Genomic DNA, 223,878 nt, shown 5'->3' on the forward strand with positions numbered 1-223,878 from the left:
CCAGGTCACGTCGCGCATGGGGTCCTTCCTGGTGCGGAGGGCCCGCAGCGGCAGGATCTTCGCCTTCGGTGCGAGGCCCATCACGCCGTCCCCGTTGCCGGGGCCGTGACCGTGCCCCGCGATGATGCTTGCCATCGCCGTTCCGTGGCCTGCCAGGTCTTCGTGGGGGTTGTCCGAACCGGTGAAGTCCTTGCCTTCGAGGATCTGGCCGGACAGGTCGGGGTGCGTGATGTCGACGCCTGAGTCGATCACCGCGACCGTGACGCCCCCACCCTGGGATTCGGCCCAGACGTCCTCCACCGCGTAGGCGTCCAGGACCCACTGCTGGTCTCTCACGTAGTCGGCGGAGGCGGTCGGAGCCGAGGCCAGGAGCACTCCTGACGCCAGCGCCAGAACGCCGGTCGTGGACCAGAAGCGCCTGCTCAAGTCTTTGCACTCCGTTTCCCCCGGGCCGGTGACCCCGGCCGTCACGTCGACGGAGCCCACGCTAGAGGATCACGCATCGACGGCGTACTCCGCCCATGCGCGAACAAGACAACGGGAGTCGCAGACTCGCCGGCCTCAGGCGGTGTCGCTCGGCATCCCCGGCGAGCGGGCTATCTCCTGTTCGGCGGCTTCGATCAGGGCCTGTACGGCGGTCGCGGCCGCTGCGGGGTCGTGCGCCTCGACGGCCCGCACGATGGCCCGGTGGCCCGGCAGCGACGCCTCCACCGCACCCGGCGTCTGAGTGCTGATGACGAAGCTGTGCTCCAGCGCGATCTCGACGGCACGGCCCAGGGAGCCGAGGAGGCGGTTCCCGCCGGCGTCCAGGAGGGCTCGGTGGAAGGCGATGTCGGCCTCGACGTAGCCGGAGCGGCCGGGGTGTGCCGCCGCGGTCTCCATCGCGGTCAGGGCGTCGCGAAGGGCGCGTACGTGGCCGGGGTCGGCCCGTTCGGCGGCGAGGCGGGCCGCGGCGGGCTCGACGATGCGGCGCAGTTCGCTCGTGTCCCGCAGCAGGGCCGCCGCGTCCCCGGTCTGTTTCCAGCGCAGGACGTCGGGGTCCAGGTGGTTCCAGTGCTCCGGGGGCAGTACGCGCGTCCCGGTGCGTGGCCGTACGTGCAGCATCCCCTTGGCCACGAGGGACTTGACCGCTTCGCGCAGGGCCCCGCGGCTGACGCCGATCTCGGTGGCGAGGGTGTCCTCGACCGGCAGCGGGGCTCCGGGCTCCCACGCACCGTCCACGATGCGCTGCCCGAGCAGGTCGACCACGCGCTGGTGCGTGGTCGGGAAGTGGCCCATGGTCTGTGTTCGCCCCCTGGACGTCATTCATCCAATCATTTAATGATTGAGGCAGAAGGGTAGGCGCTGGGGCCCGCGGCCGCCAGTGCCGCCCCGCCGAGTGGGACGACGTCTGAGCCACGGGAGTGTGCACATGACCGACCGACAGAGGGCGGACCGCCGCAGCCAGGCGTGGTTCGGCGCACAGGGGCGCAGCGGGATGCTGTACCGGTCCTGGATGCGCAACCAGGGGTTCGGGCATGAGGTGTTCGACGGGCGCCCCGTCATCGGCATCGCGACCAGCGCCTCCGAACTCGCCCCGTGCAACGCGCATTTGACGCGTGTCGCCGAAGCCGTCAAGCGCGGCGTGTGGCAGGCGGGTGGCCTGCCGCTGCAGTTCCCCACCATGGCCACCGGCGAGACGCTGATGCGCCCGACCGCCATGCTGTACCGCAACCTCATGGCCATGGAGGTCGAGGAACTGATCCGGGCCAACCCGCTCGACGGTGTCGTCCTGCTGTCCGGCTGCGACAAGACCACCCCCGCCATGCTCATGGGCGCCGCCAGCGTCGATCTGCCCGCCGTCATGGTCACCGGCGGACCGATGCTCAACGGCAAGTTCCGGGGGCAGGACGTGGGTTCCGGCACCCACGTGTGGAAGTTCGAGGAGGATCTGAAGACCGGCAGGATGAGCGAGGAGGAGTGCTTCTTCGCCGAAGGGTGCATGGCGCGCTCCAACGGACACTGCATGACGATGGGCACCGCCTCGACCATGGCCTGTATGGCGGAGGCCCTCGGTATGCAGCTGCCGGGCTCGGCGGCCTGGCCCGCCGTCGACTCGCGGCGGGTGGAGACCGCCCAGGCGGCGGGGCAGCGGATCGTGGCCATGGTGGAGGAGGAGCTGCGGCCCTCGCGGATTCTGACTCGGGAAGCGTTCGAGAACGCCGTCCGGGTCAACGCGGCCATCGGTGGTTCCACGAACGCCGTCATCCATCTGACGGCCATCGCCGGACGCGTCGGCGTCGAGCTGGGCCTGCGGGACTTCGACGAGCTGGTCCGCGCGGTGCCGACGCTGGTGAATCTGATGCCGAGCGGCAAGTACCTGATGGAGGACTTCTGTTACGCGGGTGGGCTGCCCGCCGTCATGGCCGAGCTGCTCGACGGCGGTCTGCTGCACGGCGGTCCGGTCACCGTCACGGGACGTACCGTCGCCGAGAACACCGAGAGCGCCGAACGCTACGACACCGATGTCATCACCCCGCTCGACGCCCCCTTCCAGCCCGCCGGTACCGGCATCGCCGTCCTGAGCGGCAACCTCTGCCCCGACGGCGCCGTCATCAAGCAGTCCGCCGCCTCACCGCAGCTGCTCACCCACCGCGGTCCCGCCCGGGTCTTCGACTCCCCCGAGGCGTATCACGAGGTCGCCGACGATCCGGACCTCGACATCGACGAGAACACCGTGATCGTCATCCGGAACGCCGGCCCCAAGGGTTACCCCGGCATGCCGGAGGTCTCCAACGTGCCGCTGCCGGCGAAGCTGTTGAAGGCCGGAGTCACGGACATGGTGCGCATCTGCGACGGCCGGATGAGCGGCACCGGGTACGGGACCGTGGTGCTGCACGTGGCGCCCGAGGCCGCCGTCGGCGGGCCCCTCGCCCTCGTCCGCGACGGGGACCCAATCGTCCTCGACGTCCCTGGGCGCACCCTGCGTCTGGACGTCGACGACGCCGAACTCGCCCGGCGCCGGCAGGAGTGGACCCCGCCCGCCGAGCAGTACAGCAGCGGCTACACGTGGCTCTACACCCAGCACGTCGAACAGGCGGACCGGGGAGCCGACTTCACCTTCCTGCGCGGCAGCCGCGGACACGTGGTCCCCCGCGACTCCCACTGAACCCCTCACCCGTCCCCAGGCAGGAGTGCGCACCTCGTGGAATCGGCAGCAGCACGCCCCCGTCCGGTTCTCGACCTCGACCCCGGCTCCGTCCTGCCGGACGACTCCGACCGGGCCGCCCTCGTCGCCCGCGTCCACGATCCGGAGGCGGGCGGCCCGTGCGTGGCCGCGGTGCGCGGCGAGCAGGTCGTCGACCTCACGGCCCTCTCCCCCACCGTCTCCGACCTGCTGGAACGCGACGACGCGGCAACCCTCGTCCGCGAGGCCGACGGCGGACGCGTCTGGCGCCTGGACGAACTGCTCCAGGCTCCGCCCGGCCGCCCCGACGTGCCGCATCTGCTGGCGCCCATCGACCTCCAGGTGATCAAGGCGGCAGGCGTCACCTTCGCCGGCAGCCTGCTGGAACGCGTCATCGAGGAGCGCACCGGCGGCGATCCGGCCCAGGCCGCGAAGGTCCGGGCCCGGGTGGTGCGAGCCGTGGGCGGCCGGCTCGGCGGCATCCGGCCCGGTTCACCGGAGGCGGTCAGGGCCAAGGAGGCGCTGCTCGCCGAAGGACTGTGGTCGCAGTACCTGGAGGTCGGGATCGGACCCGACCCGGAGGTGTTCACCAAGGCCCCCGTCCTGTCCGCCGTCGGCACCGGCGCCGACATCGGCGTGCTCGCCGCCTCCGTGTGGAACAACCCCGAGCCGGAGGCCGTCCTCGTCGTGGACTCGCGCGGGCGGGTGCGTGGCGCGACGCTCGGCAACGACGTCAATCTGCGGGACATCGAAGGGCGCAGTGCCCTGCTGCTGTCCCGCGCCAAGGACAACAACGCCTCCTGTGCCGTCGGTCCGTTCGTCCGTCTCCTCGACAGCGGCTTCGGACTGGACGACGTACGCGGCCTGGACATCGGTCTGCGGGTCGACGGCCCGGACGGCTACGTCCTGCGGGGCAGCAGCTCCTTGCGTGAGATCAGCCGCGACCTCCTCGACCTGGTGGCCGCCACGCACGGGGCGCACCATCAGTACCCGGACGGTTTCGTGCTGTTCACGGGCACCTTGTTCGCGCCGACCGAGGACCGGCACGCGCCCGGCGCCGGGTTCACCCATGAGTACGGCGACGTCGTCACCATCTCCAGCCCGGGGCTCGGCGCGCTGGTCAACACCGTCGTCGCCAGCGAGGACGCCGCGCCGTGGACGGATGGGATCGGGACGCTGATGCGCGGCCTCGCCCGGCGCGGGCTGCTGTAGGGGCGCGCGAGGCCGCTGTGGGGGGTGCGCGAGGCCGCTGTGGGGGGTGCGCGAGGCCGCAGTGGGGGTGCGCGAGGCCGCAGTGGGGGTGCGCGAGGCCGCAGTGGGGGTGCGCGAGGCCGCAGTGGGGGTGCGCGAGGCCGCAGTGGGGGTGCGCGGCGCTCCTGACCGGCGCCGCGCACCCCCGGATCAGGTGGTCACCGGCTCCTGGACGAGCGTGGCGTGCAACCGGCGCGTGTGGTCGAGCGGGCGCTCGGCTCCGGTCAGAGTGACACGGGCCGTCAGACGCGGGTCCGCACTGGATGCGGACAACCGCAGTTCCAGTTCCCCCGGTTCGACGATCCGCGTGCCGTCGCGTCCGGTGAAGGAGGCCAGGTCGGCCGGGACCGTGACGCTCAGGTGCCGGGCCTCCCCCGGTTCCAGTGCGACCCGCGTGTAGCCGATGAGGCGTTGCACCGGCTGGACGACGGAGGCGACCGGGTCGTGCAGGTAGAGCTGGACCACCTCGGTCCCGGCCCGGTCTCCGGCGTTGCGGACGGTGAAGGAGAGCGCGAACTCGCCGTCGGTCGGGGCCTCTTCGGCCGCCACACTCAGGTTCGACCAGTCGAACCGCGTGTACGACAGGCCGTGGCCGAAGGCGAACGCCGGGGTCGGGTCGATGTTGGACACCGCGCCGGCGTGCGCGAGCCGCGCCCCGAGGTACGTGCCCGGCTGGGAGCCCGGCCCGCGTGGCACGCCGACCGGCAGACGCCCGGAGGGATTGACCCGGCCGCCGATCACCCCGGCGATCGCGCGCGTACCCTCCTCCCCCGGGAAGAAGGACTGCACGATCGCCGCGGACTCCTCCACCGCGCGCCCGAGTGCGTACGGCCTCCCGGCCAGCAGGACGGTGACGACCGGGGTGTCGAGGTCCAGCAGGGCGTCGAGCAACTGCTGCTGCGCGCCCGGCAGCGCCAGTGAGTCGGCGTCGCAGCCCTCGCCGCTGGTGCCCCTGCCGAAGAGCCCGGCCCGGTCGCCGAGCACCACCACGGTGACGTCCGCGTCGCGCGCCAGCCGCGCCGCCTCGTCGAGGCCCGTGAGGTCCCCGTCGTCGACGCCGGTGCCGCGCGCGTACGTGATCTCGGCTTCGGGGAACTCCGCGGCGAGTGTGTCGCGCAGGGTGGGCAGGTCGATGCCGAGCGGCGTCCCGGGGTGGCGGACGCCGATGTGCTGCGGGAAGGAGTAGCAGCCCAGCACGGCGACGGGTTCGTCGGCGTTGGGTCCGATCAGGGCGATGCGGCGCGGGCGGTCCAGCGGCAGGGTGCCGTCGTTGCTGAGCAGCACGACCGCTTCCTCGGCGAGGGTGCGGGCCAGGGCGCGGTTGTCCGGGCCGTCCAGGTCGATCCGGCCGCGCAGGGCCTCCGGGTCGTCCCGGTCAGTGCCGTCGAGGGCCGCCGGGACGGGGTTCCAGTCCGGGTCGAGCAGGCCCAGTTCCACCTTCTGGGTGAGGACCCGGCGTACGGCACGGTCGACCAGCTTCTCCGGGACGCGGCCGTCGGCGACGGCCTCGGTCAGGGGTGTGCCGTACGTCTTGACGTTGGGGAGTTCGACGTCGATGCCCGCGCGCAGTGCCGTACCGGCAGCGCTTGCCCAGTCGGACGCCACGCCGTGCAGCGTCTTGAGGAAGGCGATGGCGAAGTAGTCGGCGACGACGGTGCCGTCGAAGCCCCAGGTGTCGCGCAGCAGGCCGGTGAGCAGGTCCTCGTCGGCGGCCGAGGGCATGCCGTCGGTGTCGGTGTAGGCGTTCATGACCGAGCGGGCGCCGCTCTCGCGGATCGCCATCTCGAACGGTGGCAGCAGTACGTCGGCGCGTTCACGCGGGCCCACGGAGGCGGGCGCGAGGTTGCGGCCGGCGCGGGAGGCCGAGTAACCGGCGAAGTGCTTGAGGGTGGCGACGATCCCGGCGGACTCCAGGCCCTGGACGTAGGCCGTGCCGATGGTGCCGACGAGGTACGGGTCCTCGCCGATGGTCTCCTCGACGCGGCCCCAGCGGGCATCGCGCACCACGTCCAGGACGGGTGCGAGACCCTGGTGGACGCCGACGGACCGCATGTCGCGGCCGATGGCGGCGGCGACGCGCCGGACCGTGTCGGGGTCGAAGGCGGCGCCCCAGGACAGTGGGACGGGATAGGCGGTCGCCCCCCAGGCGGCGAAGCCGGCCAGGCACTCGTCGTGCGCGAGGGCGGGGATGCCGAAGCGGTTCGACGCGGCGATCCTGGCCTGCGTGCGGGCCAGGGAGAGCGCGCCCAGGGCCGCGTCGACGGGGACCGTGCCGAAGGGGCGGGTCAGCTGGCCGAGTCCGGTGGGCAGGAGGGCGTCGAGGTCGACGGGCTCCTCCATCTCGTGCTGGTGGGGGGCCACTTCGCCGCCCTCGTCGGAGGCGCCCACCCACACTCCGTACAGCTGGGCGGTCTTCTCCGCGAGGGTCATCGCGTCGACGAGTGCGTCCACGCGTGCGGCGACGGAGGCGGTGGGGTCGTTCCAGAGGGCTGTCACGGAGGTGTTCTCTACGGCCACGTCGGCGTTCACTTTCCTCCCACGCCCGTCGGCCCCTGGAGCAGGGCACCGCGGGCGAACCGGTAGACGAGTGGAGCGGTGTCCGTGCCGGTCAACGGCTGAACCCCGCGGTCAGGCCGCTCAGCAACTGGCGGCGGCCGAAGGCGTACAGGACCAGGACGGGCAGGGTGGTCAGGACGACGGCGGCGAGCACGGCGGGGACGTTGACGCCGTACTGGCCCTGGAAGGTCCACAGGGCGAGCGGCAGCGTGCGCCGGTCCGGGCTCTGGGTGAGGACCAGGGGCAGCAGGAAGCCGTTCCAGATGGTCAGGGCGTTGAAGATGGACACGGTGAGGATGGCGGGACGGGTGAGTGGTGCCGCCAGCCGCCACAGCGTCGTCCACTCGTTGGCGCCGTCGACGCGCATCGAGTCGAACAGTTCCTTGGGCACGTCCCGGATGAAGTTGGCGAGCACCAGCACCGACAGCGGGATGGCGAAGGCGATCGACGGGAGGATCAGGGCCGGCAGGCTGTCGTAGAGGTGCAGTTTGATGATGATGAGGTAGACCGGGATGATCGTCGCCTGGAGCGGGATGGCCAGGCCCATGAGGAACAGGCCGTTCATCGCCAGCAGGACCCGCATGCGCCAGCCGCGGACGATCGCGTAGGCCGCCATGAAGGAGACCACGACGGCCGGCACGACGGCGCCGACGGTCACGACGACACTGTTCAGGAAGTACTGCAGGAAGTCGGACTCGATGACGAGCCGGTAGTTCTCCAGGGTGGGGTCGGTCGACGGCACCAGCGGGTTGCTGGCGTAGTAGCGGCTGCGGGCCTTGAAGCTGGTGATGAGGGTCCAGTAGAGAGGTACGGCCACGACGGCGAGCCACAGCCATCCGGCCAGGCCTCCGAGCCAGTTGCGGCGACGGGTGGCCGGGCGGGAGCGGCGGGGGCCCTCGTCGTGGGTGACCTTCTGCGGTCGTCGCGTCTTGGTCAGCGTGGTGGTCACGTCAGGCCCCCTCGAGTTGGCTGGCGCCGGCGTTCCGGCCACCGAGGCGGCGCAGCAGCAGGGCGAGCCCGAGACCGACGAGGACGAGGATCACCGCGATGACGCTGGCGGGTCCCATCAGGCTGGCCTGGAAGCCCCGCTTGTACATGTCCAGGGCGAGCACGCGGGTGGCGTCGCCGGGGCCGCCCTCGGTCAGGATGAAGATGAGGTCGAAGAAGGTCAGCGACCCGACGACCATCAGCGTGGACGAGGTGATGATGGTGTACTTCAGCTGGGGCAGCGTGATGCTGAAGAACTGCCGGACGCGTCCGGCTCCGTCCAACTGGGCCGCCTCGTAGAGCGACTTGGGGATCTGCTGGACACCGCCCTGGTAGATCAGGGAGTGGAACGGGATGAACTGCCAGGAGACGACGAAGATGACGACTCCGAACGCGAGCCCCGGCCGCCCCAGCCAGTCCCGGCTCAGCGCCTGGATGTCCAGTCCGGCGCCGAGTCCGAAGTTCGGGTCGAGCAGGGCCTTGTAGGCGAGTGCGATGGCGGCGGAGCTGAGCATCAGCGGGATGAAGTAGACGACGCCCAGGACCGCGCGGTAGCGCTGGCGGCCGGCGAGGAACGTGCCGAGCAGGATGCTCAGTGGTGTCTGCACGGCCCAGGACACGGCCATCACCAGGAACGTCACCCACAGGGCGTGGGTCAGTCCGGGGTCGGTCAGCACCTTGCGCCAGCTCGTGAGCCCGGTGGCGCGGATGGTGCCGATACCGTCCCACGTGGTGAAGCTCAGCGCGAAGACGCCGACGAGCGGGACCACGGCGAAGCCGACGAAGAGCACCAGCGCCGGCGTCGCCAGCCACGGCAGGGCGCTGTGTGGCCGGCGGCGCCGGGTGGTGCCGGGGAGGGCACTCATGCGTTGGTGACCGCGTTGAGGTTGGTGGCGAACTGCTTGGGCGAGATGGACAGTTGGAACAGCTTGACGATGTTGTCCAGCAGGGTCTCGGCGGCTGTCGGGCTGAGGGCCTGGTCCCAGGACTGCACGAACACCTTGGCCTTGCTGGCGATGTCGTAGGTGAACTGGAGGAAGTCGGCGTTGTCGGAGGCGGCCAGCAGTTTCTCCGTGCCCAGCTTGATCGGCACGGACCCGTTGCCGATCCACTGCTTCACCTCCTCCTCCTGGAGGACACCCTTGGCGAAGTACTCCTTCGCGACCTTCTTCTCCTCGGCGCTGGCCTTCGAGGAGATGGAGAGGTACTGGGCGGGGTTGCCGACGGTGTCGCTGAGATCGCCCTTGCCGCCTTCGACGGGCGGGAACGTCATGTAGCCCAGTGAGCCGCTGGAGACGAAGTCGCCGCCGTCGGCCTGCTGGATGCCGTACGACCATGCGCCGTGCAGCATCATGGCGGCCCGGCCGGTGTAGAGCAGCGCCTGGTCGGCGTTGGAGTCCGCGGTGATCGAGGAGAAGCCCTTGACGAATCCGCCGGCCTTGACCAGTTCCTGCAGCTTGGTGAGGGCCTTGATGGCGTCCGGGTGGGACCAGGCGTTCTTCTCGCCCTCGATGGCGGCCTGGAAGACCTCGGAGCCTCCGATGCGGTCGAAGAGGAACTCCAGCCACATCATGTTCGTCCACCGGGACTGCCCGCCGAGGGCGAACGGCGCTATGCCCTTCTTGTTGAACTTGGGCACCAGCGCCATGATGTCGTCCCAGGACTCCGGCGGCTTCGCGCCGACCTGGTCGAACACCTTCCTGTTGTAGTAGAGGATGATCGGCTGCACCGTCTCGCACGGCATCGCGTAGATCTTGCCGTCGACGGTCGCCGCGCCGAACGAGGACGGGAACAGGCTCTTCTTGAGGTCGGCGTGCTCGCCGAACCACGACGTGAGGTCCTCGACCTGGCCGGCCTCGGCGTAGGCGCGCAGAGTGCCGCCGCCCCAGCCCCAGATGATGGTGGGCGCCTTCCCGGCTCCGATGGCGGTCTTGATCTTGGTCTTGTATGCGTCGTTCTGGAAGGTCGTGTCCTCGATCTGGTCGTCGGGGTGGGCCTTGTTGAAGGCCTTCACGGCGCCGGACCTGACGCTTTCCTGGGGTTGTCCGTTCAGGTACCAGTACGTGGCACCGCCGCTCTTGCCGGGTCCTGACGAGCCGCCGCAGGCGGTCAGCGCTGCGGAGGCCGGCACGGCGGCCGCCAGGCCGAGGAGGGTACGTCGAGAGAGCGCCATGATTCTTCTCCGCACTCGAGAGCCGTCGGCATCCCGTGAGTCCTGGTGAAAGGTTTTCGAAAGTTCGCTCTTCAAGTTCTGTCCGAGCAAGCTAGGTTTCGGGCTGAGGCCCTGTCAATACGCGTGCAGCGACGCGATGAAACGGGTGGAACCCTTGCAGGAACTGGGCTCCATCGGTATCCGGTAGCTCGGCTGCGCGTTCCGAAAGGGTTTCGAAACTGGCTGACCTCGGGCGGAGCGTGACGCGGCGACTCAGGTACGGTTGACGGGTTCAGCACGCGTGGCCGGCCCGACCGGCGGGTCGCCACACCGGTGGACCTGGAGCTGAGAGGAACCGATGCGACCCAACGCCAGGCGCACCACTTTGGCGGACATCGCCCAGGCAGCTGGGGTCTCCGTGGCGACCGTGTCCAAAGTGGTCAACGGTCGCGGTGACGTGGCGCCGCACACCCGGGTCCGCGTGCAGGAGCTTCTGCACCAGCACGACTATCTCGCACCCGTGTTCCGCCACACCGAGGGCGTCGAGAGCCCGACCATCGAGGTGCAGTTCCAGGGCGGTCTCAAGTCCTACGTGGCGGAGGCCCTGGAAGGCATCGTCGACGCGGCCGCCGCTTCAGGCGCGTCGGTGGTGGTCAGCAAGGCGTCCAGCGCCCCGCACTGGGCCCGGGACCTGGTCTCGGCCGGGCGGCGCGCCGTCATCGCGGTCACCAGCGTGTACACCGCGGCCCACCTGAACGAACTGGCGCGCTCGGGGCTGCCGTTGGTCGTGCTGGACCCGCTGCATCTGCCGGACGCGCGGGTCACCAGCGTCGGGGCGACCAACTTCGCCGGCGGCCTGGCCGCGACCCGCCACCTGCTGTCCCTGGGCCACCGCCGCATCGCCTACCTCGGCGGACCGGCCATGGCCGTCTGCAACCAGGCCCGCATGCACGGCTACCGCGCCGCCATGGAGGCCGAGGGAGCACGGGTGCCGGACGCGTACATCCGACCCGGGGAGTTCACGTACGAGACCGGCCTGCACGGCGCGGCGGCGCTGCTGGACTTGGAGGATCCCCCTACGGCGGTCTTCGCGGCCAACGACGAGATCGCGCTCGGCGCCGTCGAGGCCGCGCGTACCCGAGGTCTGCGCGTCCCCGAGGACCTGAGCGTGGTCGGCTTCGACGACACGAGCCTCGCCCAGATGGCGTCACCGCCCCTGACCACGGTGCGCCAGCCGCTCCGGGAGATGGGCGCCGTGGCCCTGCGCACCGCCCTGCGACTGGCCAACGGCGAGAAGGTCGAGTCCCACCACATCGAGCTCGCCACCGAACTCGTCGTCCGGGCCTCGACGGCGGCGCCGCGCGAGGGGACGCTGGAGGGAGGGTGAGCGTCACGTGCTGCGCGGCGCAGGTCGGCGGCATGGACGCAACCCCGTGACATCACCGGCGCCACCGCCACCAACGCCCCCTGCGCGGTGGCTTCTTCGTGCCCGGCAGGGCGGCGGGAGCGGTCAGCTCGGTCAGCAGGTCGCGGTAGGCGGCGGGGTGCCGTGCCAACTGATCGTTTCAGAATGCTGTCCTGCGGAGACGCTGGCGGCCCATCGAAGAATCCCTTCACTCACGGGCTCGAGGAGGAGGGCGCCGTATGGAACGGGTTGGGGCTGCACGGGACCTCGTGGTCGGTTACGTCCACGCTCTGAACGCGATTGACGAGGCCCGCCCTGGTGGAGATCGGCACGTCGCTCGTAGCGGGTGCGGAGCCGTTTGAACTGGTGCAGCCAGGCGAAGGCACGCTCGACCACCCAGCGCACCTTGCCCAGCCCGGAACCGTGGGCGACACCGCGTCGAGCAATCAACGGCTTGATGCCCCGCTTCCACAGCAGACGGCGGTACTTGTCGAAGTCGTAGCCCCGGTCGGCATACAGACGCCGGGGCTTGCAACGGGGACGTCCCCGCAGTCCCCGGAGCGACGGGATAGCGTCGAGCAAAGGCATGAGCTGGGTGACGTCGTGTCGGTTCCCGCCGGTCAGCGTGACAGCGAGCGGGGTTCCGTGCCGGTCGACGATCAGGTGGTGCTTGGAGCCGGGGCGGGCACGGTCAACGGGCGAGGGGCCGACGTGATCCCCTCCTTTTGGGGCCCGGACATGCGAGCCATCCACGGAGCAGTCGTCCAGGTCCAGCAGGCCGGCACGGCGAAGCTCGCTCAACAGGGCAGCGCACAGGCGCGGCCACACTCCGGCCTCGGTCCAATCTCGCAGCCGACGCCAGGCCGTGACACCGGAACAGCCCACAGTCTCCGTCCGGACATCTCGCCACGCGACACCCGTCCGCAGCACGAACAGGACGCCGGCGACTGCCGCCCGGTCCAGAATACGCAGCCGCCCGGGGTGGCGATGGCGCCGTTCGGGAGCGGGCGGCAGCAACGGGGCCACCCGCTCCCACAGGCGGTCAGGAACAAGATCGGTGCGCACCCCGAACTCCCGCCAAGCGGTGGCCTCGGATCCCAAAACCGGCTTCCGAGCCGCGAGAACGTCTCGTTCTTCCGCGGATGGACCAGGGTGAGCAGCGCATGCTGGAAGCAGCCGAGCCTGCCCCAGCGTGTGTTGCGGGCCCGGCGATATTCCCGCAGCAGCCAGGAAACATGCTCGACCAGCTCATGCGGGACGCCGAGCACGGCAGGATACGAACACATCCAGAGCCCCTTCGGTCGTTGGTTCGGTGAGTGGAATCATCACGCCAACGACCAGGAGCTCTGTCTCGTCACCGCGCCTGCTGACCAGCCCATTTCGCCCTCCAGCACAGGATGGAAGAGGTTCGGTCACCAGAACTGGAACCGCGGTGGTGGGGCAGGTCGGCCTGTCACCCGAACCCGTATCAGGCCCGCTGTACGGGGACGTACGATGAGCGTCAGGGTGGAGCCCTCGGTCATCGGACCGTGCGGGCCGCCTGCTCGACGATGCGGGTGACGGCCTCGGGGCGGGATACGGATACCGCGTGTGACGCGTCGATGGTCGTCGTGCGGGCATGGGCGCGGGCCGACATGAAGCGCTGGGCAGCCACTGGGATGTTGCGGTCCTCTGTGGTCACCAGTGACCAGGAGGGGATCGTCTTCCAGGCGGCCTGGGTGGACTTCTCCTCCAGAGCGGCGGCAGCGATTGGACGCTGCGCCGCAGCCATGAGCCTGGCCTTGTCCCTCGGCACGTCTGCGGCGAACTGGTCGCGGAACTTGTCCGGCTTGATGTACACGTCCGCGCCCTGACCACCGTCAGGCAGGACGTAGTGGACGGACTCGACGGCTTGGCCGAGGGTGCTGCCGGGGAACTTGTCCGTCAGCCCGATCGAGCTCTCGCCCTCGTCCGGCAAGAACGCCGCGATGTAGACCAGTGCCTTCACCTTGCCTTCGAGGCCTGCAGCGGCCTGGCTGATGACGGTGCCGCCGTAGGAGTGGCCGACCAGGACCACTGGCCCGTCGATGTGGTCGAGGACGCTGCGCAGGTAAGCGGCGTCGCTCGCCGGACCACGCAGCGGGTTGGCGGCGGACACCACTGGGTAGCCCGCGCTCTGCAGCCGGGCGACGACACCGTCCCAGCTCGCGGCGTCGGCAAACGCTCCGTGTTCCAGCACGATCGTCGGACGTACGGGGTGGTGGGGCGTGGCGTCTGCCGCGGCGGGCAGGGTGACGGCGGCGACGGACAGTCCGACGGCTGCGGTGACACCGAGCAGTACGGATCTACCGCCCGGACGGACGAGGTGGGTCTTGCGCATGGGTGAAATCCCTCTTGTTCGATGAATAGTGTTCGACGGACCGAAAGGCGAGGCAGCCGGGTGCGTCGAGGAACGGGCCCGGATCGTTTGGCCGGTACGTGATGGACGGGCGTCCGTCAGCGCCGCGTGAGCAGCGCGGATCGCAGGACGCGGAAGCCTCGACCGGATGAGGGAGCGAGCTCCCCTTCAGCCGGATGACGGCCGCTCACTCGCGTTCCTACGCGATGTTTCCCTGCCCGTGGTCGGTGTGCGGAGCCAGATCACGCGTGCTGCGCGTGCGACGGCGTCGAGGCGGATACGGAGCCGTTTCCCGTAGCGTGTGGCGACCGGGCGAAGATCTTGAGGCGGTTGACGGTACGTTCGGCGGTGGGCCGTAGGCTCCCCCGCGCGGAGCCTACGGCTACACCTCAGCCGGTACCCTCCAGGACTTCGTAGACGTGCCTGAGGTAGATGTGCGTGCGCTCCGAACCGAGGAGCCCGTCGCCCACCCGGTTCATCGTGTACGAGAACGTGACGCGCCGGTCGAGGTCCATCATGACGATCGAGCCGCCCCTGCCGACCCAGAAGCAGATTCTCCCGGTGGGCATGTGCGGCATCGTCCTCGGATCGGCGAGGGCGTAGCCGATGCCCCAGCGGACGGGGACTCCCAGGAACAGGTCGACCCCGTCGGCCTGGACGTCGAACACCTTGTCCACCGTCTCCTCGGAGAGAAGCCGGCGGCCGTTGACCTGGCCGTGCCGCGAGACGACGGAGAGCGCTCGGGCCAGGCCACGTGCGTTGCCGTGTCCGTTGACGGCTCCGAGTTCGGCGGAGCGCCACTGCGGGGTGTCGACGTGCTCGTCACGCGCGGGGCTTCCGAGCAGCGTCCTGGTGAAGATCCCCTCGGGATCAAGACCCGTGGGCATGCCGATCGGCTGCGAGGGGGCCACCAGATCGGCGATACGCGGCCAGTCGGCCCGCCGCGCGCCGATCTGGACATCGGCCTGCGCCGGCTCGGCGATTTCGGTGGCGACGAACTCTGTCAGGCTGCGGCCGCTGACCCGCCGGACGAGCTCTCCCACCAACTGCCCCTGGGTCTGGACGTGGTAGCCGGACGCGGAGCCCGGCTCCCACCAGGGTGCCTGCGCGGCCAGCCGGGCACTCGCGGTGGGCCGGTCGTAGAGGTCCTCCAGGGAGAAGGGCTGCTCCCAGCCGGAGAGTCCCGAGGTGTGGGCCAGGACGTGCCGCACCTCGATGTGTTCTTTCCCCTGGGCGGCGAACTCGGGCCAGTAGTGCGCGACCGGGCGGTGCAGGTCCAGCGCACCCCGGTCGACGAGGATGAGGGCCGCGAGATTGGTGAAGGTCTTCGTGGTCGACCACAGGCTCACCAACGTGTCCCGGTGCCACGGAACGGTCCGCGCCGCGTCCGCGTGGCCACCCCAGAGATCGACTTCCATGACCCCGTCCACATCGACGGCGATCGACGCGCCCAGCTCCTCGCCGGCTTCGAGGTGTGCCGCCAGCGCCGCCCGTACCGGCTCGAACCGGTCAGTGCTCGTGCCCTCGACACCCATGCTCTTCTCCCCCATCAGCCCCGGTTCTCCGCCTGGAACATCCAGCTCTGCCTCTCGAGATCGGCTGTGAGCCCGACGAGGAGGTCCTCGGTGACGACATCCACCGGGCCCATCGCGACGATGCGCTCACGCAGCCTCTCGGTCACGGCGAAGAGCGCGTGCACCAAGGCGTCGACGGCGTCGCTGTCCTTGGTCCAGCCCGGCGGAAAGGCTGGCACGCCACTGGCTTTCGCGATGGTCCCGGCCCGTCCGTCCGGGCTGACGCCCAGGGCGGCCGCGCGCTCGGCCACCGTGTCGGCGTGGTTCCGGGCGATGGTGGCGGCCTCGTCGAGCTGGAGGTGGACCGAGCGGAAGCGCGGGCCGTACACGTTCCAGTGGGCCTGCTTGGCCACCAGGGACAGGCCGAGCAGGTCGGTCAGGGTCGCCTGCAGCACCGCTCCCGCGGTCTCGCGGTCGCGCTCGGGCAGAGGGTTGTTGACAACCGGCACAGGAGTGCGGTCCTTTCGTGACGGGCGCCGGCTCTCAAGCGGCGAGGAAGTCGAGCAGGGCGGCGTTGACCTCGGCCGCGTGGGTGAGCAGCAGTCCGTGCGGAGCGCCGTCGATCTCGACGAACCGCGCGTCGGGCAGGCGGCGGCGGAACTCGCGGGCCGTGGCGTCGATCGGCAGGATGCGGTCGGCGGTCCCGTGCAGGATCAGCGACGGCACGTCGATGCGCTCCACGTCGGCCCGGAAGTCCGTCAGCCACGCCGGGACGCACGCGTGGGCCGCCATGGGGGCCGAGTCGATGGCGGTGACCCAGTTCGCACGCAGCGCGGCCTCGCTGAGCCGCGACCCGAGCGTCTCGTCGGTGTTGAAGAAGTCGACGAAGAAGCTCTCGTACCAGGCGTAGCGGTCGGCCTCCGCCTGCTCCGCGATGCCGTCGAAGACGCTCTGCGGCACACCGGTGGGGTTGTCCGGCGTCTGCAGCAGGAACGGCTGGAGCGAACCGAGGAACGCCGCCTTCGCCACCCGCTCCGAGCCGTAGGTACCGAGGTAGCGGGCGACCTCGCCCGAGCCCATCGAGAAGCCGACGAGAACCGCGTCACGCAGGTCCAGCTGCGTCAGTACGGTGTCCAGGTCGGCGGCGAAGGTGTCGTAGTCGTAGCCCGTCATGGTCTTGCTCGACCGGCCGAAGCCACGGCGGTCGTAGGTGATGACGCGGTAGCCGGCCTTGACCAGCGCATCGGTCTGCTTCTCCCACGACTGCCCGTCCAGCGGGTAGCCGTGGATCAGGACGACCGGCTGTCCCGACCCGTGGTCCTCGTAGTAGAGGTCGATGCCGGTCGAGCCCTCGGTGCCGACGGTGATGGTTCCCATGGTGTGCCTTTCCGCCCGTCCGCCGTGTGCGTGCCGGGCATGGCATCAACCTAGGAATCGAGCGGGTCGGTCCGCGTCCGTCGGACTACGGCTTCGACGTACGTCATGGTGCCGCGTCTTCCGCGTACGTCATGACGCTGCGCTTTCGGGGTACGTCGTCGTGCCGCCGAGCACCGCGGCGAGTTCGCCGCGGGAGGTGACCCCTAGTTTGGGGAACATCCGCTGGAGGTGAGTGCTCACCGTCCGGGGCGAGACGTACAACCGCTCGCCGATCTCCCGGTTCGTCAGACCCTGCGCGGCGAGCTGCGCGACGTGCAGCTCGGTCGAGGTCAGCCGGTCGACCGCGGCCGGGTCCTGGCGCGGGGACGAGGCGCCCGCGGCGCGCAGTTCCTGTCGTGCCCGCTCCGCCCATGCCGACGCGCCGAGGGCGTCGAAGATCTCGCGTGCGGCCTGGAGGGCGACGCGGGACTCCGCTGGCCGCCGGTGACGCCGCAGCCACTCGCCCACGGCGAGGCGTGCCCGAGCCCCCTCGAACGGCCAGTCCGTGGGGACGGCGTCGAGGGCCGCCCTGTACAGCGGCTCGGCGGCGTCCTGCGGGCTCAGCAGGGCCCGGGCCAGTCGCAGCCCGCAGAGCAGGGCAGGCGAAGACGTCGATTCCCCGAGCGGGGTCAACTCCCGCACGATGTCGCGTGCCACCTCCGCGGATTCGCTGCGCACCGCCGCCTCGACCAGCTCCGCAACCGCGTAGAAGCGCAGCCAGGGGTGGAAGGCGGGGTCGGCCGGGTCGAAGACGCGGTGCAGGTGGCCGAACGCGTCGCCGTAGCGGCCCTGGCAGAGAGCCGCCTGCCCGCGGGCCATCTGCATGATGGCCAGCACCGGGCGTCCTCCGCTGGGAAGGGCCTCGCGTTCGGCTTCCGCCGCCCATGCCTCTGCCGCCGGGTCGCCGCTGACGGCGGCCAGCTGCGCGCGGATGGCGTTCACCATCGCGTGCACGAGAGGCTGACCGGTCTCACGGGCGAGCGACGAGGCTTCCTCCGCGGCGAGGGAGCCGGCGCGCACGTCACCCAGCCGTGCGGCGCTCCCCGCCTGGACGCAGAGGGCGCGGGCCAGCATCGATAGCCTGCCCTGTGCTCGCAGGGCGTCCAGCGACCTTGCCGTCAGCCGGCTCGCCAGGGCGGGAGCGCCCACCGTCACGGCGGCGGCGCCCAGGAGCTGGTCCCCCTCCGCGTTCTCCGATGAGCGCTCCAGCTGACCCGCCAGGCCCTCCATGACTCCTTCCCCATGCTCGACCGGCGCCGAGTACGCCCGCAGAGCGACCAGGTCGGCGTTGTCGGCAGGCACGGGCATCCTGTCGGCTGCGGCGGCGACCCGCTCGCGGGCGGCCGGGCCCGGCTCCCCCCAGAAGCACTGCAGGACCGCGCCCCACAGCATGCGCAGCCCCAGTGTCGACTCGCCGCCGGCGGCGATCTCGACCGCCAGTTCGGCCAGCTCGGCGGTCGCGGCGCCCTCGCCCCGCGTCCCCTCGGCCAGAGCGATGCTGACCCAGGCCGCGCGGCCTCGGTCCCGGACCGAAAGGTCCAGTGAGCGTGCCTGAATCAGCAGGTGCGCCGCATCGTCTCCTTGGCCCGACTCCAGTGCGAGCTCCGCCGCCCGGAGCAACCGGTCCGCCCGCGCGGAGGGGTCCTTGGTCAGCTCCGCCGCCCGCCTCAGCGCGGCGAGAGCCGCGGCGACACCGCCTCGCCGCAGGGCTCTGCCGGCAGTGGAGTCCAGATCCCGTGCCACTCGCTCGTCGAGACCGGCGGTGGCGGCGGCACGGTGCCAGGCCTGCCGATCGGGCTGCCCCTGGAGCGCGGCGGCCAGCGCGGCGTGCGCGGCCTGGCGCTCCACGGCGGTGGCGGCGTGGTGTATCGCCGAGCGGACGAGCGGGTGCCTGAAGATCAACCCCTGGGCCTCCACCAGGCCCGCGTCGATCGCCGCCTCGAAAGCGCCGACGCCGACGGCCGTCCCGAGCATCCGGGTCGCTGCGTCGAGGCACTCCTCCATCGTCCCGTCACCGTTGAGGGCCGAGAGGAGCAGGACCGCGCGGGTGTCGGCCGGCAGGCGGGAGACCCGTGCCGTGAACGTCCGCTCCAGCCGCGCGGTCAGCGGCAGCGGACCCGGATTGAGCGCGTACGCCCCGCCGACCGACTGCAGCGCGACCGGCAACTCGGTCAGCGCCAGCGGGTTCCCGGCGGCCTCCTCCAACAGCCGCCGTCTGACCTGCGGCCCCAGTCCGGGGGCCACCGCGTCCAGCACCTCCCCCGACACCTCGTCCGTCAGCGGGCCCAGGTGCAGCACGGGCAGGCCGGCACTGCTGAGGCGGTCGTCGAGGCGCCGGGTGACGGCGACCAGAACGAGAGGGTCGGATTCGATCCGCCGCGCCACGAACCCGAGCACATCGATGCTGGCACGGTCCATCCAGTGGGCGTCCTCGACGACCACCAGCAGTGGCGCCTTCGCCGCCGCGTCCGTCAGCAGGGTCAGCGCGGCCAAGCCGACGAGGTACAGATCGGGTACGGCCTCGTCGACCAGCCCGACGGCCGCGAGCAGCGCGCTGCGCTGACGTCCCGGCAAGTCGTCGACTCCGTCCCTCAGTTGGTGAACCAACTGGTGAAGACCCGCACAGGGCAGGTCCTCCTCCGACTGGACCCCCACAGCGGTGATCACACGGGTCCCACCGCGTGCCGCCGCGCCCGCGGCCTCCGCGACCAGCGCCGACTTGCCGATCCCCGGCACCCCGGTGATCACCGCAGCACCGCCCGAACCAGCGGCCCCCTGCTCGACCAGGGCCGCCAGCGTGCGACGCTCCGTATCGCGCCCCAATAGCACCCGCCGATGCATGCCGCATCCCCCCTGTTTCTCCGTACCTCCCCAGCACCCCACTGCTCCGCGTCGTTGCGGAACCAGGCGAACTGGCGGCATCGCCGCTGGTGAGCGGACCTGGAAGCCCGGCCTGGATGCCGTTCATGCAATGGTATGCATGCCGCCGGGCGGGAATGACCGCTGTCAGCATGGGCGGAACCGAGCCGCCGCCGGGATGTCCCAGGCCACCGCTTGGCGGTACGTCGACGAGACGCTGGACGTCCTGAATGAGTTGAGCTGCGGGACTCATGCTCAGCGAATGTCATCGGCAGGGAGTTCGGGGTGCGCACCGATCTTGTTCCTGACCGCCTGTGGGAGCGGGTGGCCCCGTTGCTGCCGCCCGCTCCCGAACGGCGCCATCCCGGACCGGGCGGCACTCGCCGGCGTCCTGTTCGTGCTGCGGACGGGTGTCGCGTGGCGAGATGTCCGGACGGAGACTGTGGGCTGTTCCGGTGTCACGGCGTGGAAGGGATTACTCCATGGGCCGCCAGCGTCTCCGCAGGGCGGCATTCTGAAACGATCAGTAAGTCGGCTCCGGCCGCGAGGGCGACGAAGTCGGGGATGTCCTGCCCTCGGAGGAGATCGACCGATGTCTGGGTGAAGCGCTCCAACAGGTTGTTCTCGTCGGCGTGGGCCAGCAGAGAGCGCAGCTCGGTGACTGCTTCCGTGGCCCTGGACCGTGCCGCCGGCCCGACCTGGAGCATGGTGCGCAGTCCGGCGGCCGGGGCGGCGGCCTGGAGCGGCCCGTGCAGCCGGTCGGCGAGGTCGCGCCCGGCCGCCGCGATCCCGCCTGCCTCAGGGCCGGCCTCCCGCAGGATCCACAGGCTGGTGACCAGCCGCCAGCCGAGGCCGAGGCCGGCCTCCTGGGGCAGGGTCTCGAGGCGGCTCGCGTCCCTCACCGCCGCAACGGCCCGTTCGTATGCGTCGGCCACCCGTCCCGCGGCCTCGGACAGCTCGGTCGCCCGCCGGACGAGACGGGCCTGCACGCCTAGGGGGTGTCTTCTCATCTCCGCCTCCCCGTGACAGGCCGTCAGTGTTCCGCGAACCCGAGGGGGCCGGCAGGGGTGACTGCGGCAGCGTTGGGACGGACGACACTGCCGGGTCCTGACCGCGGGGCCGCGTCTGCCGGCGTGGTGAGGGCGGGGGCAGGCGGGTGGCTGCTCGTCCGCCCCTGCCCTCACACGCTCAGCGCCTCCCGCACGGCCTGTTCGGACTCCGTTCCCCCTCCCTACGGCCCGCCGGGGATTCGGCGGCCCGACGTCACCTCAGGTGCCTGGTGAAGAACCGGGCCGCGGCCTCTCCCGCGTACGGGGGGACGCCGGTGTGTCCGCCCATGTTCGCCTGCAGGCTCTTCTCCTTGGAGGCGAAGGCGTCGAACAGGTCCAGCGACGCCTGCCGGTCGTTCCCCTCGTCGTCCCACTGCAGCAGGACGTGCAGGGGGATGGTGACCCGGCGTGCCTCGTCGAGGATCGCGCGGGGCACGAAGCTGCCGGCGAAGAGGCCGGCCGCGGCGATCCGGGGGTCGGTCGCCGCGAGGCGCACGCCGACGGAGATGATTCCTCCCGAGTACCCGACGGGTCCCTCGATCTCGGGCAGTGCCAGGAGGGCGTCCAGTGCGGACTGCCACTCCGGGACCGCCTTGTCGACGAGCGGGAGGATCAGGGCGTCGATGATCTCGTCACTGACCGGCTCCCCGGCCTGCTTGACCCTGCGCAGCTCGGAGCGGGCCGCTTCGAGGGCGTCCCAGCGGGGCCGGTCGCCGCTGCCCGGAAGCTCGATGGTGGCCGCGGCGAACCCGTCGGCGGCGGCGTGCAGGGCCCGTGCCACCAGCCGCGGGTACATCCTGTCCAGGCCGAGCGGGGGGTGGCCGAGCAGGATCAGCGGCACCGGAGCGGACGCGGTGGCGGACGCGGGGGTCCAGAGGATTCCGGGGATCTCCCCCAGGGTGAATGCGCGTTCGACGACGCCGTCGTCGAGGTGCCGTTCGGAAGTGAAGCGAAGGGGCATGGTCGTGCCTTTCGGGAGTGCGCTGCAACGGCGCTCCCGGACGACCTATCGCCCGACCGTGACCCCGGAGGAGAGCACCCACGTCGATACGTTCACGGGTACCACCTCCTCGTTCGCTTGCACGGCCTCGGTGAACGTAGCAGCACCGGCCGGGGTGCGCCAACGCGTTTTACGGCGCTGCGCGCGACTCAGCGCCAGCGCGGTGATCCTGCCGTCCTGCGATGCGTTCCGTTGCCGCGCGCAGGGCGGCGGCAGTGCTCGGCACGTGGGCCCCGGGTCACCGCATGTACGTCGCGAACCACTCCAGCATCTGCTCGGGCTCCCTCTGGAAGTGGAGGTAGCCGTCCCAGCGTGCCGTCGTGCCGTGGATCCAGAGGAGCTTCTTCTCCTCGATCGGGATGTTGTCGAACATGGCCTGCACATCGCTCGGCCGGGTCATCGGGTCGTCGTGGACCTGGTACAGGAAGGTCGGAACGGTGACGCTCTTCGCCGCCTCGACGGGCGACATGTCGTCGAAGCCGAAACTCACCGCGAGCCGGATCCTCTGCTCCAGCTCGTCGATGCGGTCACCGAGCCCCAGCAGGTCGAGGGTCGACTGCATGGCCACGCCGACGGACAGCGGCTGCGGGGAGACGACGCAGCGGACGTCCTCGAAGTGTTCGGGGTACCGCTGCATCGCGAACATGGTCGCGTTCGAGCCCTGGCAACGGCTGAACAGCCCGATGGTCATGTCCTTGAGCTGCTCGTCGCCGCGCGCGTACTGGAGTGAGCCGACGACGTCGCGTGCCTCGAAGCGGCCGCCGCTGCCGATTCCCCCGTTGCCGGATCCGCTGTGCCCGAAGTTGCGCATGTCGTAGGTGAGGACGTTGTACCCGGCCTCGTGGAGGATCCGGTAGTCGGGGACGAAGTCGACCTCGAAGTCGTTGCCGGCCAGGGCGCCGATCGACTTCCAGGGCTCCAGGTGGGCGGGGAAGCCGTAGCGGTTGAACCACAGGGGGTGGTTCGCGATGACCAGCTTGGTCGAGCCCTCGCGGGGGATGTACCAGGCCTCCAGCGGGACGCCGTCCAGGGAGGGGAAGGTCACGTCCTCGTACGCGAGCCCGTAGTCGGCCGGGGTCTTCAGGATCGGGGAGCGGATCGGATGCGCGAAGCCTTCCGCGACGCCGTCGAGAATGTGCTGTATCTCCTCTTCGCTCCTGGCGTGCGCCTGTTCCCGGGTGGTGGTGGTCATGCCTGTGTCCCTTCTGGGGCGTACTGGCGGTCGGTGGGTGCGGCGACGGGCCGGCACAGGGTCGATCAGTCGGCGAGCTCGGCGAGCCACTCGTGCAGGAGTGCCGTCTCGGAGGCCCGCAGCGCGCCGATCGGGCCGTGTGGCAGTTCGGCGCTCAGCCGTGCTGCGGCCTGCTGGAGCGGCGGTGTCGTGGGTGAGGCGGTGTAGGTGCGGGCCGGGCCGATGACGGCTTCGGCGACGGTGTCGCGCACGAGCACGCACACGGGATCGTCGGCGACTCCTCCTGTGCGGATCAGCTGGAAGGTCACGCCGACCGCGGCGGCCTCCACGACTCCGGCCGCCACTTCGGCGGGCAGACGGAGCCGCCCCGCGTCGTCGAGCTCGCGCATCATCGCCACGAGATCGGCGTGGGCCGCCTCGGCCGCCGGCGTCGTCCGCCCCCTTCCCGGCTGGCCGTACATGACGTGGTACAGCGCGGCGTTGGTCACACCGAACTCCACGTGCATGTCCCAGCCGCGCCGGAAGTCCTGGGCGAGGTCGCCGGTCGTCCCCAGGGATCGCTTGCGGGCGAGGTAGCGCTCGAATCCGTCGGTGACCACGGCCTGCAGCAGTCCGTCCTTGTCACCGAAGTGGTGGTAGAGCGTCGGGGGCCTGACACCGGCGGCGTCACACACTTCGCGCGTCGAGATCTGTCCGCTCGTCGAAGCCGCCAGCAGCTCGGCGGCCACCTCCATGATGCGGTGCCGGGTCTGCTTGTTCTCCGTTGCCATATATCAACAGTACAGCTTCAGAGTAGATGTGTATAGCGACGCTATAGCCGGCGGAGCCATGACACTGGCGGCTATAGCGACGCTATAGCCGGCGGAGCCATGACACTGGCGGCGTCGTCCTCGGCGGTTCGTTGTCCCACCTCGTCCGGCACTCGTCCGGCACAGGACGCAGCTCTCGGCCGTCAGCCCTGGTCGAGGGGGCCGTCGGGCAGGCGGTACGCGGCCAGGGCCGCGATGTCGTCGTCGAGGTGACCGCCCGAGAAGGCGACCAGGTCCTGGTGGAGGCGGTTCAGCAGGTCGGGCGGGGACAGTCCCACCCACGACCGGATGCGCTCGTGCAGCAGATAGAAGGAACCGGCCGCGTCACGGGTCTCCGTCACGCCGTCGGTGTAGAGCAGGAGCAGGTCACCGGGGCGGAACGGCATCACGTCCAGGCAGTAGTCGACGCCCAGCAGGACCCCCAGGTTCAGGGGCAGCCCCTCATCGGACGGATGCAGCTCGGTGACGCCGTCGGGGCCCAGGCGCAGCGGGGGCGGGTGGCCGCAGTTGACGAGGCGGACCACGGGCTCGTCATCGGGCACCTCCGCGAACACCGCCGTGACGAAGCGCTCCGCCATGTCACTGCCCGGCAACTGCGCGGCCCTGCGGCTCATGCTCCGCTCGACGCGGCGTGCCACACCGGCCAGGTCGGGCTCTTCGTAGGCGGCCTCACGGAAGGCGCCCAGCATCGTCGCGGCCGTCTCCACTGCCCGCAGCCCCTTGCCCCGTACGTCGCCGATGAGGAGGCGGACCCCGTGGGCGGTGACGACCGCTTCGTACAGGTCGCCGCCGATCCGTGCCTGTGCCGCGGCGGAGAGGTAGAGCGCCTCCATCGACAGCCGGCCCAGTCTGCGGGGCACCGGGCGCAGCAGCACGCGCTGCGCCGTCTCGGCCACCGAGCGCAGGGTCGCGAGGGTGCGCTCACGGCGCATCCGGTGGGAGGCCAGAATGGCGCCGAGTACGCCGAGGAGAGCGGTGCAGACGTAGGCGCCGACATAGTTGCGGTCCCAGAGGTAGCCCACCATGCGTCCGGCGCAGCACGGCGTACCGGCCAGCACGCCCTCCAGTACGACGGCGAAGACCGTGACCGCCAGGACGACAGCCGGGCCGTACGCATAGGCGGCGACGACGGGCAGTGCGATGAGCAGGAAGCTCACGGGCCACTGCACCGGCGTGATCGGCTCGAGCGCCAGCACACCGGCCACGTACAACGCCGGCAGCCAGCGCATCCAGGCGGACGGCGTGGGCACCCGCGGGCTCTCGTCGCCCTGCGGCGCTGCGCGGCGGCTGGTGCCGTCGACGCCGTTCCGCCGGTCCGGCCACCTCATCACCGGCTCCGGCCCCGGTCACGGATCGGCCGTCGCGTGCCGCGCATGCGAACCCCTGTCACAGACTGATCATCATCGCCAGGATCCGCATCCTAATGGGCGGACATACCGGAAATCTGATGACGGGCAGACCGGTACTCCAGGGGAGACCGCCGGCCTGTGGCCGGTGACGCCCTCGAACGCGCCGCAGCCGGTGCAGTACACGGCACGGTCAGGACGCCGCCGCGGCCCGGTCGGAATCGCTGCGCAGGACGCAGAACTCGTTGCCCTCGGGGTCGGCGAGGACGACCCAGCCCGAGCCGTCGGGGTTGCGGAGATCACCGACCAGGGTGGCTCCGAGGCCCAGCAGACGGTCCACCTCCTGCTCACGCGAGGTCTCCGGGCGCAGGCACAGATGCAGCCGGTTCTTGACCGTCTTGGGCTCGGGCACCCGGTTGAAGTAGAGCGCGGGGCCTTCCGCCAACGTCACCTGCGTCTCGAGGTCACCCGGTCTCGCGTCGGGACCAGCGGACAGCCCGTCACCCTGCTCCAGAAGCGCGCCAGTTCGTAGGCATCCGCGCAGTCGATCGCCACGTTCTGCAGTACCGAGACCATGCGCGCCAGCCTTCCGGATCTTGACTCCAGGCGCCACCGGCTTCTCCACCGTCCACGCCGTGCGGCTACTGGTCGGCGCCCCTGCCGGCCGCCGAGGCCAGGAGGCGGTACAGGACCGGCACCGGGATCGCCGGGTTGGCGGCCGCCACGTGTGCCGTGTCGCGGTCGTGCAGGAGCCCGGAGAGGACGCGGGCCGGGAGCCGCGGACTGCGGATCGCCGCCGCCCGGACGTATTCCCTGGGATCGTTCAGCAGCCGTACGGCGTCGGCCGGGGCCAGCCTGGGGTCCACGGCGGCTCGGCGGCGCACCTCGGCCTCGGGGTCGCGGGCGAGGCGTGCGACGTCGGCGGGGGTGGACCGCGGATCGTCCAGTGCCAGCCGGCGCATCCGCCCGTCGGGATCGTCGGCGTGGCGCAGCAGGCCGGTGCGGGGGAAGTTGGGGTGGTCGTGGGGGCGGCCGGGGTGGCTGAGGCTGCCGTCCCACCAGCGCCAGACCTCCAGCAGCATGTCGGCCGGCGCGTCGTCGCAGGATTCAGCGAGGAACAGCTGGACGACGCGGTCCTCGTCCCGGGCCAGACGCTCCACGACGTCCGGCGGGAGGTGCCGGGCACGCGCCACGCTGCGGCGGACGAGCGGGTGGGACGAGGCGGCCAGGCGGCGCATCGCGTCGGCGTCCCCGTGCAGGCTCTCGACCCAGGCCAGGGTGTACGACCTCGAGGTGGAATCGAAGTCGTGGCGCACTGCTGCCCGTTGCTCCTCGGTCAGGTCGGGGCGCACGGACACGGCCGAGCGGACGTCGTCGCAGGCGTCCACCGCCAGGACGGCGACACCCGATGCCGTGAGCCGTGGGTTGGCGGCCAGCGCCCGGCGTACGTCCGTATCGCGGCCCCGGACCAGTTCCGCCTCCAGCGCGGGCTCCAGGCGGCACTGTTCGAGTGCGCGCAGGGGTTCCGGCAACGCGGTGAAGACGTCACGCGGCATCGGCACGGTGAGGTGGTGGGCGAGGAGGGCGGCCACGCGGACCGTGTCGTCGGGGTCGGTCAGCAGCAGCTCGCGCGTGGGTGCGGCGAGGTCGTCCCACCGGCCGCAGGCGGCCTCACGCACGCCGGGGTCGGCGTCGGCCGCGAGCGCGGGCAGGTGGCGTGCGGGGACCCCCGGCAATTCGGCGGCCTCCGCGCGGGAGGGGCCGGTGAGGAGGCCCTCGTACAGGTCCTCAGGGAGGTGCACGCCTCGGGCGCTTGCGTGCGTGGCCCAGAGGACGCGGCGGTCCGGCGAGGGTTCGGTGCGGATCAGGCGTATCCATTGTTCCGGGGTGAGCTTCGGCCGGAACGTGTCGGCGGTACGACTGCGCACCCCCGGTTCGGAGTGGGCCAGGGCGGCGTCCAGGACGGCCGGGCGGTCACAGCTGTGCAGGAAGCCCGGCGCCACGTCGAGCAGTTGGATCAGCAAGGCGTCCGGGGCGGCGGGGTTGAGCCCGAGCCCTTCGGCCCAGTGCGCGGGCCACGCCGGTGTTCCGGGTACGGCCGCCCACACCTCGTCGCGCTCGGCCTCGGTCTCGCTCCCGGCGGTCTCCGCGCCCTCCTCCAGCCGCTCGGGCAGCCGGTCGAGCGCTGTCCTGCGGGGCCCGTCCGGTCCGGGTACTTCCGCCAGCAGCACCTGCCCGTCCAGGGACAGGGCCACGAACCCGGGGCCGTCCGAGAGCGCCGGCACGGCGCCGGTCGAGCGGACCCGGGTCCACCACGCGTCATTGCCGCCGATCCGATGCCGGCGGACGGCCACCAGGAACTCGCCACGGTCATCGGCGATGCGGCGCCACCAGATGTCGTCGAGCGGCGCGTCCCGGGCCGCGTCGTCCGGCGCCGCGATGCCCCGGGCGATACGCCAGCCGGCCTCGGGCGGGAACAGGCCGCCGGGACTCACCTCCGTCATGACGGTGAGTCCGGCGCGGACGAGCAGTTCGGTGAGGGGTTCTCGCGGTGGCACGCGATCATGGTCCTCTGCCGGCCGCGGGCGGACATGGGCAGGGGGGAGGAGATCGTCGGGCGCGGTCAGTGCATCTGCAGGCGCGAAGGAGACGGCTCTCCCGTGTCAGCCCTCCTGGTGCACGGTCAGGACGTAGCCCTCGGGGCCGGCGAAGGAGAACGTCGGACCGAACGGGCTCGGCACGATCGGCGTGAGGATCTCGACGCCGTTCGCGCTGAGCCGGTCGTGGAACGCCTGGGTGTCGGGAGTGGCGAACCACAGGGCGACGCCGAGACCGGGGCGGCCGGCGTCCAGGTCGGTGCCGGGCAGCGGCTCGCGTACGGCCAGCGCGATGGGCTTGGTGTCGAAGACGACCGCACCGGGAGGCGAGGCGGGGGTCCGCCGCAGACCGAGGTTCTTCTCGCAGAACTCGGCCGCCGCCTCCAGGTCGCGGACCTGCAGAGCGATGAAATCGGGGCCGGTGATGCCGATGGTCATGGCGGTTCTCCTCGTTGCCATGTCAGGACTTTGACATACCCGACGATAGACTCGCGCCCTCGGCATGTCAAAATATTGACATGCAGGACACCTCACATCCGGGTCCGCCGCATCCCGCGGACGACGTGCTCGATCACGTCGGATACCGCCTCAAGCGCGCCCACGCCGCTCTCCGCGGCGCCATGGACCAGGCGCTGCGCGAGCACGATCTGACCGTGCCGCAGTACGCCTGCCTGGAGGTCCTCGCCGCGCGACCAGGCATGTCCAACGCGGACCTCGCCCGGGCCACCTTCGTCACCCGGCAGTCCATGAACGTCGTCCTGCGCGGCCTTCAGGACCAGGGACTGCTCACCCGGCCCGCCACCGTCGAGACCGGCCGCGCCCGTCCCGCGAGCCTCACCGACGAAGGCATGCGCCGCCTGACGGCAGCACAGAAGGCCGTCTACGCGATCGAGACCCGCATGGTCCACGCCATCCCCGATGATCGGCTCACCGCACTCCTCGAAGACCTCGACCGGATAGCGCAATCACTCGCGGACTGAGCCGGCATCGGTGGCCGACACCCTGTGACCGGACCGCCGAGCAGCAAAGGGCAGTCCCCTGGATGAGCCATCACCCGAGCGGGTCAGCCCAGCCCGCGAGCCGACAAATCCCGTCGTGCACCTAGATCACCGAGCAGCCCATCCCCTCCGGCACTTCGCCGATCCGCGACTCGGCGCCGCCTGGCGGGTAGGACGTCCGCAGGGTGAAGGCGTACGGGGTCGGACCATGGGTGCGCAGGTGCAGCAGCCGGGATTCGGCGTCCGCGACGGTGGGACGGTGGCCCTCCGGCACCCACCAGAGCGCCGTCATGGCTTCCTCGACGCGCTCGAACCACTCGCGCCGGCGGCCGAGCATCTCCCGGTGGCGGCCCTGGTACATGAACGCGGTCAGGGTGTCGGTGTCCCGCCACACCGACATGTTGATGATCAGCCACGGGTCGCCGAGGACGGGGATGGCCGTCGCGTCGCCCTCCTCGCTCTGCAGCCGCCACACGAATCCGTCGGCGGCGTCGGCGTCGGCGTTGACCGGGTCGAGGTGGTCGACGAAGTCCTTCAACAGGGGTGTGTCCAGCGGCGCTTTGAGCCGGGCGATGTTCACCTGGGCGAGTTCGTAAGCGGTCTCGGTCATGTACCGAACGTTAGGTCGGGATGCGCGGGCCGAGGTACCCCCGTCTCATCGACTGAGCGCTCGATGAGGTGAGTTCACGCCTCGGCGGGGCGCTTCGTCTCGTACCGGGCCATGACCACGCCGCCGGGAAACGTCCGCGTCCCGGTCAGGTTCAGGTTCACCCAGCCGTCCAGCGCGGTGAAGAACGGTGTGCCGCCTCCGACCAGGACCGGGTGGGTGACGACCACGTACTGGTCGACCAGCCCGGCGCGCATCGCCGCCCCGGCGAGCGTGGCGCCGCCGACGTGCATCGGGTCGCCGTCCTCGGCCTTGAGCCGGGTGATCTCGGCGACCGCGTCGCCGGTGACCAGGCGGGTGTTCCAGTCGACCTTGTCGATCGTCGACGAGAACACCACCTTCGGCGTGTCCCGCCAGTTCCGCGCGAACTCGATCTCCGCAGGGGTGGCCTCCGGCTGCTGGTCGCCGGTCGGCCAGTAGGAGCTCATCGCCTCCCACAGCTTGCGCCCGTACAGCGACAGCCCGCACCCCTTCTCGAAGTCGAGCCAGAACTGGAACAGTTCGGGGCTCGGCAGTCCGCTCCAGTCGATGTCGTCACCGGCGGCGGCGATGTAGCCGTCCAGACTCAGGTTCATGGCGTAGATCAGTTTTCGCATGGCGCAGCCTTCCGACCGTGGGCGTCCGGCATGGAGACCAGCCGGGTGCGGGAAACTCATCGGTGCGTGGTCCGAGGCCACCGGTGCCCCTCGTCCGCGAAGCTCAGCGTGGTGCACGCGCCCGTCACCGGCAAGCCGCCACTCCCCGCGCGATCGCGGCTCGGCCCGCCGTCGGGTACGGGCGGGAAGTGGACCACCGAAAGGCGGCTCGAATGGCCCAGACGCCTGGGCCGCCCCGCCCGTAGGGTCGAAAACGTGATCACCGCGGGCATCTGTCAGCCGTGCCGCATCCTGCGCCATGTGCGATAACGGGTGAAAGGGTGCCGGGACCGGTCACGGCGGGCGACCGCGTGGCGCGAGGACGCCCAGGTCGTCTGGCGCGATGTCCGCTCCCCCTACGTCTCCCCTACGCCGAGGACTCCTCATGCAAGCCATCACCGTCCAGGACCGTGACGCCGGTGTCGCCGGCCTGGCCCTGTCCGAACTGCCGCATCCGCACGCCGCCGAGAACGACGTGATCGTCGAGGTCCACGCCGCCGGCTTCACCCCGGGTGAGCTGGACTGGCCCGCCACGTGGACGGACCGGGCCGGTCGCGACCGTACTCCGAGCGTGCCCGGCCACGAGCTGTCCGGCGTGGTCACCGAGCTCGGCTACGGCACGACCGGCCTGACCGTCGGCCAGCGTGTCTTCGGCATGGCCGACTGGGCCCGCAACGGCTCACTGGCTCAGTACACGGCAGTCGAGGCACGCAATCTCGCGCCACTCCCGGCCGACGTCGACCACGTCACGGCCGCCGCGCTGCCGATCTCCGGGCTCACCGCCTACCAGGCCCTGTTCGACCACGCGCACCTGACCACCGGGCAGACCGTCCTCATCCATGGCGCGGCAGGGGGCGTCGGTTCCCTCGCCGTCCAGATGGCGCGCGAGGCCGGGGCGCGGGTGATCGGCACCGGGCGGGCGTCCGGCCGTCAGACCGCCCGGGACCTGGGCGCCGACGCGTTCGTCGACCTGGAGGCCGAGAAGTTGGAGGAGGTGGGCGAGGTGGACGTCGTGCTCGACGTGATCGGCGGCGAGATCCTCGAACGCTCCGCCGCCCTCGTCCGCCCGGGCGGCACCCTGGTCACCATCGCCGAACCGGTCACCGTCCACCCCCGCGGCGGACGCGGCGTCTTCTTCGTGGTCGAGCCCGACCGGATCCGCCTGGCCGACCTCGCACAGCGGGTACGGGACGGCCGCCTCAAGCCGATCGTCGGCGCCGTCCGCCCACTCGCGGAGGCGGCGTCCGCGTTCGCCCCCGCCGAGCGCGTTCACGGCAAGACGATCATCCGCGTCACCGAGAGCTGAGTCGGCGGCCGCAGCCCCGGTTCCGGTCCCGCGCGGAAAATCACTGTGTGAGCATCACGGCTCGCTGCTACCGTCCGCGGCATGAAGCGCGCTGCTGCCATGACGACGACGCCGGAGAGTGTCCCGGCGCGCTGACAGACGACCTGATCCGAAGCCCCGGGGCAAGTGCCCCGGGGCTTCGGCGTAGTCCCGGTCACTTGCCCCGCATCAAGCAGGGAGACCGTGATGACCACCTCGCAGGACCACAGAAGGCTCGGCCGTGAGCTCGACCTGTTCGACACCGATCCGCTGATCGGGGCGGGTCTGCCGTACTGGCTTCCCGACGGCGCGGCCGTGCGGCACACCCTGGAGGAGTACATCCGGGACGCCGAGCGGCGGGCCGGCTACCAGCACGTGTATTCACCCGTCCTCGGCAAGCGGGAGCTGTACGAGATCTCGGGGCACTGGGCTCACTACAGCAACGACATGTTCCCCCCGATGGACCTCGGCGGTGAACAGGTCGTACTGCGGCCGAGTCTGTGCCCTCACCATGCGGTCATCTATCGCTCCCGCTCCCACAGCTATCGCGAACTACCCCTGCGCATGGCGGAGTTGGGTGGCATGTACCGCTCGGAGCTGTCCGGTGTACTCGGCGGGCTGACCCGGGTGCGGGCCATCCAGCTCAACGACGCGCACATCTTCTGCACCCTGGACCAGGTCGCCGCGGAGGCGCGGGCCGCGCTGGAGATGATCCGCCGGGCCTACGACGCACTCGGCATCACCTCGGCTCGCTACCGGCTCTCCCTCCCGGGCCCGGGCGGCAAGTACGTGGCCGCGCCCGACAAGTGGCGGCGGTCCACCGCCCTGCTGACCGACGTCCTCCAGCGCTCCGGACTGCCCTACGAGGCTGCCGAGGGCGAGGCCGCGTTCTACGGCCCCAAGATCGACGTCCAGGTGACCGACAGCGCGGGCCGGGAGTCCACCCTGTCCACCGTGCAGGTCGACTTCCACCAGCCCGAGCAGTTCGACCTGTACTACGTCGGCGCGGACGGCGCCAGACATCGCCCGGTCATGGTCCACCGCAGCATCATCGGCAGTGTCGAACGCGCCGTCGCCCATCTCATCGAACAGCATCAGGGCGCCTTCCCCGCCTGGCTCGCCCCGACCCAGGTGGCGATCCTCCCGATCTCGGACGACGAACTCCCGAACGCCGTCGCCCTCGCGAGGCGCTGCGCCGAACTGCGGCTGCGGGCCCAGATCGCCGGACCGGACCGCGGCACTCTGGGCGCGCGCGTCCGGGAGGCCCGTCTGGTCCCCTATCAGGCCGTCATCGGCCCCAAGGAGGCCGCCGAGGGCAGCGTGGCGCTGCGCCTGCGTGACGGGCGGCGTCTCGACCCGCGACCGGTCTCCGACGTCCTCGCCCGTATCGGTGCTCTCGTCGAGGACCACCGCACCGACCTCTGGGGGGACCTCGCCTCATAGCCCGAAGGCCGGAAGTGACCTCCCCCGGACCCCGGCGCCGCCGACGCACGGCCGTCACAGGTCCTCTGACGCCGCGTATGCCGGGCGCTTCCCGGGGCACACGGCCAGCGAGGCACGGCGGGAATGACACACCGTGAACCACGGAGCAGCGAGGACTCAGATGACATATCAGACCCCGAACACGCACTCCTCCGAGCCGTACGGCGAGCCGCAGGCTCCCCGGACCAACGGTCTGGCGATCGCGGCCCTGGTGCTGGGCATCACGGCCTGCGTCCTCTTCTGGTCGGTCTTCGGCGGCGTCATCCTGGGCCTGCTGGGCCTCGTCCTCGGGATCGTCGCCGCTCGGCGTGCCCGTGGCGGGCGTGCGCGGCACCGGGGCATGGCCATCGCCGGTGCGATCCTCGGCGGGCTGGGGCTCGTCGCGTCGTCGGTGATCGTCGCGGTCGGGATCTCCTTCCTCAACTCCGACGAGTTCAAGGACTACAACGACTGCGTCAAGCACGCCGACAGCCGGGCGGAACGCGACCAGTGCGCTCAGGACTTCGAGCGCGACGTCAACGACAAGTGAGCCACCGCCCGCGGGTTCAGCCGGACGTGCCGGGCGCCGGGCCGTCGACCGCCGCTCTCAACTCGTGCAGGCGCAGCGCCAGATGGAGCCGCAGGGCCGAGTCCGCGGAGCGCCAGTCCTCGCCGAGCAGGACTCCGATCCTGTCCAGCCGCTTCAGCAGCGTGTTCAGGTGTACGTGGAGGGCGCGAGCCGTCTGACTCAGGTTCCCCGAGTGGGCGAAGTACGCGGCCGCCGTCGCCACCAGGCAGGTGGACCGACGGCGGTCGTACTCGAGGAGCGGGCCGAGGCTGTCGGAGAGGAAGCGGTCCAGGTCGTCGGCGCGGTCGGGGTCGAAGACGAGCGCGTACATCGCGTACTGGCGTGTGCTGACCCCTCGGTCGGTCTCGCCGAGTGCGCGCATGACCTTGAGGCAGCGCAGGGCCAGCGCGTGGGAGCGGGACCGTTCCTGGCCGGCGATGCGGTCGCAGACCACGAGGGCGGGTGCGCCGATGGCCCGGCGCAGGGAATCGTGCAGGGTGCCGGCCAGGTCGTTCTCGCCGTCGGCGCGGAGCAGCATGGTCGCCCGCCCGAGGTACTCGCCGGCCAGCCCCGACCATGCGGAGGAGAGGGGCTTGAGCTGCCGGACGATGTCGGCGGCGGACCGTCCGGGGCACTCGACCACAACTAGGGTGTCGAGGTGGTCGACGTCGACCCCGCGGGCCAGGGCCCTGTCGCGCTGGGCGGAATGCAGTGGGGCAGGGGACATCAGCTCCATGAGCAGCTCGCCCCGGACCCGTTCCTCGGCCTCGACCCGCGCGTCCCGCATGAGGATGAGCAACCCCATGATCTGGGCGGAGCGTTCGAGCATGCGCACCTCCGCCGGTTCCGGGGCGGCCCGGCGTGCCAGGGTCAGGAAGCCGAAGTGGCTGCCGCCGGCCCGCGCGGCGATCACGCTGCGGAAGGTGCCGTCCTGGCCCTGCGCCGATGCGCACCGCCCGGTGGTGCGGGCCTCCTCGCGCAGCCGGCGGCCCAGGTCCTCCTCGCCGTCCTCCCCCGGTTCTCCGTGGGGCCGGACGGCCAGGACCCTGTCGTCCCGGTCCTGGATGGTGACGGTGCCCTGGAGCTGCTCGACCAGGAGCTGGGCGATGTCGCCGGGCCCGCCGCCGGTCAGCACCACGTGGGTCAGCGCCTCGTGCACGGCGGCGGCCCGTTCCAGCGTGGAGACCTGGTCCTCGATCGTCCGGTAGGCGTCCTCGAGGCGTCGTAGCGAGACCCGGGTCTGCTCGTAGAGCCGCGCGTTGTTGAGGGCGACGGCGGCATGGCTGGCGAAGGCGCTGAAGAGAGCCACCTCGTCCTTCTCGAAGGGCCGTTCGGTGCGGTCGGCGGCGAAGAGCGCCCCGATGGCCTCCTCCCCCACGAGGAGCGGTACGCCCAGCAGCGCCGTGAGCCCTTCACGGGGGACGAGCAGGTCGAAGGTGGGGTCGTGCGGCAGGGCCTGTGCCTGGCGGTAGTTGCTCACCCAGAACGGGGCCTTGTGCTGCAGCACGCGTCCGCCCAGGCCCCGCCCCCGTGGGACGCGCGCGGACGAGAACTCCGACGAGATCGTGCCGGCGGACGCCTTGAGCGTGAGGTAGCCCTCCGCGTCCAGCAGAGACAGGTAGACGAAGTCGCTGCCGATGAGTTCGTGGGCGTGCCGGACGATGGACCGCAGCACCTCGTCGACCTCGCCCAGGGCGGTCAGGGACCGGGCCGTCTGGTACAGGCTGCTCAGCTCGCGCTCGCGGCGGAGCCGGTAGGAGGTCAGTTCGCCGTCGCCGACGGTACCGGCCGTGCCGGAATCGGTCTGTTCCATCGTTGCCACCACTCACGCCGATCAGGTGGTGAATTCATACACCATCACCGGGTGAGTGGTGTACGTACGTTCCATCTCAGGTCGGGCGCGCGGCGCTCTACTGTCACCCCCACAACGCTTCGTCGTCATGCACGACGCAGCCGGCTGTCCCCGCGCACCGAAGACGCTCCGGCCGGTCGACCGGTCGACCGCGCGTGATCCCCCGTCCCCGAGTCCGGCTTTCCGGGAGTGACCAGCATGTCGATTCCTGCCGTCGGCGGTCCGCACGCCGCCGCGACCCGCAAGGCGCTGCTGCGGCTGCTGCCGCTCCTCTGCCTCACCTACTTCATGTCCTACGTCGACCGGACCAACATCGCCCTGGCAAAGACCCACCTGCAGGCGGACGTGGGCATCAGCGCGGCCGCGTTCGGTCTGGGCGCCGGTCTCTTCTTCCTGACGTACTCGCTGTTCGAGGTGCCCAGCAACCTCGTCATGTACCGGGTGGGACCGCGGCGCTGGATCGCCCGGATCGCCCTGTCCTGGGGCGCGGTCACGTCCCTCATGATGTTCATCGCCGACGACGTCACCTTCTACATCGGGCGGATCGCCCTCGGTGCCGCCGAGGCCGGTCTGTACCCGGCGATGATGTTCATGATGACGCGCTGGTTCGCGCAGAAGGACCGGGCCACCGCGATCGGCTTCATCTACCTCGCGCCGACGCTCGGTCTGCTCCTGGGCGGGCCGCTCGGCGGTGCCCTGATGGAGCTCGACGACGTCGCCGGTTTCCACGGCTGGCAGTGGATGTTCCTCATCGAGGGCCTGATCACCATGGGCATCGGCCTGGTCGTCCTGGCCCTCCTCCCCGAGGTACCGGCCGACGCGAAGTGGCTGGCCCCGCAGGAGGCGGCCGTACTGAGCGAGCATGCCGAACACACCGCGCAGGGTGGTGAGGGCGGCGGTGCGCACAGCCTGAAGGGCAAGATGGGGCAGGCGTTCGGACGCCCGTTCATCCTGCTCATCGGCGTCATCTACTTCCTGAACCAGCTCACGATGAACGGAGTGACGTTCAACGTGCCGTCGATCATCGAGTCGCTGGACGTGAGCGGTTCCTTCCTGGTCGGCCTGCTCAGCGGCGTGACCGGCATCGGCGGAACGATCGGCGTACTGGTGGTACCGGCGCTCTACCGGCGCTTCCCCCGCGAGTCCCTGACCATCGGTGTCCTGGCGGTGTCCCCGGCCCTCGTCGCGGCGGTCTTCCTCTCGGTCTCCTCCCCCTCCGTACGCATCGTCCTGATCGGCGTGATGTCGATGCTGCTGTTCGGCACCCTGCCCGTCTTCTGGTCGGTCGCCATGGCCCGGATGGGGGGAATCGTGGCGGCGGCGGGGCTGGCCTTCATCAACACGGTCGGTCTGACCGGCGGTTTCGTGGGGCCGTATCTCTTCGGTCTGGCCGAGTCCGACTCCGGGGACCCCACCTCCGGCTTCCCCATCGTCATCGTCGCGTCCCTCGTCGCGGGCGGACTCGCGGTGGCCCTGCGCTGGGCCCTACGGCGGGAGGACCGCACGACCGCAGGGAGCGCACCGTCCACCGTCGAGCGCGACCCGGAGGTCCTGGCGTGACGTTCCCGCCCGTAGAAGGATTCCCCCTGTCCGAGATCCCCGGCGCCTTCGCCGCCGAGCTCGGGGACACCGTGGTGGTGCGCGCCGGCACCGAGACGCTGACCTGGGCCGAGCTGCACCGGGGCAGCAACCGGGTGGCGCGGGGTCTGCTGGACGCCGGGGCTGCCACCGGCCGGATCGTGACCCTGGTCCTGCCCAACTCGACGGATCTCGTGCTCGCCGTCTTCGCCTGCTACAAGGCCGGTGCCACCCCGCAGGTCCTGTCACCGCGGATGAGGCCGGCCGAACTCCACGCCATCCTCGAACTGGGCGAGCCCGCCGTGGTGGTCACCGAACCGGACGGCGCGCTCGTCGACCGTACGAGGGCGGTGACGGTGGAGGAACTGGGAGCCGGGCAGAGCGACGACGACCTCGCACCGGCGACCGCGCCGTCGTGGAAGGCCCCGACCTCCGGGGGATCGACCGGCCGCCCGAAGATCATCCTGTCCGGCCGGCCGGCGGTCACCTCCGCGTTCGACTCGGACATGTGGGGGATCGGCGCCCGGGAGCAGGCGCTGATCACGGCTCCGCTCCACCACAACGCCCCGTTCGTCACCGCCCTGACCACGATCTTCCTCGGCGGCTCGGTGACGCTGCTGACCAGGTTCGACGCGGAACGGACGCTGGCCGCGATCGACGAGCACGCGGTGACGTGGGTGTACCTGGTCCCCACCATGATGCGGCGCATCACGGCGCTCCCGGACGAGGTGCGCGACCGGTACTCGCTCACCTCGCTGCGCTCGGTCTGGCACTGCGCGGAGCCCTGCCCCGTCTGGCTGAAGCGGACGTGGATCGAGTGGCTGGGCGCCGAACGGGTCTGGGAGCTGTACGGCGGCACGGAGGCGGAAGCCGGATGCACGCTGCGCGGCGACGAGTGGCTCCGGCACGAGGGCTCCGTCGGCAGGGTGACATGGGGTCAGATGAAGTTGCTGGACGCCGACGGCACCGAGATCCGCGAGCCCGGCGTCTCGGGCGAGATCTACATGCGGGTCACACCGGGGACCCCGGCCACCTACCGCTACATCGGCTCCGAACCCACCACACTCGACGGCTGGTCGTCACTCGGGGACATGGGGCGGTTCGACGCCGACGGCTACCTGTACCTGCACGACCGCCGCTCGGACATGATCACCGTCGGAGGCGTCAACGTGTACCCGGCGGAGATCGAGGCCGCCCTCGTCGAGCACGACCAGGTCCTCACCGCCGTCGTCATCGGTCTGCCCGACGCCGACACCGGCAACCGGCTCCACGCGATCGTGCACACGCCCCGCCGGGCCGACGTCACCGCGGACGACATCCACGCCTTCCTCGACGGCCGGCTGTCGCGCCACAAGCTGCCCAAGTCGATCGAGCTGGTCCACGACTCGTTGCGGGACGCGGCGGGCAAGGTCCGGCGTTCGGAACTCCGCGCCCAGCGCATGCCGGAACCGAGCCGATGACGGCCCCCTCACCCGACGCCCCTCTCCGGAGGAAGGAAACCGTATGAACCCCAGGACGCTGACGGGGATCGCGCTGGCCACGGCCGGCGCCCTCCTGGCCGTCCCCGCACAGGCGCGTCCGTCCGAGGCCACGCCCCGGAGCGCGCGGGCCCAGTGCGCGGCGCTCACGGGCACGGCCATTCCGGCGGTCGTCATCTCCCTGCCCACGCGCGGCGGCCGGGTCCACGCCTCGTCCCCGGTGACGGAGACCGTGAGCGGAGTCGGTCTCCCCTACTGCCGGGTCGACGCGACCCTCTCCCCCGTCGACCGCTCCGCACCCGGCATCACCCTGCACGTCGCCCTCCCCCTCGACTGGAACCGCAGATCCATGATGCTCGGGGGCGGCGGATACAACGGCACCGTTCCCGACGTCCGGGCCGACGTCCCGTTCGCCGAGAAGGGCGGGACCACACCGCTGGCACGCGGCTACGCGACGTACGCCAGTGACTCCGGGCACCAGGCGGACCCGGCCAAGCACCCCGTCCTCTCCCTCGACGGTTCCTTCGCCGCCAACGACGAGGCACTGCGGAACTTCGCCGCCGGTGACGCGCTCAAGAAGACGCACGACGCGGCCCAGTTCGTGATCCGTGCGTTCTACGGCGCGAAGCCCCGGCACACCTATTTCGCGGGCGGATCCACCGGTGGCCGGGAGGCGTTGGCGATGGTCCAGCGTTGGCCCACCGCCGTGGACGGCGTGATCTCCGCGTACCCGGCCTGGAACAACCTGGCCGAAGCGCTCTATCTGGGCCACGCCACGCAAGTGCTGGCGCGGCCAGGGGCGTTCCCCGGACCGGAGAAGCAGACGCTGCTTTACGAGGGCGTGATGCGCGCGTGCGACGGGCTGGACGGTCTGACCGACCGGATCGTCTCGAACCCGGACGCCTGCCGGTTCGACCCGGCCGGTCTGCGCTGCCCGGCCGGCGCCGACACAGGTCCCTCGTGTCTCTCCGACCGTCAGATCGCCGCGGTGCGGGCCATCTCGTCGCCGTGGAAGTGGCCGTACCGAGTCGCCAGCGGCGAGCGCGGCTACCCCGGCTTCCCCTTCCTCTCCGGCGCCGACATGCGCACCCCGATCCTGGGCTTCGGCGCGACGGCACCGTCCCATCCGATGCCGCTCACGAGCGGGTACGGCATGCAGTACTGGGACCAGTGGGTGAGGTACGCCCTCACCAGAGACCCGGGCCACGACTCCCTGACCGTCGACCCGGCCCGTCCCGGCAAGTGGCTCGAGCGCATCAGCCGCCTGTCCGAACTGCAGGACATCAACGACGCGGACCTCTCCCCCTTCGCGCGGGCCGGCGGCAAGCTCCTGCTGCTCCACGGCGCGGCGGACGAGTTGGTCTCGCACCGGGCGACGAACGACTACTACGAGCGGGTGGCCGACGCGGTGGGGCCGCGCAGGACACGGGAGTTCATGCGGTACTACCTCGTGCCGGGCGCCAATCACGCGAACTTCGGCAGCCCCGCCTTCGCCGCCGCCTGGGACTCCCTCACCGCCGTCGAGCGCTGGACCGAGCAGGACAGGCAGCCCGTCGCTCCGGTCGTCACCGACGCGAACGGCGGCCGGTCTCGGCCTCTGTGCGAGTACCCGAGCTGGCCGAAGTACCGGGCAGGTGCCCCTGGGAGCGCGGCAAGCTTCAAGTGCGTCCGGAAGTGAACAGGGATCACTCGGAGATTCTTGAGGGCAGGAGCCCGTCCGTGGCAGGCTCCTGCCGCATGATCGACGACTTGGCGAAGGACGTCCTGCACGGCAGGCTGCGGCGGGACCGTGAGGCGCTGCTCTGGAAGCTCGACGGCCTGTCCGCATACGACGCGCGCCGGCCGCTGACGCCGACCGGGACCAACCTCCTCGGCCTGGTCAAGCACGTGGCGAACGTCGAGGCCAGGTACTTCGGCGAGGTCTTCGACCGGCCGTCCCCGGAACCGCTGCCCCGATGGCAGGACCACGACGGCAGCGACCACTGGGCGGCCGAGGACGAGACCCGCGAGGAGATCGTCGGCTTCTACCGGCGTACGTGGGAACACGCGGACGCGACGATCAGCGAGCTTCCCCTCGACACCCCCGGCCATGTGCCGTGGTGGCCGGAACCGCGTCCCAACACGACCCTGTTCGCCGTCCTGGTCCACGTCCTCGGCGAGACCGGCCGGCACACCGGGCACGCCGACATCCTGCGCGAGAGCGTCGACGGGCGGACCGGAATGCGCTCCCGGTACGAGCAGAAGGTCGACGAGGAAGCCCGGGCGGCCCACCACGCGAAGATCGAGCAGATCGCCAGGTCGGCCGCGACCCGGTCGTCTCACGTGGTGTGATCGCCGGCCGTGGTCGCGGCTCCCTCCGGCGTGTACGCGCGGTGGAAGGTGAAGGCGTGCGGCGCGGAGCCGTGGTCGTGGAGGGATTCCAGCTTGGAGACGCCGTCCTGCCAGGTGGGGACCGTGCCCTCGGCAGCCCACCAGAGCACGTGACCGGGGTGCCGTGTCCTCTCGAACCAGTCGTGACGCCTGTTCAGTGCCGCGCGGTGCAGGCCGGTGTAGACGGCGTCGAACGCGGGACGCAGACCCGTCCAGAGGGATAGGGTCGCGGCGAGGGCGACGGTGTCCGCCGTGCGGCCCCTGTCGTACCACGCCGGTACGGCGAACTCTCCCCACGCGCCCCAGTCCGCCCCGAAGAGCACGCCTCGGTCGCTCTCTGCCGGTTCGGCGTGCGCGAGGTACCCCGGGTGCTGACCGATCGTCTTGTAGACGGTCTCTCCGGTGGCGTAGAACTCGCGCGTGCGCGGGGAGGGATCGGCGAGCGGTGACTTCAGGACTCCGAAGGTGTACAGCGCGAGGTGGGGCATGCGTCTCCCTGGGTGTGGTTCCTGGTGCGGGGCCGCCGCACGGCGATCGCCGAGGTCCTGGTGAAGGTGACGGTGACGGTAGAGGTATCCGCCGGCCCTGTCGAAGTTGCGCTCTCGGCCCAGAAATGGCCTCCGTGACACGTCACTTCGAACGCAGGAGCGGTCACTCGAAATCGCTTCGGTGCGGGCTGTCCGGAGGCGGTGGACGGGCCTACTGCGGGCGTGGCGCTGGTCTCCGGCCGCCGGCAGCGACGCCATGCCGACCTGCTCGACCGGGACTCGCTCGACGTCGGCTACCGGCTTCTGGTGGCCGACCTGTAGGCATGTCGCTCAGCGCGTCCCCCGCACGGCTGACGGCTGCCACTCCCGCTTGAGCAGGCCGTACACCCACGAGTCGGACACCACGCCGTTCACCACGCAGTCCTCCCGCAACGTGCCCTCACGGACGAAGCCCAGCTTCTCGAGGACCCGGGCCGACGCCTCGTTGCGGGTGTCGGCCTCGGCCTGGACGCGATTCAGGTCCAGGGTGTCGAACGCCCACCGCAGCAGAGCGTGCGCGGCCTCGGTCGCGTAGCCGTGGCCCCACATGGCGTCGCCGAGGACGTAGCCCAACGAGGCGCTCCGGTACTCGGGGTTCCAGTCGGACAGTCCGCACCAGCCGACGAACGCCCCGTCGGAGAGACGGTCGACGACCACCCGGGCCCCCGTGCCTTCGTCCTCCAGCGTCCGGCAGTTCGCGAGGAACCGCTGGGCGCGAGCCGGGTCGGTCCATGGCGGGGAGTCCCAGTAGCGCAGCACGTGGGAGCTGCTGTGCAGCGCGAAGAGGGAGTCGGCGTCGGCGTCGGTGAAGGGACGCAGTCGCAGGCGGTCGGTGCGCAGGACGGGAGTGGGCAGAGTCATGCGCCCCATCTTGTGACGCCGACGGCGCCCAGGACACCGAATATCGGTTCAGTAGCGCGCCATGACCACGTCGCCGATCACCGTCAGGCCGGCTTGGGCCCCGATGCCGACCCCCATTCGGATCCGTAGATACGCACATGCCAGGCATCAGGGCCACTGGCCCGGCTCATGCGATGTTACAGATGACTTTCAGCTGGCACTTGCGGCACTATCATCGGCGTATGCACATTCAGCGGATCGCCCGACCGCGACTGTGTCCCCACCGCCTGGAGAGAGTGGACCGTGATGACCCGTTCCGCGCGCCGGACCCGCCGGACGCTGCAGGTGACCGGCGTGAGCGCCGCCGTCCTGCTGACTCTGAGCGCCTGCTCCTCCGACGACTCCGCCTCGTCGGCGTCCGCCTCGGGCAAGCCGTCCGGTGAGGTGACCGTCTTCGCGGCGGCCTCGCTGAAGGAGAGCTTCGAGGAACTGGGCAAGACCTTCGAGGCGGACCACCCCGGCACGAAGGTCACCTTCAGCTTCGGCGGCAGCGACGCCCTGGCCGCGAGCATCACCGGCGGGGCGCCGGCGGACGTGTTCGCCTCGGCGAGCCCCAAGACGATGAAGATCGTGACCGACGCGGGGGGCAGCAGCGGCGCGCCGACCACCTTCGTGCGCAACCAGCTGGAGATCGCCACCCTGCCGGGCAACCCGCACAACGTCGCCTCCCTCAAGGACCTCACCGACTCGGACCTCAAGGTCGTGCTGTGCGACAAGGCGGTGCCGTGCGGTGCCGCCACCCAGAAGGCCCTCGACACCGGCAGGCTGAAGCTCACGCCCGTCTCCTGGGAGGAGGACGTCAAGTCCGCCCTCAACAAGGTCGTCCTGAAGGAGGCCGACGCGGCCGTCGTCTACAGGACCGACGTGGAGGCCGCGGGCGACAAGGTGGAGGGAGTGGAGTTCCCCGAGTCCGCCGACGCGGTCAACGACTACCCGATCACCCTGCTCAAGGAGTCGAGGAACCCGCAGGCGGCGAAGGCGTTCATCGAGCTGGTGCGGTCCCCCGAGGGCCAGAAGGTGCTGTCCGAGGCCGGCTTCCTCACCTCGTGACCTGCAAGCTGTCCCTGTGCCGGATGCGTGCCGTCCGGTCGACCCGGCCAGGGCCACGGTGCGAGTGGGGAAGACGTCCGCCTCGGGCCGGTCGAGGGCGAGGCCACTTTCACCACAGCGCGCGAACCGACGATCACGCCGTGCGACCATGCCTGATTCTTACCAAGCCGGCTCGCAATGGACAGACAGGTCTGTCTACTATCGAGGAGTCCTCTTCGCCCTCTTGCCGAAAGTGACCCATGAGTCGCGCAACGACCGCCTCCCCCTCAGCCCCTCCGACCGTCGCGATCAGGCAGCACCCGGCACATGCGGTCCGCCGGCGCGGGTTCCTGCCCCTGGGGCCCAGGATCTCGATGGCCGTGTACGCCTCGATCCTCATGTCGCTGCTGGGCTCGTCCAGCGCGCCGACACCCCTGTACGCGATCTACCAGCAGCACTGGGGGTTCTCCCCCATCACCGTCACCGTCGTCTTCGGCGTGTACGCGGTGGCCGTCCTCTCCTCACTGCTCCTGTTCGGCAAGCTCTCCGACCACGTGGGCCGGCGGCCGGTCATCGTGACGGCGCTGGTCGTCCAGGTGGTGGCCATGGCCCTCTTCATCACCGCCGGTGACGTGGGTGCGCTGATGGTCGCCCGGGTCTTGCAGGGACTGAGCGTGGGGGCGGCCGCCGGAGCCCTCGGCGCCGGCATGCTCGACATCCACCCGCGCCGGGGCGGATTCCTGAACTCCTTCGCGCCCATGCTGGGAACCGCGTCCGGGGCCCTGGTCTCCGGGCTGATCGTGCAGTACCTCCCGGCGCCCACGCGCCTCATCTACACGGTGCTGCTCGGCGTCTTCGCCCTGCAGGCACTGGCCGTCCTCGCCATGCCGGAGACGGTGAGCCGCAAGCCGGGCGCGCTGGCCAGCATGGTTCCGGAGTTCAAGATGCCCAAGTCGGCCCGCGTCTCCGTGGCCGTCGCCGCGCCCGTGATGTTCGCCGTGTGGTCCATGAGCGGTCTGTACGGCGCCCTGGGACCGTCCCTCATGCGGACCCTGGAGCACTCCACGTCCGTGGTGTGGGGCGGGCTGCCGCTGTTCGTTCTCGCCGTCTTCGCGGCGGTGACCACGATCACGCTGCGGAGTGCCGCCGCCCGGACCGTCATGCTGCTCAGCATCGGCACCCTTGTCGCCGGCGCCGCGATCACCCTGTTCTCGATCGGCTCGGGCCAGGGCGGCACCTGGTCGGTGGTCGGGTTCTTCGTGGGCACCGCGATAGCCGGTGTCGGGTTCGGCAGCGGGTTCCAGGGCGGGATCAGGCTCGTCATCCCGCAGCTCGAGGCGCATGAGCGCGCCGGAGCACTCTCCCTGCTGTACGTCGTGTGCTACGTCGGTCTCGGCATCCCGGCCGTCATCGCCGGTGTGCTGGTCGTGCACGGCGGCGGCTTGATCACGACGTCCAAGGAGTACAGCATCACCCTCATCGTACTGGCGCTCGCCGCCCTCGCCGGGCTCCTGCGCAGCGGCCGCCGGGACAAGCGGGAGCAGCTGTCGGCTCGGATGTCCGAGGCGTGACTGGTCCGACCTCGCAGCGGCTATAATGAACAAGTCTGTCTAGAGAAAGGTGGGCGTCATGGCTGCCAGGACCCCGACCCGCGTGTCCGCGCGTGAGCGTCTTCTCACGGCGGCCGACGAGCTCTTCTACGGCGAAGGCGTGCAGACCGTCGGCATCGACCGGGTGATCGAGCACGCCGGGGTGGCCAAGGCATCCTTGTACAACACCTTCGGAAGCAAGGAAGGGCTGGTCTGCGCCTACCTGGAGCTCCGCTTCGAGCGCCGCAAGGAACACATCAGCCGCACGCTGACGCGCTTCCGCACTCCGCGCGAGCAACTGCTCGGTGTCTTCGACGCACTGGGTGAAGCGTTCACCGAGCCCGGGTTCAACGGCTGCTCCTTCGCCCGGGCCACCTCCGAGACGACCGAGGACAGCGCCGTCCGCAAGGTCGCCGACGACTACCGCGGCTGGCTGCGCGGGCTGTTCGCCGAACTGGCGGGCGCGGCCGGGTACGCCGACCCGGAGGCCATCGCCCGGCAGTTCCTCCTGCTGTACGACGGTGCCGGGCAGGCCGCGAAGATGGACCGCGACCCTTCCGCCGCCACGACCGCCCGCGCCGCGGCGGCCGTCCTCCTGGACGCGTCCCCGCTGGCGCCCGCCATGCCCGACCCCGCCCGATAGGTCAGTCCCGCGTCTCCTCGTCGAGGGCCGCCAGGCCGTCCTCCCAGCGCTTCCGCCGCTCGTCGTCGGACAGTTCCCACCACGGAGTGCCCCGCTCCCCGAGGGCTGCCTTGGCCCGCTGCACGCGGGCCCGCGCCTCCCGTTCCGCCTTCGCGTCGTTCGCCGTCGTCGCCGTGCGCACGGCGCGGCGGGCCGCCATCAGGTGGCGCCGCAGGCGTGCGCCGATCTCGTCGGGGAGGAACGGGTCGGTGGCCCGCCACTTCCGCCCGTCGATGACGACGAAGTGCCCGTCGGGGGTCTTCTCCGGTGGTTCACGTGTGCTCATGGGAGCGGTTCTGGTCCTGGGCGCCGCTCGGGTCCGTCTGGACGGGGGCCGCCCGCTCCCCCTTCCGGCCGTGGCCGTGCGCACTCCTCTTGCGTCGCGCGGTGGCCACCGCACCGAGCAGTGCGCCGACGGCCACGATGGTGAGTCCGCGCAGCCACACAGCGCCCTCGATCTGCGTGGCCAGCAGGACGCACGACGCGATGCCCAGGACCGGCAGGACGGTCGGGGTGCGGAAATGGTCGGCCTCGCCCTCGTCGCGGCGCAGGACGAGGACGGCCGTGTTGACCATGAGGAAGACGATCAGCAGGAGCAGGACCAGGGTCGAGGCCAAGGTGGCGACACTGCCGGTGAGGGCGAGGAGCATCGCCAGCACGGTGGTGACCGCGATCGCGGCCCACGGGGTGCGGCGGCCGGGCAGCACCTTGGTCAGCGCCGAGGGCAGGAGTCCGTCCCTCGCCATGCCGTAGGTGAGGCGGGAGGACATGATGCCGGTCAGCAGTGCGCCGTTGGCCACGGCGACGAGTGCGATGGCACTGAACAGGCGCTCGGGGATGCCGCCCGCCTCCTTGACGACCTCCAGCAGCGGCCCGCTCGACTCGGCCAGTCGCGTGGTGGGGACCGACGCGGACGCCGCCAGGCCGACCAGCACGTACACGGCTCCCGCGGTGGCGAGGGCGCCGAACAGGGCGCGAGGGTAGGAGCGCCGCGGGTTGCGGGTCTCCTCGGCGACGTTCACCGAGGTCTCGAACCCGACGAAGGAGTAGTAGGCCAGGACGGACCCGCTCAGTACGGCCGCTGCGGCGCCCTTCTCGGGGGTGCCCAGCTGGGTGAGCCGTCCGACGTCGCCGTCGCCGCGCAGCAGCAGCCAGGCGCCGAGGACGATGATGACCATCAGTCCGCCCACCTCGATGAGGGTGGCGACGACGTTGGCGCGGGTGGACTCCTTGATGCCGCGTGCGTTGATCAGGGCGAGCAGGGCCAGGAACAGGACGGCCACCAGGCCGACGGGGAGCGTCACGAAGGCCGAGAGGTAGTCGCCCCCGAAGCCCCGGGCGAGCGCGGCGACGGAGACGACGCCGGCGGCCAGCATGCAGAAGCCGGCGACGAACCCGGCGAACGGCCCGAAGGCGCGGGTCGCGTAGTGGGAGGCGCCGCCCGCCCGCGGGTACTTCGTCGCCAGTTCGGCGTAGGAGGCGGCGGTCAGCAGGGCCAGGAGCAGGGCGACGACGAGCGGCACCCACACGGCTCCCCCGGCATCGGCGGCCACCTGTCCGACCAGGACGTACACCCCGGCGCCGAGGACGTCGCCCAGGATGAAGAAGTAGAGCAGCGGGGTGGTCAGGGCGCGCTTGAGCGCCGTGCCCTCCCCCGTCCCTCCGGGTGCCGCCGTGTCCGTCCCCGCCTGCGCCGTCGTGCTGTTTCCGCCTCTTCTCGCCATACCGCCTCGTGTCCCCCGAAAGGTGCGATGCACGCTCGCCGCTCCTGAGGACGGAGGACGCGGTTCGGTTACGAGGCGGTCCCCTCGGCCGGGCTCTGTTCGGCCCAGGCGCGCTCCAGCAGGGCACCGAAGGGAGCCGGCTCGCGTCCCGTCAGCTGGGCGAGGGTGGGGTCGACGGAGGTGAACTCACCGCTCCGGGCCGCCGCGAAGATGCTGAGCAGCAGGTCGGTGAGGGATTCCGGTGTGCCGTGCGTCAGCATCTGCTCGCGGAACACCTCGTCGGGGACGACGGTACGGGTGAACGGCCGTCCGGCGGCCTTCGTCGCGATCTCGGCGACCGTGGCGAAGTCGAGTGCCGCCGTGCCGGTGAGGGGCGGGGTGGGCCCCTCGAAGCGGCCCTCGTCGGTGAGGATCGCGGCGGTGGCCTCGGCGAGGTCGTCGTGACCGGTCCAGGCGACGGGTCCGTCGGCGGGGAGGGCGATGTCGCCGGTGTGGCGGGCGGCCTCCAGGAACTGCAGGGCGCTGGACGCGTAGAAGCCGTTGCGCAGGGCGGTCCAGGGCAGCCCTGTGGCGCGCAGCAGGTCCTCGGTCTGCGCGTGGTCGCGGCAGGGCTGGAACTGGGAGTGGTGCGCGGCGCCCATCTGGCTGGTGTAGAGGATGCGGCCGACGCCTGCCTTCACCGCGGCGTCGATGGCGGTTCGGTGGCCCGCGACGCACTCCTCGCCCGCGCGGTCGAGGGAGACGAGGAGCAGTTGCTCGGCGCCCTCGAAGGCGTGCACGAGCGAGGCGGGGTCGTCGAAGCTGCCCTGCCGGACGCGGACGCCGCGGTCGGCGAGGTCCTGGGCCTTGCGAGGGTCGCGGACGCTGACGCCCACGCGGTCGGCGGGAACGCGTTCCAGGAGGCGTTCGACGACGCGCCGGCCGAGCTTTCCGGTGGCTCCGGTCACGATGATCACGGGGTTCTCCCAAGCTTGTTTCCAGTGGAATCACTTAGACGCTAACACTGGAATATCAGTGGAAGCAACGTGGCGGTATCATCGATTCATGACCACGCGCGACACGGCCGACAGCCCCCGCCGCCGCATCGTCGAGGCCGCCGTCGAGCTGCTGGAGACCGGCGGGCCGGACGCGGTGAGCACCCGCGCGGTCGCGTCCGCCGCCGGGATGCAGCCGCCGGCGATCTACCGGCTCTTCGGTGACAAGGAGGGGCTCCTCGAAGCCGTCGCGGAGCACGGCTACGCGCAGTTCCTGGAGAGCAAGCGCGCGCTGCTCGACCCCGCACCGAAGGACGCGGTGGAGGATCTGCGCCGCGCGTGGGACACCGTCGTGGAGTTCGGCGTCTCGCGTCCTGAACTGTTCGCCGTGATGACCAGGGCGACCGGGCGCGGGGCGGACCAGGCGCACCGCGCCGGCCTGGAGATGCTCTACGGCCGGGTGCGCCGGCTCGCGGCCGCCGGGTGGCTGCGGGTCGACGAGGAGCTGGCCGCCCAGATCATCCAGGCGACCGGCCGGGGCGCCGTCACCACCTGGCACTCCACCCCGGCGGAGCGGCGCACGCCGGCGCTGCTGACCGCGTTGCGCGAGGCCACGATCGCCGCCGTCACCCACGCCGAGCCGACGGTCCCCGCCACGGAGAGCGGCCCCGCCGGGGCGGCCCGCGCCCTGCGTGCCGCGCTCCCCGACGAGACGGACGTCCTCAGCGACGCCGAGCGGCGGCTGCTGCGCGAGTGGCTGACCCGGCTGGCCGCGGACGGTGGCGCCCCGCAGGCGTGACCGGTGGGAGTTCTTCACGGCGGAAGCCGGGGCGGTGAGGGACTGACGGGACGCGTCGTGGGGCGGTCACCGTTCGGCTGAACGGTGACCGCCCCACGGTCGGTTCCTGTGGCTCCGGCGTGTCAGCGGGCCGGGACGCCGGCCGGTGCCGGTGCCTCTTCCTTGGCGGTGGCCGGGCTCGTGGCGGTCGCGGCGTCCGGTGCGGACGGTTCGGACGACGCGGGGGCCACGTTGAGTTCGGCGAGCATCGTCTTGGTGAAGCCGAAGTAGTACGTGGCGAGGAAGCCGCCGATGTAGCCGACGATCAGGCCGCCCGCGTACACGGCGACGGTCTGGCCGAGTCCGTGGTCGCCGTCGAGCAGCGGGAAGAGCGCCCAGCCCGACGGGCCGATCGCGGTGGAGCCGACGTCGGTGCCCAGCTGGTTGAAGAGCCCGACGAACGCGCCGCCGAGTGCACCTCCGGTGCAGGCGGTGATGAAGGGGCGGCCCAAGGGGAGGGAGACACCGTAGATCAGCGGCTCTCCGACGCCGAGGAAGCCCGGCCACAGCGCCGACTTGATGGTCCGGCGGATGGAGGTGTTGCGGTGGAGGCGGAAGTAGACGGCGATCGCGGCACCGACCTGGCCCGCGCCGGCCATGGCGAGGATGGGCAGCAGCACGGTGTAGCCCTGCTGCTCGATGAGGGTCGTGTGGATCGGGATGAGCGCCTGGTGCAGGCCGAGCATGACCAGCGGCAGGAACAGGCCGCCGAGGATCAGGCCGGCTCCGGCGCCGCCGTGCGAGAGCAGCCAGTTGGCGGCCTCACCGATCTTCGTGGAGACCTCACCGGCGAGGAACATCAGCCCGAAGAGGGTGACGAGGCCGGACACCAGCACGGTGATGGTGGGCGTGACGAGGACGTCGATGGAGACGGGCACCCAGCGGCGGCACCACTTCTCGACCTGCACGGCGAGCCAGGCCGCACCGAGGGCGCCCAGGACACCGCCCTGGCCCGGGGAGAGGTGCTGGCCGAACGCCTCCACGTTGGCGACGCCCGCGTAGACGATGATCGCGGCGACGGCGCCGCCGAGGATCGGTGTGCCGCCGAACTCCTGCGCCGTGTTGTAGCCGACGAAGACGGCGATCAGCGCCATGAACCCGGAGGCCATCGCGGCCAGCGCGGGGGTGATGCCGGGCAGCCAGCCCAGGTTGACGAGCAGGCCGTTCAGGCCGGCGATGATGCCGCAGCCGATGAGGGCGGGGATCAGCGGCACGAAGATGTTCGCGATGCGCCGCAGCAGCAGCTTGAACGGGGTGGCGTTGCGGGCCTTGCGCTCCGCGCGCAGGGCGGCGCCCTGCGCGGCGAGCTCCTCGGCGGTCACGGCCTCGGGGGCCGGAGCGCCCGCGGGGGCCGCCGCCTCGGGAGCGGCGGCGCGCTCCTCCTCGACGAGGGTCTCGAACTCGGGGGTGACGCGGGCGACGGTGCCCGGGCCGAGCACGATCTGGTAGGTGTCGTCCTCGACGACACCCATCACCGAAGGCAGCGCCTTGAGCTGTTCCTCCTGCACGAGGGTCCGGTCGTGCAGGCCCAGCCTGAGCCGGGTCATGCAGTGGGCCACCGACGCCACGTTCCCCGCGCCTCCGACGAGGGGCAGGATGGCGGCCGCGGTGTCGCGGTACTTGTTCTCGTTCGCCATGAGATCGGCCTTGCTGTGAGTAAGGGCTGGTGCGTCAGGCGGCTGCGGCTTCGAGAGCGCTGCGCAGATGTCCGTGGGCGGTGCGGAGAAGGCGCTCGGCGGTCGGCGCGTCGACGTCGCCGAGCAGGAGGAGGATCGCGTTCTTGACCTCGCCTCCGGTGGCGGCGAGCGCGGCGGAGACGGCCTCGTCTGAGGCGTCGGTCGCGAGGCCGACGATCCGGTGGGCGCGCGCCCGCAGCTTCTCGTTGGAGGCGCGCAGGTCGACCATCAGGTTCCCGTAGGTCTTGCCGAGCCTGATCATGGTGATGGTCGAGAACATGTTGAGCACCAGCTTCTGCGCGGTGCCCGCCTTGAGCCGGGTCGAGCCGGTCAGGATCTCCGGGCCGACGACGACCTCGATGCCGTGGTCGGCGGCCGCAGCGAGGGCGCTGCCGGCGTTGCAGGACAGTCCGACGGTGAGCGCGCCGAGGGAGCGGGCGTACCGGACGGCCTCGACGGCGTAGGGGGTGCGGCCGGAGGCGGAGATGCCGACCACGACGTCGTCGGCGCTCAGCTTCAGCGCGTCGAGGTCGAGGCGGGCTCCCTCCTCGGAGTCCTCGGCGCCTTCGACGGCGGTGACCATGGCGGACGGGCCGCCCGCGATGAGGCCGACGACCTGGGAGGGGTCGGTGCTGAAGGTGGGCGGGCACTCGGAGGCGTCCAGCACACCGAGCCGCCCGGCGGTGCCCGCTCCGGCGTAGACGAGCCGTCCGCCCCGGGACATCCGCTCGGCCATGCCGTCGATCGCGGCGGCGATCTCGGGCAGCCGGGCGGCGACCGCCGCGCTGACGGTGGCGTCCTCGGCGTTCATGCGGCGGGCGATGTCCAGCGTGGTGCGGCGGTCGATGTCCGCCAGCTCGGGCCGGTACGCCTCCGTGGCCAGGGTGGCCAGCTGGTCACGCAGCACGGCGTTCCCGACGGCGTCTTGGGTGGACATGGGCGTTCACGGCTCCTGTGGTTCGGGCGTTTCAGAGGGCTGGGGCGATGGGGGCGCAATTCCGTCATACGTGACGGAAGCCGGTTCGACTGGCCTGTGTGACACGAGAGACAGCGTCCGAAACTTTCTTTCACTATGCCTCGGTGCCATGAAACATATTTTCAGACCACGGGTGCGTCAAGACCTCTGGCGCGATCACCGGGTCACGCTCCGCGCACGGCTCAGGCGGTGGCCTCGTCGAGGAGTTCGAGGATGTGCCGGTACGGCCGCCCCGTGGCGCGGGTCATCCCGATCTCGCAGGTCCGGTTGCAGGACGCGTAGGCGTCGTGGGAGCGGCTGTTGATCTCGGCGGCCTGGCGTGCCGTGGCCGCCTCGGTGACCTCGGGATGCAGCAGTCCCCGGTCCCCTGCGAAGGCGCAGCAGCCCCAGGAGTCGGGCACGGTGACGTCCGGGCTCAGGACGGCCGCGACGGTCCGCAGGGCGTCGTCGGCCCCCAGATGGGTCGTCGAGCAGGTGGGGTGCAGAGCCATGGACGCCAGGGGCCGTACGGCGGGGAGCGACGGCAGCAGCCGTTCGGCGGTGAAGGCGACGCTGTCCACGAACCGCAGGGCCGCGTAGCGGGCGCGGTCCTGCTCGGGCAGCGCGTCGGCGAGCCGTTCCAGCCCGTGCGTGCACGAGGACGCGTCGCAGACGACGGGCAGCCTGCCGTGGTCGGAGGCCGCCCACAGGGCGTCCAGCGTGCGCGCCGCCATGGTCCGGTGCCCGCGCGTGTACCCCTTGGACTGCCAGGGTGTGCCGCAGCACAGGCCACCGAGACCGTCCGGCACGGCGACGGGCACCCGCGCCCGTTCGCACAGCCGCAGGAACGCCCGCGCCGCTCCCCCGGCGCCGTCGCCGCCCTCCTCGGGGGCGAAGAGACTGCCGATGCACGCGGCGAAGAAGACAGCCTCCGCTCCGTCGGGATGCCGAGCCGCGGGCCGCGCGGGTCCGCTGCGCGGCATGTCACCGGTCCACGCGGGCACCAGCTCTCCGGCGCCGAGGCCGCGCAGCGCCTTGGTCGCCGCCCGGGTGAGGGGCGGCGGGACGGCGTGGGCCGCCTTCAGGGCCGTACGCACTCCCGTGACCGTGCCCTGCCAGTGCCGCGCGACCTGGTCGGCGACGCCCTGGGCCGTGCGGCCGTGCCCGTCGGCGCGCAGCCGTTTCATGACCTCGCCGGTGTCGATGTGGACGGGGCAGGCGGTCACACAGAGGCTGTCGACGGCGCAACTGGAGACGGCGGCGTAGCCGTAGTCGTCCTCCAGGGCACGCTTGCGGGCGTCGTCGCCCGCCGCGTCGGCCACGGCGATCTCGCGCAGCAGGGCGATGCGCTGGCGCGGGGTCGTGGTGGCGTCGGCCGTGGGGCAGACGGGTTCGCAGTAGCCGCACTCGACGCACGCGTCGACGGCCGGGTCGACCTGCGGGACGCTCTTCAGGTTGCCGAGGTGCGCTCGAGGATCGTCGTCGAGCAGGACGCCGGGGCTCAGCATCCGGTGCGGGTCGCACAGCCGCTTGAGCTCGCGCATCACCTCGTGCAGCTCGTCGCCGTACTGGCGGCGGACGAACGGTGCCATGGCGCGCCCGGTGCCGTGCTCGGCCTTGAGCGTGCCGCCGGCCCCGAGGACGAGGTCGACCATGTCGTCGGTGAAGCGGGCGTAGCGCTCCAGCTCCCCGTCGGAGTCGAACTCCTGGGTGAGCATGAAGTGCAGGTTGCCGTCCCGGGCGTGCCCGAAGATCACCGCGTCGTCGTAGCCGTGCCGGGCGAACAGGTCGATCAACCCCTCGCCGGTGGCGGTGAGGTGGTCCATCGGCACGGCCACGTCCTCCAGCAGGGCCGTCGTGCCTGGGCGGCGCGCCCCGGCGACCGCGGTGTAGAGGCCCTTGCGCAGCCGCCACAGCCGGTTCCGCTCCCCCGCGTCCCGGGTGAGCGCGGCGGGGGTGAGCGTGGGCAGCAGCCGCAGCGCGGGCTGCGCGGCGGCGACGGTGTGCTCCAGCCCCTCGGCCTCGTCCTCCGCGAACTCGACGAGCAGCGCGGCGTGCCCGGTCACGGTGAGCCCGCGCAGGGCCTCCACCGGGTCGCCGGACCGCTGCGCCACCCGCAGGGAGGCCGCGTCGAGGAGTTCCACGGTGCGGGCGCCCGCGGCGAGCAGGACGGGCAGGCAGTCGGTCGCCTCGGCGAGGCCCGGCAGGACGAGCAGGCCCGTGGCGGTGTGCGGCAGGAGCGGGACCGTACGGAAGACGGCCTCGGCGACGAACCCCAGCGTGCCCTCGCTGCCGACCATGAGCCGGGCCAGCATGTCGGCCGGGGTGTCGTGGTCGAGGAAGGAGTTCAGCCCGTAACCCATGGTGTTCTTCATGGCGAAGAGCCGTTCCACCGTGGCGCGCGAGGCGGCCGAGCCACGCACACGGTCCCGCAGCCGCAGCAGCCCCGCGTGCAGGTCGGGCTCGCGCGCCCGCAGTGCCGCGTCGGCGTCGGCGTCCGCCGTGTCGACGACGGTCCCGGACGGCAGGACGAACCGCAGGGACTCGATGGTGCGGTAGGCGTTGTCCCGGGTGCCGCAGTTCATGCCACTGGAGTTGTTGGCCACCAGGCCGCCGATCGTGCAGGCGCTCTCGCTGGCCGGGTCCGGGCCGAGCCGCCTGCCGTGACGGGCGAGCCGGGCGTTGGCCTGGCGGACGGTCAGTCCGGGCTGGAGCCGGATGCGGCGCCCGTCGTCCAGGATCTCCGCGTCGCGCCAGTGCGTACGGACGTCGATCTGGACGCCGTCGCCGCCGGCCTGACCGGCGAGGCTGGTGCCGCCCGAGCGCAGGGTCACCGGCACGCCCGCCTCGCGGGCCCCGGCCATCAGCGCGCCCACCTCGTCCGCCGAGGCCGCGCGTACCACCGCACGGGGGGTGAACAGGTAGGGGGAGGCGTCGTGGGCCGCCGCGATCCGGCGGGGCAGCGCGGTCGTGACACGGGCCGGGTCGGCCACGCACGAGGCGAGGAAGCGGGCCAGCCGCTCGTCCGAGGGGGGCGGTGTCGCGGCGGCGGACGGGACGGAGGCGGTGGGGTGGCTCATGGCTCCTCGGCGGCGCGGCCGGTCGGCGGGTCGCGCGGGACGACGGTGGGTCACGGGAGTATCAGGAGCGGACGCACCGGATGTCAATAACTTTCAAGCGGATGCGTGCGATGAAAATTAGTTACATGGAGTGGGTCTGCTGAGCGACCCGGGCGACCTCACATCCGTCCGGCCTGCGTCGTCATGTCGGTGAGGGCGGCGACCGGCGCCCCGGAACGGAGAGCGGACATGAAGGTTTTCATCGCTGGTGGGCGCGGCCGCGTGGGGTCCCGCCTCGCCGACACCCTGGAGGCCAAGGGCATCGAGGCGGTCCCGGGAGGGCTGGAGGACGGGATCGACGTGCTCTCGGGCAAGGGGCTCGCGGAGGCCCTCGTGGGAGTCGACACCATCGTGAACGTCCTCAACACGCCCCGTTTCGACGCGGAGGGGGCGATCTCGTTCTTCGAGGGAGCGATCGACACCCTCACGGCGGAGGGCGAGCGGGCCGGCGTACGCCATCACATCGTGCTGTCCATCGTCGGCGTCGGGGAGGGCGACGCGTCCGAGATCGGGTACTACCTGGGCAAGGTGGCCCAGGAGAAGGCCGTGCGATCCGCTTCGATCCCCGCCACCATCATTCGGGCCACGCAGTTCCAGAGCTACATCCCCGTCCTCATCGACCAGCACACCGTGGACGGAAAGGTCCACGCTCCGAGGTCCTACATCCAGCCCGTCGAGCTGGACGAGGTCGTCGATCTGCTCGCCGAGGCCGTCACCACGCTGGAGCCGGGAAGCGAGATCGAGATCGCAGGGCCCGACCGCTTCTTCCACGACGACCTCTTCCGCGCCACTCTGGCGCATCGCGGAGACCGTCGTGAGGTGGTGACCGTGGAGGGACAGGGGCCCATCGAGGCCATGGTTCCGCGCGGCGCGCACCGGACCGGCATCGTGCGATACCCGATTCCAGGGATCCCCACCGTCTGAATGCGATGATGAAGAGTGGCGCGCAACGCTGACCGCCGTCGAACAGTTCAGGCATGTGCGCTCCCATGGGAAAGGGTGTCCCGTGCCGGAAGATGTTTCCGCGGAATCAGCGGATTTCGAAAAGGCCGAGCGTGAGGATCCACGGGCTCTCGATGCGGTCATGGCGGAGCGCCATCGTCTGCTGTCGCTGGCCTTTCGCATGACGGGCACCCTGGCCGACGCCGAGGATGTCGTGCAGGAGACATACGTCAGGTGGTACCGCCTCGAGCCGGACGAACGCGACGCGATCGCCACGCCCGCGGCATGGCTGACTCGTGTGGCGAGCCGCATCTGTCTCGACCTGCTGGGTTCCGCGCGCGCACGGCGGGAGACGTACGTCGGGCAATGGCTGCCGGAACCTGTCCCGGCCGACCTCTTCGCCGGCACGGCGAAGGCGCCGCTGAACTCCGGTCCTCCCGCTGCCGATCCGCTGGAACGCGTCACCCTCGACGACACCGTCAGCATGGCACTGCTGACGGTCCTCGAGGCCATGACGCCGGCAGAGCGAGTGACGTTCGTGCTCCACGACGTGTTCGGGGTCCCGTTCGACGAGATCGCTCGTGTCGTCGGCCGTTCGGCCGCAGCCACGCGGCAGTTGGCGACGTCCGCACGGCGGCACGTTCGGCGGGGCAGACGCGCACAGGTTTCTCCGCGCCACCATGATGAGGTCGTTCGGGCATTCCGTGACGCGACGGTCGGAGGGGACATCGAGGGCCTGCTCCGCCTGCTGGCTCCGGACGTCGAGCTTCGAGTCGACGGCGGCGGTTTCGTCAATGCCGCGCCTCGGGTCATCCGCGGGTCGGATCATGTGGCCCGGTGGTTCATGGGCGTGATGCGCAAGCAGCCCGCGCTCCGTCTGGAGCGACGCGATACAGCTGACGGACTCGGGTTCATTCTCCGAAATGAGGAACACCGATACGGAATTGCCACCTTCGACGTCAGTGACGACGGCGTCACGAACGTGTGGCTGATGGTGAATCCCATGAAACTGACGAATTGGTCATCGCCCGAGCCACATTCCGTCACGCATGATTCTCCGTCGGCACGCGCGGGCCGGGATCGTCCAGATGGATGATCGAGCCGGTTGAGCCGATCTCCGAGGTGGCGGCCCGCTGTTACGGGTGGCGCTTCCGGCGGCGTTGCACGGCCGTGTACGTCTCCTGGAGCGCCTCCGCCGCGGCATCGTAGGAGCGCTGGGCCACGGCGACGAACAGGCAGTCGATCAGGGCGAGTTGGGCGATACGGCTGACCGTGGCGCCGGAGCGGAACGGGGTTTCGCGCGCGGATGTGGTGAGGACGAGGTCGGCCGCCTCCGCCAGGGCCGACTGCGGGAAGTTGGTGAGGGCGACGGTGGTGGCGCCCCGGGCGGCGGCCACGGTCAGGGGTTCGACGGTGTCCTCCGTCTCACCGGAGTGGGAGATGCCGATCGCCACGTCGCCGGGGCCCAGCAGGGCGGTCGCCGTCAGGGCGGCGTGCACGTCCGTCCACACGAACGCGATGTGCCCGATGCGATGCAGCTTCTGGTGCAGGTCCTGGCCGACGAAAGCGCTGGCGCCGACTCCGAAGATGTCGATGCGCCGGGCCTCGGTGATGGCGTCGACGGCACGGCCGAGGACCGCCGGGTCCACGCTGCGGGCGGTCTCGTCGAGTGCGCGGACCTCGTTGTAGATGATCTTCTTGACGATCTGTTCCAGGCTGTCGGTCGGGTCGATGTCGGTGCCGAGCACCGACCGCTCCCCGCCCACGGCCCGCTCGTGCGCGACCGCGGCGGCCAGCGCGAGCCGCAGCTGGGGGTAGCTGCCGAAGCCGAGGGTCCGGCAGAACCGCAGCACGGTGGCGGGCGACGTGGCGGCCTGTTCGGCGAGCGCCCCGATGGAGAGTTCCGAGCTGCCGGCCGGGTCCGCGATCACGGCGTCCGCGACCCGCCGCAGGGAAGGGGGCAGGGTGGGCCTGCCCGCGCGGATACGGGTGACGGCGTCGGCTCCGCTCCCACCGGAGGGGGTGCGCTCCGGCGTCGAGGGCTCGTCCCGGCGGCTCATCTGCTTCCTCCTCCACCGGACCACGGGCGCTTGCACACCGCGACTGGCAGTTAATCACAACGCCGGCGAGCGCCCACCTCGGTCCATGACCTGGTCACGGCCCTCCGCGCAGCCGCAAGGACGCCGCCACCGGCAGATGATCACTGTCCGTGGCCGGGAGAGTCCAGGCCGACCGCGGCTCCAGCCCGCGCACGAGGATGTGGTCGATCCGGGCCAGCGGGAACGAGGCGGGCCAGCTCAGGCCGAAGCCCTTCCCCGCCACGTCCTGGGCGGAACGCAGGCGCGAGGTCAGGACGGACAGGGCGTTGTCGTCCGTGGTGCCGTTGAAGTCGCCCACGACCAGGGTCCGGGCGAGTGGTTCGGCGCCCAGCGCGGCGGCGAGACGGCGGGCACCGGCGTCCCGTGCGTCCGTGCCGAACCCCGACGTGACGCCGAACCGCACGGACGACAGATGGGCGACGTACACGGCGACCGGCCCCTCGGGCGTGCGGACGGTGGCCCGCAGGGCGCGCGGCCAGGGCGCGATGTCGACCGTACGGGCGTCGGCGACGGGATAGCGGCTCCACAGGCCGACCGTGCCGTGCACCGAGTGGTACGGGAGCCCGGCGGCCAGCTCCCGCTCGTAGACCGGGGTGTCGTCCCCCAGCTCCTCCAGAGCCACCACGTCGGCGCCGGAGGCGGCCAGGGCGCGGGCCGTGCGGGCCGGGTGCGGATTGTGCTCGTTGACGTTGTGAGTCACCACGGTCAGGTCCCCGCCCGCCGCGCGTTTGTCGGTACAGCGCCCGCCGAAGAGGGAGCACCACACGATCGCGGGCAGCAGCAGGGCCACGGCGGCCGTGGCGGAGCGCCGGACGACCGCGCAGGCGAGGAGCGGCGGGACCGCGAGGCCGGTCCAGGGCAGGAACGTCTGGACGAGGCTCCCGAGGTGTCCGGGCCGGTCGGGGATCAGGGAGGGCCCCAGCATGGTCGCGGCGGCCAGGGCCGCGAGCAGGGCGATGATCCGGCCTCTGCGCCAGATGCCGTCGTACCGGTCCGGGCGCCTCGGAGGGGCGGGGGTGACCGTCGAGGGGTCGAGGAGTGGGGTCACGGCCGCCTCACCGGCTTCCGGCGGCGGTCGCGGACACGGGCTCGGTGCGGGACATCCGGTGCCGTACCGCCTCGACGAGTGCGCGGCTGCTGTCGAAGACCGCCCGCAGGCCGTCCTGAGGGCTGGTGCCGGCGCGTTGGTGCAGGACGACACCGAGGGCGAGGTGCTCCCGTCCGCGCCGGTCGGGCACGGTGACCGCCCACATCAGCGCGCCGCCCGCGGGCGTGCTGGAGCCGGTCTTGATGCCGATCACACCCGGGGTGTCCAGCAGCGTGTTGGTGTTGGGGAGGGTGCGGGGTGCGCCCGGAACGGTGGTGCGGGGCTGGGCGACGACCGACCTGAACGCCTTGTCCCGCATGACCTGGCGGGCCAGTTCCAGCTGGTCGGCGGCGGTGCTCGTGGTGCTGGGTTCGAGACCGCTGGCCCCGGTGTAGGTGGTCCGGCGCATGCCGAGCGCGTCGGCGGCCCGGTTCATCTTCGTCACGAACGCCGCCTCGGAACCGGCGTCCCAGCGGGCCAGCAGCCGGGCGACGTTGTTCCCCGACGGGACCAGCATCAGTTCCAGCAGTCGCCGTTCGCTGAGCCGCTGCCCCCGCTCCAGCGGGACGGTGGACTCCACGCCGGAGACGGACTCGTCGGCGGCCTGCTGGTCGACGGTGATCCGGGGGCCGGACGTGCCGTCCCGCAGCGGGTGGTCGCGCAGGATCACGTACGCCGTCATCACCTTCGTCACGCTGGCGATCGGCACCGGTGTGCGCGAACCGTGGGAACCCAGGTCGCCTCGCTCGCCGAGGCCGTCGATCCGGACGGCCGCCTGCCCTTCCCGGGGCCAGGGCAGCTTCCACGACGACGTCCGAGGGGTGCCGGTGGGGTCACCTCCGTCGAGGACGGCGGCGCCGAGCGTAAGCAGGCCGACCAGGGACACGGTCCCGGTCGTGAGGAGCAGGGGACGGCGTCGTAGGGGGCGGAGTGCGGGCTCGGACGTCGGGGGCATGGGGGGGCACCTCCACAGGGCACGGGGCGCGGCGTTCACGCACACCGGTCACTGTGGGCGGGCCCGATGTCGGGCTGATCGTGGCCGGGTCTTCGCTGCCGCTCGGCCGTGCATCCGTCGTGTAACGGGGCCCGGGGAAGGGGCGTCAGGCGGTGGCCGGCAGGCGGAGGGTGGCCACGGCGCCGCCGTCGGGGGAGTTCGCGAAGGACAGCTCCGCCCCGATGACCCGGGCCTGGCCGAGGGCGATGGTCAGACCCAGGCCGTGCCCGCGGCCGCGTTCCGGTGTCCCGGTGCGGAAGCGCTGGGGTCCATCGGCGAGCAGGTCCTCGGGGAAGCCGGGGCCATGGTCCCGTACGGTCACCGTCGTGTCCGCGACCGTCACCTCGACGGGCTGCCGGCCGTGCCGGTGGGCGTTGACGACCAGGTTGGTGACGATACGGTCCAGGCGCCGTGGGTCGGTCTCGACGCACGCGGCGTCGTGCGTGACGAGCGGGGTCTCCAGCCCCGTGCGGCTCAAGGACTCGGCGACGGCCTCCGCCAGCGGCACGGGGCGGGCGTCGGCCCGCTCGGCGCCCGCGTCGAGGCGGGAGATCTCCAGCAGGTCCTCGACGAGCGTCCGCAGGACGTGGACCCGGTCGCGGACCAGCTCGGTGGCCTCGCCCTCGGGCAGCAGACCGCTCCCGGTGACCAGGCCCATCAGCGGGGTGCGCAGTTCGTGCGCGACGTCGGCGGTGAAGCGCTGCTCCGTGAGCAACCGCTGGTGCAGGCTGTCGGCCATCGAGTCGACCGTGGCCGCGATGTCGGTGATCTCGTCGCCGCCACGGCCGCCGGCCTCGGTGCGGGCGGTCAGGTCACCGGCGGCGATACGGCGTGCGGTGTGCGCCACGCGCCGCAGCCGGCGGTGCGGGAGTTCGGCGGCGAGCGCCGCGAGCGGCACCACGACGCCGAGCGTGAGCAGCGAGTACTTCCACATGTGCCGGTCCAGGGCGCGGCGGGTGAGCAGGTCGCTGGTCATGTCGGTCTCCGCGGCGACGGGCTCGCCGTGGTAGGTCTTCGCCGCCCACATCGACGGGTGGTCGCCGGGGCCGTCCGCCTCGTACCACGTGACGTACCCGCCGCTCGTGTCCTGGCCGCCGCGCAGCCGGTGCAGCAGTTCGTCGGGCAGTTCCCCGGGAGCCGTGTGCAGCCCGGCGGGCGGGGTGCCGTCGCGCTGGTAGTCGTCCAGGGCCTGGTCCAGTGCCGCCACGGCCTTGGCGCCGCCGTCGTTCATGGACCGGTCGAGGGTGCTGGTGTGCACGAGCCGGCCGACGGTCAGCGCGACGGCGCAGCAGCAGACGGCGACGAGCAGGGCGATCTTCCAGCGCAGCGAACGCCAGTTGCGCAGGTCGCGGAGGGCGTCCATGTCAGCGCCGCAGCTTGTAGCCGAAGCCGCGCACCGTCTCCACGCGCTCGGCTCCGATCTTCTTGCGCAGCCGTTGCACGCACAGGTCGACGACGCGGCTGTCGCCGTCCCAGCCGTAGTCCCACACGTTGCGCAGCAGGGTCTGCCGGTCCAGCACGATGCCGGGGCTGGCGGCGAACTCCAGCAGCAGCCGCAGTTCGGTCGGCGCCAGCGCGACGGCACGCCCCGCCACGGAGACCTCGAGGCCCGCGGTGTCGATGACGAGGTCGCCGAAGACGAGCCGGGTGCCGGGCTCCGGGGACGGGGGTTCCGGACGCGCGGAGGCCGCGGCGGTGCCGTCCGGGGTGGGGGCGTAGACGGCACGCCGCAGGAGCGAGCGGATACGGGCCACCAGGACGGCGGTGTCGACGGGCTTGACGACGTAGTCGTCGGCGCCCGCCTCCAGGCCGGAGACGACGTCCAGTGCGTCGCCGCGCGCGGACATCATCAGGATCGGGTCCATGCTGCTCTCCCTGATCCGGCGGCACAGCCCGATGCCGTCGAGGCCGGGCAGCATCACGTCGAGCAGCAGCAGGTCGTGGCCGCCCTCCCGGAACAGCTCCAGGCCGGTCAGTCCGTCGGCGGCGCCGGTGACGCGGTAGCCGTAGCGCTCCAGCGCCAGGGCGAGCGACCTGCGGATCACCTCGTCGTCCTCGACCAGCAGGATCGACACGGGTGCCGGGGTGTCCCCGTCAGCCATGGGGCCCGACCTTCCTTCCGTGCCGTGCGCCGTCCGCGTCACCCGCGGCGGCCTGTCGTTCGAATGCGCATTATGTCTGCCGTACCCATCCATCGTGTATCGGTGACGGCTCGGCCAGGTATCGGACGGCACCCCGGAGCGGTGTCGCCGCTCTGTCGGGGCGCTGTCGGGGCCGTCGGCCCGCTGTCGGTGACGCGTCGGCGGCGGTCGGCACCTTTGCGGTGAGGCCGTCCGGAGCTCACCGGGCGGCTCGCTGACGAAGGAGCGACACCATGCGGACCCCCGTCACGATCATCGGAGCCGGACTCGGCGGCCTCACGCTCGCCCGTGTCCTGCACCTGCACGCCATCCCCGTCACCGTCTACGAGGCAGAGTCCTCCCCCGCGGCTCGTGCGCAGGGCGGACTGCTCGACATCCACGACTACAACGGGCAGCTCGCCGTGCGGGCATGTGAGTTGATGGACGAGTTCCAGACGCTCGTCCTGGAGGGCCGGCAGGCGACGCGGCTGCTCGACCGGGACGGGACGGTCGTGATGGAGGTGCCCGACGACGGTACGGGCGGGCGCCCCGAGGTGCAGCGCGGTGACCTGCGGCAGTTGCTGCTCGACTCCCTGCCCGCGGGCACCGTGCGGTGGGGACACAAGGTCACCGCAGTCCGCGCTCTCGGCGCGGGCCGCCACGAGGTGACGTTCGCTAACGGCGGCACGGTCGTCACGGGCCTGCTGGTGGGCGCGGACGGGGCCTGGTCGCGCGTACGGCCGCTGCTGTCCGCCGCGACGCCCGAGTACACCGGCAAGACGGTGGTGGAGACGTACCTGTTCGACGCCGACACCCGTCATCCCGCCGCCGCGAAGGCCGTCGGTGGCGGCATGCTGATCGCGCCGTCGCCGGGCAGGGAGATCTTCGCCCACCGGGAGAAGGGCGACACCCTGCACGCCTACGTCGGTCTCGCGGAACCGCGGGACTGGTTCGCGGCGATCGACGTCTCCGACCCGGCCGCGGCCCTCGCCCACGTCGCGCAGGAGTTCGCCGGCTGGGCTCCCGAACTCACCGCGCTGATCACCGAAAGCGATGTGGCACCGGTGGTGCGCCCGCTGTACGCCCTGCCGACGGGGCACCGCTGGGACCGGACAGCGGGGGTGACCCTGCTCGGGGACGCCGCCCATCTCGCGGCGCCCAACGGCGAGGGCGCCAACCTGGCCATGCTGGACGGCGCCGAACTGGGCCAGGCGCTCGCCGCGCACCCTGAAGACGCCGAGAGGGCGCTGGCCACGTACGAGGAGGCCATGTTCGCCCGGGCGGCGGAGACGGAGGAAGAGGACTTCATGCCCGGGATCGACTCCCCGGACAACACGGCCCACCGCTTGGTCGCTCTGTTCCAGCAGGCCCAGGAAGGCGCGCAGGGGCAGCGGTGACGCATGCCTGGCCCGCCGGGCGCCGGTGAGACCGGCGCCCGGTGTACGGCGTGCGCACAGTCGGAACCAGACAACCGACGTCTCCCCCACGCGCGTACGATTCGCTCCCGTTCCGTCAGTTCCGCTTGAGCACCCGGCTCAGTCCCGCCGCCACGGCTGTGGTCAGCACCCGACCCGCGCCTTCGGGGACCGCTCACCGTGGTTGCCCGGCAGCCACGATGACGCCGGCGCGAGTTCCCCGGCCGCCATGGCGAGTTGCCTGAGCAAGAGGCCCGCGGTGCGAAGATGTGCCGATGGGGATAAGTGACAGCGAAGGCGTTGAGTACGTGCGGTTCCAGTCGCCGCATCGCAACAGCCGCGGTCAGTTCACCGGGATCTTCGGGCTCGTGAACAACCTGGCGCGGGAGGGCAGGCTGTCGGAGGAGCAGGAGGCTTTCCGGCGCCGCGGCAACCGCTGGTTCGACGCCGCGTACACCGACCCCTCGACCGTCGACCCGAGCGTCTACGACGACACCGTGAACCCTGGCGCCGCCGCGTGGTTCAAGCCGTCGGCCACGCATCTCCTCGCCCGCGTTCCGGGGTACCTGGAGATCCTGTCCGCGCACGGCGTCGAATGCCGGCTTCTGCGCTCCGCCGATCCGGGACGCGTCGTCTACGAGGACGACGTGCAGATCGTGGTCGTGCCGTACGCGCGCAGCAGGCAGGGCAGCATTTCCCGGAGCTGAACCCAGGCTGTCGCCCGGCACCTCTCAGTCCAGCGCGTGCGCGCGGCAGGTCCGCAGGATCTCGTCGGACAGGTCGGGTTCCACGTGGCGCACGGCGCGGGCCAGCACCATCGCGCCGACCATCCGGCTGAGCAGCAGCACCGCCTCGGCGCGGGCCTCCTGAGGGCCGACCCCCCCGTCGGGCTCCCCGTCGTGCTCGCGGGCGAGTTCCGCGGCGAAGCCGGTCAGGTACCCCTCCACTCCCGCCGCGTACGAGCGCTGGATGGTCTCGTCGTGGCGTCCGGCGTCGATCACCAGCGAGGCGGACGGGCAGCCGCCGTCCGGAGCGTCGCGGTGCTCGGCCGAGAGGTAGTCGTCCACCACCCGCCGCAGCGGTGACCCGGCGGGAGCGTCCCCGTCCGCGACGGCCTGCGCGAGCACGCCCAGGGACGCCGCGAAGGAGGCGTTGCACACCTCGACGGCGAGGTCGTCCTTGGACGCGAAGTGGTTGTAGAAGCCGCCGTGCGTCAGGCCCGCCTCCTTCATCAGGTCGGCGATCCCGACGGCGTCGATGCCCTGCGCGCGGAACATGCGCCCGGCCGCCTCCACGATGTTCTGCCGGTTCCTGGCCTTCTCTTCCTTGGTGATCCGCGGCATGTCCGCCCTCCCTCGCGCCCCGACCGTGTTTGACGTTTTCAAGGTTACCTCTCATCATTATTTTGATGATGCTCGTCATCAAAACGGCTTGGAGGAGCCATGCGCACCGTCGTGCACACCCGCCAGGGGGACCCCGCACAGGTCCTCACGCTGAAGGAGGACCCCGGTCCGCCGCCCCGCCCCGGCACCGGACAGGTCCTCGTCCGCCTGCTGGTCCGGCCCGTCCATCCGGGCGACCTGGTCGGCGTGGAGGGCCTGCCGGGGCTCCCGGAACAGCGGCCGCCCGAAGTCCGGACTCCCGGCGTGGAGGGCATGGGCGTCGTCGAGAGCGTCGGACCGGACGTGCGGGCACTGCGGCCCGGTCAGCGCGTCGCCGTCTTCCCCGCACCCGGCACCTGGGCCGACTTCGTCGTCGTCGCGGCCGACCGGGCCGTGCCGGTGCCGGAGGGAGTCGGTGACGAGACCGCGGCGCTGATGCTGGTCAATCCGCTGACCCTGCTCATGCTCCACCGAGCGCTGGAGAACGCCTTGGGCGAGCACGAGGGGCCCGTCCTCCAGACGGCCGCCGGTTCGTCCATCGGGCGGCTCGTGAGCGCGGCCGCCGTCCGGCACGGTCTGCCCTTGGTCAATCTCGTCCGCGCCGCGTCCGGCGCCCGCCAGATGCGGAGCCTGTATCCCACACTGCCGGTCATCGCGACCAGCGACGACGACTGGCGGGAGCAGGTACGGCACCACACCGGCGGTCGCCCCCTCCAGGTCGTCCTGGACTGCGTCGGGGGCGCCCTGACCCAGGACCTCGTCACGCTGCTCGCCGACGGCGGCACGCTGATCACCTACGGCCGGCTCGGCTCCGGCACGACGGCCCTGGAGGAACTGCCCCTGGTCCAGCGGGGACTGACGGTCCGGGGCGTGACGGTGTGGCACTGGACCCACCGCACCCCGGACGAGCGGGCCCGGGACGTCGCCTTCGCCCTGGACCTCGCCCAGAACACGCCGGACCTGCTCGAGGTGGCCGCCCGCTACGACCTCGCCGACGTCAGAGCGGCCGTCGAGCACGCCCGTCGCCCGGGAAAGAGCGGCACCGTCCTGCTCACCTCCGAGCGGTCGACCGGCACCCGAGAGGAGGCCGTCCGATGAGGATCGGGATGCTCGGAGCCGGAACCATCGCCCAGGCGATCGCGCGGCACGCCATCCGGCACGGTCACGAGGTCGTGCTCAGCAACAGCCGAGGGCCCGGCTCCCTGGCCCCCCTGGTCGAGGAGCTCGGCACCCTCGCATCGGCCGGAACCCCCGCGGAGGCCACCGCCGCGGATCTCGTCGTCCTCGCCGTCGGCTGGCCGCAGATCCGCGATGTCGCCGCCCGGCTCCCTCACCTTGACGGGACCGTCGTCATCGACGCCACCAACCAGTTCGAGGCCCTTCCACCGCACCCACGGATCGCCGACCTGGGCGATCTCACCGGGAGCGAGTACGTGGCCTCCCTGCTCCCCGGCGCCCGTGTGGTCAAGGCCTTCAACTCCCTCTTCGCGCAGTACATCGCACCCGACCCCCGCCATGAGGCCGGGCGGCAGGTGCTGTTCCTCGCGGGCGACGACACCGACGCCAAGAACACCGTGATCGGTCTGACGTCGGCGTTCGGCTTCGCGCCCGTCGACCTCGGAAGCCTGCGTGAGGGAGGGCGTCTCATGCAGCTCGGCGGTCCGCTGTCCGGCCTCCACGCCCTCAAGCAGGACTGAACCCACCCCTTCTGCTCGTCCACCCACCCTCCCCGCGACCGCGAGGAGGACACCGACCTCACGAAAGAGACCTTCATGTCCGACCAGACCCCGGCACCCGACACCCAGCCGCTCCTGCGTCCCGTCCGGCTCGGCGCGCTCGAACTGCCCAACCGGGTCGTCATGGCGCCCATGACGCGCGCCCGCGCCACCAACGCCGGACTCACCCCCACCGAGCTGCACTCCACGTACTACGCGCAGCGGGCCGGCGCCGGCCTGATCATCAGCGAGGGGACCTGGGTCAACCCGGAGGCGATCGGCTACATCCACGTCCCCGGCATCTACACCGACGAACAGACCGCCGGCTGGGCCGAGGTCACCGAGTCCGTGCACGCGGCGGGAGGCAGGATCGTCTCCCAGATCGGGCATCTGGGTGCCGTCTCGCACCCGGACCACCAGGGCGGCCGCCTTCCCGTCGGCCCGTCGGCGGTCGACCCGCAGGAGACGTCCTTCACCACCGCCGGCCCCAAGGCCACCGTCACGCCGCGCGCCCTGAGCGGCGCGGAGATCGCGGACACCGTACGCGACTACCGGCAGGCCGCCGCCAACGCCCTGCGCGCCGGGTTCGACGGCCTGGAGATCCACGCACAGGGCTCCCACCTCATCGCCCAGTTCCTCAACCCCCGACTCAACCGGCGCACCGACGCGTACGGCGGCACCAGCGAGAAGCGCGCCCAGCTCCTCCTCGACATCGTGGAGGCCGTCAGCGACGTGTGGGGCGGCGAACGCGTCGGCGTCAAGCTCTCCCCGTACTGGAACGCCGGGCCCGCCTTTCCCGCGGACGCCGAGACCCTGGCCGACTACGACCAGCTGCTGAAGCGCCTCGGCGACAGCGACCTGGCCTATCTCCACCTCGTCGGCCCGGCGCCGGGCGCGCACACGGACGACACGTTCACCGCGTTCTCCCGCTTCCGCAGCCAGTACCGCGGCGCCGTCGTCGCCAACCTCGGCTTCACGCAGGCGACGGCGAACGAGCTGCTCGAACGGCGGTTGGCGGACGCGGTCTCCTTCGGCGCGCCCTTCATCGCCAACCCGGACCTCGTCGACCGCTTCGCCCACGGCCACCCGCTGGCCGACGGCGACCGCGACACGTATTACGCCGGTGGAGTGGAGGGCTACACGGACTACCCCACGGTGGCCGGCTCCTGAGGGCTCGCCCATTCGGGTGAGGGGACATGGAAGGCGGGATCCGAGGCAATGAAGTCGGCGTTCTGGGCACCCGCCTTCCATGGCGTGACGCGAGGCCGTGACGACGGGACAGAGGAGTGGCGTGCGGATGAGCAACCTCACGGGATGGGAACAGGCCCTGGAGCGGGTCGGCGGGCGGCTGTGGGAGCGATGGTTCCCCAAGGAGCCGGTCGAGCTGGTGGCCGCGCTGCGGCGCGAGTGCGACCGTCAGGCGGTCGTCTGCAGCGAGAACCGGGTCGTGGTGCCGAACGCCTACGACGTGGAGCTCGCCGAGCACGTCCACGCCGAACTCGTCGGCCAGGGCGCCCGGGTGGGGCAGGTCCTCACCGACAAGCTGGCGCAGTACGGCGCACGGCGCGGCTACGAGTGGGCCGGGCCTCTTGCCGTGCACGTGACCACGTCCCGTGACGTCCCGAACGACCGGTACCGGGTGACGAGCAAGGCGATGGCGCACGTCAGCGCCGTCGGCTTCCCCTCCGTCAGCGGCTGACGCGTTCCTCAGTCCGTCGCCTCCTGCCAGGCTCCGGGACTGCGGTGGTGGTTCCGGTGGCCCGCGGCCAGCACCTGGCGCAGACGGGCGAGGTGCGGGGTCCCCGGTAGGAGGTCCAGCCGGTCGAGGAGTTCCAGCGCCGCGGCCGGTTCCAGGTCGCCGTAGACGTCGTGGAAGCCGGCCCGCAGACCTCGGAAGAGAGCCATGTGCAGGGCGGGAAGCCGCGCGGCGACCTCGTACGCCCTCTCCTTCACCGGCCACGGCACCGGGCCGGAGCATTCGAGGACCCGGACGGCCCGCCGGAGTCGGGCCTGCGAGCGCTCCGTCACCACGCGGTCGATGTCGTTGCCCAGCACCTCGGCGAACGCCCGCGCGCACGTGGCGCGGTCCTCGAACCAGTCCACCCACAGGGAGTAGGTGACCACCTCGGCGTCCCTGGCAGCCTCCAGCCGTCGGCGGTAGCCGTCCCAGAGCACGTCCTGCGGCAGCGGGCCGTCCGGGCCCTCGTCGGCGAACCGGATCTCGCAGGTGACCCAGTAGGCGTCGAGGAGGTCCAGCAGCCCGAACGCCAGCCGCACCTGGTCGGCCGCGTCCAGGTCCTCGGCGAACACGTCACCGGCCCAGCGCCGCGCCACCTGGTCGGGGGGCAGCGGCGCCTGCGCCTTCTCGTCGCTCACCCAGCCGCCGGGCACCTGGTGGACGCCGTTGACGGCCGGCCAGTGCCGCGCCGCCTCCACGGCCCCATGCCTCTCCATGCGGGGAGTATGCCAACCGCCGTACCGCGCCGGGTCCGTCGCCCCTTTCGCCTCGTCACCGAGCGGTCCGGGCGGGATGCGTATGCTCCGGGCATGAGATTCTTCCGACGCGGCCGACGTGACGACGAGGGCATGGACGGAACGCCGGTCGCCGAGGCCAAAGCCCTGTACGAGGCAGGGCGTTACGCCGAGGCGGAGGCCGAGGCCCGCGCCGTGGCCCGGTCGCGGCCGGGCGAGGACGAGTACACGGCCGCGGCGCTGAACATCGCCGCGCTCGCGACGGGCGCCCAGGGCCGGCACGCCGACGCGGTCGCCACGTACGACGAGGCACTGCCCGTCTTCAGGGGGCTGTTCGGGGCCGATCACTTCCTGACCCTGAAACTGCGCTCGGACCGCGCCCAGCAGATGGTGTCGCTGGACCGGTACGCCGAGTCCGAGGCGGAGTGCGCGGCGGTCGCCGAGGCGGCGGGGCGCGGTACCGGCCCCGAGATGGCCTTCCTGGCATCGGCCGCCCGCAACGGGCTGGTCTTCGCGCTCAACGCGCAGGGCCGCCACAAGGAGGCCGAGACGCACGCCCGCGAGGCCCTGGCCGCCCATGCCGCACAGGATCGGGCCGCCCTGGTCCTGCGGCTCGGACTTGCGCGGAGCCTCAACGGCCAGGCACGCCACGACGAGGCACTCGCCGTGGCCGAGAGCGCCGGTGAGCTGTACCGCGCGCTGCCCGCGGGCCACCGCCACCCGGACACGGGTGCCGTCGAACTGGTCCTCGGCAACGCCCTGTTGGGGCTGGGACGCACCTCGGACGCCCGTCACCGGGTCGCGGTCGCCCACGACGCCTGCCTGGCGTCCTTCGGCCCGGATCACCGACGCACGGTCGAGGCCGCCACGCTGCTCGAGCAGATCGACGGCACCCCGTCGTAGCCGCGCGCCGCCGCACACTCCCTCGCACGGCGGGCGGTGGCGGCGCGCCCGGATTTCCCTCCTGTGGGCGCCATGGCACCCCGTGCGCGCGTGTCGGATTGCCCGGTGCGGCCGAAGCACCCACCGTCAGGAGAAGAATCCGGCAAAAGGGATACGACACCAGGAAGCAGGACGCGCACATGCCCGGCAGTGAGAGCGAGAACCCGGCAATCCCCTCCCCCACCCCGACGGCCACCCGGCCCCGGACGAATCGGGACTGGTGGCCGAACCAGCTGGACCTCCAGGTCCTCCACCAGCACTCGTCGCGTTCGAACCCACTGGACCCCGACTTCGACTACGCCAGGGAGTTCGCTTCCCTCGACGTCGAGGCGCTGAAGCGGGACGTGTTCGAGGTGATGACGACGTCGCAGGACTGGTGGCCTGCCGACTACGGGCACTACGGTCCGCTCTTCATCCGGATGAGCTGGCACTCGGCGGGGACGTACCGGATCGCGGACGGCCGGGGCGGTGGCGGCACCGGCGCGCAGCGGTTCGCCCCGCTGAACAGCTGGCCGGACAACGCGAGCCTGGACAAGGCGCGCCGCCTGCTGTGGCCGGTCAAGCAGAAGTACGGGAAGAAGATCTCCTGGGCGGACCTCCTGGTCTTCGCCGGGAACTGCGCCATGGAGTCCATGGGCTTCAAGACGTACGGGTTCGCCTTCGGGCGGGAGGACCTGTGGGAGCCCGAGGAGATCTTCTGGGGCCCGGAGGACACCTGGCTCGGCGACGAGCGCTACAGCGGTGACCGCGAGCTCACCGGCCCGTTCGGCGCCGTCCAGATGGGGCTCATCTACGTCAACCCGGAGGGCCCCAACGGCACGCCCGACCCGATGGCCGCCGCCCGGGACATCCGGGAGACGTTCGGCCGTATGGCGATGAACGACGAGGAGACGGTGGCGCTCATCGCGGGCGGTCACACGTTCGGCAAGTGCCACGGCGCGGTCGACCCGAGCTACATCGGCCCGGAGCCGGAGGGCGCGCCCGTCGAGCAGCAGGGCCTGGGCTGGCGGAACACGTACGGCACCGGCAAGGGTTCCGACGCGCTCACCAGCGGGCTCGAAGGGGCGTGGACGTACGAGCCGACCAAGTGGGACAACGGGTTCTTCGACAACCTCTTCCGCTACGACTGGGAGCTCACGACCAGCCCGGCCGGCGCCCACCAGTGGACGCCCACCGACCCGGACGCCCGGGGCAAGGTGCCCGACGCCCACGACCCGTCCAAGCGGCACGCGCCCATCATGCTGACGACGGACCTCGCGCTGAAGCTGGACCCGGTCTACGGGCCGATCTCCAAGCGCTTCCACGAGAACCCGGAGGAGTTCGCGCTCGCGTTCGCCAAGGCGTGGTTCAAGCTGCTGCACCGTGACATGGGCCCCCGCTCGCGCTACCTCGGCCCGTGGATCCCCGAGCCGCAGCTGTGGCAGGACCCGGTGCCCGACGTCGACCACGACCTGGTCGGGGAGCCGGACATCGCCGCCCTCAAGCGCACGGTCCTCGACTCGGGCCTGACCGTCTCCCAGCTCGCGACCACCGCCTGGGCCTCGGCGGCCAGCTTCCGCGGCACCGACAAGCGCGGCGGCGCCAACGGAGCGCGCATCCGGCTCGCCCCGCAGAAGGACTGGGAGCTCAACGACCTCCCCGAGATCACCGAGACGATCCGCAGGCTCGAGCAGATCCAGCAGGACTTCAACAACTCCCGGACGGACGGCACGCGGATCTCCCTCGCCGACCTCATCGTCCTGGGCGGCTGCGCCGCCGTCGAGAAGGCGGCGGCCGACGCCGGGCACGAGATCACCGTCCCCTTCGCGCCGGGGCGCACGGACGCCACGCAGGAGCAGACGGACGTGAGCACCTTCGACGTCCTGGAGCCCGCGGCCGACGGGTTCCGCAACTACCTGCGGTCCGGGGAGAAGCTCTCCCCGGAGACGCTGCTGCTGGACCGTGCCAACCTGCTCACCCTCACCGCTCCGGAGATGACCGTCCTGATCGGCGGCATGCGCGCCCTCGGCACCGGCTTCAAGGGCGCCCGGCACGGCGTCCTCACCGACCGGCCCGGGGCACTGACCACCGACTTCTTCGTCAACCTCCTCGACATGGGAACGGAGTGGTCCACGTCCACGTCGGACGAGAACGTGTACGAGGGCCGCGACCGTGTCACCGGCGACGTCAAGTGGACCGCCACGGCCGTCGATCTCGTGTTCGGCGCGGACTCCCAGCTGCGCGCCGTCAGCGAGGTCTACGCCGCCCGGGACGCCGACGCGAAGTTCGTCCGTGACTTCGCGTCCGCCTGGGACAAGGTGATGAACCTCGACCGGTACGACCTTCGGCGCTGACAGTCGCACTCTCCGCCGGCCGGCCCGCCGCACGCCCCGTGCGGCGGGCCGGCCGGCGCGTGCGGGACGAACACGTTCGTTAGCATCGGCGTCATGGTTGCGAGAAGAGAGCCGGTCAGCCGCCGTGAGCGTCCCGCCAAGCCCGCCCTGTCCCGGCGGGTGATCGTCGAGACGGCGGTCGCGCTCATGCGGGCCGAAGGGCTGGACAAGGTCACCATGCGCCGGCTGGCGCAGGAACTGGACACCGGCGCGGCCTCGCTCTACGTCTACGTGGCCAACACCGCCGAGCTGCACGCGGCCGTGCTGGACGCCCTCCTGGGCGACGTCGATCTGACGGGCGCGGACGCCGGGGACGACTGGCGGGAGCAGCTGCGGGCCGTCGTCACCTCGTACACCCTCGTGCTGTTCGCGCACCCCCAGCTCGCCCGGTCCGCACTCGTGGCCCGGCCCAGCGGCGAGAACTACCTGCGGCTGGTCGACCGTGTGCTGGACCTGCTGTCCCGCAGCGGGGCCTCCCGGGCGCAGGTCGCCTGGGGCGTGGACAAGGTGCTCCAGGACGCGACCGCCACCGCTGCCGAGCACTCCGCCCAGGAGCGTGACCCGGCGGCCGCGGACGACTGGAACGCCGCCGTCGCGGCCCTGCGCGGCGCCGGCGAGGACACGCACCCGGCGATCGCCGCCCATATGCCCGAGCTGATCAGCGGTACCGCCCAGGAACGGCTGCGCTGGGGCTTCGACGTGATCGTCAACGGCATCACGCACACACCCGTCTCCGGTTCGTCCGCCGGCTGACCCCTCCCGCGTCCCGAGACCACCGTCGCCGCCGCCGTCATCGTCCCGACCCATACCCATGAACGAACTTGTTCGTCACGAACATGTTCGTTACGGTGGATGCGGGCCCGCACCCCAGGCCCGCACCCACCACCCACCGGAGGCGAACATGACCATCCCCCATCACCCCATCGCGATCATCGGCGGCGGTCTCGGCGGTCTCGTCGCCGCCCGCGTCCTGCACACCCACGGCATCGAGGCGGCCGTCTTCGACCTCGAGGACGGGCCCGAGGCCCGGACGCAGGGCGGCATGCTCGACATCCACGAGGAGAGCGGGCAGGAGGCCCTGCGTGCGGCGGGTCTGTACGACGCGTTCCGGGCGATCGTCCACCCCGGCGGTCAGGCCCTGCGCCTGGCCGGGCCCGACGGCACCGTCCTCGTGGACATCGCGGACGACGGCTCCGGAGGCCGCCCCGAGGTCGACCGCGGCGATCTGCGCGACCTGCTGCTGGCCTCCCTGCCCGACGGCATGATCCGGTGGGGGCGCAAGGCGACCGGTGCGCGTCCCCTCGGCGACGGCCGCCACGAGGTCAGGTTCGCCGACGGTTCTGCCGTCACCACCGGACTGCTGATCGGCGCGGACGGCGCCTGGTCACGCGTCCGCCCCCTCCTCTCCGCCGCCCGGCCCGCCTACACCGGCATCTCCTTCGTCGAGACGGACCTGTACGACGCCGACACCCGGCACCCGCGCGGCGCGGCCCTCGTCGGTGGTGGCTCCTTCATGTGCCTCGGCGACGAACGCGGCATCCTCGCCCACCGCGAGACCGACGGCAGCCTTCACGTCTACACGGCCCTCAAGGCGGACGAGGACTGGCTCGGCACCGTCGACTTCACCGATCTCGACCTCGCGAAGAAGGCGGTGCTCGCCCATCTCGAGGGCTGGCACGAGGACCTGCGCGGCCTGGTCGCCGAGGCGCGGACCGTCACGCCGCGCCACATCCACGCCCTGCCCGTCGGGCACCGCTGGGACCGCACCCCCGGGGTGACCCTGCTGGGCGACGCCGCCCACCTCATGTCGCCGTTCGCCGGTGAGGGCGCCAATCTGGCCCTGCAGGACGGCGCCGAACTGGCTCTCGCCCTGGCCGCGCACCCCGGCGACACGGAGACCGCCCTCGCCCGCTACGAGGAGACCCTCTTCCCGCGCGGCCGGGCAGCCGCCGCCGAGTCCGCCGACAACCTGCGGACCATGTTCGCCCCCGACGGCCTCCAGCGGATGGCCGGGTTCTTCGGCTCCCACCCGGGTGCGGCCTGACCCTGCGAGCCGCCCCGGTAGGGTCGCCGGATGCGCCGATTCGCGGAGGACGAAGCCCTGTCGGAGGTCGTACGGGAAGCGCTGGGGGCGGCGGCTCGGGTCGTCGGCGTGGAGCGCTTGCGCGGCGGGAGCAAGAAGGGCGTGTACCGCGTCCACACGGACGGGCCGCGGCCGGCGCGGGTGATCGTCTACAGCTGGGCGGAGGCCGAGAACTACTGGCCCGCCGCGGACGGCGTGGACGCGGCCGATCCCTTCGCCCCGGCCTCCGGCCTCGTCCCGTTCCTGGCCGCTCAGCGCACGCTGGACGGTCTCGGCGTCCGGGTCCCGGCCGTCCTCTTCACCGACGACAGCCGAGCCCGGTATCCGGCGGACGTGGCGGTCGTCGAGGACGTCGCCGGTGGCACGCTGGAAGCCCTGCTGGAGGCGGATCCGGCACGGGCGTCGGGGGCCATGTGCGAGCTGGCCGCCATGCTGAACGTGATGCACGGACAGCGCAGCGCGGCGTACGGCCGTGTGGACGTGCTGGCACGCGGCGACACGGCACCCGGGGAGTCGTGTCAGGAGCTGGTGCTGGAGCGGGCCCTCGGCGATCTCGCCGAGGCGGCCGGCCGGGACCCGCGGATCGGTTCGGCCGCGGCCCCCCTGCGGGACCGGCTGCGGGAGCTGTCCGCGCGGGTGGCTCCGCGCACCGGACACGGCCTGGTCCACGGCGAGCTCGGGCCCGACCATGTCCTCGTCGACGCCGCCGGGCAGCCCGTCCTCATCGACATCGAGGGCCTGATGTACTTCGACGTCGAGTGGGAGCACGTGTTCCTGAGGCTGCGCTTCGGCGAACGGTATCCGGCCCTCTCCCGCCCCGGACTCGATCCCGCACGCCTCGACCTGTACACGCTCGCCACGCACCTCTCCCTCGTGGCGGGTCCGCTGCGCCTCCTCGACGGTGACTTCCCGCACCGCGCCGTCATGCGCGGGATCGCGGACCACAACGCGGGGGCGGCGCTGGCCCTGCTGCCGAGCTGACCAGGGGCGGGAATCAACGAGGAGGTCGGGGCGCTGGGGAGAGTGTGAAGAGAATCGGCTTCCTCTCCTTCGGCCACTGGTCGCCCGGCGAGTACTCCCGGACCCGGACGGCCGCGGACATGCTGCACCAGTCGATCGACCTCGCGGTCGCCGCCGAGGAGATCGGCGTGGACGGCGCGTACTTCCGGGTGCATCACTTCGCCCGGCAGGCGGCCAGCCCGTTCCCGCTGCTCGCGGCGATCGGGGCGCGGACCTCGAGGATCGAGATCGGCACCGGCGTCATCGACATGCGCTACGAGAATCCGCTCTACATGGCGGAGGACGCGGGCGCAGCGGACCTCATCGCCGGCGGCCGGCTCCAGCTCGGCATCAGCCGGGGGTCACCGGAGCAGGTCGTCGACGGCTGGCGGCTGTTCGGACACGAACCCGCTCCCGGCGAGTCGGGCACCGACATGGCGCGCCGCCGCACCGAGGAGTTCCTGAAGGTCCTCGACGGCGAGGGGTTCGCCGAGCCCAACCCGCGGCCGATGTTCCCCAACCCGCCCGGTCTGCTGCGCGTCGAGCCGCACTCCGAGGGGCTGCGCGACCGGATCTGGTGGGGCTCCGGGTCGAACGCGACCGCCGTCTGGGCCGGTGAGCTCGGGATGAACCTCCAGAGCTCGACGCTGAAGGACGACGAGACCGGCGAGCCGCTGCACGTCCAACAGCGCAAGCAGATCGAGGCGTACCGGGAGGCGTACCGGAAGGCGGGCCACACACGGGAGCCCCGGGTGTCGGTCAGCCGCAGCATCTTCGCCCTCACGAACGACCTCGACCGGGCGTACTTCGGGCGGGACCGGCAGTCCCGGGACCAGATCGGCATGATCGACGACACGACCCGGGCCATCTTCGGGCGGTCGTACGCCGGCGAGCCGGACGAACTGGTGAAGCTCCTCCAGGAAGACGAGGCGATCCAGGCCGCCGACACCCTGCTGCTGACGATCCCGAACCAGCTGGGAGTGGACTACAACACCCACGTGCTGGAGAGCATCCTCACGCACGTGGCACCGGAACTCGGCTGGCGCTGAGCGGGTGGCACAGTGAGGCCGTGAGTTACAGCATCTTCCTGCTCCGTTTCGTGGACGGCGAGCCCGTCGCCCTGGACACCGACCTCCTGCTGCGGATGACGGAGCCGTACGTCGTGCCGGGGGGGCGCGACGACGGCATCTCCGAGCTGCGCGCGCAGGACGGCGGTGAGGCCGACCTCTACCACGCCTCCGAGGACGAGGAGGGGCTGAGGTGTGTGACGGCCAACCACTTCGCCCGCGGGGAGATCAGTGGTCTCCTCGCCCGGCTCGCCCTGGGCCTCGGGGCCGTGATCCTGCCCCAGGACGGCGGCGCCCTCATCTTTCGTGAGGAGGAGCGCCGCCATCTGCCTGCCGCCTTCCAGGACGGCGCGGTCGTCATCGCGCCGACCGCGGACGCCTTTCAGGCGGCGTTGGAGGCGTGCTGACGCGCCGTGAAGGAGGGCGGCGGCCAGTGTGGCCGTCGGCTGCGGTCAGCTCGCTCCTCCGGGGACCTGCTTGTTCGCGTCGACGACGGCCCGCTGGGTGATCGCGCTGGTGAACACGACGGTGCCCACCTTGAACGGGCTGTCCTCCACGGCCTTGACCACGACGACGCGTTCGCCGAGAAAACGCAGCGTCTTCTTGTCGAAGATCCACTCCGTGCGCTCCCCGGTGTCGTCCTCCCGCGCGATGGCGACGCCGTGCCGGCCCGTGGCGTCGACCGCGTCGTCCACCGCGACGACCCCGGGGATCCTGGCTGCCGCCTTGTAGAGGGCCGCGCTGACGTCGGCGGGCGGGTAGCTCTCGGTCAGCAGGTCCCCGATGGCGACGAACGCGGCCTGGTCACGCGGGACCTCGTGGTCCCGGGTGGCGTCCGACTCGCGGTAGATGCGCCGCAGCAGCGCGTCGGGGTCGGTCGGGAGCGTGGCGAGGACGTCGTAGGCGCCGCTCATCACCACCTTGCCGGCGAGGGTGATGCCCTCGTCGCCCGTCTGACCGGGTTCGATCAGCCAGCCGTCCTTGCCGTCGAGGGAGTTCCACACCTGACGGGGGTGCAGTTCCTCGCTGACCACCGTGGTCCTGTCGCCGACGGTGCGGGGGTAGGTGCTGGCCACCTTCGACTCGATGTAGATGTACTGACCCTCGCGCGGCGTCTGCGTGGAGGTGTCGGCCGCGGCCAGGGAGATCCGGTCGAGGAGCCTGGGGGCACCCTTGACGTCGGCGGCGCCGACCGTGGTGGTCAGGGCCGGGCCGGTGGCCAGCGAGGTCGTGCCGGCGTCCGGGGCGCCGCTGCTGAGGGCGAGGCCGCCCGCGACCGCTCCGGCCAGCGCGAGGGCCGCCACGGGCAGCAGGACCGTACGGCGCAGGAACGGGTTGGGGCGGCGCTTCGGGGGCTCGGGGCGGGTGGTGGTGCGCAGGTCTTCGTGGATCCGGGCCATCAACTGCTCCTTGTGGAACTGGTGGCGGCCCGCCGGCAGATCCCGCTCGACACAGGGCAGCAGGCTCTGCGTCTCCGTCCACTCAGCCGGGTGAGGCTGGTGGGAGGGGCTGGCGTTCATCGGTTTCCTTCCTGTGCGGACCGGACCGCGTAGCCGCGGTCATCCTGTATCTGCCGGTATGCGGGGGTGGGTTCCCGTTGTTCGCGGAGCAGTTGCGCGTCGGTGAGGCGGCGCAGCTTGCCGCGGGCGCGGGACAGGCGGGAGCGGACGGTCCCGACGGGGACGTCCAGGACGCGCGCCGCTTCGGCGTACGCCATCCCCTCGTGCAGGCACAGGGTCAGCACCTCGCGCTCCGGGCGCTTGAGCAGACTGAGGGCGGTCAGCGTGGCCTGGAGCGTGCGCCGGTCGTCCACGCGTCCGGCGATCGCCTCGGCGTGGTCCTCGACGTCCTTCATCGCGGCCGCGGCGGCGCTCGCGGCGGCGCGGTAGCGGCGGTCGCTGCGATGGTGGGAGCGCGCCACGTTGGTGGCGATGCCCAGCAACCACGGCCGTAGCGTGCCCCCTTCGGCATCGACCGTGTCCCTGCGCCGCCAGGCCTCCATGAACGTCGTCGCCATGACGTCCTCGGCCGTCGCCCAGTCGGCGGTCAGGCGGAAGGCGTGGTTGTACACCGCGCGGGCACACTCGTCGAACAGTTCCGCGAAGGCATCCGGGTCCCCGTTGCGCACCCGCGCTCGTCTCTCTGTGGTCACGACCTGAACTGTCGGCTCGAGCGGTGGAGTTCCCGTGAGCTGGCTCACACCCGGGCTACCGGAGGCCCCGTCAGCCTCCCGTCCTGACGGCATTGTTCACCACGGTGGAGGCCTGCGTCGCCCGGCTGCCCACCGCTCGGGCCGTGATCGTCACGGAGATCAGGCGGCGCCCCGTGCCGGGCGCGGGCGGGCTCACCCTGCGTGCCCTGGCGAATCGGACCCCGGGGTGCGCGGGCACCCGCTCGGGCGGGTCGCCCTCGGCCGGCGCGCGCGGCGCACCGCGTGCGATGGCCGCCTGTGGTGAGCTGAGCACGTCGAGCCGGCTCCGTGCGCGGGGGCCGCCGCGCCCCGGCGACCCCAGGAAGGGCGGAATGACGCAACCCAGGCAGCGGGATTTCCCCTGGTACGTCGTCGCGGCCGTGGTGTTCGCCGTGGGCATGGCCGGCACCACGCTGCCCACACCTCTGTACGGGCTCTACCGTGAGGAGATCGGCTTCTCGCAGTTCATGATCACGGTGATCTTCGCGGTCTACGCCGTCGGGGTCATCGTGGCACTGCTGCTGGCCGGCAACTTCTCCGACATCATCGGCCGCCGGCCGGTGATCTTCACCGCGCTGGTGCTGTCGGTCCTGTCCGCGCTCTGTTTCCTCTTCGAGGACGGTCTCCCCCTGCTGTTCGCGGGCCGGGTGTTCTCGGGGTTCGCGGCCGGGCTGCTCAGCGGCGCCGCCACCGCGGCCGTCACCGAACTGGCCCGCCCCGACGAGCGGGCGCGCGCCGCCTTCGCGGCCACCGCGGCGAACATGGGCGGGCTGGGGTGCGGCCCGCTGCTGGCCGGGATCCTCGCCGAGTACGCCCCCCACCCGCTGAGTCTGCCCTTCCTGGTCCACCTCGGGATGCTGGCCGTCGCCATGGTCCTGGTGGCGGCACTGCCCGAGTCCGTGCACCCGCCGGTCCCGCGTCCGCCGCTGCGCCCCGAGGGCATGGTGGTGCCGCCGCCGACGCGGTCCGTCTTCGTGCCTGCCGCGCTTGCGTCCTTCGCCGGATTCTCGGTGCTGGGCCTGTTCACCGCCACGGCCCCGTCGTTCGCCGCGCAGTACCTGGGCGTCGACAACCTGGCCGTGGCCGGCGCGATCGTGCTGGCGGTCTTCCTGGCCTCCACCGCGGGGCAGCTCCTGAGCCGCGGCGGCCCCGGCCGCGCGCTGCCGCTGGGCTGCGCGATCCTGATCGTCGGCCTCGTCCTGATCGGCGGCTCCCTGCTGGCGGAGTCCCTGGGGCTGCTGGTCGCGGGCGCGGTCGTCGCCGGGGTCGGGCAGGGCATGTCGTTCCGCGCCTCCGTCGCCACGGTGGCGCGGGCCGCCCCCGCCGAGCAGCGGGGCGCGACGATCTCCGCGCTCTTCGTCACCGCCTACGTCGGCATCTCACTGCCGGTGGTCGGCATCGGTGCCCTCTCCGTCCCGCTCGGGCTGCGGAGCGCCGGGCTCATCTTCGTGGGGTGCGTCATCGCCGTCGCGGCCGCGGTGACGGTCCGGCTCGTGCGGCGGGGTGACGGTCCACCTCGTGCGGCGGGGTGACGTCGCCTCACGGACCGACACCGCCCGGCGGTGACGCGGGCGTACGTCCGGGGCGGGGCCGGGGCCGTGGCCTAGCATGACCGACGTACCAAAAGTGATATTTCGGTCATGGGGGTGAAGGGTGAGCCCACGCGGATCCGCACCTGAGTACCACCCTCCCCTCCCCCGCGCACCCGCCTGTCCGGACGAAAAGACACGATGCTCACACTCGACGCGGTCCTGCACGGTCTCGCCACCGCTGCGGACGAGCCCGCCCAATTACTCCCCGCGCGCCAGCAGATGGCCTTCACGCTGGGCTTCCACATCATCCTGGTGCCGTTCGGCGTCGCCCTGACCAGCCTCACGCTCATCGCCCACTACCGAGGGCTGCGGCACGGCGACTCCACCGCCCTGCTCCTGGCGCGGCGCTGGTCGAAGGCGGCCGCCGTCCTGTTCGCCGTCGGCGCGGTCACCGGCACCGTCCTCACCTTCGAACTGGGCGTCCTGTGGCCCGGCTTGATGGGGACCTACGGTTCCGCCTTCGGGTTCCCGTTCTCCATCGAGGGCCTGTTCTTCTTCCTGGAGGCGATCTTCGTCTCGATCTACATCTACGGCTGGAACCGGCTGCCCCCGTGGGCCCACTTCTGGACCGGTGTCCCGGTGTCACTGTCCGGGATCGGCGGCACCGCCTCGGTCGTCGCCGCGAACAGCTGGATGAACCAGCCCGGCGGCATCACGATGCGCGACGGGAAGGTCGTCGACGTCGAGCCGGCCAAGGTGTTCTTCAACGGCGCGTTCTGGGGCGAGACGATCCACATGCTGCTGGCCGCGTACATCGTGGCGGGCTTCACCGTCGGCGGCGTGTACGCGGCCGGTCTGCTGCGGGGGCGCGACAACCGCTACCACCGCACCGGATTCCTCATCGGCTTCGTCACGGCCGCCTGCCTCATGCCGGTCCAGCTGCTCGTGGGCGACACGATCGCCCGTGACGTCTTCAACGACGAACCCGCCAAGTTCGCCGCGATCGAGATGGTGCCCACCACCGACGACCACGTACCGGAGACACTGGGCGGCGTCATGATCGACGGCGAGGTCCGCTACGGCTGGCAGATCCCCGACCTCGGCTCGATCCTGGCCGACTTCTCACCGTCCACCACGATCAAGGGCCTCGACGCGATCCCGGCCGACGTACGGCCCGACGACCGCACGGTGAGCGTCGTCCACCTCGCCTTCGACGTCATGGTCGGCACGGGCAGCCTGCTGATGCTGCTGGCTGTGTGGTTCGCCTGGCTCTGGTACCGGCACCGGCGCGTCCCGGAGAACCGCTGGTTCCTGCGCGCCGCCGCCGTCAGCGGCGCCCTCGCCGTGGTGTGCCTGGAGAGCGGATGGGTCGTCACCGAGGTGGGACGGCAACCGTGGACCGTCGTCGGCCTGCTGCTGACCCGCGACGCGGTGACCACCGAAGGCAACATCTGGGCGCTCTTCGCCTGCGTCCTGGCGCTGTACTGCGCGGTCGGCGCCGCCGCGATCTGGGTGCTGCGCTCCATGCGGCGGCGCTGGCGCGCGGAGGGCGACGACAACGTGACCGTCCCCTACGGCCCGGCGCCCGAGCCCGCGGCCGCCCGTCCGGGACCGAGGGAGCAGTAGATGCAGGACACCGTCGCCATCCTCCTGTTCGTCGGCGTGATCGCCTACGCCCTGCTCGGCGGGGCCGACTTCGGGGCCGGGTTCTGGGACCTCACCGCCGGGGGCGCCGACCGCGGCCGCCGCCCCCGGCACCTGATCGACGCCTCCATCGGACCCGTGTGGGAGGCGAACCACACCTGGCTGATCTACTGCCTGGTCATCCTGTGGTCCGGCTTCCCCACCGCGTTCACCGCGATCACCACGACGCTGTATCTGCCGCTGGTGTTGGCCGCCCTCGGCATCGTCCTGCGCGGGGCCGGCTTCGCCTTCCGGCACAACGCCCTGCGCACACCCGAACAGCGGCTGTACGGGGCGGTGTTCGCGCTGTCCAGCGTCCTCACGCCGTACAGCTTCGGGGCGATCGCCGGGGCCATCGCCTCCGGCCGGGTGCCGACGGGCGGCAACGGCAACGCGCTGACGAGCTGGAACCACCCGACGTCCCACCTGGGCGGCGTCCTGGCCGTCGTGGTCTGCGCCTACCTCGCCGCCGTGTACCTGCACGTGGAGGCGAGGCGCGCGGGCGACACCGCCCTGGCCCGGTACTTCCGCGACCGGGGGCTCGCCGCGGCGGCCGCGGCCGGGGCGGTGTCCGTGGCCGGCATCTTCGTCCTGCGCTCCGACGCCGAGCGGCTGTTCCACGACCTCAGCCATGTCGCGCTGCCGCTCGTCGTCGGGGCCGCGGTGTGCGGCGTGGCCTGCATCGTCCTGCTGCTCACCCGTCGCAGGATCCTGCTGCGGCAGACGGCGGCGGCGGCCGTGGCGCTGGTGGTGTGCGGGTGGGGGGTCGCCCAGTACCCGTATCTGCTGGGCACCCATCTCACACTCGACGAAGGCGCCTCCCCCCGGGCCACGTTGCAGGTGCTGATCGTCGTGGCCTGCGTCGCCGGGGTCACGGTCCTCCCCTCCCTCGTCCTGCTGTTCCGGCTCGCGGGCCGGGGACGCCTCACCATCCACTAGTCACGGCGGCCCGGGGCCGGGCCGGGCCGATGGTCCCTATCGGCGGGCGGGTGCGGGCGGCCCCCGGACGACCGCAGGCCGAGGCCACGGTTGAATGAGCGGATGGATGAACGGACGCAGGGCCGTAGGGACGCACGGACGCAGGGCCGTATGAACGAGCAGTCGGATGGGCGGATGGATGAGACCGCCGCAGTGCGCCTCCGGCAGGCCGTCCGGCGCATCGCGGACCGCACCCGGGACCGTGCCGCGACCGGGCTGGGCCCGGAGGAGGCCGACGAGGTCACCGGGACGTTCGGCACGGACGGCGCGCTCGGCTTCGACCCGTTCCCGTTCCTGCGGGCGCTTCACGAGGCCGGTTCCCGGGCGGTGGTCGTCGGCCAGGTGGCCGGCATCCTGCACGGCTCCACTGAACCGACGGGCGACCTCGACCTGTTGTGGGACGGCACGCCCGAGCAGGCGGACGCCCTGCGCCGGGCCCTGATCGCCTCGGGCTGCACGGACCTGCCCGCACTGGACCGCCCGCAGGTGCTCTACCGCGTGACCGGAGCGAGCGGCGACCTCTGCACACCCGCCCTGCCGTGGGGCGCCATGGACGTCACCCCCTGCCTCGACCGCCCCGCGGTCACCTACGACCCGGCGGGCTTCGCCATCCTCTACGCCGGCCTGGACGACCTGATCCAGATGCGGCGCGCCCTGGGCCGCCCCAAGGACCAGCGCCGCGCGGCCGAACTCGAGGGCCTGCGCGCCTGACGCTTCACAGCGCGCGGGGGCGTGTCGGCCACCCCTCGTGGAGAGGAAGGCCGTCATCACGGCGAACCCGGGCAGCGGGCTCGCCTCGCCACCCTCCGGGATCTCAAAGTCTTCGCCGCCGCCGGGACCGTGAGTCGCTGCCGGTCACCGGGACACCTCCGTGTCGTCCGCCGGCAGGCGGTCCGGGAGGCCGAGGTGGGGGAACTGGTCGCCGTCGAAGATGGTGATCTCCGTGATCGCCCCGCCCGTGACGCGCAGGACGTCGATCGTCAGCGGCAGGTACGCGTTCTCCCCCTCCCGCCAGAGGTAGTAGGCGACGGCGGGCTGGCGGTTCACGGCGGTGGGGAGGGGCCGCAGGCCCTTCATGCCCTCGTAGCCGTCCTCGATCCAGCTGTTCACGACCGCGTCGCGGCCGACGGCCAGACCCGGCGTGGGCGGCATCGAGCAGCGGACGTCGTCCCGGAGCATCGCGGTGAGCGCCGGGATGTCCGTGGCCACGCTGGCCTCGGTGAAGCGGCGCACGAGGTCGCGGGTCCCGGCGTCCTCCACACCGCCGGTCCAGTCCTGGCGCTCGGCGGGCAGGTGCTCGCGCAGGCCGGCGCGGGCCCGCTGGAGGGCGCTGTTGACGGAGTTCACCGAGTCGCCCAGGAACTCCGCGACCTCCTTGGCCCGCCAGCCGAGGACATCCCGCAGGATCAGCACGGCCCGGGGGCGCGGCGCGAGATGCTGGACGGCGACCAGGTAGGCCAGCTCGATCGTCTCCCGGGCGACGGCGACGGCTTCCGGCTCGTCGGCGCCGTCCGCGGACACTTCGTCGAGCAGGCGGTCCGGATAGGGCTGCAGCCAGGGCACCTCGCCGCCCGCCGCCGGTTCCGGGCGGCACCTGGCGAGCAGGTCGAGGCAGGCGTTGGTGGCGATCCGGTACAGCCAGGCCCGGAACGTCGACCGCCCCTCGTACGTCTCCCGGCGGCGCCAGGCGCGCAGGAACGTCTCCTGCACGGTGTCCTCGGCGTCCTCGAACGACCCGAGCATCCGGTAGCAGTGCACGTGCAGCTCCCGCCGGTGCCGCTCGACCAGGCCCGCGAACACCGGCTCCTCGATCTCGCCCAGCCCGTGCGGGGCCAGGTCCTCCTCCAGCCGTGTGTCGGCACTCATCGCGTCGTCCTTCCACCTCGTCGTGTCCCGTCGTACGTGTGACGGGTGGGAGCCCGGAAACTCATCACGGGGCACCGCCCGCCGGGTCCGCCGCGGGAACACTCCGGCCCTTCCGCAGGTTCCAGCTTGTCGGAGAAGGGATGGCGACATCGTGCACGGTGAGTACAAGGTTCCCGGCGGCAAGCTCGTGGTGGTGGACGTCGAGGTGGCGGACGGGGTGCTGCGGCACCCGCAGGTCGCCGGTGATTTCTTCCTGGAGCCGGACGAGGCGCTCCACGCGGTCAACCAGGCTCTGGACGGCGCCCCGGCCGACACCGACGCCGCGGGTCTGGCGAGCCGCATCGACCGGGCGCTGCCCGAGGGCACGGTCATGTACGGGCTGACCTCGGAAGCCGTCGGCATCGCGGTGCGCCGGGCGCTCGCGCACGCCACGGACTGGACGGACTACGACTGGCAGCTGATCTACGACGGCCCGCAGAGCCCGGGGCTGCACATGGCGCTGGACGAGGTGCTCACCGCGGAGGTCGCCGCCGGGCGCCGCCCGCCGACGCTGCGGGTCTGGGAGTGGGCCGCACCCGCGGTGATCATCGGCAGTTTCCAGTCGCTGCGCAACGAGGTCGACCCGGCCGGCGCCGAGCGGCACGGCATCGAGGTCGTCCGGCGTATCTCGGGCGGCGGCGCGATGTTCGTGGAGCCCGGCAACACGATCACCTACTCGCTGTCCGTGCCGGACGCCCTCGTCCAGGGGTTGTCGTTCCAGGACAGCTACGCCTACCTCGACGACTGGGTGCTGGAGGCGCTCGGTGAGATGGGGATCAAGGCCTGGTACCAGCCGCTGAACGACATCGCCACCGAGCAGGGGAAGATCGCGGGCGCCGCGCAGAAGCGTGTCGTGGGGCCCGACGGCGGGCCCGGGGCCGTCCTGCACCACGTGACCATGGCCTACGACATCGACGCCGACAAGATGCTCGAGGTGCTGCGGACCGGCCGGGAGAAGATGTCGGACAAGGGCACGAAGAGCGCGAAGAAGCGCGTGGACCCGCTGCGCCGGCAGACCGGTCTGCCCCGGCACGAGGTCATCGCGGGGATGGTCGACTCGTTCCGGCGCCGCTACGGCCTCACCGACGGCAAGGTGACGGACGCCGAGCTGGCCCGGGCGCAGGAGCTCGTCCGCGACAAGTTCTCCTCGCCCGAGTGGACGGCCCGCGTGCCCTGACCGCGCCGGGGACGCGGGCCGGCCGTCAGCCCATCTCCTCCAGTTTCTTGCCCTTGGTCTCCTTGACGAACTTCAGCACGAACGGGATCGAGAGCGCGGCGAAGGCCGTGTAGATCATGTAGGTGGCCGACAGGTTCCAGTCGGCCAGCGACGGGAAGCTCGCGGTGATGGCCCAGTTGGCGATCCACTGCGCGGCCGCCGCCACGCCGAGCGCGGCGGCGCGCAGCCGGTTGGGGAACATCTCGCCGAGCAGGACCCACACGACGACGCCCCACGACAGGGCGAAGAACAGCACGAACACATGCGCGGCGATCAGCGCGACCCAGCCCTGCGTGGCCGGCAGCTTGCCGTCGACGAGGTCGTAGGAGAACGCCCACGCCTCCAGGCCGAGGCCGACGACCATGCCGACGGAACCGATCAGCGCGAGCGGTTTGCGGCCGACCCGGTCGACGAAGATGATCGCGATGACCGTGCCGACGATGTTGATGATCGACGTCGTGAACGAGTAGAAGAACGAGTCGGTCGGGTCGACGCCGACGGACTGCCACAGCGTGGACGAGTAGTAGAAGGCCACGTTGATGCCGACGAACTGCTGGAAGGCCGACAGGCCGATGCCGATCCACACGATCGGCTTGAAGAGGAACGTGCCGCCCAGCAGGTCCTTGAACGACGACCTGTGCTCGGAGCGCATCGCCTGCTCGATCTCGGAGATCCGGGCGTCGAAGTCGACGTCCTCGTTCTCGACCTCCGCCAGGATGCTCCGGGCGCGCTCGCGCTTGCCGACCGAGATCAGGAAGCGGGGCGACTCGGGGATCGCGAAGGACAGCAGGCCGTACAGGACGGCCGGGATCACCATGACGCCGAGCATGACCTGCCAGGCCTCGAGCCCCATCAGCCGGCCGCGCTGGTCGCCTCCCGCGGCGTTGAGGATTCCCCAGTTGACCAGCTGCGACATCGCGATACCGACGACGATCGCCGCCTGCTGGAAGGACCCCAGGCGCCCGCGGTAGGCGGGCGGCGCCACCTCGGCGATGTAGGCGGGGCCGATCACGGACGCCATGCCGATGGCGAAGCCGCCCACGATCCGCCAGAAGGCGAGGTCCCACAGCGCGAACGGCAGCGCCGAGCCGACGGCGCTGATCGTGAACAGGACGGCGGCGATCTGCATGCAGCGGATACGGCCGATCCGGTCGGCGATCCGGCCCGCGGTCGCCGCGCCGATGGCACAGCCGATCAGCGCGATCGCGATGACCTGGGCCAGTGCGGCCGAGCCGACGTCGTAGCGGTCCCGGACGGCCTCAACGGCACCATTGATCACCGAGCTGTCGTAGCCGAACAGGAAGCCGCCCATGGCGGCTGCCGCTGCGATGAAGATGGCGTGCCCCAGATGATCAGGGTGGGCCGTGGAGGCTCCTGACCGGGGTGATTGCGACGCGGTGCTGGTCACGTGTACTCCTCGGGCCGCCGGCAGAGCCGCCGGGCGACGGACGGTGATCACGTCCGTGATCAACGGTATGGCTCCTTCCCGGTGCCCCCTGCGCGCGCCGATATGCCTGAACCGGGGCACGCTGGAAACCGTCCGCCTCCCCGGGGGTTGCCGCAGACGGGAGGGCCGCCCGGCCGGGAGGGGTGCGGGCAGTCGTCGCCGGGACCGTGCCGCGCCGGACGGGCGGGGCCGCGAACGGAAGGGAAGATCCATGAAGGTCGTAGTGATCGGCGGTACCGGGCTCATCGGCTCGAAGGTGGTCGCCGAGGTCGAGGGGCGCGGGCACGAGGCGGTGGCCGCCTCGCCCACCACCGGGGTGGACACGCTGACGGGTGCGGGCCTGGCCGAGGTCCTGAAGGGGGCGTCCGTCGTCGTCGACGTCACGAACAGCCCGTCGTTCGCCGACGACGCCGTGCTGGACTTCTTCCGCCGCTCCACGGCCAACCAGCTGGAGGCCGAGCGGGCGGCGGGGGTGGCGCATCACGTGGCGCTGTCCGTCGTCGGCACCGACCGGCTGCAGGAGGCCGGCTACTTCCGCGCCAAGCAGGCGCAGGAGGACATGATCCGGGAGTCCGGGGTCCCGTTCTCGATCGTGCGGGCGACGCAGTTCTTCGAGTTCGCCCAGGGCCTGGCGGACTCGGCCAACCAGGGCGGCACGGTGTCCGTCGCCCCCATCAAGATCCAGCCGATCTTCTCCGGGGACGTGGCGGCGGCCGTGGCCCGCACCGCGGTGGGCGCGCCGGTCGGGGGGATCGTGGAGGTCGCCGGGCCGGACACCTTCGAGCTGGAGGACTTCATCCGGCAGGCCCTCACGGCCCAGGGCGACCCGCGCACGGTGGTGACCGACCCGCAGGGGCTGTACTGGGGCACCGCGCTGAAGGACTCCGACCTGCTGCCCGGCCCGGACGCGTCGATCGGCGCGACCTCCCTGGCGGAGTGGACCGCGCGGCAGGCATAGGACGCCGAGGCGCCGGGCCGTGTCACCGGTCCGGCGCCTCCACATGGCCGCTTGCTACGCGGGCTCGACCGGGAGCCACAGCTCGCAGGTCGCGGTGCTGAAATCGGCCGCGCGGTCCAGGACGGCGACGATCGACGGTCCCGTCCGCAGCCGCCACGGGTTCGACGGGAACCACTCGGTCGCCGTCGCCGCCCAGGTGGTCTGCAGGGCCTCCGGATGCGGTCCGCTGGTCCGGAAGACCGCCCACATCCCCGCCGCCACCTCGATGACGTCGAGGCCGTCCGGGGCGGGCGTGTCGCGGCCGAGGGCGACACCGTGCAGATAGGTCAGCTCGCTGCCCTCCGTGCCGTCCGGGTCGACGCCGTCGCTGACCGCCAGGAGGCCGGCCGGTTCGCCGTCGCCGAGGGCCTTGAGCCGGGCGTGCTCCTCCTGCGGCAGCGCGGCGATGTGCCGCTGGATGTGCGGGTTGACGCCCCGGTGGATGAGCGGGACGCGGGCGGCGTGGCCGGCGAGCCGGAACGCGGGGCGGTCGACGAGACGGGTGTCCATGGGAGTGCTCCCTTCGACGGTCAGGCGGAACCTGAGCTGCGGTTGTGTGCGCAGGGGACCTCCGTCACGGCGTACGTCACCGGGTCCGGCACCGTGGACGGACCGGAACGCGCGTCCGAACGCCTCGCTGGAGCCGTAGCCGTACCGGACGGCGACGTCCAGCAGGTCGGCGTCGCCCCGGACGACGTCCGCGGCGGCCACGGTCATGCGGCGCCGCCGCACGTACTCCGACAGGGGCATGCCGGCGAGCGACGAGAACATCCGCCGCAGGTGGTACTCGGTCGTACCGAGCTCCCCGGCGAGTTCGCCGACGTCGAGCTCCTCGCCGAGGTGCGCCTCGACCTGGTCGACGAGCCGGTTGAGTGCCGAGATCATGAGGTCTCCCTTCACGGACAACCCTGGCAGCGGGCACTCCGGCCGCGCCCGATCGTTGCGGTCCGATCCGATCATGCGCCCTCGGCGCCTGGCGCAAGATGGAGACATGAACCGACTTGGTGACGCGCTGCGCGCGTGGCGGGACCGGCTGGACCCGGGGGAGGCCGGGTTGCCGCACGGAGTGCGACGCCGGGTGCCCGGGTTGCGGCGCGCCGAGCTGGCCCTGCTCGCCGGGATCTCCGTCGAGTACGTCGTCCGGCTCGAACAGGGGCGGGTGCCCACGCCCTCCGCGCAGGTGTGCTCGGCGCTGGCCCGTGCCCTGCGGCTGTCCGACGACGAGCACGCGCATCTGCTGCGCCTGGCCGGCCACGCCGCCGAACCCGGCCGCATCCCGCGGGTCGTCCCGGCGAGCCTGTACCGGATCATGGACCAGCTGTCCGCCCAGCCGGTGGCGGTCTACGACGCCATCTGGCAACTCCTGTACTGGAACCCGCTGTTCGCGGCCACGTTCGGGGAGGGCGCGGTGGGCGAGGCCGAGGACAGCAATGTGCTCCTGTGGCAGTTCCTGGCGGAGCTGCCCCGGGTACGGCAGTCGCCGTCGGAGCGGGAGGCGTTCGAGGAGTCCCTGATCGCCGACCTGCGCGCCACGACCAGCCGGTATCCGGGTGACCCGGACGTCGAGGCGCTGATCACGAAGCTTGGCCGCAGTCCGCGGTTCCGTGAGCTGTGGAGCCGCGGCGCGGTCGGTGGACACGAGAGCGCGCTCAAGAGGGTGGAGCATCCGGAGGTCGGGGAGATCGCCCTGCTCTCCGACATCCTGACCACCGCGGGCGGCCTCCGCCTCGTGGTGTTCACCCCGCAGCCGGGCACCGACGCCCGGAGCAAGCTCGACCTCCTCGGCGCGGTCGGCCTGCAGACCCTGTCCACCGTCTCGGAGTGAACGTCCCGGACGTCCTGGCCTTCTAGGCCTCTTGCAGCGCCCGCTCCACGGCCTCCCGTACACGGGCGGCCTCACGTTCCCTGCGCCGCGCGCGTGCCCGGCGTACGAGGAGCAGAGCCACGGCGACGACGAGGAGGAGCAGGCCGACGATCCAGGGGACGGCCCAGACGTGCGCGGTGGCCTCGACGGGCTTCAGGGGCGTGGTGGAGCCGGAGGCATCGGTGAGCAGGGGCAGCAGCTTGACGGTCGCCGTGAGGCGTACGCCGGGTGCGACGCCCCGCACGGGCACCTTCACCTTCCACCGCTCCCCCGGCAGCAGCTTCGGGGTGTCCTCGATGTCGCCCGCCGCTGTGCGCAGCCAGCCGAACGGCCCCTGGACGGAGACGTCCTGGCGGGCGGAGAGCAGAGCGTTGCCCGTGTTGCGGACCGTGTAGGTGACGGTGGCCGTGCCTTTGGCGAACGGGTTCGCGGTGCCGTCGTAGCCGACGTGCAGGTCCTCGACGGCCAGGCGGGGCGTGAGCTCACCGCCGACGCGCACGGCGAGGCGGACACCGAGGCGCCGGTCGACGTTGATGCCGGCGGCGGTGTCGGACTGCTTGAGGGAGGTGAGGAGGCCGCCGACGTGGTCTCCGGGGGTGGCGTTCTTCGGGACGCCGACGGTGAAGGGCACGTCGGCGGACCTGCCCGGCGCGATGGTGAGGGCGTCGACCCGGGGGTGCACCCAGGCGCCGACGCCCACGGACTTCTTCTCCCGGGTGAGCAGGTCGAGTTGGCCCGCGTCGGTGGTGTAGCCGTCGGAGGCGTAGACGGCCAGGCGGAGCGTGGTCCGGCCGCGGTTGGTGACGACCATCGTGTCCTCGACCGTGCCGCCCGGGTTCACGGCGTAGCCGAAGCTGGAGCGGTTGTCGCCGTAAGCGTTGGCGGCGGTCCGGACCGTCCAGCTGACGTCGCCGTCGGCGGCCGTGGCGGGTCCCGCGCGCAGGCCGGTGAGCGCGAGGGCGGTGAGCAGGACGAGGGCCGCGCCGCGCACGAGCGCGGCGAGGCGGAGACGTCTGGGCGTGGGCATCTGGGGGGTTCTCCTGGAGCGGGGGCGGTGTGGCAGGGCGCCCTGAGGCGCCCTGCCACACCGGTGGAACGGTCCCGCCGCCCCGCTCGGCGCGGCGGCGGGGTGGGGTGTCCGGTCAGCTGCTCAGCGCGGTGATGGTGAGGGTCGCGCGGTACGAGCCCTTCGCGACGCTGTCCGGGATCTTCAGGTCGAGGTCGGCGCCCAGCCGGGCACCGCCGCGCGGGTGGCCCTGCTCGGCGGAGGCGAGCCCGCGCGAGACGGACAGGCCCGTGCCCTGGTCGTCGTAGCCGGAGGCCACCGCGTCGGCGGCCGTGGCGCCGGCGCCGGCGTCGAGGACGTACGGCTTCCAGCCGAGGTAGGAGCCGGAGAACTTCTTGTCGGCGTCCTTGAACTCGCTCACGTCGGCCGAGATCGACCAGGGCGCGAGCGAGCGGCGGCTGTCCGTCACCAGCAGGGGGTTGATCTTGCCGGCGGCCTCGAAGTGGTCGCCGTCCTGCTCCTTGGCGGTGCCGAGGTCCACCAGGCCGTTGTAGCCGTCGATGGTCCAGCCGAACTCGCCGGGGGCGGCGTTCGGCACGTTGACCTGGAGGGACTGTCCGTCACCGTGGTACGGGTGCACGGTGACCTTGTCGACCACCGAGCCGACGGGCTTGTCCGGGTTGGAGCAGGGGACGTTGCCGTTGTCGACGGACGGGTTGGGCGTGGCGCAGGTGCCGGAGCGCAGGTTCTCCAGGACCAGCTTGTCGGACCGGACCTTGACCCGGACGTAGGAGCGGACGTGCTCCTGGTTCTCCACCGAGTTGAACCAGAAGTTGTCCGGGTTGAGCGGGTCGGGGCCGTTGCCCTGGACGCCGGTGCCGGAGCCGTCGGGCTTCTTGATGTCGTAGTACTTCGAGCCGGAGGCCGAGTTGGCGGTCACGTAGATGACGCCGCCCGGGCCGGGGTAGACCTCGGCCTGGCCGGGCTGCTCCTCCGGGTTGGCCTTCTGACCGTTCTTGATCGCGTAGCTGCGGGAGTAGCTGTGGTCGTGGCCCTGCAGCACCATGTCGATGCCGAGGTCCGAGAAGGCCGTCGTGAAGTCCTTGCGGCGGTCCTTGTTGCCCTGGTCGTAGGAGTGGCTGGCGGGCGAGTAGATGGAGTGGTGGTAGACCAGCACCTTCCACTTGGCTTCCGAGCCGTGCTTCTTGATGACGTCGGTGATGTAGCCGACGTGCTGGGCGTCCTTGGTGTCGCTCTGGGCGTTGCTGTTGATGTCGATGAACAGCACGTCCTTGTGGATGAACCAGTAGTCGCCGCCCGACCGGGTCGCCGCGTCCTTGTCGTAGTACGCCTCGGACTTGTCGGTGTTGGGCGTGAAGTGGTGCTGCTCGTAGGACTTGCCGCCGACGTCGTGGTTGCCGATGGTGGCGGCGAGGGGGACCTGGCGGAGCTGGTCGGGGGCCAGGAACGACTTCCACTGGTTCTCGTCGTTGGCGCTCTCGACGTGGTCGCCGCCGGACACCAGCAGTTCGGCGTCGGGGTTGGCCTCGGTCGCCACCTTGAGGGTGTCGGCCCAGCCCGCGCCGTCCTTCTGCGCGTCGCCACTGGAGCCGATCTGGGGGTCGCCGAGGAAGAGGAAGTCGTAGTCGCCCTCGAAGTCCCGGGTCTTGAAGGTGTACGTCGGGGACCAGTCGCCCTCGCTGCCGACCCGGTAGGAGTAGGCCACGTTCTCCTTGAGACCGGTGATCGTGGCGTGCCGGTTGTAGCCGCCGCTGGAGGCGATGTTGGCGCCGCCGGTGGCGGCGAAGGTGGCCGCGTCGGCCGGGAACTGCCCATCGCTCAGGGTGGCGGTGGGGGCGACCTGGAGCTGCTGCGGGGTGTCCGCCGAGGAGTACCAGGTGACGATCCGCTGGGTCTCGTCGGCGCCCACGCCGAGGATGACGCCGGACAGCCCGGCGGAGCCGGCCGCGGCGGCCGGAGCCGCCCCGCCGGCGCCGAGGGCCATGGTCAGCCCCAGCACGGCCGTGGCGGCACCGCCGGCCACGCGGCGTCTCGCGGCGCGGTCGGTCTGCGTCGTTCTACTGCTCGATCTCATGGGTTCTTTCGTTCCTTATGCATGCATGAATGCACGGATTGGCGCTCTGTACGATCACCGTGCGGTGTGAACCGGAGGGAAACGATCCGGCCAAGTTGGCTGAACGTCCCACCAAACAGGGGCTTCAGAGCCCGGCGAGCCGCTGCGCGAACCACGTGAGACCCATGACGGCGACACCCGCCGCGACCAGGCCCGTCGCCCAGTGACCGGCGCGCGGGGACCGGCGCCGCAGGACGGCCAGCACCGGGAAGAGCAGCCCGACGATCGCCAACTGCACCGCCTCGATACCGAGGTTGAACACCAGCAGCGACCACAGCAGGGTCCACGACCAGGCCGCCTCGATGCCCAGCGCGCCCGCGAACCCGAGTCCGTGCACCAGGCCGAAGCAGAACACGACGCCCAGGCGGGACCAGCCGGCCCGGTCGAGCCGGAAGTGACGGGCTCCCCCCGGCTCCGGTGGCTCCGCGGCCCCGTCGCGGTGCCGGGCGAGCCGCCACAGGTGCCAGCCCGCGACGACGGCGATGGACAGGGCGATGACGGGTTCCACGACAGCCGCCGGGACCTCGACCAGACCGAGGGCGGCGAGCAGGAAGGTGACCGAGTGGGCGAGCGTGAACGCGGTGGCGACCAGCACGACTTCACGGGGCGAACGCGATCCGGCGATGAGCGCCAGCAGGAACAGGATGTGGTCGATCCCGGTCAGCAGGTGCTCGGCGCCCAGGCGGAAGAACTCCCAGAACCTCTGGTACCAGCTCTGGCCGATCAGGAAGGACGGATGCGCGGCGTCGAGCGCCGCGCTGCCGGTGAGCCCGTCGACCTCGTACGTGACGATCGTCTTGGTGCCCTTGACGTACCGCTCCGCGTCCGGGAACAGCGTGCTGCGCACCTCCAGTTCCGCGTCGCCGCCCGCGCAGGTCCAGTCGAGCGCGAGGACGGCGTACGGCGCGCCGTCGCGCCGGGTCATGCTGAAGCCGCCGTGCCGGCGTGGAGTGCAGGGGTGGCCGTCGGAGGAGAGGGAGAAGCGGTCGGTGACATAGCCAACCACCGCGTCCGCGCGGGCGTCGAGCACGGTGGCCCGGCTGCGGGCGTCCCCGGTCTCGAAGGCGGTCGTGCCCTCCCGGAAGAGGGCGTCGTCGTGGGCGGCGTCGGCGGCGGACACGACGAGGAGGTCGTACTCGAGCGCGACGTTCGTACGGGGGCTGCCCGCGTCGTTCTCCTTGACGTCGGCGTAGGCAGTGGACGCGAAGCCGTGCGCGTGGACCGGCGCACCGGTGCCGACGAGGGCGACGACGGCCGCGCACAGGGCGATGAGGATGCGGCGAACCCGCTGTGACATGGTGCTCCTTCAGGTTTCCGGAGCACCGTGCGGGGCGAGGGTGAACAGCGCGGGACCGCTCGGCGAAGCGTCGGACAACAAGCCGTGCCCCGGGCCTGCGGACGCCTTCCGGAGGTGCGCGGCACCGCAGGATGGGCTCGGCACCATCCGTCATCGCTCCGAGGGACGATCGTCTTGCGCCCACCGCTCGTCTTGCGCCCACCGCGCGCCTTGCGCTCACCGCGCGCCTTGCACGTATCGCGCGCCCCGCGTCCGCCGCTTCTTCTTCGGGCCGCCGCCGCGCTGGCGGCGGTGGCCGCCCTGGCCACCGGGTGCGGCTCGGCCGACCCCTGGTCGGAGCCGCACGCCTCCCCCGCCCCCCTCGGCGCCCTCCGCCCCGGGTTCGTCGACCCTTCCGCCTCCCCCACCCCGGAGGCGACCGTGACACCGAGGCCGGGCTCCTGGGACGACGTGCACCCCCCGGCGGGCTACCGCGTGGTCCTGGTCACCGCCGGCGACGACCGGCCGACCACGGCACTCGTGACCGCCGTACGGGACTGGGCGAAGGAGGAGGACGTCGATCTGCGCACGGTGACCGGCGACGACCCCACCCGTCATGTCACCGCGCTCACCCGGGCCATGGACATGGGCCCTGACCTCGTCATCACGGCCGGCAACGACCTGGTGGACCCGCTCGCCGCCGTCAGCCCCAGCCATCTCGACCAGCGGTTCCTGGTCGTCGGGGCGGAGTTGGCCGAGCCGACGGAGAACGTGACGGCCGCCGACTGGACCGGGGCGTCCTTCCGGGGCGAGGGGCTCGGCATGTCCTCGGCGTACGACACCCGGTCGTTCACCGCCGCGCGCTGCGCCGCCGCCGTCCGGGCGGGTGTGGCGGCCGTGCTCAACGACCTGACCGGGATCGTGCTCTGGCTGGACGACGTGAAGTAGGGCGCGTCGGCGTGCGAGTGGCCCTCGCGGCGGGCGGCGAGGGTGGTACGCGCTGTACCAGGAAGTGCCGTGGCTCCCGCCGGCACTCCCGGAACCGCAGGATCGACTCCGTGACCACGGCACCCCCGTGCCGGGCCGAAGCGGAGGAAGCAGCATGCCCACGACGTTCATCACCGGAGCCAACAAGTCCCTCGGTCTCGAGACCGCCCGCCGTCTCGTCGAGGCCGGGCACACGGTCCTCGTCGGCGCCCGCGACCCGGAGGCCGGCCGGGCCGCCGCCGCGTCGATCGGCGCACGGTTCGTCCGGATCGACGTGACGGACGACGCCTCGGTGGACGCCGCCGTCGCCGATGTCGCCGCGCACGAGGGCGGCATCGACGTCCTGATCAACAACGCCGGTGTCCTCGGCCGGGTGGGCCCCGTCGAGGAGTACACGGCGGCGGACATGCGGGAGGTGCTGGAGGTCAACGTCGTCGGGATCGTGCGGGTCACCCACGCGTTCCTGCCGCTGCTGCGCACCTCGCCGGACCCCGTCATCGTCAACGTGTCCAGCGGCATGGGCTCCTTCGGCCTGACACAGGACCCGGAGCGGGTCGAGTCGCGGTACTCCCTGCCGCTCTACAGCGCGTCGAAGGCCGCGGTCACCATGCTCACCACCCAGTACGCGAAGGAGCTCAAGGACATCAGGGTCAACGCGGCCGACCCCGGCCAGACCGCCACCGACTTCACCGGCGGTGTGGGGCACTCGGTGGCCGAGGGCGCCGAGTCCATCGTGGCCCTCGCGACGGCGGGCGCGGACGGCCCGACGGGACGGTTCGTCGACCGGTCCGGTGAGCTGCCCTGGTGAGCGAGGATCGGCGTGATCAGGCCTGCGCGGTCGGCCGGACGACGATCTCGCCGACGTCGACGCCCTCGGGCTGCTCGATGGCGTACCCGATGGCCGAGGCGACGGCCGACGGGGGCATGGCGATCTCGTCACGCTGCCGGACCATGGCGGCGGCGGCCTCGGGTGCGGCCCCCTTGCCGACGCCCTCGGTGTGCGTGAAGCCGGGCGAGACGAGGGTGACCCGCAGGTCGGGCCCCGACTCCTGGCGCAGACCCTCGGTGAGCACCTTCACGGCCGTCTTGGTGGCCGCGTAGACGGCCTGCGGGCTCTTGACGACGTACGCCGCCGTCGAGCCGACGTTGACGAAGTGGCCGGAGCGCTGCCGGCGGAAGACGGGCAGCGCCGCTCCGATGCCGTTGAGCAGGCCGGTGACATGGGTGGCGACCATCGCGTCCCAGTCGTCCTGGCGCAGGTCGTCGAACGGGGAGACGGCCATCGTCCCGGCGTTGGAGACGAGCACGTCCAGGCGGCCGTACCGCTCGAGCGCCGTGTCCGTGAGGCGGCGCAGGTCCTCGCGGCGCGTGACGTCGACGACGACCCCGACGGCCGTGCCGCCCTTCGCCGTGATGCCGTCGACGACGGCGTTCAGCCGGTCCTCGCGTCGTGCCCCGAGGACCAGCCGGGCGCCCCGCTCGGCGAGGTGGGCCGCGGTCGCCTCCCCGATCCCGCTGCTGGCTCCGGTGATGGCGACGACCTTGCCCTCGATACCCGACATGATCAGCGTCCTTTCGCGGGTGTGCGCAGGCCACGCCAGGTGACGGTGACCTACAGTGAAACGGAGGCGTCTCCGGTTCACTCAGCCTAAGTGGGGGCGCCCCCGTTTAACAAGCGAGGGCTTTCGAAGGGGAGGACGACCACCGATGAGCGAGGGAGCGCGGAGGCCGCTGCGGGCGGACGCACAGCGCAACAGGGAGAAGATCCTCGCCGCCGCCGTGCGCGCGTTCACCACGGAGGGGCTGGACGCCCACCTGGAGCGCATCGCGAAGGAGGCGGGCGTGGGCAGCGCCACGCTGTACCGCCACTTCCCCACCCGCGAGGCCCTGATCGAGGCCGTCTACCGCAACGAGGTGGCACAGCTCTGCGACGCCGCGCCCGCGCTGCTCGCCGAGAAGGCGCCCATGGACGCGCTGCACGCGTGGACCCGCCTCTTCCTCGACTACGTCACCGCCAAGTACGGCATGATCGACGCACTGCGCTCGATCGCCGCCACCGGCGCCAACCCGTACGGCCACAGCCGGGAGTTGATCCAGGCCGCCATCGCCTCCCTCATGGACGCCTGCGCGGACGCCGGGACGATCCGCCGTGACATCCGGCCGTCCGACGTCGCCGCCGCCCTCGAAGGCATCGCCTACACCTCGGCGGGCACGGACCAACGGGAGCAGGCGGAGCGACTGCTCGACCTCACCCTGGACGGCCTCACCGTCGGCGCCTGACGGACGGGACGCCCACCACGGTCCCGCCCGGCACCATCTCTGTCAGAACCATTGACAACGATGTCAGCAGCGTGATCTAGTCCCCACCGATCCAGTCGGACGCCACTGATCGCCGGTCAAGCGCGCGCAGTGACAGGTGACTTCGAGGTGCCGGACGTGGCCGAGGAACAGGAGACCGCTCCCATGCACAGACCTCTGCACCATCGAGTACGTGAGCGCGCGTCGACGGTGCTCGCCGCGCTGCTCGTCACCGGCGCCGCCCTGAGCCCGGCACCGGCGGCGGCCCAGGACCGAGCGGACGCCGGCCCGCTGACCTCGCTGGTCAACCCGTTCATCGGCACCCAGAACTTCGGCAACACCTTCCCCGGCGCGAGCGCCCCCTTCGGCATGGTGCAGGTCAGCCCGGACACCGGGGGCCAGGGCGGCTACGACTACCAGCAGGACAAGATCTACGGCTTCAGCCAGACCCATCTCTCCGGCGTCGGCTGTTCCGTCATGGGCGAGCTGCCGCTGATGCCGACGACCGGCGCCGTCGACCGCGTGGACGCCGACTCCTACCGCTCGACGTACGCGCACGACGACGAGGACGCCGAACCCGGCTACTACCGCGTCGGGTTGAAGACGTACGGCATCGACGCCGAGCTGACCGCCACCGAGCGCACGGGCTGGCAGCGGTACACCTTCCCGTCGACCGGCCGCGCCAACGTCCTGTTCAACACGGGCAAGGCCAACCAGCGGGTGTACGGCTCGGAGGTGCACGTCGTCGGCGACCGCACCGTCGAAGGGCGCGTCGAGGCGGGCAACTTCTGCGCGGGCAAGGACCGGCACACCGTCTACTTCACCGCCACCTTCGACCGGCCCTTCGCCTCGCACGGCACCTGGCGCGGCAGCACCCCGGCGCCCGGCGAGCGCGACGCCGCCGGTGAGGGCGGCAACGGCGCCTGGGTGACCTTCGACGCCGAGTCCGACCGGGACGTCGTCGTCAAGGTCGGGCTGTCGTACACCGGCGTCGAGGGCGCCCGCAAGAACCTGAAGGCAGAGACGGGCGACTCCTACGACTTCGACGCCACCCGGGCGGCGCTGCACGCCACGTGGGAGAAGCAGTTGGAGGCGGTCCGCGTCACGGGCGGCCCGACGGAGCGCCAACGCGCCTTCTACAGCGCGCTCTACCACGCGCAACTGCACCCGAACCTCGCCGGCGACGTCGACGGCCGCTACGCCGGCTTCGACGGCAAGACGCACACCGCGTCGGACTTCACGCCGTACCAGAACCTGTCGCTGTGGGACACTCACCGGCCGCAGAACCAGCTGCTGCAGATGCTGCAGCCGAAGGTCGCCCGGGACGTCGCCCTGTCGGTCGTCGCGATCGGGCGGGACGGCGGCTGGCTGCCCCGCTGGTCGCTCGCCAACAGCGAGACCAACATCATGACCGGCGACCCGGTCACCCCGTTCCTGGTCGAGGCGTGGTCCAAGGGCCTGCTGAAGGGCTACGAGAAGGAGGCGTACGCGCTCCTGCGGAAGAACGCGACGAGCACGCCGCCGGACGACTCCCCCTACAACGGCCGTGCGGGCGTGGCGGATTACCAGGCGCGCGGCTACATCCCCAGCGGGCTGGAGCTGGGCAAGGACTGCGCCGACAAGGGCGGTGACAACGACTGCGTCCACCCCGCGTCGGCGACCCTGGAGTACGCGGCGGCGGACGCGTCGCTGGCCCTGATGGCCAAGGCCCTCGGCCACACCGCGGACGCCCGGATGTTCGCGGCCCGCGGCCAGTGGTACCGCAACCTGTGGGACTCCTCCACCGGACACTTCCGGCCGCGCACGAAGGACGGCACCTGGCTGACGCCGTACGACCCGGTCGAGGCGGGTCACCAGTTCCATGAGGGCGGCGCCTACCAGTACCAGTGGCTGGTGCCCCAGGACCCGGCCGGGCTGGTGTCCCTGATGGGCGGCAGGAAGGCCACCGAGAAGCGGCTCGACGCCTTCTTCGCCTACGACAAGCTGCTCGCGGACCCGGCGAGGACCGCCCGCGAGGACTGGATCTCGGCGCCGTACGACTACTACGGCAAGCCGACCTACAACCCGAACAACGAGCCCGACCTGCACTCCCCGTACATGTACCTGTGGGCGGGCGCGCCCGCGAAGACGGCCACCGTGGTACGTGCCGCGATGACGCTCTTCACCGACGGACCGGACGGCATGACCGGCAACGACGACCTGGGCACGATGTCCGCCTGGTACGTCTTCTCCTCGCTGGGCCTGTACCCGACGACGAACGGCGGCGACTTCCTCGCGGTGTCCAGCCCGCAGTTCCCGTCGGCGGAGATCCGCATCGGCGCGTACGGCAGGAGCCAGGGCGGCACGCTCACCGTCAAGGCCCCGGGCGCGAGCGACAGCAAGCGCTATGTGGAGCGGGCCACCTTCAACGGGAAGAACGTGCGGGCGACTTGGCTTGACTGGGACGCGGTCGCCGACGGCGGCAGGCTGTCCTTCGCCATGAGCACCAAGCCGTCGGCGTGGGGCACCGGCAAGGGCGCCGAACCGCCGTCCGTGAACCGTGCGCAGGCCGACTCCCGCCGGCACCTCGACGCCTCGCTGCGCACCAGTGCCGACGTGGTGCCGACGGCGGACCACGCGCAGGGCGTCCGCCTCCAGCTGGACGTGCTGGGCCAGTCGCCCGGCACCCTGCGCGTGGACGTCGACGCGAAGGCCCCGCAGGGCTGGACCGTGAAGACGTCCCCGTCCTTCCCGCTCGCCTCGAAGCGGCTTCCGGTGCAGCGCACCGCGACCGTGGACGTGGGCGTGCCCGCCGGGACCGCGCCGGGCACCTACTCGGTGCGTGTCACGGCGGCCGCGAAGGGCGTGAAGGCCGTGGAGCGCACGGCGACCGTCGAGGTCCGCGCGGCGGCGAACTGCGCGCCGGGTGCCGAGGACGTGTGCGCCGTCGACCTCGGCAAGGAGGCGAACCACGACGGCACCGCGACCGTCGCCGCCCCCGACGAGGGCGACTTCGACGGAGCGGGCTGGAGCTACGACGCGGGCCTGCTGCCGAAGGCCGGTCCGGTCGTCTGGGACGGCGTCACCTACGACGCTCCCGACCCGTCGGGGACGGCCGCGAACTTCGTGGAGACCCGCGGCCAGGCCATGCTCCTTCCGGCCGGCTCGTACGGCACCCTGCGTCTGGTCGCCGCGTCCCACCACGGCCCGGTGTCCACCGCCCTCACCGTCCGCTACACGGACGGAAGCACCGCCGAGGTGCCGGTGACCGTCGGCGACTGGGCCGGATCGACGCCGCAGGGCAGCACCGTCGTCCTGGAGATGCCGCACCGCATCAAGCACGGCCAGGGCGTCGACGGCCCCCCGGTCCGCCTGTTCGGGGCGTCCGCGAAGCTGGACGGCTCCAAGACGGTGCGTTCCGTGGGCCTGCCGAACGAGCCGCGCGTGCAGATCTACGCGCTGACGCTCGGATAGAGCCCTGTGAGGCTCGGACAGAGCCCGGTCCGTACGCCCGCCCCGGCGCCGCCACGACGGCCGCCGGGGTGGGCGTACGACTGTCTCCGGCCCCCGGACACGCCGCCCGCCCGGTGCGGGAAAGGGGTGCGGCGACCCCGCGCGGTGTAGTACGCCTGGATGGTTCCGAAGTGTCGACCCGTCAGGAGAGGCCGATGTCCTCGCAGTCCGTACGCCGTGTCATGCCCGTCTTCCAGTCGGAGGCCGTGGAGGAGAGCCGGGAGTTCTACGGCCTGCTGGGGTTCGAGGAGGTCATGAACCACGGCTGGATCATGACGCTGGCCTCGCCGTCCAACCCCGCGACGCAGATCAGCGTCATGACCAGCGACAAGACGGCCCCGGTCACCCCCGACGCGAGCATCGAGGTGGACGACGTCGACGCGGCGTACGCCGTCATGCGGGACAGCGGCGCGGAGATCGTCCACCCGTTGCAGGACGAGGAGTGGGGCGTGCGGCGGTTCTTCGTCCGTGACCCCAACGGCCGTGTCATCAACGTCCTGAGCCACCGCTGAGGTCGCCGGAGCGCGACGCATGAACGACGCGGCCGGGCCCTCTCCCCCGGTGGACGCTCCGTCTCCTTCGCCTCCGTCTCCATCGCCTCAGTCGCCGACCGGGGTCAGGCGTCGAAGAGCCGTCGGCCGGGCGGCGAGACGGACGCGATGGGGAGGTCGCGCAGTGCGAGCGCGGCGGGCGGGGGCAGCGGCCGGGCAGCCGCCCCGTCGGCCCGGAACGACTGGAGCAGGTAGGCCACCAGACGCCGGGAGGCGGCGCGGTCGTCCGGGAGGGCGGTCACCAGTCCGCAGTGGGCGAGCAGGACCACGGCGAGGTCGGACGGGTGGAAGTCGGCCCTCAGCTCGCCCGCCGCCTGAGCCCTGCGGACGAGGGCGGTGAAGGCGCGCTCGGCCTGTTCCCGGGCCTGGGCCTGCTCCGCGGTGCTCTGCGGAAAGGCTCCGAGGAACGCGGCCGGGAACCCCCGCTCCTCCCGTTGCAGCTCGCAGACGGTCTCGACCAGGCGCTGGAAGCCCTGCCACGGGTCGGGCTCGTCCAGCGCGTCGGTGAGCGCCCGCGCACAGGTCTCCATCTGCCGCTGGTAGGCGCCCCTGACCAGGGCGTCCCGTGTCGGGAAGTGCCGGTACAGCGTCGCCACGCCGACTCCGGCCCGGCGGGCCACGGTGGCCATGGGGGCGTCGATCCCGTGCTCGGCGAAGACGGCGCGGGCGGCCGCCAGGACCCGCTCGCGGTTGCGACGGGCGTCCGCCCGCGCCCCTGCTCCGGCCCGCGCCCGGCCCTGAGCCGTGATCCGAGAGGATTCACCCGTCACTGTCTCTCGCTTCCGCCTCAAACGGACGATGTCGTCCGTTTGCGAGCCTACCGTCGGCGTCGGAAACCCGTACGACCACCGGCGGCAGCGGAGGCAGGACGATGAACGACCGCATGATGAAGGCAGTGCTCCACGACCGCTACGGCGGCCCCGACGTGCTGTACGTGGGCCGGGTGCCGCGGCCCGAACCGGCTGCCGGCGAGGTGCTGGTGAAGGTGCACGCCTTCAGCGTCAACGGCGGCGAGCTGTCCGCGCGCGCCGGCCGTCTGCGCCTGCTGACCGGCCGCTCCTTCCCCCAGCGGGTCGGTCTGGACTTCACCGGCGAGGTCGCCGCCCCGGGCACCGGGGTCACCGGCTGGTCCGTGGGCGACCGCGTCTGGGGCGTCCTCGGCCGCACCTCGGGGTTCGGCAGCGCGGCCGAGTACCTGACCGTGCCGGCCGCGCGGGTCGGACGGGTGCCGGAGGGGCTGGACCTGGTGGCCGCCGCCTCGCTGCCCGTGGCCACCACGGCCGTCACCGCGCTGCGGGACAAGACGCGGCTGCGGCCCGGGGAACGGCTCCTCGTGCGGGCGCGGCGGGAGGCGTCGGCAATGCGGTGGTCCAGCTGGGGCGGGCGTACGGCGCCGAGGTCACCGCACTCGCCCGCCCCGCCAACCACGACTTCGTCCGCGGGCTCGGAGCGCACGAGGTCGTCGACCACCGAAGCGTGGAGCCGGCCGACCTGGGCCGCTTCGACGTGGTCGTGGACACCGTGGGCACCGGCCTGCGCGCCCACCGGCGGCTGCTCGGCCCCGGCGGGCGCATGGTGACCATCGCGTTCGACCTGAGCCGGCCGGTCAGGTCGCTCGGCTATGTCGCGGCCAGCGCGGTCCACGGCCGGGGCCGGGTACGCCTCTTCAGCGGCAACCCCTTGCAGCGGGACATGGACGACCTCGCCCGCCTCGTGACCGAGGGCAAGCTGCGCCCGGCGGTGGACACCGTCTTCCCGCTGGACGGGACGGCGGCGGCCCACCGCGCGCTGGAGGCGGGCGGGGTGCGGGGGAAGTACGTGGTCCGGGTCGTGTGAGCGCCCGCACGGCGGACACGCCCGGCCACGTCAGGAGGCGCGCCGGAAGACCGCGGCCGGTCCGATGATGCCGGGGCCGAACTTGTCCCGGACACGGTCGACGGCGTCCTCCGCGACCAGCCGCGCCTCGCGGGCCTCGTCCAGGCTGATCTGCTCGGCCACCTGGTCGGCGTCGACGAGATCCGTGCCCCTGAGGGTCAGGCCGGTGAGGCGGCCGCGCTGGAGGCCGGCGGCGTCCATGAGCTGGTAGGCCGCCGTCCGCAGATCGTCGTCGTGTGCGGACACCTCCGGGAGGCGGCGGGTCCTCTCCCAGGCGCCTCCTCCGGCGAACGTCAGTTTCAGGGTGAGCGCGCGGGGGGCCTGGCCCCTGCGGCGCAGGAGGAGGCCCAGCCGGACGACCAGGTCGAGGAGGACGGCGCGGACCGCCGCGCCGTCCAGGGCGTGCCGGTCGAAGGTGTGCCGGACGGACGCCGTAGGGGGCAGCCCGCGCGGGACGACGGGTCGCGGGTCGACGCCGTGCGCCCGGTCGACCGCCGTCCGGCCCGCGCGGCCCCCGAGCAGGCGCTGCACGGTGGCGGGCGGGACGGCGGCGAGCAGGCCGACGCTGTGGATGCCGTACGCCCGCAGGGCCTCCGCCTGCCTCGGGCCGATGCCGTGCAGGGCGTCGACCGGCAGCGCGCCGAGCCAGGCGGCGACCTCGTCGGGATGGACGGCCAGGACTCCGCCCGGCGCGGGGACCTGGGCGGAGGCGGTGGCCGCGACCGCGATCGACGGCCCGATGCCGACGCGGACGTCGACGCCCAGCCGGGAGAGGGTGCGCACCCGCAGGACCTCGCCCAGGCGCCGGGTGTCGGTGCCGTGGTAGCGCAGGGCGCCCCTCAGTTCGACCAGGGCCGCGGAGGGCGGCAGGGCCTGTACCACCGGGGACAGCTCGGACAGTTCCTCCAGCACCCGCCGGTAGGTCTCCTCCCCCAGCCGGTCCGGGCACCGCACGTGCATCACCGTCGAGATCTTGCGCGCCGGTCCGTCCGTCGTCATGGTCCCACCTCCCGCACTCACCCCTTCACGGTATCGAACAAAAAATCGAACACGCGAGGGCGCACGCCGTGGATCTTGCGCATAGAATCAAAAATGTGTTCGACGACCTGCCGCCCGACCTGGACCGACTGCGCACCCTCCGCATCTGGCACGCCCTGTGGGTCCAGCGCATCGACGCCAAGATCGCGGCCTTGCAGCGGCGGCAGGCCGAGGAGGAGAGCGGCCGGCGACGCCGCCCCCGGCCACCGGAGTGGATCGTCGAGCTCGGCATCGGCGCCGACCGGTCCCCCGTCCAGGTCCATGCCGGTGACTGCCACATGGCGGGACAGCGGCGCCGGGCCGTGAGCCGGGACGAGGCGCGCCGACTGCTCGCGACGGGCCTGGAGGGCTGCGGCCACTGCCGCCCTGCCGCGCGGCTGCACATCATCGAGTTATCGACACCGAGATGTCGATATCGGTCAATCGACTCGGCGCCGGCCGCCACGGGCGTCACCAGTGGCCTGTGACCTTCGGCGTATGGCGTGTGGCGCGCCTCAGATGGCCCGCCCGGCCAGCCGCCGCAGCGCGCGTGTGGTGGGCGACCCGGGATCGGCGGTGATCAGGACGACCTCCTGGTCGTCCTCGGGCACGAGCAGAACGTCGCAGTTCAGCCGGAGCCGGCCGGCCTGGGGGTGCTCGAAGGTCTTCGTGCGGTGGCCGGGGGCGTGCACCGGGCGTGTCTGCCAGATGTGCCGGAACTCCTCGCTGCCGGCGTGCAGTTCGGCGAGCAGACCCGCCAGCCCGGGGTCGTCCGGGTACCGGTCGGCGGCCCGGCGCAGCCGCGCCACGACGATGTGCCCGAACTCCTCGGCACCCGAGTCCGTGTACGCAGCCCCCTCCCCCAGGAACCGGCGCCGGGCCAGGTTGACCGGCCGTCGGCCGGGGTCACCGCCGAGCAGCGCCTGAGCCAGCGGGTTCCAGGCGACGACGCCGTACGCCGCGTCGGTGACGACGGCCGCGGTCAGCGGCAGCCGCTCCAGCATCCGGGCCACGTGCGGGCGCACCTGCCGTACGGCGTGGCGGGCGGGCGGCGTGTCCGACCCGGCCAGCCGGAACAGATGGCTGCGCTCGGCCGGTGTCAGGCGCAGGGCCCGGGCCAGCCCGTCCAGGATCCGGGGCGACGGACGTGGCCCCCGGGCCTGCTCGAGCCGTGTGTAGTAGTCGACGGACAGGTGGGCGAGCTCGGCCATCTCCTCGCGCCGCAGACCCGGCGTGCGGCGGGCACCACCTGTCGTGGGCAGTCCGACCTGGTGCGGGAGCAGTCCGGACCGGCGGACCCGCAGGAAGCGGGCCAGTTCCTGCCGCGCCATGCCACCTCCAGCGGCGTGCCTGGTACAACCTGTCCCTGGCAGGGGCGCCCTCGCCAGGGGAGCGTCATCGTCATGAACGATCGCACAGCTCTGGTCACCGGTGCCAACAAGGGCATCGGCAAGCACATCGCCCGGCTCCTCGCGGCCGAGGGCTTCACGGTGTACGTCGGCTCCCGCGACCCGGAACGCGGGCGTCGGGCCGTCGAGGAGATCGGCGGCGCCGCCCGGCTGCTGGTCCTGGACGTGACGGACCCCGGCACCGTCGAACGGGCCGCCTCCCGGATCGACCGCCTGGACGCCCTGGTCAACAACGCCGGCATCTCACCGTCGCTCGCCCCGCCCACCGAGACCGGCGCCGAGGAGTTCCGGCGCACCTACGAGACCAACGTGTACGGCGTGGTGACGGTGACCAACGCCTTCCTGCCCGCCCTGCGCCGGTCCCCGCACCCACGGATCGTGAACGTCTCCAGCGGGACCGCGTCACTGACGTGGAGCACCGGTCCGAACCCCCAGTTCACTCCGGGCAGCGGGGCCGGCGCCGCGTACCGCTCCTCGAAGGCCGCCCTCAACGCGTTGACCGTCCTCTACGCGCAGACGCTGGCGGAGGACGGCTTCAAGGTCAACGCGCTCGCCCCCGGCCTCCGGGCCACCGATCTCAACGCCAGGGCGGCGACGGGAGGCGACCCGGCCGAGGCCGCCCAGGGCGCCGTCCACCTGGCCCTGCTCCCGGCCGACGGCCCCACCGGCGGCTTCTTCTCCTGGGACGGCACACCGGTGCCTTGGTGAAACGCGTCCCGGTCGGGCCCCCTTTCCGCCTGTCAGCGCCTGCTGATGCAGAAGGGGTGCCCGACGGGATCCGTGCGAACACGAGTCCTGTAGCCGTGCGGCGGATGAGGGGGCATGCCCGCGCCCAACTCCCTCAGCGGCCTCGACTTCGTCCAGGCTCTCACCGCCGCTGATCCGGAAGCACAGTCGGAGTTGCTGCGGCTGGTCCCGGCCATCGGACACGACCTAAGCCGCGAGGCGTGCCCGCGCCCATGTGCCGTCCTCCGTCAGGTACCTCTCGACCGTCAGGCCCGCCTCCGCGAGGGCGTCCTCGAACTGCTCCTTCGTCAGCGGTCGGGAGAGGAACGTCTGGGTCCAGGTGGCGTCCGGGAACTCGTACTCCACGAAGACGGAGTTCGCCCCGTCACCCGTCGGCTCCGCCGACACCACCCGCACGGTGAAGCCAGCAGGGTCGACCCGCACCCGGGGCAGGTTCGCGTGCCAGCCCTCGCCCTCTCTCTGGATCAGCACGCGGCCGCCCGGCGTCAGGTGGCGGACGCAGGCGCGCAGCAGCCCCCGCCGTATCTCGACGTCCGCCGCGTGGACGAGGAACGATCCGAGCATCACCACGTCGAACGTCTCGCCCAGATCGAGGTCCTCGATCGGGCTGCATATCGTGCGTGCCCCGCGCACGTGGTCCAGCATCTCCTGGGACTCGTCGACCGCCGTCACCGCGAAGCCCCGCTCAAGGAGCGGACGGGTCACGCGCCCCACACCGCATCCCAGCTCCAGGATGTGCGCACCCGGGGGCACGGCCGCGGCCACGATGTCCGGTTCCGCTCCGACCGGCAGGCGCGTGTACAGCTCGACCGCGCAGCCGTCCGGGGTGATCGCACCGGGTCCGGTGCCCTCATATCCCGCCCGCTTCTTCGTCTCCATGCCGGTGGAACGGGCCGGGCCGGACAGCCGTTCCCCCGCTCCGCCGTTTCCACCGTTCGAGGTACGGGGCGGCGTCACGCGATTCAGCCGCTCTTGCCCGGGGTAGCGGCCACCGCCCTCAGCAGGTCCCGCACCAGATCGAAGTCGCTGTCTCCCGGCTTGCGGAACCGCAGGCACCCCTTGCCCATGTCCTGCGTGCTCAGCCGTTCCTCGAACGCTTCACGGACGTCGCTGCGCATGAGGTAGAAGGACACGTACTGCTTCTGGCTCGCGAAGGCGATCTCGGGGGCGCCGTCCCGCACATAGGTGGGCATGCCGTACGCCATCACCTCGTCGTACCCCGTGAGCTCCGCCCGGCACAGTTCCCGCAGTCGGGCCAGGGCGTCCCTGCGCCCCTCGGGCACCTCGGCCAGGTAGCCGTCGACGTCCTCCGCGCTGCTCTGCACCATGGCGTCACCCTATCCAGGACGCCGATCGACCCCCTTCCCAGCGACATCCTGGGGTCGGCGTCACGGCGTGTCTCCGGAGTGGTGGAGGCGGCAGGCCACGCCGGGGCCCGGCCCTCGGGTCTCCCCCGGACGTACGTCGTACAGCGCGCGGCCGCCCGGGAACCGGCCGAGCTCCGTCGGCAGGGCCACACCCCCGTCGAGCTCGTCGGCGCGCCATCCGGTGATGTCCAGCAGCAAGCCGTCCAACGGCCCGCCTATCAGCGCCGCGTAGGTGCGGTGCGGCAGGGGGCACGGGTGGGGGTCGTCGTGGTCGTGGCCGTACACCCGGCCCCGCAGCAGTTGCTCATCGCCGTTCATGGCACCAGCCTCGCAGCCGCCACCGACAACGGCCGGTCACGCGGGCCCGCCGGCCCATGCCTCGGCGCCCGGCGATTTGTTACTCACTTTCGGGTGAAGATCACGCCGCCCGCCGACGCCCCCGTTCGTCCCGATACATCCCCACCCGGTTCCCGCAAGGGTTTCCGTCTCCCTCACCGCACTTGCGTCACACAAGCGCTCATAGATGAGCATTGCAGTCGAGAGTCATGGAAATATCCACAAACGGTAACAACGGGCATGCCGTCGCCGATTCTTCCCCCACGGCGTGGACAAATGGCGTCCGCGGCCAACCGGTCGCCATCGCACACCGCACCACCTCCCGGGCAGCCATCCAGGCCTCCCGGGGGACGGTGTCCGCACCACCAGGGAGAACCCTTTGTCCAGCTCCACCCGCACCCCCGCCTACATCACCGTGCGCCGCGTCGCCGCGGCCTCGATCGCCACCGGCGCGCTCGTCTCGGCGATCACGCTGCCGGCCTCCGCCGCCGACCACTCCCGCCACCAGCGGGGACAGGTGGAGATCAGTGCGGTCCAGTACGACTCGCCCGGCCGTGACAACTACTCCAACCGCTCCCTGAACCGCGAGTGGGTGGAGATCACCAACACCACCCGCCGCACCGTCAACCTCGACGGCTGGACCCTGCGGAACCGGGACGGCGAGACCTACACGTTCGACCACGTCCGCCTCGCGGGCCGGGCCACCGTCCGGGTCCACACGGGCATCGGCCGCGACACCCGCACCGACCTCTTCCAGGACCTGCGTCACTACGTCTGGGACAACCGTTCGGACACGGCCACCCTCCGCAACGATCACGGGCGCCGCATCGACAGCGAGTCGTGGGGCCACCTCCGCCACGGAGGCAAGCACCGTCACGCCGACTACAAGCACCACGGCGGCGGCATGCAGCACCACGGCTGGTCCCACCACAACCGCTGACCATCGGGGCGGCCCGTGAGCTGAAGTCCCCCATCCACGCTGCGACCCGACCCGCCTGAGTGCACCCGGCCTCCCACGGCCGGGTGCACTCGTGTGCGCGTCGCTTTTCGGGCCGGCGAGGCCGATTTCGCCCGGGCGCATCCGCGGGCCCGGATCGACCCGTGCGCATCCGCGGGCCCGGATCGAGCTGATCCCCCGCGCGCGGCATCTCGCGAACTTCGAGGCCCCGGACGCCTTCACGGACGCCGTCCGCCGCTTCGCTCGCGAACTCGCCAACGGCGATCGACCCCGCGTCCCCGGGCAGGCCGTCTCGCCGGCGCCCCCCGCTGCGTTGCGGGAGGCGCCGGCCGGCAGATCGGGACTACTTCAGCTGCACGGCGTCGCCCGTCGAGACGACCCGCGCCGTGGTGGTCGTGCCGGGGAAGAACCACCGCCAGCTGCCCGCCGAGGTGGCGGTGACCTTGGTGCTGAGCTTGCCGGAGCTGTCCGTCTTCACCGTCCTGACGGTGCTGTAGTGGGCGGTTCCGGCCTTCCTGTACTGGAGCTTCACCGTCTGCCCGGTGTAGCCGTGGTACTTCAGGTCCTCCCAGTTCGCACGGGACAGCTTGCCCGTGATCGTGAGGGAGGCACCCTTCGCCACCGGCTCGGGTGCCGCGTCGGTGGTGAGCTTGGACGCCCGCTTCATCTTGAACTCGGCGATGTCGTCGGAGATCCAGTAGTCACCGTCGTTGGCCTTGACGGTGGCGTTGACCTGCCAGACCCCGGCGATGGTGTTGATGTCGCCGGGAACGCTGTCCGGCAGCCACCCCGGCGCGACCGTCATGGTGGCCGTGCACACCGACGTGGTGGCGCTTTTCTTCTCGCACCGGGTGCCCGTCCAGTCGCTGAAACCCCAGCCCTTGGACTTGCTGAAGACGCTGACGTGACTCAGGCCCTTGGCTCCGGAGTTGTCCCGGATCGTGATGGCGATCGGGTACGTGACCCGTGCCGACGTGCCGATGATGACGTTGTTGCCACTGTTCACGACGGTCTTGGTGACGCGTACGTCCCCGCGGCCCTCGGCGTGCGCCCCCGTCGTGCACAGCAGCGTCAGCGCCGCCGCACTCGCCACGGTGGTGACCGCTCTGGCCCCTCCGGCCCGTCTTCCCGCTGCGGCCGTACCGGCCGTTCCGCCTCGCATGATCCCTCCCCTGTGATGTGGGAGGCGAGGCTACACAGCCAACTGGCCCGCCGGCACGGCAGGGTGGGCCGGCGGCTACGCGTACAGCGCGACGGCTCCGCCCCACAGCGCGCCAGGGTTCAGACGGTCGGGGAAGCGTTCCAGCATGGCGTTGAAGAAGCCGAGCGCGTCGTCGTGCTGCCCGAGGAGTTCGTCGGCGGTGTCGAGGTAGAGCCTGGTCTCGGCGATGGCGCGGGTGGCGTCGTCGTCCAGCGCCTTGTTCTTGTGCCCGGTGACGATCCGGCGGGGCCGCAGACCCTCGACGACGTCGATCGCCTTGCGCCAGGCGTCACGGCCGCCGTTGCCGGACTCGACGAGGTACTGGTGCACGCCGTTGTAGACGACGTCACCCGCGACGACGAGGTCGAGGTCGGGGACGTGCAGGACGCTGGTCTCGTCGGTGTCGCTGTGGCCCACCTCCACGATGACCAGGTCGTGGCCCTCGAGGGTGAACCGGTTGCCCGGCACGGTGACGGCGGTGACGGGTGCGTCCGGGATCTGCCCGGGGAACAGCCTGTCCCAGAACTGCGGGCGGATGGCGACGTTGCGGTGCATCTCCTTGATCGTGCCCTCGGAGGCGACGACTTGGGCGCCGAAACGTTCCGCCAGAACGCCCGCCGTGAACCAGTGGTCGCCGTGACCATGGGTGGCGAAGATGTGCGTCAGGTTCTTGCCGGTGGACTCGACCCAGTCCCCGACCGCCTCGGCCTGCTCCGTGGTCAGCGGAGGGTCGACCAGGACGGCGTCCCGCTCCCCGTGGACGAGGGTGACGGACAGGGGCGAGAACATCCTCCGGTCCCCGTTGGGGACCAGGTCCGTGACGTTCTGCGGGATCGGGTCGGCGACGAAGACGTCGTAGGCGAGGGGGCTGCTGCTGGACATGGTGGTTCCTAACTGACAGGGCCGGCGCCGGTGGCCCGGCCGGACGACCGGTCGGCGGCGGCGGCGAGGGCGGCGTAGTACGCCGGGCCCCTGATGATCGTGACGGCGTCCCGGTCGACCGGCTCTCCTCGCTCGTCACGGAATTCGAGGTGTACGGGCCGCTCCCCGTCGGCCGCGTAGACGACGCCCTGGCCCGTCTCCTGTGGACGGTGCCGGTCCCCCCAGGCACTGAGGGCGGCCAGCACCGGCAGCACATCGCGACCGGCCTCCGTGAGGACGTACTCCTCACGGCTGCGCTCACCCTCTTCCTGATAGGTCACACGCTCCATGAGCCCGGCGGCCACAAGATCGTTCAGCCGCTGGCCGAGGGTCGCGTTCGGGATGCCGATGCGCTGGAAGTCCGCGAAACGGGTGCGCCCGAGAAAGGCCTCGCGCAGCAGCAGAAGGTTCCACTTCTGCCCCAGGACGGCGAGCGTGCGAGCGATCGAGCAGTACCGGTTCGCGGGGAGTGACATGGCGTCCATGCATTCCATGGTACGCAGACTCTGAAAAATGAACACAGCATCTGGCATCAATTTTTGTATTCAGGGTCACACGCCTGGGACCAGGGGGCAGGACGGGCTCCTGATCGCAGGCCCTCCGTCACCCCGCGGGCGTCGCACACGCACGCAGGGTCATCACCCCCGCGTCCCAGCTCGCCACCATGGCGAAGGGGAACCGGTCCAGCTCCAGGCAGAGGGCGACGTCGTCAGGGTGGACGCCCCCGCGTACACCCGTCGTCAGCTCCTCGGCCGCGCGTGACTCGGCGGCCCGGCGAAGGAACGGGGCGGCCTGCGCGCCCTCCTCAGCGGACCCGGCGCCCTCGAACGTCCGCAGGGCGATGTACTGCGCGCAGGCGAGGTCCTCCTCGGCCCGCCCCTCCTCCCCGGTGACCACGAACCTGACCGCCTCGGGAGCACGCGATCGCAGAAGCCGTGCCGTGGCCTCCGCCACCACGAAGCCGGCGCAGAGCACCAGCGACGCGCCCTTGACCGCGAGGGCGCCCACCGTTCCGGCCGTCGTCTTCTGCACGACCGTTCGCCCCCGCAGGTCCATCGACCGCAGCAGGCCCGGCGAGTTGACCGTGTCGAAGCCCGGCGCGGGCGGCCCGTCCTTGATCGCCACCCAGTCCGGGTGGCGCGCCTTGAGAGCCAGGGCCTCGTCCAGCGACTCGGCGAGCACGATCCGCTCCGCTCCCCGCCCGAACGCCCACGCGGCCACCGTGAAGGCGCGCATGACGTCGACCACGACCGCCACGGAGGGGACTTCGTCCAGTTCGGCGATGCCTGCGTAATGAGTGTCCATGCGGACATGCTCATGGATGATCAGGGTCTGCCGCCTGCCAATTGCCGGGCCCGGAGCAGGCGAACCCGGGCCCCTGCGGCGACCTTGCCGTGTGAAAACCTGCCGCCCATGACTGCTGCCCTCATCGACTGGCCGTCCCTCGCGGCCGACGGGTTCCCGTTCCCCGACCGCATACCTGCCGCACGGCTCGTCGACGAGCTGGCGGCGGCGCTGGTCTCGCCCGACCCCGGGGTCCGTGACGACGCGGCCTACACCGCGGCCGCCCGCTGGATCGGGGAGGGACGTCTCGACGCCGTTCTGGAGGACCTCGGGGACTCGGCTGCCGGACGGTTCACCCGTCCCGAGACACAGGCCCGCAGCTTCGCGCCGTTGATCATCTGCTCGGTTCTCACGCGTGCGGCCGATGTCCCCGGTCTCGTCTCGCAGCAGGCGGCGGAGCGCTGGTACGCCTCCTTCCGCGCCTGGTACCCGGACGAGCGGGACACCCGTGGCTGGGACGACGCCCTGGGCTGGCTGCACGCCGTCGCGCACGGCGCCGACGCCGTCGCGGCGTTCGCCAAGGTCCTCCCCCATCGCCGTGCGGACCTGCTCGAACTGTGCGCTCGGCGAGTGACGGCGCCTCAGACCGGCTACCAATACACGCAGTTGGAGGACGCCCGGCTGGCCCGGGCGCTCGTGCGCGTGCTCCAGGGGCCCGGGCTGACGTCCGAGGAGGCCACCGGCTGGCTGGGCGTCGTGGCCGAGGCGCTGGAGGGCGGTGGGCCCGGCCCCGTCCCGGTGTGGGCCTTCAACACCTTCGCCACCCTGCAGTCGCTCCATCTGCATCTGACGCGTGGCATCGCCGACGAGGGCATCCCCCCGCACGCCGAGGCCGTCGCCGCCCGCGTCGCCGAACTCCTGCGTCTGCCGTACTACTGGCTCGCCTGACCGGAAGCACTGGCTCGCCGGACCGGGACCCCTGGCTCGCCCGACCGAAGCGACGCCCCCTCTTCCTCACCGGCCCCTTTTGTCCTCTGGCCAACGCGCGTAGACAGGGGCACCATCGTCACCGCACCACCTGCACCGCCGCCCCGCCCCCACAGGAATTACGGCCCCAGCAGGAAGGCTCTGACACATGAAGGTCGCTCCCTCGCCGAAGCTCCGGTCGGCGCTCACCGCACTCGCTCTCGTCGTCGCCCCCGGTGTCGCCGTCCTCGGCACCGCGGGTGAGGCGTCGGCCGTGAGCAAGATCAGTCACTCGACCGCCACCTCGATGTTCCGCCAGGTCGGCATCACCTGGTCCTCGTCGGGCGGTTGCTCCGACCGCAACGTCTCGACGTGTACGTCGTTCGAGCAGCTCAACCTCGCCACCGCGCAGGGCGCCCAGACCCTCAAGGGCGCCAGTGGCTGCGCGCTGAACATCACCGGCGGCACCGAGACCGGTCACGCCTCCGGGACGTACTCGCACTGGAACGGCTACAAGCTGGACTTCGGCAAGAACACATGCGTCACCAGCTACGTGAAGAACGCCTTCACCTACATCGGTGTGCGCGGTGACGGAGCCCCCCAGTGGCGTTCCGGTGCCGGCAACGTGTACGCCGACGAGGGCAACCACTGGGACGTCACCTTCTACAACTGCGGCGGCTGCTGAGCACGGGGCGGGGCCTGTCCGGCGCCCCGGCCGGACAGGCCCCGCCCTGCCCACGATCGCCGGTCAGGCCAGGCCGAACTTCTCGGCGTGCACCTGGTGGGCGGGGACTCGCAGGTCCCGCAGGCCGGAGAGGACGGCGGCCGTCATGGCCGGCGGGCCGCAGACGTACACGTCGCGTTCGGTGACGTCGGGCACCAGCCGGTGCAGGCTGTCCGCCGCGAACGGCGGTGCCCCGGCCTCGCCGGTGCGGCCGGTGAGCAGGTGCAGCCGTCCGCCGTGCCGCTCCACCAGCCCGCGCACCTCGTCCAGCAGGACGGCGTCGGCCTCGCTGCGGACGCGGTACAGGACGACGACGTCGCCGGTGGTCTGTTCCTCCAGCATGGCCCGGACCGGGGTGATGCCGACGCCGCCCGCGATGAGCAGGGCGCCGGGCCGGGTGCGGTGCAGTGCGGTGAAGGCGCCGTAGGGGCCCTCGACGAAGGCGCGGCTGCCGACGGGGAGGTGACGCAGTCCGGCGCTGGCGCTGCCGACCGCCTTGGCGGTCAGGCGCAGTCCGCGTCCGTCGGGCGCGGCGGAGAGCGAGAAGGGGTTGGCGAGCCACCAGTGGTGGTGTCCGGGGAACCGCCAGATGCAGAACTGCCCGGCGCGGGCGGGGAGTTTGTCGAGGTGCCGGCCGGTGACGTACACGGAGACCACGTGGTCCGACTCGGGCACGACGGCCGACACGGTGAACCGGTGGTAGGCGTTGCGCCACAGCGGCAGGACGAGGCGCCCGGTCAGCAGCGCGCCGAAGGCGGACAGCCACATGATCCACCAGTAGGCGGTGGCGAACGACGAGGAGGTGAAGGTCGTCGTCTCCTGCAACTGGTGGACGAAGGCGAGGCCGAGGGCGATGTAGAGGGTGAGGTGCAGCCCGTGCCAGACCTCGTACGGCAGACGCCGGCGCAGCGGCCGGGTGGAGACCGCGGCGATGACGACGAGGACGGCGGCGGCGAGCATGCCGAGCAGGGACGCCGGGACGCCGCTGAGCGCGACGAACGTCTTGGCCATGGTCGTGTCGTCGAGCGTGGCGTAGCCGAGGACGACGAGCGTGGCGTGGGTGAGGACGGTCCACAGCAGGGTGAAGCCGACCCAGCGGTGCCACACCGTGAGCCGGTCCATTCCGATCCTGCGGTCCAGCCAGGGCAGACGGGCCACCAGCAGCAGTTGGAGGAACATCAGCAGGGCCGCGTGCAGTCCGAAGAACTTGGCGACGGTGAGCGTGTCGTTCTTGCCGGAGCCGGAGGCGATGAACAGCGACTCGACGATCACCACGTTGGCGAGGACGAACGCCCACATCGCGCGGCGGGCCGCGGCCACCGGTGGAAGAGTGCCGGTTCTGATCTCGTTGGTCGCCGCCGTCATCGTCGTCCTCGTTCCCCCGTGGCCGCCTTCCGCGCGACCGTGTGCCCACACCGATGATGACCGGGAGGTCCGGCCGGACCCCGCCCCCGATCGGGTAAGAATACGGTCGGGGGGCCGGTTCCGTTCAGGCCGGAACCATGCGATCTGGCGGCCTTTTTCACATCCGGTGCGCCGGGTTCAGTAGGGCAGTCCTTCGGTGACCGCGCGGAGGGCCGCGTGCAGGCAGGCGGCGAGGGCCTCCGCCGACGCCTCGCCGCCGTTCGCGCACCGCGCCGCGTAGTCCTCCGCCGCGATCCGCAGGGCCCCGTTGACCATGCTGGCGTGCACCTTGACCTGGAGCCGGTCGGCGCCGGTGCCGGCCCGGGCGGCGAGGAGTCCGGCGATGACGGGGAGGGCGTCGTCGTGGGCCTGCAACCAGACGGCCCGCAGCGCCGGTTCGTCGACGGTCATCCGGATGAGGTCCAGGACGGCCGGGTCGACGGTGGGAAGGGTGCCCCGCCGGCAGGAGTCGGTGAGGTAGTCCAGCAGCCGTACCCGGGGCGGCCAGTGGCGTAGCTGGGCCGTGGCGGCGTCGAGCCCGGCGGTCAGCAGCGGGCGTACGCAGCTCTCCTTGGTCGGGAAATGACGCCACAGGGTGCGGGCCGAGACACCCACGCACTGGGCTATCTGCTCACCGGTCGTTCCGGTGACCCCCCGGGTGGCGAACAGGCCCACGGCGGCTCGGGCGATCTCCAGTCGCAGGGCGGCTCTGCGTCGTTCGGCCAGCGGTTGCGTGACCGCCGGTTGGCTCATCGCGGCCACGGTTCCGGATGCCTCGCCCACTGTCACCGCCCCATCTCACTGCGTCACCGATCACCGCAGCATAGTGGCGCTCCCCAACTGACACATGCAGACGTCTTGTCACTGAGTGACACGCGCTCCTACTCTCCAGTAGCTGACTCGCGAGTAAGTCCCTCACCGCGCGAGCCGGTTCTCTCGTCGTTCTCCCCACGCGCCCCCGGGCCTAGGCCACGCGCCTTTCGACGATGCAAGGAGTGAGCCGCATGACGCACGCCGCACCCCGCCACGCCCCCGAGGCCACGGTCAGATCCGCCCCCGGCCGTCACACACCCGGAGCCCGAAGCCTTTTGTGCGCCTTGGCCGTCGCCGCCTGCCTGGGCGCCCAGGCCGTACCGGCGGCGGCCACGGAACCGGGCCCCGTCGTCTCGCGCGGCGTCACCATCCCGGCCTTCTACCAGCCGCCCGCCACGCTTCCCGCCGCCGACGGAGCGCTCGTCCGTACCGAACCGCTGCGCCTGGCCCTCAGCCTCCCCGGGCTCGACGGCCGCCGACTGCCCGGCACCGCCACCCGCCTGATGTACAAGTCGACCGATGCCAACGGCCGGCCCGTGGCGGTCACCGGCGCCTACATCGAGCCCTCGGCCCGCTGGAAGGGCGGCGGCCCGCGTCCCGTCGTCGCCCTGGCACCCGGCACCATGGGGCAGGGCGACCAGTGCGCCGCGTCCCTCGGCCTCGAGAAGCCGATCACCTTCAACGGGCAGACCATGTCGGTGGGTTACGAGGACATCGCGGTCCACCGGCTGCTCGCCACCGGCGTCGCCGTCGTCGTCACCGACTACGTCGGGCTCGGCGCCACCGACCGGGTGCACACCTACGTCAACCGCGTCGAGGGCGGCCATGCCCTGCTCGACGCCGTGCGCGCGGCCCGCGCCCTGTCCCAGTCCTCCGTCGCGGCGGACTCCCCCGTCGGCCTGTACGGCTACAGCCAGGGAGGCGGCGCCAGCGCCTCGGCCGCCGAACTCCAGCCCACGTACGCCCCCGACGTCGTCCTGGCCGGGGCATACTCGGGCGCACCGCCCGCCGACCTCGTCGCCGTGACCAAGGGCATCGACGGCAGCGCGCTGGCCGGAGCCCTCGGCTGGTCGATCAACGGCTTCCTGCAGAACACGCCCGAACTGCGCGCCATCGCCGAGGCGCACCTCAACTCCGCGGGCCGCAAGGCACTGGCCGACCTGTCCACGGCCTGTGTCGGGGACGCCATCCTCGGCTACGGCTTCCGCAAGAGCACCTCGTGGACGACCGACGGCAAGTCCCTCGACGATGTCGTGAAGGCCGAGCCCCTGCTGCAGAAGGTCCTCGACGACCAGCGCATCGGCCGTCGCACGCCGACCGCCCCGGTGCGCCTGGCCACCGGCGTGAAGGACGACATCGTCCCGCACGGCCAGGCACGCAGGCTCGCCGTCGACTGGTGCGCGAAGGGCGCCGACATCACCTACAAGCCCATACGGCTGCCCAACCTCGGCGACGGACTGCTCACCAACCACGTGGCACCCCTGCTCCTCGACCAGGGCGACGCCATCGACTGGCTGACCGACCGCCTCTCCGGCACCCCGGCCACTTCCAACTGCCGTTCCCTGCCGCTCCAGCCCTGACCGGCGGGACCCCGAGCAGCCGAGCCGCACGCCACCCCACTTCGCGTGCGGCTCGGCGCCGTCCTACGAGGCGTACGAGCGCCTACTGGTCCTCGCGCTGCAGCACGCGATGTGCCGCCTCCGCCTCCGCCGCGGGCGGGGAGAGTTCGTCCAGGGTGTCGAGCTCGTCGTCGAACTCGAGCTCCCGCTCCCATGCCGCCGCGAGGCGCTCCTGCTCCTGACGCGACCTGTCGCCGACCGCTTGGCGGTGCTCCGGGTCCAGGGCCGCGAGGAATCGTCCGACCGTGTCCGTGGCCATGTCCGCTCCTTGTCGCCTGGGAGGTGCCGACGTCCCCAGCATGACGGAAGGCCCGCCGCTCGGCCGCTCGGCGGCGCCGCGCCTCGGCGAGGATCCCGTGGCGGGAATCAGTCGGCGGGAAAATCACCTTGCTCAATGGTCAAGAAACGTTGACCATTGCTCGCATGCCTACCGACGACACCCCCGAGACTTTCCACGTCACCACGGACGAGCAGCTGCGCGCGGTCTCCAACCTCACACGGCACCGGATCATGGGCGTGCTCCGCTTCGAGCCGGCGACGATCACGCAGATCGCCGAGCGGGTGGGCCTCGCGAAGGGAAGCTCCAGCTACCACGTGCGGCTGCTGGAGCGCGCCGGACTGGTGAAGGTGGTGCGGACCCGGAAGGTCCGGGGCGTCACCGAGCGGTACTACGCCATGGCCGCGCGGGCGATCGTGCTGCCGGATCCGGGTGAGGGCGCGCCGGACGTGCTGATGCGGCACGCTGTGGCGGATCTGGAGGCGTCGTCGCCGGACGCCGAGCGGCATGTACGGATGGCGCATCTGCGGCTCACCGACGAGCAGTTCGCGGAGCTGGGGGCGCGCCTGCAGGTGCTGGCGGACGAGTACCGGGAGCTGTCCGATCCCGCGCTGCCGGACGTCACGCTCGCCTTCGCGCTGTTCCGGCCGGCGCCGGTCCGGCAGACGGAGGGGGACGCTGAGTGAGGGACACAACACGGAAGTTGACGACTGGGTTCGGGCGGCTGTGGGCCGCACAGACGACCTCCTCGCTCGGTGACGGCGTCACGCACGCCGCGCTTCCGCTGCTCGCGCTGACGCTCACCCGGGACCCGATGGCGCTGGCCGTCGTCACGGCCGCGGGGACGCTGCCGTGGCTGCTCTTCGGGGTGCTCGGCGGTGCGCTCGTGGACCGCTGGGACCGACGACGCACGATGGGGGTCACGGACGCGGCACGTGCGGTGCTGCTCGGGGCAGCCGCGGCGGCGGCCGTGCTGGACCTGTTGAACATCCCCCTGCTCGCGGCCGTCGCGTTCCTGCTCGGACTCGGCGGCCTCTTCTTCGACACGGCCGCCACCGCCTATCTGCCGGACCTCCTGCGCCGCGACCCCGCGCTCCTGGAGCGCGCCAACTCCCGTCTGCGCGGAGCCCAGACCGCCATGTCCGGATTCGCCGGGCCGCCCGCGGGCAGTGTTCTGCTCACGTTCGGGCGGGCGTTCCCGCTGCTCGCCGACGCGGTGTCGTTCCTGGTCTCCGCCCTGCTGGTCCGTTCGCTGCCCGCCGTGCCCCGGCCCGCTCCGGACGTCCGCGAGTCGCTGCTCCAGCAGGCGCGGGCGGGCGCCTCGTACGTCTTCCGGGACCGTCTGCTGCTGGGGCTCGCACTGCGCCCGGCGGTCGGGAACATCGCCTTCCTCGCGGTGGAGACCGTCCTCGCCCTCTTCGCGCACGAGCGCCTCGGCATCGACACCTACGGTTTCGGACTGCTCCTCACGGCGGAGGCCACCGGCGGTCTGCTCGGGGCGGGCATCGCCTCCTTCCTCGGCCATCGGCTCGGCACCGGCACGGCACTGACCTCCACGGCCGCGGTCGAGGGGCTTGCCATCCTGGGGCTGGCCGCCGCCCCGAGCGCATACGTGGCCGGGCTTGCGCTCGCCGTCTGCGGCGCAGGCATGGGCGCCACGATGGTGCTCGGGCCTTCCCTGCGCCAGGCGATCGTCCCGGCCCACCTGATGGGCCGGGTCGCGTCGACCTCCCGCATGCTGGCCATGTGCGCGGCCCCGTTCGGGGCCGTCCTCGGCGGCTGGCTGGCCACCGCGTACGACGTGCGGACCCCGATATACGCCGCCGGTGCCCTTCTGTTGTCGATGACGGCCGTCACGGCGTCCATGACCACCAACCGCCGGGTACAGGCGGCGCTGCAGGCCGCCGCGCCGGAGGGCCGCGAGGAGGCCGTGCGGGAGCCGGCGGCGGGCCCTTCCTGACTCATTTACCCCCCTAAGGGCTGTCCCTCAGGCGTCACCGTGGGGCTCGCCCATCATCTTCGTCGCGGCCTCGGCGAAGGCGTGCACGAGAGGGGATCGGCGGGTGGCCGGCCAGGCCAGCGCCACCTCGCTGGGGCCGATGTCCCGCACCGGCACGGGCACCACGTCGGACCGGGTGTAGAAGGTCGCGGTGGACAGCGGCAGTACGCAGATGCCGGCGCCGGACGCCACCAGTTCCAGCTTCTCCTCGACCTGGAGGATCACCGGCACCTCCGTGCGGTGCCCGTCGCGCAGTTCCAGGGCGATGTCACGCCATTCGGGAACGGCGTCGGGGTCCTGGAGCAGGTGCTCGGCGGCCAGGTCGGCGACGGAGAGCGAGGCCCGGCCGGCCAGGGGGTGCCCCAGCGGCAGCACGACGACGCGGGGCTCCTGGAAGAGCGGCCGTACCTCGAGGCCCTGCCGGTCGACGGGCAGCCGGACCACCCCGATGTCCGCGCGGCCGTCGCGCAGCACCTCCACCTGGCTGGCCCAACTGGTGCGCAGCAGACGGACGTCGACTCCGGGATGCCGTTCGGCGAAGGCGGTCATGGCCGGGGTGACGGTGATGCCGGGCATGAAGCCGACGGTGAGGGTCGGGGTGTCGCGTGCCGCCGTGGTGACGCGCCGGAGCAGGGCCTCGGCGGAGGCGAGCAGCGGGACGGCGTCCTCCAGGAGCTGCCGTCCCGCGGGGGTGAGCCGGGTGCCGCGCCGGCTCCGGTCGAAGACCTCGGTGCCCAGTTCGTCCTCCAGGCTCCGGATCTGCCGGGACAGCACGGGCTGCGCGATGTGCAGCCGTTCGGCCGCCCTCCCGTAGTGCAGTTCCTCGGCCACGGCCACGAAGTACCGCAGCTTGCGCAGGTCGAGGTCCACGGGGCTCGCCCTTCCTTCCGGTCGTTCAGGTCACCGTCCGGCGAGGACGGACAGCGGGTCGGTGTGGGCCGGGACCCAGCCGAGCTCCGCCTGGGCTCGTGCGGGCGTGAACCGCTGGTCCAGGGCGAAGGCATCCGCGATGGGGCCCATCTGGGCGCGGGCCTCGTCCAGGGTGAGCGTCACGGTCTTGCCGTCGAGGCCGGCCGCGTGCGCCACGGCCAGGGAGCACTCCTTGGCCGTGGGGTCGGTGCCGCCCACCCCGACGTACACGGCGCCCGGCGCGGCGCGCAGCGCGGCGACGTACAGCTCGGCGATGTCGTCGATGTGGACGAGCGGCCAGTGGTTGGCGCCGTCGCCGATGCAGGGGACGGCTCCGGCCGCCTTGCCGGGGGTGCCGTAGAACATGTCGATCAGGCGGTTCTCGCCGCCGTACAGCAGTCCGGGGCGGATCACGACGGGGCGGCCGCCCTGCTGGGCGCGGGCGAGCACGGCCTCCTCGACGGGCCGGCGCCAGGCGACGATGGACGGCGGGTTCCAGGGGGCGGTCTCGTCGGCGACGCCGTCGGTGTCGCCGTACACCCAGGTGCCGCCGGTGTGGAGGTAGGGTCCGCTGCCGATGCCGTCCTGGAGGGCGGTGGCGGCGGCGAGGTCCTCGGCGCCGGTGGTGGCCTGGGCGAGGTGGATGACCGCCTCGGCGCGGGCCGCGGCGCGGTTGAGGACGTCGAGGTCGCCCAGCCCGCCGCGGACGGGCGTCGCCCCGAGGGCGCGGACGGTGTCGGCGGACCGGTCGGTGCGCGCCAGCGCCTCCACGGTGTGTCCGTGACGGACGAGCGCGCTGATCGTGGCCTTGCCGATGTATCCGGATCCGCCGGTGAGGAAGGTCTTCATGGTCGTGGTTCCTGTCTCGTCGTCGTGCCGGGTGGCTACGTCGACCAGCCTGCGTCCGGGGGCGGAGCCGCGTCCAAGACCTGTTTCGGCGTCTGTGATACCCGCGGGGCATCAGGGCTCACCCGTCGGCGGTCAGGCGGGCTGCCAGAGCTCGACGCGGTTGCCCTCGGGGTCGGTGACCCGGCCGAAGCGGCCGACGCCGGCCATGTCCTGCGTCTCCCCGGTCACGTCGGCTCCCTCGGCGCTCAGCTGGTCCGGCACCGCGTCGAGGTCGCGGACCCGGAAGCCGAGCATGGTGCCCTGGGAGCGGGATCCGAAGTGGTCGTTCCCGGAGTCGAAGGCGGCGAACACCGTCGGGCCGGTCTGCTGCCGCCACAGGCCGTCGTCGTCGGCGTCCAGGCCGAGGCAGTCGCGGTACCAGGCGGTCAGGGCCGCCGGATCAGCGGCCCGCTGGACGTATCCGCCGACGCCGAGCACTCGTTCCATGCCGCCATCCTGCCACGGAGGGGCGGGCGGGCCCCGGTCACGAGGGCAGACGCAGCACGAGCAGGGCGACGTCGTCGTCGTTGTCGTGGGGCCGGGTGCGTCGCAGCAGCTGGTCGGCGAAGTCGTCCAGGTCGTGGTGGACGAGCGAGGCGGCGTGCCGGCGCAGGTTCTCCAGGCCGGCGTCCAGCGACTGGCGGCGGGCCTCGACGAGGCCGTCCGTGTAGAGCACGAGGGTGGACTGCGGCGGGAGGGTGAGCCGGGCCTCGGTTCTCGGCCGGGGTGACGGCATCCCGAGGAGCATGCCGTTGGCCTCGGTGAGGTAGCGGGTCAGGCCGTCGGGGCCGATGAGGAGCGGCGGGGGGTGGCCGGCGCTGGTCCAGCGCAGTGTCCAGGTGCCGGCGGTGTCGACGGCGAGCCGGGCGAGGACCATCGTCGTCATCCGGACGTCGGTGATCTGCCGCATGGCGTCGTTGAGCTGCTGGACGGTGTGGTGCGTGGGGCGGTCCTGGGACCATGTGAACGCGCGCAGCATGTTGCGCAGTTGGGCCATTCCGGCGGCCGCCTCCAGGTCGTGGCCGACGACGTCGCCGATGACCAGGGCCGTGTCCCCGGAGGGCAGCGGGAAGGCGTCGTACCAGTCGCCTCCGACGTACGAGGCGTCGGGCGCCGACTGGTAGCGCGCGGTCATCTTCACGCCGGGCAGGCGCGGCAGTTGGGGCAGCAGGTAGCGCTGCATGGTCTCGGCGACCTGGCGCTGCCGCTGGAAGTGCCGGGCGTTCTCCAGGGCCAGGCCGATGCGCCGCCCTATGTCCTGGAGCAGGGCGAGGTCGGCGGTGGTGAAGACCCGGGGCCGGTCGGAACGGCCGAGGGTGATGGCGCCGACGACCTCGCGGGGTCCGCGGATCGGGGCGATGGCGGCGGCCTTGATCCCGGCCACCCGGAACAGTCGGCGCTGCTCGACGGCGATGCCGCTGTCGGGAGGCCCCTGGTAGGTCTCGGGTCCCGCCAGGTTCGAGGACACACCGCGCAGGGCTCGGGAGAGCGGCATGGGGGACGACTCGGAGACGGGCGGCATGGGGCCCTGCAGGTCCTCGCGTTCGACGAGACCCGCGGGCCCGGCCTGGATCACCAGATGCCGGGAGACGTCGGCCGTGTCGGTGATCAGGTCGATGACAGCCCAGTCGGCGAGCCGGGGCAGGACGAGCTGCACGACCCGGCGCAGCGCCTCGTCCACGTCGTTGTTGGAGATCAGCTGGGCGGTGGTGTCGGCCAGGAGCGCCAGCCGCTCCAGTTCGGACAGGGAGCGGCTGGGCGGGCGTGGTGGGACCGCGGAGTCCGCTAGGACGAATCCGTCGATGTCGGTCATGGTCGCTCCTCATTCCCGCCGTGCGACGCGGCACAGGACGATGCGACCTCGGCCCTCGAACACGCTCGCATGACGCGCATGTCAGTGGTGGGCCGCTAAGCCGTCCGGCGTGCACAGGCACGCGACGGACGAGGTGCTGCGGTCGGGTCGATGATGGACGAGTGGGGTCGTGCCGTGGTGAGGCTGCTGTTTCCCCAACAACCGACCGAGTGGCCCAGAAGGCCGAACTCCATTTGTACCACAGACGCGCCCGGCTGCGGATGGTCAGAGCAGGCGCAGAACGCCGACCACCTTGCCGAGGATGCGGGCGTCGTCGCCGGGAATCGGCTCGTAGGCGGGGTTTCGCGGCATGAGCCACACCCGTCCGTCCTGGCGGCGCAGCACCTTGACCGTGGCCTCGTCGTCCAGGAGGGCGACGACGATGTCGCCGTGGTCGGCGCTGTCCTGCCGTTTGACGGTGACGATGTCGCCGTCGCAGATCGCGGCCTCGATCATGCTGTCGCCGGACACCGTGAGGGCGAACAGGTCGCCGTCGCCGACGACTTGGCGGGGCAGCGTGTAGACGTCCTCGATCATCTCGGCGGCGAGCAGGGGCGCGCCGGCGGCGATACGGCCCACCAGGGGCACCTCGACGGGGGCGGTGCCGGTGGTGCCGAGGTCGGGCGCCCAGGAGGGCCGTACCTGATAGGCGCGGGGGCGGTGCGGGTCGCGGTAGAGGACGCCCTTGCGTTCGAGCGCCATGAGCTGGTGCGCGACGGAGGAGGTGCTGGCGAGGGAGACGGCCTGGCCGATCTCCCGCATGGACGGCGGGTATCCCTGCCGTTCGACGGTCTCGGTGATGAAACGGACGATGGCCGCCTGGCGGTTCGTCAACTCCCCCGCCGGGGTGCGGGGACCCGGGGGGCGGCCCCGGCGGGCGGGCACAGTGTCGTCCATCCCGACACACCTCCGTACAAGATCGTTCGGAATGACCCTAACCTGTCGCCCTCCACAAATGGAACACCTTGACGAATTCGTGGGGTCCGGGACCCCTCCCGGGCGGGCCGTCCGGCTCAGGCGGCCTGGCGTTCCCGGCGCCGGCGCGGCTGGAGCTCGGGGCGTCCGAAGAGCAGGGCGTAGCCCTCGGGAAGCTGGTCGAGGATGCGGTCCACGAGGTCGGGGCCGGTCAGGTGCGCGAGGACGTTGAAGACGGTGCCGGTGTTCCAGCGGGCGACCGCGGGACTGGTGCCGGTCCGCCGCGCCAGGTCCTTCACGAAGCCCCAGCCGGTCGACTGCTCGGTGGCGGGCACCTGGCCGGTGAACTCCAGGGCGGCCGGCAGCGGCAGCCGGGCGGCCAGGTCGACGCGTTCGTCGCCGGTGAGCTGGCGGCCCAGCGCGGCGAGGACCTGAAGGGTCACCTCCTCGGCCCTCTCCCGGGTGGGGTAGGCGCCTTCGTAGCGCACCTTCGCCAGCAGGGCGTCGTAGGTCATCGTGGCGTCGCGACGGTCGTGGAGCTGCGCGGTCATGTCGGGTGGCATGCCTTTCGTGTCGGCGGAGCAGGGGTGGGCCCGCACATGCGGCCGGGGCCGAGGGCCGTCGCCGTCGACGGGCGGGCGGCATCGCACGTGCGCGGATGTCCCCGCGCGCGCACGTCGCGGGGTGGGTCGCGGGACCGGGGGCAGGGCGTCCGAACGGTTCGGGACCGCTTCGCGCGCCGGTCGTCCCGGCCGTGGGCAGGAAGGGGGCAGGAGAGGGGCAGGGGCGGGCGCGTCCGGGTCGTGAGGGCCTGCCCGCGGACGCGCCCGCCGCGCCCGGGTGCCAGGTGTGCGCCGAGGGGCGGCCCGCCTCGCCGGCGGCCCCGGCGCGGGTCCGTACGCGGTCGTACGAATCCGTAAGCGGCCGTGCGGTTCACGCGGAGCGTACGGCGGCGACAGGCGTCGCCGATCGAGCGCCGATCAGGCGGAGAGCTCCTTGCGCCGCGACGACTCGCCGACGGCGATCTTGCGCGGCTTGGCGCGCTCCGCGATCGGGACGCGCAGGGTCAGCACCCCGGCGTCGTACTCGGCCTCGATGTTCTCCGTGTCCAGCGTGTCGGCGAGCATCACGCGGCGGGAGAAGACGCCCAGCGGCCGCTCGGACAGCTCCATCCGGACGTCGTCCGAGGCGCTCGGCCGACGCTCGGCCTGGACGGTCAGCATGTTCCGTTCGACGTGGACGTCGATCGCGTCCGGGCTCACCCCGGGGACGTCCAGCTCGATCACGTAGACGTCGCCTTCACGACGGGCGTCCATCGGCATCACGGCCGGGCGCGACCAGGTGCCGGACGTACCGAGGACCTGCCCGGCGAGCCGGTCCAGTTCACGGAAGGGGTCGGTGCGCATCAACATCCGCGGAACACCTCCTGTGCGTCGGGCAGTACGTGCTGCCAATGCGCTTCACCTGACTCCGTTGTAGCATGTCATCGGAACGATGACAAACCTGATGTCAATGGAATGATGACGACCTGACGACGAATGAAGGAGGAGGGCCGTGCCGACGTCCGACGAGCGACCCGACGACTGCCCCCCGGCGTCCTTCCTGGCGGCGGAGACGGCACTGCACGCCATGACGGAAGCGGTGCGTGCCGCGCGGGCCGCCCCGGAGGGCGCCGTGGGCGACACCCCGCCCACTCCGGAGCAGGCGCTGGCCGTCCTGGTGCTGCTGCGCGACGTACGGCACCAGCTCGCGCACTGGGAGACGGGCCTCATCGAGGCTGCCCGCGCGGCCGGCGCCAGCTGGGCCGACCTCGCGAGCCCCCTCGGCGTCGCGAGCCGCCAGGCCGCCGAGCGGCGCTATCTGCGGGGACGCCCCGGCGGTGACGGCGGCACCCGGGAGGACCGCGTCAAGGCCACGCGCGACCGGCGCGCCGCCGACCGCAAGGTGACGGCGTGGGCCCGCAGCAAGGCCGGCGAGCTGCGCGGCCTCGCCGGTCAGATCACCGCGCTGCCCGATCTGCCGGAGTCCGCCCTCCCCCCGCTGCGGCGGCTCGCCCACGCCCTGGCCGACGACGACGCGGCACTGCTGCTGGCGCCCCTGACGGACGCCGAGCCGCATCTGCGCGCCCGCCACCCGCGACTCGCCACCCGGATCGACGACCTCACCAGCCACGCCGACCGGCTCCGCCAGGACAGCGACGCGGACCGCGGGGCGCGGCCCTGACGTCGTCGTCCGCGCAGGTCGCGGGCGGGTCCGTTCGGGTGATCCACGAGGCGGATGCCAGGACGGGAGGAAAGGCGCGGGTCCGGCGGGGTACCCGATCGGGTGCCGCCGTGACGGCGACGACATCGGGCGGTCGCCGTGTTTGCGGGCGGCGCGGGCGAGCAGGCGAGGGTCTGCACATCAGCGCTCGGCAGAAAGGACCCTCATGGCGGTCAGCGACTCGGACCTGGTCGAGGCCGATACCGATCCGGGGGCCGTCCGGCGTCATCGCACGCTCTTCAGGGCGGTGAAGCGGCGCCGGAACCCTCCGCTCCGGCGTACGGACATCACCGTCACCGACGAGGCGGCGGTGAAGCGGGCGGTGAAGGCCGCCTCCCTCGGCAACGCCATGGAGTGGTTCGACTTCGGGATCTACAGCTATCTCGCGGTCACCCTCGGCCACGTCTTCTTCCCGTCCGGCAACGACACCGTGCAGCTGCTGTCGTCGTTCGCGACCTTCGCGGTGTCGTTCCTGGTGCGCCCCATCGGCGGCATGGTCTTCGGGCCGATGGGCGACAAGATCGGACGCAAGAAGGTCCTCGCGCTGACGATGATCCTCATGGCGATCGGCACCTTCGCGATCGGCCTGATCCCGTCGTACGCCACGATCGGCTTCTGGGCGCCGGTGCTGCTGATCTTCTTCCGGCTGGTGCAGGGCTTCTCGACCGGCGGCGAGTACGGCGGCGCGTCGACGTTCATCGCCGAGTACGCGCCCGACAAGCGGCGTGGCTTCTTCGGCAGCTTCCTGGAGCTGGGAACGCTCGCCGGATACGTGGGCGCCGCCGGGCTGGTGACGATCCTGACGTCGGCGCTGGGCAGCGGCGGCATGGAGTCCTGGGGCTGGCGGGTGCCGTTCCTGGTGGCCGGGCCCATCGGGCTGGTGGGCCTCTATCTGCGGCTGAAGCTGGACGAGACGCCCGCGTTCCAGAAGCTCGAGGACGAGTCCATGCACCATGCCTCCGAGGCCGCCTCCAGCGTGGAGACGACGGCCACCGGAGACCTGAAGAAGATCTTCCGGCAGTACTGGCCGGCGCTGATCCTGTGCATCTGCCTCGTCGGCGCCTACAACATCACCGACTACATGCTCCTGTCGTACATGCCGACGTACCTGTCGGACGAGATGGGCTACTCGGAGACACACGGCCTGCTGATCCTCATCGCGACCATGGTGGTCCTGATGCTGGTCATCAACCAGGTGGGCAGGCTCAGCGACCGGGTGGGCCGCAAGCCGCTGCTCATGGCGGGGATGCTCGGCTTCCTCGTCCTGTCGCTGCCGTCGTTCCTGCTGGTCAGGCAGGGCAGCCTGGTCGCGGTGTCGGCCGGCATGCTGATGCTGGGCCTGTCGCTGGTGTGCCTGCTGGGCACCATGTCGGCGACCCTGCCCGCGCTGTTCCCGACCCAGGTCCGCTACGGCTCCCTGTCCGTCGGCTACAACCTGTCCGCGTCCCTGTTCGGCGGCACGACGCCGCTGGTGATCACCGCCCTGATCTCGGCGACCGGGAGCGACCTCATGCCCGCCTACTACGCGATGGGCGCGGCGCTCGTCGGTGTGGTCGCGGTGGCGTTCACCAAGGAGACGGCACGGCAGCCGCTCGCCGGATCCCCTCCGTCGGTCGCGACGGCCCGGGAGGCCGCCGAGATGGTGGAGAGCCAGGCCCCGGCCCCCCGGTTCTGAGGGACCCTGTCATGACGACGGCCCGGCACCCGCGCGGACGCGGATGCCGGGCCGATGCCGTGGGCCCCCTGCGCTCAGCCCTGGCGGGCCTTGAAGCGCGGGTCCTTCTTGTTGATCACGTACGTCACGCCGCGGCGGCGCACCACCTGGGCGCCGGGCTTGGCCTTCAGCGAGCGCAGTGAGTTGCGCACCTTCATCGTGGTCTCCTCTCGGACTCGACGGACCGGTGTGTCCCTCGTCAGCGGGCGGCGGCGGTACGGCCGTAGCGCCGCTCGAAGCGCTCGACGCGTCCGGCGGTGTCCATGACGCGCGAGGTACCGGTGTAGAACGGGTGGCTCGCCGAGGAGGTCTCGACGTCCACCAGCGGGTAGGTCCGGCCGTCCTCCCACTCGATCGTCCGGGTGGAGTCGAGGGTGGAGCGGGTCAGGAAGGCGTGCCCCGACGCGCGGTCGCGGAAGACGACGGGACGGGAGTCGGGATGGATGCCGTGCCTCATGGGATGTCCTTTCACCGGAGGTCTGCCGTGGTGCGGTGGGACGCGGACGTCAGCGCTCCTCGCGGAACTCGACGTGCGCGCCGGCGACCGGGTCGTACTTGCGCAGGACCAGCCGGTCGGGGTCGTTGAGACGGTTCTTGCGGGTCACGTACGTGACGCCGGTGCCGGCCGTCGACCTCAGCTTCACGACGGGACGTGCGGTGCTGCGTGCCATGGGGGTGCTTCCTTTCCGTCCGCACACGAGCCGACTGACTCGAGCATGTCAGACAGTGGGTTCAACCACCGAACCTGCCCTTTCATTCCCGGCCCCTCCGATGAAGCGGACCAGCGGATTTGGGGCGGCGCCGAGCAGATTTCGGAGCCGTGCGGAGGAACACGGGGCGGGGTCCGCCCATTCCCGGCCGGCCCCGGCATCGGCACCGGAGGGCGCTGGGGGCAGACAAAGCGGGCACGGCGCGCGCGGCGCCGTGCCCGTCGTGGTCGTCGTGATCGCGGCGGCCGGGAAGGCCCGTCCGTCAGGCCGCCAGGGTCTTGTCCTCCTGGTTCACCGCGGCCTTGCGGTCGGCGCCGAACCGCTGGAGCAGCACGTCCGCCGCCGCCAGCGCCTCGGCGACCGTGCGGGTCCCGACCATGACGCAGAGCGTGTACGTGGCGTCCTCGAGGGCGCGGCCGCTGTCGACTGTGGGGTGCACGTCGTGCGTGAAGCGCACCTCGGCGAAGCGGGCCAGCGCGGCACGCAGTTCCTTCTCGGACGGCAGGATCATGGCAAGTCCCCTCTGTGCGCACGCAGCCCGGACCCCCGCGGGGTCACCGCGACGAGCAGGCTGAGTGCCGGCACCACACACCGGAGCCCGGCGCCGATCGCGCCGAGCTGAACCCCAAGTGCCCCATGGTGAACGATTTACACCTGTAACACCGTCGAAGTCCCCCGTGTGGAGCAATCCACGGACGTACGGCCGAACGCGCGACACCGGTATACATCCCGGGCTGCATGGAGCGCGCCCGCCGAGGAACATGAGAAGGCACCGGCGCGTGCGGGCGGGCCCGGCCACACCCGACGGAGCGGACAGCTCACAGGGACGCGGACCCGGCGGAACGGAGGGGCTGTGGCGAACCTGGATGCGGTCCTGTCCCGCCTCATAGCGCGTGCCCGCCACGTCACCGCGGCGGACCTCCCCGCGCTGATCGACACGGCCGGTCAGCAGCTCGGCCTGTCGAGCACCCAGGTGTACCTGGCCGACCTGCAGCAGAACCGGCTGGTCCCCATGCCACACCCCGGCCCCGCGGCGGTCACCGCCTTCGAGATCGAGGGCTCGATGGCCGGTCTCGCCTACCGGACCCAGCAGGTGCAGCGCTCCCGTGACGCGTGCACCGCCTGGGCGCCGCTGATCGACGGCATGGAGCGGGTGGGCGTCCTGCGGGCCACCGCGCCCCGGCTGCACGACGACCTGATGGAGTCCTGCGAGGCCCTCGCGGACCTCACGACACTGCTCGTGAGGTCGAAGTCGGCGCACGACGAACTCCTCATCACGCAGACTCGCACCCGCACCATGACCACCCAGGCCGAGCTGCTGTGGGCCTTCGTGCCGCCGCGCACCATCGGCACGGAACACGTCACGTCCACCGCCATCCTCGAACCGGCCTACGACGCCGGCGGCGACGCCTTCGACCACAGCATCGGCGACGGGCTGCTGCACCTCGCCCTGCTGGACGCCATGGGCCACGACCTGGCCTCCGGCGGCGCCAGCGCGGTCGCCCTGGGCGCGTGCCGTGCCACCCGCCGCGCCGGCGGCACCCTCTCCGACATCGCCACCACCATCGACTCGACCCTCAGCGAGTGGCTCCCCGACCGGCTGCTGACCGCCGTCATCGCCCAACTCGACATCACCACCGGACAGTTCAGCTGGATCAACTGCGGGCATCCGGCCCCTCTGCTGATCCGCGAGGGCCATGTCGTGCCGCAGACGCTGGAGTTCCCCGCGCACCTCCCCCTCGGGCTGGGCCTCGGCCCGGCGGCGGCGCCCGCCGAGTACCGCGTCCGGCTCCAGCCCGGCGACCGCGTGCTGCTCTACAGCGACGGCGTGACGGAGGCCCGGACGAAGGACGGCACGCTCTTCGGCGAACAGCGGCTGACCGACACCGTCATCCGGTCCATGGCGGCCGGGAACAACCCTCCGGAGACCCTGCGCCGGCTCATCCGCAACCTGCACGAGAACCACCGGCTGCACGACGACGCCACGATCATGCTGGTGCGCTGGCACCCGAACTGACCGGGCACGGGCGAGCAGTGGTTGCGGTGCCGGGACCCTGCCGAGATCCGGCAGAACCTCGGCACCGCAACCATCCGTGGTGCTCCCCGCAAGCCATGATGCCGCGGGAACAGCTCCTTCCGCATTGCCGGTTCCCGGCAGAGTTCACTAGGGTCTGCATGCCGACGGCCGTCAACCGGCCGGTAGCGGCGTGTCGGACGGAGAGGCGGGGGCGTGAGTGAGCCGGAGACGATGAGGCCGTATCTGAAGGGGTACGCGGAGATCCTCGCGGACGTCGCCGGCACCGGGCGCAGACCGACCCGGGACGAGATCGAGTCCCGGCGGGCCCTCGGCGAACAGGCCGCCGACCACGGGCACACGCTGCGTGCCCTGGTCCGCGCGCACCTCCGGGCGACCCGGGAGGACTGGCCGACGCCCGCACGTCATTCCGACAGTGTGCTGGCGGCCGTCGAGCAGGCCGTCGATGCCTTCGTGGAGGGCTACGAACGCGCACAGCGCCTGGCCGTGCGCCAGGAGGAGGCCGCGCGCCGGGAGTTCATCGACGACCTGCTGTACGGCCGCAGCGACCTGGGGCGGCTCGCGGAGCGGGCGGAGCGGTTCGGGCTGGTGCTGTCCCGGGAGCACGCCGTGGCCGTGGCCGAGGGCCCGCAGGCGTACGACGACACCGACCCCGTGACCCGGCGGGTGGAGAACGCGCTCATCGCGCGCTTCGGCGACCGGCACATCCTGCTCGCCACGAAGAACGGCCAGTTGGTCTGCATCGCGCCCGGCGACGACCGTGCCGTGCTGCTGCACTTCGCCAAGCAGGCCCACGCCGCCACGGACGGCAGCCGCGTGGCCATCGGGCGGCCCCGGTCCGGGGCGGGCGGCGTCGTGCACTCCTACGAGGAGGCGCTGAACAGCCTTCAACTCGCCGAGCGGCTGGGCCTGGACGACCCCGTGGTGCACGCCGCCGACCTGCTCGTCTATCCGGTGCTGGCCCGCGACCGGCAGGCCATGGCCGATCTGGTGCTGGGCGCGCTGGGGCCGCTGCGGAGCGCCCGCGGCGGGGCGGAGCCGCTGCTGCGCACCCTCCAGGTGTACTTCGACAGCGGCTGCACCGCGGCCGAGGCGGCCCGCCGGCTGTCGCTCAGCGTACGGGCGCTGACCTACCGGCTAGAGCGCATCCACCAGCTGACCGGCGCGAACCCGGCCGACCCCATGCACCGCTACACCCTGCAGACGGCGGTCATCGGGGCGCGCCTGCTGGGGTGGCCCGAACAGGAGATCTGACCGGTCCGCAGGTCAAGGTCCCCCGGACAGGGACGTTTCGAGCGCGGCGATGTGCCGGGCCTCCGCCTCCTTGCGGACGGCGGCGAAGCGGCGGTCGACGATCCAGATCGGCACGATCCACAGTCCGCCCCACAGGCTGAAGGAGTCGACGACTCCGGTCTGCCGCAGCACGGTGTTGGTCAGGACGCAGAGGATGCCGCAGACGGTCCAGGCGGCCGTGCGGTGCCGGCCGAGGAAGCGAACGGGCGCGTTCCAGGGGCCGGACAGCGCCTCCAGGGTCGCGGCACGCACGATGGCGTCGCGGTCCACGGTGTTCTCCGCCCGCACCGCCGTGCCCTGCCGGAGATCGGCGTCGAGATTCCGGGCCTGCCCCTCGGTGTCGTGGCCGGCGACCACGGCGGCGGCCACACCCATCCTGAGGTCGTCCCAATAGCTGCGGTTCGCCCAGCGTTCGGCGGCGGCGACCTGCTCGGCCTCCGCCGACTCCGGCGCCAGTTCGTCGAGGCGCCGGGCGAGGACGCGGGCGCGGGCTGCCCGGCCGGGCTGGTCGAACCCGTCGGCGCGCAGGCAGAGTTCGGCATAGCCGGCCAGGAGCCCGAGATGGTCGGCGTCGAGCGCGAGTCCGGCCCGGAACGCCTCCTCCGCGCGGTCGTCGTGGTCGTCCTCGTCCTCGGCCGCGTGCCCGAGGGCCAGCCAGCAGTACAGGTCGGGGTGGGGGCCGAGCTCGTCCAGGCCCTCCTGGGCGGCGCGCCGCACGGCCGCGTTCCCCCCTGCCGTGAACAGCTGCTCGCAGCGGTCCTGGTACGCGTCGAGCGTGGTCATCCGGACTCCCCCTCGCCTTCCACCCGTGCGAGGTGGATCTCTCGTGTGCGGGGATCCTCCCAGGTCCACGGTGAATTGACGATCAAGAAATGGTGACGGTCGGACCCGTGTGGTGAAGTGGGGATCATGACGACGAGTGACGCGATCGTGGTGCCCGAGTTGTACTCCGGCTATCCCGGGGTGGCGTTCGGCGGATACGTCGCCGGAGTGCTCGCGGGGGCGTCCGGGGCGGGGACCGTCCGGGTCGACTTCCGTGGGCCGGTGCCGGTCGAGGAGCCAGTCCGGCTGGCCGGGACGGACGACGGCGGCGCGGAGCTGGGCGAGTCGGAACGGCCGCTGGCCACGGCGCGTCCGGCCGAGTTGGCGCTCGACGTGCCCCGTGCGCCGTCCTGGGAGGAGGCGTCGGCCGCGGCCGACCGGTTCCGGGCGGAGCCGCCGCAGGCCGTGGTCGACTGCTTCGGCTGCGGGCTGCGCTCCCCCGACCGGGGTCTGCGCGTGTACTGCTCCCCGGTGCCGGGACGGGATCTGGTCGCGACGGCGTGGACGCCGTCCCCCGCGCTCGCCGGTCCCGGCGGGCTGCTGCCCGACGCGCTGGTCTGGGGCGCCCTCGACTGTCCGGGGCACTGGGCGGGCCGCTTCCTGGGAACCCAGCGGCCTGGCGCGGTCACGGCCTCCCTGACGGGGACGGTCCTGCGGCCGGTGACGGCGGGCGAGCCGCATGTGTCCTATGCGTGGCTGCTGTCGGAGAGCGGCCGCAAACACACGATGGGCGTGGCGCTGGCGACGGCCGCGGGCGAGCTGTGCGCGCTGTCGGAGGCCCTGTGGATCGACCCGAGACCGGCCGCCTGAGGCTCAACTCGGCCCCTCGACACCTGTCTTGCGGTCTTCCGCCCTGCCCAGTTCCGCCGTGAACTGGGCTCCTGCGAGCAGGGCCAGGTTGGACAGCCACAGCCAGATCAGGGAGACCACGATGCCCGCGAGGGAGCCGTACAGCCGGCTGTAGGTGCTCAGTGCCGAGGTGTAGAGGGCGAAGAGGCCCGACACGGCCAGCCACAGGGCGGCGGCAAGGGCGCCACCGGGCAGGCTGCGGTGCCGGGTTCGGGCCTGCGTGGGGCCGGTGTGGAACACGGTGACCACCAGCAGGGCCGCCAGGCACAGGAGCAGCGGCCAGCGCAGCAGGGTCCAGGCCCAGGCGGCCATGACGTCCAGTGCGAGGGCGCGGCCGGCCGCCTCGGCGACCGGTCCGGACAGCATCAGCACCAGCGAGCTGAGCAGGAGGAGCCCGAGCAGGGCGAAGGCCGTCAGGAGGATGCGGGGGGCGGTGCGCCAGGGCGAACGCCGGTCGGCCACGCCGTGCATCCGGTGCAGCGCGCGCCGGAAGACGGCGAGGTAACTGCTCGCGGACCACAGCGCGCTCACGGCTCCCGCGCCCAGCAGCGTCCAGGCGGCGGTGCCGCTGCGCAGGGTGCGGGCCAGCGCGTCGTGCAGCTGGCCGCCGGCCTGTCCGGGGGTGTAGGCGGTGACGTGCCGGATGAAGTCCTCGGCGGTGTCGGGGCCGATCAGGCTGAACGCCACGACGGTGGCCATCAGCGCGGGCAGCAGGGCCAGGATGGCGTAGTAGGTGAGGGCGGCCGCGTAGTCGGAGACGTCGTCGCGCCACATCGACACCGGCGTGCGGCGCAGCGCGGGCAGCCAGGCTTCCGGGACACGGCGCGGCCGTGGTGCGGCGGCGGGGTGCGGGTCGGCGGACATGACCTCGGGGTGGTGGGTGCGGAGAGCACCGCCCGGGACGGACGGTGAGGGGGTGCGGGGTGTGCCGGCCGTCCGCACACGGCAGGGCGGCGGCGCCTCGCCTTCGGTGCGAGGTCGCCGCCGCCCTGCCGTGCCGGTGGACCGGCCCGTCCTGCGGACCGGCGTGGCTCAGCGATCAGATCCGGCCACCGGTGAGCCGGGTGATCGGGCCCAGCGTGCGTCGCCCCGCGCGCCGTCCGGCCGCGTAGGAGGACGCGCCGAGCACCGCGAGACCCGTGCCGACTCCGGCGGCGAGGGCCTTGCGGTTCGCGAGGACCGTCCAGGCCGTCGTCGCGAGGGCGACGGCCTGCCCGGACGCAGCGACCACGGTCTTGCGTCCGGCCTCGGCACGCTGGGCAGCCGACTTGGCGACGGCGGAGGTGACCTTGGCGGTCCGCTCGGCCGTGCCCGCGAAGGCCGACGCCGTGTCACCGGCCTTGTCCGCGGCCTTGGAGGCCGGCTCGGTCGCCCGCGACGTGGCCCGACGTGCCTTGGCGGCCGTCTTCTTGGCGGTTGCGGAATCCTGGTTGGTGTCGTTGTTGGATGGGCTCATGGACACCGCGTTGCCGCTCCCCGCGGCAACAAACATGTTCGACCATGAGCATCCGCGGAGCGGGCCGGGGGCCCCGCCATGTCGTCGGTCCGCGACGGCTTTGTCACGGTCGGGGCACGCCTCGGCGTCCGCTCTGGCCACGCGACCGCAGCGGCCGAAAATGTGTCTCTGAGCCCAGGACACGGCGGCCGGACGACGGCCGGGGGCTCCGGTGCGGCGGCGACAGGGCCCGCCGGTGCCGACGGGCGGCCTGGGGGACGCGCATGAGTACATGGGAAGTGCCCGGATACACCGGGTCGCTGGAGCTCGGGTCGGGGGCGAGCGGACGGGTCGTGCTGGCCGTCCACGAGGAGACCGGTGTCCCGGTCGCGGTGAAGTACCTCAGCGAGTCCCTGCGCACACGGCCGGGATTCGTGCACGACTTCCGCGCCGAGGCCCGGCTGCTGGGCGGACTGGAGAGCCCGTACGTCACCGGGCTGTACGAGTACGTGGAGAGCCCGCAGGGCGCCGCCATCGTGATGGAACTGGTCGACGGCGTCTCGCTGCGGAGCCTGCTGACCCGTGAGGGCCCGCTGACGCCCGAGGCCGCGCTGGTCGTCCTCAAGGGCTCGCTGCTCGGACTGGCCGACGCGCACGGGGTCGGCGTCGTCCATCGCGACTACAAGCCCGAGAACGTGCTGGTGCTGCCGGACGGGACGTCCAAGCTCGTCGACTTCGGCATCGCCGTGGACGCCGGCACCGACGCCGGGGTGGCGGGCACCCCCTCCTACATGGCGCCCGAGCAGTGGACCGGCGCGCCCGCCTCCCCCGCCGCCGACGTGTACGCGGCCACCGCCACCTTCTTCGAGTGCCTCACGGGCCGCAAGCCGTACGCGGGCGACAACATCGCCGAACTGGCGCTGCGGCACGTCGAGGCACCCGTGCCGGCCGAGGAGGCGCCCGAGCCGGTACGGGAGCTGGTGCGCCGCGGGCTCGCCAAGGACCCGGCGCAACGCCCCGCGCGGGCCGCGGAGTTCGTCCGTGAGCTCGAGACGGTGGCGGGGACCGCGTACGGGGCGGGCTGGGAGGACCGCGGACGCGACCGGCTCGCGGCGCTGGTGGCCCTGCTGCCCCTGCTGCTGCCCTCGGCCCGGGGCGGCGCCCGCGGCACCACGGACGTCGCGCGCACGGTGCTCGGCCCGCCGCCCGGCCCCGGCCCCGTACGGGCGTGGCTGCCGGGCCGCGCCGGGATGCTCGCGTCGGCCGCCGCCGTGCTGCTCGGGGTGCTGCTGACCTACGGGGTCCCGTTCGCCCCGGACAACGCCGCGCGCGACACGGCCCAGGCAGTCGCCACGACCGGCGCCCGGCCCGGCGCGCCGGCGTCCGCGTCCGGCACACCGAGTCCGTCCGCGTCCACGTCCGGGTCCCCCTCGGCGTCGTCCTCGCCGGACACGTCGCCCACCCCGACGACGACCACCGACGGCACCAGCGCCCCGGCCACCGACTCGCCCACCGGGACGGGGAGTACGGCACCGGCGGACACCGGCGGCACGGCGTCGCCGACGACCGACGCTCCGCCCACGACTCCCACCGCGCCCGCCGTGAAGGACGTGGCGGTGTCCGGCCTCACCCAGACCGGCCCCACCACCGCCACCGCGACCGTCGTCGTCACCACGGACGGCACCGGCCCGGTCTCCGTGACCGTCTCCTGGTCCACGGGCAACCTCGCCGGACTGCCCGGCTCCGCCGACGGGGCGGCCCAGACCTTCACCCGCAGCGGCGCCACCCGGTACACGATCCCGGTCGACCACACCTTCCAGAACCGTGGCTGCTACTGGTTCGTACAGGCCACTACCGCTCCCGCCGCCGCGGGCGGGGCGGCCGGCCAGCAGCTCCTGACCCGGCAGTGTGAGCTCCGATGAGCACGCCCGAGGACCGGACGGCCGACCTCGGCCCGCGCCGCGCGCAGCCCGCGGAGGACACCGGCTACAGCGCCACCGTGCTGGGCAGCCACTGGATCCAGCGGCCCGAGCCGGAACCCGACGGCACCCTCGTCCGGCCGGCGCCGCGAGCGGACCGCGTGGAGGGCACGGTGCTGCGCTTCGGCCCCGGCGTCACCGCCGCCGTCGCGCAGCGCACCCACCGCACCCTGCCCGCTCTGCCACCGCCCCCGGCGCCCGCGCCCCGGCGGCTGCGCCGGCACGCCCTGCCCGTGCTGGTGCTGTTCTGCGTCCTCGCGTTCCTCGCCTGGCAGCGGCTCGGGCCGTCCGTCCAGGTGCGCTCCGTGGCGGTCACCGCCCGTCCCGCGGTCCTCCCGTGCGACGGCACCGCCGACGTCGTCGCCGTGGTGGCGACGGACGGCCGGCCGGGCACCCTCACCTACCGGTGGACCCGCAGCGACGGGACGGCCTCCGGGGTGCTGCGCGAGGTGGTGGCCCGCGACCAGCGGCAGGCGCGCCTCACGCTGCGCTGGAGCTTCGACGGTCAGGGCCGCCGCACCGCCCGCGCCGAGGTGGAGATCCTCTCGCCCGCCCATATGACGGCGGACGCCCGCTTCACGTACGACTGCGGCTGAACTCCCCCACGTGGACGCGCGTAAAGCCGCGGTGGGCGCGGTGGCCCGCGGGGCGCGGTGAGCCGTCCGAGTCTCATGTCGGTCCGGCGGGTGCCGTGGTGACGGAGCGACAGAGTGCTGCGCGAGGTCTGGACAGGCGTCCGAATCGCGTGTTGTCATTCCGCTGTCGCAAGAATTTCCAACGTTGAAAGAGCCGCTCCGACCGCGTCCGTGCCGGTCTTGCGACCCACCCGTGCAGCGCGGGCCCCTGGCCCGCCGGACGACCGGCACCGGTCCCGCGGCCTCCGTGCGAGGAAAGGTTCGATGACAAGACAACACAACCGCCCACGCGCCAGAGTGTGGGCGCTGCTGGCCGCGGCCGCCCTCGTCGTCCCCCCGACCGGCCTGGCCGCCACGGCGTCGGCGGCGGAGTCCGCCGGCAGCGCTCAGGCCCCCTCCGCCGAGGCGTCCGACGTCGTCGTGCACGGACTGAAGGGCGAGTACTTCGCCATGTCCGAGCCGGGCGCCCGGGACTTCGCGCGGCTCGGCGGCACCCTCCTCGAGCCGCAGATCAACTTCTCCGGCCTGACCAGCACCTTCCAGGAGCTGACCGGCCGGACGGAGCACACCACCGCGCGCTGGACGGGCCAGATCGAGGCACCGGCCACCGGCGACTACACCTTCTACGCCATCGGCGACAACGGCTTCCGTCTCTTCATCGACGGCGAGCCGGTCATCGACCACTGGGAGCCCGACTGGGACAAGGAGCAGACGAGCGCCAAGATCCGCCTGAACGCCGGGGAGAAGCACGACTTCCGGCTGGAGATGTTCCAGGACTTCGGCGGCGCCAACATGTTCCTGCGCTGGTCCGGCCCGGGCCTGGCCAAGCAACTCGTGCCCATCTCGGCGTTCACCCCGCCCGAGGGCTTCGAGGCCTACCCGGTGGAGCTGACCGTCGGCGCGGACGGCCGCAGGCTGCGCGCCCGCTTCGAGGGCAGGGTCGGCGACCTGCGCGCGGTCAAGGACCACCTGAAGATCGAGGCCGACACCACCGCCATGCCCGTGAAGTCGGTGGCCGTGGCCCCCGGCGACCGCAACTCCCTGATCGTGACGCTCGCCGAGCCCATCCAGAAGGCCCAGCAGGTGCGCGTCGGTTATGACGGCGAGGGCGGTCTGACCTCGGGCGGCGAGACCGTCCCGAAGCTGATCCGGTACGCCGAGAACGCCTCCACGCACCGGCTCACCACCAAGTGGGGCGACAAGGTCGACAAGAAGAACCCGCTGCCGGAGTACCCGCGCCCGCAGCAGGTGCGCTCCAAGTGGAAGAACCTCAACGGCACCTGGCAGTTCAGCGGCGCCAAGGCCGGTGAGCAGCCCGCGTTCGGCAAGGATCTGCGCGAGAAGATCGTCGTGCCGTACCCGGTGGAGTCGCAGCTCTCCGGGCTGGAGCGGCACGAGGACCACATGTTCTACCGCCGAATGATCACCGTCCCCAAGGACTGGAAGGTCGGCAAGAGCGGCAAGGACAACCGGCTGAAGCTGAACTTCGGCGCGGTCGACTACCAGGCACGGGTGTACGTCAACGGCACGAAGGTCGCCGAACACACCGGCGGCTACGACGCGTTCAGCGCCGACATCACCGACGCGCTCAAGGGTTCCGGCCCCCAGGAGATCGTGGTGGCGGTCACCGACACCGGTGGCGCCGACCAGCCGATGGGCAAGCAGTCCAGGAACCCGGGCGGCATCTTCTACACCCAGTCGTCGGGCATCTGGCAGACGGTGTGGATGGAACCGGTCGCGAAGGCGTCGATCGATAACGTTGTCTCCACCCCGGACATCGACTCCGGCACCCTCGCGGTGACGGTGGAGTCGGCCAAGGCGTCGGCGGGCGCCCGGGTCGAGGCCGTGGCGCGGGACAAGCGTGGCAAGGTCGTCGGCAAGGTCAGCGGGCCGGCGGGCAGGCAGCTGCGGCTGCCGGTGGCCAACCAGCACCTGTGGAGCCCGGACGACCCGTACCTCTACGACCTGGACGTCACGCTCACCGACGGCGGTTCGAAGGACAAGGTGCGCGGCTACTTCGGTATGCGCGAGATCGGCGTGGCGAAGGTCGGCGGCTTCCAGAAGCTGGTGCTGAACGGCAAGCCGGTCTTCTCCCTGGCCACCCTCGACCAGGGCTTCTGGCCCGACGGCCTGTACACGGCCCCCAGCGACGAGGCGCTCGCGTTCGACCTGAAGGCGCACAAGGAGCTCGGCTTCAACGCGGTGCGCAAGCACATCAAGGTGGAGCCGGCGCGCTGGTTCTACCACGCGGACCGGCTCGGCCTGCTGGTCTGGCAGGACTTCGTCTCCGGCGACCTGACCAACGAGACCGGGCGGACCGCCTTCGTCGACCAGGGTCGCGAGATCATGCGGGAGCACCACAACGCGCCCTCCGTCATCGGCTGGATCGTCTTCAACGAGGGCTGGGGCGAGTGGGACCGCACCGAGACCGGCAGGATCACCGAGGCGGTCAAGGAGGCCGACCCGTCCCGTGTCGTCAACGCCCACAGCGGTGTGAACTGCTGCAACTCCAAGGGTGACTCGGGCAAGGGCGACATCATCGACCACCACGACTACAACAACGAGGACCCACCGTTCCCCGACGCGAAGCGCGCGGCGATGGACGGTGAGCACGGCGGCTTCACGCTGCGCTCCCCCGGGCACATGTGGCCGGGCGCCCCGACCGTGATCTACAGCGGCGTCGACACCAAGGAGGCGCTGACCCGCAAGTACGTGGAGAACACGGAGAAGTTCTACCTGGACCAGGCCGCGGCCGAGCTGTCCGGCTCGGTGTACACGCAGATCACGGACCTGGAGAACGAGCTCAACGGCCTCTACACGTACGACCGCCGGGAGATCAAGGTCGACCCGGCGCCGGTCCGCGAGATCAACCGGAAGGTCATCGCCGCCGGCGCCTCGGCGGGCGACCGGCTCCCGCTGAAGGGCGGCGGGTCCTGGTCGCTCGACGAGGGCACCGGGACCACGGCGAAGGACAGCGGCCCGAACAAGAAGCCGCTCACGCTCAGCGAGGGCACGAGCTGGACGCCGGGCGTCAGCGGCAGCGCGCTGAAGTTCGACGGCCAGGGGCAGTACGCAGAGACCGCAGGCCCGGTGCTCGACACCACGGGCAGCTACACGGTGTCGGCGTGGGTGCGGCTGGACGAGCTGCCGGGCAACTACGCCACGGCGGTCAGCCAGGACACCCGGCGCCAGGCCAGCCCGTTCTACCTCCAGTACGGGCAGGGGGCGTTCGCCTTCAGCACCCCGGGTGAGAGCCGGGCCCGGCTGGTGACGACCCCGGAGAAGGGCCGCTGGTACCACCTGGTCGGCGTCCGCGACGCCGGCGACAACACGATCACGCTGTACGTCGACGGGAAGCGGGCCGCGTCCGCCACCGGCGGTGCGGCCTACCCCAGCACCGGTTCCCTCGCGGTCGGCCGGGCCCAGTGGGGCGGCAACGACACCGACTTCTGGAACGGTGCCGTCGACGAGGTCCACGCGTTCGACAAGGCGCTCACCGCCGAGGAGGTGAGCGCGCTCCACACGGACGAGAAGCCGTAGCGGTTCGGAGCACACCGGCGGCCCCGGCGGGAGCGTTTCCCGCCGGGGCCGTCCGGCGTCTCAGGGCAGCGGGGTGCGGTGCAGGGCGATGAGCAGGCGCCAGACGCGGTGGGCCACCTCGTCCGGTCCGCCCGGGACGAGGCCGTGCAGCCAGTCGGCGAGGACGCCGGTGAAGGCCGAGGCGACCGCGGAGGCGACAAGGTCCGGCTCGGGCGCGCCGACGAGGGCGCGTTCGCCGCGGCTGCGGGCGCGCAGGTCCTGGTGGAGCTGCCGGCCCAGGGGGCCTCCACCGCCCGGGCTGAGCAGCGCCCGGTAGAGCCCGGTGTGGGCGGTGAGTCCGGCGAAGAAGCCGAGGAGAGCGGGCGGCGGGGACGCGGGGTCGGGGGTGCCGCGCCAGGCGTGCAGGGCGTCCACCGCGTCGCGCACGACGTCCGCGCAGGCGTCCACCGCGAGTGCCTCGAGGTCGGCGTAGTGGAGGTAGAAGGTGGCCCGGCCGACACCGGCCCGCCGTACGAGGGCGGCCACGCTGACGTCGGCCAGCGGCTGTTCGGCGCAGGCGTCCAGCAGGGCGCGGCGCAGCCTGGCGCGGGTGCGGACGGCGCGTGCGTCCCCCTCGGGGCCGGTCACCGGGCCAGGAGGACCGCGGCGAGCGCGAGGGCGCCGGGCAGGGCCTGGGCGACGAGGATGCGGCGGTTGGCGGTGGCGCCTCCGTACAGGCCGGCCACCAGGACGCAGACGAGGAAGAAGACCCGGACCTGGAACCCGGTCGGGTCGTCGGCGATCAGGCCCCACACCAGTCCGGCGGCCAGGAACCCGTTGTAGAGGCCCTGGTTCGCGGCCAGGGGCGCGGTGGCGCGGGCGAGTTCCGCGTCGAAGCCGGACAGGTCGCGGCCGGGCCGCTTCTGCCAGAGGAACATCTCCAGCACCAGGATGTAGACGTGCAGTGCCGCCACCAGCGCGACCAGGACGCTCGCCGTCGTATCCATCACTGACCTCCACCCCTCGGTTTCCTGGACAGGTGTCCAGCATACATGGACACCTGTCCAGGAACGGACGGGCGGGCGGCTACCGCATGGTCACGGTGCCCAGGGGGCCTCCACGGCCCAGGTCGTGTCCTCGGTGAAGCGGGCCGGGTTGTCCCAGGTGTGGGTGCCGCCCGGAGTGGCCAGCCACAGTTCGGCGTTGTAGTGGCGCAGGTACTGCTCCGGGAAGTTGTAGGCGGACAGCCGTACGCCTCCGTCGGCGCCGTGAACGGGGCAGAAGGTGGCGTCGGCGCGGTACAGGTCGCCGCTGCCGGCCTCCTTGTAGACGCGGTACTCCCGGTGCCGCAGGTACTGGCCGGGGTAGTTGCGCGACTCGAAGCTGTAACAGGTGCTGTTCGCCAGTCCGGGGACGATCCGCCAGGTGGCGTCGTCCTTCAGCAGGACGGCGCTGCCGGAGTTCACCACCTCGGTGAAGACGGCCCCGTCCTTGTGGCGCATGTACCGGTCGGTGTAGCCCGGTGTGGTGACCCGCAGGGACCGGTACTGGTCGACGGGCAGGGTGAGCGGGGCCGTCGTCCCGCGCGAGGCGTCGATCAGGGCCCGGTTGGCGGCGCGCACCCGGGCCTCGTCCACCTTGACCACCTGACGGTCGTAGGTGAGGAGGCCGTTGACCTCGTTCTCGACGTCCGTGATCTCTGTGTAGACCGAGGCGGACAGGCCGCGCGGCATCCGGACCTCGCGGATCGCGTCGATCAGGCCCACGAACCGGTTGTTCAGATGGGCGAGGTCGGGCTGGTCCTCGTAGCTGAACCCGCCGCCCGGGTACCACTCGTGCCCGGCGACCCTGAAGCCCAGACCGCCGAACTCGCCGAGGACGGCGGCGCGGGTCGCGCTGGGCACGGTGGTGCCGGGGCCGACGTAGACGTGGTGGTCGACGACGTCCCCGTTGCCGCCGTCGACGGCACCGCAGCAGTTGACGCCGCTCATGTTGTCGACGAGACGGGAGGGGTCGTACGCCTTGACCTCGTCGGCGAGACGGGCCTGGTCGTACTGGCCCCAGCCCTCGTTCTGGTTGACCCACAGGACGAGTGACGGGGAGCTGCGGTGCTGGTCGATGATCCGGTGGTACTCGGCCTCCCACTGGGTGCGGGCGGCGGCGTCGGGGGTGCGCTCCATGGACGGCATGTCCTGCCAGACCAGCAGGCCGAGGCGGTCGGCCCAGTAGAACCAGCGCTGCGGTTCGACCTTGATGTGCTTGCGGACCATGTTGAAGCCGAGGTCCTTGTGCTTCTGCAGGTCGTGGCGCAGCGCCGCGTCGGTGGGCGCGGTGTAGACGCCGTCCGGCCAGTAGCCCTGGTCGAGCGTGCCGGTCTGGAACACGAACTTCCCGTTGAGCACCGGGCGTTGGTGTCCGCCGACGCTCGCGAGGGCGATGGTGCGCATACCGGTGTAGCTGCCGACGGAGTCGACGGTGGTGCCGCCGGACAGCAGGTCGGCCTTGACGTCGTAGAGGAAGGGGTCCTCCGGGGTCCACAGGCGCGGGTTCGGGACCGGCACGGTGAACTCGCTGCCGACCGGGCCGGTGGCGGTGCCCACCGTGGTGCCGCCGGCGGTGACGGTGACGCGGGCCTGGTGACCGTTCGTCCCGGTGCCTCGCACGGTGACCTTGAGGCGGTTGTTCGCCGGGTCCGGCACCATGTCGAGTCGGCTGACGTACGCGGAGGCCGTGGGCTCCAGCCAGACGGTCTGCCAGATGCCGGACGCCGCCGTGTAGAGGATGCCGCCGCCGGGGTGCGGGGCGACGTCACGGATGCGCTGCTTGCCGATGGCCTGGGTGCCGGTCTCGGTGGGGTCCCAGACGGAGACGACCAGGGTGTTGGTGCCGGTGGTGAGCAGGTCGGTGATGTCGTGGGAGAAGGCGTCGTAGCCGCCGCTGTGGGTGGCACCGGCCTGCCGGCCGTTGACCCAGACGGTCGTGCGCCAGTCGCTGGCGCCGAAGTTGAGCTGGACGCGGCGGCCGTTCCAGCCGGCGGGGACGGTGAAGGTGCGCCTGTACCAGAGCTTGTCGTTCTGGGTGATCTTGCGCTGGATGCCGGAGAGAGCGGACTCGGCGACGAACGGGACCCGGATCTGCTCGGGGAACGTGGCGGGCTGTCCGGCGTTCGCCGAGGTGACGGCGAAGTCCCAGATGCCGTTGAGGTTGGCCCAGTCGGGGCGGGTCAGCTGTGGCCGGGGGTACTCCGGCAGCGGGGTGTCGACGGGGACCTGATTCGTCCACGGGGTGGTCATGGGGGACGGCTTGGGGGTCCACGCCTGGGGTGCGGCGGCCGCGGATCCGGTGGCCGCCAGTGCCGTTCCGGCGGCCAGGGCGAACACGGCGAGCGCGGTGGTCGCCCACCGCGCTCGCCGTCTCAGCCAGGCGAACCTCTGCCGGCCTGCGGGTACTCGACGCATCGTGCCTCCTTGCTTCGTGGGGTGGGGAGACGTGCGCGTACGGCGGGCGGCCGGAGGGTCCGGCCACCCGGAACCGGGTCCGACGGCCGGCCGTGGGGGCGCGGCCGCCGGGCCCGGGACCTGTCACATGAGTTGCCTTCTGCGGCCCAGCCAGGTCTGGGCGATGACGACGACGGCCAGGAAGGCGCCGCTGACGACCTGCTGGTAGGAGGAGTCGAGGGAGCCGATCTGGTTGATGACGTTCTGGATGACCTTCAGCAGCAGGACGCCGACCAGGGATCCGCTGACGTAGCCGAGGCCGCCGGTCAGGAGCGTGCCGCCGATGACCACGGCGGAGATGGCCTCCAGTTCCATGCCGTTGCCGAGGATGGTGACGCCGGAGGCGAGCCAGGCCGCGTTCAGCGCGCCCGCCAGACCGGCGAGGAGCCCGGACAGCGTGTAGACGAGGATCTTCGTCCGGGCGACCGGGGCACCCATCAGGGCCGCCGCGTCCTCGTTGCCGCCGACCGCGTACACGTGCTGGCCGAACCGGGTGCGGCGCAGCACGACGGCGCCGGCGACGAACAGGGCGAGCGTGATCCAGACCGGGTTGCCGAGGCCGAGCGTCGTGCCCTGCCCCAGTTCGGCGAGGAAGGAGCCCTTGCCGATGAGGAAGGTGTCCGCGCCCTCGTCCGTGATGGCCAGCAGCAGCCCGCGCGCGCCGAGCATGGCGGCGAGGGTGACGATGAACGGGGCGAGCCGGGACTTCGCGACCAGCAGGCCGTTGACGACACCGATCAGCCCGCACACCAGCAGCGGCAGCAGCAGCGCCACCAGGGTGCCGTGGCGTGATCCCCAGGCGGCGAGGACACCGCCGAGGGCGAACAGCGAGCCCACGGACAGGTCGATGCCGCCGGTGATGATGACGAAGGTCATGCCGAGCGCGACGATCGCCAGGAAGGCCGAACTGGTCGCCATGTTGCCGACGTTGTCGCCGGTGGCGAAGGAGTCGAAGGAGAACGACGCCACCAGGGAGACGATCACCAGCACGGCCAGTGCGCCGTGCTGCTGGATCAGGGCGCTCAGCCGTTCGGAGCGGGCGGAGCCGACCGGTTCGGTCTCCCCCGCCGGTTCGTTGCTCGCGGTGGTCACGGGTAGGTCCGCTTTCGTGACGGTCATCGCTTCCCCCGTCCCCGTGCCGCGTACACCGCGGCGACGATCACTATGGCCTGGGCGATCTGGGTCCAGGAGGGCGGCAGATCGTGCTTGATGAGGGTGGCGGTGAGGAGCTGGATGAGGACGGCTCCGGCCACGGTGCCGGCGATGTTGACCCGGCCGCCGGTCAGCGGGGTGCCGCCGACGACGACCGCCGTGATCGCCGACAGCTCCATGAGGTTGCCCAGCGAGGTCGGGTCGCTGGCCTGGAGGCGGGCGGTGGCAAGCACTCCGGCCACGGCGGCCAGCAGCGCCGACGCGATGTAGACGAGGATCAGCACCCGGCGCACCGGCAGTCCGGCGAGCTGTGCGGCGGGCCGGCTGTCGCCGATGGCGAGGAGTTGGCGGCCGAAGGTGGTGCGGCGCACCACGAAGGCGACCAGGAGGGCCAGTACGGCGGCGATCAGGATGAGGTAGGGGATGCCGGCGATGGCGCCCGAACCGAGGGAGGCCAGCGACGGGTTGCGCAGGTCCTTCAGCTGGGGCAGCAGCACCAGGGCGATGCCGCGGCCGCCGACCATGAGGGCGAGGGTGGCGACGATGGGCTGGACGCCGACGAGGGCGACGAGCGCCCCGTTGGCCAGTCCGACCGCGGCGGCGAACAGCGCGACCACGAGCAGCGCGGGCAGCAGCCCGTAGCCGAGGTAGAGCGCGGTGACGGACGCGGCCAGCGCCATCACGGCGCCGACGGACAGGTCGACGCCCTCCGTGCCGATGACCAGGGCCATGCCGAGGGCGACGATGATGACGGGGGCGGCCTGGACGGCCTGGGTGCGGAAGTTCTCCGCGGACAGGAAGTGCGGGGTGATGACGATGTTCACCACGAGCAGGGCGGCGACGCCGGCGTAGACGCCGTAGGTCTGCAGCCACTGGAGCACCCGGGTGCGGTCCAGCGGGGCGGTGCGCAGGGTGGCCTCAGCCATCGCTCGCCACCTCCTTCGCCACCGGCTCGGGGCGCCTGTCCCCGGCGATGGTGCGCATGAGCTTGTCCTCGGTGACGTCGTCGCCGGTGAGTTCGCCGACGACGGCACCGTCCTTCAGTACGACCACGCGGTCGGACCCTTCGATCAGTTCCTCCAGGTCGGAGGAGATGAGCAGGACGCCCAGGCCGTCGGCGGCCAGTTCGTCCACCAGCTTCTGCACCTCGGCCTTGGCGCCGACGTCGATGCCGCGGGTGGGCTCGTCGAGCAGCAGCACCTTCGGGTTCATGGCGAGCCAGCGGGCGAGCAGCACCTTCTGCTGGTTGCCGCCGGACAGTTCGCCGACCTTCTGGTGCGGGGAGGACGCCTTGATCCGCAGCCGCTTCATGAAGGTGTCGACGACGCTGTCGACCTTGGCCTCGGAGACGAGGCCGAAGCGGGACAGGCGGGGCAGGACGGCGAGCGCGATGTTCTCCCGGACCGACAGACCGGGGACGATGCCCTCGCTCTTGCGGTCCTCGGGCAGCAGGCTGATGCCGGCGCGGATCGCGGCCGGCGCCGAACCGCCGCGCAGTGGCGTCCCGGCGACCGTGACCCGGCCCGAACGGACCGGCAGGGCACCGGAGATGGCCTTGGCGGTCTCGGTGCGTCCGGAGCCGAGCAGTCCGCCGAGTCCGACGACCTCGCCGGGCCGGATGCTCAGGGACACGTCGTGCAGCTTGTGCGGCACCGTCAGTCCGGCGGCGTCCAACACGGGTTCGCTGTCGGCGGCGTGGTGGTCGCCGGTGAACTTGGTGAGGCCCTCCTCGCGGACCTCGCCCAGGTCGCGGCCCAGCATGGTGGAGACCAGGGAGAGCCGGTCGAGGTCGGCCAGGTTCCCGTGGTGGACGCGCCGGCCGTCGCGGAGCACGGTGACCGTGCTGCACACGGCGTACAGCTCGTCGAGCCGGTGGCTGACGTAGACGACGGCGATGCCCGCGTCCCGCAGCCGCCGGATGACGGTGAACAGGGTCTCCACCTCGCGGGGTTCGAGCGAGGAGGTCGGCTCGTCCATGATGACGATGCGGGCGTCGGTGGCCACGGCCCGGGCCAGGGCCACCATCTGCTGGGCTCCGACGCCGAGGGTGCGCAGCGGCCGGCGGACGTCGACGTGGACGCCGTAGCCGACGAGGATCTCCTCGGCCTCCCGGTTCATCCGGGCGACGTCCAGGACGCCGAAGCGGTTGCGGGGTTCGCGGCCCAGGAAGAGGTTGCGGGCGACGCTGAGCAGCGGGATGAGGTTGACCTCTTGGTAGATGGTCGAGATGCCCGCCTTCTGCGCGTCCAGCGGGGTCGCGAAGGAGACCTTGTCGCCCTGGAAGGTGATCTCGCCGGCGTCCGGGCGGTACACGCCGGTGAGGAGCTTGATGAGGGTCGATTTGCCGGCGCCGTTCTCGCCGATCAGGGCGTGGACCTCGCCTGCGTGCAGGGTGAGGTCCACGTCGTCCAGGGCCCGGACGCCGGGGAAGGTCTTGCTCAGTCCGCGGACGGCGAGGACTTCGGCGGGGGGTGCCACCTGTGCCTCCAGGTAGTGAAGGGTGCGGAACGTGGTGAGGGGGGAGGCGAGGGGGGCACGGTCGCCCGTGCCCCCGGGGTGGATCAGTACGCCTTGGCGATGTCCGTCTTGGCGTTGTCCGCGGTGTACGCGCTGTCCTGGATGATGATGTCCTGGGGGACGTCCTTGCCCTGGGTGAAGGTGTCCAGGGTCTGGAACGCCAGCGGCCCGAACCGGGGGTTGGACTCGATGACGCCGCTGATCCAGCCGTCCACGATGCCCTGGACGGCGTTGCGGGTGCCGTCGACGGTCACGATCTTGACGTCGCCGGCCTTCTTGCCGGCGCCCTTGAGCGCGGCGACCGCGCCGAGGCCCATCTCGTCGTTCTCGGCGTAGATGCCCTTGATGCCGGGCTTGGACTGGATGAGCTGCTCGGTGACCTGCTGGCCCTTCTCGCGGGCGAAGTCACCGGTCTGCTCGAACACCACCTTCAGGCCGGGGGCCTTGGCGGCGATCTGGTCCTTGAAGCCCTTGGTGCGCTCGGTGGTGACGTTGTTTCCGGCGGAGCCGAGCAGGATGGCGACCTCGCCCTTGCCGCCGGTCGCCTCGATCATCTGGTCGGCGGCGCGCTTGCCCTGCTCGACGAAGTCGGAGGCGATGAAGGAGACGTAGTCCTTGCAGGCGGTGGCGTTGATCTTGCGGTCGATCGTGACGATCGGGACCTTCTTGGCGGCGGCGGCCTGGAGCACCGGGTCCCAGCCGTCGGAGTTCAGCGGGGCGATGACGAGCAGGTCGGCGCCCTTGGCGAGCAGGTCCTGGACGTCGCTGATCTGCTTGGAGAACTGCGACTGGGCGTTGGCCGTCAGCAGCTTGACGCCCCGCTTCTTCGCCTCGTCCTTGATGGACTGGGTCTCGGCGATGCGGAACGGGTTGGCCTCCTTCTCCGACTGGGAGAAGCCGACGGTCGCGTTCTTCAGGTCGAGCTTCTTCGCGCCGTAGGCGTCGACGGTGCAGGACTTGCTGCCCGGCTTCGGCGTGACGACCTTCTGTTCGGCGCCCGCGGCGGCCGGGGACTTCGTGTCCTTCGACGCGTCGTCCTCCGACTTCGCGCAGGCGCCGGCGGTCAAGACCACCGCGGCGGCCAGGGCCACGACCCCGGGGCGGGCGAAGAGGCGAGGACGGTGAGTGGTGCGCTGCATGGTGACCCCGATCCGGGCGACGCTGAAAGGGAACTGGGGAGTCGACGCAGGTGAGGAAACGGTGCCTCTCCCCCGGCGGGCAACGTTGTCCAGCCCGCCGCAAGAGGTTTTTACATCGTTGGAAGGACGCTGTAAACCCCTTGTGCAGAGAGCCGTGCGCCCAAGACCGGGAAAGCGCGCGGCGGATGGGCGGGGACGACCACCGCGGGGCGACGCCACATGGGCACGCGGGCGCCGACGAGCACGTATCGCGGGCATGCCGAGCGCCCCCGACGGCCGGTCGGCCTGGGGGATGTCCGGTACCGGGACGGGCCCGGCGCGCCCCGTCGCCGAGGCGTCACGAGCCGGCCCGCACCGGCGCGGCAGCAGCGGGGAAGCCGCTGGAGGCGGCGTCACGGGCGCGCCCGGCCCGTCAGTTCTCGGCGCCGCCCTCCCGCCCGGCACGCCCGAGCGTGCTCTCCCGGGCGACCAGGCGGTAGTCCGCCCAGACGCGCCGGGGTTCGGGCGCCTCGCCGCCCAGCCGAGCGAGGACGGACTCGACGGCGAGCCGTCCGATGGCCTCCTTGTCCGGGGACACGGAGGTCAGCGTGACCGCGCCGAAACGCCCCTCGACCACGTCGTCGAAGCCGACGACCGCCGTGTCCTCGGGGACGCGCAGCCCACGCTCGTACAGCACACGCATCGCGCCGATCGCCATCAGGTCGTTGTAGGCGAAGATCGCGTCGGGCCGCCGGCCCGAGTCGAGGATGCGGGTCATCGCCGCCGCGCCGTCGGCGTGGCCCCACCCCTCGGTGGCGGCCACCAGCCCGTCGTCGGCGGGGAGTCCGGCGGCGGTGAGCTCCTCGCGCCAGCCGCGCACCCGCAACTGTGCGGTCTCGCTGCGGCCCCGCCGCGCCCCGATGAAGGCGACCTCCCGGCGCCCCAGGTCGAGGAGGTGCCGGACGGCGGCGCGGGCGGCGGCCACGTTGTCGATGGCGATGTGGTCGTACGGCAGCTCGTAGTCGCGCTCGCCGAGGAGCACCAGCGGGACGTTCTCCGCCCGGTCGAGCAGGTCCTCCTGCTCCAGCTCGATGGGGCTGAGGATGAGGCCGTCGATGACGCGGGCCCGGAACCCCTGACTGACCAGCACCTCTTGTTCGCGATGTCCGCCGGTGTGGTCGAGGAGAACGATGTAGTCGTGGGCGGCGGCCGCGTCGATGACGGCGGCGGCCAGTTCGGCGAAGTAGGGGTTGCCCAGTTCGGGCAGGGCCAGGGCGATGATCCCGGTGCGCCCCTTGCGCAGATGACGGGCGGCCAGATTGGGCCGGTAGCCCAGCGCGTCGATGGACCGCTGCACGCGTTCGCGCATGGCGGGGGTGACGTGCTGGTAGTTGTTCACCACGTTGGAGACGGTCTTGATGGACACTCCTGCGTGGGCGGCGACGTCCTTGAGGCTGACCCGCACGGCATTCCTTTCAGAGCGGCCCGACTCGGGTGGTCGGTGCGGGTACGGTGTCGTCACCGTGCGCCTGGCGCCGAGTCCCTGCTGGATATTTACAACGTTATACAGGCACGTTATACAGGCGACGTCCGCGCGCTGACAAGGAGTTGTACGGGCCAACGGCGCGATGATGTCACGCCCGGCGCACGCCAGGCCGAGGGGGCGCGTTCGAGGCGCGCAAGCGCTTGCCGTCACGCCGGGTCGCACGCGGGCGCGCGCGAGGTACCGGCCACCGGACGCCGGGACCGTTCAGCGGGTGGGACGACGGCCACTCCGCCGGATACGCAGACCGACGTAGAGGAAGGCGACGATCGCGAGGAGCACGCCGATGAGCAGCAGATAGAACAGACCCTTGGCGAGCACCCCGATGAAGCCGAGCACGACGGCGACGAGGAGCAGGAACAGGAACAGTGCCATGGGGGCCTCCGCAGGGTGGTGCCGTCAGCGGCGGGCCAGCCGCCGTTCGCCGGCGGCCCCGGGCTGATAGGCCAGCTCGTAGTGGGCGAAGACGGCCTTCTCGTCCTCGGCGGGCAGGACACCGTCCATGTCGATCGACGGGGCGTCCCTGACCAGGTTCTTCGGGTACGCGACCTTCAGGTACCCCGGGCCGACCGTCGCCCCCACCAGGGGGACGAACACCAGGCGGTGCCGGGTCGGCATGCCGACCGTGACGGTGGCGAAGTGGGGGGCGTCGGTCACCGTGTCCACGTAGACCGACTCCAGCTTGCCGATCTTGCGCGCCTCCGCGTCGACCACGTCGTGGCCGCGCCACTCCCGGATGTCACCGGCCTCGAACATCGGGTTCCTCCGCTCGTCGTTCCTTCGGTTCGCGTACCCCGTCCGGGGCTCTCCTCACGGTCACACCGAGAGGACGACGGGGCACTTCCGCCGCCGGGCGGCCGGGGGGACGCTCCCCCGGCCGCCCGGCCCCCGCATCTGGGTCAGCCGCGGGCCCGGAAACCCCAGGTGCCGTGCGTGACCCGGTGGACCGCGAAACCGCGGTCCATCCGCAGGTACCGGGCACCGCGCGGCGCCGTCACGTCGTCCGGCCCCGCCGCCGGGACGTGCACCTCGGCGACCGCGCCCACCGGCACCTCCACCTCCATCCGGAAACCGGTCGCGGTCCGCTTCCAGGAGACGCCCGCGGTGCCCCGGACGGTGCGGATCGACGTGCGGGCCCAGTCGACACCCGTACGGGCGTCCGGCCGTACGGAGAAGGTGGCGTACCCGGCGTCGCCCGGCCGCAGACCGGCCACGTTCTCGTACAGCCACTGCGCCACGGTGCCCTGGAAGTAGTGGTCCCGGGAGCGGGAGTCCCGCGGCCACATCTCCCACATGGTGTCCGCGCCGTTCTCCTGCCAGTACCCCCAGCCGGGGTAGGTGCGCTGGGTGGCCACGGCGTGGGCGACGTCCGGCCGTCCGCCGTCGCACAGCACCCGCAGCAGCACGCTGGTGCCGAGCGCCCCCGTGTCGAGGTGGTTGCCGCGCGCCTCGACGTCCCGCACCAGGCTGGCGAACACCGAGGAGCGGGCGTCCTCCGGCACCAGGCCGAAGGCGAGAGGGATCGCGTTCGAGGTCTGCCGGTAGCCGGGGTCCTTGGCGGTGCGGTAGTGGCCGTCCGGGCCGAGGAACTCCGCGTTCAGGGCGTCCTTCAGCCGCCCGGCCGCCTCCCGGTACCGCGTGGCCACGGCGTCGTCGTGCAGCACGTCGGCCAGCTCGGCGGTGATCAGCAGCGCCCGGTGCAGGTACGCCGTCGCGGTGAGCCGGGTGTCCTCCGGCGGGTTGCCGCCGTAACCGGGGGCCAGGTAGTCCCCCAGCGCGGTGACGGCGAGGCCGTCGCGGAGCCTGGCCAGTTCCCAGTCCAGGTAGCGGGTCAGCGCCGTCCAGTGCTCGCGCGCGATGCGCTCGTCGCCGTACACCCGGTAGAACTCGCGGACGACGAAGGGGTACACCGTCGTCCACTCGGGGGACGGGCCGAGGTCGCCGTACCCCCAGCCGCCGCTCGGCACGATCACCGGGAGCTGCCCGGCCGAGGTCTGGCTGTCGGCGATGTCGCCGAGCCACTTCGCCAGCATGCGGTGCATGGCGAAGGCGTAGGTCATCACCGGGGTGCCCAGTTGGGCGTCGCCGGTCCAGCCGTTCTTCTCGTACACGGGGGTGTCGGTCGGGATGCCGTGCATGTTGTTGAGGATGGTCCGGCGCATGGCCCGGTCGAGCCACTCGTAGAAGGGCTCGGAGCACGCGAAGGAGCTGACCTCCTCCAGCGGGGTGTGCACCAGACGTCCCAGGATCTGGTCCGTGCGGGGCGTGCCGGGCAGCCCGCCGATCTGGACGTACCGGAAGCCCTTGTACGAGAACGAGGGCTCCCAGGTCTCCTCGCCCCGGCCGGCGCAGACGTACTCGTCGCGCTGGAAGCGCCCGGGGACGAGCGGGTTCTCGGCGAGGACGGTGCCGTCGTCCTTCAGCTTCTCGCCGTAGGTGAGGGTCACGCGGGTGCCGGCCGGGAGGTTCCGTACGGTGATCCGGGCCCAGCCCGCCATCGTGCGGCCCATGTCCACCACATGGTCGCCGGAGGCGAGGCGGGTGATCCGCTCCGGCCGGAACGACTCGACGACCTCGATGCCGTCGTGGGGCTGCGCCTTCAGCCGCCCCTTCGGCGCGTCCCTGACCTCGACGGCGCGCCAGCCGGAGTCGTCGAAGCCGGGGCGCGTCCAGCCGGCGGGCGCACGGCGTGCGTCGTACGTCTCCCCCGCGTACAGGGAGTTGGAGAGGGTGGGGCCCTCCGTGATGCGCCACCGCTCGTCGGTGACGACGGTCGTGGTGGACCCGTCGGGGTGGTCGATCTCCAGGCGCGCGACGAGGCGGGGCTCGGAGTGCCAGGGCGCCCGGTTCCAGTTCCACGCGTTCGGGGTGGTCATGCCGTAGAACCCGCGGCCCAGGGTCACGCCGATCGCGTTGGCGCCCCGGCGCACGAGATCGGTGACGTCGTGGACGGCGTACAGCACCGTCTCGTCGTAGTCGGTGAAGCCGGGGTCGAGCACCTGGCGTCCGACGCGCCGGCCGTTGATCTCGGCTTCGTGGTACGCGAGACCGCTGATCCGCAGGCGGGCCCGGAGCACGGCGCCGCGCACCTGGAACTCCCGGCGCAGCAGGGGCGCGGGCAGCTCGGGCGTGGTGACGGTGACGTCGTTGCCCCAGGGCCCCTGGCCGTAGGGGGCGAGCACGACGGCGGCCGCCCAGCCGGAGTCGTCGAACGCGGGGCTCTGCCAGTCCTGTTGCTCGCTGTCGGCGGCCAGCCAGTGGGCGTCCGTGCGCAGTTCGAGGGTCTGCCCCGACGCCGTCCCCACGATGAGCCGGACGACGAGACCGGCGGGATTGGCGGACGGTCCCGGTCGGTTGGTGGCCTCGACGGCGAGCACGAGGTCCCGGCCCGCACGGACCGCCTCCCCGGCCTCCCGGGTGACATCGGCGGTGCGGCCGGCCCGCCAGCCGTCCTGCTGCTCGGGGGCGTGCAGCACGCGGCGGCCGTCGAGGTGGAGCGTGAAGTCGTCGTCGGCCGTGGCGACCACGGTGGCGCTCACCACGTCGGTCCCGTCGGGCAGTTCGAGACGCGCCCGGAACCAGCGCGGGCCGACGGGGGCGTTCTGGGTGGTGGCTCCGGGGGCCCAGATCCACGAGGCGCCGGTGAGGTCCGGTGGCCGGGGGGTGGCCTCGCCGATCCAGTGGGCGCCCCACTCGTCGGGTGACATCGTTGTCTCGAACCAGCGCGGGGCGCTCCAGCCGGACGCCCTGCCCTCTCCGTCCCAGACCTTGACCCGCCACTCGTACCGGGTGCGGGGCGCGAGCGCCGGACCGCCGTAGGGCACGCCCACGCTGTTCTCGGAGGTCACCGTGCCCGAGTCCCAGACGAGCGAGCGCGCCCAGTCCTTGCCGCCGGTCCGCACCTGAATGCGGTAGGCGCTCTGGCGTGCGCCGTGCCCACGGGACTCGGCCTCCCAGGCGAGCATCGGGCGCGCGACGTCGGTTCCGAGGACGTTCTCCTTGTGCTCTACGGTCGTGCGGACGACGCGCAGACCGGTGCCGCCGGCCTGACCGGCCTCACCGGCCGGGGCTGCGGACGCGGACGCGGTGCCCGCGGCGGACAGGAGGGGCACTCCCGCCCCCACGGTGCCCGCGGTGGCGCGGAGGAAGGTTCTGCGGTCCCAACTTCCCGGCATGCTCGCTCCTTTGGTCGCATCGCCAACTCCATTTGGTTTCCGTTGAGTTGACCGCCCGGCGTTTCACTGAAACGATTCAATCCCTCGCCTACGGATCCTATGGGCGGCCTGCGCGCCGCGACAAGAGGTGTGCACGGGGCGAGCGGTGCGCGGGAGAACGGCGGGTAAGGATCAGCCGAGACCGCGGTGGGCGGCCCACAACTCCGCGGCGCGGCTGCCCGCTTCGGAGACCAGGGCCGCCAGTTCCGGCTTGTCGGGCACGGAGAACGAGACGTAGGCGCCGCGCCCGCCCGCCACCGGTCTGCCGTAGGCCTTCACGGCCAGGTGCCCGTCGGGGAGGAGCCGCACGTTGAGGGTCGTCAGCCTGAACGTCTCACCGCGCCGGGTGTCCGTCCAGCGGAGCTCCTCGGGAATCACGACGTTGATCGCCAGAGCGCTTACTTCCAGATCGCTGCTCATGGACGGATGATCCCACGCGGTGCGATCACGACTCGAGTCGCCGAAAGGAACGGGACACTCGGCTTGAGCGCGGGCTCCGCGTCCTCGCCGGACCGGCGTGCCGGTAGCGGACCCTCAGCCGGGGCGTCTTCCGGTGATCGCGGCGTTGCCGGGCCGGAATGCCGTCCGGGCCGCCGAGTTGCTCCTCCGTCCGCTCCGCGACGGTCCGGGTCATCACCCACTCCCCTGCGTACGGCGGCGCGCCTGGCCGCCCGGCCCACCCCGCTCTCGGCGGCAGCGCCGCACGGACGCGCGATGGGTACCCGGCGCTCCCGCGCCCCGCACGGGGAGGTGCCGCCGGGGGCTCACGGCTTCCGGGCGCTGCTCGTTCGCACTTCGAGGTGGTGGGGGACGACGACGTCGAGCGGGGGCACGCCGTTGTCGGGGCTGTAGATGCGGTCGGCGAGGCACTGCAGGGCCCGTTCGGCGAGCTGCCGCTTGTCGGGGGCGACGGTGGTGAGGGGCGGCTGGGCGTAGCGCCCGTCCTCGATGTCGTCGAAGCCGACGACGGCCAGGTCCTCGGGCACGCGCAGTCCGCGTTCGTGGGCCACATGGAGTGCGCCGAGCGCGAGTTCGTCGGTGAACGCGAAGACGGCGTCGGGTGCCGCCGAGGGGTCGTCGAGGAGTGAGGCCATGGCCTGCGCGCCGTCCTTGCGGTGGAGCTCGCGGACCGGGCGTTCCAGCGCGTCGTCGACGACGGCGCCGGCCCGGCGCAGGGCGTTGCGGTAGCCGGTCAGACGCTGGTCGGCGGTGCCGTTGCGCAGGTGGGGCTGGAGGCCGATGGCGGCGATGCGGCGGCGGCCGGTTTCGAGGAGGTGGCTGGTGGCCTCGTCGGCGGCGGCGACGTTGTCGACGGCGACCCGGTCGGCGAGTCCCCGGGGCGGGCGCTCACCGAGGAGGACGACGGGCGCGTTGCGCGCATGGGTGGTGACCTCTTCGGGGCCGAGGGCCCAGGGGCTGATGATCAGGCCGTCCACCAGCCGGCCCTGGGTGCCGTCGAGGAGGCGCCGTTCGGCCTCGGCGTCGCCGAACGTCTGGTCGATGATCACGGTCCACGATCGCTGCTGCGCGGCCTCCACGACGAGGCTGGCCAGTTCGCCGAAGTAGGGCGAGTACAACTCGGGGACGACGAGGCCTATGAGTCCTGTGCGGCCCGCGCGGAGGTTGCGTGCGGCGAGGTTGGGCCGGTAGCCGAGCTCGTCGAGGGCTTGCTGGACGCGCTGCCGGGTGGCCTCGGCGACGTTGCCCGATCCGCTGACGACGTTCGACACGGTCCGGACGGAGACGCCCGCGAGGGCGGCGACATCTTTCAGGCGACTACTCACGGTGGCCATCCTCCCACGCGTCCCGGGCGATCCGACGAGGATGCCCGGAGGGTATTGCAACGTTGCATGCAACGTTGCACGATGAGGGGGTCCGACCGCTGTGCAAGGAGGCACCCCATGACCGCGCACCTGTACCCCGGCGTCGACCCGGCCGCTCTCGACGTCGACGTCCGACCCGACGTCGAGGCGCTCTACGGCGACGGGATCACCGCCCGCAAGGGCGCCTTCTCCGTCGCGTGGGCGGACCGGCTGCGCGAGGACGTCGACGCGGCCTTCGAGGAGGCGCTGTCCCGCCCGGGCGGCGCCGTGGGGCGCGGCCCCCACCGCTACTACGTCGAGATCCACCCCGAGCAGATCCGGGGCTTCGCCGAGCTGGTCGACCACCCGTGGGTCCGCTCGGTGTGCGCCGCCGTGCTCGGCCCCGGCTACCGCGTCGTGGAGCTCGGCTTCGACGTGCCGCTGGAGGGCGCCGTGAACCAGCCCTGGCACCGTGACTTCCCGATGCCGGAGGAGACGCGGCGCGAGCGGCGGCTGACCTCGCTGGCCTTCAACGTCACGACCGTGGACACCGCCGAGGACATGGGGCCCTTCGAGATAGCGCCGGGCACCCAGTGGGACGACAGCCCCGAGTTCGGGCACGGCATGTTCCCGCCCCGCTCGCACTACCCGCGGTACGCCGGGCGCGCCGTGCGCAAGTACCCTCAGCGCGGTGACATCTCCGCCAGGAGCGCCCTGACCATCCACCGCGGCACGGCCAACCAGTCCAGCAAGTCGCGTCCGGTCCTGGTCCTCGGCGTCGACGGACCGGAGGCCACCAACGGCGAGCGGCACGACGCCGCCGTCACACGCGGCTACTGGGAGGCGCTGCCCGAGCGGGTGCGCCGGCACCTGGACGTCGCCGTCGTGGACGAGCTGACGCCCGTCACGCAGAAGCACACCATCGAGGGTCTGGTCATGGGCGATGCCTGAGGCGGCCACCGCCACGCTCGCCGAGCCGGCGGCGCCGGCACGTCCGCCGCGCCAGGTGTACGCGGTGGCGGCCGTCGCCGCGCTCGGCGGCCTGCTCTTCGGCTATGACACCGGCATCATCTCCGGAGCGCTGCTGCACCTGCGGGAGGACCTCGGTCTCTCCTCGCGGGGGCAGGAGATCGTCGTCAGCGTCATCCTGGTCGGCGCCATGGTCGGTGCCCTGTGCTCGGGGCGGCTGGCCGCCCGGCACGGACGGCGGCGGGTCGTGCTGTGGGTGGCCGTCGTGTTCGCGGCCGGGGCCGCGGCGGCCGCCGTCGCCCCGGGCACCGGCACGCTGATCGCGGCACGGTTCGTCCTCGGTCTCGCGGTCGGCGGAGCCTCCAACATGGTGCCGGTCTACATCGCGGAGGTGGCGCCCCCCGCCATCCGCGGCCGGCTGATGGTGCTGTTCCAGCTCATGGTGGCGATCGGGCAGCTGGTCTCCTTCTTCTGCGGCTGGCTGCTGGCCGGCACCGGGGGCTGGCGGCTGATGTTCGGGCTGGCGACCGTGCCGGCGGCCGTGCTGGCGTTCGGCGTCGTGCGGCTGCCGGAGAGCCCGCGCTGGCTCGTGGAGCAGGGGCGCCGCGAGGAGGCACGCCGGGTCCTGCGCGGGCTGCGGTCCCCCGGCACGGACGTCGAGGCGGAGATCACCGCGATCGGCGAGGTGTCGTCGGCGCCGTCCCGGGACGGCTGGCGGGCCGTGCGCCGGCCCTGGGTGCGCCCCGCTCTGCTGATCGCCGTGGGTGTCGCCGCCTTCTCCCAGCTCACCGGCATCAACGCGGTCGTCTACTACGCCCCGGCCATCCTCTCCGACGCGGGCTTCGGCACGTCGGTCGCGCTGCTCACCGGCATCGGCATCGGCGCCATGCTGGTGGTGGCCGGCATCGTCGGCGCGGTCGCGCTGGACGCGGTGGGCCGGCGGCGGACCATGCTGTGGTTCCTGCCGCTGTCGGGGCTGTCCATGGCCGTGCTGGGGCTGGCGTTCCTCGCGGGCGACTCGCCCGTGCAGCGGTGGGTGGTCATCCTCTCGCTGTCCGCCTACATCCTGTTCAACGGCATCGGTATGCAGTCGGTGGTGTGGGTGATCGCCCCGGAGATCCTGCCGCTGGGCGTGCGGGGACCGGCGACGAGCCTGGCAACGGTGTCCGTGTGGGGCTTCGACCTCCTGATCGCCGTCACCGCGCTCACCGCGATCAACACGATCGGCCGCTCGGGCACGTTCTTCGTGTACGCCGCCATGAACGTCCTCTGCGTGATCTTCGTGGCCCTCAAGGTCCCCGAGACCCGCAACCGGTCGCTGGAGGAGATCGAACGGGCCCTGCGCGCCCCGGGGTCCTTCCGGCACAACCTCGGCGGACGGCCCGCCCGCCGCTGAACCAGGACGTACGACGGCCCCGGACGCGGTGATCGCGTCCGGGGCCGTCGCGGGTCACGCCTGCGCGGCACCCACCCGCGCCGGTTCCAGCCGCACCACGATCGACTTGAACGTCGGCTGGTTGCTGTGGTCGGCCACGCTGTCCAGCGGCACCAGCAGATTCGTCTCCGGGTAGTACGCGGCGGCGCAGCCCCGGGCCGTCGGGTACGGGACGACGCGGAAGTCCTCGGCACGCCGCTCGACGTCGTCGGACCAGACGCTCACCAGGTCGACGCGCTGGCCGTCGCTGAGGCCCAGGCCGCGCACGTCGTCCGGGTTGACGAGGACGACGCGGCGGCTGCCGTGGATGCCCCGGTACCGGTCGTTGGACGTGTAGGGCACGGTGTTCCACTGGTCGTGCGAGCGCAGGGTCTGCAGCAGCAGATGCCCCTCGGGCACGCGCGGCGCCTCGGCGCTGTTGCGGGTGAACAGCGCCCGGCCGGTGCCGGTGGAGTAGACGCCCTCGTTGACCGGGTTCATCAGCTGGATGCCGCCGGGGCGGGCCACCCGCCGGTTGTAGTCCTCGAAACCGGGCACGATGCGCGCGATGTGGTCCCGGATCACGCCGTAGTCCGCCTCGAACCGGTCCCAGGCGATGTCGGGCTTGTCGCCGAGGGTGCGGCGGGCCAGCCGGCACAGGATGGCGATGTCGCTGAGCAGCAGCGAGGACGCGGGCCGCAGCCGTCCCCGTGAGGTGTGCACCTCGCTCATCGAGTTCTCCACGGTCACGAACTGCTCGCCGGTCGCCTGCACGTCCCGTTCGGTGCGGCCGAGGGCGGGCAGGATGAGCGCGGTGTCGCCGCAGACCGTGTGGGACCGGTTGAGCTTGGTCGAGATGTGCGCGGTCAGCCGGCAGCGGCGTACGGCCTCCTCGGTGACCGTGCTGTCGGGGGTGGCGCGCACGAAGTTGCCGGCCAGGCCGAGGAAGAACTTCACCTTGCCCTCGCGCATCGCCCGGATCGCGTTGACCGAGTCGTAGCCGTGGGCGCGCGGCGGGTCGAAGCCGAACTCCTCCTTGAGCGAGTCGAGGAAGGAGTCCGGCATCTGCTCCCAGATGCCCATGGTGCGGTCGCCCTGCACGTTGCTGTGCCCGCGCACCGGGCAGGCGCCGGTGCCGGCCCGGCCGACGTTGCCGCGCAGCAGCAGGAAGTTGACGATCTCGCGGATCGTGGGCACGGCGTGCTTGTGCTGGGTGAGACCCATCGCCCAGCACACGACGACGCGCTCGCTGCGCAGCACCTCGTCGCGGACCTGCTCGATCTCCTCGCGGGTCAGTCCGGTGGCGGCGAGGACGTCGTCCCACTCGACGCCGCGCACGTGCCGGGCGAACTCCTCGAAGCCGGTGGTGTCGGCGTCGATGAAGCCGTGGTCGAGCACCTCGCCGGGCCGGGCGTCCTCGGCCTCCAGGAGCAGCCGGTTGACGGCCTGGAAGAGGGCGAGGTCACCGCCGTTGCGGATGCGCAGGAAGCGGTCGGCGATCTGCGTTCCGGGGCCGATGACGCCACGGGGCTTCTGCGGGTTCTTGAACCGCAGCAGCCCGGCCTCGGGGAGCGGGTTGACGGCGATGATGCGGGCGCCGTTGCGCTTGGCCTCTTCGAGCGCGGACAGCTGGCGCGGATGGTTGGAGCCCGGGTTCTGGCCCACCAGGAAGATCAGGTCGGCGTGGTGCAGGTCGTGGAGGCTGACGGTGCCCTTGCCGGTGCCCAGGGTCTCGTGCAGGGCGTATCCGCTGGACTCGTGGCAGAGGTTGCTGCAGTCGGGCAGGTTGTTGGTGCCCAGGGCGCGGGCGAACAGCTGCAGGACGAACGCCGCCTCGTTGCTCGCCCGGCCCGAGGTGTAGAACACGGCCTCGTCGGGGGTGTCGAGCGAGGTCAGCTCCTCGACCATCAGCCCGATGGCGTCGTTCCAGCTGATCGGCTCGTAGTGGTCCGAGCCCGGCCGCTTGACCATCGGCTCGGTCAGCCGGCCCTGCTGGTTCAGCCAGGCGTCGGAGCGGCCGGCGAGGTCGGACACGGAGTGCTCCCGGAAGAAGTCCGCGCCGATCCGCCGGGTGGTCGCCTCGTCGTTGATGTGCTTGGCGCCGTTCTCGCAGTACTCGTTGCGATGCCGGTGGCCCGGGGCCGGGTCCGCCCAGGCGCAGCCGGGGCAGTCGATGCCGTCGACCTGGTTCATGGTCAGCAGGGTCGTGCCGGTGCGCCGGGCCGACGTCTCCTCCAGGGAGTACTCCAGGGCGTGGGCCACCGCGGGGACGCCCGCGGCCCATTTCTTGGGCGGAGTGACGGTCAGGTCCTCGTCCGGCTCGTCGCCGGGCGCCTTCTTCATCGCGCGTCGCCTCTCAGTCGTACGGTTTCCGGGGCCTCAGCCGTGAGGCCAGCAGGGCACTCCGCTGACGTTCCGCTCGGACTCGACGCGCCGCAGGCGGCCGCCGCGGATGGTGCCCCGCCAGGCCCCGCTCTCCTGCCCCAGCCCCTCGATGTACTCCTTGAAGTGCCGCAGCTCGGCGGCCACGACGCGGCCGGCGACCTGGGAGACGCCGGGGACCAGCCCGGCGGGGCCGTTCAGCCCGATCTCCATGCGCACGGTGAGGGCCGTACCGCCGTCCGGGGTGGACGTGAACGAGACGCGGCCCCGGTGCCCGGGGCGCTCGTCGAGGCTGCGCCAGACGAGGTGCGAGTCGGGTTCCTGCTCGACGATCTCGGCCTGGAAGGTCCCGCGCAGGGGGCCGGCGGCGAGCGTCCAGGAGGTCAGCGAGGGCTTGATCTGGTCCACCTCGCGCACCGTGGTCATGAAGCGCGGGAAGTGCTGGAACTGGGTCCACTGGTTGTACGCGGTGCGCACGGGCACCGCGATCTCGATCGTCTGCTCGATACTGTGCATGGCCCACCCATCGTCAGGCGCCTCGCCGTGTCCTGCCACACGGGAGCGGCCCATCGGCCGAGGGGGCGCCGGATGAGCCGTTCCGTACGGGCCCCCGACTACCCCGCACACGGCGGGCCTAACTAGTGCCGTGACCGGGAAGGTTTGCCGGTCACAGCACTAGAAGGCGTAGCGCACGCGCAGCCAGGGGGTGTGCCGGTCGATCAGGGCGCGCAGCGCGGCCACGGACTCGCCCTTGACCCCGGTGCGGTAGCGGACGTTGCGGGCGCCGTTCTGCGACCGCTTGGCCTGCTGGATCTCCGGCCGCCACAGGACGTCCTCGGCGCGGGGGTGCCAGCCGAGGTTGACCTCGTGCAGCTCCTCGTTGTGCGTCAGCATGATCACCTCGGCGGCGGCCTGCTCCTTGACCCGGGCGGGCAGCACGTCGTCGAGGTGAAGCAGCAGGTCGGCCCAGGCGTCCACCCAGCCGGGCCGTACGACGACGGGTGAGAGGTTGAAGTGCACCTCGTAGCCGGCGTCGAGGAAGTCCGCCGCGGCGGCGATGCGGTCGGCGACCGGTGAGGTGCGCACGTCGAGGAGCCGGGAGTCGTCCGGCGGCATCACCGAGAAGCGGACGCGGGTACGGCCGCGGGGGTCGAGGTCCAGCAGATCGGGGTTGACGAACTTGGTGGCGAACGACGCCTTGGCGGTGGGCCACTGCCGGAAGGCGTGCACCAGGTCGGCGGTGTTGTCGCAGATCAGGGCGTCCACCGAGCAGTCGCCGTTCTCGCCGATGTCGTACACCCAGGCCTCGGCGTCGCACTGGTTCGGCTCGGGCTTGGGTCCCTGCCGGGCGACGTGCCGGGCCAGGTGGGCGATGATGCGGTCGATGTTGGTGAAGACGGTGACGGGGTTGGCGTAGCCCTTGCGGCGGGGCACGTAGCAGTAGGCGCAGGCCATCGCGCAGCCGTTGGAGGGGCCGGGGGCGATCCAGTCCGCCGACCGGCCGTTGGGCCGGGTGGTGAGGGTCTTCTTCTCGCCGAGCACGAGCGTCTCGCCCTTGACCCGCACCCAGCGGTCGATGTTGCCCTCGTTGCCGTGCAGGCCCGGGATGCGCCAGTGCGAGGCGACCGGGACGACCTCGGCGTCGGGGAACCGGGCGATGATCTGCCGCCCGCGCGGGGAGGCCGCGGCGGCCGGCTCGGCGTAGATCTCCCGGACGGGCAGCAGGCGGCGGGCCCCGGCGGAGGTCCGGAAGGCGGAGTGCCGCTCGGCCGGGGCGGGTGCGGGTCCGAGCGCGTCCAGTCCGAACAGGGTGCCGGAGTCGTCGTCCGGGAGGCCGGAGGCGTGGTGCATGGGTGCTTCCGTTCGCTCGCCGTGGGGGGGGCGGCCACCGAGGGCGCCGGGCTCGGCCCTGGCGCGGGCCACGGATGCAACTGTACGGGCCATCTACCGGCCACGCCGGGTGGCGCACGGTCGCCGTGCGTGAGCGCGCCGGGCCGGGGCATACGCGGGAAGCCACCCCTACCGGCTCATCCACTACTCACGAGGAGGCACCACGTGCTGGCCATCATCGCGGCGGTCCTGTTCTTCATCTCCTTCCTGATCAACGCGGCGGACATCGCCACCAACGACGTCTTCACGTCGGTCAACTTCATGCTGATCGGCCTCATGCTGCTCGCCCTGCACGTGGCGGGCATAGGCAGCGGCTGGGCGGCGCGCGGCCGCCGGCGCTGACCTCCGGCGGGAGTTCCGCGGGCGCCGTCACAGGGTCTGCTCGGCCCAGATCGTCTTGCCCGGCGCGACCAGCCGGGTCCCCCACGCCTGCGCCAGCTGGGCGACGATGAACAGGCCGCGCCCGCCCTCGTCGACGGTGCCGGCGTGGCGCAGGTGCGGGGCGGCCGTGTCGGCGTCCCGCACCTCGCAGGTGAGGGTGCGGCCGCGGATCAGGCGCAGTTCGATGGGCGGGCGCCCGTACCGCAGGGCGTTGGTCACGAGCTCGCTGGCGATGAGCTGCGTGTTGTAGGCGGTCTCCTCGTCCACGTGCCACGCGGTGAGCTGCTCGCGCGTGCGGCGCCGGACGGCGGACACGGCCGTCGGGTCGGGGTCGAGCGGCCAGACGGCGCACTGGTCGGGCGGGAAGGCCCGGGTCCGCGCGACGATCACCGCGGCGTCCCGGACGCCCAGGCCGGCCGGGAGCGCGTAGACGAGGTCGTCGCACAGGTCCTGCAGCGGGCGGTCGCCGTAGCGGGACACCGAGGCCAGCGGGCCGGGGCGTTCGGCGAGGTACGCGGTGAGCAGCGGGTCGCTGGTGAACACCAGGACGCTGCCGGGCGGTACGTCGACGTCCACGGCAGCGAACGGGGCGTCCTCCGCGCTCGCCAGGCTCGGCCCGGCAGGGGTGCCCAGCAGCGAGACGGTGCCCTCCGGCCCTACGACGAGCGGTGCCAGGTGGCCCGCGGCCGCCGCCGTACAGCTTCCGGTCAGCGGGTCGTGCACCGCGTACACGCAGTCGGCGGTCAGCTTCTCCTTGCGCAGGGGGTCGCCGAGCGGCAGCCGTCCCCGCTCGGCGGCGAGCCGGGAGGCGGTGTCGTGGAGCCGGGCGAGCAGTTCGTCCGGGGTGAGGTCGAACGCCGAGAGGGAGCGGATGGCGGTGCGCAGCTGACCCATGGTCGCGGCCGCCTCCAGGCCGCTCCCCGAGACCTTGCCCACGACGATGGCGGTGCGGGCGCTCGACAGGGCGGTCGTGTCGTACCAGGCGCCCGGATCGGCTCCGGTGAGGGAGAGGTAGGCGGTCTCCAGCCATGCCTGGGCCTCGGGCCTGCGGGGCAGCAGCTGCCGCTGGACCGTGGCGGCGATCGTGTGCTCGCGTGTGTAGCGCCGCGCGTTGTCGAGGCACAGCGCGGTGTGCGTGCCCACCTCCATGGCCGTGGCCCGGTCCTCCTCGTCGAAGACGGGCGAGTGGCCGGCGCGGTAGAGGCTGACGAGTCCGAGGGCCGCGTCCCGCAGGGCCAGCGGGACGACGAGGAGCGAATGGCCCCGCGCGTCGGCGACGGCCCGCGCGAGGGCGGGGTCCGCGACGAGCCAGGGGGTGTCCGGTCCGAGCCGGACCATCCGGGGGTTCAGGTCGGCCAGGGCCTGCGTGAACGGCGTCGGGTCCGTGAGGCGCCGGACGCCGCCCACCTCGTGGGCCTGCCGCACCTCCCCGGCGACCGCGCTGCGGAACGCGGTGCGCATCACGAGGGTGCCGACGGGGGCGCGGGCCAGGGGCGGGTCGTCGCCGCGGATGACGGCGTCCTCCACCTCGACGGTCACCAGGTCGGCGAAACCGGGCACCAGGATCGCGGCGAGTTCCTCGCCGATGACGACCGGGTCGAGGGTCCGGCCGACGCGTTCGCGCACCCGGTCGAGCATGCGGGTCCTGGCGTGGGCCCGTTCCCGCTCGGTGACGTCGACGGCGATGACGCCGACGCCGAGCACCTTTCCCTCGGGGCCCCGCAGCCGCAGTGCGTTGACCTCGAACGTGCGCTCCACGGGTGCCTCGTCGACCAGGGCTCGTACGACGTGGCGCAGCAGCGGCGTGCCGGTGTCGAGGACGTCCTTCAGGAGCGCCTCGACGTCGGCGTCGACGAGACGGTAGACGTCCCTGGCCCGTTGCCCCCGGATCTCGTCGAGGTCGATGTTGCGCATCCAGGGTGTGGCCGTGTTGACGCGGACCACGCGCAGGTCGGGGTCGACGAGGTGGAGCCCGATCGGGGACTGAGTGAACAGTGCCTCCAGCATCGAGGCCGCCGCCTCGTCGGCCTGACCGAGGGGATCGTTGCCCAAGGGTCCCATCCACCTCCGAGGTCCAGTCGCCGCGCGCGCTCGGGGGTACGCCCCGAACAACAGCGTGCGCCCTGGGCGGCTGCGCCGCACCCGCAGCCGCCGTACACCCCCGTCCTCCCCGTGTCACGGACATGACCGGCCGTCCAGCCCGCCGAACTTTTAACTCACTGATGACAAAGTATGGACGTGCACAACGAAAGTCCCCTACGGTATCGGCGCAACCGCACCGAGTAACGCCTCTGCGTGTCTCCCGCGCAGGGGGCAACTCGACCGGAGAGCGATCCGGCGGCCTCCGGTCCGTTCTGGAGGACCGATGCATCCACGGTTGTTCCGCCGTGCCCGAAGACGACTCACCCCCCTTCTCCTCGGCGCCTTCCTGGTCGGAGGCGTCCTGGCGGCGCCCCCGTCCACCGCCGCCCCCGCGGACATCCCGCCGCAGGAACCGGGCGTGACCCTGCGGGTGTTCGACACCCAGGTCCCGCTCAGCAGGCTGTGCACCCTCAAACCCGGCCAGACACCCAACCACGACAAGCTGATGCCGACCGTGGACTGGTCCACGACCGGTGACTTCGGCGGCTTCGCCGACAACTTCTCGGCCGTGGTGTCCGGTTACCTCGTCATCCCGGACGACGGCTCGTACACCTTCCGGCTCACCAGCGACGACGGCTCACGGCTGACCGTCGACGACCGGACCGTCATCGACCACGACGGTCTGCACGGGGCCGAGCCGAAGGACGGATCGGTCCATCTCACCGCCGGTTCACACCCGTTCCGCATCGACTACTTCGAGCGGGGCGGCGACCAGCGCCTCGCGCTGGAGTGGAAACCGCCGTCCGCGAGCGACTTCGGCATCGTGCCGACGGAGGCGCTCAGCACGGACGCCGGTGTGGTCCGGGTGACCGCGCCCGGCCGCAAGGAGTGCGAGTCGGGAGCGGACAGCCCCGGCGACGGACTGCCCCTGACCGACGTACGGCCCGACCTCACCCTCACCGACCTGCGCCCCGACGGCTTCGAACCGCAGGTCACCGGCATGGACTGGCTGCCCGACGGACGCCTTGCCATCAGCACCTGGGGCGGCTCGGAGACCACCACGGGCGAGGTCTACCTGCTGGGCAACGTCACCGGGAAGACCAGCCGCGACAAGGTGACCGTCAAGAAGGTGGCGAGCGGGCTGCGCGAGCCCATGGGCATCAAGTACGTCGACGGCTCGCTGTACGTCTCGCAGAAACACGAGCTGACCCGACTCGTCGACAACGACCGCGACTTCGTCACGGACGAGTACCGCACGGTCGCGACCTGGCCGTACGGGAAGAATTTCCACGAGTTCGCGTTCGGCCTGCTGTACCGCGACGGCTACTTCTACGTGAACCTGTCCGTCGCCATCGACTACGGCGGTGCGACGACCACTCCGCAGCCGGCGCCCGGCCGGGGCACCACGTACCGGATCCACCGGAAGACAGGGAAGATCCAGCCGATCGCGGGCGGTCTGCGCACCCCCAACGGCATCGGCTGGGGTCCCGGCGGTGACATCTTCACCACCGACAACCAGGGCGGCTGGCTGCCCGCGTCCAAGCTGGTCCACATCAAGCAGGACCGCTTCTTCAACCACTACACCGAGCCGTCCGGCCCCTTCGACGACCGGCCCGTCACCGAACCCGTGCTGTGGCTGCCGCAGAACGAGATCGCCAACTCCCCCAGCACACCGCTGTATCTGACCAAGGGCCGGTTCGCTGGGCAGATGCTCATCGGCGACGTCACCTACGGCGGGCTCCAGCGCGCCTACCTGGAGAAGGTGAAGGGCCAGTACCAGGGCGCCGTCTTCCGCTACACCCAGGGACTCGAAGCCGGCGTCAACCGCATCACGATGGGCCCCGACGGCGCCGTCTACGCGGGCGGGCTCGGCGCCGACGGCAACTGGGGGCAGGAGGGCAAGCTGAAGTTCGGCCTGCAGAAGCTCACCCCCAACGGCGGGAACACCTTCGACATCAAGGAGATGCGGGCCGTCCCCGGCGGCTTCGACCTGGAGTACACACAGCCGCTGTCGCAGGAGACCGTGGACAAGCTCGCCACCCGCTACCAGGCCGAGCAGTGGCGGTACACCCCGACGTCGGACTACGGCGGCCCGAAGATCGCCGAGGAGCGGCTCGCGGTCCGTTCGGCGACCCTCGCCAAGAACGGCCGGACCGTCCAGCTGCGCCTCGACGGACTGAAGCCCGGCCGTGTCGTGCACGTGCGCTCCCCGCAGCCGTTCGCCTCCGCGTCCGGCGAGAAGCTGTGGAGCACCGAGGCCTGGTACACGCTCAACGCCCTGCCGGGCAAGCAGCCGGCGCCCGCCACGCTGTACGAGGCGGAGGAGGCGCGCCTGACCGGGACGGCCGGGGTCAACCGGGACCACGGCGGCTACTCGGGCAGCGGCTTCGTCGACCGGTACGGCACCGAGGGCAAGGCGGCGACCACGTTCGACGTCACCGTCCCCAAGGCCGGCGACTACGACGTCGGCCTGCGCTACTCCAACGGCCCCAACCCCTTCCAGGGCACCAAGTCCCTCTCCCTGTACGCCAACGGGAAGAAGCTGCGCCAGACGAGGCTTCCCTCGACCGGTGACTGGGAGACCTGGTCGACCCGGACCGAACGGGTCACCCTGCGCAAGGGACACAACACCGTGGCCTACCGCTTCGACGCCGGTGACGACGGGCACGTCAACCTGGACCTGATCACCGTCCGCCCGCACGGCGCGCGTGTCGTCCTCTTCGACGGCACGGCCGCGTCGCGGAGCCAGTGGCAGCACACCGACGGACGCGTCCCCGAATGGCCCCTGGCCGAGGGGAAGTCGATGGAGGTGTGCTGCGGCGACCTGCGCACCAAGGACGCCTACCAGGACTTCACGCTGCACGTGGAGTTCCGGGTGCCGCTCCTGCCCGACGACGTCACGGGCCAGGACCGCGGCAACAGCGGCGTCTACCTCCAGGACCGCTACGAGCTGCAGATCCTCGACTCGTACGGCGACACGACGCTCGACACGAACGAGGCCGGCGCGATCTATCTGAAGAAGGCACCGGACGCCAACGCGGCCACCGCACCGGAGACCTGGCAGTCGTACGACATCACCTTCCGTGCGGCCCGCTACGACGCCGAGGGCACCAAGACGGCCGACGCCCGCGTCACCGTCGTCTGGAACGGCAGGAAGGTCCACGACGACGTCGCGATCGACGGCCCGACCGGAGGCGGCCGCCCGGAAGGCGCCTCGGCCGGCGCCGTCCGCCTCCAGGACCACGGCAACAAGGTCCGCTACCGCAACATCTGGATCGAGCCGCTGAACTGAGGCACGCGGTGAACAGGGGCGCGCCCCCGATCCGGTGGGCGCGCCCTTCCGGTCACAGCACTAGGTACCTTCGACGACGTCCTTGACGTACACGAGACCGTCGAGGGCGGCCAGGTGCGCCGGGTCCAGAGGGGCGTAGCCGAACCAGGGGGACACGCGGGGCGGCGGATCACCGAGGGTGGCGGTCAGCCGTTCGACGTCGACCAGCCCGGCGTCTTCGATGAGCCCGTACAACAGCCCCTCGACGGTCTCGGGCGGCGGGGCGTCCACACCCCGGTGCCGCAGGGTCCCCACCGCCGTGGCCACGACGGCGTACCCGGGCCCGAGCGCCGCGTCCACGAGCGCGCCGGCGCTCCACCACTCGACCCGGCCCTGCCACATCGTCATGCTGCTCTTCGGGCGCTGGAGATGGGAGTTGTGGGCGGCGACGAGCACCGGCCCCCGTTCCGCGAGCGCCAGGAGGTTCTGGGCCATCATCAGGTCCCGCAGCGCGCACAGGCGGGTCATCCGGACCGGTGAGGGGTCCGCCATGGCGTGGTGGTAGCGCAGCAACCCGGTGGCCGTCCGCGCGTTCAGGCGGGCGCGGTCCCAGGCGTCGGGCGGCATGGCGGCGGTCAGATGGGGCGCCTGCGCGTCGAGCAGGGCTGCCAGATCGTCGGCGAGCAGGCGGAGTTCACAGGCGTCGGCGGACCGGCCCACGGAACGGCCGGGGTCCATCATGGCGTCGGGGTCGGTCCAGCGGCCGTCGTCGCCGATCAGCCGGTCCAGGGTCTCGGCGGTGCACGGCAGCAGGCCGGGGTCCACATGAGCGGCGAGCAGGGTGTGCAGGTCCAGGAGGGCCTGGCGCGGGGAGGATGCGGCCGTGATCTCCAGCGGGCCGTCGAACCCGGCGAAGCGGACGTGCTCGCCGGGGGGCCGGTGCTCGTTGTGGGTCCGCATCCACCGCACGAGGTCGCGGTTGCCGGCGTAGGCGCCCCAGTCGTGGCTGAACCCGTCCTCCATGACCTGGTCGAGCGTGCCTTCCCCCGTGGTGACGTACGCGTCCACGGCCGGGGCCCGCAGGCAGTCGCTCTCGAGCGCGATGGTGCGGAAGCCCTCCCGTTCGACGAGTTCCCGGAAGAGGCGGTTGCGGACGGCGAGCAGGGCGTCCTCGCCGTGCGTGGGCTCGCCCAGGGCGAGGATCCGGGGCCGGACGGAGAGCAGCTCCAGGAGGGCGGCGGCGTCGAGGGATCGGGAGACTTCGTTGAGGTCGGAGGCCATGCCTTCAACGCTATCGTTGAAGGTTCGGTGGAAACCTGGGCCGTGATCCGGCCCGGTATCGTGGCGGTCGTGGGTGGCAACCTTCAAACCGGGGAACGTCTTCGTCCGGTCGACCTGGCCCGCTCGGCAGGTCTGTCCACGCAGGCGGTCCGCAACTACGAGGAGGCCGGCATCCTGCCGCCCGCGGCCCGAACCGCCTCCGGTCACCGGGTCTACACGGCGGTGCACGCGGCGGCGCTGCGCGCCTTCCTCGCCCTGCTCCCCGCCCACGGGCACGCCACGGCGACGGCGATCATGCGGGCCGTCGGGCAGGACGCGCCGGAGGAGGCGTTCCGGCTCATCGCCGGCAGCCATACCCAGTATCTGGAGGATCGGGCGACGCTGCTGGCCGTGGAGCGGGCGCTCGGTGACCTGGAGCCCGCGCCCGCGGCCGGTCCCGGCAAGGGCGGGCTGTTCGTGGGCCCGCTGGCGCGGCAGCTCGGGGTGCGGCCCGCGACGCTGCGCGCATGGGAGCGTGCCGGGCTGGTGCGTCCGCGCCGCGACCCGTTGACCGGGTACCGGGTGTACGACGAGGCGGACGTACGCGACGCCCGTCTGATCCGTCAGCTCCGACGCGGGGGCCACCTGCTGGAGCAGATCGCGCCGCTGATCACCCAGGTGCGGACGGCGGGCGGGCTGGAGCCGCTGGAGGGGACCCTGCGCGACTGGCACGACCGGCTCTCGGCGCGCGGGCGGGCCTTGCTGAGCGGGGCCGCCGCGCTGGAGGAGTACCTGCGGACGCGCGAGCGATGCTCCGTCGGCGTGGATCCGGACATCCGGGCGGCGGGGCGGTCGTTGGACCCGGCATGAGGATCATCGCCTGCGCCGCACTCGTCGGTGCCGCCCTGCTCACCGCCGCCCTTCCCGCCTCGGCGGACGACGGCCCCGTCGACTTCGGCCTCTTCCAGGGGGTCAACGACACCAAGGGCTCCACGTCCACCGACGCGGGACGGACGTGGCCGCCGCCGTCCGGCGGTACCGGCGACGGCGTGCCGAGGTCGGCGCTGGGGATGCTCGTGGAGGGCCTCGTCCAGGGCTGACGTCTCACCCAGGGGCGCCGGGCGGCGCTCCACGGCGGGGACGCGGTGGCCCTGGTGCCGAGGTCCGGGCGCGCGGGACGTGGCCTGAGACGTCGTCGTCGTTTTGGCGCCAGCCTCCGGCGCCGGCACGGACCATGCTCGACGTCATGAACCGACTTGAGGGAAACGTGGCCCTGGTGACGGGCGGCAGCCGGGGCATCGGTGCCGCCGTGGCGACCCGCCTGGCCGAAGAGGGCGCCGATGTCGTCCTGACCTACGAGCGTGACGAGCGAGCCGCCGCGGAGGTGGTGGAGCGGATCAAGGCCGCGGGGCGGCGGGGGCTCGCCGTGCGGGCCGACAGCGCCCGTGCGGAGGAGGTCACCGCCGCCGTGGACGAGGCCGCGGAGATGTTCGGCCGGCTCGACATCCTGGTCAACAACGCGGGCGTCTTCCTCGTCGGCCCGCTCGAGGAGCTGGGCCCGGACGAGGTCGAGCGCACCCTGGCGGTGAACGTGCGGGCGCCGTTCGCGGCGAGCCGGGCGGCCGCGCGCCATATGGGGAAGGGCGGCCGCATCATCAGCGTCGGCAGCAACGTCGCCGAGCGCGTGGTCCTCCCGGGGCTGGCGCTGTACGCGATGAGCAAGTCGGCCCTGGTGGGGATGACGAAGGGGCTGGCCCGGGAGCTCGGCCCGCGCGGTATCACCGTCAATCTCGTGGTCCCCGGCCCCACCGACACCGCCGCCAACCCGGCCGACGGCCCGAACGCCGAGGCCATCGCCGGGTTCACCGCCGTGGGCCGTTATGCGCGGGCGTCCGAGATCGCGGCCACCGTCGCCCATGTGGCCGGAGCGGACGGCGCGTACATCACCGGGGCGTCGCTGCCCGTCGACGGCGGCTTCACCGTCTGACCCCGCGGCGGGCTCACCGCTGCGCCAGCGCCGGCGTCAACTCCGTCCACGGGTTGGGCAGATCGCCCGTCACCGGGCCGCAGACGCCGGCGCCCCGTTCGGCCGCCGTGCGCAGGGCGAGCGGGACCAGCGGGTGGGGGACGCCGTAGACGAGGTGGCACAGGCGGTCGGCGGGGACGCGTTCGGTCCAGGCGGGGCGGGTGAAGTCCGCGACGTACCGGGACCAGGGGCCCTCGAAGGTGACCGTGAGGTCGGCGAGGCGGGTGTAGCCGGGGGCCGGGTGGACGCCCGGGTTGAGGACGACCGTCGAGGCGCCGAGGCGGCGGACCGCGCGGATCAGACGGCGGCACTCGGGCAGGGCCTCGGGGGCCGCCGGGGTCTGGTCGAGGAAGCAGCCGTCGACGCCGTACCACTCCTGGTGGCGGCGCAGGTCGGCGGTGATCTCGGCGGGTTCGCGGGCCCCGTAGTCCGTGTCCAGGTAGCCGAGGAGGCGGGCGCCCGCCGCGCGCAGCGCCTCGGCCGCCCTGGCGAACGCCGGGTCGGGGGTGGTGCCGGGGCCGTTCGCCGGGTTCAGCACGACAGCGTAGGTGCGGGACGCGCAGGTGATGAGGCGGTGCCAGGCGCCCGGGTCCTCGGCCGGGTGCACGTACAGCGGGATCAGCAGGTTCACCGTGCCCGTACCTCCTCGGGGCGGCGGCCGGCGGCCTCCCACAGCGCCTTCACGGACGCGGTGAGGGGGTGCTCCGGGGTCCAGCCGAGGGCGTCGCGGGCGGCGGTGATGTCCGAGCACTGCCAGGACACCTGCGCGGAGCGGGCGGAGCCGCCGGTCCCGGCCTCGGCGATCCGGCCCCGGAATCCGGCCGCGTCGGCGAGGGAGCGTACGAGGTCTCGGACGGGCCGGGCGTCGCCGCCGCCGATGTTCAGCACGGGCGGCAGCGGTCCCTCGGCGGTGGCGGCCAGCGCGGCCGCCCGGGCCACGTCGCGGACGTCGACGAAGTCGCGGTGGGCGGACAGGTCCCCGAGCCGCAGTGCCGCCTCCGGGTCGTCGCCCGCGTCCGCGAGGAGGGCAGCGACCCGGCCGGGCAGCCCGGTGGGCGGGGCTCCGGCGCCCACCGGGTTGCCCACCCGCAGGACCACCGCGTCCAGGCCGGACGCGGTCACCGCCACCGTGCCCGCCAGTTTGGTCGCGCCGTAGGGGCCGGCGGGCCGGGTGGCCGCCGACTCCGTGACACGCACCCCGGGGTCGGTGGGACCGTACTCGGCGGACGAGCCCAGATGGACCAGCCGTGCCCCGGGTGCCGCCTCCCGCAGCGCCGCGCACAGCACGGCCGGACCGCGGGCGTTCACCTCGGCCAGGGTGACGGCGTCGCCGCCGGTCGCGCCCGCGCAGTTGACCACGGCGTCGGGTGCGACCTCGGCCAGCGCCGCCGCCAGGTCCCGTGGACGAGCGGCGGCGAGGTCGACGGTGACGTCGGCGGCGAGGGAGCGGCCGGCGACGAGGACCCGGGCGCCGGGCAGCGTGCGCAGCCGCTCGGCGACATGGGTGCCGAGGTAGCCGGTGGCGCCGAGTACGAGGAGGTGCATGGTGGTTCAGGCCCCCTTGAGCAGGAGCGACTTGCGGCTGGTGAACTCCGCGTTGGCGCGGTCGTAGTCGTCGGGGCGGCCGATGTCGAGCCAGTAGCCGTCGAACTCGTAGGCGTGCGGCGGGCGTCCGGCGGCGAGCAGGTCGGTGACGAGTTCGTCGAAGCCGAGGGGCAGTCCGGGGGTGTAGCCGTCGAGGGTGGCCCGGGAGAGACCGTAGACGCCCATGGACACCCGGTAGTCGATGCTGGGCTTCTCGGTGAAGGCGACCACCCGGCTGGCGTCGGTCGTCAGCACCCCGAAGTCGATGTGCACCTTGCGCGCGTACGTGGCGATCGTGAGGGGGGTGCCGGAAGCCTCGTGGGAGCGCAGGACGTCGGCGTAGTCGAGGTCGGTGAGGACGTCGCCGTTCATGACGAGGAAGTGCTCGGGGAGGCCGTCGCGGAGGGCGAGCAGCGGGCCCATGGTGCCGAGCGGGCTCTCCTCGGTGGCGTAGTCGACGTTCATGCCCCACTGGGAGCCGTCGCCGACGTAGGCGCGGATGATCTCGCCGAGGTGGCCGATGGCGAGGGTGCAGCGGGTGAAGCCGGCCGTGGACAGCTGGCGCAGCACGATCTCCAGGATGGCGTGCTGGTCGCCGATGGGGACGAGCGGCTTGGGCAGCGCCGTGGTGTACGGCCGCAACCGGACGCCCTTGCCACCGGCGAGGATCACTGCGTGCATGGCATACCTCCTGCGGTACGAGCCGGGCGGGTCAGATGTTGTAGATGCCGGTCTTGTAGCGGGCCAGGTGGGCGGGGTCGGTGAACCACCGCGCGGTGCTCGCCAGTCCCTCCTCCAGGGTGTTCTGCGGCCGCCATCCCGTGGCCGCGGTGAGGCGGGTCGCGTCGGCGACGAGTCGCATCACCTCGGAGTTGGCGGGACGCAGCCGGGCGGGGTCCTCCTGGACGTCGAGGGGGGCGTCCATGACCTTGCCGATCAGCGCGACCAGGTCGCCGACGGAGATCTCGCCCCCGGTTCCGGCGTTGAAGGTGCGGCCGACGACCTGCTCGGCCGGTGCGGTGCCGACGGCGAGGAAGGCCCGCGCGGTGTCCTCGACGAAGGTGAAGTCACGGGTGGGGCGCAGGTCGCCGAGGGTGATCGTGCGTTCCCCGGCGGCCACCTGACCGATGACGGTGGGGATCACGGCCCGCATCGACTGGCGGGGACCGAAGGTGTTGAACGGGCGCAGCGTCACCACCGGGGTGCCGAAGCTGGCGTGGTAGCTGTCGGCGAGCCGGTCGCCGCCCGCCTTCGAAGCGGCGTACGGCGACTGGGTGTTGATGGGGTGGTCCTCGGTGATCGGCACGGTCTGGGCGGTGCCGTACGTCTCGCTGGTGGAGGTGTGCACCAGGCGCGGGGTGCCCAGGGCGCGGACGGCCTCCAGCACGTTGAGGGTGCCGGTGACGTTGGTGTCCACGTAGCTGTGCGGGGCCTGGTAGGAGTACGGGATCGCGATGAGCGCGGCGAGGTGGTAGGCGCAGTCGGCGCCGTCGAGCAGTCCGCGCACCGAGCCGGGGTCGCGGACGTCGCCGAGGACGATCTCGACCTGGTCCAGCACGTCGGCGGGCAGGGTCTCCAGCCAGCCGTAGGAGGAGAAGGAGTTGTACTGGGCCATGGCGCGCACGCGGTGGCCGGAGGCGACGAGTGCCTCGGTGAGGTGCGAGCCGATGAAGCCTTCGGCGCCGGTGACGGCGGCGATCGGTGCGGAGGTCAACTCTCGGTCCCTTCGTAGTGGTGGCCGGACGCGGGCCGGGTGCGGTCGGGACGCGGGCTCCGGCGGTCCGATGGGGTGATGCGGAGGGTCAGGCGTGCGGGGAGGGCCGGCCGAGCACGCGCAGCGCGCAGACCGCGAGGCAGAGCGCGGCCGCGGCGCACACCGCGGGCAGGACGACCGGCTCGGGCGGCAGGTCCAGGGCGGTCACCGCGCCGGCCGACGCGGCGGCGGCGAGGCAGAGCAGGGCGGGCGGCCAGGCCGTGCCGAACGCCTGCAGCAGCAGGGCGGTCCACAGGGCGGCCGCGAGCAGCAGGGGGGTGGCCGGGTCCGCGCCGGTGAGCAGTGCGGCGGGCAGCAGCAGGAGCAGGTAGGCGCCGAGGCAGCCGGCGAGGACACCGGCCGAGCGCAGCAGGAACCCGCCGGGGGTCGCGCTGCCGCGCAGCGCGGCGACGGACCAGCCGCGGTAGCGGTAGAGCAGCCATTCGGCGGGCCCCATGCTGAGGGTCAGGGCGATCACGGCGTACGGCTGCTGACGTCCTGTCAGCACGACGAGCACGGCCGCGGCCAGCCCGAACAGGCCGTACGGCAGGGAGGCGCGTACGGGGGTGCGCGGTGCGTGCGGGGCGGATGGCCCGGTGCGGCCGCGCCACAGGACGTGGCCGGCGGCGGCCAGGGTGGCCAGCAGGGCGAGCAGGGGCAGTCCTGCGCGTGCGAGGGGCCCGGGTTCCCACCACGGCAGGACGGCGGCCCCGGCGATGAGCGGGCTGAGCGCTGCGAGCAGCAGTCTCTCCCGGGCGAGTACCAGGAGGACGCCGGCGGCGGCCAGGTACAGCGACTGGCCGGCGGCGACCGCGAGGGCCAGGGTGTCCGGGCCGGGGATCAGCGCGAGGGCCGTCGCCATGGCGGCGCCCAGGAGGGACCCGGCGAACAGGGTGCCGGACGCCTCCCGGCGTCCTGTGACGAGCCGCAGGTGGGCGCGGTGGCCGAGGGCCTGCCCCCACGCCCAGGAGGCGATGCCCGCCACGATCAGTACGGGCGCGTACCGGGTGAGCGACCACAGCGGGGCGGTGAGCAGATGTGCGAGGGCGGGCAGGGCGAACAGGACGCCGCGCAGCAGGCAGCGCAGGGTGTCGGGCCGCCAGGGGTCGGGGGCGGGCGGTGGTTCGGGGAACGTCCGGGGCACCCGCTCGTACAGGGCGGTCGCCAGGGAGAACAGGTTGGGGTGCCCGTACCGCTCCTTGATGACGGAAGCGGACAGGCCCTCGGCCTCCAGCAGGGCCGCGACCTCGTAGGGGTGGACGGCGGGCCCTATGGCGTCGGCGAGTTCGGCGGCCAGGGTGCTGACCGCCTCCTCGTCGGGGCCGTGTCCGGGCAGCCGGATGGCGAGGGTGGCGTCGTCGAGCGCCCAGCGCGGGCGGCGGCGCGGCGGGCGGGGCGTGGCGAGCCGCAGGGCGAGCGTGTCGTGCCCGTCGCCGGGTTCGAGGGACAGGGGGCCGCTCATCGGGTGAGGCTCCCGGTGCCGGTGACCGCCGGGGCGGGCAGGACGACCCGGGTGGGCGTGGGTGCCGTCCCGGTGGCCAGTTCGTGGTAGATGCCGCGGAAGGTGTCGATGGTCTGCCGCAGGGTGAACTGCTCGATGACCCGCAGCCGGGCCGCCTCCCCCATGGCGCGGCGCCGTCCGGGGTCGCCGAGGAGTTCGAGCGCGGCGGCGGCCATGGCGGCCGGGTCGCGCGGCGGTACGACGAGTCCGGTGTCGCCGACGGCCTCGCGGACGCCGCCGACGTCGGTGGACACGGTGGCCCGGCCGCACGACATGGCCTCGATCAGGGTGAAGGGGAAGCCTTCGCTGATGCTGGACAGCATGACCACGGAGCCGGCTGCGTAGGCGTCCTTGATGTCGTCGACCCGGCCTTCGAAGGTGACCGCGTCGGCGTGCCCGAGTTCGGCGGCGAGGGCCTCGCAGCGTTCGCGGTAGGCCTCGCCGCCGCGCGGGGTGCCGCCGAACAACCGCAGCCGTACGTCGGGGCGTTGTGCCCGGACGAGGGCGAAGGCGCGGATCAGGGTCTCCAGGTCCTTGATCGGGTCGACGCGTCCGGCCCAGCTGAGGGTGGGGGTCTCGGGTTCGGGGCCGGCCGGTGGGAAGGCGGCCGGGTCGACGCCGTTGTAGACCGTGCGGATCGCGGTGGGGTCGGCGCCGCCCTGTTCCTCCCAGAGCCGGTTGTAACGGTTGCCCGGGGTGATCAGGGCCGCCTGGCGGTAGCTCTCCTGCGCGAGCAGGCGGAAGAAGCCGAGGACGACCGCCTTGACGGGCCAGCGGTAGGCCGCGGTGCGGTAGCCCAGGTATCGCTCACGCAGGTAGACGCCGTGCTCGGTGAGCAGCAGCGGGACGCCGTACCGTTCGCGGGCGGCGAGGCCCGGCAGGACGGCGACGCCACCGCTGACGGCGTGCGCGACGCCGTCCCGCGGGGGTGGCACCGCGAGCGGGCGCAGCGCGTGTTCCAGCAGGGCGGTGGCGGTGAGCGCGTCGTGCAGCGTCGGCCGTGCCTCGCGGACGGCCAGGCCGGGGCGGTTCCATACGGCGGTGAGGATGCGCAGGGCGGTGTCGCCCCGCAGGAACGGGCTGAGTTCGGCGGCGGCGGCCGCGTGGGCCAGGGCGTGCAGGGCGGGCGCGAAGCCGTCCTCGGCGCCGGGGTCGACGAGCGCGGTGAGGAACTGTTCGTAGGCGGTGGCGAGTCGGCTGCGGGACCGGCCGCGCGGGGGCCGGCCGTCGGGGGTGGGGCCCCACATGGGCACGGACAGGACGTCGCGGACATGGCCGGGGAGGTCCCAGACGAGGGATTCCCGTCCGGTCCCGGTGACGGCGATGACGTCGAACTCGATGTCCGGCATGCCGGTGACGAGCTGGTCGCACCAGACGCTGACGCCGCCGTGACTGTGCGGGTAGGTGCCTTCGGTGAGCAGGGTGACGCGCGCGGCGGTGGCCCGCCGCGCGGCGTGGTGAACGTGCATGGATGTGCTCCACGGCCGAGGTGTGGTGAGGGGTGCCTGTCCCGGCGCGGACGGCCGGGACCTCGCTGCGGGTGTCGGTCAGCTCCCCGTGGGCGGGACGTGCTCGGCCACGCCCGCGGGGACGCGGGCGTCCGGGGCCGGGACGGTGGCGGGTGCGGAGCCGTCCGTGCCGCCGGGCGCGGCGGGTGCCGTGGAGGCGGGCAGGGTGAGGGTGAGCGGCCCGGTGGCCGGGGCCGTCCAGCCGGAGCGCAGTCCGGCGTACGTCTGGCCGAAGGCGGTGCCGGACCGGGTGGTGCCGTCGGGCATGGTCGCGGGGATGTCGACGCCGGTGGGGCCGTCCACGGTGACGGTGTCGCCGATGCGGTAGGCGGTGACCTCTCCGCCGTCCACGGCGGTCCGCCAGGCGGCGCGGCGGCCCAGTTCCCCGCCGATGGCCTTCATCCGCAGGTTGACCAGCGGGGTGTCCGCCGCGAACAGGGCCTCGTAGCCGTCGAGGACGCCGTCGAGGACCGGGTAGGCGATGCGCTCCTCGGCCAGGTTGGACTGATGGATGAAGTGCGGCTTCGGGTCGTTGGCGAGGACGTGGCCGAAGGCGATCTGCCGTTCCAGGGGCACGATGTGCTCGGTGTAGCCGGTCTCCGGGTCGAGCGGCGCGGGCAGGCAGGTGGTGGTGGCCGGGTTGTCCTCGCAGATGCCGCTGCCGCCCTGGGCGCGGCTGGTGTAGATCCAGTTGTACTCGTCGACCTGCTCGGCGGCGCGGCCCGCGTTGTAGAACACGTTCATCGGGTAGCGCGGGACCGTGGTGGCGGGGCCGACCTGGCGCCGGCCGGGTTCGCGGGAGTTGTCGGAGGCGAGCCAGGTGACGCCGGTGTCGGCGAGGGCGAGCGCCAGGTTGGGGTTGTCGGCGGGCTGCTGGGGCAGCACCTTGAGCCCGGAGTGCTCGCCGGTCACCAGCTCGTCGTCGTCCATGGGGAGTCCGGCGGACCGTCCCCAGGCGCGGTTGTGGGCGATCTCGTCGGCGATGTCGTCGCGGCCGACCCACTTGGTGCTGCCGTCGGCGTTCGTGGCGCAGCGCCAGGGCACCACCGAGGTGTCCTGTTCGCAGCCGAGGAAGGCGTGCGTGTAGGTGTGGTTGATCCAGCGGAAGGCGTCGCGCCGCTGCACGAGGCGGTCGGCGAGCGGGTCGGCGCCGGCGTGGTCTTCGCGGTGGTCGACGCTGCCGGCGGCGTTGTAGGCGAGGTCGAGCGTGAGGCCGCGTTCCTGCTGCCAGCTGACGGCGTGGTCGACGTCGGCGGGCGTCATCCTGATCGGGTCGGGTGTGGCGTCCGGATCGGTGCAGTCGACGTCGCCGGGCGTGCAGTTGAGCGTGGAGTTCCAGCGGTCGTCGCCCGCGAGGACGTCGTCGACGTGGACGGCGAAGTAGTTGCGGGAGGCGCCGAGGTGCACACCGCCGGTCATCCAGGCGACGATGCCGCGGGCGAGCAGCCGGAACTGCTGCTGGTGGCGGTTGTAGACGAAGGTGACGACGAGTTCGCGCCGCCCGTCGTGCCGGTACTCCCCCACCAGGGAGCCCTGCCGGCCGGAGCCCGGGATGGGCGCCTGCACGTACGGCGTGAAGTCGGCGCCCTCGGCGGGGCTGGACAGGAAGGCGTAGCTCTCACCGACGTCGGGCGCGTTGTCCTCGAAGGGCACGGGTCCGTCGAGGTAGCCGAACGGCCCGGACCGGCCGGCGTCCGTCACCTCGGCCCGTACCCCGTCGACGCTGCCGGAGTAGCCGCCGTTCACGGGGTACTGCAGTCCGGCCTCGGGCCGGGCGTAGGTGTAGGCGTCGACCTGCGGGACGGCGTACTCCTGCTCGTACGCCGCGAGGGCGGCCATCTCCGCCGAGCCGGCCGGGAACGGGTTGTCGTTGGGCAGGACGACCGCCTGGAACTTGGCGCGTGGCCGGCCGTCGACGGTGTCCGCGAGGTAGCCGGCGTCGATCACGGGACGGTCGGACCGGTTCAGGTCGATCTCCGTGTACGGCGTTCCGGCGGTCTGCAGTTCGGCGGCGATGGCGTCGGTGGCCGGGCCTCCGTCGCTGACGACGAGCACCCGCAGGTCGATGCGGGGCTCCGGCTCGGCCGCGTGGGCGGCCGGTACGCCGAGGGCGGCTATCAGCGCGCCCGTCGTCAGCACAGTGGTGCTCAAGGTCCGCTTCATGCGGTGCTGTCCCCTCCCCGTGCAGGGGTGAGCATGGCTCCGCAGAGCGACGCACCCCCGCGCGCGACGCCGGCTTCCCCCTCAGAGACCGGTCGTCGACGCATCCGTCGCGTCAAATAGTGAGGTATCTGTGGAGCTTTCGTGCTCTTGCTGCGGAATCTGACGGAAAAACGCAGGTCGCCGGGAGCCGTCGACGGGGCCGGTCCGTGTGCTCGGCCCTTCGCGGCGGGTGCCGGCCGGAGGCCCGGCGATCTCTTCGCCGCAGGTCGGGGAGGCGGAGGCGGGTCCGTGGGGCAGGTGGGACGAACCGGTGCGACTGCCACTGGTCTGTACCGGTCCGGCGCGGGGACACGCGCCGGTTTCTGGTCATCTTTGATGACCGGTCCTACCGCGCGGACGTCCGGAACGCGGCGTTCCGAGGTCAGGCGCCGGTGGCGACCTCGCTGTCGGGATGGATGGTGAGGACCTGGTCCAGCCCGACGATGCTCAGGATGCGCAGCGTGTTGGCCGGTACGGCGGCCAGCACCAGCTGCCCTCCGCCGGACTGCGCATGATGATGTGCGGCGATCAGGGCGGTGATGCCGCTGGAGTCGCAGAAGTCCAGGGCGCCCAGGTCGACGACGAGGCGCTGGCCGGGGCGGACCGTGATCGTCGGGAGGAGGTCGCGGAACTGCCCGGCGTTCAGGTAGTCCAGGTCTCCGGCGACCTCCAGGACCGGTCCGGACGCGGTGTCTCGGGTGCTCATCTTCAGTGCGTTCATCGTGTGCTGCTCGTCCGGTCTTCGCTCGTCTGGTCGTCGGAGGAGGGGACGCCGATCGCGAGAAGGGCGGTGTCGTCGTCGAGGCCGTCCCCGAACCCCGTCAGCAGGCCGCCGAGGGCCTCGATGACCGCGTGCGGGGGTCTGCCGGCCTGGGTCGCGGCGAAGGCCAGGAGTGCCTCGTCACCGTAGAGGCTGGTGCGGTCCTTGCCGGTGCGGGCCTCGGTGAGCCCGTCGGTGTAGAGCAGCAGGGTGTCGCCGGGGCCGAGGGTGGTGCTCGCGTCGGTGAAGGGCGCGGCGGGCAGGACGCCGACGAGCAGCCCGCCCGGCGTGGGCAGGTACGCGGCGGTGCCGTCGGCGCGCAGCACCACCGCGGGCGGGTGGCCGCCGGAGGCGAGGTGGACGGTGAGGCGCCCGGCGTCCGGGTCGGGGTCGATGGTGCCGAAGACGGCCGTGCAGTAGCGCGGGTCGCCGCCGGCCGAGTAGCGCTCGTGCAGCACCTTGTTGAGGGTCGTCAGGGCCGAGACCGGGTCCGGGTCGTGCAGGGCGGCGGCCCGCAGGGTGTAGCGGGTCAGCGAGGTGAGGGCCGCGGCCTGCGGGCCCTTGCCGCACACGTCTCCGAGGAAGAACCCGAAGCGCTTGCCGTCCAGCGGGAAGACGTCGTAGAAGTCGCCGCCCAGCCGGTCCGGGGAGGCGGTGTGGTAGTGGGCGGCCGCCTCCGCCCCGGGCAGCTCCGGCAGCGTGTCGGGGAGCAGGGACTGCTGGAGTACGGCGAACGTGTCCTGCAGCCGGGCCCGGTCCGCCTCGGCCTGGCGGCGTGCCTCCTCGGCGGACTGCTGCCGGCGCAGCAGCTCCTCCTCGTAGGCGCGCCGGTCGCGGGCGTCGAAGACGGTGGTGCGGATCAGCAGGGGCTCACCGGTGGTGCCGTGCTTGACGACGGAGGACACCAGGACGGGCATCCGCCCGCCGCCGGCCTGCTTGATCTCCAGGGCGATACCGCTGATCTGGCCCTGCATGCGCAGCAGCGGCGCGAAGTGCGTCTCGTGGTAGAGCTTGCCGCCGACGGTCAGCAGGTCGGTGAAGCGCAGGCGGCCCACCACATCCGACCGGGCCAGGCCGAGCCAGCCCAGCAGCGTGCTGTTGATCTTGGCGATCGTCCCGTCCATGAGCGTGGACAGGTAGCCGCACGGTGCGCTCTCGTACAAGTCCTCGGCACTGTCCTCCAGCAGGGCGGCGAAGGCGGCCTGCGCCGTCTTGTCGTCGTCGGCGTCGTGCGGGTCGGAGTACTGCCCGGCCCGGGCCATCATTTTAGTCCGGCCAGGAACTCGGTGAGGGCCTCGTTGGTGGCCTCGGGAGCGGACAGGTGGGGGCAGTGCCCGGTGGCGTCCAGGGTCACCAGCGTGGAGCCGGGGATCGAACGGTTCACGTACGCGCCGACCTCACGGGGGGCGATCACGTCCTGGGTGCAGTCCAGCACGAGGGTGGGCACCCGCACCCGCTTCAGGTCCTCGCGCGAGTCGGACAGGAACGTGGTGCGGGCGAAGACGCGGGCCATGTCGGGGTCGGTGGCGCAGAAGCTGTTGCGCAGTTCGTCGCCGAGTTCGGGGCGGTCGGCGTTGCCCATGATCACCGGAGCCATCGCCGCCGACCAGCCGAGGTAATTGGACTCCAGGGAGCCCAGCAGCTCCTCGATGTCGTCCGCGCCGAAGCCGCCGCGGTAGCCGTCGTCGTCGATGTAGCGCGGGGAGGGCGCGACCATCACCAGGGCGCCGATGCGTTCCGGGGCGCGGTCGGCGGCGAGGACGCCGATCATCGCGCTGACGGAGTGCCCGACGAAGACCGCGTCGCGCAGGTCGAGCGCCTCGCAGACCTCCACGACGTCCTGGGCGTAGCCGTCCAGGGACGCGTAGCGGTCCTCGGAGAACGCGGACGCGTCGGAGCGTCCCGCCCCGACGTAGTCGAAGAGCACCACGCGGTGGTCGTCCGCGAGGGCGGGCACGGTCAGCCGCCACATGTTCTGGTCGCAGCCGAACCCGTGGGCCAGCACCACGGTGCGCCCCTGCGGATTGCCGGTGACGGTGACATTGTTCCTGCGGACTACATCCATACCAGCCAGTCTCTCAGCTCACCCCGCGGGCATATGACACGGGTCCGTGCCGGAGGGCCGTGGCCTGGCCGGGCCGCCCACGGGCGGCTGGACGGGGCGACGGCCGGGTCGTCTTCCTCCCCGTCTCATTTCTCGAAGCGGTACCCCATTCCGGGCTCCGTGATGAAGTGCCTCGGATGCGACGGGTCCGCCTCCAGCTTCCGGCGCAGCTGGGCCATGTAGACACGGAGGTAGTTCGTCTCCTTTCCGTACGACGGCCCCCAGACCTCCTGGAGGAGCTGCTTCTGGCTGACCAGACGACCGGTGTTGCGCACGAGCACTTCCACCAGCTGCCACTCGGTGGGCGTGAGCCGGACGTCCGCACCGCCGCGGTGGACCTTCTTGGCGGCCAGATCCACGATGAACGTGGCGGTCTCCACGACGACGCCCTCCTCGCCGCTGCCGGTGGGTTCGGCGCGGCGGACCGCCGCCCTCAGCCGGGCGAGCAGCTCGTCCATGCCGAAGGGCTTGGTGACGTAGTCGTCGGCGCCCGCGTCGAGCGCCTCGACCTTCTCGTCGGAGGTGTGCCGGGCGGACAGCACGATGATCGGCACGCGGGTCCAGCCGCGCAGGCCCTTGATCACCTCGACGCCGTCCATGTCCGGCAGTCCCAGGTCGAGGAGCACCACGTCGGGATGGCGGGCGGCAGCGAGCTGAAGTGCGGTGGCGCCGTCGTGGGCCGCGTCGACGTGGTATTTGCGCGCCTTGAGGTTGATCACGAGCGCGCGCACGATCTGTGGCTCGTCCTCTACCACGAGCACCCGGGTCATGGAGTCCGCCTCTCGGTGTGTACGGGGTGTTCCGCAGGTACGGTCCGGGCCGCGGCGGGCTGGGGACGCTCGGTGCCCGCCCCTCCCGCCCGCAGGGTGAGGACCATCGTGAGGCCGCCGCCGGGGGTGTCCTCGGCGGTGAGGGTGCCGCCCATGGCCTCGGTGAAGCCGCGGGCGACCGCGAGGCCGAGCCCGACTCCGTTGCCGCGCGGGGCGTCGCCGTGGCGCTGGAAGGGCGCGAAGATGCGCTCCTTGGCCTCGTCGGGGACCCCGGGACCGCGGTCCACCACCCGGACCTCCACCACCTCGCCCAGGGCGCTGGCCGAAACCAGGACGGGCTCACCCGCGGGACTGTACTTGACGGCGTTCTCGACGACGTTGGCGACGACCCGCTCGAGCAGGCCCTTGTCGGTGGCGACCATGGGCAGACTCTCCGGCACGTCCAGGACGACGGCCGACTCGGGGTCCGGTATGCCGCCCATCGCCATGGGGACCACCTCGTCCAGGTCGATGTCCCGGATCAGCGGGGTGACGGTGCCGGTCTGCAGGCGCGACATGTCCAGGAGATTGCCCACCAGGTGGTCGAGCCGGTCGGCGCCCTCCTCGATGGCGGCCAGCAGCTCCGCCCGGTCCTCCTCGGACCACTCCACGTCGTCCGAGCGCAGGGACGACACCGACGCCTTGATCCCGGCGAGCGGTGTGCGCAGGTCGTGGCTGACGGCGGCCAGCAGCGCGGTGCGGATCCGGTTGCCCTCGGCCAGCACTTTGGCCCGCTCCGCCTCCTGCCGCAGGCGCCGGCGGTCCAGGACGACGGCGGCCTGGGCCGCGAACGCGGCCAGCACCCGGCGGTCGGAGGCGGGCAGCACCCGCCCGGACAGCGCGAGCGCCATGTGGTCGCCGACGGGCATGTCGACGTCCGCGTCCTCGGGGCTCCCGGCGGGACGCGGCCCCGCACTGCCCGCACAGGTCCAGGGATCGACGTCGCTCCGCCGCTCCAGCAGGGCCGCCGACTCCATGCCGAAGGTCTCCCGGACGCGCTCCAGCAGCGCCTCCAGGCTGGTCTCGCCGCGCAGCACGCTGCCGGCCAGGTAGGACAGGATCTCCGACTCGGCACGCAGCCGGGCGGCCTGCTGGGTGCGCCGGGCGGCCAGGTCCACCACCGACGCCACCGACACCGCGACGCCGACGAAGATGACGATGGCGACGATGTTCTTCGGGTCGGCGATCGTGAGCGTGTGGAAGGGCGGGGTGAAGAACCAGTTGAGCAGTGCGGAGCCCACCGCCGCCGAGGCCAGTGCCGGGTACAGGCCGCCGAGCAGGGCCGCCGCCACGGTCAGCGTCAGGAACAGCAGCACGTCGTTGGCCAGGCCGGCGTCGGACACCATGAGCAGAAGGGTGAGCAGGACGGGTCCCACGACACCGGCGAGCCAGCCCCACAGGACCCGTGTCCTGCCCAGCCGCGCTCCCCGCGCCACCGGCAGTCCGCGCCCCTTGCCCGCCTCGCCGTGCGTGATCAGGTGCACGTCCAGGTCCGGGCCCGAGTCCCGGGCCACCGTCGCGCCCACGCCCGGCCCGAACACGTACTGCCAGCTCCTGCGGCGCGAGACACCCAGCACGATCTGGGTGGCGTTCACCCCCCGCGCGAAGTCCAGCAGGGCCACCGGGACGTCCTCACCCACCACATGGTGGAAGGTGCCGCCCAGGTCCTCCACCAGGGTGCGCTGGACGGCCAGCTCCTTGGGCGAGGCCGAGGTCAGCCCGTCGCTGCGCGCGACGTAGACGGCCAGCACCTCGCCGCCCGCGCCCTTCTCCGCCAGACGGACCGCCCGCCGGATGAGCGTGCGGCCCTCGGGACCACCGGTCAGGCCGACCACGATGCGTTCGCGCGAGCCCCAGATCCTCGACACCCGGTGCTCGCTGCGGTACCGCGTCAGGTACTCGTCGACCCGGTCGGCCACCCACAGCAGGGCCAGCTCCCGCAGGGCGGTGAGATTGCCGGGCCGGAAGTAGTGGGACAGCGCCGCATCCACCTTGTCCGGCTTGTAGACGTTGCCGTGAGCCATCCGCCGCCGCAGCGCCTGCGGCGGCATGTCGACCAGCTCGATCTCGTCCGCGCGCCGGACCACTTCGTCCGGGACGGTCTCGCGCTGCCGCACTCCTGTGATCGACTCCACCACATCGCCGAGGGACTCCAGATGCTGGATGTTCACCGTCGATATCACGTCGACACCGGCCGCCAGCAGTTCCTCCACGTCCTGCCAGCGCTTGGCGTTGCGCGCACCGGGCACGTTGGTGTGGGCGAGCTCGTCCACCAGCGCCACCTGCGGATGCCGCGCCAGGACCGCGTCGACGTCCATCTCGGTGAAGAGCGTGCCGCGGTACTCCAGCTCCCGGCGCGGGATCTTCTCCAGACCGCGCAGCATGACCTCGGTGCGGGGCCGCTCGTGGTGCTCCACGAAGGCCACCACGCAGTCGGTGCCGCGTTCGGTCCGGCGGTGTGCCTCGGCGAGCATCGCGTACGTCTTGCCGACGCCCGGGGCCGCACCGAGGTAGATCCTGAGCTTGCCGCGTGCCATGTTCTCGTCTCTGCTCTCGTCGGCTCTCGTGTGCGGTTCCGGCAGGGGTCGGGGACGGGCTCACGCCTCGGAGCGGTGGCCCGTCCCCGGACGGATGCCGTGGTGGCGGACGTGGGAGCGCCCTTCTCCAGTGTGCGGTGGAGCCGGGTCGGGCGGACCCGTCAGCTCTTCGCCGGCGGACCCGTCAGCTCTTCGTCAGGAGTTCCCTGAGCGCGATGTTGAGTGCGAGGACGTTCACCCGGGGCTCGCCCATGAAGCCGAGCGTGCGGCCCTCGGTGTGCTCGTCCACCAGCTTTTCCACCCGGGCCACGGGCAGGCCGTTCTTCCCGGCGACCCGGTGGACCTGGAGGTCGGCGTACTCGGGCGAGATGTCGGGATCCAGGCCGGAGCCGGAGGAGGTGACCGCGTCGGCGGGCACCTGGGACGGCTTCACCTTGTGGGTGCCCGTGGAGTTGTCCTCGACGACGGCGGCCTTGGCGTCCTTCACCCACTGGATGAGCTCCTCGTCGTCCCCGGACCGGTTGGTCGCGCCGGACAGGACAAGCTTGTACCGGGTGTTGACGCTGTTGGAACCGAGACCGTTCTGCGGGCGGCCCTGGAACCACTTCAGGTCAGGCTCCGGTGTCTCCTGGCCCTTCTTCAGCGGCAGGTTGTACGCCTGGCCGATGAGGGACGATCCGACGACGCGGCCGTCCGCCTTCACCTCGGAGCCGTTCGCCCGGTCGTGGAACAGTCCCTGCGCGATGCCGGTGACGACCAGCGGATAGAGGACACCGGTCACCAGGGTCAGCGCGAGGAGGGCGCGCAGGCCCGCTCCGAGCAGCCGGGCGGTGTTCGATACGGAGTTGTTCATGGCCTTCAGCACGCTTTCCAGAAGTTACAGCCCGGGGATGAGGGAGACGAGCAGGTCGATGACCTTGATGCCGATGAACGGAGCGACGAGTCCGCCGAGGCCGTAGATCGTCAGATTGCGCCGCAGCAGCCGGTCGGCGCCGCCCGGCCGGTAGCGCACGCCCTTCAGCGACAGCGGCACCAGCGCGACGATGATCAGCGCGTTGAAGACAACGGCCGACACGATGGCGGAGTCGGGCGAGGACAGGCCCATGACGTTGAGCTTGTCCAGGCCGGGGTACACCGCCGCGAACAGCGCCGGGATGATCGCGAAGTACTTCGCGACATCGTTGGCGAGGGAGAACGTCGTCAGCGCACCGCGCGTGATCAGGAGCTGCTTGCCGATCTCCACGATCTCGATGAGCTTGGTCGGGTCGGAGTCGAGGTCGACCATGTTGCCGGCCTCCTTGGCGGCCGACGTACCGGTGTTCATCGCCACGCCCACGTCCGCCTGCGCCAGCGCGGGGGCGTCGTTGGTGCCGTCCCCGGTCATGGCGACGAGCTTCCCGCCGGCCTGCTCCCGCTTGATCAGCGCCATCTTGTCCTCGGGGGTCGCCTCCGCGAGGAAGTCGTCGACGCCCGCCTCCTTTGCGATCGCCCTCGCGGTCAGCGGGTTGTCACCCGTGATCATGACGGTCCTGATGCCCATGCGGCGCAGTTCCGCGAACCGCTCCCGCATACCGTCCTTGACCACGTCCTTCAGGTGGACGACGCCGAGGACGCGGGCGCCGCCGCCGTCCTCCACGGCGACCAGCAACGGCGTACCGCCCGCCTCGGAGATACGCCTGGCCAGCGGTTCGGCGTCCTCGGCGACCGTCCCGCCCCGTTCCTGGACCCAGGCGACGACCGAACCGGCCGCGCCCTTGCGGACCTTCCGTCCACCGACGTCCACGCCCGACATCCGGGTCCGGGCCGTGAACTCGATCCATTCGGCGTGCGTCAGCTCGCCCCGGTGGCGTGCGGGACGGCCGTACCGCTCCCTGGCGAGGACCACGATGGAGCGGCCCTCGGGGGTCTCGTCGGCCAGCGACGACAGCTGGGCGGCCTCCGCGACCTGGGCCTCGGTGGTCCCGCGCACCGGCACGAACTCGGCGGCCTGCCGGTTGCCGAGGGTGATGGTGCCGGTCTTGTCCAGCAGCAGTGTCGACACGTCGCCCGCCGCCTCCACGGCCCGTCCGGACATGGCCAGCACATTGCGCTGCACCAGCCGGTCCATGCCCGCGATGCCGATCGCCGACAGCAGCGCGCCGATCGTCGTCGGGATGAGGCACACCAGCAGCGCCACCAGCACGACCATCGTCAGATGGGTGCCCGCGTAGTCCGCGAACGGCGGCAGGGTCGCCACCGCGAGCAGGAAGACGATCGTCAGCGATGCCAGGAGGATGTTCAGCGCGATCTCGTTGGGCGTCTTCTGCCGGGCCGCGCCCTCGACCAGGTCGATCATCCGGTCGATGAACGTCTCGCCGGGCTTCGTCGTGATCCTGACGACGATCCGGTCGGACAGCACCTTCGTACCGCCGGTCACGGCGCTGCGGTCGCCGCCGGACTCGCGGATGACCGGAGCCGACTCACCGGTGACCGCCGACTCGTCGACGGACGCGACACCCTCGACGACGTCGCCGTCGCCGGGGATGACGTCGCCGGCCTCGCAGACCACGCGGTCGCCGATCCTCAGATCCGTGCCGGGGACCTGTTCCTGTGAGCCGTCCGCGAGGAGCCGCCTGGCCACGGTGCCGGTCCTGGCCTTGCGCAGGGTGTCGGCCTGCGCCTTGCCGCGGCCCTCGGCGACGGCCTCCGCCAGGTTGGCGAAGACGACCGTCAGCCACAGCCAGGCGCTGATGGTCCAGCCGAACCAGTCCCCGGGGTCCCTGAAGGAGAAGAGGGTGGTCAGGAGGGAGCCGACCAGGACCACGAACATGACGGGCGACTTGATCATCACCCGCGGGTCGAGCTTGCGGAAGGCGTCCGGCAGGGAGGTGACGAGCTGCCGGGGATCGAAGAGGCCCGCGCCGACGCGGCCTTCGGAGATCTTGTGCTCCGTGGGCACGTCGCTGTGCGGCGCCCGGGTCGGAGTGGTGGCTGTGGACATCGTGTCCTCGTGCTCCTGTGTACGCGTGGTCATGCCGCCAGCCCTTCGGCGAGCGGGCCCAGCGCGAGCGCCGGGAAGTACGTCAGACCGGTGATGATCAGGATCGCGCCCACCAGCAGGCCGGTGAACAGCGGCTTCTCGGTGCGCAGGGTGCCCGCCGTCACCGGGATCGGCCTCTGCCCGGCGAGCGAGCCCGCCAGCGCCAGGACGAACACCATCGGCAGGAACCGGCCGAGCAGCATCGCGAGGCCGATCGTGGTGTTGAACCACTGGGTGTCCGCGTTCAGACCGGCGAAGGCGGAACCGTTGTTGTTGGCGCCCGAGCTGTAGGCGTAGAGGATCTCGGAGAAGCCGTGCGCTCCGGAGTTGGTCATCGAGTCGCCCGGCGTCGGGAGGGCCATCGCGGCAGCGGTGAGGACGAGCACCAGGGCCGGGGTGATCAGGATGTAGCAGGCGGCCAGCTTGATCTCGCGGGTGCCGATCTTCCTCCCCAGGTACTCCGGCGTACGGCCCACCATCAGACCCGCGACGAACACCGCGATGACGGCCATGATCAGCATGCCGTACAGGCCGGAGCCCACACCACCGGGCGCGATCTCGCCCAGCTGCATGCCCAGCAGCTGGATGCCGCCGCCGAAGCCGGTGAAGGAGGAGTGGAAGGAGTTGACCGCGCCGGTCGAGGTGAGGGTCGTGGCGACCGCCCAGATCGACGACGTACTGACGCCGAGACGCACCTCCTTGCCTTCCATGGCGCCGCCCGCGAGGTCGAAGGCGGGACCCGGGTGGGCGAACTCGGTCCACATCATCAGCGCGGTGAAGCCCAGCCAGATCGTGGCCATCGTGCCGAGGATCGCGTAACCCTGCCGCGGGGAACCGACCATCCGGCCGAAGGTCCGGGTCAGCGAGAACGGGATGACCAGGATCAGGAAGATCTCGAAGAGGTTGGAGAACGGGCTCGGGTTCTCGAACGGGTGGGCGGAGTTCGCGTTGAAGTAGCCGCCGCCGTTCGTGCCCAGCTCCTTGATGGCCTCCTGGGAGGCGAGCGCGCCGCCGTTCCACTGCTGCGGGCCGCCCGTGAACTGGCCGACCTCATGGATGCCGGAGAAGTTCTGGATCACACCGCACGCGACCAGCACGACCGCGGCGATCGCCGCGACGGGCAGCAGGATGCGGGTCACCCCGCGCACCATGTCGGACCAGAAGTTGCCCAGCTCACCGCTGCGCGAGCGCATGAAGCCCCGCACGAGCGCCACGGCGACGGCCATGCCGACGGCGGCGGAGACGAAGTTCTGCACCGCGAGTCCGGCGGTCTGCACGACGTGCCCCATGGCCTGCTCGCCGTAGTACGACTGCCAGTTGGTGTTCGACACGAAGGACGCCGCGGTGTTGAACGCCTGGTCAGGGTCGATGGACGAGAAGCCGAGCGAGCCCGGCAGCACGCCCTGCAGCCGCTGCAGCAGGTAGAGGAAGAGGACGCCGGCGGCGGAGAAGGCGAGCACACCGCGCAGGTAGGCGGGCCAGCGCATCTGTGTGCCGGGGTCGGCACCGATGCCCTTGTAGATCCACTTCTCCACGCGCCAGTGCCGGTCGGAGGAGTAGACCCTGGCCATGTGGTCGCCGAGGGGACGGTGGGCGAGCGCCAGTGCCGCGACGAGCGCGAGCAGTTGGAGCACGCCGGCGAGTACGGGACCCATGTCGGCTCTCAGAACCTCTCCGGGAAGATCAGGGCGAGGACGAGAAAGCCCAGCAGGGCGACGGCCACGATCAGGCCGACGACGTTCTCGGCGGTCACAGCTTCGTCACCCCCTTGGCGACGAGAGCCACCAGCGCGAACACCGCGATCGTGGTGACGACGAAGGCCACATCGGCCATCGCGAACTCCTGGATGAGAATCGGCGGTACATCGGACGATGCAAGGAAATCGCCGCGCCGGCCGGATCCGGCCACCGTTGACGGGTCCCTTACGGCGGCCGGGACATCTTTGACGCGTCTCTGACGCCGCCGCCCCAGCCGTTCGCCGTACCGGAGGTTCCTCGATGCCGCAGACCACCAGCTCGGACGACTCCCGATCGTGCCCCGGACACCCTTCCCCGGAGGCCGCGAACGCCGAGGCGTGGACGGTCTACGGCCGCCACCATCTGCGGCGTGCCACTCCCCTGCCGGAGGCCGAGCGGATCGACTGGGGATTGGCCGGGTCCGGGCCCGGGGACGCGCCGCTCGGCGACCTGGGCGGACTGCGGGTCCTGGACCTCGGCTGCGGAACGGCCCGGCACGCCGCCCACCTCGTGCGCGACGGGGGCGCGCGCGTGGACGCCGTGGACTCCTCCCCGTCACAGATCGAACGCGCCCGGGCCCGCTACGGCGGCCTGCCGGGGCTCACCCTCGTCTGCGCGGACGCCGTGGAGCACCTGCGCACGGCGGACCCGTACGACGTCGTCTACGCCGTCCACTCCTTCCCGTACGATCCGCACCGGCTGCTGCCCGAGCTGGCCAGGTCCCTCAGGCCCGGCGGCCGGCTCTGCTTCACCGTCCTGCACACGAACTCCGCCGGGCACGGCCCCGGCACCGAGGTGACCTCGCGGCCGGAGACCCTGCGCCTGGCCGGCGGCGGGGAGCTGACCGTACGGATGTGGGTGCTGACCACCGATGCCTGGACGGAGCTGCTGCGGACGTACGGGCTCGAGGTGGAGTCCGTGACGGTCCTGGACGCTCCGGAGGAGGGCAACCGAGCCTCCTACCGGCTCTTCCAGGCCCGTCGGCCGGCGCGCGTCACGTCCCGGCCCCGAAGCGCGCGCCCGCCCGTGCCGCACGCGGCCATCGGTGTCGGAGCCGTGTTGCTGGGTCCCCGGGGACTGCTCCTGGGCCGGCACAGGCGCGGCACCCTGGAACTGCCCGGCGGCACCGTGGAGCCCGGGGAGTCGCTGCAGGAGACGGTCGTCCGGGAGCTCGCCGAGGAGACCGGACTGGCCGCCGATCCGGCCGACGTCCGGCTGCTCGGCACCCTCGTCGACCAGGTCGGCGGAGTCGTACGGATGACCGTCGGCGCCGTCGTCACCGCGTGGCGGGGGACGCCGGCCGACCAGCCCGACGAATCCGTCGGCGACTGGCGCTGGTGGCCCCTGGACGCGCTGCCGCCCGGGCTGTTCGAGTGCAGCGCCCAGATCCTCACCGCCTGGCGGCCCGAGCTGCCCGTCGATCACGCGCCCGCCCACTTCACCCCGTTCGCGGACGGGCTCTGAGGGAACTCGGCGTCACCCGGTCAGGGCGGTGACCTGTGCACGGATCACGTCCCAGGCGGGGGCCGGGAGGTCGTCCAGGGCCGTGGCCCGCAGCTCGTCCAGGGTCTGCCCGGGGTCGTCCCACACGGTGGCCTCCGCGTCGACCACCTCGTAGCCGTCGCGGACGGCCACGCGTACGGCGACCCGGCCGTCGTCCCCCGCGTGCGTGGCCGAGGCGACGACCAGCGGCGGCTCTCCGCCCGGCGCGCCGTCCAGTTTCCGGAAGGTGCTGGCGAGCGGGGAGCGCCAGCTGAGGCTGAGCAGCAGCGGACGCTTGGCCACCAGCTCGGAGAGGTCCGTCTCGCGGACGCCGTCGCTCTCCAGCACGGTCGCCCGGGCGTCCAGGACGAGGGCGGCGGGGAGCAGACAGCGCAGGGTGCTGCCGACGACGTTGCCGCCGACGGTCGCGCTGCGGCGGACCGCCCCCGTGCCCACGCCGCCGGCGGCCAGCCGCAGGACGTCCGGGACGCGGTCGTCCATCCGGGCGAGGACCACGGCGGCGCCGACGGCGTCGCGCTCGAGGACGTTGGCCTCGGGCACCTCCCGCAGCGACATCGCGGTGTCGGGGAATCCGTCCCGTTGCCAGGTGGCCCACAGCAGCGTGGCTCCGCCGATCGGCACCGCCCCCTCCGCCAGACACTCCCGCGCTTCGGCCACAGACGTGGGCAGACGCAACAGCACCGTGACCACCCTGCCTCTCTCGAGATCCGGATCGGGACCGCGGACGGCTGGTTCCGGCCAACCGCCCCGCCGGTAAGACAATCTCCAGAAAGGGGGGCGCGTACAGGGCTCACACGCGCACGCGGTCCGTTCGGCTCCTTGCCGCGTCGGTCAGGAAGGCACCGAGGCCGGCGAGGCCGGCGAGGGCCATCGTGCTGCCCCATTCGGGCATGTCGCGCCTTCATCGGTCCCCCGCGCGGCGGCCTCCGGGGCCCGGTCTACCGTTCGTCGTGCACGTCCCCCTGCGCGGTGACGACGACCGCCTCGCGCGGCGGGAAGGCGCCGGGCGGGATGCCGGGGATGGGACCCGTCGGTGCCGTGTGCTCGTCGGGGGCGGGCACGCCCAGGGTGAGCCGGGTGACGATGCGGTAGCGGTCGCCCCGGTAGAGGGAGTGGACGTACTCGACGGCCCGGCCGTCCGTGTCGTAGGTGAGGCGCTCGAAGAGGAGGGCGGGCGACAGGTGCGGGACGCCGAGGATCTTCGCCTCCGCCTGGCTGACCACGGTCGGCTCCATGGTCTGCACGGCCTCGCTCACCCGGACCCCGTGGCGGTCGTGCAGATGCTCGTACAGGTCGCCGGCCTCCAGCTCGCGTTCGGTGAGCGCGGGCACCAGGCCGGCCGGGATGTGCAGGTGCTCGATGGCCATGGGGGCGCCGTCGACCAGGCGCAGCCGGGCCACGTAGACGACCTCGGCGGCGGGTGACAGGCGCAGCTTGCGGCCGACGCGGGCGCCGGCTGCGATGGTGGTGAACTCCAGCAGACGGCTGGTCCAGGCGCCGGAGGCGCGGGGAACGGCCATGGTGCGGTGGTCGGGCACCAGTTCCTGGGTGATCTTCTCCGGTGCCACGAACATGCCGCGCCCGTGCTCGCGCACCAGCAGCCCGGCGGCGACGAGTTCGTCCACGGCGACGCGCAGCGTCGGACGGGACACGTGGAGCGCGGCGCACAGCGTCCGCTCCGAGGGGATGGCGTCGCCGGGGCGCAGCGACTCCATGAGCCCGAGGATGTGGTCGCGGACGCGCTCCCGCTTGAGCACCGCCCCCGGATCGCCCGCCTTCATGCCGCCGCCCCCACCCACACTCGCACTCGCACTCGCTCAGCACACCTGACCAGTTCACCCACTGGTCAGACGCAGTGTAGCCATCAAGTCGCCTCAGCAGCAGGGCCATACGGGATTCGGAGCGCCAACAAAGGGGCTTGCGTGGAGGGTTGACGCCTCAATTGGTCTATGCCACCTTCATCGACCAGTGAGAGGTCACCTCACCAGTGGCCCAACTGGTCAAGTCGCTCGGCACACGTCCACCGAGACGGGAGACACCCGTGCCCGCACCCACGCCTCCGGCGCTGCCGCTGCTCCCCCGCCCCACCCGGGCCCACGCCCGCGGCGGCCGTTTCACCCTGGACGCCGGCACCGGCGTACGCGTCGGGGACGGCGCCGCACCCGCCGCCCGCCTGCTGCGCGAGCTGCTCGCCCCCGCCACCGGACTCCCGCTGCCCCACTCCGAGGACGGCGCGGTCGTCCTGACGCTCGACCCCGCGCTCACCGGACTCGGCGACGAGGGCTACGGGCTGACGGTGGGGCCCCGCTCGGTGCTGCTTCGCGCGGCACGGCCCACCGGACTGCTGCGCGGCGTGCAGACGATCCGTCAGCTCCTGCCCGTCGAAGCCCTGTCGGAGTCACCCCGGGCCGGAGTGCGCTGGTCGCTGCCGTGCGCCGAGATCACCGACGTCCCGCGCCACCGGTGGCGCGGCGCGATGCTCGACGTGGCCCGGCACTTCCAGCCGGTGGAGTACCTCCGCCGCTACGTCGACCTGCTCGCCCTGCACAAGATCAACGTCTTCCACCTGCATCTCACCGACGACCAGGGCTGGCGGATGCCGGTGCCGGCGTACCCCAAGCTCACCGAGATCGGCGGGCACCGGTCCCGTTCCCCGGTCGGCGTCGAGGGGGACACCTACGACGACGTGCCGCACGGCGGCGTGTACACCCGGGCCGAACTCACGGGCCTCGTGGGGTACGCGGCGGCCCGTGGCGTCACCGTGGTGCCCGAGATCGAGATGCCGGGGCACGTCCGGGCCGCCCTGGCCGCCTACCCGCACCTGGGCAACCGGCCCGGCCGGAGCCTGGACGTGTGGACCCGGTGGGGGGTCTGCGACACCGTCCTCGGCGTGCACGACGAGGTGTTCGACTTCTGCCACACCGTGCTGGACGAGGTCATGGACGTCTTCCCCTCCCCCTACGTCCACATCGGCGGCGACGAGGTGCCCGTCACCGAGTGGGCGGAGAGCCCGGAGGCCGCCGCCCGTGTGCGCGAGGCGGGCCTGGAAGGGCCCGGCGCGCTGCACGGCTGGTTCCTCGCCCGCGTCGGCGCGTTCCTGGTCCGCAACGGACGCCGCCCGGTCGCCTGGGCCGAGACCGGCGGCGAACTGCCGGACCACTTCACGGTGATGGCCTGGCGCGACCCGGCGCACGCCCTCGCCGCCGCGCGGCGCGGTCTCGACGTGATCAATGCCGACCACCGGCGCACCTATCTCGACCACCCCCAGCGCGGCGGGGCGCAGGAGCTTCCCGCCCAGCCCGGAGCCGTCGTCACGCTCCGGGACGTCCACGCCCACGACCCGGTCCCCGAGGAGGCCGCCCCGGAGGCCGCCGCCCACGTCCTCGGCGCGCAGGCCCAGGTGTGGACGGAGTACGCGACGACCCCCGCGCGCCTGGAGTACCTCACCTACCCCCGGTTGTGCGCCCTCGCGGACCGCACCTGGAGCGGACCCACCCCCTGGCGGGAGTTCCGCTCACGTCTCGACCGGCACCTGCCGCGCCTCGACGCGCTCGGCGTGCCCCGCCACCCCTGAAGCCGCACCCCACAGCACGGCCCTGATTTCCCGAGCACGACGAACCCCACATCCCGTCCGGAAGGAATCAGCATGACGTCCCGAACCACACCGAGCAGACTGCGGGTCGCCCTCGCGGCGGCCGTGGCCACCGCCCTCGGCACCGCCGGTCTCACCGCCCTGTCGGGCCCCGCGAGCGCCGCCGCCGCGGGCGTGAGCGTGCAGTACCGGACCAGCGCCACGGGCGCCACGGCGGACCAGGCGGAGCCCTGGCTGAAGGTCAGGAACACCGGCAGCAGCGGCCTGCCGCTGAGCTCCGTCAAGGTGCGCTACTACTTCAAGGCCGACGCGGCCGGGACGGCGTACCGCTTCGCCTGTTCCTGGGCGGTGAAGGGCTGCGCCAACATCACCGGGACGTTCGGCACTCCCGCCAACCCGACGGCCACCGCCGACCGTTACCTGGAGATCGGCTTCACCGCGGGGGCCGGCACGCTCGCGCCGGGCGCCGACACCGGGGACATGCAGCTGCGCTTCCACCGGGCGGACTGGCAGACCCTGCGGCAGAGCGACGACTACTCGTTCGGCGCGTCCCAGACCTCGTACGCGGACTGGACGAAGATCACCGCCTCGGTGTCGGGCAGCACGGTCTGGGGCACGTCGCCCGGCGGTGACGACCCGACCGATCCCCCGACCGACCCGCCCACCGATCCCCCGGCGGGCGGACAGAGCCTGTTCGACGACTTCGACTACAGCACGTCGAGCGACCCGAGGATCTCGGCGAACGGCTGGAACGTGCGCTCCAACGCGGGCGGCCCCGGGGTGCCCGGCGCGACCTGGGCTCCGGAGAACGTCACTTTCACGGCCTCCGGCGGCAACTCCGTGATGAACCTGCGGACCTCGACAGCGGGCACCCCGGAGAGCACCAAGCAGACCGAAGTCCTCACCAAGGCCATGAAGTTCCGCAACGGCACCTACGCGGCGCGCGTCCGGTTCTCCGACGCGCCCGTGTCCGGGCCGGACGGGGACCGCCTGGTGCAGACGTTCTTCACCATCAACGACCTCAAGGCCCCCATGGCCGACGACTACGCGGAGTACGACTTCGAGTACCTGCCCAACGGCGGCTGGGGCGAGCCGGCCAACATCCTCTACACGACGTCCTGGGAGACGTACAACCCCGACCCCTGGCAGGCCGTCAACCAGCACAGCGAGTCCCGGCAGAGCTACGCCGGCTGGCACGACCTGGTGCTGACCATCGACGACAGCTCCATCAAGTACTACGTCGACGGGCAGCTGTTCGGCACCCACGACGCCGCCTACCTGCCCGAGCGGCCCATGTCGATCAACTTCAACCAGTGGCTGATCGACCTCGCCGGCCAGACCAGCACCACGCCACGCTCGTACGACGAGCAGGTCGACTACGTCCTGCACGTCAAGGACCAGGTCCTCACCCCGGCACAGGTCACGGCCAAGGTCGGCGCCTACCGGGCGGCGGGCACGACCTTCGAGGACAAGGTGCCCGGCTAGAGCCTCAGGCGGCGAAGCCGATGTTGGTCACGTACTCGTACTGGCCCCACTCGGAACCGAGGTCCACGGTCGCGTCGTTGACCCACGCCTCGTCCAGGGCGGCCGCGTCGTCCCGGGCCCACGCCTCGACGATCCGGTCCCAGTGGCGGACGTTCAGCGTGCGGTACTCCACGACCCGCTGCCGGGGGCGGTCCACCTGGGACTGGTTCACCGGGTGGAACTCGACGCGGGTGCCGCGGCCCTCGCGGTTCAGGCGGGCCAGCAGATAGCGGGCGACATTGAGGCGGCGTACGGACCGGTACGCCGCCTCGATGTTCTCCAGGTTCCGGCGCGACGGGTTGCGCCGGCCCGCCAGCCACGCATTCAGCGTCCGGTCCGTGACGGTCAGTCCGGCCGCGCGGGCCGCCCGGCGGGCGTGCTCGGTGCGGGTGAGGTAGTGCAGCCGGGCGAGCAGACCACGGCGCTGGGTGATCGGCGTGGCGACGAATCCGGCGAGCGCGTCGAGGCGGCGGGCCACCGCCTCGTGCCCCCTCAGGCCCCGCGCCCCGTACTTGCCGAACTCGAGATTGCGCTCCGGCATCCGACCACTCTCACTCGCGCTCCGACACGGATCTGCTGTCGGCCGTGAGCTTACCCACCGCGGCGGTGCGCACCGCCGGGGCCACCCGGGTCAGTCGCGGGCGGGATGCCACCCTTCGGGGCCGCCGCCCCGCCACTCGACCAGCGCGGACCGCCGTACCCAGTCGTCGTCCACGTCGTCCAGGCCCGCGAGGCGCAGGAACTCGACGATGTCCAGCAGGCCGTAGGCCATCCCCACGAACTGCTCGTTCACACGGACGCGGCGGCCGCCGTCCTCGGCGGCCGGGTAGATGACGATGGGCTGTGCGCTGACCATGGGACCAGGGTGGGGCCTGTGCGGGGCACGCGCATGCGGGGCGGCCCCAGGCGGCGCCCAGGTGTGCGGTCCCGGGACAGCACACCCAGGGGCCCGCGCCGCGTTCTCCGATCGCGCCTCTGCCCCGCTCCAGGTGAGGATGGCGGGAGGAGGAATCCGGTGCGTTCGGGAGGTGGCCACGCTGGGTACGGTGCTCCCCGTCGTCTTCGCGGTCTGTGCCGCCCTGAGCAACGCCGTGGCCACGGTGCTCCAGCGCAAGGCGGCGCTCACCGTGCCGAGCTCGCAGGGCCTGCGGGCCGGGCTCATCCTCGATCTGCTGCGCCGGCCGATCTGGCTGTTCGGCATCCTCGCCGTGATCGGGGCCGCCGTCTGCCAGGCGGTCGCGCTGGTGACCGGGCCGCTGACGATCGTGCAGCCGCTGTTCGTGCTGGAGCTCCCGCTGACGCTGATCGTGGCGTCCCTGCTGATGCAGCGGCGGCTGCCGGGCTCCGGCTGGGTGGCGGTGACGGTCGTGGTCGCGGGGCTGGCGGTCGCGCTCGCCGCCGCCGCGCCCTCCGGCGACCGCACCCGGGTGTCCCTGGAGCGGTGGATCCCCGCACTCGCGGTCTGCGCGGGCCTGGTCGCCGTCCTCACCGTCATGGCGCTCAGACGCCCGCACGGGCCCGCCCGCGCGGCGTGCCTGGGGGCCGCCACCGCGATCAGCTACGCGATGACGGCGGCCCTGCTCAAGGCGTCCACGCACCTCCTCGACGAGGAGGGGATCGTCGCCTTCCTCACCGCCTGGCAGACGTACGCCTTCGCCGTGACCGGGGTGTGCGCGCTGTTCCTGCTGGAGAACGCGATGCAGGCCGGCCCTCTGGTCGCCTCCCAGCCCGCCCTCACCCTGGGCGACGCGGCGGTGAGCCTCGCGCTCGGCATCACCCTGTACGAGGAGACCGTCCGCTCCGGCTGGTGGCTCGTACCGCAGCTGCTCGGCGTCGCCCTGATCGCGGTGGGGATCGTGGCCCTGTCCCGGACGGCCCTCAACCAGTCGCTGGTGGCGACGGACGAGCAGGAACCGGTGGCGTAGGGGGCCCGGCACACTGTCGGTACGAGCCACGGGTGTGAGCCGACCCCGAAGGGCAGCGGGAGTGGCTCCAGTACGCCTTCGGGGGGCGTTCATGAGCTTCTCCCGCCGAGGCCGTCCGTTCAGGCGGAGCGCGCCTGCCACAGGTCGCGGAGGAGGGCTATCTCCGCCATGTGGTGGATGAACTCCAGGTTGGCGCCCCAGAGCACCGCCGCGTACGGCTCGTCCGGGTCGGAGCCGTACGGGTACTGGGAGAAGCCGATCGTGTCGAGCTGTTCCTGGGTCACCGTGCCGACGGCGCGGCGCCAGCGGTCGACCGACTCCCAGAACCGCTCGAGCGCGGTCGCGGCGGACGGGCTGAAGTCGACCATCTGCTTGGGGTCCTGGCGCCGTTCGCCGAAGGCCCACTCCCAGTGCCCGGCGAAACCGTAGTGCAGATGGCCCAGCCGCCAGGCGATGGTGGTGACCGGCGTCCGGTCGGGCTCCACGGGGCCCGTGTGGGCCAGGACCTCCTCGACCCGCTCGACGGAGACGCTCCAGTCCTCGGCGACCTTCTCGACGCTCATGCCGTCGGCGACCTGCCGGGCGACCTCGGCGTACTCGCTCGCCGGGATGTCCGCGGCGCCCAGGTCGAGCACCCACTCCCCCGGCCCGAACGCCCGGGGGGTCGTCGCCTCGCCGCGCGGGCGGATCGACCAGCAGCCGGGGGCCGGTTCCCACAGGTACTCCTCGTCGGTGAGCCCGGTCAGCCGGACCTCCGCCATCTCCCGGGCGCGGTCGAACTGGTCGAGCAGCAGTCCCAGCCGGTCCGTCCTCATGCCGCCGATCTCCATGCCTGGCCCCTTCGCCGGTACGCCGTCTCGCGGGCATGTCCCCGTGCGGGCACGCCACTTCACGGACAGGCGGAGGGTAGTGGCCCGTAAGGCGGGGACGCGAACGATTTCCGCGTCAGGGCACGTCGACCTCGGCGAGCAGTGGGTGGTGGTCGGAGTACACGGTGGGACGCACCCCGTGCTCGACCCGGTCGACGCCGCGCAGGAAGACGTAGTCGAACTTGCTCTGCCAGTCCGTGGTCGGCTCGCACGGACCGGTGGGCGTGGGGCGGCACTCGGGGTCGACGTCGGTGGCCACCTTCCACATCGGCCCGAGTTCGGGTGCCTCCGGCACGGCGTTGAAGTCGCCCATCACGATCGCGCGGTCCTGGCGGGCGACCTCGCGGGCGAGCACGGGGACCTGTTCCGCCCGGACGGACTCCTGACGCCGTTGCGCGAGATGGGTGTTGAACACCCGGATCGGCCGGCCGTCGACGAGGGTGGTGACCGCCAGATAGCCGCGGTCCTCCGAACCGCCGTCGGGATACTCGCGTCGCACCATGTCCGTCATCGGCGCGGCGGAGAGGATCGCCTGCCCGAAGCCGCCGGGGTTCCACGGCGTCCCTCCGCAGCGGCTCAGGCTGTCGAGCACCGTCCCGTACGCCACGTGGTACTTGAGCCCGTAGTAGCCCTCGAGGAAGTCCCGCATCCGTGCGACGTCCCGGTCGCACGCCTCCTGCACGCCGATGACCTGCGGCGCGTACGTGGCGATCTCCGCCGCCCGGTCGACGTCGCTCACCCCGCAGGGATTGCAGAGGTTCCACGTCATCACCCGGTTCGGCACGACGGCCTCGGCCGCGTCCACCGGCAGCGCCCGGGCGAAGACCGCCCCGCTGGGCGCGCTGGGGCCGACGAGCACCACGCAGGCCACGATCATCGCGGCCACGAACCACCGCGTGCCCCGTCCCCGCACCCTCGCCTCCTCGCAGCGCACGGACGCGACTTCGGCGTCCTCAGGCACGAGGGTAGGCGACGAACCTGTCAACACCGCGTGAGAGCCGGGGTGCCGGGAGCGGCGAAAAGCACTGGCGTGGCGGGGGGTACCGGCGCAGACTCCTGCCATGGGTGACATGGGGGCGTTCCGGGATGCGGTGACCGCGTGGGCGGCCGGCGGGGACGGCGAGCGGGCGCGGGAGCTGGCCGCGGGGCTGCCCGTACGGGTGGCGGTGCTGCTGGAGGGGCCCAGTGACGCGGCGGCGGTCAACGCGCTGGCCGGGCGCCGCGGGCGGGATCTGGCGGCGGAGGGCGTCTGTGTCCTGCCGATGGGCGGAGCCATGAGCGTCGGCCGTTTCGCCGAACTGCTCGGGCCGTCCGGTCTGGGACTGCGCCTGGCCGGGCTGTGCGACGAGCGTGAAAGCCCCTTCTACGCCCGCGGTTGGCAGCGGGCGGGTGTGGCCCGGCCCGACTTCTTCGTCTGCGCGGCCGACTTGGAGGACGAGCTGATCCGGGCGCTGGGGATCGGGCGCGTGGAGGAACTCGTCCGCGAGGAGGGGGACCTGCGTCCCCTGACGACGTTCCTGCGGCAGCCGGCGCAGCGGGACCGCACCGCGCAGCAGCGTCTGCGGCGCTTCTTCGGGACGACGAGCGGGCGCAAGATCCACTACGGCCGGGTGCTCGTGGAGGCCCTCGACACCGACCGTGTCCCGGCCCCGCTGGAGGAGCTGCTGGCGGTCGTCTGAGCCGCGCGGCGGGGGCAGTTCGGTGCGCGCGTGCTGCTGATGCGCGGTCGCGCGGTCGGGCGCAGACTGGACGCGTGAGTGGCTCGTACGCGGGGCGTGGCTCGTCCACGGCCCCCTCCCAGACGGCACCACGACAGACCGTGGCGCTCGCGGCCATGATGTTCGCGGTCGCGATGACGTTCATCGACCAGACCATCGTGTCGATCGCGGCCCCCGACATCGTCCGGGAGCTCGGTCTGTCCGCCTCCGGGATGCAGTGGGTCGTGAACGCCTACCTGCTGGCCCTGGCGGCGTTCTTCGCGCTCGGCGGCCGTCTCGCGGACCTGTACGGCCCGCGCCGGGTGGTGGTCGTCGGCACCCTGGTCTTCGTCGTCTCGTCGGTCCTGTGCGGCTGTGTCCCCGAGGGGGACGTGGCCCAGGGCTGGCTGATCGCTTTCCGGGCCACTCAGGGGTTCGGCGCGGCACTGCTGTTCCCGGCCGCGCTGGCGGTGGTGGTGGCGGTGTTCCCGCGCGAACGGCGGGGCCGTGCCCTGGCCCTGTTCTTCGGGATCTCCGGCGCGCTGACCGCCATCGGGCCGCTCCTCGGCGGCTGGCTCACGAGCTGGACCTGGCGGGCGGTGTTCTGGGTCAACGTCCCGGTGGCCGTCGTGGCCCTCGCACTCGTCGCCGCCGCCCGGATCGCTGACCGCCGCAGGGAGGGCACCCTGGACGTGCCCGGCGCCGCGCTGATCGCCGCCGGCATGGGACTGTGCGTGCTGGGCTTCCAGCAGGCGTGGGCCTGGGGCTGGGACAGCGCGGCGACCTGGATCTGCATCGTGGGCGGCCTGGTGATCCTCGGCGTGTTCATCCGCTACGAGCGCGGGGTGCGGCATCCCCTGATCGAGCTGCGGGTGTTCCGGGACAAGGCGTTCAGTGTCGACGCCGCAGTGCTGTTCTTCTCGATGCTCGCGTTCGTGCCGCTGTTCTTCTTCGCGTCCGTGTACGCGCAGGTGTCGCTGAGCGCCTCGCCCAACCAGGCGGCGCTGTTCCTGCTGTACTTCTTCGCCGGTTTCGCGATCGCCTCGCAGTGGGGCGGCCGCATCCTCGACAAGCAGGGCGCGCGCCCGTCCCTGAAGCTGGGGTGTGTGCTGGGGGCCGTCGGGTTCGCCCTGTGGGCGGGCGAATTGACGGACCTGTCGATGCACGACCAGTGGCCGTACGCGGCGCTCGCGGGTGCCGGGATCGGCTTCATCCTCGCCCCGGCGTCCACGGACGCCGTGAACCGGGCCATCGGCCCGTCGTACGGCGAGGTCACGGGCATCACGCAGACGATCCGCAACTTCGCGGCCAGTGTGGGCCTGGCGGTGTTCGGCACGATCCTGACCCATGTCACCAACACGAATGTCCGCGACACCCTGGAGGGGCGCGGACTGTCGCCGAGCGTGTCGGACGACGTGGCCCGCGGGGTCACCGAGTCCATCACGGGCAACGGCGACGACGCCGGGCCCACCGGTACGGGGCCGGCGGCGGACGCGATCCGGGACGCGATGGGCGCGATCCGCATGGACTTCGCCGAGGCCAACCAGTGGGTCTTCTACGGCATGGCCATCGCCCTCGGTGTCGCGTTCCTGTGCGCTCTGCGCCATCCGGGCGGCCGGGCGGTGACACCGGAGGAGCGGGAGGAGTCGGCGCCCGCGTCGTCGGGGGCGAAGCAGTCCGGCCAGTGGACGGGTTCGTGAGCGGCTGACGAGCCGGCGGGACGGTGCGGACGTCAGTCCTCGTCCGACAGCTCCTCCACGCGCCGGGCCGCCTTCTGCGCGGCGCGGTCGGCGTCACGGACGCGGCGCTCGGCGGCCCGTGTCTCCTCGCGGGCCGTACGGTCGTCCGAGCGGGCCCGGGCGAGATCCGCCTCGGCGCCCTTCAGCTCCTTCGACAGGGTCTCCACCCGGTCCCGCAGCCCGGCGACCCGCTCCTTGACGTCCTCCGCCCGCCGGGCCGCCTCCTCGGCCTCCGAAGCCCGCGCCTGCCGTTCCCGGTCGGCCTCCTCGGCCGCCTTGCGGGCCTCGGCGCGCTCCCTGCGGCGCCGCTGGTCCCCCACGGACTTCCCGGCCTCGGCCGGGGCGGGCCGCTTCGCCCGGTCGGGCTCCGGCGTGCGGCGGGGCGGGGCCTCGCCGCTGGTGGCGGGGAAAGCGGCCGTCGGCGTGAGGGGCTTGGTGAGGCGGCCCGAGGCCCACTGCCGGGCGGCCTCCGCGTCGGCGAGCACCGCCTGGAGGGTGTCCTGGACCTCGCGCTGGGCGTCCTGGCCGAGCGGATGCCCGGCGTCGGCCGCGAGCTGAGCGGCCTGCCGTGCCAGCGCGCCGATCAGCAGGCGCTGCTGGTGGACGAGGTCACGCAACTGCGCCGCGTCCAGGTCGCGGTGGGCCTGCCGCAGAGCCTCGCCGAGCCCGACGAGGGGTTCCACCTGGTCGGGCTCGGCGCGGACCAGGGTGTTGCTGGCCCAGGCGGACAGGCTGGGGCGGCGCAGCCGGCCGATCGCGTCGGCCAGCTTCCGGTTCCCCGCCGAGCGCGCGGCCGCGACCCGCTCGTTGCGGGCGGCCGTGAACTGCTCGGGCCGCAGTCCGTACAGCTCGTCGGCCACGGCGTCCAGGTCCACGGGCTCCCTCTCGGCGAACCGACTGCTCACGCGGAGATCTTCCCACGTCACCCGCGGTGCGCCAGTTCGGACTGCCGCGCCGTACGCCTGCGGGCGGGAGTTTGCCGGACCGGCAAACGCGCTGGCCGCGCCGTCGTCGCGCTCCGCAGGATCGGTGTGACCGCAGGGGCGGGATCCGGCGGCCCGCACAGGGGCCGTTCGGGCGAGGAAGCGACGTCCGCAGGAGGGCACATGGCACGTCAGGACGGCTCGGAACGGTTCATCCATCGCACGGTCCTCGGACCGGCCGGGCGGATCCACCTGGTCGAGCAGGGCACCGGCCCGCTCGTGCTGCTCGTGCACGGCTTCCCGGAGTCCTGGTACTCCTGGCGCCACCAGCTGCCCGCCCTCGCGGCGGCGGGGTACCGGGCCGTCGCGCTCGACGTCCGCGGCTACGGCCGGTCGGCCAGACCGGCGGCCGTGGAGGCGTACCGGATGCGCGAGCTGGTCGAGGACAACGTCGCGGTGGTGCACGCGCTCGGCGAGGAGTCGGCCGTGGTCGTCGGCCATGACTGGGGTGCGGGTGTCGCCGCGAGCTCCGGGCTGCTGCGGCCGGAGGTCTTCCGGGCCGTGGGGCTGCTCTCCGTGCCGTACACGCCGCGCGGCGGTCCGCGCCCCGGCGACGTCTTCTCCCGGGTCGGCGGGGACGAGGAGTTCTACGTCGCGTACTTCCAGGAGCCGGGCCGCGCCGAGGCCGAGATCGAGCCGGACGTACGGGGCTGGCTCGCCGGCTTCTACGCGGCCCTGTCCGCCGACACCATGGCCGGGCCCGGCGCGCCCGATCCGCACTTCGTCGGAGCGGGCGGCACGCTGCGGGACCGGTTCCCCGAGGGCCGGCTGCCGGGCTGGCTCGGCGAGGCGGACCTCGACGTGTACGCCGGGGAGTTCGAGCGGACCGGCTTCACCGGCGCGCTCAACCGGTACCGGAACATGGACCGCGACTGGGAGGACCTGGCCGCGTACGACGGGGCGCCCCTGACCCAGCCGTCGCTGTTCGTGGGCGGGTCCCTGGACGCCTCCACGACCTGGCTGGCCGACGCCATCGAGGCGTTCCCGGTGACGCTGCCGGGGCTCGTCTCCTCCCATCTGCTCGACGGCTGCGGCCACTGGATTCAGCAGGAGCGGCCCGAGGAGACGAACCGCCTCCTCGTCGACTGGCTCGCGCTGGTCACTCGGGCTGGGTCGCGATCTGGATGAGGTTCCCGCACGTGTCGTCGAGGACGGCGGTGGTGACGGGACCCATCTCCAGGGGTTCCTGGGTGAAGCGGACGCCGAGGGCGCGCAGCCGCTCGTACTCGGCCCGGACGTCGTCCACGGCGAACTGGGCGAGCGGGATGCCGTCCTGCACGAGGGCGTCGCGGTAGGTGCGGGCGGCCGGGTGGCCGAGGGGCTCCAGCAGCAGTTCGGTGCCGTCGGGCTCCTCGGGCGAGACGACGGTCAGCCAGCGGTCCTTCTCCCCGATCGGGACGTCGTGCTTCGTCCGGAAGCCGAGGATCTCGGTGTAGAAGTGCTGGGCCGCGGCCTGGTCGTCGACGAAGACACTGGTCAGACGGATCTTCATGGGGTGTTCTCCTCGGGTGCGGAGGTGTCGGGCAGGGGCCAGCGCTCGGTGATCTGCCGCAGCGGGGCCGTGTCGAGGTCGTGGAACTTGTAGCGCCCCTCCCGCCTGGTCGTGACGAGACCGGCGGCCTCCAGCACGGCGAGATGCTGGGAGACGCCCTGCCGGGAGATGCCGAGTCCGTGTCTCATGGCGAGGCGACCGCAGATCTCGAACAGTGTCTGTCCCGACCGCTCCGCCAGCTCGTCGAGGATGATCCGGCGGGTCGGGTCGGCCAGGGCTTTGAAGAGGTCGTCGGCCACCCTGCCACCATAGGCAAGTATCCACTTGCCTATCAAGCCGGAGCGCCGCGTCTCCCGTCACCGGTGCGTCCGGATCAGTCCTCGGCCGGGTAGACGCTGGTCACCTTGCCGTGGGGGTCGGCAACGAGGTAGCCGGTGCCGTAGTCGTCCGTGAGGTACACGGCCATGCCGGCCGGGGTGTCGAAGGTGGTGCTGGGCGACTTGAGGGTCACGTACCGCAGAGTCGGCTTGTCGACGTTCAGCTTCTTCTCCGCCTGGTCGAACAGGGCGGGAACCTTCGTCCAGTCGAAGCCGTCGAGGCGGACGGGCCGGTCGCCGCCGATGACCGTGCCGCTGATGATGCCCTTCTCGACACCGCGGCCCGGCCAGTAGGTGTAGGAGTCGTACTTCTTGTCGCTGCCCTCGACCATGAGCTCGGCGGAGGCGTGGTCCGGGTAGACGGTGAAGTCGGCGTACCGGTCCCGGCCGGTCGCCTCCTCGAACGCCTTGATGGCCGTACGGATGCCGTCCGGGGTCAGCAGGCCGCCCGCCGGGACCGTGTCCGCCGCCTTCGACCGGTCGGCGGCCGGGGTCCGGGCGCCGGACGAGGCGGCCGGGCCGGTGGCGGACGTGGTGGGCCGGCCGTCGGAGTCGGCCTTGTGGTCGTCGGTGCCGAGGGGCAGCAGCCACCACAGCAGCGCCAGCGCGCCAGTGAGCGAGGCGCCAGTGACGCCGTAGAGGACGGCCCGGCCGCGCGTGCTCCCGGTGGCCGGACGCTGCGGCACGGTCATCGCCTGCCCCGGGGGCGGCAGGAAGGGCGGCGGCCCGAAGGTGCCGTGGGCGACGGGGGCGGTCGGCGGACCGCTGGGCGGCGCGAGCGAGTACGACGTGGTGGGGGCGGGACCGGTGCGGCCCGACTCGACGGCGGCCAGCGCCCGGTCCAGCGCGTCGGCCGTGGGGCGCGCGGCCGGGTCCCGTACGAGCACGCCCATCAGGACGTCGCCGAGGGCGCCCGCCCGGACCGGCGGCGGCACGTCCTCGTGGAGGACGGCGGCGAGGGTGGCCACGGTGGTGCCCCGGCGCAGCGGGTGGTGGCCCTCGATGGCCGTGTACAGCATCATCGCCAGCGACCAGAGGTCGGAGGCGGCTCCGCCCTCGTGGCCGGAGACGCGTTCGGGCGCCATGAAGTCGGCCGTGCCGATGAGGGAGCCCGTGGTGGTGAGGGTGGTCGTGCCGCGGATCGCGGCGATGCCGAAGTCGGTGAGAACGGGGCGTCCGTCGGGCCGTATCAGGACGTTGGCGGGCTTGACGTCCCGGTGCTCGATGCCGGCGTCGTGCGCGGCGCGCAGCGCGGCCAGCACCCCTCGGCCGATCAGCGCGGCCTCGGGCGGCGTCATCGGGCCGCGCTCCAGCCGGTCGGCGAGGGAGCCGCCGGTGACCAGTTCCATGACGAGCCACGGGTAGGTGCCCTCGCCGCCGTCGACGACGTGGTGGATGGTGACGACGTTCGGGTGGTCGAGCCGGGCCAGGGCCCTGGCCTCGCGCAGCACGCGTTCCCGGAGCATCCGTGCGCCCTCGGGGTCGTACTCGGCGAGGTCCCGGTCGGGCGGGCGCACCTCCTTGACGGCCACCAGCCGGTGCAGCACCAGGTCCCTGGCGCGCCACACCGTGCCCATTCCTCCCCCGCCGAGGCGGGTCTCCAACTCGAAGCGCCCGTCGACCACGCGTCTCGCGGGGTCTCTGCCGTCCTCACTCATGGGCGGGAGCTTAATTGCCCGGCGGGACGGAACTGTCAGGCGCCCGTGCGGGATTCGAGGGCGCGCAGGACGGCCACCATGTCCTCGGTGCCGCGTCCTTGGGCGACGGTCTCTCCGAACAGGGCGTGGCAGACGTCGAGAAGGGGTGTGGCCACCTCGGCCTTGCGGGCGGCTTCGGCGATGAGCCGGTTGTTCTTCAGGACGTCGGCGGCGGCCGCCTGGACGTCGAAGTCGCGGGCGACCAGCTTGGCGGCCTTGCCGCGCGAGACGGCACTGGCCATCGGGCCCGCGTCCAGGACGGCACGCAGCAGGCCCTGGTCGAGTCCGTGCCGGCCGGCGAAGTGGAACGCCTCGGTCAGACCGGTGACCAGGGTGATCAGGAACAGGTTGACCGAGAACTTCATCAGCAGGGCGCCGGGGACGTCGCCGCACGCGAAGGTCTCGCCGCACATCGGTGCCAGCAGGGGCCGCACGGCCGCCACGGCGTCGGGCTCACCGGCCAGCATCGCCACCAGTCGCCCTTGTTCCGCGGGGACCCGGGAGCCGGAGACGGGGGCCTCGACATAACGTCCGCCCGCCGCCCGGACGGCGTCCCGGAGCCCTGCGGAGTACTCGGCGGAGGTCGTGCCCATGTGGACGACGGTGTGTCCCGCCACGCGGGCCGTGAAGTCGGGGGTGCCGCGCCCGAGGACGGCGTCCACGGCGCTCTCGTCGGCCAGCATCAGGATCACCGTGCCGGCCCGCGCGAAGACCTCGGCGGGGCTCCCGGCGATGTGCGCGCCCGCCTCCCGCAAGGGGTCGCAGCGGCCGGGCGTGCGGTTCCAGACGACGAGGGGCGTCCCCGCGCGGGCCAGGTTGAGCGCCATGGGCCGCCCCATGACCCCGAGTCCGATGAATCCGAGGTCCAGGCCGGTGGATCCCACGTCCTTGCTCGTGAATCCAGCGTCCTTACCGGTGATTCCGACGTCCATGCCGCACCGCCGTTCCGCCGCGTCCGGGACGCGGGACAACCCGCGCTCGCCACGCTCGCCTCTATGACAGTCGTCATAGTACGGGACCCTATGACGCCGGTCATAGGATGGGCGCCGTGAACCGGACCGGGACGCACGGAGGTCGGCGATGACGGTGCCGCCCGAACGAGGGCCGCGCGAGCGGATGGTGTTCAGCGCCGCCCAGCTCCTGCGCCGGGGCGGGGTGGCCGCCGCCGGTATGCGGGAGGTCGCCGCCCACGCCGAGGCGCCGCGCGGCTCGCTCCAGCACTACTTCCCGGGCGGCAAGGAGCAGTTGGTCAACGAGGCGGTGGGCTGGGCCGGGCGCTATGCCGCACGCCGGGTCGCGCGCTTCCTGGCCGCGCTCCCCGAGCCGACGCCCAGCGGGCTGTTCGCGGCGATGGTGCGGCAGTGGACGCAGGAGTACGAGGCCGCCGGCTTCGCGGGCGGCTGCCCGGTCGCCGCCGCCACCGTGGACTGCTCCCAGAACACCGAGTCCACACGTGAGGCGGCCACCGCCGCGTTCGACGCCTGGACGGGAGCGGTCGCGGACGCGCTGACGGGCATGGGGGTGCCGCGCGAGCGTGCCGGGTCGCTCGCCACACTCATGATCGGCTCGCTGGAGGGCGCCATCCTCATGGCCCGGGCCCGGCGCGACGTCCGGCCGCTGACCACGGTGAGCGCGGAACTCGGCCCGCTGCTCGACGCGGCCGTCGAAAGCCGGTCACAGCACTAGGCACCGGGTCCGGGAGTCTGCGCGTGGGCGGCCTTGCGGATCTCCTCCTCGACGCCGCTGCGTGAGGCGCCCTGGCTCCGGGCGTACTCCGCCACCGCCGTCTGCAGATCCCTGGCGAGGTCCCGCCAGGCCCGCAGAGCGGTGTTGTACGTCTCGGTCTGGCGGGCGCTCCAGCCGCCCACCTGGGTCGGTGGACCGTACATGCCCCGCAGTTCCTCCACGCGGCCGTGAGCCTGCTCGGCCGCGCGCTGCTTCGCCACGAGCTCTTCGAAGATGGTCGTCACACAAATGGAGCATAGGCGGGCGAATGCCATCATGCGCGGCGAGCCCGTGTGCCGACTCCGGGACGGGTGGGCCCGCTCAGATCTGTGCGTCCCATTCCGCGTCGGAGAGCGCCAGCAGCTCCTCGGTCCGCGCCCGGTCCGGCAGGGGACCGTGATCGCCGGTCACCCGCAGCGCGGACCCGGCGGTCAGGTGCCCCAACCGCAGGGCGGCCGTCGTCGTCCGGCCCCGCAGGAGTCCCGCCAGGAAGCCGGCCGCGAAGGCGTCCCCGGCGCCGACCGCCTCCACGACCCGGACCCGCGGCGCGGGGACCGTGACGGCGCCCTCGGCCGTGAAGGCGGTCGCGGCGCGCGGACCGTCCTTGACGACCAGGACGTGGGGGCGCGGGAGCAGGTCCCGCACGCCCGGTGCCGTGAGATCCGCGCCCCACAGCGTCTGGGCCTCGTCTAGGCCGACGAGGACGAGGTCGGCGCGGTCGGCCAGGTCGCGGAGCACGGCCGGGGCGGTGCCGTCCGGCCACAGGGCGGCGCGGTGGTTGACGTCGAAGCTCACGGCGTACGGGCGCCCGGGTGCCAGCGCCCGCTCCACCAGCCGGCGGCACGAGGGCGACAGGGCGGGGGTGATGCCGGTCAGGTGCAACAGTGCGGCGGTGCGGACCGGTGCGGTGTGGAGCAGGTCCGGGCCGAGCGCCGACGCCGCCGAGTCGCGCCGGTAGTAGTGCACGCGGGTCCCGCCGGGGGCCGGGTCCTTCACGAGCAGGCCCGTGGGGCGGGCCGGATCGGTGCGTACGTGCGACACGTCGACGCCGGGTGCGGCGACGGCGGCGCGGACGCGGCGGCCCAGCGGGTCGTCGCCCAGCGCCGAGAGCCAGGTGACCGGGACACCGTGGTCGGCGAGGTACATGGCGACGTTGGACTCGGCGCCCGCCACCGACAGCCGCAGCCGCCCGGCGTCCGCCAGCGGACCCGCGGGATCGGGGGCGAGGGCCGCCATCGTCTCGCCCACACAGACGACCGGTCCCGGAGCGGGGCGCCACGGGGCGCGCGGGCCCGTCATGCCCGGCCCTCCACGACCGCCGCGTCGAGCCGGCAGGCCGGCGTCGGCGTACCGGGCACGTCCACGCGGACGGTGAACAGCGCCCCGTCGTCGGGGCGCGGCGCGGGCAGGCCGACGCGGGCCGTCGTGATGTGCAGGACGTCCTCCGCGAGGCAGACCCCGGCGGGCTGGCACGCCGGCAGCCGCAGCGTCCGGTCGAGCGTGCCGTCGGGCAGGTGGCGGCGAACCGTGCCGGTGCCCCAGACCGCCATCCACACGGCTCCCTCGGCGTCGACGACCATCCCGTCGGGGCTGCCGTCCTCCATGGTGACGAAGAGGCGCGGGGCCCCGAGGGTGCCGGTCGCGGGGTCGACGGGGTAGCGGCGGACCACCCCGCGGGCGCTGTCCGCGAGGTACATGAGGCTGCCGTCGGGGCTGAACGCGGGTCCGTTGGGCACGGTGAGGCCGTCCAGGACCCGGACGACCGTGCCGTCCCGGTCGAGCCGGTACAGCGAGCCGGCGCCGTCGTCGGCGTCGTACGCCATGCTCCCGGCCCAGAACCGGCCGAACGGGTCGGCGACGGCGTCGTTCATGCGCATGGGTACGGGGGCGCCGTCCTCGGGACGGGCCAGCCAGTCGACGGTGCCGTCGGGGCGGAGCAGGCAGATCCCGGTGCCGGCGGCCGCCACCCAGGTGCCGTGGTGACCGGCGAGGGGCGCGACGGCGCCGAGGGGGACGGGGAGTTCGGCCAGGGTGCGCAGGGCGGCCGTCCCGTCCTGCGGGGCGTGCAGCAGACGCCCGGCGAGGATGTCGACGAGGACGACGTCCGTGCCGGTCCAGCGGATGCCCTCACCGAGTTCGAGCCGGTCGGGGTGAGCCGCGCGCGGGATGGTCATCGGCCGGCCTCCTCGACGACCGCGCGGAAACGACGGGCGCGATCCCTGAGCGCGCTCAGGCTCCCGCCGTCGGCCGCGTCACCGACCAGCGGAGAGCCGACGCCGACCGCGAGGGCGCCGGCCGCGAGGCAGGCACGCGTGCCGTTCTCGTCGATGCCGCCGACGGGGACGAACGGGGCGTCGGGGAACGGGCCGCGCAGGGCCTTGAGGTACGCCGCACCCCCGGCCTGGGCGAGCGGGAACAGCTTCAGCGCGGCCACGCCGAGGGCGCGGGCGGTGATGATCTCGGTCGGGGTGAGCACTCCGGCGAGGACGGGCAGGCCCAGCTCCTGTGCGGTGGTGACGCCTTCGCCCAGGCCGGGGGTGACGGCGAAGTCCGCGCCGGCGGCGTGCGCGGCCCGGGCGTCCTCGGCGGTGAGGACCGTGCCGGCGCCGAGGGGACGGCCGGGGCCGAAGGCGGCGCGGGCGCGTGTGATCACGGTCAGCGCGTCCTTGCCGGACAGCGACACCTCGATCAGCTCGACGCCCTCCTCGGCGAGGGTCAGGACGGTGCGCAGCGCGGCGTCGGGATCGGCGCCCCGCACGATCGCGACCAGGCGGTGGGTGGCCAGCGCGGCGGTGAGGTCCACGGGCGGTGCTCCTTACGGTGCGGGGGTGTCGGGGCAGCGGCAGGCCCCGGTGAGGGTGAGCCGCCAGTGGACCTCGCCGGAGGCCGGGACGCGGGCGGCGTCGCCGGGTCCCGCGTCGGCGAGGTCGAAGACGCGGCCGAGCATGGGTTCGACGCCGGTGCTGCGGTAGGGGCCGGTGTCGGGGTAGCCGCCGAGGTTGCGCCACAGGGCGGTCGACACGGGCTGTCCCTCCGCCTCCACGGCGAAGGAGAGCCGGTCGGCGCCGTCGTGCACGCAGCACGAGGGCGTGTCGACGACGGCGCCGACCGCGGTCCCGTCGTCGGGCCCGAGCCGGTCCAGGGGCAGCCCGTGCGGGGCGGGCCACGGCCCGGCGATCCAGGGCGCGCCGGCCGGCCAGGCGCCGTCCAGGAGTGGGGCGGCCTCGGGGAAGAGACGGGTGTCCGCTCCGCCGGACATCCGCAGCGTGGCCTGCTCGGAGAGGTCCAGCAGGGCGTGCGCCGCCCACACGAACCGGAACCCGGCGGGCGCGGTGAGCCGGTAGTCGACGTGGAGGCGGTCGCCGTCGGCCCGGGGGGTGCGGGCGAGGGTGAAGGACGTGCCCCGGACGTGCTCGGTGCCGTCGGCGTCGCGGGTCCAGGGCCGGGCCCAGACGTCCCCGTGGTCGGGCAGGCCCCGGACGGTGGGGACGCACTCCTCCAGGCCGCCCGCGTCGACGAACGCGTCCCCGGGGACGACGGTGTCGCGTCCGGGTGCCGAGCGGTGCCACAGCCATTCGCGGGCGGGTGAGCGCAGGGACGTCCAACGGCCGCCGTGGGCGGGGTCGGTCGTGAGGGTCAGCACGCGCTCACCACTCGGCGAAGGAGTCGTCCGCGTGCCGCCACACGGGATTGCGCCAGGCGTGTCCGGCCCGGTCCGCCGACCGTACGGCCGCCTCGTCGAGGGTGATGCCGAGGCCGGGGGCGTCGTTGCGGGTCGCGTGCCCGTCGACGAAGCGGAACGGCGTCGGGTCGGCGAGGTAGGAGAGCAGGTCGGCGTCCTTGTTGTAGTGGATGCCCCGGCTCTGCTCCTGGATCAGGAAGTTCGGGGTGGCGAAGGCGACCTGGAGGCTGGCCGCGAGGGCGATCGGGCCGAGCGGGCAATGGGGGGCGAGCTGGGCGCCGTAGGTGTCGGCGAGGGAGGCGATGCGGTGCACCTCGGTGATGCCGCCCGCGTGGGACAGGTCGGGCTGGGCGACGGCGATGCCGGCGGTGAGGGCGGGCAGGAACTCGGCCCTCGAGTAGAGCCGTTCGCCGGTGGCGAGGGGCACGGGGCTCGCCTCGACCAGGCCGGGCAGCAGGTGGCCGTGCTCGGGGAGGACGGGTTCCTCCACGAACAGCGGGTGCAGCGGGGCGAGTTCGGCGAGGACGCGGCGGGCGCTGGCGGCGGTGAAGCGGCCGTGGAAGTCGACGGCGACGTCCCGGCCGGGGCCGAGGACCTCGCGGGCGGCGGCCACCCGCTCGACGACGGCGGCGGTCTCGGCGGCGGTGGCGATCGGCGAGGTGACACCGGCGCCGTTCATCTTGACGGCGGTGAAGCCGGCCTCGACCTGGGCGGCTATCTGCTCGCCGAGTTCGGCGGGTTCGTCGCCGCCGACCCAGGCGTAGACCCGGACGCGTTCGCGCACGGGCCCGCCGAGCAGGGCGTGCACGGGCGCGCCGTAGGTCTTGCCGGCGATGTCCCACAGTGCCTGGTCGAGTCCGGCGACGGCACTGGAGAGGACGGGGCCGCCCCGGTAGAAGCCGCCCTTGGTGAGCACCTGCCAGTGGTCCTGGATGCGCAGCGGGTCCTGGCCGACGAGGTACTCGGCGAGCACGTCCACGGCGGCGCGTACGACCTCGGCGCGTCCTTCGACGACGGGTTCGCCCCAGCCGACCACTCCGTCGTCGGTCTCCACCCGGCAGAACAGCCAGCGCGGCGGGACCTGGAAGGTTTCTATCCGCGTGATCTTCACTTGCCCCCGGTGCCTTTCGTGTCGTCGTCGCCCGCCGCCTCGCCGGGTCCGTCCAGCCGGTCCAGGTCGCGGCCGGCCTGGACGAGCAGGGCGCGCATCGCGGCCTCGGCGGCCCCCGGGTCCCGTTCGCGCACGGCGTCGAGGACGGCCCGGTGGGCGGGCACGGGGTCCTCGCTGTGCGGGTGGCTGTGCACGATGCGGTCGCGGTGGGCGAGGCCCGGCTCGATGACCATCTCCATGCGTTCGAGCAGTTCGTTGTGGGTGGCCGCGAGCAGCGCCCGGTGGAAGGCGAGGTCGGCCTCGACGGCGTGGCCGGGGCCGGCGCCGTCCTCGCCCATGGCGTCGAGGGCCGCCTGAAGGGCCTGCAGGTCGGCGTCGGTGCGGCGCTCGGCGGCGAGGCGCACGGCGGCCGGCTCCACGATGGCCCGGACCTCGGCGAGGTTGCGCAGCAGGGTCCGGTCGGCGTCGGTGGCCTCGCCCGCGCCCTCGAACTGCCAGCGCAGCACGTCGGCGTCGAGGAGGTTCCAGTCGGAGCGGGCCCGCACGAAGGTGCCGCGTTTCTGCCGGGCGTCGACCATGCCCTTGGCGGCGAGCACCTTCAGGGACTCGCGCAGGGCGGTGAGACTGACGTCCAACTCGCTCTGCAGCGCCACCAGGTCGAGCGTGGCACCCTCGGGGATCCGGCCGCCGAGGATGCGGCGGGCGAGGGCCTCCACGGTCTGGCCGTGCACGCCGCGGCGGGCGTAGGGCGTCATGTGGTCCAGCCTTTCTGCAGGGGGTGGGGGCGGGGGGCGCGGGTCATGCCGAGGACTTCACGACGCTCCAGCCGCCGTCCACGACGAGGCTGGTGCCGGTGACGAAGGAGGCGTCGTCGGAGCCCAGGAACGCGATGGCCGCGGCGACCTCGCCCGGGGTGCCGAAACGGCGGGCGGCGGTCTCGGCGACGCTGCGTTCACGGTCCTCGGGGGGCACCCGGTCCCAGGCGGCGGTGAGGATGGGCCCGGGGACGACGGCGTTGACGCGGACCTCGGGCCCGTATTCGACCGCGAGCTGCCCGCACAGGGAGAGCAGGGCGCCCTTGGACGCGGCGTAGGCGGGGTGTCCGGGGATGCCCACGCGGGCGTGCACGGACGAGGTGAGCACGGCCGCTCCGCGCCGGGCGCGCAGGTCGGGCAGGACCGCCCGGAAGCCGAGGAAGCTCGCGGTGAGGTTGACGTCGAGCTGCCGCTGCCAGGAGGTGAGGGTCATCGCGTCGGCCGGGGCGACCTCGACGGTGTAGGCGTTGCTGACGAGGAGGTCGACGGGCCCGAAGGTGTGCGCGGCGGCCACGACTCGGCGCCAGTCGCCGTCCTCGGCCACGTCGGCGCGGACGAACAGGGCCTGGCCGCCGTCCTTCGTGATCCGTTCGGCGACGGCCGTACCGGCGTCCTCGGCGACGTCGGTGAGGACGACGGCCGCTCCTTCCCCGGCGAGGCGTCCGGCGGTGGCGGCGCCGATGCCGGAGGCCGCGCCGGTGACCACGGCGGTGCGGCCGGTGAAGCGGTCCATCCTGGGGTCGTCTCCTTCGTGCGTGTCGGTCGTGGGCTGTGGCCGGGCGGGCGGTCCGGGCAAGATATGCGGCTCACTCACGTGTCAGTACCACCAGATCGGCGTCGTGACCGGCGCTCCAGGCGAACGGCAGTCCGTAGTGCAGCAGATGCGCGCCGCCGTACGTCGTGCCGGTGGCCGTGTCGCGGTAGCGGGCTGCCGGGTCCAGACCCCGCAGCCGCAGCCGGGCGGGCCGGCCGGGCACGAGCGGGGCGCCGTCGAGGCGTCCGGTGCTCAGCGCGGCGACGACCGTGCGCTCCCCGGCGTCGTACTGGACGCCGCAGGTCGGCTCGTCGGGGCTGCCGAGCAGGCGGGCCTCTCCGTGGTGGACGACGTCCCGGACCTCCTTGTAGCGGGCGATCCAGCGGGTGGCCTCCGCGCGCTCCTCGGGGGTCCAGGCCCGCAGGTCGGCGCCGATGCCGAGCACGCCGCACATGGCGTTGACGAACCGGAAGGCGAGGCTGCGCGGGCGGGGGTCGAAGACGCCGGGCGCGTCGGTGACCCAGGAGCTCATGACGTGCGGGGCGTGGGCGTGCAGGAAGCCGTACTGGATGGAGAGCCGGTCGAGCGGGGCGGTGTTGTCGCTGGGCCAGACGACGTCGGTGCGGGCCAGCGTGAGGTGGTCGACGCGGCCGCCGCCGCCCGCGCAGCCCTCGACGGTGACGTGCGGGTGTGCGGTGCGCAGGTGGTCCAGGACGCGCAGGTATCCGGCGACGTGCTCGGCGTCCAGGTCGACCGCTCCGGCGCCGGGCCGCCCGCGTTCGGTGGGCGGCCGGTTCATGTCCCACTTGAGGTAGTCGACGGCGTAGGTGCCGAGGAGGCGGTCCAGGGTGCCGATCACGAAGTCCTGGACGTCGGTGCGGCCGAGGTCGAGCAGCAGCTGGTTGCGGACCAGCCGGGCGGGCCGGCCGTCGACGCGGTACACCCAGTCGGAGTGTTCGGTGTGCAGGCGGCTGCCGGGGCTGACGGCCTCGGGTTCGACCCAGAGGCCGAAGTCCAGGCCGAGGCCGCGCACGTCCTCGACGAACCGGTCGAAGCCCTGCGGGAAGGCCGCCGGGTCCGGGTACCAGTCGCCCAGGCCCGCGGTGTCGTCGGCGCGCCCGGTGAACCAGCCGTCGTCCACGACGAACAGTTCGGCGCCGATGTCGGCGGCCACCTTGGCGAGTTCGAGCTGTCCGGCGGCGTCGACGTCGAAGCCGGTGGCCTCCCAGGAGTTGTAGAGGACCTTGCGGGTGCGGTGCAGGCGGTCGCCGGCGAGCCGGCGCTCGTAGCGGTGCCAGACGCGGGACAGCCCGTCGAGTCCGTCGGCGCTGAAGGCGCAGGCGAGGCGGGGGGTGGTCAGGGTGGTGCCGGGGGTGAGGACGACGGCGCTCTCGTGCGGGACGCGTCCGGCGCGGACCCGGACCGCGCCGCCGGGTTCGGCCTCGGCGGTGATGTGCCAGTTCCCGGCCCACTCCAGGGCGACCCCGTAGGCGGGGCCGTCGCCGGGGGTGCCGTCCTGCACGGCGAGCCAGGGCGCGTAGGCGTGGCCGGGGACGCCCTGGGTGCTGCCCATGGTGAACGTGCCCCTGGTCAAACGCAGTTGGGTGCGCTGGAACTCCTGGGACCACTGACCGGTGAGGTAGGTGAGCCGGGCGCCCACGGTCACCGGCACGTTCACGGCGGCCGAGTCGAAGCGTTCCAGGCGCAGTTCGCGAGCGGCGGTGTGCTCGGTCCAGCGCAGGATCACGTCGGTGCCGGGCACCGTCTCGTAGCACAGGACCGTGCGCAGGCCGAGGACGTCGTCGGTGAACGACAGCCGCAGGCCGCCCTCGCTCTCCTCGGCGCCGGTGAACTCCCACCAGGCGCCGCGCTCCCCGCCGGGCGCCGCGGCGACCAGTTCGGCCCCGGTGAAGGGCCGTAGGCCGTACGGCAGATACTCGGCGGGAGCCGCGTCGGCCGGGGTGACGAAGTGCGTGCGGTGCGACCAGTCGAGGGCGGAGGGGCCCTCCTCGACGCCGGCCGGTCCCCAGGCGTCCAGCTCGGCCCAGGGGCCGTCCTGGGACAGGCGGAGGGTGTAGGTGGTGTTCTCGGTGCGCAGAATCCAGCGCGGGTGCGTCACTTGACCGCTCCCAGGTTGAGGCCGGCCACGAAGTGCCGCTGGAAGCGCAGGAACACGGCGACGGTGGGCGCGGCGGCGATGACGGATCCGGCGGCGATGACGTTCCACATGGACACGTACTGGCCCTGGAGTCCGATGAGGGCGGCGGTGATGGGCATCTTGGTGTCGCTGCGCAGCACGGTGATGGCCCACAGCAGGTCGTTGAAGATCCAGGTGAAGGACAGGGCGCTGAGCGCGGCGAGAGCGGGCCGGGTCAGCGGGAGGATGATCCTCCAGAAGACCTGCCAGGGTCCGGCGCCGTCCACGACGGCGGCCTGCTGGATCTCGGCGGGGATGGCCCGCATGAAGCCGTGCAGCACGAAGACGTAGAAGCCGACACCGAAGCCGATCTGCACGCCGATGAGGGCGGGCAGGGTGTCGTAGACGCCGATCATCTCGCTCAGCTTGGAGACGGGGATGAGCAGGATCTGCGGCGGCAGCAGGTTGCCGCCGAGCATGAGCAGCAGCAGGGAGCGGCGCAGCGGGAGGTCGTAGCGGCTGAGGGCGAACGCGGCCATGGCGGCGAGCGCGAGCGTCGCGAGGACGCAGGGCACGGTGACGAGCAGACTGTTGATCAGCGCGCGCTGCTGGCCGCCGTCGACCCATGCCTGGCGGAAGTTGTCCAGGGTGAAGGAGTGCGGCAGGCTGCCGAGCCCGTGGGCGGCGATGTCGTCGAAGGAGCGCAGGCTGGTCACCAGGACCAGGGCGATGGGCAGCAGCCACAGCAGGGCCAGCGCGCCCGCGCTGACATGAAATCCGGCGGTGGCGGCCCGCCTGCGGCGTACGGCCGTGGTGGTGGCGGACATCAGTCGGCCTCCCGGAAGGCGCGGACGAGGTAGGAGGCGATGACGCCGAACGCCAGCAGGAAGATGACGACGGCCAGCGCGGAGCCGTAGCCGAGCCGCAGGGACTGGAAGGCGGTCGAGTACATGTAGGTGCTCAGCAGTTCGGACGAGTGGTAGGGGCCGCCGCGGGTCAGCGACCACACGACGTCGAAGGAGCGCAGCGAGTCGATGATGATGACGGACACGACGACCGCGTTGACGCTGCGCAGCTGGGGCAGGGTGACGTGGCGGAAGCGCTGCCAGGTGCTCGCGCCGTCGACCTTGGCGGCCTCGTGGAGGGCGGGGTCGATGCCCTTGAGGCCGGCGAGGTAGAGGACCATCACGTAGCCGATCTGCCGCCACAGCGCGGGCACGATGACCGCGTACAGGGCGGTGTCCTGGTCGGCGAGCCAGGCGTGCCGCAGGCTGCCGAGGCCGACCGCCTCCAGAAGCTGGTTGAGGACACCGTCGGGCTGGTAGACGGCCTGCCAGACCAGCGCGGTCGCGACGAGCGAGAACACCACGGGCAGGAAGAGGGCGGCACGGTAGAAGCCGACGCCGCGCCGCTCCTGCTGGAGCAGCAGGGCGGCGGCGAGCCCGAGCAGGGCGGAGAGGCCGCCGAACAGGACCAGCCACAGCACGGTGTGGCCGAGGGCGCCGCGGAACACGTCGTCGGAGGCCATCTCGCGGAAGTTGCCCAGCCCGACGAATCTGGGCGCGGACACGCCGTCCCAGCTGGTGAGGGCGAGGTAGAAGCCCTGGACCGCGGGCCAGAACACCCAGACGGCCTCGGCGAGCAGCGGGACGAGGACGAAGGCGAGCACCAGCGGCGGGGTGCGCCGGGGGCCCCGGACCCGGCCGCCACGGGACGGCGCCGGGACCGGGGACTTGCGGTGGGGGGCGGTGAGGACGGCCATGTCAGGCCTTCCAGATCTTCTCGGCCTCACGCTGCCAGTCGGTGAGGATGGAGTCGATCTCCTTGGGCTTGGCGAGGAACTTGGTCAGCGCGGTGTCGGCGGTGGGCTGGAGGGCGTCGCTGGAGTCGCGGTTGAAGAACTGGGTGATCTCGACGGCCTCCTCGATGTGCTTGCGGCCCTTCGTCACCAGCGGGGTGCCGGCGTCCTCGGCGTCGGGGTGGCAGGGCAGGACGGTGCCGGACGAGCCCTTGATGTAGATCTCCTGCGCCTCGGCGGTGGCGAGGTAGCCGAGCAGGTCGAGCACGCCGTCGCGGCGGCCGGTGCGGGCGCTGGCGAAGTAGCCGTCCGTGGGGGCCTCTTCGGCGAGCGGCACCTTCGGGTCGATGACGGGGAAGCGGAAGAAGTCGATGTCGTCGAGGGCGTCCTTGGGCGCCGCGTCGGCGAAGAAGGTGCCGATGAGCATCATGCCGCTGCGGCCGTTGAGCAGCGCGGTGGTGGCGTCCTGGAAGGCGCCCGCGGTGCCGTTCGGGTCGAAGTACGGCAGCACCTCGCGCCAGCGGTCGAAGACGCGGCGGACCTGCGGGTCGTCGAACCGGTGCTTGCCCGCCAGGAGTTCGCGGTGGTACTCGGCGCCGTTGATGCGGATGTCGAGGTAGTCGAACCAGGCGGAGGCCACCCAGGCGGTGTTCCCGCCGGCGCCCAGGCCGATGGGGGCGACGCCCTTGCTCTTGAGCTTCTCGCACAGGTCGAGGAACTCGTCCCATGTCTTCGGCTCGCTCACGCCCCACTTGGCGAAGTGGGACTTCCGGTAGAACATGCCCCACCAGTAGTAGGTGGTGGGGACGAAGACCTTCTTGCCGGAG

Annotated in this window: 203 protein-coding genes and 6 pseudogenes (2 of these 209 running past the window's edge); 76 read left to right on the forward strand and 133 right to left on the reverse strand. The window is 72.3% G+C overall.

What is annotated here, in order from left to right; translation table 11 throughout:
• Window positions 1–426, reverse strand: partial view of a type VII secretion-associated serine protease mycosin gene (mycP, locus tag ADL34_RS10325; RefSeq protein ID WP_107115727.1) — the 5' end (the start) only. The gene continues 909 nt to the left of window position 1, outside the view; the window shows 426 of its 1,335 coding nt (coding positions 1–426); its start codon is at window positions 424–426; its stop codon lies beyond the left edge, outside the window.
• 135 nt (window positions 427–561) lie between these two features.
• Window positions 562–1,305 (reverse strand): FadR/GntR family transcriptional regulator, encoded by a 744-nt coding sequence (locus tag ADL34_RS10330; RefSeq protein WP_062672613.1) that lies wholly within the window; start codon window positions 1,303–1,305, stop codon window positions 562–564.
• A 106-nt stretch (window positions 1,306–1,411) separates the two neighbouring features.
• Here ADL34_RS10330 and ADL34_RS10335 point away from each other — a divergent pair, with 106 nt between their 5' ends.
• Window positions 1,412–3,148, forward strand: a complete 1,737-nt coding sequence (locus tag ADL34_RS10335) for an IlvD/Edd family dehydratase (protein ID WP_062672611.1) — start codon at window positions 1,412–1,414, stop codon at window positions 3,146–3,148.
• 36 nt (window positions 3,149–3,184) lie between these two features.
• The gene (locus tag ADL34_RS10340) at window positions 3,185–4,378 is read left to right on the forward strand and encodes a fumarylacetoacetate hydrolase family protein (protein WP_062672609.1); all 1,194 of its coding nucleotides are present in this window, start codon (window positions 3,185–3,187) and stop codon (window positions 4,376–4,378) included.
• A 189-nt stretch (window positions 4,379–4,567) separates the two neighbouring features.
• On the opposite strand, the gene ADL34_RS10345 is transcribed toward ADL34_RS10340, so the two are convergent.
• The 4 genes from ADL34_RS10345 to ADL34_RS10360 form a co-directional block, all read right to left on the reverse strand.
• The gene (locus tag ADL34_RS10345; RefSeq protein WP_062672607.1) at window positions 4,568–6,946 is read right to left on the reverse strand and encodes a glycoside hydrolase family 3 N-terminal domain-containing protein; all 2,379 of its coding nucleotides are present in this window, start codon (window positions 6,944–6,946) and stop codon (window positions 4,568–4,570) included.
• A 79-nt stretch (window positions 6,947–7,025) separates the two neighbouring features.
• Window positions 7,026–7,922 carry a carbohydrate ABC transporter permease gene (locus ADL34_RS10350; protein WP_062672605.1) on the reverse strand — a complete coding sequence of 299 codons (897 nt, stop codon included), beginning with the start codon at window positions 7,920–7,922 and terminating at the stop codon, window positions 7,026–7,028.
• Between the two features lies 1 nt (window position 7,923).
• The gene (locus ADL34_RS10355) at window positions 7,924–8,826 is read right to left on the reverse strand and encodes a carbohydrate ABC transporter permease (RefSeq protein WP_062672603.1); all 903 of its coding nucleotides are present in this window, start codon (window positions 8,824–8,826) and stop codon (window positions 7,924–7,926) included.
• A complete protein-coding gene (locus tag ADL34_RS10360) occupies window positions 8,823–10,133 on the reverse strand; it encodes an extracellular solute-binding protein (protein ID WP_062672601.1) in 1,311 nt (436 codons plus the stop codon). The genes ADL34_RS10355 and ADL34_RS10360 overlap by 4 nt, the downstream gene beginning before the upstream one ends.
• A 337-nt stretch (window positions 10,134–10,470) precedes the next feature.
• On the opposite strand from ADL34_RS10360, the gene ADL34_RS10365 reads away from it, so the two are divergent.
• Window positions 10,471–11,499, forward strand: coding sequence for a LacI family DNA-binding transcriptional regulator (locus ADL34_RS10365; protein ID WP_062672599.1), 1,029 nt, complete (start codon window positions 10,471–10,473; stop codon window positions 11,497–11,499).
• Between the two features lie 330 nt (window positions 11,500–11,829).
• Here ADL34_RS10365 and ADL34_RS34725 read toward each other — a convergent pair.
• The 7 genes and pseudogenes from ADL34_RS34725 to ADL34_RS10390 form a co-directional block, all read right to left on the reverse strand.
• Window positions 11,830–12,582 (reverse strand): annotated as a pseudogene (locus ADL34_RS34725) (IS5 family transposase); the annotation flags it as partial.
• A 9-nt stretch (window positions 12,583–12,591) separates the two neighbouring features.
• Window positions 12,592–12,846, reverse strand: a pseudogene (locus tag ADL34_RS36625) (transposase family protein); the annotation flags it as partial.
• Between the two features lie 190 nt (window positions 12,847–13,036).
• Window positions 13,037–13,876, reverse strand: a complete 840-nt coding sequence (locus ADL34_RS10370) for an alpha/beta fold hydrolase (RefSeq protein ID WP_062672598.1) — start codon at window positions 13,874–13,876, stop codon at window positions 13,037–13,039.
• A 407-nt stretch (window positions 13,877–14,283) separates the two neighbouring features.
• The gene (locus ADL34_RS10375; protein WP_234374981.1) at window positions 14,284–15,444 is read right to left on the reverse strand and encodes a serine hydrolase domain-containing protein; all 1,161 of its coding nucleotides are present in this window, start codon (window positions 15,442–15,444) and stop codon (window positions 14,284–14,286) included.
• Window positions 15,444–15,917, reverse strand: a complete 474-nt coding sequence (locus tag ADL34_RS10380; RefSeq protein ID WP_062672596.1) for a Dps family protein — start codon at window positions 15,915–15,917, stop codon at window positions 15,444–15,446. The genes ADL34_RS10375 and ADL34_RS10380 overlap by 1 nt, the downstream gene beginning before the upstream one ends.
• Window positions 15,918–15,951: 34 nt before the next feature.
• On the reverse strand, window positions 15,952–16,785 hold the full coding sequence (locus tag ADL34_RS10385) for an alpha/beta fold hydrolase (protein WP_062672594.1): 834 nt from the start codon (window positions 16,783–16,785) through the stop codon (window positions 15,952–15,954).
• Window positions 16,786–16,914: 129 nt separating this feature from the next.
• Complete coding sequence (locus ADL34_RS10390) at window positions 16,915–19,665, reverse strand: AAA family ATPase (RefSeq protein ID WP_062672592.1); 2,751 nt, start codon at window positions 19,663–19,665, stop codon at window positions 16,915–16,917.
• Window positions 19,666–19,849: 184 nt separating this feature from the next.
• Here ADL34_RS10390 and ADL34_RS37230 point away from each other — a divergent pair.
• Window positions 19,850–19,936: pseudogene (locus tag ADL34_RS37230) on the forward strand (IS5/IS1182 family transposase); the annotation flags it as partial.
• A 205-nt stretch (window positions 19,937–20,141) separates the two neighbouring features.
• Here the strand turns inward: ADL34_RS37230 and ADL34_RS36060 are convergent.
• The 8 genes and pseudogenes from ADL34_RS36060 to ADL34_RS10430 all read right to left on the reverse strand — a co-directional run bounded on the left by ADL34_RS36060 (window position 20,142) and on the right by ADL34_RS10430 (window position 28,114).
• Window positions 20,142–20,693, reverse strand: coding sequence for a hypothetical protein (locus ADL34_RS36060; protein ID WP_159038910.1), 552 nt, complete (start codon window positions 20,691–20,693; stop codon window positions 20,142–20,144).
• A 253-nt stretch (window positions 20,694–20,946) separates the two neighbouring features.
• The gene (locus ADL34_RS10400; protein WP_062672589.1) at window positions 20,947–21,693 is read right to left on the reverse strand and encodes a hypothetical protein; all 747 of its coding nucleotides are present in this window, start codon (window positions 21,691–21,693) and stop codon (window positions 20,947–20,949) included.
• Between the two features lie 277 nt (window positions 21,694–21,970).
• Window positions 21,971–22,924 (reverse strand): alpha/beta hydrolase family protein, encoded by a 954-nt coding sequence (locus ADL34_RS10405; RefSeq protein ID WP_062672587.1) that lies wholly within the window; start codon window positions 22,922–22,924, stop codon window positions 21,971–21,973.
• Between the two features lie 65 nt (window positions 22,925–22,989).
• The gene (locus ADL34_RS10410) at window positions 22,990–23,694 is read right to left on the reverse strand and encodes a TetR/AcrR family transcriptional regulator (protein WP_062672585.1); all 705 of its coding nucleotides are present in this window, start codon (window positions 23,692–23,694) and stop codon (window positions 22,990–22,992) included.
• A 182-nt stretch (window positions 23,695–23,876) separates the two neighbouring features.
• Window positions 23,877–25,061 carry a PP2C family protein-serine/threonine phosphatase gene (locus ADL34_RS10415; RefSeq protein WP_199835551.1) on the reverse strand — a complete coding sequence of 395 codons (1,185 nt, stop codon included), beginning with the start codon at window positions 25,059–25,061 and terminating at the stop codon, window positions 23,877–23,879.
• 211 nt (window positions 25,062–25,272) lie between these two features.
• Window positions 25,273–25,655: pseudogene (locus ADL34_RS10420) on the reverse strand (VOC family protein).
• Between the two features lie 65 nt (window positions 25,656–25,720).
• Window positions 25,721–27,637, reverse strand: a complete 1,917-nt coding sequence (locus ADL34_RS10425) for a hypothetical protein (protein ID WP_062672583.1) — start codon at window positions 27,635–27,637, stop codon at window positions 25,721–25,723.
• A gap of 105 nt (window positions 27,638–27,742) precedes the next feature.
• Window positions 27,743–28,114 carry a VOC family protein gene (locus ADL34_RS10430; RefSeq protein ID WP_062672581.1) on the reverse strand — a complete coding sequence of 124 codons (372 nt, stop codon included), beginning with the start codon at window positions 28,112–28,114 and terminating at the stop codon, window positions 27,743–27,745.
• An 80-nt stretch (window positions 28,115–28,194) separates the two neighbouring features.
• Between ADL34_RS10430 and ADL34_RS10435 the strand changes: the two genes are divergently transcribed.
• Window positions 28,195–28,656, forward strand: a complete 462-nt coding sequence (locus ADL34_RS10435; RefSeq protein ID WP_062672580.1) for a MarR family winged helix-turn-helix transcriptional regulator — start codon at window positions 28,195–28,197, stop codon at window positions 28,654–28,656.
• 121 nt (window positions 28,657–28,777) lie between these two features.
• On the opposite strand, the gene ADL34_RS10440 is transcribed toward ADL34_RS10435, so the two are convergent.
• Window positions 28,778–29,284 carry a DUF3291 domain-containing protein gene (locus tag ADL34_RS10440; protein WP_062672578.1) on the reverse strand — a complete coding sequence of 169 codons (507 nt, stop codon included), beginning with the start codon at window positions 29,282–29,284 and terminating at the stop codon, window positions 28,778–28,780.
• Between the two features lie 74 nt (window positions 29,285–29,358).
• Window positions 29,359–29,937, reverse strand: coding sequence for a dihydrofolate reductase family protein (locus tag ADL34_RS10445; RefSeq protein ID WP_062672577.1), 579 nt, complete (start codon window positions 29,935–29,937; stop codon window positions 29,359–29,361).
• A 424-nt stretch (window positions 29,938–30,361) separates the two neighbouring features.
• On the opposite strand from ADL34_RS10445, the gene ADL34_RS10450 reads away from it, so the two are divergent.
• The 3 genes from ADL34_RS10450 (at window position 30,362) to ADL34_RS10460 (ending at window position 33,311) form a co-directional block, all read left to right on the forward strand.
• On the forward strand, window positions 30,362–31,282 hold the full coding sequence (locus ADL34_RS10450; protein ID WP_062672575.1) for an NADP-dependent oxidoreductase: 921 nt from the start codon (window positions 30,362–30,364) through the stop codon (window positions 31,280–31,282).
• A gap of 225 nt (window positions 31,283–31,507) precedes the next feature.
• Window positions 31,508–32,743: a threonine--tRNA ligase gene (gene thrS / locus ADL34_RS10455; RefSeq protein WP_062672573.1), complete on the forward strand. Its 1,236-nt coding sequence runs from the start codon at window positions 31,508–31,510 to the stop codon at window positions 32,741–32,743.
• 160 nt (window positions 32,744–32,903) lie between these two features.
• Entirely contained in the window at window positions 32,904–33,311 is a 408-nt protein-coding gene (locus tag ADL34_RS10460) for a DUF4190 domain-containing protein (RefSeq protein WP_062672571.1), read from the forward strand.
• 16 nt (window positions 33,312–33,327) lie between these two features.
• On the opposite strand, the gene ADL34_RS10465 is transcribed toward ADL34_RS10460, so the two are convergent.
• Window positions 33,328–35,142 carry a helix-turn-helix domain-containing protein gene (locus ADL34_RS10465; RefSeq protein ID WP_107115726.1) on the reverse strand — a complete coding sequence of 605 codons (1,815 nt, stop codon included), beginning with the start codon at window positions 35,140–35,142 and terminating at the stop codon, window positions 33,328–33,330.
• 237 nt (window positions 35,143–35,379) lie between these two features.
• On the opposite strand from ADL34_RS10465, the gene ADL34_RS10470 reads away from it, so the two are divergent.
• From ADL34_RS10470 to ADL34_RS10485, 4 genes are read left to right on the forward strand one after another with little or no spacing between them, the layout of a single operon-like run.
• Window positions 35,380–36,741, forward strand: coding sequence for an MFS transporter (locus tag ADL34_RS10470; RefSeq protein WP_062672569.1), 1,362 nt, complete (start codon window positions 35,380–35,382; stop codon window positions 36,739–36,741).
• Window positions 36,738–38,219, forward strand: coding sequence for an AMP-binding protein (locus ADL34_RS10475; RefSeq protein WP_062672567.1), 1,482 nt, complete (start codon window positions 36,738–36,740; stop codon window positions 38,217–38,219). The genes ADL34_RS10470 and ADL34_RS10475 overlap by 4 nt, the downstream gene beginning before the upstream one ends.
• Window positions 38,220–38,262: 43 nt before the next feature.
• Window positions 38,263–39,915, forward strand: coding sequence for a tannase/feruloyl esterase family alpha/beta hydrolase (locus ADL34_RS10480; RefSeq protein ID WP_062672565.1), 1,653 nt, complete (start codon window positions 38,263–38,265; stop codon window positions 39,913–39,915).
• Between the two features lie 59 nt (window positions 39,916–39,974).
• A complete protein-coding gene (locus tag ADL34_RS10485; RefSeq protein WP_062672563.1) occupies window positions 39,975–40,568 on the forward strand; it encodes a DinB family protein in 594 nt (197 codons plus the stop codon).
• Here the strand turns inward: ADL34_RS10485 and ADL34_RS10490 are convergent.
• Together ADL34_RS10490 and ADL34_RS10495 are read right to left on the reverse strand one after the other, a co-directional pair.
• On the reverse strand, window positions 40,556–41,095 hold the full coding sequence (locus tag ADL34_RS10490; RefSeq protein WP_062672562.1) for a DUF3291 domain-containing protein: 540 nt from the start codon (window positions 41,093–41,095) through the stop codon (window positions 40,556–40,558). The genes ADL34_RS10485 and ADL34_RS10490 overlap by 13 nt on opposite strands.
• Before the next feature lie 330 nt (window positions 41,096–41,425).
• Window positions 41,426–41,995, reverse strand: coding sequence for a GNAT family N-acetyltransferase (locus tag ADL34_RS10495; protein WP_062672560.1), 570 nt, complete (start codon window positions 41,993–41,995; stop codon window positions 41,426–41,428).
• Window positions 41,996–42,280: 285 nt separating this feature from the next.
• Here ADL34_RS10495 and modA point away from each other — a divergent pair, with 285 nt between their 5' ends.
• The 3 genes from modA (at window position 42,281) to ADL34_RS10510 (ending at window position 45,295) form a co-directional block, all read left to right on the forward strand.
• Window positions 42,281–43,084, forward strand: coding sequence for a molybdate ABC transporter substrate-binding protein (gene modA / locus ADL34_RS10500; protein WP_062672559.1), 804 nt, complete (start codon window positions 42,281–42,283; stop codon window positions 43,082–43,084).
• A gap of 353 nt (window positions 43,085–43,437) precedes the next feature.
• Window positions 43,438–44,634: an MFS transporter gene (locus tag ADL34_RS10505; protein WP_234374982.1), complete on the forward strand. Its 1,197-nt coding sequence runs from the start codon at window positions 43,438–43,440 to the stop codon at window positions 44,632–44,634.
• A 58-nt stretch (window positions 44,635–44,692) separates the two neighbouring features.
• Complete coding sequence (locus ADL34_RS10510) at window positions 44,693–45,295, forward strand: TetR/AcrR family transcriptional regulator (RefSeq protein ID WP_234374983.1); 603 nt, start codon at window positions 44,693–44,695, stop codon at window positions 45,293–45,295.
• Between the two features lies 1 nt (window position 45,296).
• On the opposite strand, the gene ADL34_RS10515 is transcribed toward ADL34_RS10510, so the two are convergent.
• The 3 genes from ADL34_RS10515 to ADL34_RS10525 all read right to left on the reverse strand — a co-directional run bounded on the left by ADL34_RS10515 (window position 45,297) and on the right by ADL34_RS10525 (window position 48,014).
• Window positions 45,297–45,620 (reverse strand): hypothetical protein, encoded by a 324-nt coding sequence (locus ADL34_RS10515; RefSeq protein ID WP_062672555.1) that lies wholly within the window; start codon window positions 45,618–45,620, stop codon window positions 45,297–45,299.
• The gene (locus ADL34_RS10520; protein ID WP_079034386.1) at window positions 45,607–47,058 is read right to left on the reverse strand and encodes an APC family permease; all 1,452 of its coding nucleotides are present in this window, start codon (window positions 47,056–47,058) and stop codon (window positions 45,607–45,609) included. Before ADL34_RS10520 ends, ADL34_RS10515 begins: the two co-directional genes overlap by 14 nt.
• A gap of 68 nt (window positions 47,059–47,126) precedes the next feature.
• On the reverse strand, window positions 47,127–48,014 hold the full coding sequence (locus ADL34_RS10525; protein WP_062672553.1) for an SDR family oxidoreductase: 888 nt from the start codon (window positions 48,012–48,014) through the stop codon (window positions 47,127–47,129).
• Window positions 48,015–48,102: 88 nt separating this feature from the next.
• On the opposite strand from ADL34_RS10525, the gene ADL34_RS10530 reads away from it, so the two are divergent.
• The gene (locus tag ADL34_RS10530; RefSeq protein WP_062672551.1) at window positions 48,103–48,831 is read left to right on the forward strand and encodes a TetR/AcrR family transcriptional regulator; all 729 of its coding nucleotides are present in this window, start codon (window positions 48,103–48,105) and stop codon (window positions 48,829–48,831) included.
• 122 nt (window positions 48,832–48,953) lie between these two features.
• On the opposite strand, the gene ADL34_RS10535 is transcribed toward ADL34_RS10530, so the two are convergent.
• The 3 genes from ADL34_RS10535 to ADL34_RS10545 form a co-directional block, all read right to left on the reverse strand.
• Window positions 48,954–50,507 (reverse strand): PTS transporter subunit EIIC, encoded by a 1,554-nt coding sequence (locus ADL34_RS10535; protein WP_062672549.1) that lies wholly within the window; start codon window positions 50,505–50,507, stop codon window positions 48,954–48,956.
• 34 nt (window positions 50,508–50,541) lie between these two features.
• Window positions 50,542–51,483 (reverse strand): N-acetylmuramic acid 6-phosphate etherase, encoded by a 942-nt coding sequence (gene murQ, locus ADL34_RS10540; RefSeq protein WP_062672548.1) that lies wholly within the window; start codon window positions 51,481–51,483, stop codon window positions 50,542–50,544.
• A 221-nt stretch (window positions 51,484–51,704) separates the two neighbouring features.
• Window positions 51,705–54,581 (reverse strand): FAD-binding and (Fe-S)-binding domain-containing protein, encoded by a 2,877-nt coding sequence (locus ADL34_RS10545; RefSeq protein ID WP_062672546.1) that lies wholly within the window; start codon window positions 54,579–54,581, stop codon window positions 51,705–51,707.
• Between the two features lie 228 nt (window positions 54,582–54,809).
• Here ADL34_RS10545 and ADL34_RS10550 point away from each other — a divergent pair, with 228 nt between their 5' ends.
• Window positions 54,810–55,544, forward strand: a complete 735-nt coding sequence (locus tag ADL34_RS10550; protein ID WP_062672544.1) for an SDR family oxidoreductase — start codon at window positions 54,810–54,812, stop codon at window positions 55,542–55,544.
• Between the two features lie 82 nt (window positions 55,545–55,626).
• Window positions 55,627–56,658 (forward strand): RNA polymerase sigma factor SigJ, encoded by a 1,032-nt coding sequence (sigJ, locus tag ADL34_RS10555; protein WP_079034385.1) that lies wholly within the window; start codon window positions 55,627–55,629, stop codon window positions 56,656–56,658.
• Window positions 56,659–56,698: 40 nt separating this feature from the next.
• Here sigJ and ADL34_RS10560 read toward each other — a convergent pair whose 3' ends face one another.
• The 5 genes from ADL34_RS10560 to cseB all read right to left on the reverse strand — a co-directional run bounded on the left by ADL34_RS10560 (window position 56,699) and on the right by cseB (window position 61,844).
• Window positions 56,699–57,622 (reverse strand): MurR/RpiR family transcriptional regulator, encoded by a 924-nt coding sequence (locus ADL34_RS10560; RefSeq protein WP_062672542.1) that lies wholly within the window; start codon window positions 57,620–57,622, stop codon window positions 56,699–56,701.
• A gap of 94 nt (window positions 57,623–57,716) precedes the next feature.
• Window positions 57,717–58,586, reverse strand: a complete 870-nt coding sequence (locus ADL34_RS10565) for an endonuclease/exonuclease/phosphatase family protein (RefSeq protein WP_062672707.1) — start codon at window positions 58,584–58,586, stop codon at window positions 57,717–57,719.
• A gap of 130 nt (window positions 58,587–58,716) precedes the next feature.
• Window positions 58,717–59,703 carry a D-alanyl-D-alanine carboxypeptidase family protein gene (locus ADL34_RS10570; RefSeq protein WP_062672540.1) on the reverse strand — a complete coding sequence of 329 codons (987 nt, stop codon included), beginning with the start codon at window positions 59,701–59,703 and terminating at the stop codon, window positions 58,717–58,719.
• Window positions 59,704–59,848: 145 nt separating this feature from the next.
• Window positions 59,849–61,105 carry a sensor histidine kinase gene (locus ADL34_RS10575; protein ID WP_062672538.1) on the reverse strand — a complete coding sequence of 419 codons (1,257 nt, stop codon included), beginning with the start codon at window positions 61,103–61,105 and terminating at the stop codon, window positions 59,849–59,851.
• 1 nt (window position 61,106) lies between these two features.
• Entirely contained in the window at window positions 61,107–61,844 is a 738-nt protein-coding gene (cseB, locus tag ADL34_RS10580; RefSeq protein WP_062672536.1) for a two-component system response regulator CseB, read from the reverse strand.
• Between the two features lie 272 nt (window positions 61,845–62,116).
• Here cseB and ADL34_RS10585 point away from each other — a divergent pair, with 272 nt between their 5' ends.
• The gene (locus ADL34_RS10585; RefSeq protein ID WP_062672534.1) at window positions 62,117–63,259 is read left to right on the forward strand and encodes an FAD-dependent oxidoreductase; all 1,143 of its coding nucleotides are present in this window, start codon (window positions 62,117–62,119) and stop codon (window positions 63,257–63,259) included.
• 293 nt (window positions 63,260–63,552) lie between these two features.
• Window positions 63,553–63,984, forward strand: a complete 432-nt coding sequence (locus ADL34_RS10590; protein ID WP_062672532.1) for a hypothetical protein — start codon at window positions 63,553–63,555, stop codon at window positions 63,982–63,984.
• A gap of 24 nt (window positions 63,985–64,008) precedes the next feature.
• On the opposite strand, the gene ADL34_RS10595 is transcribed toward ADL34_RS10590, so the two are convergent.
• Complete coding sequence (locus tag ADL34_RS10595; RefSeq protein WP_062672530.1) at window positions 64,009–64,620, reverse strand: TetR/AcrR family transcriptional regulator; 612 nt, start codon at window positions 64,618–64,620, stop codon at window positions 64,009–64,011.
• A 99-nt stretch (window positions 64,621–64,719) separates the two neighbouring features.
• Here ADL34_RS10595 and ADL34_RS10600 point away from each other — a divergent pair, with 99 nt between their 5' ends.
• The 4 genes from ADL34_RS10600 (at window position 64,720) to ADL34_RS10615 (ending at window position 68,073) form a co-directional block, all read left to right on the forward strand.
• The gene (locus ADL34_RS10600; protein ID WP_062672528.1) at window positions 64,720–65,757 is read left to right on the forward strand and encodes a zinc-binding dehydrogenase; all 1,038 of its coding nucleotides are present in this window, start codon (window positions 64,720–64,722) and stop codon (window positions 65,755–65,757) included.
• The gene (locus tag ADL34_RS10605) at window positions 65,754–66,356 is read left to right on the forward strand and encodes an NADPH-dependent F420 reductase (RefSeq protein ID WP_062672526.1); all 603 of its coding nucleotides are present in this window, start codon (window positions 65,754–65,756) and stop codon (window positions 66,354–66,356) included. Before ADL34_RS10600 ends, ADL34_RS10605 begins: the two co-directional genes overlap by 4 nt.
• A 75-nt stretch (window positions 66,357–66,431) precedes the next feature.
• On the forward strand, window positions 66,432–67,544 hold the full coding sequence (locus ADL34_RS10610; RefSeq protein ID WP_062672525.1) for an alkene reductase: 1,113 nt from the start codon (window positions 66,432–66,434) through the stop codon (window positions 67,542–67,544).
• Window positions 67,545–67,671: 127 nt separating this feature from the next.
• A complete protein-coding gene (locus tag ADL34_RS10615) occupies window positions 67,672–68,073 on the forward strand; it encodes a DUF3662 domain-containing protein (RefSeq protein ID WP_062672523.1) in 402 nt (133 codons plus the stop codon).
• Window positions 68,074–68,081: 8 nt separating this feature from the next.
• Here ADL34_RS10615 and ADL34_RS10620 read toward each other — a convergent pair whose 3' ends face one another.
• Entirely contained in the window at window positions 68,082–68,828 is a 747-nt protein-coding gene (locus ADL34_RS10620) for a hypothetical protein (protein ID WP_062672521.1), read from the reverse strand.
• A gap of 93 nt (window positions 68,829–68,921) precedes the next feature.
• On the opposite strand from ADL34_RS10620, the gene ADL34_RS10625 reads away from it, so the two are divergent.
• The 7 genes from ADL34_RS10625 to ADL34_RS10655 all read left to right on the forward strand — a co-directional run bounded on the left by ADL34_RS10625 (window position 68,922) and on the right by ADL34_RS10655 (window position 76,716).
• Window positions 68,922–69,749, forward strand: a complete 828-nt coding sequence (locus tag ADL34_RS10625) for a tetratricopeptide repeat protein (RefSeq protein ID WP_062672519.1) — start codon at window positions 68,922–68,924, stop codon at window positions 69,747–69,749.
• A gap of 179 nt (window positions 69,750–69,928) precedes the next feature.
• Window positions 69,929–72,121 (forward strand): catalase/peroxidase HPI, encoded by a 2,193-nt coding sequence (katG, locus tag ADL34_RS10630; RefSeq protein WP_062672517.1) that lies wholly within the window; start codon window positions 69,929–69,931, stop codon window positions 72,119–72,121.
• Between the two features lie 93 nt (window positions 72,122–72,214).
• Entirely contained in the window at window positions 72,215–72,913 is a 699-nt protein-coding gene (locus tag ADL34_RS10635; protein ID WP_062672515.1) for a TetR/AcrR family transcriptional regulator, read from the forward strand.
• A 148-nt stretch (window positions 72,914–73,061) separates the two neighbouring features.
• Window positions 73,062–74,204: an FAD-dependent oxidoreductase gene (locus tag ADL34_RS10640; protein ID WP_062672513.1), complete on the forward strand. Its 1,143-nt coding sequence runs from the start codon at window positions 73,062–73,064 to the stop codon at window positions 74,202–74,204.
• A gap of 30 nt (window positions 74,205–74,234) precedes the next feature.
• Complete coding sequence (locus ADL34_RS10645) at window positions 74,235–75,224, forward strand: phosphotransferase family protein (protein ID WP_062672511.1); 990 nt, start codon at window positions 74,235–74,237, stop codon at window positions 75,222–75,224.
• A 44-nt stretch (window positions 75,225–75,268) separates the two neighbouring features.
• Window positions 75,269–76,291, forward strand: a complete 1,023-nt coding sequence (locus ADL34_RS10650) for an LLM class flavin-dependent oxidoreductase (protein WP_062672509.1) — start codon at window positions 75,269–75,271, stop codon at window positions 76,289–76,291.
• 20 nt (window positions 76,292–76,311) lie between these two features.
• Window positions 76,312–76,716 (forward strand): hypothetical protein, encoded by a 405-nt coding sequence (locus ADL34_RS10655; protein ID WP_062672507.1) that lies wholly within the window; start codon window positions 76,312–76,314, stop codon window positions 76,714–76,716.
• Between the two features lie 45 nt (window positions 76,717–76,761).
• On the opposite strand, the gene ADL34_RS10660 is transcribed toward ADL34_RS10655, so the two are convergent.
• Both ADL34_RS10660 and ADL34_RS10665 read right to left on the reverse strand, forming a co-directional pair.
• Window positions 76,762–77,829 (reverse strand): CU044_5270 family protein, encoded by a 1,068-nt coding sequence (locus tag ADL34_RS10660; protein ID WP_062672506.1) that lies wholly within the window; start codon window positions 77,827–77,829, stop codon window positions 76,762–76,764.
• A complete protein-coding gene (locus tag ADL34_RS10665) occupies window positions 77,826–78,461 on the reverse strand; it encodes an RNA polymerase sigma factor (protein ID WP_062672504.1) in 636 nt (211 codons plus the stop codon). Before ADL34_RS10665 ends, ADL34_RS10660 begins: the two co-directional genes overlap by 4 nt.
• A 371-nt stretch (window positions 78,462–78,832) precedes the next feature.
• On the opposite strand from ADL34_RS10665, the gene ADL34_RS10670 reads away from it, so the two are divergent.
• From ADL34_RS10670 to ADL34_RS10685, 4 genes are all read left to right on the forward strand, one after another.
• A complete protein-coding gene (locus ADL34_RS10670) occupies window positions 78,833–80,032 on the forward strand; it encodes an MFS transporter (RefSeq protein ID WP_062672502.1) in 1,200 nt (399 codons plus the stop codon).
• 198 nt (window positions 80,033–80,230) lie between these two features.
• On the forward strand, window positions 80,231–81,658 hold the full coding sequence (locus tag ADL34_RS10675; RefSeq protein WP_062672500.1) for a cytochrome ubiquinol oxidase subunit I: 1,428 nt from the start codon (window positions 80,231–80,233) through the stop codon (window positions 81,656–81,658).
• Window positions 81,659–82,654, forward strand: coding sequence for a cytochrome d ubiquinol oxidase subunit II (locus ADL34_RS10680; RefSeq protein ID WP_062672498.1), 996 nt, complete (start codon window positions 81,659–81,661; stop codon window positions 82,652–82,654).
• Window positions 82,655–82,828: 174 nt separating this feature from the next.
• Window positions 82,829–83,404, forward strand: a complete 576-nt coding sequence (locus ADL34_RS10685) for a hypothetical protein (RefSeq protein WP_062672496.1) — start codon at window positions 82,829–82,831, stop codon at window positions 83,402–83,404.
• A gap of 144 nt (window positions 83,405–83,548) precedes the next feature.
• On the opposite strand, the gene ADL34_RS10690 is transcribed toward ADL34_RS10685, so the two are convergent.
• Complete coding sequence (locus tag ADL34_RS10690; RefSeq protein WP_062672493.1) at window positions 83,549–84,559, reverse strand: RNA polymerase subunit sigma-70; 1,011 nt, start codon at window positions 84,557–84,559, stop codon at window positions 83,549–83,551.
• Window positions 84,560–84,710: 151 nt separating this feature from the next.
• On the opposite strand from ADL34_RS10690, the gene ADL34_RS10695 reads away from it, so the two are divergent.
• A complete protein-coding gene (locus tag ADL34_RS10695; RefSeq protein WP_062672491.1) occupies window positions 84,711–85,775 on the forward strand; it encodes a lipoate--protein ligase family protein in 1,065 nt (354 codons plus the stop codon).
• A 25-nt stretch (window positions 85,776–85,800) separates the two neighbouring features.
• Here ADL34_RS10695 and ADL34_RS10700 read toward each other — a convergent pair whose 3' ends face one another.
• Window positions 85,801–87,222: a sugar porter family MFS transporter gene (locus ADL34_RS10700; RefSeq protein WP_062672489.1), complete on the reverse strand. Its 1,422-nt coding sequence runs from the start codon at window positions 87,220–87,222 to the stop codon at window positions 85,801–85,803.
• 250 nt (window positions 87,223–87,472) lie between these two features.
• Here ADL34_RS10700 and ADL34_RS10705 point away from each other — a divergent pair, with 250 nt between their 5' ends.
• Entirely contained in the window at window positions 87,473–88,219 is a 747-nt protein-coding gene (locus tag ADL34_RS10705; protein WP_062672488.1) for an SDR family oxidoreductase, read from the forward strand.
• Between the two features lie 54 nt (window positions 88,220–88,273).
• Here ADL34_RS10705 and ADL34_RS10710 read toward each other — a convergent pair whose 3' ends face one another.
• Window positions 88,274–89,143, reverse strand: a complete 870-nt coding sequence (locus ADL34_RS10710; protein ID WP_062672486.1) for an AraC family transcriptional regulator — start codon at window positions 89,141–89,143, stop codon at window positions 88,274–88,276.
• A 106-nt stretch (window positions 89,144–89,249) separates the two neighbouring features.
• On the opposite strand from ADL34_RS10710, the gene ADL34_RS10715 reads away from it, so the two are divergent.
• Window positions 89,250–90,083, forward strand: coding sequence for a helix-turn-helix domain-containing protein (locus ADL34_RS10715; RefSeq protein WP_062672484.1), 834 nt, complete (start codon window positions 89,250–89,252; stop codon window positions 90,081–90,083).
• A gap of 22 nt (window positions 90,084–90,105) precedes the next feature.
• Here ADL34_RS10715 and ADL34_RS10720 read toward each other — a convergent pair whose 3' ends face one another.
• From ADL34_RS10720 to ADL34_RS10730, 3 genes are all read right to left on the reverse strand, one after another.
• Window positions 90,106–91,149, reverse strand: a complete 1,044-nt coding sequence (locus ADL34_RS10720) for a WxL protein peptidoglycan domain-containing protein (RefSeq protein ID WP_062672482.1) — start codon at window positions 91,147–91,149, stop codon at window positions 90,106–90,108.
• A 115-nt stretch (window positions 91,150–91,264) separates the two neighbouring features.
• Entirely contained in the window at window positions 91,265–93,223 is a 1,959-nt protein-coding gene (locus ADL34_RS10725; protein ID WP_062672480.1) for an FN3 domain-containing metallophosphoesterase family protein, read from the reverse strand.
• Between the two features lie 124 nt (window positions 93,224–93,347).
• The gene (locus ADL34_RS10730) at window positions 93,348–94,559 is read right to left on the reverse strand and encodes a HupE/UreJ family protein (protein WP_062672478.1); all 1,212 of its coding nucleotides are present in this window, start codon (window positions 94,557–94,559) and stop codon (window positions 93,348–93,350) included.
• A gap of 291 nt (window positions 94,560–94,850) precedes the next feature.
• On the opposite strand from ADL34_RS10730, the gene ADL34_RS10735 reads away from it, so the two are divergent.
• Together ADL34_RS10735 and ADL34_RS10740 are read left to right on the forward strand one after the other, a co-directional pair.
• Window positions 94,851–95,486, forward strand: coding sequence for a hypothetical protein (locus ADL34_RS10735; protein ID WP_234374984.1), 636 nt, complete (start codon window positions 94,851–94,853; stop codon window positions 95,484–95,486).
• A 154-nt stretch (window positions 95,487–95,640) separates the two neighbouring features.
• Window positions 95,641–96,333 (forward strand): SDR family NAD(P)-dependent oxidoreductase, encoded by a 693-nt coding sequence (locus tag ADL34_RS10740; RefSeq protein ID WP_062672474.1) that lies wholly within the window; start codon window positions 95,641–95,643, stop codon window positions 96,331–96,333.
• Between the two features lie 16 nt (window positions 96,334–96,349).
• Here the strand turns inward: ADL34_RS10740 and ADL34_RS10745 are convergent, their stop codons facing one another.
• Window positions 96,350–97,087 carry an SDR family oxidoreductase gene (locus ADL34_RS10745; protein WP_062672472.1) on the reverse strand — a complete coding sequence of 246 codons (738 nt, stop codon included), beginning with the start codon at window positions 97,085–97,087 and terminating at the stop codon, window positions 96,350–96,352.
• 145 nt (window positions 97,088–97,232) lie between these two features.
• Here ADL34_RS10745 and ADL34_RS10750 point away from each other — a divergent pair, with 145 nt between their 5' ends.
• From ADL34_RS10750 to ADL34_RS10760, 3 genes are all read left to right on the forward strand, one after another.
• Window positions 97,233–97,805 carry a TetR/AcrR family transcriptional regulator gene (locus ADL34_RS10750; RefSeq protein ID WP_062672470.1) on the forward strand — a complete coding sequence of 191 codons (573 nt, stop codon included), beginning with the start codon at window positions 97,233–97,235 and terminating at the stop codon, window positions 97,803–97,805.
• Window positions 97,806–97,988: 183 nt separating this feature from the next.
• A complete protein-coding gene (locus ADL34_RS10755; protein WP_062672705.1) occupies window positions 97,989–101,276 on the forward strand; it encodes a GH92 family glycosyl hydrolase in 3,288 nt (1,095 codons plus the stop codon).
• 194 nt (window positions 101,277–101,470) lie between these two features.
• Window positions 101,471–101,827, forward strand: coding sequence for a VOC family protein (locus tag ADL34_RS10760; protein WP_234374985.1), 357 nt, complete (start codon window positions 101,471–101,473; stop codon window positions 101,825–101,827).
• 104 nt (window positions 101,828–101,931) lie between these two features.
• Here the strand turns inward: ADL34_RS10760 and ADL34_RS10765 are convergent, their stop codons facing one another.
• Complete coding sequence (locus ADL34_RS10765; protein WP_234374986.1) at window positions 101,932–102,636, reverse strand: TetR/AcrR family transcriptional regulator; 705 nt, start codon at window positions 102,634–102,636, stop codon at window positions 101,932–101,934.
• Window positions 102,637–102,737: 101 nt separating this feature from the next.
• Between ADL34_RS10765 and ADL34_RS10770 the strand changes: the two are divergent.
• Window positions 102,738–103,702 (forward strand): annotated as a pseudogene (locus tag ADL34_RS10770) (NAD(P)-dependent alcohol dehydrogenase).
• Window positions 103,703–103,732: 30 nt separating this feature from the next.
• Here ADL34_RS10770 and ADL34_RS10775 read toward each other — a convergent pair.
• Entirely contained in the window at window positions 103,733–104,740 is a 1,008-nt protein-coding gene (locus ADL34_RS10775; RefSeq protein WP_062672465.1) for a DNA polymerase Y family protein, read from the reverse strand.
• Between the two features lie 95 nt (window positions 104,741–104,835).
• Here ADL34_RS10775 and ADL34_RS10780 point away from each other — a divergent pair, with 95 nt between their 5' ends.
• Window positions 104,836–105,246, forward strand: coding sequence for a DUF6233 domain-containing protein (locus ADL34_RS10780; protein WP_234374987.1), 411 nt, complete (start codon window positions 104,836–104,838; stop codon window positions 105,244–105,246).
• Between the two features lie 27 nt (window positions 105,247–105,273).
• On the opposite strand, the gene ADL34_RS10785 is transcribed toward ADL34_RS10780, so the two are convergent.
• Window positions 105,274–106,089 (reverse strand): helix-turn-helix transcriptional regulator, encoded by an 816-nt coding sequence (locus ADL34_RS10785; protein ID WP_062672463.1) that lies wholly within the window; start codon window positions 106,087–106,089, stop codon window positions 105,274–105,276.
• 72 nt (window positions 106,090–106,161) lie between these two features.
• Here ADL34_RS10785 and ADL34_RS10790 point away from each other — a divergent pair, with 72 nt between their 5' ends.
• Window positions 106,162–106,875 carry an SDR family oxidoreductase gene (locus ADL34_RS10790; protein ID WP_062672461.1) on the forward strand — a complete coding sequence of 238 codons (714 nt, stop codon included), beginning with the start codon at window positions 106,162–106,164 and terminating at the stop codon, window positions 106,873–106,875.
• A gap of 225 nt (window positions 106,876–107,100) precedes the next feature.
• On the opposite strand, the gene ADL34_RS10795 is transcribed toward ADL34_RS10790, so the two are convergent.
• The 3 genes from ADL34_RS10795 to ADL34_RS10805 all read right to left on the reverse strand — a co-directional run bounded on the left by ADL34_RS10795 (window position 107,101) and on the right by ADL34_RS10805 (window position 108,599).
• Complete coding sequence (locus ADL34_RS10795) at window positions 107,101–107,793, reverse strand: class I SAM-dependent methyltransferase (protein ID WP_062672460.1); 693 nt, start codon at window positions 107,791–107,793, stop codon at window positions 107,101–107,103.
• Window positions 107,794–107,876: 83 nt separating this feature from the next.
• Window positions 107,877–108,242 carry an iron chaperone gene (locus ADL34_RS10800; protein ID WP_062672457.1) on the reverse strand — a complete coding sequence of 122 codons (366 nt, stop codon included), beginning with the start codon at window positions 108,240–108,242 and terminating at the stop codon, window positions 107,877–107,879.
• Window positions 108,243–108,302: 60 nt separating this feature from the next.
• Entirely contained in the window at window positions 108,303–108,599 is a 297-nt protein-coding gene (locus ADL34_RS10805) for a hypothetical protein (RefSeq protein ID WP_062672456.1), read from the reverse strand.
• A gap of 397 nt (window positions 108,600–108,996) precedes the next feature.
• Between ADL34_RS10805 and ADL34_RS10810 the strand changes: the two genes are divergently transcribed.
• Together ADL34_RS10810 and ADL34_RS36635 are read left to right on the forward strand one after the other, a co-directional pair.
• Window positions 108,997–109,557: a lamin tail domain-containing protein gene (locus ADL34_RS10810; RefSeq protein ID WP_062672455.1), complete on the forward strand. Its 561-nt coding sequence runs from the start codon at window positions 108,997–108,999 to the stop codon at window positions 109,555–109,557.
• A 160-nt stretch (window positions 109,558–109,717) separates the two neighbouring features.
• A pseudogene (locus ADL34_RS36635) lies at window positions 109,718–109,834 on the forward strand (alpha/beta fold hydrolase); the annotation flags it as partial.
• Between the two features lie 84 nt (window positions 109,835–109,918).
• On the opposite strand, the gene ADL34_RS10815 reads toward ADL34_RS36635, so the two are convergent.
• The 4 genes from ADL34_RS10815 to ADL34_RS10830 form a co-directional block, all read right to left on the reverse strand.
• Window positions 109,919–110,737, reverse strand: a complete 819-nt coding sequence (locus ADL34_RS10815) for a hypothetical protein (protein ID WP_234374988.1) — start codon at window positions 110,735–110,737, stop codon at window positions 109,919–109,921.
• 75 nt (window positions 110,738–110,812) lie between these two features.
• Window positions 110,813–111,658 (reverse strand): MBL fold metallo-hydrolase, encoded by an 846-nt coding sequence (locus ADL34_RS10820; protein ID WP_062672453.1) that lies wholly within the window; start codon window positions 111,656–111,658, stop codon window positions 110,813–110,815.
• An 8-nt stretch (window positions 111,659–111,666) separates the two neighbouring features.
• Window positions 111,667–112,182: a winged helix-turn-helix transcriptional regulator gene (locus ADL34_RS10825; protein ID WP_063892283.1), complete on the reverse strand. Its 516-nt coding sequence runs from the start codon at window positions 112,180–112,182 to the stop codon at window positions 111,667–111,669.
• 118 nt (window positions 112,183–112,300) lie between these two features.
• Window positions 112,301–113,002 (reverse strand): 2-phosphosulfolactate phosphatase, encoded by a 702-nt coding sequence (locus ADL34_RS10830; protein WP_062672452.1) that lies wholly within the window; start codon window positions 113,000–113,002, stop codon window positions 112,301–112,303.
• A 108-nt stretch (window positions 113,003–113,110) separates the two neighbouring features.
• Here ADL34_RS10830 and ADL34_RS10835 point away from each other — a divergent pair, with 108 nt between their 5' ends.
• Together ADL34_RS10835 and ADL34_RS10840 are read left to right on the forward strand one after the other, a co-directional pair.
• The gene (locus tag ADL34_RS10835; protein WP_062672450.1) at window positions 113,111–113,929 is read left to right on the forward strand and encodes a DUF2785 domain-containing protein; all 819 of its coding nucleotides are present in this window, start codon (window positions 113,111–113,113) and stop codon (window positions 113,927–113,929) included.
• A 187-nt stretch (window positions 113,930–114,116) separates the two neighbouring features.
• Window positions 114,117–114,632, forward strand: coding sequence for a hypothetical protein (locus ADL34_RS10840; RefSeq protein WP_062672448.1), 516 nt, complete (start codon window positions 114,117–114,119; stop codon window positions 114,630–114,632).
• A gap of 63 nt (window positions 114,633–114,695) precedes the next feature.
• Here the strand turns inward: ADL34_RS10840 and ADL34_RS10845 are convergent, their stop codons facing one another.
• Both ADL34_RS10845 and ADL34_RS10850 read right to left on the reverse strand, forming a co-directional pair.
• A complete protein-coding gene (locus ADL34_RS10845) occupies window positions 114,696–116,036 on the reverse strand; it encodes a ferric reductase-like transmembrane domain-containing protein (protein ID WP_062672447.1) in 1,341 nt (446 codons plus the stop codon).
• A 177-nt stretch (window positions 116,037–116,213) separates the two neighbouring features.
• On the reverse strand, window positions 116,214–116,828 hold the full coding sequence (locus ADL34_RS10850; RefSeq protein WP_062672445.1) for a TetR/AcrR family transcriptional regulator: 615 nt from the start codon (window positions 116,826–116,828) through the stop codon (window positions 116,214–116,216).
• A 251-nt stretch (window positions 116,829–117,079) separates the two neighbouring features.
• Here ADL34_RS10850 and ADL34_RS10855 point away from each other — a divergent pair, with 251 nt between their 5' ends.
• Entirely contained in the window at window positions 117,080–118,468 is a 1,389-nt protein-coding gene (locus ADL34_RS10855) for a lipase family protein (protein ID WP_079034384.1), read from the forward strand.
• Between the two features lie 82 nt (window positions 118,469–118,550).
• Here ADL34_RS10855 and ADL34_RS10860 read toward each other — a convergent pair whose 3' ends face one another.
• Complete coding sequence (locus ADL34_RS10860; RefSeq protein ID WP_062672443.1) at window positions 118,551–118,766, reverse strand: hypothetical protein; 216 nt, start codon at window positions 118,764–118,766, stop codon at window positions 118,551–118,553.
• Window positions 118,767–118,930: 164 nt separating this feature from the next.
• On the opposite strand from ADL34_RS10860, the gene ADL34_RS10865 reads away from it, so the two are divergent.
• A complete protein-coding gene (locus tag ADL34_RS10865) occupies window positions 118,931–119,470 on the forward strand; it encodes an ArsR/SmtB family transcription factor (RefSeq protein WP_062672442.1) in 540 nt (179 codons plus the stop codon).
• A gap of 17 nt (window positions 119,471–119,487) precedes the next feature.
• A complete protein-coding gene (locus tag ADL34_RS10870) occupies window positions 119,488–120,744 on the forward strand; it encodes an MFS transporter (protein WP_062672441.1) in 1,257 nt (418 codons plus the stop codon).
• A gap of 27 nt (window positions 120,745–120,771) precedes the next feature.
• On the opposite strand, the gene ADL34_RS10875 is transcribed toward ADL34_RS10870, so the two are convergent.
• The 7 genes from ADL34_RS10875 to ADL34_RS10905 form a co-directional block, all read right to left on the reverse strand.
• A complete protein-coding gene (locus ADL34_RS10875) occupies window positions 120,772–121,653 on the reverse strand; it encodes a LysR family transcriptional regulator (protein WP_062672440.1) in 882 nt (293 codons plus the stop codon).
• A 30-nt stretch (window positions 121,654–121,683) separates the two neighbouring features.
• On the reverse strand, window positions 121,684–122,541 hold the full coding sequence (locus ADL34_RS10880; protein WP_062672439.1) for an NAD-dependent epimerase/dehydratase family protein: 858 nt from the start codon (window positions 122,539–122,541) through the stop codon (window positions 121,684–121,686).
• Between the two features lie 132 nt (window positions 122,542–122,673).
• The gene (locus ADL34_RS10885; protein WP_062672438.1) at window positions 122,674–123,027 is read right to left on the reverse strand and encodes a VOC family protein; all 354 of its coding nucleotides are present in this window, start codon (window positions 123,025–123,027) and stop codon (window positions 122,674–122,676) included.
• 37 nt (window positions 123,028–123,064) lie between these two features.
• Window positions 123,065–124,393: a PP2C family protein-serine/threonine phosphatase gene (locus ADL34_RS10890; RefSeq protein WP_062672436.1), complete on the reverse strand. Its 1,329-nt coding sequence runs from the start codon at window positions 124,391–124,393 to the stop codon at window positions 123,065–123,067.
• Window positions 124,394–124,657: 264 nt separating this feature from the next.
• The gene (lexA, locus tag ADL34_RS10895) at window positions 124,658–125,329 is read right to left on the reverse strand and encodes a transcriptional repressor LexA (protein ID WP_062672434.1); all 672 of its coding nucleotides are present in this window, start codon (window positions 125,327–125,329) and stop codon (window positions 124,658–124,660) included.
• Window positions 125,330–125,445: 116 nt separating this feature from the next.
• Entirely contained in the window at window positions 125,446–125,898 is a 453-nt protein-coding gene (locus tag ADL34_RS10900; RefSeq protein WP_062672432.1) for a DUF2267 domain-containing protein, read from the reverse strand.
• A 429-nt stretch (window positions 125,899–126,327) separates the two neighbouring features.
• Complete coding sequence (locus tag ADL34_RS10905; RefSeq protein WP_062672430.1) at window positions 126,328–126,759, reverse strand: Hsp20/alpha crystallin family protein; 432 nt, start codon at window positions 126,757–126,759, stop codon at window positions 126,328–126,330.
• 142 nt (window positions 126,760–126,901) lie between these two features.
• Here ADL34_RS10905 and ADL34_RS10910 point away from each other — a divergent pair, with 142 nt between their 5' ends.
• Both ADL34_RS10910 and proP read left to right on the forward strand, forming a co-directional pair.
• The gene (locus ADL34_RS10910; protein ID WP_062672428.1) at window positions 126,902–127,570 is read left to right on the forward strand and encodes a hypothetical protein; all 669 of its coding nucleotides are present in this window, start codon (window positions 126,902–126,904) and stop codon (window positions 127,568–127,570) included.
• Between the two features lie 205 nt (window positions 127,571–127,775).
• Window positions 127,776–129,284, forward strand: coding sequence for a glycine betaine/L-proline transporter ProP (gene proP, locus ADL34_RS10915; RefSeq protein WP_062672426.1), 1,509 nt, complete (start codon window positions 127,776–127,778; stop codon window positions 129,282–129,284).
• 74 nt (window positions 129,285–129,358) lie between these two features.
• Here proP and ykgO read toward each other — a convergent pair whose 3' ends face one another.
• From ykgO to ADL34_RS10935, 4 genes are all read right to left on the reverse strand, one after another.
• Complete coding sequence (gene ykgO, locus ADL34_RS10920; RefSeq protein ID WP_062672424.1) at window positions 129,359–129,481, reverse strand: type B 50S ribosomal protein L36; 123 nt, start codon at window positions 129,479–129,481, stop codon at window positions 129,359–129,361.
• A 41-nt stretch (window positions 129,482–129,522) separates the two neighbouring features.
• The gene (locus tag ADL34_RS10925; RefSeq protein ID WP_062672422.1) at window positions 129,523–129,780 is read right to left on the reverse strand and encodes a type B 50S ribosomal protein L31; all 258 of its coding nucleotides are present in this window, start codon (window positions 129,778–129,780) and stop codon (window positions 129,523–129,525) included.
• A gap of 49 nt (window positions 129,781–129,829) precedes the next feature.
• Entirely contained in the window at window positions 129,830–129,994 is a 165-nt protein-coding gene (gene rpmG, locus ADL34_RS10930; RefSeq protein WP_062672420.1) for a 50S ribosomal protein L33, read from the reverse strand.
• 301 nt (window positions 129,995–130,295) lie between these two features.
• Window positions 130,296–130,544: a DUF5133 domain-containing protein gene (locus ADL34_RS10935; protein WP_062672419.1), complete on the reverse strand. Its 249-nt coding sequence runs from the start codon at window positions 130,542–130,544 to the stop codon at window positions 130,296–130,298.
• Between the two features lie 342 nt (window positions 130,545–130,886).
• On the opposite strand from ADL34_RS10935, the gene ADL34_RS10940 reads away from it, so the two are divergent.
• Window positions 130,887–132,050: a PP2C family protein-serine/threonine phosphatase gene (locus tag ADL34_RS10940; protein ID WP_062672417.1), complete on the forward strand. Its 1,164-nt coding sequence runs from the start codon at window positions 130,887–130,889 to the stop codon at window positions 132,048–132,050.
• Window positions 132,051–132,281: 231 nt separating this feature from the next.
• A complete protein-coding gene (locus tag ADL34_RS10945) occupies window positions 132,282–133,322 on the forward strand; it encodes a PucR family transcriptional regulator (protein WP_107115723.1) in 1,041 nt (346 codons plus the stop codon).
• A gap of 12 nt (window positions 133,323–133,334) precedes the next feature.
• Here ADL34_RS10945 and ADL34_RS10950 read toward each other — a convergent pair whose 3' ends face one another.
• Entirely contained in the window at window positions 133,335–134,144 is an 810-nt protein-coding gene (locus ADL34_RS10950) for a hypothetical protein (protein ID WP_062672413.1), read from the reverse strand.
• Between the two features lie 126 nt (window positions 134,145–134,270).
• Between ADL34_RS10950 and ADL34_RS10955 the strand changes: the two genes are divergently transcribed.
• Window positions 134,271–134,993: a hotdog fold domain-containing protein gene (locus tag ADL34_RS10955; RefSeq protein ID WP_062672411.1), complete on the forward strand. Its 723-nt coding sequence runs from the start codon at window positions 134,271–134,273 to the stop codon at window positions 134,991–134,993.
• Between the two features lie 3 nt (window positions 134,994–134,996).
• Here the strand turns inward: ADL34_RS10955 and ADL34_RS10960 are convergent, their stop codons facing one another.
• Together ADL34_RS10960 and ADL34_RS10965 are read right to left on the reverse strand one after the other, a co-directional pair.
• Window positions 134,997–135,896 carry a YihY/virulence factor BrkB family protein gene (locus ADL34_RS10960; protein ID WP_062672409.1) on the reverse strand — a complete coding sequence of 300 codons (900 nt, stop codon included), beginning with the start codon at window positions 135,894–135,896 and terminating at the stop codon, window positions 134,997–134,999.
• A gap of 175 nt (window positions 135,897–136,071) precedes the next feature.
• Window positions 136,072–136,488, reverse strand: coding sequence for a hypothetical protein (locus tag ADL34_RS10965; protein WP_234374989.1), 417 nt, complete (start codon window positions 136,486–136,488; stop codon window positions 136,072–136,074).
• A gap of 263 nt (window positions 136,489–136,751) precedes the next feature.
• On the opposite strand from ADL34_RS10965, the gene ADL34_RS10970 reads away from it, so the two are divergent.
• The 3 genes from ADL34_RS10970 (at window position 136,752) to ADL34_RS10980 (ending at window position 142,621) form a co-directional block, all read left to right on the forward strand.
• Window positions 136,752–138,389, forward strand: coding sequence for a serine/threonine-protein kinase (locus tag ADL34_RS10970; protein WP_062672406.1), 1,638 nt, complete (start codon window positions 136,752–136,754; stop codon window positions 138,387–138,389).
• Window positions 138,386–139,042 carry a hypothetical protein gene (locus tag ADL34_RS10975; protein ID WP_062672403.1) on the forward strand — a complete coding sequence of 219 codons (657 nt, stop codon included), beginning with the start codon at window positions 138,386–138,388 and terminating at the stop codon, window positions 139,040–139,042. Before ADL34_RS10970 ends, ADL34_RS10975 begins: the two co-directional genes overlap by 4 nt.
• Before the next feature lie 303 nt (window positions 139,043–139,345).
• Entirely contained in the window at window positions 139,346–142,621 is a 3,276-nt protein-coding gene (locus tag ADL34_RS10980) for a glycoside hydrolase family 2 (protein ID WP_062672401.1), read from the forward strand.
• Window positions 142,622–142,681: 60 nt separating this feature from the next.
• Here ADL34_RS10980 and ADL34_RS10985 read toward each other — a convergent pair whose 3' ends face one another.
• The 13 genes from ADL34_RS10985 to ADL34_RS11040 form a co-directional block, all read right to left on the reverse strand.
• Window positions 142,682–143,248: a TetR/AcrR family transcriptional regulator gene (locus ADL34_RS10985; protein WP_062672399.1), complete on the reverse strand. Its 567-nt coding sequence runs from the start codon at window positions 143,246–143,248 to the stop codon at window positions 142,682–142,684.
• Window positions 143,245–143,607, reverse strand: coding sequence for a DUF1304 domain-containing protein (locus ADL34_RS10990; protein WP_062672397.1), 363 nt, complete (start codon window positions 143,605–143,607; stop codon window positions 143,245–143,247). The genes ADL34_RS10985 and ADL34_RS10990 overlap by 4 nt, the downstream gene beginning before the upstream one ends.
• 90 nt (window positions 143,608–143,697) lie before the next feature.
• Window positions 143,698–146,058 (reverse strand): AbfB domain-containing protein, encoded by a 2,361-nt coding sequence (locus ADL34_RS10995; protein ID WP_079034382.1) that lies wholly within the window; start codon window positions 146,056–146,058, stop codon window positions 143,698–143,700.
• Between the two features lie 123 nt (window positions 146,059–146,181).
• The gene (locus tag ADL34_RS11000) at window positions 146,182–147,216 is read right to left on the reverse strand and encodes an ABC transporter permease (protein ID WP_199835552.1); all 1,035 of its coding nucleotides are present in this window, start codon (window positions 147,214–147,216) and stop codon (window positions 146,182–146,184) included.
• Window positions 147,213–148,175: an ABC transporter permease gene (locus ADL34_RS11005; RefSeq protein ID WP_062672393.1), complete on the reverse strand. Its 963-nt coding sequence runs from the start codon at window positions 148,173–148,175 to the stop codon at window positions 147,213–147,215. The genes ADL34_RS11000 and ADL34_RS11005 overlap by 4 nt, the downstream gene beginning before the upstream one ends.
• Window positions 148,168–149,727 (reverse strand): sugar ABC transporter ATP-binding protein, encoded by a 1,560-nt coding sequence (locus ADL34_RS11010; RefSeq protein ID WP_062672391.1) that lies wholly within the window; start codon window positions 149,725–149,727, stop codon window positions 148,168–148,170. The genes ADL34_RS11005 and ADL34_RS11010 overlap by 8 nt, the downstream gene beginning before the upstream one ends.
• An 83-nt stretch (window positions 149,728–149,810) precedes the next feature.
• Complete coding sequence (locus ADL34_RS11015) at window positions 149,811–150,905, reverse strand: ABC transporter substrate-binding protein (RefSeq protein WP_062672390.1); 1,095 nt, start codon at window positions 150,903–150,905, stop codon at window positions 149,811–149,813.
• Window positions 150,906–151,317: 412 nt separating this feature from the next.
• A complete protein-coding gene (locus tag ADL34_RS11020) occupies window positions 151,318–152,349 on the reverse strand; it encodes a LacI family DNA-binding transcriptional regulator (protein WP_062672388.1) in 1,032 nt (343 codons plus the stop codon).
• A 285-nt stretch (window positions 152,350–152,634) separates the two neighbouring features.
• Window positions 152,635–152,802, reverse strand: a complete 168-nt coding sequence (locus ADL34_RS36345; protein WP_179199377.1) for a hypothetical protein — start codon at window positions 152,800–152,802, stop codon at window positions 152,635–152,637.
• A 24-nt stretch (window positions 152,803–152,826) separates the two neighbouring features.
• Complete coding sequence (locus ADL34_RS11025) at window positions 152,827–153,183, reverse strand: PRC-barrel domain-containing protein (protein ID WP_062672386.1); 357 nt, start codon at window positions 153,181–153,183, stop codon at window positions 152,827–152,829.
• 143 nt (window positions 153,184–153,326) lie between these two features.
• On the reverse strand, window positions 153,327–156,602 hold the full coding sequence (locus tag ADL34_RS11030; protein ID WP_062672384.1) for a family 78 glycoside hydrolase catalytic domain: 3,276 nt from the start codon (window positions 156,600–156,602) through the stop codon (window positions 153,327–153,329).
• A gap of 171 nt (window positions 156,603–156,773) precedes the next feature.
• Window positions 156,774–157,061 carry a hypothetical protein gene (locus ADL34_RS11035; protein ID WP_062672382.1) on the reverse strand — a complete coding sequence of 96 codons (288 nt, stop codon included), beginning with the start codon at window positions 157,059–157,061 and terminating at the stop codon, window positions 156,774–156,776.
• A 344-nt stretch (window positions 157,062–157,405) separates the two neighbouring features.
• A complete protein-coding gene (locus ADL34_RS11040) occupies window positions 157,406–158,425 on the reverse strand; it encodes a LacI family DNA-binding transcriptional regulator (protein WP_062672697.1) in 1,020 nt (339 codons plus the stop codon).
• Window positions 158,426–158,542: 117 nt separating this feature from the next.
• Here ADL34_RS11040 and ADL34_RS11045 point away from each other — a divergent pair, with 117 nt between their 5' ends.
• Both ADL34_RS11045 and ADL34_RS11050 read left to right on the forward strand, forming a co-directional pair.
• Window positions 158,543–159,394: a phytanoyl-CoA dioxygenase family protein gene (locus ADL34_RS11045; protein ID WP_062672379.1), complete on the forward strand. Its 852-nt coding sequence runs from the start codon at window positions 158,543–158,545 to the stop codon at window positions 159,392–159,394.
• The gene (locus ADL34_RS11050) at window positions 159,387–160,808 is read left to right on the forward strand and encodes a sugar porter family MFS transporter (RefSeq protein WP_062672377.1); all 1,422 of its coding nucleotides are present in this window, start codon (window positions 159,387–159,389) and stop codon (window positions 160,806–160,808) included. The genes ADL34_RS11045 and ADL34_RS11050 overlap by 8 nt, the downstream gene beginning before the upstream one ends.
• Window positions 160,809–160,862: 54 nt before the next feature.
• Here ADL34_RS11050 and ADL34_RS11055 read toward each other — a convergent pair whose 3' ends face one another.
• From ADL34_RS11055 to ADL34_RS11065, 3 genes are all read right to left on the reverse strand, one after another.
• Window positions 160,863–163,169: an FdhF/YdeP family oxidoreductase gene (locus tag ADL34_RS11055; RefSeq protein WP_062672376.1), complete on the reverse strand. Its 2,307-nt coding sequence runs from the start codon at window positions 163,167–163,169 to the stop codon at window positions 160,863–160,865.
• Between the two features lie 36 nt (window positions 163,170–163,205).
• The gene (locus ADL34_RS11060; RefSeq protein ID WP_062672374.1) at window positions 163,206–163,724 is read right to left on the reverse strand and encodes an SRPBCC family protein; all 519 of its coding nucleotides are present in this window, start codon (window positions 163,722–163,724) and stop codon (window positions 163,206–163,208) included.
• Window positions 163,725–163,883: 159 nt separating this feature from the next.
• Window positions 163,884–165,059 carry a spore photoproduct lyase family protein gene (locus tag ADL34_RS11065; protein ID WP_062672372.1) on the reverse strand — a complete coding sequence of 392 codons (1,176 nt, stop codon included), beginning with the start codon at window positions 165,057–165,059 and terminating at the stop codon, window positions 163,884–163,886.
• A gap of 204 nt (window positions 165,060–165,263) precedes the next feature.
• Between ADL34_RS11065 and ADL34_RS35615 the strand changes: the two genes are divergently transcribed.
• A complete protein-coding gene (locus ADL34_RS35615) occupies window positions 165,264–165,440 on the forward strand; it encodes a hypothetical protein (protein ID WP_086872834.1) in 177 nt (58 codons plus the stop codon).
• Window positions 165,441–165,467: 27 nt separating this feature from the next.
• Here the strand turns inward: ADL34_RS35615 and ADL34_RS11070 are convergent, their stop codons facing one another.
• Entirely contained in the window at window positions 165,468–167,540 is a 2,073-nt protein-coding gene (locus ADL34_RS11070; protein WP_062672370.1) for a SpoIIE family protein phosphatase, read from the reverse strand.
• 304 nt (window positions 167,541–167,844) lie between these two features.
• On the opposite strand from ADL34_RS11070, the gene ADL34_RS11075 reads away from it, so the two are divergent.
• Entirely contained in the window at window positions 167,845–170,853 is a 3,009-nt protein-coding gene (locus tag ADL34_RS11075; RefSeq protein WP_062672369.1) for a family 16 glycoside hydrolase, read from the forward strand.
• Window positions 170,854–170,913: 60 nt separating this feature from the next.
• On the opposite strand, the gene ADL34_RS11080 is transcribed toward ADL34_RS11075, so the two are convergent.
• On the reverse strand, window positions 170,914–172,113 hold the full coding sequence (locus tag ADL34_RS11080) for an erythromycin esterase family protein (RefSeq protein WP_062672367.1): 1,200 nt from the start codon (window positions 172,111–172,113) through the stop codon (window positions 170,914–170,916).
• A 69-nt stretch (window positions 172,114–172,182) separates the two neighbouring features.
• Here ADL34_RS11080 and ADL34_RS11085 point away from each other — a divergent pair, with 69 nt between their 5' ends.
• The 3 genes from ADL34_RS11085 (at window position 172,183) to ADL34_RS11095 (ending at window position 174,079) form a co-directional block, all read left to right on the forward strand.
• Entirely contained in the window at window positions 172,183–172,962 is a 780-nt protein-coding gene (locus ADL34_RS11085; protein WP_062672695.1) for a TioE family transcriptional regulator, read from the forward strand.
• Window positions 172,959–173,192, forward strand: a complete 234-nt coding sequence (locus ADL34_RS11090) for a hypothetical protein (RefSeq protein ID WP_062672365.1) — start codon at window positions 172,959–172,961, stop codon at window positions 173,190–173,192. Before ADL34_RS11085 ends, ADL34_RS11090 begins: the two co-directional genes overlap by 4 nt.
• A gap of 146 nt (window positions 173,193–173,338) precedes the next feature.
• Window positions 173,339–174,079, forward strand: coding sequence for an SDR family oxidoreductase (locus tag ADL34_RS11095; RefSeq protein WP_199835553.1), 741 nt, complete (start codon window positions 173,339–173,341; stop codon window positions 174,077–174,079).
• Between the two features lie 13 nt (window positions 174,080–174,092).
• Here ADL34_RS11095 and ADL34_RS11100 read toward each other — a convergent pair whose 3' ends face one another.
• The 17 genes from ADL34_RS11100 to ADL34_RS36065 form a co-directional block, all read right to left on the reverse strand.
• Window positions 174,093–174,749: a spherulation-specific family 4 protein gene (locus ADL34_RS11100; protein WP_062672361.1), complete on the reverse strand. Its 657-nt coding sequence runs from the start codon at window positions 174,747–174,749 to the stop codon at window positions 174,093–174,095.
• Window positions 174,746–175,663 (reverse strand): NAD-dependent epimerase/dehydratase family protein, encoded by a 918-nt coding sequence (locus ADL34_RS11105; RefSeq protein ID WP_062672359.1) that lies wholly within the window; start codon window positions 175,661–175,663, stop codon window positions 174,746–174,748. Before ADL34_RS11105 ends, ADL34_RS11100 begins: the two co-directional genes overlap by 4 nt.
• A 6-nt stretch (window positions 175,664–175,669) precedes the next feature.
• Window positions 175,670–176,383 (reverse strand): nucleotidyltransferase family protein, encoded by a 714-nt coding sequence (locus ADL34_RS11110; RefSeq protein WP_062672357.1) that lies wholly within the window; start codon window positions 176,381–176,383, stop codon window positions 175,670–175,672.
• 31 nt (window positions 176,384–176,414) lie between these two features.
• On the reverse strand, window positions 176,415–177,416 hold the full coding sequence (locus tag ADL34_RS11115; RefSeq protein WP_062672356.1) for a GDP-mannose 4,6-dehydratase: 1,002 nt from the start codon (window positions 177,414–177,416) through the stop codon (window positions 176,415–176,417).
• An 88-nt stretch (window positions 177,417–177,504) separates the two neighbouring features.
• The gene (locus ADL34_RS11120; protein ID WP_062672354.1) at window positions 177,505–178,917 is read right to left on the reverse strand and encodes a hypothetical protein; all 1,413 of its coding nucleotides are present in this window, start codon (window positions 178,915–178,917) and stop codon (window positions 177,505–177,507) included.
• Complete coding sequence (pelF, locus tag ADL34_RS11125; RefSeq protein WP_062672353.1) at window positions 178,914–180,425, reverse strand: GT4 family glycosyltransferase PelF; 1,512 nt, start codon at window positions 180,423–180,425, stop codon at window positions 178,914–178,916. Before pelF ends, ADL34_RS11120 begins: the two co-directional genes overlap by 4 nt.
• Window positions 180,426–180,503: 78 nt before the next feature.
• Window positions 180,504–182,627 (reverse strand): hypothetical protein, encoded by a 2,124-nt coding sequence (locus ADL34_RS11130; protein WP_062672351.1) that lies wholly within the window; start codon window positions 182,625–182,627, stop codon window positions 180,504–180,506.
• A gap of 421 nt (window positions 182,628–183,048) precedes the next feature.
• The gene (locus ADL34_RS11135; RefSeq protein WP_306299661.1) at window positions 183,049–183,372 is read right to left on the reverse strand and encodes an STAS domain-containing protein; all 324 of its coding nucleotides are present in this window, start codon (window positions 183,370–183,372) and stop codon (window positions 183,049–183,051) included.
• Window positions 183,373–183,383: 11 nt separating this feature from the next.
• The gene (locus ADL34_RS11140; protein ID WP_062672348.1) at window positions 183,384–184,688 is read right to left on the reverse strand and encodes a PP2C family protein-serine/threonine phosphatase; all 1,305 of its coding nucleotides are present in this window, start codon (window positions 184,686–184,688) and stop codon (window positions 183,384–183,386) included.
• Complete coding sequence (locus tag ADL34_RS11145; protein WP_062672346.1) at window positions 184,688–185,491, reverse strand: alpha/beta fold hydrolase; 804 nt, start codon at window positions 185,489–185,491, stop codon at window positions 184,688–184,690. The genes ADL34_RS11140 and ADL34_RS11145 overlap by 1 nt, the downstream gene beginning before the upstream one ends.
• A 125-nt stretch (window positions 185,492–185,616) precedes the next feature.
• Window positions 185,617–186,300 (reverse strand): response regulator, encoded by a 684-nt coding sequence (locus ADL34_RS11150; protein WP_062672344.1) that lies wholly within the window; start codon window positions 186,298–186,300, stop codon window positions 185,617–185,619.
• Window positions 186,297–188,876, reverse strand: a complete 2,580-nt coding sequence (locus ADL34_RS11155) for a sensor histidine kinase (RefSeq protein ID WP_062672342.1) — start codon at window positions 188,874–188,876, stop codon at window positions 186,297–186,299. Before ADL34_RS11155 ends, ADL34_RS11150 begins: the two co-directional genes overlap by 4 nt.
• Window positions 188,877–189,060: 184 nt before the next feature.
• Window positions 189,061–189,729, reverse strand: coding sequence for a potassium-transporting ATPase subunit C (locus ADL34_RS11160; RefSeq protein ID WP_107115732.1), 669 nt, complete (start codon window positions 189,727–189,729; stop codon window positions 189,061–189,063).
• 24 nt (window positions 189,730–189,753) lie between these two features.
• Window positions 189,754–191,889 carry a potassium-transporting ATPase subunit KdpB gene (gene kdpB, locus ADL34_RS11165; RefSeq protein ID WP_199835554.1) on the reverse strand — a complete coding sequence of 712 codons (2,136 nt, stop codon included), beginning with the start codon at window positions 191,887–191,889 and terminating at the stop codon, window positions 189,754–189,756.
• Complete coding sequence (gene kdpA / locus ADL34_RS11170) at window positions 191,886–193,550, reverse strand: potassium-transporting ATPase subunit KdpA (protein ID WP_062672338.1); 1,665 nt, start codon at window positions 193,548–193,550, stop codon at window positions 191,886–191,888. Before kdpA ends, kdpB begins: the two co-directional genes overlap by 4 nt.
• An 8-nt stretch (window positions 193,551–193,558) precedes the next feature.
• Complete coding sequence (gene kdpF, locus ADL34_RS11175; protein WP_062672337.1) at window positions 193,559–193,648, reverse strand: K(+)-transporting ATPase subunit F; 90 nt, start codon at window positions 193,646–193,648, stop codon at window positions 193,559–193,561.
• Window positions 193,645–193,803: a hypothetical protein gene (locus ADL34_RS36065; protein WP_159038911.1), complete on the reverse strand. Its 159-nt coding sequence runs from the start codon at window positions 193,801–193,803 to the stop codon at window positions 193,645–193,647. The genes kdpF and ADL34_RS36065 overlap by 4 nt, the downstream gene beginning before the upstream one ends.
• A gap of 89 nt (window positions 193,804–193,892) precedes the next feature.
• On the opposite strand from ADL34_RS36065, the gene ADL34_RS11180 reads away from it, so the two are divergent.
• Entirely contained in the window at window positions 193,893–195,095 is a 1,203-nt protein-coding gene (locus ADL34_RS11180; protein WP_062672334.1) for a bifunctional class I SAM-dependent methyltransferase/NUDIX hydrolase, read from the forward strand.
• A gap of 12 nt (window positions 195,096–195,107) precedes the next feature.
• Here the strand turns inward: ADL34_RS11180 and ADL34_RS11185 are convergent, their stop codons facing one another.
• Together ADL34_RS11185 and ADL34_RS11190 are read right to left on the reverse strand one after the other, a co-directional pair.
• Window positions 195,108–195,815: an FAD binding domain-containing protein gene (locus tag ADL34_RS11185; protein WP_062672691.1), complete on the reverse strand. Its 708-nt coding sequence runs from the start codon at window positions 195,813–195,815 to the stop codon at window positions 195,108–195,110.
• Window positions 195,816–196,072: 257 nt separating this feature from the next.
• Complete coding sequence (locus tag ADL34_RS11190) at window positions 196,073–196,915, reverse strand: GntR family transcriptional regulator (RefSeq protein WP_062672332.1); 843 nt, start codon at window positions 196,913–196,915, stop codon at window positions 196,073–196,075.
• 260 nt (window positions 196,916–197,175) lie between these two features.
• On the opposite strand from ADL34_RS11190, the gene ADL34_RS11195 reads away from it, so the two are divergent.
• Both ADL34_RS11195 and ADL34_RS11200 read left to right on the forward strand, forming a co-directional pair.
• A complete protein-coding gene (locus tag ADL34_RS11195) occupies window positions 197,176–198,708 on the forward strand; it encodes a beta-N-acetylhexosaminidase (RefSeq protein WP_062672330.1) in 1,533 nt (510 codons plus the stop codon).
• Window positions 198,709–198,780: 72 nt separating this feature from the next.
• Window positions 198,781–200,211, forward strand: a complete 1,431-nt coding sequence (locus ADL34_RS11200) for a cellulose binding domain-containing protein (RefSeq protein ID WP_062672328.1) — start codon at window positions 198,781–198,783, stop codon at window positions 200,209–200,211.
• A gap of 4 nt (window positions 200,212–200,215) precedes the next feature.
• Here ADL34_RS11200 and ADL34_RS11205 read toward each other — a convergent pair whose 3' ends face one another.
• Together ADL34_RS11205 and ADL34_RS11210 are read right to left on the reverse strand one after the other, a co-directional pair.
• Window positions 200,216–200,791 (reverse strand): hypothetical protein, encoded by a 576-nt coding sequence (locus ADL34_RS11205; RefSeq protein WP_062672325.1) that lies wholly within the window; start codon window positions 200,789–200,791, stop codon window positions 200,216–200,218.
• A gap of 90 nt (window positions 200,792–200,881) precedes the next feature.
• A complete protein-coding gene (locus ADL34_RS11210) occupies window positions 200,882–201,106 on the reverse strand; it encodes a hypothetical protein (protein ID WP_062672324.1) in 225 nt (74 codons plus the stop codon).
• A gap of 181 nt (window positions 201,107–201,287) precedes the next feature.
• Between ADL34_RS11210 and ADL34_RS11215 the strand changes: the two genes are divergently transcribed.
• The gene (locus tag ADL34_RS11215; RefSeq protein ID WP_267891522.1) at window positions 201,288–202,175 is read left to right on the forward strand and encodes a DMT family transporter; all 888 of its coding nucleotides are present in this window, start codon (window positions 201,288–201,290) and stop codon (window positions 202,173–202,175) included.
• Window positions 202,176–202,294: 119 nt separating this feature from the next.
• Here ADL34_RS11215 and ADL34_RS11220 read toward each other — a convergent pair whose 3' ends face one another.
• Entirely contained in the window at window positions 202,295–203,005 is a 711-nt protein-coding gene (locus tag ADL34_RS11220; protein WP_062672320.1) for a DinB family protein, read from the reverse strand.
• A 115-nt stretch (window positions 203,006–203,120) separates the two neighbouring features.
• Window positions 203,121–203,921: an endonuclease/exonuclease/phosphatase family protein gene (locus ADL34_RS11225; RefSeq protein ID WP_234374992.1), complete on the reverse strand. Its 801-nt coding sequence runs from the start codon at window positions 203,919–203,921 to the stop codon at window positions 203,121–203,123.
• 184 nt (window positions 203,922–204,105) lie between these two features.
• On the opposite strand from ADL34_RS11225, the gene ADL34_RS11230 reads away from it, so the two are divergent.
• Complete coding sequence (locus ADL34_RS11230; RefSeq protein ID WP_062672318.1) at window positions 204,106–204,723, forward strand: TOPRIM nucleotidyl transferase/hydrolase domain-containing protein; 618 nt, start codon at window positions 204,106–204,108, stop codon at window positions 204,721–204,723.
• Window positions 204,724–204,878: 155 nt separating this feature from the next.
• Complete coding sequence (locus ADL34_RS11235; RefSeq protein WP_079034390.1) at window positions 204,879–206,441, forward strand: MFS transporter; 1,563 nt, start codon at window positions 204,879–204,881, stop codon at window positions 206,439–206,441.
• 32 nt (window positions 206,442–206,473) lie between these two features.
• On the opposite strand, the gene ADL34_RS11240 is transcribed toward ADL34_RS11235, so the two are convergent.
• Window positions 206,474–207,385: a hypothetical protein gene (locus ADL34_RS11240; RefSeq protein WP_234374990.1), complete on the reverse strand. Its 912-nt coding sequence runs from the start codon at window positions 207,383–207,385 to the stop codon at window positions 206,474–206,476.
• 201 nt (window positions 207,386–207,586) lie between these two features.
• Here ADL34_RS11240 and ADL34_RS11245 point away from each other — a divergent pair, with 201 nt between their 5' ends.
• A complete protein-coding gene (locus ADL34_RS11245) occupies window positions 207,587–208,591 on the forward strand; it encodes an alpha/beta fold hydrolase (RefSeq protein ID WP_062672311.1) in 1,005 nt (334 codons plus the stop codon).
• Here ADL34_RS11245 and ADL34_RS11250 read toward each other — a convergent pair.
• The 4 genes from ADL34_RS11250 to ADL34_RS11265 all read right to left on the reverse strand — a co-directional run bounded on the left by ADL34_RS11250 (window position 208,563) and on the right by ADL34_RS11265 (window position 211,898).
• Window positions 208,563–208,955: a VOC family protein gene (locus ADL34_RS11250; RefSeq protein WP_062672309.1), complete on the reverse strand. Its 393-nt coding sequence runs from the start codon at window positions 208,953–208,955 to the stop codon at window positions 208,563–208,565. The two genes, ADL34_RS11245 and ADL34_RS11250, sit on opposite strands and share 29 nt — an antisense overlap.
• Window positions 208,952–209,254: an ArsR/SmtB family transcription factor gene (locus ADL34_RS11255; protein WP_062672307.1), complete on the reverse strand. Its 303-nt coding sequence runs from the start codon at window positions 209,252–209,254 to the stop codon at window positions 208,952–208,954. Before ADL34_RS11255 ends, ADL34_RS11250 begins: the two co-directional genes overlap by 4 nt.
• Window positions 209,255–209,328: 74 nt before the next feature.
• Window positions 209,329–210,990: a serine/threonine-protein kinase gene (locus ADL34_RS11260; protein WP_062672305.1), complete on the reverse strand. Its 1,662-nt coding sequence runs from the start codon at window positions 210,988–210,990 to the stop codon at window positions 209,329–209,331.
• A 35-nt stretch (window positions 210,991–211,025) separates the two neighbouring features.
• Window positions 211,026–211,898, reverse strand: coding sequence for an NAD(P)-dependent oxidoreductase (locus ADL34_RS11265; protein WP_062672687.1), 873 nt, complete (start codon window positions 211,896–211,898; stop codon window positions 211,026–211,028).
• A gap of 211 nt (window positions 211,899–212,109) precedes the next feature.
• Between ADL34_RS11265 and ADL34_RS11270 the strand changes: the two genes are divergently transcribed.
• The gene (locus tag ADL34_RS11270) at window positions 212,110–212,715 is read left to right on the forward strand and encodes a TetR/AcrR family transcriptional regulator (protein ID WP_062672303.1); all 606 of its coding nucleotides are present in this window, start codon (window positions 212,110–212,112) and stop codon (window positions 212,713–212,715) included.
• Here the strand turns inward: ADL34_RS11270 and ADL34_RS11275 are convergent.
• The 12 genes from ADL34_RS11275 to ADL34_RS11330 all read right to left on the reverse strand — a co-directional run.
• On the reverse strand, window positions 212,712–212,999 hold the full coding sequence (locus tag ADL34_RS11275) for a hypothetical protein (RefSeq protein WP_062672301.1): 288 nt from the start codon (window positions 212,997–212,999) through the stop codon (window positions 212,712–212,714). The two genes, ADL34_RS11270 and ADL34_RS11275, sit on opposite strands and share 4 nt — an antisense overlap.
• A gap of 76 nt (window positions 213,000–213,075) precedes the next feature.
• A complete protein-coding gene (locus tag ADL34_RS11280) occupies window positions 213,076–214,053 on the reverse strand; it encodes a sugar kinase (RefSeq protein ID WP_062672300.1) in 978 nt (325 codons plus the stop codon).
• A complete protein-coding gene (locus tag ADL34_RS11285) occupies window positions 214,050–214,928 on the reverse strand; it encodes an SMP-30/gluconolactonase/LRE family protein (protein WP_062672298.1) in 879 nt (292 codons plus the stop codon). Before ADL34_RS11285 ends, ADL34_RS11280 begins: the two co-directional genes overlap by 4 nt.
• On the reverse strand, window positions 214,925–215,557 hold the full coding sequence (locus ADL34_RS11290; RefSeq protein ID WP_062672296.1) for a bifunctional 4-hydroxy-2-oxoglutarate aldolase/2-dehydro-3-deoxy-phosphogluconate aldolase: 633 nt from the start codon (window positions 215,555–215,557) through the stop codon (window positions 214,925–214,927). Before ADL34_RS11290 ends, ADL34_RS11285 begins: the two co-directional genes overlap by 4 nt.
• Window positions 215,558–215,569: 12 nt before the next feature.
• Entirely contained in the window at window positions 215,570–216,397 is an 828-nt protein-coding gene (locus tag ADL34_RS11295; RefSeq protein WP_062672293.1) for a hypothetical protein, read from the reverse strand.
• Window positions 216,398–216,401: 4 nt separating this feature from the next.
• Complete coding sequence (gene dgoD, locus ADL34_RS11300) at window positions 216,402–217,547, reverse strand: galactonate dehydratase (RefSeq protein ID WP_062672291.1); 1,146 nt, start codon at window positions 217,545–217,547, stop codon at window positions 216,402–216,404.
• Window positions 217,544–218,302: a FadR/GntR family transcriptional regulator gene (locus ADL34_RS11305; protein WP_062672289.1), complete on the reverse strand. Its 759-nt coding sequence runs from the start codon at window positions 218,300–218,302 to the stop codon at window positions 217,544–217,546. Before ADL34_RS11305 ends, dgoD begins: the two co-directional genes overlap by 4 nt.
• Window positions 218,303–218,345: 43 nt before the next feature.
• Window positions 218,346–219,095, reverse strand: a complete 750-nt coding sequence (locus tag ADL34_RS11310; RefSeq protein WP_062672286.1) for an SDR family NAD(P)-dependent oxidoreductase — start codon at window positions 219,093–219,095, stop codon at window positions 218,346–218,348.
• Between the two features lie 73 nt (window positions 219,096–219,168).
• A complete protein-coding gene (locus tag ADL34_RS11315; protein WP_062672284.1) occupies window positions 219,169–221,235 on the reverse strand; it encodes an alpha-galactosidase in 2,067 nt (688 codons plus the stop codon).
• Entirely contained in the window at window positions 221,232–222,080 is an 849-nt protein-coding gene (locus ADL34_RS11320) for a carbohydrate ABC transporter permease (protein WP_062672282.1), read from the reverse strand. Before ADL34_RS11320 ends, ADL34_RS11315 begins: the two co-directional genes overlap by 4 nt.
• Complete coding sequence (locus ADL34_RS11325) at window positions 222,080–223,015, reverse strand: carbohydrate ABC transporter permease (RefSeq protein ID WP_062672281.1); 936 nt, start codon at window positions 223,013–223,015, stop codon at window positions 222,080–222,082. The genes ADL34_RS11320 and ADL34_RS11325 overlap by 1 nt, the downstream gene beginning before the upstream one ends.
• Window position 223,016: 1 nt before the next feature.
• Window positions 223,017–223,878, reverse strand: the 3' portion of a protein-coding gene (locus ADL34_RS11330) for an ABC transporter substrate-binding protein (RefSeq protein WP_062672280.1). It continues 425 nt past the right edge of the window; the window shows 862 of its 1,287 coding nt (coding positions 426–1,287); its start codon lies beyond the right edge, outside the window — the gene reads right to left on this strand; it ends in the stop codon at window positions 223,017–223,019.

The sequence above is a fragment of the Streptomyces sp. NRRL WC-3605 genome (assembly GCF_001509795.1).
GTDB lineage: Bacteria > Actinomycetota > Actinomycetes > Streptomycetales > Streptomycetaceae > Streptomyces > Streptomyces viridochromogenes.

What these genes read in the sequence shown, in the direction of transcription:
- ADL34_RS10330 (WP_062672613.1), bottom strand. Translation starts at nt 1,305, where the DNA reads ATGACGTCCAGGGGGCGAACACAGACCATGGGCCACTTCCCGACCACG.
- ADL34_RS10335 (WP_062672611.1), top strand. Translation starts at nt 1,412, where the DNA reads ATGACCGACCGACAGAGGGCGGACCGCCGCAGCCAGGCGTGGTTCGGC.
- ADL34_RS10355 (WP_062672603.1), bottom strand. Translation starts at nt 8,826, where the DNA reads ATGAGTGCCCTCCCCGGCACCACCCGGCGCCGCCGGCCACACAGCGCC.
- ADL34_RS10360 (WP_062672601.1), bottom strand. Translation starts at nt 10,133, where the DNA reads ATGGCGCTCTCTCGACGTACCCTCCTCGGCCTGGCGGCCGCCGTGCCG.
- ADL34_RS10365 (WP_062672599.1), top strand. Translation starts at nt 10,471, where the DNA reads ATGCGACCCAACGCCAGGCGCACCACTTTGGCGGACATCGCCCAGGCA.
- ADL34_RS10370 (WP_062672598.1), bottom strand. Translation starts at nt 13,876, where the DNA reads ATGCGCAAGACCCACCTCGTCCGTCCGGGCGGTAGATCCGTACTGCTC.
- ADL34_RS10375 (WP_234374981.1), bottom strand. Translation starts at nt 15,444, where the DNA reads ATGGGGGAGAAGAGCATGGGTGTCGAGGGCACGAGCACTGACCGGTTC.
- ADL34_RS10385 (WP_062672594.1), bottom strand. Translation starts at nt 16,785, where the DNA reads ATGGGAACCATCACCGTCGGCACCGAGGGCTCGACCGGCATCGACCTC.
- ADL34_RS10390 (WP_062672592.1), bottom strand. Translation starts at nt 19,665, where the DNA reads ATGCATCGGCGGGTGCTATTGGGGCGCGATACGGAGCGTCGCACGCTG.
- ADL34_RS36060 (WP_159038910.1), bottom strand. Translation starts at nt 20,693, where the DNA reads ATGAGAAGACACCCCCTAGGCGTGCAGGCCCGTCTCGTCCGGCGGGCG.
- ADL34_RS10400 (WP_062672589.1), bottom strand. Translation starts at nt 21,693, where the DNA reads ATGCCCCTTCGCTTCACTTCCGAACGGCACCTCGACGACGGCGTCGTC.
- ADL34_RS10405 (WP_062672587.1), bottom strand. Translation starts at nt 22,924, where the DNA reads ATGACCACCACCACCCGGGAACAGGCGCACGCCAGGAGCGAAGAGGAG.
- ADL34_RS10410 (WP_062672585.1), bottom strand. Translation starts at nt 23,694, where the DNA reads ATGGCAACGGAGAACAAGCAGACCCGGCACCGCATCATGGAGGTGGCC.
- ADL34_RS10415 (WP_199835551.1), bottom strand. Translation starts at nt 25,061, where the DNA reads ATGAGGTGGCCGGACCGGCGGAACGGCGTCGACGGCACCAGCCGCCGC.
- ADL34_RS10430 (WP_062672581.1), bottom strand. Translation starts at nt 28,114, where the DNA reads ATGACCATCGGCATCACCGGCCCCGATTTCATCGCTCTGCAGGTCCGC.
- ADL34_RS10435 (WP_062672580.1), top strand. Translation starts at nt 28,195, where the DNA reads ATGCAGGACACCTCACATCCGGGTCCGCCGCATCCCGCGGACGACGTG.
- ADL34_RS10440 (WP_062672578.1), bottom strand. Translation starts at nt 29,284, where the DNA reads ATGACCGAGACCGCTTACGAACTCGCCCAGGTGAACATCGCCCGGCTC.
- ADL34_RS10445 (WP_062672577.1), bottom strand. Translation starts at nt 29,937, where the DNA reads ATGCGAAAACTGATCTACGCCATGAACCTGAGTCTGGACGGCTACATC.
- ADL34_RS10450 (WP_062672575.1), top strand. Translation starts at nt 30,362, where the DNA reads ATGCAAGCCATCACCGTCCAGGACCGTGACGCCGGTGTCGCCGGCCTG.
- thrS (WP_062672573.1), top strand. Translation starts at nt 31,508, where the DNA reads ATGACCACCTCGCAGGACCACAGAAGGCTCGGCCGTGAGCTCGACCTG.
- ADL34_RS10460 (WP_062672571.1), top strand. Translation starts at nt 32,904, where the DNA reads ATGACATATCAGACCCCGAACACGCACTCCTCCGAGCCGTACGGCGAG.
- ADL34_RS10465 (WP_107115726.1), bottom strand. Translation starts at nt 35,142, where the DNA reads ATGGAACAGACCGATTCCGGCACGGCCGGTACCGTCGGCGACGGCGAA.
- ADL34_RS10470 (WP_062672569.1), top strand. Translation starts at nt 35,380, where the DNA reads ATGTCGATTCCTGCCGTCGGCGGTCCGCACGCCGCCGCGACCCGCAAG.
- ADL34_RS10480 (WP_062672565.1), top strand. Translation starts at nt 38,263, where the DNA reads ATGAACCCCAGGACGCTGACGGGGATCGCGCTGGCCACGGCCGGCGCC.
- ADL34_RS10485 (WP_062672563.1), top strand. Translation starts at nt 39,975, where the DNA reads ATGATCGACGACTTGGCGAAGGACGTCCTGCACGGCAGGCTGCGGCGG.
- ADL34_RS10490 (WP_062672562.1), bottom strand. Translation starts at nt 41,095, where the DNA reads ATGCCCCACCTCGCGCTGTACACCTTCGGAGTCCTGAAGTCACCGCTC.
- ADL34_RS10495 (WP_062672560.1), bottom strand. Translation starts at nt 41,995, where the DNA reads ATGACTCTGCCCACTCCCGTCCTGCGCACCGACCGCCTGCGACTGCGT.
- modA (WP_062672559.1), top strand. Translation starts at nt 42,281, where the DNA reads ATGACCCGTTCCGCGCGCCGGACCCGCCGGACGCTGCAGGTGACCGGC.
- ADL34_RS10505 (WP_234374982.1), top strand. Translation starts at nt 43,438, where the DNA reads ATGGCCGTGTACGCCTCGATCCTCATGTCGCTGCTGGGCTCGTCCAGC.
- ADL34_RS10510 (WP_234374983.1), top strand. Translation starts at nt 44,693, where the DNA reads ATGGCTGCCAGGACCCCGACCCGCGTGTCCGCGCGTGAGCGTCTTCTC.
- ADL34_RS10515 (WP_062672555.1), bottom strand. Translation starts at nt 45,620, where the DNA reads ATGAGCACACGTGAACCACCGGAGAAGACCCCCGACGGGCACTTCGTC.
- ADL34_RS10520 (WP_079034386.1), bottom strand. Translation starts at nt 47,058, where the DNA reads ATGGCGAGAAGAGGCGGAAACAGCACGACGGCGCAGGCGGGGACGGAC.
- ADL34_RS10530 (WP_062672551.1), top strand. Translation starts at nt 48,103, where the DNA reads ATGACCACGCGCGACACGGCCGACAGCCCCCGCCGCCGCATCGTCGAG.
- ADL34_RS10535 (WP_062672549.1), bottom strand. Translation starts at nt 50,507, where the DNA reads ATGGCGAACGAGAACAAGTACCGCGACACCGCGGCCGCCATCCTGCCC.
- murQ (WP_062672548.1), bottom strand. Translation starts at nt 51,483, where the DNA reads ATGTCCACCCAAGACGCCGTCGGGAACGCCGTGCTGCGTGACCAGCTG.
- ADL34_RS10545 (WP_062672546.1), bottom strand. Translation starts at nt 54,581, where the DNA reads ATGAGCCACCCCACCGCCTCCGTCCCGTCCGCCGCCGCGACACCGCCC.
- ADL34_RS10550 (WP_062672544.1), top strand. Translation starts at nt 54,810, where the DNA reads ATGAAGGTTTTCATCGCTGGTGGGCGCGGCCGCGTGGGGTCCCGCCTC.
- ADL34_RS10560 (WP_062672542.1), bottom strand. Translation starts at nt 57,622, where the DNA reads ATGAGCCGCCGGGACGAGCCCTCGACGCCGGAGCGCACCCCCTCCGGT.
- ADL34_RS10565 (WP_062672707.1), bottom strand. Translation starts at nt 58,586, where the DNA reads ATGCTGGGGCCCTCCCTGATCCCCGACCGGCCCGGACACCTCGGGAGC.
- ADL34_RS10570 (WP_062672540.1), bottom strand. Translation starts at nt 59,703, where the DNA reads ATGCCCCCGACGTCCGAGCCCGCACTCCGCCCCCTACGACGCCGTCCC.
- ADL34_RS10575 (WP_062672538.1), bottom strand. Translation starts at nt 61,105, where the DNA reads ATGGACGCCCTCCGCGACCTGCGCAACTGGCGTTCGCTGCGCTGGAAG.
- cseB (WP_062672536.1), bottom strand. Translation starts at nt 61,844, where the DNA reads ATGGCTGACGGGGACACCCCGGCACCCGTGTCGATCCTGCTGGTCGAG.
- ADL34_RS10585 (WP_062672534.1), top strand. Translation starts at nt 62,117, where the DNA reads ATGCGGACCCCCGTCACGATCATCGGAGCCGGACTCGGCGGCCTCACG.
- ADL34_RS10590 (WP_062672532.1), top strand. Translation starts at nt 63,553, where the DNA reads ATGGGGATAAGTGACAGCGAAGGCGTTGAGTACGTGCGGTTCCAGTCG.
- ADL34_RS10595 (WP_062672530.1), bottom strand. Translation starts at nt 64,620, where the DNA reads ATGCCGCGGATCACCAAGGAAGAGAAGGCCAGGAACCGGCAGAACATC.
- ADL34_RS10600 (WP_062672528.1), top strand. Translation starts at nt 64,720, where the DNA reads ATGCGCACCGTCGTGCACACCCGCCAGGGGGACCCCGCACAGGTCCTC.
- ADL34_RS10605 (WP_062672526.1), top strand. Translation starts at nt 65,754, where the DNA reads ATGAGGATCGGGATGCTCGGAGCCGGAACCATCGCCCAGGCGATCGCG.
- ADL34_RS10610 (WP_062672525.1), top strand. Translation starts at nt 66,432, where the DNA reads ATGTCCGACCAGACCCCGGCACCCGACACCCAGCCGCTCCTGCGTCCC.
- ADL34_RS10615 (WP_062672523.1), top strand. Translation starts at nt 67,672, where the DNA reads ATGAGCAACCTCACGGGATGGGAACAGGCCCTGGAGCGGGTCGGCGGG.
- ADL34_RS10620 (WP_062672521.1), bottom strand. Translation starts at nt 68,828, where the DNA reads ATGGAGAGGCATGGGGCCGTGGAGGCGGCGCGGCACTGGCCGGCCGTC.
- ADL34_RS10625 (WP_062672519.1), top strand. Translation starts at nt 68,922, where the DNA reads ATGAGATTCTTCCGACGCGGCCGACGTGACGACGAGGGCATGGACGGA.
- katG (WP_062672517.1), top strand. Translation starts at nt 69,929, where the DNA reads ATGCCCGGCAGTGAGAGCGAGAACCCGGCAATCCCCTCCCCCACCCCG.
- ADL34_RS10635 (WP_062672515.1), top strand. Translation starts at nt 72,215, where the DNA reads ATGGTTGCGAGAAGAGAGCCGGTCAGCCGCCGTGAGCGTCCCGCCAAG.
- ADL34_RS10640 (WP_062672513.1), top strand. Translation starts at nt 73,062, where the DNA reads ATGACCATCCCCCATCACCCCATCGCGATCATCGGCGGCGGTCTCGGC.
- ADL34_RS10645 (WP_062672511.1), top strand. Translation starts at nt 74,235, where the DNA reads ATGCGCCGATTCGCGGAGGACGAAGCCCTGTCGGAGGTCGTACGGGAA.
- ADL34_RS10660 (WP_062672506.1), bottom strand. Translation starts at nt 77,829, where the DNA reads ATGAACGCCAGCCCCTCCCACCAGCCTCACCCGGCTGAGTGGACGGAG.
- ADL34_RS10670 (WP_062672502.1), top strand. Translation starts at nt 78,833, where the DNA reads ATGACGCAACCCAGGCAGCGGGATTTCCCCTGGTACGTCGTCGCGGCC.
- ADL34_RS10675 (WP_062672500.1), top strand. Translation starts at nt 80,231, where the DNA reads ATGCTCACACTCGACGCGGTCCTGCACGGTCTCGCCACCGCTGCGGAC.
- ADL34_RS10680 (WP_062672498.1), top strand. Translation starts at nt 81,659, where the DNA reads ATGCAGGACACCGTCGCCATCCTCCTGTTCGTCGGCGTGATCGCCTAC.
- ADL34_RS10685 (WP_062672496.1), top strand. Translation starts at nt 82,829, where the DNA reads ATGGATGAGACCGCCGCAGTGCGCCTCCGGCAGGCCGTCCGGCGCATC.
- ADL34_RS10690 (WP_062672493.1), bottom strand. Translation starts at nt 84,559, where the DNA reads ATGAGTGCCGACACACGGCTGGAGGAGGACCTGGCCCCGCACGGGCTG.
- ADL34_RS10705 (WP_062672488.1), top strand. Translation starts at nt 87,473, where the DNA reads ATGAAGGTCGTAGTGATCGGCGGTACCGGGCTCATCGGCTCGAAGGTG.
- ADL34_RS10710 (WP_062672486.1), bottom strand. Translation starts at nt 89,143, where the DNA reads ATGATCTCGGCACTCAACCGGCTCGTCGACCAGGTCGAGGCGCACCTC.
- ADL34_RS10715 (WP_062672484.1), top strand. Translation starts at nt 89,250, where the DNA reads ATGAACCGACTTGGTGACGCGCTGCGCGCGTGGCGGGACCGGCTGGAC.
- ADL34_RS10720 (WP_062672482.1), bottom strand. Translation starts at nt 91,149, where the DNA reads ATGCCCACGCCCAGACGTCTCCGCCTCGCCGCGCTCGTGCGCGGCGCG.
- ADL34_RS10725 (WP_062672480.1), bottom strand. Translation starts at nt 93,223, where the DNA reads ATGAGATCGAGCAGTAGAACGACGCAGACCGACCGCGCCGCGAGACGC.
- ADL34_RS10730 (WP_062672478.1), bottom strand. Translation starts at nt 94,559, where the DNA reads ATGTCACAGCGGGTTCGCCGCATCCTCATCGCCCTGTGCGCGGCCGTC.
- ADL34_RS10740 (WP_062672474.1), top strand. Translation starts at nt 95,641, where the DNA reads ATGCCCACGACGTTCATCACCGGAGCCAACAAGTCCCTCGGTCTCGAG.
- ADL34_RS10745 (WP_062672472.1), bottom strand. Translation starts at nt 97,087, where the DNA reads ATGTCGGGTATCGAGGGCAAGGTCGTCGCCATCACCGGAGCCAGCAGC.
- ADL34_RS10750 (WP_062672470.1), top strand. Translation starts at nt 97,233, where the DNA reads ATGAGCGAGGGAGCGCGGAGGCCGCTGCGGGCGGACGCACAGCGCAAC.
- ADL34_RS10755 (WP_062672705.1), top strand. Translation starts at nt 97,989, where the DNA reads ATGCACAGACCTCTGCACCATCGAGTACGTGAGCGCGCGTCGACGGTG.
- ADL34_RS10760 (WP_234374985.1), top strand. Translation starts at nt 101,471, where the DNA reads ATGTCCTCGCAGTCCGTACGCCGTGTCATGCCCGTCTTCCAGTCGGAG.
- ADL34_RS10775 (WP_062672465.1), bottom strand. Translation starts at nt 104,740, where the DNA reads ATGACGACGGACGGACCGGCGCGCAAGATCTCGACGGTGATGCACGTG.
- ADL34_RS10785 (WP_062672463.1), bottom strand. Translation starts at nt 106,089, where the DNA reads ATGGCGCGGCAGGAACTGGCCCGCTTCCTGCGGGTCCGCCGGTCCGGA.
- ADL34_RS10790 (WP_062672461.1), top strand. Translation starts at nt 106,162, where the DNA reads ATGAACGATCGCACAGCTCTGGTCACCGGTGCCAACAAGGGCATCGGC.
- ADL34_RS10795 (WP_062672460.1), bottom strand. Translation starts at nt 107,793, where the DNA reads ATGGAGACGAAGAAGCGGGCGGGATATGAGGGCACCGGACCCGGTGCG.
- ADL34_RS10800 (WP_062672457.1), bottom strand. Translation starts at nt 108,242, where the DNA reads ATGGTGCAGAGCAGCGCGGAGGACGTCGACGGCTACCTGGCCGAGGTG.
- ADL34_RS10805 (WP_062672456.1), bottom strand. Translation starts at nt 108,599, where the DNA reads ATGAACGGCGATGAGCAACTGCTGCGGGGCCGGGTGTACGGCCACGAC.
- ADL34_RS10815 (WP_234374988.1), bottom strand. Translation starts at nt 110,737, where the DNA reads ATGCGAGGCGGAACGGCCGGTACGGCCGCAGCGGGAAGACGGGCCGGA.
- ADL34_RS10820 (WP_062672453.1), bottom strand. Translation starts at nt 111,658, where the DNA reads ATGTCCAGCAGCAGCCCCCTCGCCTACGACGTCTTCGTCGCCGACCCG.
- ADL34_RS10825 (WP_063892283.1), bottom strand. Translation starts at nt 112,182, where the DNA reads ATGGACGCCATGTCACTCCCCGCGAACCGGTACTGCTCGATCGCTCGC.
- ADL34_RS10830 (WP_062672452.1), bottom strand. Translation starts at nt 113,002, where the DNA reads ATGGACACTCATTACGCAGGCATCGCCGAACTGGACGAAGTCCCCTCC.
- ADL34_RS10835 (WP_062672450.1), top strand. Translation starts at nt 113,111, where the DNA reads ATGACTGCTGCCCTCATCGACTGGCCGTCCCTCGCGGCCGACGGGTTC.
- ADL34_RS10840 (WP_062672448.1), top strand. Translation starts at nt 114,117, where the DNA reads ATGAAGGTCGCTCCCTCGCCGAAGCTCCGGTCGGCGCTCACCGCACTC.
- ADL34_RS10845 (WP_062672447.1), bottom strand. Translation starts at nt 116,036, where the DNA reads ATGACGGCGGCGACCAACGAGATCAGAACCGGCACTCTTCCACCGGTG.
- ADL34_RS10850 (WP_062672445.1), bottom strand. Translation starts at nt 116,828, where the DNA reads ATGAGCCAACCGGCGGTCACGCAACCGCTGGCCGAACGACGCAGAGCC.
- ADL34_RS10855 (WP_079034384.1), top strand. Translation starts at nt 117,080, where the DNA reads ATGACGCACGCCGCACCCCGCCACGCCCCCGAGGCCACGGTCAGATCC.
- ADL34_RS10860 (WP_062672443.1), bottom strand. Translation starts at nt 118,766, where the DNA reads ATGGCCACGGACACGGTCGGACGATTCCTCGCGGCCCTGGACCCGGAG.
- ADL34_RS10865 (WP_062672442.1), top strand. Translation starts at nt 118,931, where the DNA reads ATGCCTACCGACGACACCCCCGAGACTTTCCACGTCACCACGGACGAG.
- ADL34_RS10880 (WP_062672439.1), bottom strand. Translation starts at nt 122,541, where the DNA reads ATGAAGACCTTCCTCACCGGCGGATCCGGATACATCGGCAAGGCCACG.
- ADL34_RS10885 (WP_062672438.1), bottom strand. Translation starts at nt 123,027, where the DNA reads ATGGAACGAGTGCTCGGCGTCGGCGGATACGTCCAGCGGGCCGCTGAT.
- ADL34_RS10890 (WP_062672436.1), bottom strand. Translation starts at nt 124,393, where the DNA reads ATGACCGACATCGACGGATTCGTCCTAGCGGACTCCGCGGTCCCACCA.
- lexA (WP_062672434.1), bottom strand. Translation starts at nt 125,329, where the DNA reads ATGGACGACACTGTGCCCGCCCGCCGGGGCCGCCCCCCGGGTCCCCGC.
- ADL34_RS10900 (WP_062672432.1), bottom strand. Translation starts at nt 125,898, where the DNA reads ATGACCGCGCAGCTCCACGACCGTCGCGACGCCACGATGACCTACGAC.
- ADL34_RS10905 (WP_062672430.1), bottom strand. Translation starts at nt 126,759, where the DNA reads ATGTTGATGCGCACCGACCCCTTCCGTGAACTGGACCGGCTCGCCGGG.
- proP (WP_062672426.1), top strand. Translation starts at nt 127,776, where the DNA reads ATGGCGGTCAGCGACTCGGACCTGGTCGAGGCCGATACCGATCCGGGG.
- ykgO (WP_062672424.1), bottom strand. Translation starts at nt 129,481, where the DNA reads ATGAAGGTGCGCAACTCACTGCGCTCGCTGAAGGCCAAGCCCGGCGCC.
- ADL34_RS10925 (WP_062672422.1), bottom strand. Translation starts at nt 129,780, where the DNA reads ATGAGGCACGGCATCCATCCCGACTCCCGTCCCGTCGTCTTCCGCGAC.
- rpmG (WP_062672420.1), bottom strand. Translation starts at nt 129,994, where the DNA reads ATGGCACGCAGCACCGCACGTCCCGTCGTGAAGCTGAGGTCGACGGCC.
- ADL34_RS10935 (WP_062672419.1), bottom strand. Translation starts at nt 130,544, where the DNA reads ATGATCCTGCCGTCCGAGAAGGAACTGCGTGCCGCGCTGGCCCGCTTC.
- ADL34_RS10945 (WP_107115723.1), top strand. Translation starts at nt 132,282, where the DNA reads ATGAGGCCGTATCTGAAGGGGTACGCGGAGATCCTCGCGGACGTCGCC.
- ADL34_RS10950 (WP_062672413.1), bottom strand. Translation starts at nt 134,144, where the DNA reads ATGACCACGCTCGACGCGTACCAGGACCGCTGCGAGCAGCTGTTCACG.
- ADL34_RS10955 (WP_062672411.1), top strand. Translation starts at nt 134,271, where the DNA reads ATGACGACGAGTGACGCGATCGTGGTGCCCGAGTTGTACTCCGGCTAT.
- ADL34_RS10960 (WP_062672409.1), bottom strand. Translation starts at nt 135,896, where the DNA reads ATGTCCGCCGACCCGCACCCCGCCGCCGCACCACGGCCGCGCCGTGTC.
- ADL34_RS10965 (WP_234374989.1), bottom strand. Translation starts at nt 136,488, where the DNA reads ATGAGCCCATCCAACAACGACACCAACCAGGATTCCGCAACCGCCAAG.
- ADL34_RS10970 (WP_062672406.1), top strand. Translation starts at nt 136,752, where the DNA reads ATGAGTACATGGGAAGTGCCCGGATACACCGGGTCGCTGGAGCTCGGG.
- ADL34_RS10975 (WP_062672403.1), top strand. Translation starts at nt 138,386, where the DNA reads ATGAGCACGCCCGAGGACCGGACGGCCGACCTCGGCCCGCGCCGCGCG.
- ADL34_RS10980 (WP_062672401.1), top strand. Translation starts at nt 139,346, where the DNA reads ATGACAAGACAACACAACCGCCCACGCGCCAGAGTGTGGGCGCTGCTG.
- ADL34_RS10990 (WP_062672397.1), bottom strand. Translation starts at nt 143,607, where the DNA reads ATGGATACGACGGCGAGCGTCCTGGTCGCGCTGGTGGCGGCACTGCAC.
- ADL34_RS10995 (WP_079034382.1), bottom strand. Translation starts at nt 146,058, where the DNA reads ATGCGTCGAGTACCCGCAGGCCGGCAGAGGTTCGCCTGGCTGAGACGG.
- ADL34_RS11000 (WP_199835552.1), bottom strand. Translation starts at nt 147,216, where the DNA reads ATGACCGTCACGAAAGCGGACCTACCCGTGACCACCGCGAGCAACGAA.
- ADL34_RS11005 (WP_062672393.1), bottom strand. Translation starts at nt 148,175, where the DNA reads ATGGCTGAGGCCACCCTGCGCACCGCCCCGCTGGACCGCACCCGGGTG.
- ADL34_RS11015 (WP_062672390.1), bottom strand. Translation starts at nt 150,905, where the DNA reads ATGCAGCGCACCACTCACCGTCCTCGCCTCTTCGCCCGCCCCGGGGTC.
- ADL34_RS36345 (WP_179199377.1), bottom strand. Translation starts at nt 152,802, where the DNA reads ATGGCACTGTTCCTGTTCCTGCTCCTCGTCGCCGTCGTGCTCGGCTTC.
- ADL34_RS11025 (WP_062672386.1), bottom strand. Translation starts at nt 153,183, where the DNA reads ATGTTCGAGGCCGGTGACATCCGGGAGTGGCGCGGCCACGACGTGGTC.
- ADL34_RS11030 (WP_062672384.1), bottom strand. Translation starts at nt 156,602, where the DNA reads ATGCCGGGAAGTTGGGACCGCAGAACCTTCCTCCGCGCCACCGCGGGC.
- ADL34_RS11035 (WP_062672382.1), bottom strand. Translation starts at nt 157,061, where the DNA reads ATGAGCAGCGATCTGGAAGTAAGCGCTCTGGCGATCAACGTCGTGATT.
- ADL34_RS11045 (WP_062672379.1), top strand. Translation starts at nt 158,543, where the DNA reads ATGACCGCGCACCTGTACCCCGGCGTCGACCCGGCCGCTCTCGACGTC.
- ADL34_RS11050 (WP_062672377.1), top strand. Translation starts at nt 159,387, where the DNA reads ATGCCTGAGGCGGCCACCGCCACGCTCGCCGAGCCGGCGGCGCCGGCA.
- ADL34_RS11055 (WP_062672376.1), bottom strand. Translation starts at nt 163,169, where the DNA reads ATGAAGAAGGCGCCCGGCGACGAGCCGGACGAGGACCTGACCGTCACT.
- ADL34_RS11060 (WP_062672374.1), bottom strand. Translation starts at nt 163,724, where the DNA reads ATGCACAGTATCGAGCAGACGATCGAGATCGCGGTGCCCGTGCGCACC.
- ADL34_RS11065 (WP_062672372.1), bottom strand. Translation starts at nt 165,059, where the DNA reads ATGCACCACGCCTCCGGCCTCCCGGACGACGACTCCGGCACCCTGTTC.
- ADL34_RS11070 (WP_062672370.1), bottom strand. Translation starts at nt 167,540, where the DNA reads ATGGGACCCTTGGGCAACGATCCCCTCGGTCAGGCCGACGAGGCGGCG.
- ADL34_RS11075 (WP_062672369.1), top strand. Translation starts at nt 167,845, where the DNA reads ATGCATCCACGGTTGTTCCGCCGTGCCCGAAGACGACTCACCCCCCTT.
- ADL34_RS11080 (WP_062672367.1), bottom strand. Translation starts at nt 172,113, where the DNA reads ATGGCCTCCGACCTCAACGAAGTCTCCCGATCCCTCGACGCCGCCGCC.
- ADL34_RS11090 (WP_062672365.1), top strand. Translation starts at nt 172,959, where the DNA reads ATGAGGATCATCGCCTGCGCCGCACTCGTCGGTGCCGCCCTGCTCACC.
- ADL34_RS11095 (WP_199835553.1), top strand. Translation starts at nt 173,339, where the DNA reads ATGAACCGACTTGAGGGAAACGTGGCCCTGGTGACGGGCGGCAGCCGG.
- ADL34_RS11105 (WP_062672359.1), bottom strand. Translation starts at nt 175,663, where the DNA reads ATGCACCTCCTCGTACTCGGCGCCACCGGCTACCTCGGCACCCATGTC.
- ADL34_RS11110 (WP_062672357.1), bottom strand. Translation starts at nt 176,383, where the DNA reads ATGCACGCAGTGATCCTCGCCGGTGGCAAGGGCGTCCGGTTGCGGCCG.
- ADL34_RS11120 (WP_062672354.1), bottom strand. Translation starts at nt 178,917, where the DNA reads ATGAGCGGCCCCCTGTCCCTCGAACCCGGCGACGGGCACGACACGCTC.
- pelF (WP_062672353.1), bottom strand. Translation starts at nt 180,425, where the DNA reads ATGCACGTTCACCACGCCGCGCGGCGGGCCACCGCCGCGCGCGTCACC.
- ADL34_RS11130 (WP_062672351.1), bottom strand. Translation starts at nt 182,627, where the DNA reads ATGAAGCGGACCTTGAGCACCACTGTGCTGACGACGGGCGCGCTGATA.
- ADL34_RS11135 (WP_306299661.1), bottom strand. Translation starts at nt 183,372, where the DNA reads ATGAGCACCCGAGACACCGCGTCCGGACCGGTCCTGGAGGTCGCCGGA.
- ADL34_RS11140 (WP_062672348.1), bottom strand. Translation starts at nt 184,688, where the DNA reads ATGGCCCGGGCCGGGCAGTACTCCGACCCGCACGACGCCGACGACGAC.
- ADL34_RS11145 (WP_062672346.1), bottom strand. Translation starts at nt 185,491, where the DNA reads ATGGATGTAGTCCGCAGGAACAATGTCACCGTCACCGGCAATCCGCAG.
- ADL34_RS11150 (WP_062672344.1), bottom strand. Translation starts at nt 186,300, where the DNA reads ATGACCCGGGTGCTCGTGGTAGAGGACGAGCCACAGATCGTGCGCGCG.
- ADL34_RS11155 (WP_062672342.1), bottom strand. Translation starts at nt 188,876, where the DNA reads ATGGCACGCGGCAAGCTCAGGATCTACCTCGGTGCGGCCCCGGGCGTC.
- ADL34_RS11160 (WP_107115732.1), bottom strand. Translation starts at nt 189,729, where the DNA reads ATGAACAACTCCGTATCGAACACCGCCCGGCTGCTCGGAGCGGGCCTG.
- kdpB (WP_199835554.1), bottom strand. Translation starts at nt 191,889, where the DNA reads ATGACCACGCGTACACAGGAGCACGAGGACACGATGTCCACAGCCACC.
- kdpA (WP_062672338.1), bottom strand. Translation starts at nt 193,550, where the DNA reads ATGGGTCCCGTACTCGCCGGCGTGCTCCAACTGCTCGCGCTCGTCGCG.
- ADL34_RS11180 (WP_062672334.1), top strand. Translation starts at nt 193,893, where the DNA reads ATGCCGCAGACCACCAGCTCGGACGACTCCCGATCGTGCCCCGGACAC.
- ADL34_RS11190 (WP_062672332.1), bottom strand. Translation starts at nt 196,915, where the DNA reads ATGAAGGCGGGCGATCCGGGGGCGGTGCTCAAGCGGGAGCGCGTCCGC.
- ADL34_RS11200 (WP_062672328.1), top strand. Translation starts at nt 198,781, where the DNA reads ATGACGTCCCGAACCACACCGAGCAGACTGCGGGTCGCCCTCGCGGCG.
- ADL34_RS11205 (WP_062672325.1), bottom strand. Translation starts at nt 200,791, where the DNA reads ATGCCGGAGCGCAATCTCGAGTTCGGCAAGTACGGGGCGCGGGGCCTG.
- ADL34_RS11210 (WP_062672324.1), bottom strand. Translation starts at nt 201,106, where the DNA reads ATGGTCAGCGCACAGCCCATCGTCATCTACCCGGCCGCCGAGGACGGC.
- ADL34_RS11220 (WP_062672320.1), bottom strand. Translation starts at nt 203,005, where the DNA reads ATGGAGATCGGCGGCATGAGGACGGACCGGCTGGGACTGCTGCTCGAC.
- ADL34_RS11225 (WP_234374992.1), bottom strand. Translation starts at nt 203,921, where the DNA reads ATGATCGTGGCCTGCGTGGTGCTCGTCGGCCCCAGCGCGCCCAGCGGG.
- ADL34_RS11230 (WP_062672318.1), top strand. Translation starts at nt 204,106, where the DNA reads ATGGGTGACATGGGGGCGTTCCGGGATGCGGTGACCGCGTGGGCGGCC.
- ADL34_RS11235 (WP_079034390.1), top strand. Translation starts at nt 204,879, where the DNA reads ATGATGTTCGCGGTCGCGATGACGTTCATCGACCAGACCATCGTGTCG.
- ADL34_RS11245 (WP_062672311.1), top strand. Translation starts at nt 207,587, where the DNA reads ATGGCACGTCAGGACGGCTCGGAACGGTTCATCCATCGCACGGTCCTC.
- ADL34_RS11250 (WP_062672309.1), bottom strand. Translation starts at nt 208,955, where the DNA reads ATGAAGATCCGTCTGACCAGTGTCTTCGTCGACGACCAGGCCGCGGCC.
- ADL34_RS11260 (WP_062672305.1), bottom strand. Translation starts at nt 210,990, where the DNA reads ATGAGTGAGGACGGCAGAGACCCCGCGAGACGCGTGGTCGACGGGCGC.
- ADL34_RS11270 (WP_062672303.1), top strand. Translation starts at nt 212,110, where the DNA reads ATGACGGTGCCGCCCGAACGAGGGCCGCGCGAGCGGATGGTGTTCAGC.
- ADL34_RS11280 (WP_062672300.1), bottom strand. Translation starts at nt 214,053, where the DNA reads ATGACGGGCCCGCGCGCCCCGTGGCGCCCCGCTCCGGGACCGGTCGTC.
- ADL34_RS11285 (WP_062672298.1), bottom strand. Translation starts at nt 214,928, where the DNA reads ATGACCATCCCGCGCGCGGCTCACCCCGACCGGCTCGAACTCGGTGAG.
- ADL34_RS11305 (WP_062672289.1), bottom strand. Translation starts at nt 218,302, where the DNA reads ATGACGCCCTACGCCCGCCGCGGCGTGCACGGCCAGACCGTGGAGGCC.
- ADL34_RS11310 (WP_062672286.1), bottom strand. Translation starts at nt 219,095, where the DNA reads ATGGACCGCTTCACCGGCCGCACCGCCGTGGTCACCGGCGCGGCCTCC.
- ADL34_RS11320 (WP_062672282.1), bottom strand. Translation starts at nt 222,080, where the DNA reads ATGTCCGCCACCACCACGGCCGTACGCCGCAGGCGGGCCGCCACCGCC.
- ADL34_RS11325 (WP_062672281.1), bottom strand. Translation starts at nt 223,015, where the DNA reads ATGGCCGTCCTCACCGCCCCCCACCGCAAGTCCCCGGTCCCGGCGCCG.